Annotated in this window: 226 protein-coding genes, 2 tRNA genes, 1 pseudogene and 1 riboswitch (2 of these 230 running past the window's edge); of the genes and pseudogenes, 103 read left to right on the top strand and 126 right to left on the bottom strand. The window is 54.7% G+C overall.

The window, feature by feature from the left end; translation table 11 throughout:
* Together KIH26_RS07985 and KIH26_RS07980 are read right to left on the bottom strand one after the other, a co-directional pair.
* Positions 1-711: the 5' portion of a 2-keto-4-pentenoate hydratase gene (locus KIH26_RS07985; protein WP_213443912.1), read on the bottom strand. It extends 72 nt beyond the left edge of the window; 711 of the gene's 783 nt are visible here — the first part of the coding sequence; the start codon lies at positions 709-711; its stop codon lies beyond the left edge, outside the window.
* An 86-nt stretch (positions 712-797) separates the two neighbouring features.
* Positions 798-1,295 (bottom strand): hypothetical protein, encoded by a 498-nt coding sequence (locus KIH26_RS07980; RefSeq protein WP_213443911.1) that lies wholly within the window; start codon positions 1,293-1,295, stop codon positions 798-800.
* Between the two features lie 175 nt (positions 1,296-1,470).
* On the opposite strand from KIH26_RS07980, the gene aroC reads away from it, so the two are divergent.
* Both aroC and KIH26_RS07970 read left to right on the top strand, forming a co-directional pair.
* Positions 1,471-2,565, top strand: a complete 1,095-nt coding sequence (aroC, locus tag KIH26_RS07975) for a chorismate synthase (protein ID WP_213443909.1) — start codon at positions 1,471-1,473, stop codon at positions 2,563-2,565.
* Positions 2,566-2,569: 4 nt separating this feature from the next.
* The gene (locus KIH26_RS07970; protein WP_213443908.1) at positions 2,570-3,772 is read left to right on the top strand and encodes an MFS transporter; all 1,203 of its coding nucleotides are present in this window, start codon (positions 2,570-2,572) and stop codon (positions 3,770-3,772) included.
* Here the strand turns inward: KIH26_RS07970 and KIH26_RS07965 are convergent.
* From KIH26_RS07965 to KIH26_RS07940, 6 genes are all read right to left on the bottom strand, one after another.
* Positions 3,723-4,610: a DMT family transporter gene (locus KIH26_RS07965; RefSeq protein ID WP_213443907.1), complete on the bottom strand. Its 888-nt coding sequence runs from the start codon at positions 4,608-4,610 to the stop codon at positions 3,723-3,725. The two genes, KIH26_RS07970 and KIH26_RS07965, sit on opposite strands and share 50 nt — an antisense overlap.
* A gap of 84 nt (positions 4,611-4,694) precedes the next feature.
* Positions 4,695-5,528 (bottom strand): DNA ligase, encoded by an 834-nt coding sequence (locus tag KIH26_RS07960; RefSeq protein ID WP_213443906.1) that lies wholly within the window; start codon positions 5,526-5,528, stop codon positions 4,695-4,697.
* 129 nt (positions 5,529-5,657) lie between these two features.
* Positions 5,658-6,575, bottom strand: coding sequence for an ABC transporter permease (locus KIH26_RS07955; protein WP_213443904.1), 918 nt, complete (start codon positions 6,573-6,575; stop codon positions 5,658-5,660).
* On the bottom strand, positions 6,575-7,687 hold the full coding sequence (locus KIH26_RS07950; RefSeq protein WP_213443903.1) for an ABC transporter permease: 1,113 nt from the start codon (positions 7,685-7,687) through the stop codon (positions 6,575-6,577). The genes KIH26_RS07955 and KIH26_RS07950 overlap by 1 nt, the downstream gene beginning before the upstream one ends.
* The gene (locus KIH26_RS07945; protein ID WP_349627852.1) at positions 7,684-9,252 is read right to left on the bottom strand and encodes an ABC transporter ATP-binding protein; all 1,569 of its coding nucleotides are present in this window, start codon (positions 9,250-9,252) and stop codon (positions 7,684-7,686) included. Before KIH26_RS07945 ends, KIH26_RS07950 begins: the two co-directional genes overlap by 4 nt.
* 37 nt (positions 9,253-9,289) lie before the next feature.
* The gene (locus KIH26_RS07940; protein ID WP_213443902.1) at positions 9,290-10,261 is read right to left on the bottom strand and encodes a BMP family lipoprotein; all 972 of its coding nucleotides are present in this window, start codon (positions 10,259-10,261) and stop codon (positions 9,290-9,292) included.
* A gap of 119 nt (positions 10,262-10,380) precedes the next feature.
* Here KIH26_RS07940 and add point away from each other — a divergent pair, with 119 nt between their 5' ends.
* Entirely contained in the window at positions 10,381-11,433 is a 1,053-nt protein-coding gene (add, locus tag KIH26_RS07935) for an adenosine deaminase (protein ID WP_249661007.1), read from the top strand.
* A 108-nt stretch (positions 11,434-11,541) separates the two neighbouring features.
* Here the strand turns inward: add and KIH26_RS07930 are convergent, their stop codons facing one another.
* The 21 genes from KIH26_RS07930 to KIH26_RS07830 form a co-directional block, all read right to left on the bottom strand.
* Positions 11,542-14,052 carry a peptidoglycan-binding domain-containing protein gene (locus KIH26_RS07930; RefSeq protein ID WP_213443899.1) on the bottom strand — a complete coding sequence of 837 codons (2,511 nt, stop codon included), beginning with the start codon at positions 14,050-14,052 and terminating at the stop codon, positions 11,542-11,544.
* A 327-nt stretch (positions 14,053-14,379) separates the two neighbouring features.
* Entirely contained in the window at positions 14,380-15,030 is a 651-nt protein-coding gene (locus KIH26_RS07925) for a ComEA family DNA-binding protein (protein ID WP_213443898.1), read from the bottom strand.
* Positions 15,031-15,181: 151 nt separating this feature from the next.
* Positions 15,182-15,976, bottom strand: coding sequence for a TonB C-terminal domain-containing protein (locus KIH26_RS07920; protein ID WP_213443897.1), 795 nt, complete (start codon positions 15,974-15,976; stop codon positions 15,182-15,184).
* A gap of 3 nt (positions 15,977-15,979) precedes the next feature.
* Positions 15,980-16,408: a biopolymer transporter ExbD gene (locus KIH26_RS07915; protein WP_213443896.1), complete on the bottom strand. Its 429-nt coding sequence runs from the start codon at positions 16,406-16,408 to the stop codon at positions 15,980-15,982.
* A gap of 12 nt (positions 16,409-16,420) precedes the next feature.
* A complete protein-coding gene (gene tolQ / locus KIH26_RS07910; protein WP_213443895.1) occupies positions 16,421-17,137 on the bottom strand; it encodes a protein TolQ in 717 nt (238 codons plus the stop codon).
* Positions 17,134-17,568 (bottom strand): tol-pal system-associated acyl-CoA thioesterase, encoded by a 435-nt coding sequence (gene ybgC / locus KIH26_RS07905; RefSeq protein WP_213443893.1) that lies wholly within the window; start codon positions 17,566-17,568, stop codon positions 17,134-17,136. Before ybgC ends, tolQ begins: the two co-directional genes overlap by 4 nt.
* Positions 17,565-18,749 carry a pyridoxal phosphate-dependent aminotransferase gene (locus KIH26_RS07900; protein WP_213443892.1) on the bottom strand — a complete coding sequence of 395 codons (1,185 nt, stop codon included), beginning with the start codon at positions 18,747-18,749 and terminating at the stop codon, positions 17,565-17,567. Before KIH26_RS07900 ends, ybgC begins: the two co-directional genes overlap by 4 nt.
* A gap of 146 nt (positions 18,750-18,895) precedes the next feature.
* Positions 18,896-19,438 carry a transcription antitermination factor NusB gene (gene nusB, locus KIH26_RS07895; protein WP_213443891.1) on the bottom strand — a complete coding sequence of 181 codons (543 nt, stop codon included), beginning with the start codon at positions 19,436-19,438 and terminating at the stop codon, positions 18,896-18,898.
* A 22-nt stretch (positions 19,439-19,460) separates the two neighbouring features.
* Complete coding sequence (gene ribH / locus KIH26_RS07890; RefSeq protein ID WP_213443890.1) at positions 19,461-19,931, bottom strand: 6,7-dimethyl-8-ribityllumazine synthase; 471 nt, start codon at positions 19,929-19,931, stop codon at positions 19,461-19,463.
* 167 nt (positions 19,932-20,098) lie between these two features.
* Complete coding sequence (gene ribBA, locus KIH26_RS07885; protein WP_213443889.1) at positions 20,099-21,244, bottom strand: bifunctional 3,4-dihydroxy-2-butanone-4-phosphate synthase/GTP cyclohydrolase II; 1,146 nt, start codon at positions 21,242-21,244, stop codon at positions 20,099-20,101.
* Between the two features lie 43 nt (positions 21,245-21,287).
* Entirely contained in the window at positions 21,288-21,935 is a 648-nt protein-coding gene (locus KIH26_RS07880; protein WP_213443888.1) for a riboflavin synthase, read from the bottom strand.
* A 75-nt stretch (positions 21,936-22,010) separates the two neighbouring features.
* The gene (gene ribD, locus KIH26_RS07875; RefSeq protein WP_213444781.1) at positions 22,011-23,201 is read right to left on the bottom strand and encodes a bifunctional diaminohydroxyphosphoribosylaminopyrimidine deaminase/5-amino-6-(5-phosphoribosylamino)uracil reductase RibD; all 1,191 of its coding nucleotides are present in this window, start codon (positions 23,199-23,201) and stop codon (positions 22,011-22,013) included.
* A gap of 42 nt (positions 23,202-23,243) precedes the next feature.
* Positions 23,244-23,690 (bottom strand): type IV pilin protein, encoded by a 447-nt coding sequence (locus KIH26_RS07870; protein WP_213443887.1) that lies wholly within the window; start codon positions 23,688-23,690, stop codon positions 23,244-23,246.
* A gap of 36 nt (positions 23,691-23,726) precedes the next feature.
* Complete coding sequence (locus KIH26_RS07865) at positions 23,727-27,428, bottom strand: pilus assembly protein (RefSeq protein WP_213443886.1); 3,702 nt, start codon at positions 27,426-27,428, stop codon at positions 23,727-23,729.
* Positions 27,429-27,457: 29 nt separating this feature from the next.
* Positions 27,458-28,006: a pilus assembly PilX family protein gene (locus KIH26_RS07860; RefSeq protein WP_213443885.1), complete on the bottom strand. Its 549-nt coding sequence runs from the start codon at positions 28,004-28,006 to the stop codon at positions 27,458-27,460.
* A gap of 10 nt (positions 28,007-28,016) precedes the next feature.
* The gene (locus tag KIH26_RS07855; protein WP_213443884.1) at positions 28,017-28,982 is read right to left on the bottom strand and encodes a PilW family protein; all 966 of its coding nucleotides are present in this window, start codon (positions 28,980-28,982) and stop codon (positions 28,017-28,019) included.
* The gene (gene pilV / locus KIH26_RS07850; protein ID WP_213443883.1) at positions 28,979-29,551 is read right to left on the bottom strand and encodes a type IV pilus modification protein PilV; all 573 of its coding nucleotides are present in this window, start codon (positions 29,549-29,551) and stop codon (positions 28,979-28,981) included. The genes KIH26_RS07855 and pilV overlap by 4 nt, the downstream gene beginning before the upstream one ends.
* A 10-nt stretch (positions 29,552-29,561) precedes the next feature.
* Entirely contained in the window at positions 29,562-30,131 is a 570-nt protein-coding gene (locus tag KIH26_RS07845; protein WP_213443882.1) for a GspH/FimT family pseudopilin, read from the bottom strand.
* Between the two features lie 89 nt (positions 30,132-30,220).
* The gene (nrdR, locus tag KIH26_RS07840; protein ID WP_213443880.1) at positions 30,221-30,670 is read right to left on the bottom strand and encodes a transcriptional regulator NrdR; all 450 of its coding nucleotides are present in this window, start codon (positions 30,668-30,670) and stop codon (positions 30,221-30,223) included.
* A 108-nt stretch (positions 30,671-30,778) separates the two neighbouring features.
* Positions 30,779-32,023 (bottom strand): serine hydroxymethyltransferase, encoded by a 1,245-nt coding sequence (glyA, locus tag KIH26_RS07835; protein ID WP_213443879.1) that lies wholly within the window; start codon positions 32,021-32,023, stop codon positions 30,779-30,781.
* 38 nt (positions 32,024-32,061) lie between these two features.
* Positions 32,062-32,176, bottom strand: a riboswitch (ZMP/ZTP riboswitch).
* A gap of 74 nt (positions 32,177-32,250) precedes the next feature.
* Positions 32,251-33,090: a lytic transglycosylase domain-containing protein gene (locus KIH26_RS07830; RefSeq protein WP_213443878.1), complete on the bottom strand. Its 840-nt coding sequence runs from the start codon at positions 33,088-33,090 to the stop codon at positions 32,251-32,253.
* Between the two features lie 514 nt (positions 33,091-33,604).
* Here KIH26_RS07830 and KIH26_RS07825 point away from each other — a divergent pair.
* The gene (locus tag KIH26_RS07825; RefSeq protein WP_213443877.1) at positions 33,605-35,863 is read left to right on the top strand and encodes an O-antigen ligase family protein; all 2,259 of its coding nucleotides are present in this window, start codon (positions 33,605-33,607) and stop codon (positions 35,861-35,863) included.
* A 6-nt stretch (positions 35,864-35,869) separates the two neighbouring features.
* On the opposite strand, the gene KIH26_RS07820 is transcribed toward KIH26_RS07825, so the two are convergent.
* Positions 35,870-36,742 carry an NRDE family protein gene (locus tag KIH26_RS07820; RefSeq protein ID WP_213443875.1) on the bottom strand — a complete coding sequence of 291 codons (873 nt, stop codon included), beginning with the start codon at positions 36,740-36,742 and terminating at the stop codon, positions 35,870-35,872.
* 9 nt (positions 36,743-36,751) lie between these two features.
* Positions 36,752-37,708, bottom strand: coding sequence for a CAF17-like 4Fe-4S cluster assembly/insertion protein YgfZ (ygfZ, locus tag KIH26_RS07815; RefSeq protein ID WP_249661005.1), 957 nt, complete (start codon positions 37,706-37,708; stop codon positions 36,752-36,754).
* Positions 37,709-37,745: 37 nt separating this feature from the next.
* Between ygfZ and mltG the strand changes: the two genes are divergently transcribed.
* The 3 genes from mltG to KIH26_RS07800 all read left to right on the top strand — a co-directional run bounded on the left by mltG (position 37,746) and on the right by KIH26_RS07800 (position 39,743).
* Positions 37,746-38,789 (top strand): endolytic transglycosylase MltG, encoded by a 1,044-nt coding sequence (gene mltG / locus KIH26_RS07810; protein WP_213443874.1) that lies wholly within the window; start codon positions 37,746-37,748, stop codon positions 38,787-38,789.
* 6 nt (positions 38,790-38,795) lie between these two features.
* Positions 38,796-39,416 (top strand): FMN-binding negative transcriptional regulator, encoded by a 621-nt coding sequence (locus tag KIH26_RS07805; RefSeq protein WP_213443873.1) that lies wholly within the window; start codon positions 38,796-38,798, stop codon positions 39,414-39,416.
* A gap of 84 nt (positions 39,417-39,500) precedes the next feature.
* Entirely contained in the window at positions 39,501-39,743 is a 243-nt protein-coding gene (locus KIH26_RS07800) for a hypothetical protein (protein ID WP_213443872.1), read from the top strand.
* Between the two features lie 129 nt (positions 39,744-39,872).
* Here the strand turns inward: KIH26_RS07800 and pobA are convergent, their stop codons facing one another.
* On the bottom strand, positions 39,873-41,057 hold the full coding sequence (gene pobA / locus KIH26_RS07795; RefSeq protein WP_213443870.1) for a 4-hydroxybenzoate 3-monooxygenase: 1,185 nt from the start codon (positions 41,055-41,057) through the stop codon (positions 39,873-39,875).
* A gap of 245 nt (positions 41,058-41,302) precedes the next feature.
* On the opposite strand from pobA, the gene KIH26_RS07790 reads away from it, so the two are divergent.
* Positions 41,303-42,121 (top strand): IclR family transcriptional regulator domain-containing protein, encoded by an 819-nt coding sequence (locus KIH26_RS07790; RefSeq protein WP_213443869.1) that lies wholly within the window; start codon positions 41,303-41,305, stop codon positions 42,119-42,121.
* Between the two features lie 12 nt (positions 42,122-42,133).
* Here KIH26_RS07790 and KIH26_RS07785 read toward each other — a convergent pair whose 3' ends face one another.
* The 4 genes from KIH26_RS07785 to KIH26_RS07770 form a co-directional block, all read right to left on the bottom strand.
* A complete protein-coding gene (locus tag KIH26_RS07785) occupies positions 42,134-42,880 on the bottom strand; it encodes a hypothetical protein (RefSeq protein ID WP_213443868.1) in 747 nt (248 codons plus the stop codon).
* An 11-nt stretch (positions 42,881-42,891) separates the two neighbouring features.
* Entirely contained in the window at positions 42,892-43,758 is an 867-nt protein-coding gene (locus tag KIH26_RS07780) for a CoA transferase (RefSeq protein ID WP_213443867.1), read from the bottom strand.
* 345 nt (positions 43,759-44,103) lie between these two features.
* A complete protein-coding gene (locus tag KIH26_RS07775) occupies positions 44,104-44,574 on the bottom strand; it encodes an aromatic-ring-hydroxylating dioxygenase subunit beta (protein ID WP_213443865.1) in 471 nt (156 codons plus the stop codon).
* Positions 44,575-44,643: 69 nt separating this feature from the next.
* On the bottom strand, positions 44,644-45,975 hold the full coding sequence (locus KIH26_RS07770) for an aromatic ring-hydroxylating dioxygenase subunit alpha (RefSeq protein WP_213443864.1): 1,332 nt from the start codon (positions 45,973-45,975) through the stop codon (positions 44,644-44,646).
* A 107-nt stretch (positions 45,976-46,082) separates the two neighbouring features.
* Here KIH26_RS07770 and KIH26_RS07765 point away from each other — a divergent pair, with 107 nt between their 5' ends.
* Positions 46,083-47,039 carry a LysR family transcriptional regulator gene (locus KIH26_RS07765; RefSeq protein ID WP_249661003.1) on the top strand — a complete coding sequence of 319 codons (957 nt, stop codon included), beginning with the start codon at positions 46,083-46,085 and terminating at the stop codon, positions 47,037-47,039.
* A gap of 381 nt (positions 47,040-47,420) precedes the next feature.
* Here the strand turns inward: KIH26_RS07765 and KIH26_RS07760 are convergent, their stop codons facing one another.
* The 5 genes from KIH26_RS07760 to dapC form a co-directional block, all read right to left on the bottom strand.
* A complete protein-coding gene (locus KIH26_RS07760) occupies positions 47,421-47,888 on the bottom strand; it encodes a flavodoxin domain-containing protein (protein WP_213443863.1) in 468 nt (155 codons plus the stop codon).
* Entirely contained in the window at positions 47,885-49,117 is a 1,233-nt protein-coding gene (gene dapE, locus KIH26_RS07755; RefSeq protein WP_213443862.1) for a succinyl-diaminopimelate desuccinylase, read from the bottom strand. Before dapE ends, KIH26_RS07760 begins: the two co-directional genes overlap by 4 nt.
* Positions 49,118-49,151: 34 nt before the next feature.
* The gene (locus KIH26_RS07750) at positions 49,152-50,306 is read right to left on the bottom strand and encodes a PilT/PilU family type 4a pilus ATPase (protein ID WP_213443860.1); all 1,155 of its coding nucleotides are present in this window, start codon (positions 50,304-50,306) and stop codon (positions 49,152-49,154) included.
* 150 nt (positions 50,307-50,456) lie between these two features.
* On the bottom strand, positions 50,457-51,281 hold the full coding sequence (dapD, locus tag KIH26_RS07745) for a 2,3,4,5-tetrahydropyridine-2,6-dicarboxylate N-succinyltransferase (RefSeq protein WP_213443859.1): 825 nt from the start codon (positions 51,279-51,281) through the stop codon (positions 50,457-50,459).
* Between the two features lie 198 nt (positions 51,282-51,479).
* On the bottom strand, positions 51,480-52,682 hold the full coding sequence (gene dapC, locus KIH26_RS07740) for a succinyldiaminopimelate transaminase (protein WP_213443858.1): 1,203 nt from the start codon (positions 52,680-52,682) through the stop codon (positions 51,480-51,482).
* Between the two features lie 105 nt (positions 52,683-52,787).
* Here dapC and KIH26_RS07735 point away from each other — a divergent pair, with 105 nt between their 5' ends.
* From KIH26_RS07735 to KIH26_RS07705, 7 genes are all read left to right on the top strand, one after another.
* Positions 52,788-53,849: an alkane 1-monooxygenase gene (locus tag KIH26_RS07735; protein ID WP_213443857.1), complete on the top strand. Its 1,062-nt coding sequence runs from the start codon at positions 52,788-52,790 to the stop codon at positions 53,847-53,849.
* Between the two features lie 200 nt (positions 53,850-54,049).
* Positions 54,050-54,256, top strand: coding sequence for a 50S ribosomal protein L35 (rpmI, locus tag KIH26_RS07730; protein WP_213443855.1), 207 nt, complete (start codon positions 54,050-54,052; stop codon positions 54,254-54,256).
* Positions 54,257-54,274: 18 nt separating this feature from the next.
* Positions 54,275-54,634 carry a 50S ribosomal protein L20 gene (gene rplT, locus KIH26_RS07725; protein ID WP_213443854.1) on the top strand — a complete coding sequence of 120 codons (360 nt, stop codon included), beginning with the start codon at positions 54,275-54,277 and terminating at the stop codon, positions 54,632-54,634.
* Between the two features lie 184 nt (positions 54,635-54,818).
* Entirely contained in the window at positions 54,819-55,862 is a 1,044-nt protein-coding gene (gene pheS / locus KIH26_RS07720) for a phenylalanine--tRNA ligase subunit alpha (RefSeq protein ID WP_213443853.1), read from the top strand.
* A gap of 137 nt (positions 55,863-55,999) precedes the next feature.
* Positions 56,000-58,432, top strand: coding sequence for a phenylalanine--tRNA ligase subunit beta (pheT, locus tag KIH26_RS07715; RefSeq protein WP_213443851.1), 2,433 nt, complete (start codon positions 56,000-56,002; stop codon positions 58,430-58,432).
* Between the two features lie 114 nt (positions 58,433-58,546).
* Positions 58,547-58,858, top strand: coding sequence for an integration host factor subunit alpha (locus KIH26_RS07710; RefSeq protein ID WP_213443850.1), 312 nt, complete (start codon positions 58,547-58,549; stop codon positions 58,856-58,858).
* A 25-nt stretch (positions 58,859-58,883) separates the two neighbouring features.
* Entirely contained in the window at positions 58,884-59,219 is a 336-nt protein-coding gene (locus tag KIH26_RS07705; protein WP_213444775.1) for a low molecular weight protein tyrosine phosphatase family protein, read from the top strand.
* 84 nt (positions 59,220-59,303) lie between these two features.
* Here the strand turns inward: KIH26_RS07705 and KIH26_RS07700 are convergent, their stop codons facing one another.
* From KIH26_RS07700 to senB, 15 genes are all read right to left on the bottom strand, one after another.
* Positions 59,304-59,975 (bottom strand): YHS domain-containing (seleno)protein, encoded by a 672-nt coding sequence (locus tag KIH26_RS07700; protein WP_213443849.1) that lies wholly within the window; start codon positions 59,973-59,975, stop codon positions 59,304-59,306.
* Positions 59,976-60,018: 43 nt separating this feature from the next.
* Positions 60,019-60,867 carry a 2-oxo-tetronate isomerase gene (gene otnI / locus KIH26_RS07695; protein ID WP_213443848.1) on the bottom strand — a complete coding sequence of 283 codons (849 nt, stop codon included), beginning with the start codon at positions 60,865-60,867 and terminating at the stop codon, positions 60,019-60,021.
* A 19-nt stretch (positions 60,868-60,886) separates the two neighbouring features.
* Positions 60,887-61,546, bottom strand: a complete 660-nt coding sequence (locus KIH26_RS07690; RefSeq protein WP_213443846.1) for a class II aldolase/adducin family protein — start codon at positions 61,544-61,546, stop codon at positions 60,887-60,889.
* On the bottom strand, positions 61,543-62,808 hold the full coding sequence (otnK, locus tag KIH26_RS07685; protein WP_213443845.1) for a 3-oxo-tetronate kinase: 1,266 nt from the start codon (positions 62,806-62,808) through the stop codon (positions 61,543-61,545). The genes KIH26_RS07690 and otnK overlap by 4 nt, the downstream gene beginning before the upstream one ends.
* Positions 62,809-62,826: 18 nt before the next feature.
* Positions 62,827-63,117: a putative quinol monooxygenase gene (locus KIH26_RS07680; protein ID WP_213443844.1), complete on the bottom strand. Its 291-nt coding sequence runs from the start codon at positions 63,115-63,117 to the stop codon at positions 62,827-62,829.
* Between the two features lie 23 nt (positions 63,118-63,140).
* On the bottom strand, positions 63,141-64,433 hold the full coding sequence (locus KIH26_RS07675) for a TRAP transporter large permease (protein ID WP_213443843.1): 1,293 nt from the start codon (positions 64,431-64,433) through the stop codon (positions 63,141-63,143).
* 24 nt (positions 64,434-64,457) lie between these two features.
* On the bottom strand, positions 64,458-65,015 hold the full coding sequence (locus KIH26_RS07670) for a TRAP transporter small permease (RefSeq protein WP_213443842.1): 558 nt from the start codon (positions 65,013-65,015) through the stop codon (positions 64,458-64,460).
* A gap of 25 nt (positions 65,016-65,040) precedes the next feature.
* Positions 65,041-66,054: a TRAP transporter substrate-binding protein gene (locus tag KIH26_RS07665; protein WP_213443841.1), complete on the bottom strand. Its 1,014-nt coding sequence runs from the start codon at positions 66,052-66,054 to the stop codon at positions 65,041-65,043.
* A 44-nt stretch (positions 66,055-66,098) separates the two neighbouring features.
* The gene (locus KIH26_RS17150; protein ID WP_213443840.1) at positions 66,099-67,193 is read right to left on the bottom strand and encodes a Gfo/Idh/MocA family protein; all 1,095 of its coding nucleotides are present in this window, start codon (positions 67,191-67,193) and stop codon (positions 66,099-66,101) included.
* Positions 67,190-68,302, bottom strand: a complete 1,113-nt coding sequence (locus KIH26_RS07655) for an isocitrate/isopropylmalate dehydrogenase family protein (RefSeq protein ID WP_213443839.1) — start codon at positions 68,300-68,302, stop codon at positions 67,190-67,192. The genes KIH26_RS17150 and KIH26_RS07655 overlap by 4 nt, the downstream gene beginning before the upstream one ends.
* Before the next feature lie 25 nt (positions 68,303-68,327).
* Complete coding sequence (locus tag KIH26_RS07650) at positions 68,328-69,020, bottom strand: GntR family transcriptional regulator (protein ID WP_213443838.1); 693 nt, start codon at positions 69,018-69,020, stop codon at positions 68,328-68,330.
* Positions 69,021-69,031: 11 nt separating this feature from the next.
* Complete coding sequence (locus KIH26_RS07645) at positions 69,032-70,036, bottom strand: SMP-30/gluconolactonase/LRE family protein (protein WP_213443837.1); 1,005 nt, start codon at positions 70,034-70,036, stop codon at positions 69,032-69,034.
* 205 nt (positions 70,037-70,241) lie between these two features.
* A complete protein-coding gene (gene ltnD, locus KIH26_RS07640) occupies positions 70,242-71,144 on the bottom strand; it encodes an L-threonate dehydrogenase (protein ID WP_213443836.1) in 903 nt (300 codons plus the stop codon).
* A gap of 102 nt (positions 71,145-71,246) precedes the next feature.
* Positions 71,247-73,535: a selenide, water dikinase SelD gene (selD, locus tag KIH26_RS07635; RefSeq protein WP_213443835.1), complete on the bottom strand. Its 2,289-nt coding sequence runs from the start codon at positions 73,533-73,535 to the stop codon at positions 71,247-71,249.
* Between the two features lie 7 nt (positions 73,536-73,542).
* On the bottom strand, positions 73,543-74,496 hold the full coding sequence (gene senB, locus KIH26_RS07630) for a selenoneine biosynthesis selenosugar synthase SenB (protein WP_213443833.1): 954 nt from the start codon (positions 74,494-74,496) through the stop codon (positions 73,543-73,545).
* Between the two features lie 68 nt (positions 74,497-74,564).
* Here senB and senA point away from each other — a divergent pair, with 68 nt between their 5' ends.
* Positions 74,565-75,725, top strand: a complete 1,161-nt coding sequence (senA, locus tag KIH26_RS07625; RefSeq protein ID WP_213443832.1) for a selenoneine synthase SenA — start codon at positions 74,565-74,567, stop codon at positions 75,723-75,725.
* 17 nt (positions 75,726-75,742) lie between these two features.
* Positions 75,743-76,144, top strand: coding sequence for a DMT family transporter (locus tag KIH26_RS07620; RefSeq protein ID WP_213443829.1), 402 nt, complete (start codon positions 75,743-75,745; stop codon positions 76,142-76,144).
* Here the strand turns inward: KIH26_RS07620 and KIH26_RS07615 are convergent.
* Together KIH26_RS07615 and egtD are read right to left on the bottom strand one after the other, a co-directional pair.
* A complete protein-coding gene (locus tag KIH26_RS07615) occupies positions 76,125-77,063 on the bottom strand; it encodes a patatin-like phospholipase family protein (RefSeq protein ID WP_213443828.1) in 939 nt (312 codons plus the stop codon). The genes KIH26_RS07620 and KIH26_RS07615 overlap by 20 nt on opposite strands.
* A gap of 12 nt (positions 77,064-77,075) precedes the next feature.
* Entirely contained in the window at positions 77,076-78,062 is a 987-nt protein-coding gene (egtD, locus tag KIH26_RS07610; RefSeq protein ID WP_213443826.1) for an L-histidine N(alpha)-methyltransferase, read from the bottom strand.
* Positions 78,063-78,259: 197 nt separating this feature from the next.
* Between egtD and KIH26_RS07605 the strand changes: the two genes are divergently transcribed.
* From KIH26_RS07605 to KIH26_RS07585, 5 genes are all read left to right on the top strand, one after another.
* Positions 78,260-79,087 carry a putative selenate ABC transporter substrate-binding protein gene (locus KIH26_RS07605; protein WP_249661124.1) on the top strand — a complete coding sequence of 276 codons (828 nt, stop codon included), beginning with the start codon at positions 78,260-78,262 and terminating at the stop codon, positions 79,085-79,087.
* A 66-nt stretch (positions 79,088-79,153) separates the two neighbouring features.
* On the top strand, positions 79,154-79,993 hold the full coding sequence (locus tag KIH26_RS07600) for a phosphonate ABC transporter ATP-binding protein (RefSeq protein ID WP_213443824.1): 840 nt from the start codon (positions 79,154-79,156) through the stop codon (positions 79,991-79,993).
* Positions 79,994-79,995: 2 nt separating this feature from the next.
* Complete coding sequence (locus tag KIH26_RS07595) at positions 79,996-80,829, top strand: PhnE/PtxC family ABC transporter permease (RefSeq protein ID WP_213443823.1); 834 nt, start codon at positions 79,996-79,998, stop codon at positions 80,827-80,829.
* The gene (gene phnE, locus KIH26_RS07590) at positions 80,826-81,659 is read left to right on the top strand and encodes a phosphonate ABC transporter, permease protein PhnE (RefSeq protein ID WP_213443821.1); all 834 of its coding nucleotides are present in this window, start codon (positions 80,826-80,828) and stop codon (positions 81,657-81,659) included. Before KIH26_RS07595 ends, phnE begins: the two co-directional genes overlap by 4 nt.
* A 334-nt stretch (positions 81,660-81,993) precedes the next feature.
* On the top strand, positions 81,994-82,707 hold the full coding sequence (locus KIH26_RS07585; RefSeq protein ID WP_213443820.1) for a hypothetical protein: 714 nt from the start codon (positions 81,994-81,996) through the stop codon (positions 82,705-82,707).
* Between the two features lie 374 nt (positions 82,708-83,081).
* On the opposite strand, the gene KIH26_RS07580 is transcribed toward KIH26_RS07585, so the two are convergent.
* The 13 genes from KIH26_RS07580 to ftsY form a co-directional block, all read right to left on the bottom strand.
* Positions 83,082-85,724, bottom strand: coding sequence for a molybdopterin-containing oxidoreductase family protein (locus KIH26_RS07580; protein ID WP_213443819.1), 2,643 nt, complete (start codon positions 85,722-85,724; stop codon positions 83,082-83,084).
* Positions 85,721-86,512 (bottom strand): 4Fe-4S dicluster domain-containing protein, encoded by a 792-nt coding sequence (locus KIH26_RS07575; protein WP_213443818.1) that lies wholly within the window; start codon positions 86,510-86,512, stop codon positions 85,721-85,723. Before KIH26_RS07575 ends, KIH26_RS07580 begins: the two co-directional genes overlap by 4 nt.
* Before the next feature lie 327 nt (positions 86,513-86,839).
* Positions 86,840-87,445, bottom strand: coding sequence for a YHS domain-containing (seleno)protein (locus tag KIH26_RS07570; protein ID WP_213443817.1), 606 nt, complete (start codon positions 87,443-87,445; stop codon positions 86,840-86,842).
* Between the two features lie 39 nt (positions 87,446-87,484).
* Entirely contained in the window at positions 87,485-88,078 is a 594-nt protein-coding gene (locus KIH26_RS07565; protein WP_213443815.1) for a YHS domain-containing (seleno)protein, read from the bottom strand.
* A gap of 31 nt (positions 88,079-88,109) precedes the next feature.
* Positions 88,110-89,462 carry an ATP-grasp domain-containing protein gene (locus KIH26_RS07560; protein WP_213443814.1) on the bottom strand — a complete coding sequence of 451 codons (1,353 nt, stop codon included), beginning with the start codon at positions 89,460-89,462 and terminating at the stop codon, positions 88,110-88,112.
* Positions 89,463-89,574: 112 nt separating this feature from the next.
* Positions 89,575-90,306, bottom strand: coding sequence for a DUF3047 domain-containing protein (locus tag KIH26_RS07555; protein ID WP_213443812.1), 732 nt, complete (start codon positions 90,304-90,306; stop codon positions 89,575-89,577).
* Entirely contained in the window at positions 90,303-91,127 is an 825-nt protein-coding gene (locus KIH26_RS07550; protein WP_213443811.1) for a DUF547 domain-containing protein, read from the bottom strand. Before KIH26_RS07550 ends, KIH26_RS07555 begins: the two co-directional genes overlap by 4 nt.
* Positions 91,124-93,286 (bottom strand): dihydrolipoyl dehydrogenase family protein, encoded by a 2,163-nt coding sequence (locus KIH26_RS07545; RefSeq protein WP_213443810.1) that lies wholly within the window; start codon positions 93,284-93,286, stop codon positions 91,124-91,126. The genes KIH26_RS07550 and KIH26_RS07545 overlap by 4 nt, the downstream gene beginning before the upstream one ends.
* 102 nt (positions 93,287-93,388) lie before the next feature.
* The gene (locus KIH26_RS07540; protein WP_213443808.1) at positions 93,389-94,024 is read right to left on the bottom strand and encodes a CDP-alcohol phosphatidyltransferase family protein; all 636 of its coding nucleotides are present in this window, start codon (positions 94,022-94,024) and stop codon (positions 93,389-93,391) included.
* A complete protein-coding gene (locus tag KIH26_RS07535) occupies positions 94,017-94,667 on the bottom strand; it encodes an ATP-binding cassette domain-containing protein (protein ID WP_213443807.1) in 651 nt (216 codons plus the stop codon). The genes KIH26_RS07540 and KIH26_RS07535 overlap by 8 nt, the downstream gene beginning before the upstream one ends.
* A 37-nt stretch (positions 94,668-94,704) precedes the next feature.
* Positions 94,705-96,447: an ABC transporter permease gene (locus KIH26_RS07530; protein WP_213443806.1), complete on the bottom strand. Its 1,743-nt coding sequence runs from the start codon at positions 96,445-96,447 to the stop codon at positions 94,705-94,707.
* Positions 96,448-96,544: 97 nt separating this feature from the next.
* Positions 96,545-97,747 carry an ABC transporter substrate-binding protein gene (locus tag KIH26_RS07525; RefSeq protein ID WP_213443805.1) on the bottom strand — a complete coding sequence of 401 codons (1,203 nt, stop codon included), beginning with the start codon at positions 97,745-97,747 and terminating at the stop codon, positions 96,545-96,547.
* An 85-nt stretch (positions 97,748-97,832) separates the two neighbouring features.
* The gene (gene ftsY / locus KIH26_RS07520) at positions 97,833-99,002 is read right to left on the bottom strand and encodes a signal recognition particle-docking protein FtsY (protein WP_213443803.1); all 1,170 of its coding nucleotides are present in this window, start codon (positions 99,000-99,002) and stop codon (positions 97,833-97,835) included.
* Positions 99,003-99,029: 27 nt separating this feature from the next.
* On the opposite strand from ftsY, the gene rsmD reads away from it, so the two are divergent.
* From rsmD to proB, 7 genes and pseudogenes are all read left to right on the top strand, one after another.
* A complete protein-coding gene (rsmD, locus tag KIH26_RS07515; protein WP_213443802.1) occupies positions 99,030-99,620 on the top strand; it encodes a 16S rRNA (guanine(966)-N(2))-methyltransferase RsmD in 591 nt (196 codons plus the stop codon).
* A gap of 17 nt (positions 99,621-99,637) precedes the next feature.
* Positions 99,638-100,180 carry a restriction endonuclease gene (locus KIH26_RS07510; RefSeq protein WP_213443801.1) on the top strand — a complete coding sequence of 181 codons (543 nt, stop codon included), beginning with the start codon at positions 99,638-99,640 and terminating at the stop codon, positions 100,178-100,180.
* 116 nt (positions 100,181-100,296) lie between these two features.
* A pseudogene (rplU, locus tag KIH26_RS07505) lies at positions 100,297-100,599 on the top strand (50S ribosomal protein L21); the annotation flags it as partial.
* Between the two features lie 21 nt (positions 100,600-100,620).
* Positions 100,621-100,923, top strand: coding sequence for a helix-hairpin-helix domain-containing protein (locus KIH26_RS17175; protein WP_503005140.1), 303 nt, complete (start codon positions 100,621-100,623; stop codon positions 100,921-100,923).
* A 12-nt stretch (positions 100,924-100,935) separates the two neighbouring features.
* Positions 100,936-101,196, top strand: coding sequence for a 50S ribosomal protein L27 (rpmA, locus tag KIH26_RS07500; protein WP_213443799.1), 261 nt, complete (start codon positions 100,936-100,938; stop codon positions 101,194-101,196).
* Between the two features lie 60 nt (positions 101,197-101,256).
* Positions 101,257-102,345 (top strand): GTPase ObgE, encoded by a 1,089-nt coding sequence (gene obgE / locus KIH26_RS07495; protein ID WP_213443798.1) that lies wholly within the window; start codon positions 101,257-101,259, stop codon positions 102,343-102,345.
* A 66-nt stretch (positions 102,346-102,411) separates the two neighbouring features.
* Positions 102,412-103,563 (top strand): glutamate 5-kinase, encoded by a 1,152-nt coding sequence (gene proB / locus KIH26_RS07490; RefSeq protein ID WP_213443797.1) that lies wholly within the window; start codon positions 102,412-102,414, stop codon positions 103,561-103,563.
* 18 nt (positions 103,564-103,581) lie between these two features.
* On the opposite strand, the gene KIH26_RS07485 is transcribed toward proB, so the two are convergent.
* Both KIH26_RS07485 and KIH26_RS16990 read right to left on the bottom strand, forming a co-directional pair.
* On the bottom strand, positions 103,582-104,079 hold the full coding sequence (locus KIH26_RS07485) for a CNP1-like family protein (RefSeq protein WP_249661001.1): 498 nt from the start codon (positions 104,077-104,079) through the stop codon (positions 103,582-103,584).
* Positions 104,072-104,863: an RNA pyrophosphohydrolase gene (locus KIH26_RS16990; protein ID WP_249661000.1), complete on the bottom strand. Its 792-nt coding sequence runs from the start codon at positions 104,861-104,863 to the stop codon at positions 104,072-104,074. Before KIH26_RS16990 ends, KIH26_RS07485 begins: the two co-directional genes overlap by 8 nt.
* 113 nt (positions 104,864-104,976) lie before the next feature.
* Between KIH26_RS16990 and KIH26_RS07475 the strand changes: the two genes are divergently transcribed.
* From KIH26_RS07475 to KIH26_RS07455, 5 genes are all read left to right on the top strand, one after another.
* Entirely contained in the window at positions 104,977-106,719 is a 1,743-nt protein-coding gene (locus KIH26_RS07475) for a proline--tRNA ligase (protein ID WP_213443794.1), read from the top strand.
* Positions 106,720-106,867: 148 nt separating this feature from the next.
* On the top strand, positions 106,868-107,473 hold the full coding sequence (locus KIH26_RS07470) for a lytic transglycosylase domain-containing protein (RefSeq protein ID WP_349627860.1): 606 nt from the start codon (positions 106,868-106,870) through the stop codon (positions 107,471-107,473).
* A 72-nt stretch (positions 107,474-107,545) separates the two neighbouring features.
* The gene (locus tag KIH26_RS07465; RefSeq protein WP_213443791.1) at positions 107,546-107,836 is read left to right on the top strand and encodes a ribbon-helix-helix domain-containing protein; all 291 of its coding nucleotides are present in this window, start codon (positions 107,546-107,548) and stop codon (positions 107,834-107,836) included.
* Positions 107,833-108,036 (top strand): hypothetical protein, encoded by a 204-nt coding sequence (locus KIH26_RS07460; protein ID WP_213443790.1) that lies wholly within the window; start codon positions 107,833-107,835, stop codon positions 108,034-108,036. Before KIH26_RS07465 ends, KIH26_RS07460 begins: the two co-directional genes overlap by 4 nt.
* Positions 108,037-108,061: 25 nt before the next feature.
* Complete coding sequence (locus KIH26_RS07455; RefSeq protein ID WP_213443789.1) at positions 108,062-108,694, top strand: exopolysaccharide biosynthesis protein; 633 nt, start codon at positions 108,062-108,064, stop codon at positions 108,692-108,694.
* A gap of 58 nt (positions 108,695-108,752) precedes the next feature.
* Here the strand turns inward: KIH26_RS07455 and grxD are convergent, their stop codons facing one another.
* Positions 108,753-109,070 carry a Grx4 family monothiol glutaredoxin gene (gene grxD / locus KIH26_RS07450; RefSeq protein WP_213443788.1) on the bottom strand — a complete coding sequence of 106 codons (318 nt, stop codon included), beginning with the start codon at positions 109,068-109,070 and terminating at the stop codon, positions 108,753-108,755.
* A 112-nt stretch (positions 109,071-109,182) separates the two neighbouring features.
* Between grxD and KIH26_RS07445 the strand changes: the two genes are divergently transcribed.
* Positions 109,183-109,659 (top strand): FKBP-type peptidyl-prolyl cis-trans isomerase, encoded by a 477-nt coding sequence (locus tag KIH26_RS07445; RefSeq protein WP_213443787.1) that lies wholly within the window; start codon positions 109,183-109,185, stop codon positions 109,657-109,659.
* 118 nt (positions 109,660-109,777) lie between these two features.
* Here the strand turns inward: KIH26_RS07445 and prmC are convergent, their stop codons facing one another.
* Entirely contained in the window at positions 109,778-110,620 is an 843-nt protein-coding gene (gene prmC / locus KIH26_RS07440) for a peptide chain release factor N(5)-glutamine methyltransferase (RefSeq protein ID WP_249660999.1), read from the bottom strand.
* A gap of 119 nt (positions 110,621-110,739) precedes the next feature.
* Here prmC and KIH26_RS07435 point away from each other — a divergent pair, with 119 nt between their 5' ends.
* From KIH26_RS07435 to KIH26_RS07360, 16 genes are all read left to right on the top strand, one after another.
* Positions 110,740-111,225 carry a low molecular weight protein-tyrosine-phosphatase gene (locus KIH26_RS07435; protein ID WP_213443784.1) on the top strand — a complete coding sequence of 162 codons (486 nt, stop codon included), beginning with the start codon at positions 110,740-110,742 and terminating at the stop codon, positions 111,223-111,225.
* A gap of 252 nt (positions 111,226-111,477) precedes the next feature.
* Complete coding sequence (locus tag KIH26_RS07430; protein ID WP_213443782.1) at positions 111,478-112,017, top strand: Fe-S cluster assembly transcription factor; 540 nt, start codon at positions 111,478-111,480, stop codon at positions 112,015-112,017.
* 12 nt (positions 112,018-112,029) lie between these two features.
* Positions 112,030-113,250: an IscS subfamily cysteine desulfurase gene (locus KIH26_RS07425; RefSeq protein WP_213443781.1), complete on the top strand. Its 1,221-nt coding sequence runs from the start codon at positions 112,030-112,032 to the stop codon at positions 113,248-113,250.
* A 130-nt stretch (positions 113,251-113,380) separates the two neighbouring features.
* A complete protein-coding gene (gene iscU / locus KIH26_RS07420) occupies positions 113,381-113,779 on the top strand; it encodes a Fe-S cluster assembly scaffold IscU (RefSeq protein ID WP_213443780.1) in 399 nt (132 codons plus the stop codon).
* Between the two features lie 64 nt (positions 113,780-113,843).
* Positions 113,844-114,167, top strand: a complete 324-nt coding sequence (gene iscA / locus KIH26_RS07415; protein ID WP_213443778.1) for an iron-sulfur cluster assembly protein IscA — start codon at positions 113,844-113,846, stop codon at positions 114,165-114,167.
* A gap of 19 nt (positions 114,168-114,186) precedes the next feature.
* On the top strand, positions 114,187-114,603 hold the full coding sequence (locus KIH26_RS07410) for a hypothetical protein (RefSeq protein WP_213443777.1): 417 nt from the start codon (positions 114,187-114,189) through the stop codon (positions 114,601-114,603).
* Positions 114,600-115,118 carry a Fe-S protein assembly co-chaperone HscB gene (hscB, locus tag KIH26_RS07405; protein WP_213443776.1) on the top strand — a complete coding sequence of 173 codons (519 nt, stop codon included), beginning with the start codon at positions 114,600-114,602 and terminating at the stop codon, positions 115,116-115,118. The genes KIH26_RS07410 and hscB overlap by 4 nt, the downstream gene beginning before the upstream one ends.
* 163 nt (positions 115,119-115,281) lie before the next feature.
* Positions 115,282-117,138 carry a Fe-S protein assembly chaperone HscA gene (gene hscA, locus KIH26_RS07400; protein WP_213443774.1) on the top strand — a complete coding sequence of 619 codons (1,857 nt, stop codon included), beginning with the start codon at positions 115,282-115,284 and terminating at the stop codon, positions 117,136-117,138.
* 160 nt (positions 117,139-117,298) lie between these two features.
* Positions 117,299-117,637, top strand: coding sequence for an ISC system 2Fe-2S type ferredoxin (gene fdx, locus KIH26_RS07395; protein ID WP_213443772.1), 339 nt, complete (start codon positions 117,299-117,301; stop codon positions 117,635-117,637).
* Between the two features lie 170 nt (positions 117,638-117,807).
* A complete protein-coding gene (dnaQ, locus tag KIH26_RS07390) occupies positions 117,808-118,518 on the top strand; it encodes a DNA polymerase III subunit epsilon (RefSeq protein WP_213443771.1) in 711 nt (236 codons plus the stop codon).
* A 35-nt stretch (positions 118,519-118,553) separates the two neighbouring features.
* Positions 118,554-119,234, top strand: coding sequence for a TPM domain-containing protein (locus tag KIH26_RS07385; RefSeq protein WP_213443769.1), 681 nt, complete (start codon positions 118,554-118,556; stop codon positions 119,232-119,234).
* A gap of 6 nt (positions 119,235-119,240) precedes the next feature.
* The gene (gene coaBC, locus KIH26_RS07380) at positions 119,241-120,479 is read left to right on the top strand and encodes a bifunctional phosphopantothenoylcysteine decarboxylase/phosphopantothenate--cysteine ligase CoaBC (RefSeq protein WP_213443768.1); all 1,239 of its coding nucleotides are present in this window, start codon (positions 119,241-119,243) and stop codon (positions 120,477-120,479) included.
* 162 nt (positions 120,480-120,641) lie between these two features.
* Positions 120,642-121,088: a dUTP diphosphatase gene (gene dut, locus KIH26_RS07375; RefSeq protein ID WP_213443767.1), complete on the top strand. Its 447-nt coding sequence runs from the start codon at positions 120,642-120,644 to the stop codon at positions 121,086-121,088.
* 13 nt (positions 121,089-121,101) lie between these two features.
* Positions 121,102-122,589: a 23S rRNA (uracil(1939)-C(5))-methyltransferase RlmD gene (rlmD, locus tag KIH26_RS07370; RefSeq protein ID WP_213443765.1), complete on the top strand. Its 1,488-nt coding sequence runs from the start codon at positions 121,102-121,104 to the stop codon at positions 122,587-122,589.
* A gap of 74 nt (positions 122,590-122,663) precedes the next feature.
* Positions 122,664-123,623: a Bug family tripartite tricarboxylate transporter substrate binding protein gene (locus tag KIH26_RS07365; protein ID WP_213443763.1), complete on the top strand. Its 960-nt coding sequence runs from the start codon at positions 122,664-122,666 to the stop codon at positions 123,621-123,623.
* Between the two features lie 2 nt (positions 123,624-123,625).
* Positions 123,626-124,540: a DUF1932 domain-containing protein gene (locus tag KIH26_RS07360; RefSeq protein WP_213443761.1), complete on the top strand. Its 915-nt coding sequence runs from the start codon at positions 123,626-123,628 to the stop codon at positions 124,538-124,540.
* Here the strand turns inward: KIH26_RS07360 and KIH26_RS07355 are convergent.
* Positions 124,537-125,523, bottom strand: coding sequence for a PAS domain-containing protein (locus KIH26_RS07355; RefSeq protein ID WP_213443760.1), 987 nt, complete (start codon positions 125,521-125,523; stop codon positions 124,537-124,539). The two genes, KIH26_RS07360 and KIH26_RS07355, sit on opposite strands and share 4 nt — an antisense overlap.
* Before the next feature lie 48 nt (positions 125,524-125,571).
* Between KIH26_RS07355 and KIH26_RS07350 the strand changes: the two genes are divergently transcribed.
* The gene (locus tag KIH26_RS07350; protein WP_213443759.1) at positions 125,572-126,192 is read left to right on the top strand and encodes a hypothetical protein; all 621 of its coding nucleotides are present in this window, start codon (positions 125,572-125,574) and stop codon (positions 126,190-126,192) included.
* An 82-nt stretch (positions 126,193-126,274) separates the two neighbouring features.
* A complete protein-coding gene (locus tag KIH26_RS07345) occupies positions 126,275-127,630 on the top strand; it encodes a glycerate kinase type-2 family protein (protein ID WP_249660998.1) in 1,356 nt (451 codons plus the stop codon).
* A gap of 555 nt (positions 127,631-128,185) precedes the next feature.
* Here the strand turns inward: KIH26_RS07345 and KIH26_RS07340 are convergent.
* From KIH26_RS07340 to KIH26_RS07305, 8 genes are all read right to left on the bottom strand, one after another.
* A complete protein-coding gene (locus tag KIH26_RS07340) occupies positions 128,186-128,461 on the bottom strand; it encodes an FtsB family cell division protein (RefSeq protein WP_213443758.1) in 276 nt (91 codons plus the stop codon).
* 80 nt (positions 128,462-128,541) lie between these two features.
* Complete coding sequence (locus KIH26_RS07335) at positions 128,542-128,820, bottom strand: helix-hairpin-helix domain-containing protein (RefSeq protein ID WP_213443756.1); 279 nt, start codon at positions 128,818-128,820, stop codon at positions 128,542-128,544.
* A 54-nt stretch (positions 128,821-128,874) separates the two neighbouring features.
* Positions 128,875-130,176 carry a phosphopyruvate hydratase gene (eno, locus tag KIH26_RS07330; protein ID WP_213443755.1) on the bottom strand — a complete coding sequence of 434 codons (1,302 nt, stop codon included), beginning with the start codon at positions 130,174-130,176 and terminating at the stop codon, positions 128,875-128,877.
* Between the two features lie 215 nt (positions 130,177-130,391).
* Positions 130,392-130,679, bottom strand: coding sequence for a DUF1330 domain-containing protein (locus KIH26_RS07325; protein WP_213443754.1), 288 nt, complete (start codon positions 130,677-130,679; stop codon positions 130,392-130,394).
* A gap of 19 nt (positions 130,680-130,698) precedes the next feature.
* A complete protein-coding gene (kdsA, locus tag KIH26_RS07320; RefSeq protein ID WP_213443753.1) occupies positions 130,699-131,553 on the bottom strand; it encodes a 3-deoxy-8-phosphooctulonate synthase in 855 nt (284 codons plus the stop codon).
* 2 nt (positions 131,554-131,555) lie between these two features.
* Positions 131,556-132,660, bottom strand: a protein-coding gene (prfB, locus tag KIH26_RS07315; RefSeq protein WP_213443751.1) for a peptide chain release factor 2 whose coding sequence is annotated in 2 segments (ribosomal slippage) — positions 131,556-132,578 and positions 132,580-132,660 — 1,104 coding nt in all. Because the reading frame shifts where the segments join, the coding sequence is not laid out codon by codon here.
* Between the two features lie 346 nt (positions 132,661-133,006).
* Positions 133,007-133,462, bottom strand: coding sequence for an NUDIX domain-containing protein (locus KIH26_RS07310; RefSeq protein ID WP_213443750.1), 456 nt, complete (start codon positions 133,460-133,462; stop codon positions 133,007-133,009).
* Positions 133,463-133,491: 29 nt separating this feature from the next.
* Positions 133,492-134,178 carry a DUF1444 domain-containing protein gene (locus KIH26_RS07305; RefSeq protein WP_213443749.1) on the bottom strand — a complete coding sequence of 229 codons (687 nt, stop codon included), beginning with the start codon at positions 134,176-134,178 and terminating at the stop codon, positions 133,492-133,494.
* 327 nt (positions 134,179-134,505) lie between these two features.
* On the opposite strand from KIH26_RS07305, the gene KIH26_RS07300 reads away from it, so the two are divergent.
* From KIH26_RS07300 to KIH26_RS07265, 8 genes are all read left to right on the top strand, one after another.
* The gene (locus KIH26_RS07300; protein ID WP_213443747.1) at positions 134,506-135,426 is read left to right on the top strand and encodes an EI24 domain-containing protein; all 921 of its coding nucleotides are present in this window, start codon (positions 134,506-134,508) and stop codon (positions 135,424-135,426) included.
* Positions 135,423-136,229: a competence/damage-inducible protein A gene (locus KIH26_RS07295; protein WP_213443746.1), complete on the top strand. Its 807-nt coding sequence runs from the start codon at positions 135,423-135,425 to the stop codon at positions 136,227-136,229. The genes KIH26_RS07300 and KIH26_RS07295 overlap by 4 nt, the downstream gene beginning before the upstream one ends.
* A 268-nt stretch (positions 136,230-136,497) precedes the next feature.
* The gene (gene glnA / locus KIH26_RS07290; RefSeq protein WP_213443745.1) at positions 136,498-137,913 is read left to right on the top strand and encodes a type I glutamate--ammonia ligase; all 1,416 of its coding nucleotides are present in this window, start codon (positions 136,498-136,500) and stop codon (positions 137,911-137,913) included.
* A gap of 142 nt (positions 137,914-138,055) precedes the next feature.
* Positions 138,056-138,631, top strand: coding sequence for a hypothetical protein (locus KIH26_RS07285; RefSeq protein ID WP_249660997.1), 576 nt, complete (start codon positions 138,056-138,058; stop codon positions 138,629-138,631).
* Between the two features lie 82 nt (positions 138,632-138,713).
* Positions 138,714-139,793: a nitrogen regulation protein NR(II) gene (glnL, locus tag KIH26_RS07280; RefSeq protein WP_213443744.1), complete on the top strand. Its 1,080-nt coding sequence runs from the start codon at positions 138,714-138,716 to the stop codon at positions 139,791-139,793.
* A 43-nt stretch (positions 139,794-139,836) separates the two neighbouring features.
* Positions 139,837-141,405, top strand: coding sequence for a nitrogen regulation protein NR(I) (gene ntrC / locus KIH26_RS07275; protein WP_213443742.1), 1,569 nt, complete (start codon positions 139,837-139,839; stop codon positions 141,403-141,405).
* A gap of 242 nt (positions 141,406-141,647) precedes the next feature.
* Entirely contained in the window at positions 141,648-142,142 is a 495-nt protein-coding gene (coaD, locus tag KIH26_RS07270; protein ID WP_213443741.1) for a pantetheine-phosphate adenylyltransferase, read from the top strand.
* Positions 142,143-142,152: 10 nt separating this feature from the next.
* Complete coding sequence (locus KIH26_RS07265; RefSeq protein WP_213443740.1) at positions 142,153-142,407, top strand: YfhL family 4Fe-4S dicluster ferredoxin; 255 nt, start codon at positions 142,153-142,155, stop codon at positions 142,405-142,407.
* Positions 142,408-142,467: 60 nt separating this feature from the next.
* Here KIH26_RS07265 and KIH26_RS07260 read toward each other — a convergent pair whose 3' ends face one another.
* From KIH26_RS07260 to KIH26_RS07250, 3 genes are all read right to left on the bottom strand, one after another.
* A complete protein-coding gene (locus tag KIH26_RS07260; RefSeq protein ID WP_213443738.1) occupies positions 142,468-143,760 on the bottom strand; it encodes a TRAP transporter large permease in 1,293 nt (430 codons plus the stop codon).
* Positions 143,757-144,254, bottom strand: coding sequence for a TRAP transporter small permease (locus tag KIH26_RS07255; RefSeq protein WP_213443737.1), 498 nt, complete (start codon positions 144,252-144,254; stop codon positions 143,757-143,759). Before KIH26_RS07255 ends, KIH26_RS07260 begins: the two co-directional genes overlap by 4 nt.
* 131 nt (positions 144,255-144,385) lie before the next feature.
* Positions 144,386-145,399 carry a TRAP transporter substrate-binding protein gene (locus tag KIH26_RS07250; protein ID WP_213443736.1) on the bottom strand — a complete coding sequence of 338 codons (1,014 nt, stop codon included), beginning with the start codon at positions 145,397-145,399 and terminating at the stop codon, positions 144,386-144,388.
* A gap of 301 nt (positions 145,400-145,700) precedes the next feature.
* On the opposite strand from KIH26_RS07250, the gene KIH26_RS07245 reads away from it, so the two are divergent.
* The 4 genes from KIH26_RS07245 (at position 145,701) to KIH26_RS07230 (ending at position 150,484) form a co-directional block, all read left to right on the top strand.
* On the top strand, positions 145,701-146,450 hold the full coding sequence (locus tag KIH26_RS07245; RefSeq protein WP_213443735.1) for an electron transfer flavoprotein subunit beta/FixA family protein: 750 nt from the start codon (positions 145,701-145,703) through the stop codon (positions 146,448-146,450).
* A gap of 14 nt (positions 146,451-146,464) precedes the next feature.
* Positions 146,465-147,397, top strand: a complete 933-nt coding sequence (locus KIH26_RS07240; protein ID WP_213443733.1) for an electron transfer flavoprotein subunit alpha/FixB family protein — start codon at positions 146,465-146,467, stop codon at positions 147,395-147,397.
* 167 nt (positions 147,398-147,564) lie between these two features.
* Entirely contained in the window at positions 147,565-149,355 is a 1,791-nt protein-coding gene (locus KIH26_RS07235; RefSeq protein WP_213443732.1) for an acyl-CoA dehydrogenase, read from the top strand.
* A 157-nt stretch (positions 149,356-149,512) separates the two neighbouring features.
* Positions 149,513-150,484 (top strand): NAD(P)H-dependent flavin oxidoreductase, encoded by a 972-nt coding sequence (locus KIH26_RS07230; protein ID WP_213443731.1) that lies wholly within the window; start codon positions 149,513-149,515, stop codon positions 150,482-150,484.
* Positions 150,485-150,511: 27 nt separating this feature from the next.
* Here the strand turns inward: KIH26_RS07230 and KIH26_RS07225 are convergent, their stop codons facing one another.
* Positions 150,512-151,564 carry a histone deacetylase family protein gene (locus KIH26_RS07225; protein ID WP_213443730.1) on the bottom strand — a complete coding sequence of 351 codons (1,053 nt, stop codon included), beginning with the start codon at positions 151,562-151,564 and terminating at the stop codon, positions 150,512-150,514.
* A 341-nt stretch (positions 151,565-151,905) separates the two neighbouring features.
* On the opposite strand from KIH26_RS07225, the gene aceA reads away from it, so the two are divergent.
* Positions 151,906-153,210 (top strand): isocitrate lyase, encoded by a 1,305-nt coding sequence (gene aceA, locus KIH26_RS07220; protein ID WP_213444770.1) that lies wholly within the window; start codon positions 151,906-151,908, stop codon positions 153,208-153,210.
* Positions 153,211-153,395: 185 nt separating this feature from the next.
* Here the strand turns inward: aceA and KIH26_RS07215 are convergent, their stop codons facing one another.
* Positions 153,396-153,905, bottom strand: coding sequence for a MarR family winged helix-turn-helix transcriptional regulator (locus tag KIH26_RS07215; RefSeq protein ID WP_213443728.1), 510 nt, complete (start codon positions 153,903-153,905; stop codon positions 153,396-153,398).
* Between the two features lie 67 nt (positions 153,906-153,972).
* On the opposite strand from KIH26_RS07215, the gene KIH26_RS07210 reads away from it, so the two are divergent.
* Positions 153,973-154,956, top strand: a complete 984-nt coding sequence (locus KIH26_RS07210; RefSeq protein WP_213443727.1) for an alpha/beta hydrolase — start codon at positions 153,973-153,975, stop codon at positions 154,954-154,956.
* Between the two features lie 88 nt (positions 154,957-155,044).
* Here KIH26_RS07210 and KIH26_RS07205 read toward each other — a convergent pair whose 3' ends face one another.
* A complete protein-coding gene (locus KIH26_RS07205; protein ID WP_213443726.1) occupies positions 155,045-155,527 on the bottom strand; it encodes a DUF302 domain-containing protein in 483 nt (160 codons plus the stop codon).
* Positions 155,528-155,618: 91 nt separating this feature from the next.
* Between KIH26_RS07205 and KIH26_RS07200 the strand changes: the two genes are divergently transcribed.
* From KIH26_RS07200 to KIH26_RS07175, 6 genes are all read left to right on the top strand, one after another.
* Complete coding sequence (locus KIH26_RS07200; RefSeq protein ID WP_213443725.1) at positions 155,619-157,214, top strand: cryptochrome/deoxyribodipyrimidine photo-lyase family protein; 1,596 nt, start codon at positions 155,619-155,621, stop codon at positions 157,212-157,214.
* 75 nt (positions 157,215-157,289) lie between these two features.
* Positions 157,290-158,747: a replicative DNA helicase gene (gene dnaB / locus KIH26_RS07195; protein ID WP_249660995.1), complete on the top strand. Its 1,458-nt coding sequence runs from the start codon at positions 157,290-157,292 to the stop codon at positions 158,745-158,747.
* Positions 158,748-158,779: 32 nt separating this feature from the next.
* Positions 158,780-158,853: transfer RNA gene (locus KIH26_RS07190), tRNA-Gly, on the top strand.
* A gap of 47 nt (positions 158,854-158,900) precedes the next feature.
* Positions 158,901-159,341, top strand: a complete 441-nt coding sequence (locus KIH26_RS07185) for an acyl-CoA thioesterase (RefSeq protein WP_213443724.1) — start codon at positions 158,901-158,903, stop codon at positions 159,339-159,341.
* Complete coding sequence (locus KIH26_RS07180) at positions 159,338-160,288, top strand: DMT family transporter (protein WP_213443722.1); 951 nt, start codon at positions 159,338-159,340, stop codon at positions 160,286-160,288. Before KIH26_RS07185 ends, KIH26_RS07180 begins: the two co-directional genes overlap by 4 nt.
* A 59-nt stretch (positions 160,289-160,347) precedes the next feature.
* Positions 160,348-161,070, top strand: a complete 723-nt coding sequence (locus tag KIH26_RS07175) for a hypothetical protein (RefSeq protein WP_249660993.1) — start codon at positions 160,348-160,350, stop codon at positions 161,068-161,070.
* A gap of 85 nt (positions 161,071-161,155) precedes the next feature.
* Here KIH26_RS07175 and KIH26_RS07170 read toward each other — a convergent pair whose 3' ends face one another.
* The 4 genes from KIH26_RS07170 to KIH26_RS07155 all read right to left on the bottom strand — a co-directional run bounded on the left by KIH26_RS07170 (position 161,156) and on the right by KIH26_RS07155 (position 164,143).
* Complete coding sequence (locus tag KIH26_RS07170) at positions 161,156-161,899, bottom strand: anti-sigma factor (RefSeq protein WP_213443721.1); 744 nt, start codon at positions 161,897-161,899, stop codon at positions 161,156-161,158.
* Complete coding sequence (locus KIH26_RS07165) at positions 161,896-162,516, bottom strand: RNA polymerase sigma factor (RefSeq protein ID WP_213443720.1); 621 nt, start codon at positions 162,514-162,516, stop codon at positions 161,896-161,898. The genes KIH26_RS07170 and KIH26_RS07165 overlap by 4 nt, the downstream gene beginning before the upstream one ends.
* Positions 162,517-162,591: 75 nt before the next feature.
* Positions 162,592-163,371 (bottom strand): response regulator, encoded by a 780-nt coding sequence (locus tag KIH26_RS07160; RefSeq protein WP_213443719.1) that lies wholly within the window; start codon positions 163,369-163,371, stop codon positions 162,592-162,594.
* A 100-nt stretch (positions 163,372-163,471) separates the two neighbouring features.
* On the bottom strand, positions 163,472-164,143 hold the full coding sequence (locus KIH26_RS07155; protein WP_213443718.1) for a response regulator: 672 nt from the start codon (positions 164,141-164,143) through the stop codon (positions 163,472-163,474).
* Between the two features lie 69 nt (positions 164,144-164,212).
* Here KIH26_RS07155 and tmk point away from each other — a divergent pair, with 69 nt between their 5' ends.
* The 5 genes from tmk to KIH26_RS07130 all read left to right on the top strand — a co-directional run bounded on the left by tmk (position 164,213) and on the right by KIH26_RS07130 (position 167,933).
* Positions 164,213-164,899 carry a dTMP kinase gene (gene tmk / locus KIH26_RS07150; protein ID WP_213443717.1) on the top strand — a complete coding sequence of 229 codons (687 nt, stop codon included), beginning with the start codon at positions 164,213-164,215 and terminating at the stop codon, positions 164,897-164,899.
* Positions 164,896-165,942 carry a DNA polymerase III delta subunit-related protein gene (locus KIH26_RS07145; protein WP_213443715.1) on the top strand — a complete coding sequence of 349 codons (1,047 nt, stop codon included), beginning with the start codon at positions 164,896-164,898 and terminating at the stop codon, positions 165,940-165,942. The genes tmk and KIH26_RS07145 overlap by 4 nt, the downstream gene beginning before the upstream one ends.
* Positions 165,939-166,325, top strand: coding sequence for a PilZ domain-containing protein (locus KIH26_RS07140; protein ID WP_213443714.1), 387 nt, complete (start codon positions 165,939-165,941; stop codon positions 166,323-166,325). The genes KIH26_RS07145 and KIH26_RS07140 overlap by 4 nt, the downstream gene beginning before the upstream one ends.
* A gap of 91 nt (positions 166,326-166,416) precedes the next feature.
* On the top strand, positions 166,417-167,247 hold the full coding sequence (locus KIH26_RS07135; protein WP_213443711.1) for a TatD family hydrolase: 831 nt from the start codon (positions 166,417-166,419) through the stop codon (positions 167,245-167,247).
* A gap of 17 nt (positions 167,248-167,264) precedes the next feature.
* On the top strand, positions 167,265-167,933 hold the full coding sequence (locus KIH26_RS07130) for an ankyrin repeat domain-containing protein (RefSeq protein ID WP_213443710.1): 669 nt from the start codon (positions 167,265-167,267) through the stop codon (positions 167,931-167,933).
* A 104-nt stretch (positions 167,934-168,037) separates the two neighbouring features.
* On the opposite strand, the gene KIH26_RS07125 is transcribed toward KIH26_RS07130, so the two are convergent.
* Together KIH26_RS07125 and KIH26_RS07120 are read right to left on the bottom strand one after the other, a co-directional pair.
* On the bottom strand, positions 168,038-169,312 hold the full coding sequence (locus tag KIH26_RS07125; RefSeq protein ID WP_503005081.1) for a mechanosensitive ion channel family protein: 1,275 nt from the start codon (positions 169,310-169,312) through the stop codon (positions 168,038-168,040).
* Entirely contained in the window at positions 169,309-170,121 is an 813-nt protein-coding gene (locus tag KIH26_RS07120; protein ID WP_213443708.1) for an enoyl-CoA hydratase, read from the bottom strand. The genes KIH26_RS07125 and KIH26_RS07120 overlap by 4 nt, the downstream gene beginning before the upstream one ends.
* Positions 170,122-170,423: 302 nt before the next feature.
* On the opposite strand from KIH26_RS07120, the gene KIH26_RS07115 reads away from it, so the two are divergent.
* Positions 170,424-170,915, top strand: a complete 492-nt coding sequence (locus KIH26_RS07115; protein WP_213444762.1) for a C40 family peptidase — start codon at positions 170,424-170,426, stop codon at positions 170,913-170,915.
* On the opposite strand, the gene KIH26_RS07110 is transcribed toward KIH26_RS07115, so the two are convergent.
* The 9 genes from KIH26_RS07110 to KIH26_RS07070 form a co-directional block, all read right to left on the bottom strand.
* A complete protein-coding gene (locus KIH26_RS07110) occupies positions 170,912-172,018 on the bottom strand; it encodes an ABC transporter substrate-binding protein (RefSeq protein WP_213443707.1) in 1,107 nt (368 codons plus the stop codon). The two genes, KIH26_RS07115 and KIH26_RS07110, sit on opposite strands and share 4 nt — an antisense overlap.
* A 59-nt stretch (positions 172,019-172,077) precedes the next feature.
* Entirely contained in the window at positions 172,078-172,617 is a 540-nt protein-coding gene (locus KIH26_RS07105) for a hypothetical protein (RefSeq protein ID WP_213443705.1), read from the bottom strand.
* Between the two features lie 107 nt (positions 172,618-172,724).
* Positions 172,725-173,549: a hypothetical protein gene (locus KIH26_RS07100; RefSeq protein ID WP_213443704.1), complete on the bottom strand. Its 825-nt coding sequence runs from the start codon at positions 173,547-173,549 to the stop codon at positions 172,725-172,727.
* Positions 173,550-173,708: 159 nt separating this feature from the next.
* Entirely contained in the window at positions 173,709-174,119 is a 411-nt protein-coding gene (locus tag KIH26_RS07095) for an MAPEG family protein (protein WP_213443703.1), read from the bottom strand.
* 140 nt (positions 174,120-174,259) lie between these two features.
* Entirely contained in the window at positions 174,260-174,850 is a 591-nt protein-coding gene (gene recR / locus KIH26_RS07090; protein WP_213443702.1) for a recombination mediator RecR, read from the bottom strand.
* Between the two features lie 186 nt (positions 174,851-175,036).
* Positions 175,037-175,366, bottom strand: a complete 330-nt coding sequence (locus KIH26_RS07085) for a YbaB/EbfC family nucleoid-associated protein (protein WP_213443700.1) — start codon at positions 175,364-175,366, stop codon at positions 175,037-175,039.
* An 83-nt stretch (positions 175,367-175,449) separates the two neighbouring features.
* Positions 175,450-177,366, bottom strand: coding sequence for a DNA polymerase III subunit gamma/tau (gene dnaX / locus KIH26_RS07080; RefSeq protein ID WP_213443699.1), 1,917 nt, complete (start codon positions 177,364-177,366; stop codon positions 175,450-175,452).
* A 100-nt stretch (positions 177,367-177,466) separates the two neighbouring features.
* A complete protein-coding gene (locus KIH26_RS07075) occupies positions 177,467-178,285 on the bottom strand; it encodes a glycine zipper 2TM domain-containing protein (protein WP_213443698.1) in 819 nt (272 codons plus the stop codon).
* Positions 178,286-178,765: 480 nt separating this feature from the next.
* Positions 178,766-178,850: transfer RNA gene (locus KIH26_RS07070), tRNA-Leu, on the bottom strand.
* An 18-nt stretch (positions 178,851-178,868) separates the two neighbouring features.
* Here KIH26_RS07070 and rnr point away from each other — a divergent pair.
* A complete protein-coding gene (gene rnr / locus KIH26_RS07065) occupies positions 178,869-181,241 on the top strand; it encodes a ribonuclease R (RefSeq protein WP_249660991.1) in 2,373 nt (790 codons plus the stop codon).
* A gap of 124 nt (positions 181,242-181,365) precedes the next feature.
* Positions 181,366-182,643 (top strand): O-acetylhomoserine aminocarboxypropyltransferase/cysteine synthase family protein, encoded by a 1,278-nt coding sequence (locus tag KIH26_RS07060; RefSeq protein ID WP_213443697.1) that lies wholly within the window; start codon positions 181,366-181,368, stop codon positions 182,641-182,643.
* Between the two features lie 37 nt (positions 182,644-182,680).
* On the opposite strand, the gene KIH26_RS07055 is transcribed toward KIH26_RS07060, so the two are convergent.
* Positions 182,681-183,601 carry a YHYH protein gene (locus tag KIH26_RS07055; RefSeq protein WP_213443695.1) on the bottom strand — a complete coding sequence of 307 codons (921 nt, stop codon included), beginning with the start codon at positions 183,599-183,601 and terminating at the stop codon, positions 182,681-182,683.
* A gap of 114 nt (positions 183,602-183,715) precedes the next feature.
* Between KIH26_RS07055 and KIH26_RS07050 the strand changes: the two genes are divergently transcribed.
* The 5 genes from KIH26_RS07050 (at position 183,716) to KIH26_RS07030 (ending at position 187,828) form a co-directional block, all read left to right on the top strand.
* Positions 183,716-183,925 carry a hypothetical protein gene (locus KIH26_RS07050; RefSeq protein ID WP_213443694.1) on the top strand — a complete coding sequence of 70 codons (210 nt, stop codon included), beginning with the start codon at positions 183,716-183,718 and terminating at the stop codon, positions 183,923-183,925.
* A 25-nt stretch (positions 183,926-183,950) separates the two neighbouring features.
* Complete coding sequence (gene argA / locus KIH26_RS07045; RefSeq protein ID WP_213443693.1) at positions 183,951-185,300, top strand: amino-acid N-acetyltransferase; 1,350 nt, start codon at positions 183,951-183,953, stop codon at positions 185,298-185,300.
* An 88-nt stretch (positions 185,301-185,388) separates the two neighbouring features.
* Positions 185,389-185,661, top strand: coding sequence for an oxidative damage protection protein (locus tag KIH26_RS07040; RefSeq protein ID WP_213443692.1), 273 nt, complete (start codon positions 185,389-185,391; stop codon positions 185,659-185,661).
* Positions 185,662-185,930: 269 nt separating this feature from the next.
* Positions 185,931-187,028, top strand: coding sequence for an FAD-dependent oxidoreductase (locus KIH26_RS07035; protein WP_213443690.1), 1,098 nt, complete (start codon positions 185,931-185,933; stop codon positions 187,026-187,028).
* Complete coding sequence (locus tag KIH26_RS07030; RefSeq protein ID WP_213443689.1) at positions 187,025-187,828, top strand: SDR family NAD(P)-dependent oxidoreductase; 804 nt, start codon at positions 187,025-187,027, stop codon at positions 187,826-187,828. The genes KIH26_RS07035 and KIH26_RS07030 overlap by 4 nt, the downstream gene beginning before the upstream one ends.
* Before the next feature lie 229 nt (positions 187,829-188,057).
* On the opposite strand, the gene KIH26_RS07025 is transcribed toward KIH26_RS07030, so the two are convergent.
* The 8 genes from KIH26_RS07025 to KIH26_RS06990 all read right to left on the bottom strand — a co-directional run bounded on the left by KIH26_RS07025 (position 188,058) and on the right by KIH26_RS06990 (position 196,907).
* Positions 188,058-188,462: a hypothetical protein gene (locus KIH26_RS07025; RefSeq protein ID WP_213443688.1), complete on the bottom strand. Its 405-nt coding sequence runs from the start codon at positions 188,460-188,462 to the stop codon at positions 188,058-188,060.
* A gap of 177 nt (positions 188,463-188,639) precedes the next feature.
* Positions 188,640-189,347: an ABC transporter ATP-binding protein gene (locus KIH26_RS07020; protein ID WP_213443687.1), complete on the bottom strand. Its 708-nt coding sequence runs from the start codon at positions 189,345-189,347 to the stop codon at positions 188,640-188,642.
* Between the two features lies 1 nt (position 189,348).
* On the bottom strand, positions 189,349-190,122 hold the full coding sequence (locus KIH26_RS07015; protein WP_213443686.1) for an ABC transporter ATP-binding protein: 774 nt from the start codon (positions 190,120-190,122) through the stop codon (positions 189,349-189,351).
* On the bottom strand, positions 190,119-191,414 hold the full coding sequence (locus tag KIH26_RS07010) for a branched-chain amino acid ABC transporter permease (protein ID WP_213443684.1): 1,296 nt from the start codon (positions 191,412-191,414) through the stop codon (positions 190,119-190,121). The genes KIH26_RS07015 and KIH26_RS07010 overlap by 4 nt, the downstream gene beginning before the upstream one ends.
* A gap of 3 nt (positions 191,415-191,417) precedes the next feature.
* Entirely contained in the window at positions 191,418-192,452 is a 1,035-nt protein-coding gene (locus KIH26_RS07005; RefSeq protein WP_213443683.1) for a branched-chain amino acid ABC transporter permease, read from the bottom strand.
* Positions 192,453-192,542: 90 nt separating this feature from the next.
* Positions 192,543-193,841, bottom strand: coding sequence for a branched-chain amino acid ABC transporter substrate-binding protein (locus KIH26_RS07000; protein WP_213443682.1), 1,299 nt, complete (start codon positions 193,839-193,841; stop codon positions 192,543-192,545).
* Between the two features lie 144 nt (positions 193,842-193,985).
* A complete protein-coding gene (locus tag KIH26_RS06995) occupies positions 193,986-195,614 on the bottom strand; it encodes a 3-(methylthio)propionyl-CoA ligase (RefSeq protein ID WP_213443680.1) in 1,629 nt (542 codons plus the stop codon).
* A 177-nt stretch (positions 195,615-195,791) separates the two neighbouring features.
* Positions 195,792-196,907, bottom strand: a complete 1,116-nt coding sequence (locus KIH26_RS06990; protein ID WP_213443679.1) for an aldo/keto reductase — start codon at positions 196,905-196,907, stop codon at positions 195,792-195,794.
* A 75-nt stretch (positions 196,908-196,982) separates the two neighbouring features.
* Between KIH26_RS06990 and KIH26_RS06985 the strand changes: the two genes are divergently transcribed.
* The 6 genes from KIH26_RS06985 (at position 196,983) to KIH26_RS06960 (ending at position 201,487) form a co-directional block, all read left to right on the top strand.
* Positions 196,983-197,639, top strand: a complete 657-nt coding sequence (locus KIH26_RS06985) for a TetR/AcrR family transcriptional regulator (protein ID WP_213443678.1) — start codon at positions 196,983-196,985, stop codon at positions 197,637-197,639.
* Positions 197,640-197,735: 96 nt separating this feature from the next.
* Positions 197,736-199,223 (top strand): protein adenylyltransferase SelO, encoded by a 1,488-nt coding sequence (locus KIH26_RS06980; RefSeq protein WP_213443677.1) that lies wholly within the window; start codon positions 197,736-197,738, stop codon positions 199,221-199,223.
* Positions 199,224-199,400: 177 nt separating this feature from the next.
* On the top strand, positions 199,401-199,814 hold the full coding sequence (msrB, locus tag KIH26_RS06975; protein WP_213443676.1) for a peptide-methionine (R)-S-oxide reductase MsrB: 414 nt from the start codon (positions 199,401-199,403) through the stop codon (positions 199,812-199,814).
* 62 nt (positions 199,815-199,876) lie between these two features.
* Positions 199,877-200,422, top strand: a complete 546-nt coding sequence (locus KIH26_RS06970) for a septation protein A (protein WP_213443674.1) — start codon at positions 199,877-199,879, stop codon at positions 200,420-200,422.
* Positions 200,419-200,685 carry a BolA family protein gene (locus KIH26_RS06965; RefSeq protein WP_213443673.1) on the top strand — a complete coding sequence of 89 codons (267 nt, stop codon included), beginning with the start codon at positions 200,419-200,421 and terminating at the stop codon, positions 200,683-200,685. The genes KIH26_RS06970 and KIH26_RS06965 overlap by 4 nt, the downstream gene beginning before the upstream one ends.
* Positions 200,686-200,704: 19 nt before the next feature.
* A complete protein-coding gene (locus KIH26_RS06960) occupies positions 200,705-201,487 on the top strand; it encodes a peptidylprolyl isomerase (protein ID WP_213443672.1) in 783 nt (260 codons plus the stop codon).
* A gap of 143 nt (positions 201,488-201,630) precedes the next feature.
* Here KIH26_RS06960 and queG read toward each other — a convergent pair whose 3' ends face one another.
* Positions 201,631-202,782 carry a tRNA epoxyqueuosine(34) reductase QueG gene (gene queG / locus KIH26_RS06955; protein WP_213444758.1) on the bottom strand — a complete coding sequence of 384 codons (1,152 nt, stop codon included), beginning with the start codon at positions 202,780-202,782 and terminating at the stop codon, positions 201,631-201,633.
* A 27-nt stretch (positions 202,783-202,809) separates the two neighbouring features.
* Here queG and tsaE point away from each other — a divergent pair, with 27 nt between their 5' ends.
* From tsaE to KIH26_RS06935, 4 genes are all read left to right on the top strand, one after another.
* Positions 202,810-203,307, top strand: a complete 498-nt coding sequence (gene tsaE, locus KIH26_RS06950; protein WP_213443670.1) for a tRNA (adenosine(37)-N6)-threonylcarbamoyltransferase complex ATPase subunit type 1 TsaE — start codon at positions 202,810-202,812, stop codon at positions 203,305-203,307.
* A gap of 101 nt (positions 203,308-203,408) precedes the next feature.
* Positions 203,409-204,779 carry an N-acetylmuramoyl-L-alanine amidase gene (locus KIH26_RS06945; RefSeq protein WP_213444756.1) on the top strand — a complete coding sequence of 457 codons (1,371 nt, stop codon included), beginning with the start codon at positions 203,409-203,411 and terminating at the stop codon, positions 204,777-204,779.
* Positions 204,780-204,887: 108 nt separating this feature from the next.
* Positions 204,888-205,592, top strand: a complete 705-nt coding sequence (locus KIH26_RS06940) for a helix-turn-helix transcriptional regulator (RefSeq protein ID WP_213443668.1) — start codon at positions 204,888-204,890, stop codon at positions 205,590-205,592.
* A gap of 123 nt (positions 205,593-205,715) precedes the next feature.
* On the top strand, positions 205,716-206,354 hold the full coding sequence (locus KIH26_RS06935) for a Crp/Fnr family transcriptional regulator (protein ID WP_213443666.1): 639 nt from the start codon (positions 205,716-205,718) through the stop codon (positions 206,352-206,354).
* On the opposite strand, the gene KIH26_RS06930 is transcribed toward KIH26_RS06935, so the two are convergent.
* The 5 genes from KIH26_RS06930 to KIH26_RS06910 all read right to left on the bottom strand — a co-directional run bounded on the left by KIH26_RS06930 (position 206,329) and on the right by KIH26_RS06910 (position 215,035).
* The gene (locus tag KIH26_RS06930; RefSeq protein WP_213443665.1) at positions 206,329-208,074 is read right to left on the bottom strand and encodes a S8/S53 family peptidase; all 1,746 of its coding nucleotides are present in this window, start codon (positions 208,072-208,074) and stop codon (positions 206,329-206,331) included. The genes KIH26_RS06935 and KIH26_RS06930 overlap by 26 nt on opposite strands.
* The gene (locus KIH26_RS06925) at positions 208,071-209,126 is read right to left on the bottom strand and encodes a phosphatase PAP2 family protein (protein WP_213443664.1); all 1,056 of its coding nucleotides are present in this window, start codon (positions 209,124-209,126) and stop codon (positions 208,071-208,073) included. The genes KIH26_RS06930 and KIH26_RS06925 overlap by 4 nt, the downstream gene beginning before the upstream one ends.
* A gap of 23 nt (positions 209,127-209,149) precedes the next feature.
* Complete coding sequence (locus tag KIH26_RS06920) at positions 209,150-210,970, bottom strand: adenylate/guanylate cyclase domain-containing protein (RefSeq protein WP_213443663.1); 1,821 nt, start codon at positions 210,968-210,970, stop codon at positions 209,150-209,152.
* Positions 210,971-211,127: 157 nt separating this feature from the next.
* Positions 211,128-212,360 carry an ABC transporter permease gene (locus KIH26_RS06915; RefSeq protein ID WP_249660990.1) on the bottom strand — a complete coding sequence of 411 codons (1,233 nt, stop codon included), beginning with the start codon at positions 212,358-212,360 and terminating at the stop codon, positions 211,128-211,130.
* 188 nt (positions 212,361-212,548) lie between these two features.
* The gene (locus KIH26_RS06910; RefSeq protein ID WP_213443661.1) at positions 212,549-215,035 is read right to left on the bottom strand and encodes a penicillin acylase family protein; all 2,487 of its coding nucleotides are present in this window, start codon (positions 215,033-215,035) and stop codon (positions 212,549-212,551) included.
* Between the two features lie 144 nt (positions 215,036-215,179).
* Here KIH26_RS06910 and KIH26_RS06905 point away from each other — a divergent pair, with 144 nt between their 5' ends.
* On the top strand, positions 215,180-216,481 hold the full coding sequence (locus tag KIH26_RS06905; RefSeq protein ID WP_213443660.1) for a hypothetical protein: 1,302 nt from the start codon (positions 215,180-215,182) through the stop codon (positions 216,479-216,481).
* A gap of 203 nt (positions 216,482-216,684) precedes the next feature.
* Positions 216,685-217,032, top strand: coding sequence for a hypothetical protein (locus KIH26_RS06900; RefSeq protein ID WP_213443659.1), 348 nt, complete (start codon positions 216,685-216,687; stop codon positions 217,030-217,032).
* Between the two features lie 3 nt (positions 217,033-217,035).
* Here KIH26_RS06900 and KIH26_RS06895 read toward each other — a convergent pair whose 3' ends face one another.
* From KIH26_RS06895 to KIH26_RS06880, 4 genes are all read right to left on the bottom strand, one after another.
* The gene (locus tag KIH26_RS06895) at positions 217,036-217,776 is read right to left on the bottom strand and encodes a nitroreductase (RefSeq protein WP_213443658.1); all 741 of its coding nucleotides are present in this window, start codon (positions 217,774-217,776) and stop codon (positions 217,036-217,038) included.
* Positions 217,777-217,781: 5 nt separating this feature from the next.
* Positions 217,782-218,639, bottom strand: coding sequence for a YbgC/FadM family acyl-CoA thioesterase (locus tag KIH26_RS06890; RefSeq protein WP_213443657.1), 858 nt, complete (start codon positions 218,637-218,639; stop codon positions 217,782-217,784).
* 89 nt (positions 218,640-218,728) lie between these two features.
* Positions 218,729-219,640: an alpha/beta hydrolase gene (locus KIH26_RS06885; RefSeq protein WP_213444752.1), complete on the bottom strand. Its 912-nt coding sequence runs from the start codon at positions 219,638-219,640 to the stop codon at positions 218,729-218,731.
* 47 nt (positions 219,641-219,687) lie between these two features.
* Positions 219,688-220,560 (bottom strand): 2-keto-4-pentenoate hydratase, encoded by an 873-nt coding sequence (locus tag KIH26_RS06880; protein WP_213443655.1) that lies wholly within the window; start codon positions 220,558-220,560, stop codon positions 219,688-219,690.
* A 59-nt stretch (positions 220,561-220,619) separates the two neighbouring features.
* Here KIH26_RS06880 and gbd point away from each other — a divergent pair, with 59 nt between their 5' ends.
* Positions 220,620-221,762 carry a 4-hydroxybutyrate dehydrogenase gene (gene gbd / locus KIH26_RS06875; RefSeq protein ID WP_213443654.1) on the top strand — a complete coding sequence of 381 codons (1,143 nt, stop codon included), beginning with the start codon at positions 220,620-220,622 and terminating at the stop codon, positions 221,760-221,762.
* A 67-nt stretch (positions 221,763-221,829) separates the two neighbouring features.
* Here the strand turns inward: gbd and KIH26_RS06870 are convergent, their stop codons facing one another.
* Both KIH26_RS06870 and KIH26_RS06865 read right to left on the bottom strand, forming a co-directional pair.
* Positions 221,830-222,903: an XdhC family protein gene (locus KIH26_RS06870; protein ID WP_213443653.1), complete on the bottom strand. Its 1,074-nt coding sequence runs from the start codon at positions 222,901-222,903 to the stop codon at positions 221,830-221,832.
* Between the two features lie 18 nt (positions 222,904-222,921).
* Positions 222,922-223,827, bottom strand: a complete 906-nt coding sequence (locus KIH26_RS06865; RefSeq protein ID WP_213443651.1) for an SDR family oxidoreductase — start codon at positions 223,825-223,827, stop codon at positions 222,922-222,924.
* A gap of 167 nt (positions 223,828-223,994) precedes the next feature.
* Here KIH26_RS06865 and KIH26_RS06860 point away from each other — a divergent pair, with 167 nt between their 5' ends.
* The 3 genes from KIH26_RS06860 to KIH26_RS06850 form a co-directional block, all read left to right on the top strand.
* Positions 223,995-224,861, top strand: coding sequence for an AraC family transcriptional regulator (locus KIH26_RS06860; protein ID WP_213443650.1), 867 nt, complete (start codon positions 223,995-223,997; stop codon positions 224,859-224,861).
* A 287-nt stretch (positions 224,862-225,148) separates the two neighbouring features.
* Complete coding sequence (locus KIH26_RS06855; RefSeq protein WP_503005139.1) at positions 225,149-225,604, top strand: (2Fe-2S)-binding protein; 456 nt, start codon at positions 225,149-225,151, stop codon at positions 225,602-225,604.
* A gap of 8 nt (positions 225,605-225,612) precedes the next feature.
* Positions 225,613-226,984, top strand: the 5' portion of a protein-coding gene (locus tag KIH26_RS06850) for a xanthine dehydrogenase family protein molybdopterin-binding subunit (RefSeq protein ID WP_213443648.1). Its footprint extends 815 nt past the window's final position; only the first 1,372 of its 2,187 coding nucleotides appear in the window; the start codon lies at positions 225,613-225,615; its stop codon lies off the right edge, out of view.

Here is a 226,984-nt window from a genome sequence, read left to right as displayed (position 1 = left end):
AAAGGCATCTGTCCAAGTACCTGTGGTGATCACATCGCCGGCTTTCAATGCGGGCGCACCGGGGCAGCGCTGGATTTCATGCACGAAATGCTGCAAAGCGCTCAGTGGGTCACCCAGCACATTTGATCCCAAGCCAGCGTCCTTGTGCACTCCATCGCAAAGCAAGCGCACTTTGCAAGCCGCCAGTAGCTTGCAAAGATCTTCTGCATTCGCGGCCAAATAATGCACAGACACCTGTTTGCTAACCAAAAGCCGAGCATGCAAGCTACCATCAGCGACCGCATCGGGCAGCGCAAATTTCCAATCTTTCAAATGGCTTTGCACGATTTCAAAGCCAGGGGCAACAGATTCCACACAATCGAAGAGCTGTTCGAGCGAGCATTGCTGTGGCGGTGTGGCGCGTAAGCTGAGCACAGCCTCAGGCTCAATGCGTGGCTGACAGATGCCTGCTAAAGACAGGCTGCTTGCACCATCACAAAAGCTCAATGTGCTGTTGTAAACCGTGCCCCAAATCGGCGCTGTAGCAGCGTAGCGCGGCCAGATGCTTTTGTTGGTGAATCCTATTTTGTATCCACGTGGCTGTTCTCCTCGCGCGATGCGATGTGCACGCACTTCTAGCGCCTCGCTGTAAGCCTCGGATATGTCTAAACCTGTGGGCGATGACCACAATTGAGCGCTGTCATAGTGGGCGAGAAGTTCTTTGGATTTCATTCACCCATTGTGTCATCAACATGATGCTTGCAACGCTCGGCAGGTTACGAGAGCAGCCGAGCGAATTACACCCAAAAGCTAAGCCATTAAGAAGACAGCCCTGCAGGGCGTGTGTTGAGGTTATCCCACCATTGGTGAAAGCGGCTTGACAGAGCGCTATCAACAGAAAAATCTTCGTGCTCTGTGTAATCAAAGAGCACGACGCCCATTCCGAGTGTGGACCAGCATTGCGCCTCGAAATCTGCCAGCTCGACAAAGATCAGTTTAGGCTGCGCCGCATGGATCGTCAGCCATTGCGCGACTGAGCCGCGGAGTTTGCGTAGATTGTCGAGGTACAGGGTTAATTGTGTGGTCTCCTGCATGCCGGAAGCCAAAGCCAGTGCATGGGTACGATGCTGGCGCAAACACATGAGTAACTGCGCTAACCGTGTGCCTAGAGCAGACGCTGTGACCGTCTCTGGCGGATGACTGAGCAATTGCACGATGCTCACAACCGCATTGCTCAGCGCTTGAAGGCTGATTTTAAAATTTTTCGAATGCTCATCGATCTCAGATGAGCGCGCACGCTGGTATGACATAGCCATGATGATTCCCTGAGTGATATTTAAAGGTGAGATAACAGTTTTAAACATTTAGTTTCAATTGTCAATGTAGAAAAAAGCACTCAAAAAAGCATTCAAATCACGACATAAAGCATGCATTCTCGATACAGGCATCGAGGCTCAGTTGGGATAATGAGCCGTCTGGGATAATCAATACATGAGTGGAAATACCTTTGGGCATTTGTTCGCAGTGACGAACTTTGGTGAATCGCATGGCCCGGCGATTGGTTGTGTGATTGATGGCTGCCCGCCGGGCATGGCTTTGAGTGAGGCCGATATTCAGCCAGATCTAGATCGCCGCCGCCCAGGCACAAGCAAATTCGTGACGCAGCGCAATGAGCCGGATGCAGTGCAAATCCTCTCGGGTGTGTATGAAGGTAAAACGACGGGCACACCAATTTGCCTCTTGATCCAGAACACCGATCAGCGCAGCAAAGATTATTCTGATGTGGCCGCGAAATTCCGCCCCGGCCATGCGGATTACACCTACATCCAAAAATACGGCCTGCGCGATCCACGCGGTGGCGGGCGCTCATCTGCGCGGCTCACAGCGCCGATGGTGGCGGCAGGAGCTGTGGCGAAGAAGTGGCTCAAAGAAAAATTTGGCACGGAGTTTCATGGCTGCATCACGCAGATTGGCGAGCTGCAAGTGGGCTTTGAAAGCTGGGCGCATGTGAATGAGAATCCCTTCTTTGCTGCTTTGGCTGATGTGTCTAAGCTGGAAGATTACATGAATGCGCTGCGCAAAAGTGGCGATTCTTGTGGTGCGCGCCTGCGCGTCACAGCGACCAAGATGCCTGTGGGCTTGGGGCAACCACTGTTTGACAAGCTCGATGCCGATATCGCTTACGCCATGATGGGCGTGAATGCAGTGAAGGGCGTGGAGATCGGCGCTGGCTTTGCGAGCGTGGCAGACAAAGGCTCAACGCATGGCGATTCCTTGTCTCCCAATGGCTTTGTCGGTAATAAGGCCGGCGGTGTCTTGGGTGGTATCAGCACGGGGCAAGATTTAGAAGTGAGCGTGGCGATCAAGCCAACCAGCTCGATCCTCGTGCCGCGCGAGACGATCAATGTGCAAGGCGAAGCCGCTGAGGTGATCACCAAAGGCCGGCATGACCCTTGCGTCGGCATTCGCGCCACGCCGATTTTGGAGGCTATGCTCGCGCTCGTCGTGATGGAGCACGCTCTGGCGCACCGTGCGCAATGCGGCGATGTGGTCAGCGGCACGCCCGTGATTGCTGGCGCTGTTTGAGCGAATGCCAAAGCCGCCCATCGCAACGACCCGAGAGCTGATTCCTTTCGCGGCACTTTCTGCCGCGTATTTTTCGCACATCGGAGTTGTCAATACCTTCTTGAGCCTTTGGCTCAAAGAAATTGGCTACGGCGTGGCATTGATAGGTCTGATTGCCTCCATCCAATCTTTCTCGCGCTTGGCTGCGCCCTATGCATGGGCTTGGCTGGGCGATCGCACAGGCCAGCGCGCGCTGATGCTGCGCATTGCCACTGTACTTGCACTCTTAGGCTCTTTGGGTTTCTTTTGGCAAGGTGGCGGCTTTTGGTGGCTGATTGCTTGCTTGCTCTTCATGTATCTCAATTCCAGCGCATTGATGCCCATGAGCGAATCAGCGCTGGCTCAGATTGTCACGCGCGGTGGCGTGTTTGATGTGCGCCGGCATGGGCGAGTGCGCCTGTGGGGCTCGCTGGGCTTTATGGTCACAGTGCTTGGTGCAGGGGCTTTCTTTGAGAATTTTGGCCTCAAGTATTTTCCGATCGCTGTGACGCTTGGGCTGCTGCTTTTGACCTTGAGCGCCTACAGTATTCCTGATATCCGAGAAAACGCAGCGCATGAAAAATCCAGCCAACCTATTTGGCACACACTGCGACAACCAGCTGTAGCTTGGTTCTTTGGCACGATCGCTCTCAATGTGCTTTCACACATGGGGCTGTATGTATTCTTCTCGCTGTATTGCGATGAGTTGGGCTACAGCAAAACCATGATCGGCACGCTCTGGGCAGCCGCTGTGATCACGGAGATCGCGTGGTTCTATACGCAGGGCCGCTGGTTGCCGCGTTTCTCGCTCACGGCTTGGCTCATCATTGCTGCACTTGCGAGCGTGTTGCGCTTTGGCTTGACAGCAGGCATGGGCGATGTGCTGTGGGTGCTGTTTGCTGCACAAACCTTGCATGCTATCAGCTTCGCAGCGAACCATACTGTCTGTACCGCGCTCATTTCTCATCATTTTCCAGGCAATATGCGCGGGCGAGGCCAGGCGCTTTACACCGTGCTTGGCTACGGTATTCCGGGAGTGCTCGGTAGCTGGGCAGGCGGCTTGATCAGTGAGGCCTATGGTTTGCGCAGTGTGTTCTGGATCACAACGGGCGTGGCTGTGCTAGCTACGCTGTGCGCTATCAAGGTTTGGCGTTTGCAGCATCCCAAACAGGCCACTTCAAATCACTGATCAGCGCAATCGCGACCAGAGCTAATGCTGCGCCGGCGATCATGCCACTGCTGAGTGGTTCACCTAAAAATAGGTGCCCCCAGAGTACACCGAAGACGGGGATCATGAAGGCTGGCGTCATGCCTGCTGTGCTGGAGATATGGCGCACCACACGCAGATGCAGCCAAAAAGCAATGCCGGAGGTAATAATGCCCATCACAGCAGTGGCCAGCAGCGCGCTAGTGCTCCATTTGGCCTGCGGCGCATCGTAAATTGCAAGTGGTGTGAGCAAGATCATGGACCACAGATGCGTCATGGCTGCTACAGGCAAGGGCTCGATTCGTGTGAGTGCGCGTTTGGTGAGCGGCACGGCAATGCCATAACAAAAAGAAGCCAGCAAAGCCGCCAAGCACGCCAGCAAAACAGTGGGCGACAGATCAAGCGGTCCCAGTTGTACGATCATGCCAATACCTGCCAAGCCGACCAAGCATCCCACCACTTTACGCACGGTGAGCGTATCGACCTTCATCCAAGCTGCAAACAAACAACCAAACACCACAAAACTGGTGTTGATCAAGGCGCTATAACTCGAAGGCAAATGCAAGCCTGCCCATGCAAACAGCAGGAAAGGTATGGCGATTGCTGTCAATGCTATCCACAGCATCTCTCGCGTATGCTGCCAAGGCCAGCGGTGCCTCAAGGCGCGCATGATCAGCGCCAGTGTGAGTGTGGCTAAAGCAATGCGTAGACCCGCGAGTACGAGTGGCCCAAGTTGGGGGCTGGCAATTCGGATGAATAAAAACGAAGCACCCCACAACGCCGACAGCGCCACGAGTTGCGCAAAGGCAGAAAAACTCATATGACACTGATTTTATAAGCAAAATCAGTGTTTCGCCGGCATAGAATCTGCGCAGAGTGCTATTTAATTGATAGTGGCAGTCGCTTAGGTGCCTGCATGGCGTACACGCAGGAAGGCAGCGAAACGCGGCTTGCCGCTGGGTGTGGTGTCTCGGTAGCTGTAGGTAATGGTGCTACCTACGGGCGGTGGATTTTTACGCTGCTCATCGCTGAAGCCTGTGCCGATTTTGACGCTGTGGCCGTCTTCCGTTTTGATTTGTAGCGCACCGAGCATGCCTTGGTATTTGCCTTTGCCAGGGATGTGGGCAGTGACGACGCCTTCTGCATCTGAGACAGGTTTGAGCTTCAGCAGCACTGCACTGCGGCCTGTGGTGACAGGTGCATCGGCTTTGTGCAACATCAAACCTTCGCCGCTTTGCGCTGTGATTTGCTTGAGCTTGGCTTGCAAGGTTTTGTCATCTGATAGTTTGAATTGTTCAACCCACTGGAGCTGCGGCCAGTTCGTTTGTTTGACCAGGGCTTGAAGTTTCTCGTTGCGTTGTGCAAACGTGCCATCACCAGCAGGCAACTCAAACACCATGTATTTCACGCTCTGCCACTCGGTATCCACGGGCTGCAATTTGCGCACGATGCCTGAAAGCTCGTCAAACTTTCCCCGAGCGAGCCAGAGCTCGCCATCCAGTGGTGTGGAAGGTAACTTGGCAGTGAACCAAGCAGGGGCTGAGATGCTTTGCCCGCTGCGAAAGCGCAAACTCTTGCCATCCCATAAAGCCCGCACACCATCGAGCTTTTCGCTGATCAGGTATTGGCTGATATCGATGCCGGGTTTGTAATCTTGCGCGAGGAGCACGCCTTGCGCGGTTTTTGCAAACGAGAGAGGAGAGGCGAAAACTATGGCGAGAAATGAGCGGCGTAACATAGTAGAAGTCATTTTGAACGCAAAAGACGCAGAAGTTCGCAAAAGACGCAAAAGTGAAATTCACGGATTGATTTTTTGCGTCTTTCGCGAGTTTTTGCGCCTTTTGCGTTCTGTTGGTAAGTTCGCCACTCAACGCGACTTAATGTAAGGCGAGCCAAGAGCACGCGGTGCAACTGCCTTGCCAATAAAGCCAGCCAGCAAAATCACTGTCATCAAATACGGCAGCGCCTGGATGAACTGCACAGGAATCTCGCCAATGCCGGGCAGCTTAGTGCCTTGCAAGCGGATCGCCAACGCATCCAAGAAACCAAACAGCAAGCAAGCCCAGAGTGCGCCGACGGGATGCCATTTGCCGAAGATCATGGCGGCGAGTGCCATGAAGCCGCGGCCTGCTGTCATGTGGGGGGCGAAGGCAGCGTTTTGCGCAAGCACGAGATAGCAGCCTGCCAGACCGCAGAGTGCGCCATTGCCCATCAGCGCAAGGTAGCGCGTGCCTGCGACTGAAACGCCAGCAGCATCGACCATCGCCGGGTTTTCACCCACGGCGCGCAGACGCAGACCAAAGCGCGTGCGAAACAGAAGCCACCAAACGACGAAGACCAAAACTAGCGCGACGTACACCAGTGCGTTTTGCCCAAGCAGCGGCACATCAAACATCTCCTTGAAGCGCACAGCATCCGGCACTTGCGGTGTTTGCCCGCCTTGCTTGAACCAAGCGATGCCGAGTACGACAGTGAGGCCTGCAGCGATGATATTGATCGCCAAACCAGAGATCACTTGATTGCCTTGATAGGTGACGCAGGCAAAGCCATGCAGCGCAGAGAGTAAGCAAGCCACGGTGATCGCAGCGAGCACGGCTAGCGGCCAAGATTTGGTGACGACTCCTACCGTGGCCGCAGCAAAAGCTGCGAAAAGCATCTTGCCTTCCAAGCCAATATCAATCACACCAGCGCGCTCAGAGAGCACGCCAGCGAGCGCACAAAAAATCAGGGGCGTAGCCAAGCGAAGGCTGGAGGCGAGCAAGTCAATGATGAAGAGGAAATCCATCACGCAGCCTCCTTCTTCGTCAATGAGAAATACATTCGCCCAATCAGGGGGGCAAACACGTAGGCCAAAGCACCCGAGAAGAGCACGATCAAACCTTGCAACATCACCACCATATCTTTCGTGAAGCCTTGCACTTCAAAAGCCACTTCCGCGCCGCCTTGAGAAATCATGCCAAAGAGCAGGGCGGAGAGCACGATGCCAAAAGGATGGTTGCGCCCCATGAGTGCCACAGCAATGCCTGTGAAGCCAGCGCCAGCCACGAAATCGGTGAGCAGCTTGTGATGCACGCCAGCGACTTCGTTGATGGCGATCATGCCAGCGAGCGCGCCGGAGATGCCCATGGAGAGCATGATCTGCTTTTGCGGCGAGATGCCAGCATATTCCGCTGCGCCGGGGCTGGAGCCGCTGGCGCGAATTTGGTAGCCGATGCGCGTTTTCCAGAGCAGGAGATAGACGAAGACGCAAGCGATCACGGCCAGCAGGATGCTCAAGTTCAGCGGCGATGAAGGCCACTCTAAGCCTATGCTTTTCAAGACTTCATGCACGCGCGGCATCTTGGCTGAAGCGGCGAACTCCGCGCTCTCGGGGGCCATCTCTCCAACGGGTTTGAGCACATTGACCAGCAAATACACCATGAGCGAGCTGGCCAGAAAGTTGAACATGATGGTGGTGATCACCACATGGCTGCCGCGATAGGCTTGCAAGTAACCGGGAATCGCGCCCCAAATACCTGCGAAGAGGGCTGCGAAGATGATCATGAGTGGCAGCATCAACCAAGCGGGTAGGGAAGGCGCTAACCAAAGTGCCACAAGGCCAGCGCCCAAGCCGCCAATCATGGCTTGGCCTTCGCCGCCGATGTTGAACAAACCAGCATGAAAAGCGACAGCGACTGCCAAGCCAGCAAATACAAAGGTGGTGGCGTAATACAAGGTGTAGCTGAGGCCGCGTTGATTGCCCAACGCGCCTTTGACCAAGGCAGTGATCACCTGTGAAGGGCTTTGCCCTACAAGTGCCACCACGATACCCGCAACGAGTAAAGCAATGGCCAAATTGATCAAGGGGATCACGCCCACATCGAGCCAGCGTGGAAGCTCTTTTTGTGCCGCGCTCATGCGGAATTTCCCGTCAGGGCCTCATTTGTCGAAACCATCAGCAATCCCAAATTCTTTTCATCACACTCGCCCACAGGCAGCTCTCCAGTGATATGCCCTTGATTCATCACGATCACACGGTCGGATAGCGATAAGATTTCTTCCAGTTCGGTAGACACCAGCAAAATCGCACAACCTGCATCACGCAAGGCACGCAATTGCTCGTGAATGAACTCAATCGCGCCAATGTCTACGCCGCGCGTGGGCTGGCCAACGAGCAGCACCTTGGGCGCTTGGTTGAATTCTCGCGCCAAGATCAGCTTCTGCTGATTGCCACCGGAGAATTTGGAAGATTTCAAATTCGGATTCGGCGGGCGCACGTCAAAGCGCTGCATCAGATCGTTGGTGTCTTTCTGCATCACGCTAGAGCGCAAGAACCAACCCTTGCAATACGCCGCCAAGCGCTCATAGCCCAGCACCGCAGATTCCCAAGCGCCAAATTGCAGTACCATGCCGCGCTCATGGCGGTCTTCAGGCACATGCGCGAGCCCCATATCGCGTGCAGCGATTGGGTCAAGCCATTGCGTTGCTATGTAGTTTTTTCCCAGCACGGTCATGCTGCCTGCAGCTGGGCGCTTCATGCCCGAGAGAATTTCTAGCAGCTCCGTTTGTCCATTGCCTGCAACACCTGCTACCCCCACAATCTCGCCTGAGCGCAGCGCAAAGCCAATGTCAGACAGGCGCTGCACGCCGTGTGAATCTCGATAACCGATACTGTCCACGCTTAAGCGAATCGGTGCATTCGCATCATGCCCAGCGCGAGCAGGCGGCGCTTTGAGCTTGCGCCCCACCATGGCTTCTGCCAATTGCGTGACAGTGGCATCTCGCGTGGCGCATTCAAGCACCACGCGGCCAGCGCGCATCACGGTGACTTGATCGCACAATGCGAGCACTTCTTTGAGTTTGTGGGTGATGATGATGATGGTTTTGCCGCTTTCGCGCAGACGGCGCAAGACGACGAAGAGCTGCTCTGTCTCTTGTGCAGTGAGCACAGCGGTAGGCTCATCCAAAATAAGAATTCGTGCACCGCGATGCAGAGCTTTCAAAATCTCAAGACGCTGGCGGTCGCCCACTGAAAGGTCTTCAACCAAGGTATCCAGATTGACGGTGAGACCCGTCTCTTGCATCAAGGCTTGAAGCTTGGTGCGTGCGTCTTGCTGCGCAGTTTGCAAAAGCAAAGAGGTTTCGACACCGAGCACGATATTGTCTAAAGCGCTGAGGTTATCCACCAGCATGAAATGCTGATGCACCATACCGATGCCCAGTGCAATCGCTTCGTGCGAGTTTTTGATCTTGGCAGACTTGCCTTCTACCTCGATCTCACCGGAGTCAGCCGTGTAGAAGCCGTAAAGAATAGACATCAGCGTGGATTTACCCGCGCCGTTTTCTCCGACGATGCCATGGATTGTGGCCTGCTGGATGCTTAGATCCACATCAGCATTGGCCTGCACTGCGCCAAAGCGCTTGCAGATACGAGAAAGCCGCACGGCTGTGCGGCTTTCTGGGGTGTTATGTAATTTGCTCACACGAAAATTCTAGCGAATTTCGTGCCCAAATACATCATCACTCGCACTTGTTTGCAGCCATGTAGTCCACGACCTTGATCTTGCCGGAGATGATGTCTGCTTTAGCGGCATCAACCTTCTTGCGCATGTCGGCCGTCACGAGTTTGTCGTTGTTAGCGTCCATGGCGTAATCCACGCCACCTTCTTTGAGGCCGAGCGCTGTCAAGCCTGGGGTGTGCTGCTTCATCACGTTGTACACGGCAGTGTCAACACGCTTGACCATGGAGGTCAGCATGGTGCCTGGCTGGATGTGGTTTTGGTTGCTGTCAACACCGATGGCGAGCTTTTTCTCGTCCTTAGCTGCTTGATACACACCCATGCCTGTGCCGCCAGCGGCTGCGAAGACCACGTCTGCGCCCTTGGCCATTTGTGCTTTGGCCAACTCGCCGCCGCGTGCGGGGTCATTCCAAGCTGCGCCGGTGGTACCGGTCATGTTGGCGAAGGTTTCAACTTTTGGGTTGGCAAATTTAGCGCCTTGCTCGTAGCCGCATTGGAAACGACGGATCAGAGGGATGTCCATGCCGCCCACAAAGCCGACTTTGGCTGTTTTGGAAGCTTGTGCAGCCATCATGCCAACCAAGAAGCTGCCTTCTTGCTCTTTGAACACGACGGATTGAACGTTAGGCTCTTTCACCACATAGTCAACGATGGCGAAGTTCAGTTTAGGGAATTCTTTAGCGATTTTCTCGATCGCACCGCCTTGGCTAAAACCAATACCGATGATTGGGTTTGCGCCACGCTCAGCCATGCGGCGGATCGCCTGCTCGCGCTGGGTTGGGTTGGTCACTTCAAACTCGAGGTATTGCTTGCCTGTTTCTTTTTTCCACTTTTCAGCGCCGTTATATGCCGCTTCGTTGAAAGATTTGTCAAACTTGCCGCCCATGTCAAAAATGACGGCGGGTTGGGCAAAGGCTGCAGTGGCGGCCAAAGCAGCTGCGGCAACGATGGTAGAACGCAGGGAGAATTTCATGGATATGTTCCTAGAAGTTGAATAAACAGACGTGCAAATACTGCACACTTAAGCAATGATAATGCCTCAGAACGCCTTTGGTTGACAAAGGGGTAAATCTCTATTTTTGTATGAAATCAATGCCTACAGACTGGCCAAGTGTCCCTAAAGTGGTGCTGCATGAGCACCTGGATGGCAACCTGCGCCCCGAGACCTTGCTTGAGTTGTGCCGTGAGCGGGGCGTGGCTTTGCCAGCGGATACGCCTGATGCGTTGCAGCATTGGATTCACACGCAGGCCAATTCTGGTTCTTTGGAGCGCTATGTCGCCGCTTTTGGGCTCACGGTTGCAGCGATGGCAACGCCACAGGCCTGTGAGCGCGTCGCTTTTGAGGCGGTGCAAGATTGCGCTGTGGATGGCGCGCTGCTGATTGAGCTGCGCATGGCACCCTTGCTTCTAGAAATGCATGGCCTCGGGGGAGATGAGGCAGTTTCTGCCTTGCTTGCAGGGCTTGCACGTGGTAGCGCAGCCACTGGCGTGCCAGCCGGGCTCATTGTCTGCGGTATGCGATCAGATGCGCCTTCAGCTGTAATGCGCAGCGCAGAGCTGGCGCTTAGATTTGCTGGCAAAGGTGTGGTTGGATATGACTTGGCCGGTGCGGAGCGCGGTTTCCCAGCCACGATGCATGCAAGTGCTATTGCTAAAGCGAAAGAAGCGGGCCTTGGGCTCACGCTGCATGCGGGTGAGGCGGATGTGGGCGAACGCGTGATCGAGGCGATTGATTTGGGTGCAACGCGCATCGGCCATGGCGTGCAGATCACCGTATCCGGTGAAGCGGGCGAGGGCGCTGTTTCGCGGATGGCGAGGGCGCGAGATTCCGGCGTGCATTTCGAAGTCTGCCCCACGAGCAATCTGCACACAGGCGCATGGAATGATCTCAAAACGCACCCACTGACGGCCATGCAAAAAGCAGGCTTGAATTGGTCAGTACAAGCAGATAACCGCTTGATTTCCGTCCTGACGCAAGGCAGCGAATTTCAAGCCGTGCATGATGTTTGCGGCTTGCCACTCGCGCAAATCATGCAAGGTCAACTACGTGCAGCACAAGCATCTTTTTTGCCTGCTGCAGAGCGATCACGTGCTGCAGAGCAGATCAAAGCATGGTGCATGGAACAATCCATTGCTATCAATTGATGAGCACTTTGCGCAGTATCTACGCTGTCAAACTGCTCAAAAGCCTTAAAAAATCACAAAAAAAAGCCCGGCGAACCGGGCTTTAAACACTTCGCTTGGAGATGCTGATCAGTTCGGCGACACGCCGAGAGACTTCACAGTTTCCAGGTTCAAGAAACCATCCACTGGCAAGCCTTTGGATTGCTGGTAGCCATTCACAGCGCGCATGGTGCTCTCGCGCAACACGCCGTTGACAGGGCCAGGGTTGAAGCCAGCTGTCGAAAGCGCACGCTGGATTTCCATGATCTTGGCAGGTGTGGCATTGGTTTCGCAAAGGATCGCGCGATTTTCTGTGCGGGCATCTGCCGTTTTCACTTGGTAGCTGATCGTGTCGTACTGCGCTGGCACACTGATCTCACGCAAGCTGGCGGCTTGGTCGATGACTTGACGCGTGACGGTGCGGTACACAGCGGGGATCGTTTCCTCACGCATGCTCGCAGGCGTATCCACCACACGGCGTTGCACGGTTTGGGTGACAGCAGCCACAGGGATCTTGCGCGTTGTTGCGGGGGTATCGACCACGCGGCGCTCAACATTGCGGTACTCGGCTGGGATCACGATCTCGCGCTGTGTCGCTGCTTGATCCACAACTTGACGTGTCTGTGTGCGATACACGGCAGGGATGGTGGACTCTTCCGTACGGGCAGGCGCTGCTTCGATACGGGTCTTGATGGTTTTCATCGTGCCGGGCACTTCGATCGTGCGCACAGTAGCGGGTTGATCAATCACTTGGCGGCTTACCGTCTGGTACACCGCAGGAATCTTGATCTCGCGCACATAGCCTTCTTCGCCAGACTCTGCACCTTTGCCCACGGCATTCGCTGCGGTCACACCGGCTGCGCCTGTGCGCAGACTGGCAGCGCGCAGCACGCGCTCGCCGCTTGGCGTGGCGATGATGTTGCCTTTGTCGTCAAACTTGTAGCCAGCAGCTTTGAGTTTGTCGATATCGATCTCTTGGCGTGTCACGGTTTGCATCGTTGCAGGGATAGCAATCTCAGAGCTGCTGGCTGCGGTGACGAGTTCTTGACGCGTCACGGTGGCATATTCAGCGGGGATTTCCACTTCGCGCACGCTCGCAGGTGTTTTCACGACTTGGCGCGTGATGATTTGGAATTGCTCTGGAATAGCGACCAGACACATCACATCATCGTCCAAATTGCTGTTGTTACCCGCAACGATTTGAGTATCGACCACACCCCGGCCGCCTGCTGGGTTCGCTGCGGAAGATACTTCCACGCGATTTCCAGCCACTTTGCCATCCGCTCCGACGACGAAGCCGCGCAGAGGGCGCACCTCCACAGCTTGGCCAATGTAGGCACGGCCGCGCTTCCACTCCTTGGTGGCATCAGCGATTTTCACGCGCTCGGTCACGGTTTCGTAAGTGGCCGGCACTTCGACCAAACGCTTGCCAGCTTCCTTGACCAAAACGCGCTCGGTCACCGTCTTGTAAACGGCAGGTGTGACTTGCAAGCGCGAGCTAGCCGCTGTGCGCTCCACTTCTTCACGCACTGTGCGCAGAGGAACGGCGATGGGCTCATAGCGCACGCTCTCGGGGCGGGAGAGCACTTGCTCAGTGACGGTTTTGAAAGTAGCCGGCACAGTTTCCACGCGGGTGGTCGCTGGGCGATCAACAACTTCTTCGTCTTTCATCACGTATTCCGCAGGAATCGCTTTGAGCACCTTCTGCGCTGGCGTGACCAGCACTTGCTCGCTCACAGTTTTGTAGGTTGGTGGTGTCACTTCAATGCGCTTGCTCTCAGCTTTCACCAAAACCCGCTCGCTCACCATTTTGTAAGTGGCTGGCACGGGCTCGTCGCGCGTGGTGGCGGGCTGGATCACCACTTCTTCGCTCACGGTTTTGTACGTGGCAGGCACAGGAATTTGGCGCTTCATCTCTGGAGAGACCAACACTTGCTCGCTCACGGTTTTGAAAGTGGCAGCAATCGGCTCAAAGCGCTTGGTGGCCGGCACTTTAACGACCTGCTCGGTCTTCGTCTCAAATTTGGCGGGGATCTGCACATTGGCAAAGCACTCGCTGGCTTCTGCTTTGGTGACAGCGCCAACGGGGCGAGGCATGTTGCCGCTGAAATTGTTGTCGCACTGCTTCATGCTGGCGCGCACGGCTTTGCCCGCTGCGTCGTAATACACGTTCACAGCCATTTCTGGGCCGTAAGGAATATATTTGCCTATCAAACCGGCGCTCACACCATCGCGGCCTTGCGAGCGACCGACGCCGATATCACACGCGCCGCGTGTGTAGCCCGCAGCGTCATAACCCAAAGCGCTTGCTGCTTCTTTGGCGGCCGTGAGATCGGAGAGTTTTTGCACTTTCACATCGGCCTCGCCAGCGCGCTTGAGCGGCTCATGCGTGGTGTGCGGGCGGTAGAACTTGGCAGTACCAGCTGCCACAGCGGCATCACATTCTGCGGCTGTATCGTAGCCTTCGTTGCCGTGGCCATCCCCGTGCTTGGCGGCTAGGGCTGTGCTCATCATGAAGAAAGAGCTGCCCAAAATAGCGCAAATGCCTGCCGCTTTGAAACTGCGCTGCTTTGCTTTGGATGCGAGGTTGTTGTGTTGCATGAATGTTCCCCAGTATGCGAGATTGTTGATTTGAGTCTCTCGGTGAGCTCGTTCGCCAGTGTCTGACGAATTTGTAACTCAACGGGATTTATAGCACTTAATGTTTAGTTTTGTGTGAGAAATTGCCACTGAACGAGTAGAAAAGACACACATATTTTCAAATTCTGCAGCAATCCTTGGAACGTTATGGCTTGTTGTGCGGAGCAATTTGCGATTGAAAAAAGCAGCTATTGCTGCACCGAGCATGAGCCTTATAGCGGCAAATCGCTCAAAAATGAACAAAAAAAAGCCCGGAGAACCGGGCTTTTTTGAGAGGCGATCAGAAGATTACTTCTTTGGCTCTTCTTTCTTAGGCGCTGCAGCAGCGGCTTTCTCGTCTTTCTTAGGAGCAGCAGCTTTCTTGTCAGCTTCGGCCTTGGCTTTTGCATCTGCTTTTGCTTTCTTATCAGCTTCAGCTTTGGCTTTTTTCTCTTCAGCAGCTTTGGCCTTCTCATCAGCCTTGGCTTTCTTCTCAGCGTCAGCTTTTGCTTTGGCATCAGCTTTTGGATCAGCTTTGGCTTCTGGCTTGGCAGCAGGAGCTGCGGCAGCGGCAGGCTTAGCGTCTGCAGCTTTGGCATCCTTCGCTGGAGCGGCGGCAGTTGCGGCGGCTGGCTTAGCTGCTGCATCTTTAGCCATTGGCTTGTCATCCTTCTTGGCAGGAGCAGCGGCGACACCTTTGAAGCCTTGGCCGTTCACGGTCATGCCTTCTGCGGAGAATTTAGCAGCATTGGTTTCGCCGATGCCGTTCACGCGGGTCACGAGGTCATTCCAATCTTTGAAATTGCCCTTTTTGCGCTCATCAAGAATCTTGCCGGAAATACCGGGGCCGATGCCTTTGATGCCATCGAGCTCAGCAGCGGTAGCCTTGTTCACATCAACAGCAGCAAATGACAGTGCTGCGTAAAACAGAGCAAATAAAACAAACAGTTTTTTCAACATGGGACAACTCCTCGAAAGATGGATGGATAGGTTTTTGAGTTCGGTCAACCCGAAGCTACGAAACTATAACGGTATGCGCGGGGCGAGGTTGACTTGAGATGTTTTCAGAAGTCAGGCAAAACCCTGATTTTTAACCATTGAGTACAAAAAGTCAGTCGTTCACACGCCAATCAATCACAAGTGGCGACCAAATTTTGCCGCCATCGCGTGGCAGCACCTCAGTTTTTTCAAATGCGCGTACCACAGCTTCGTCCCAAGCTGCACTGCCACTGCTTTTGAGCACTCTAGGGCGTCCAAGCACCGTGCCATCAGGCGCGAGGCGCACTTCAACGCTGACCATTGGATTGCCGCTCACATTTCCAGGGAAGACAAGATTAGGGCGCACCCGGCCTTTGATGAGGCCTGCATAGCCGCTGCTGGGACCGCTGGATTGCATGGCTGTGCCTTGCGAAGAGGGCGCACCCGTTGCATTGGCTTGCGCATTCATTCGATCAAGTTGGTCTTGTCTGCGCTTTGCCTCGTCCGCTTTATCTTTCTCATCTCGTTGGCGCTGCTCTGCAGCCTTGTCAACTTTTGGTACAGGTTTGACCTCTGTCTTGGGAGGGGGCTTCTGCTCAGGTTTCGACTCAACCTTCGGCGCTGTTTTGAGCTTTTCTTTATCTACCGCGATATCAGGCGCTTTCACAGAAGGGGGCTCGGGCGGTGTTTCTACTTTTGGAGTGGGCGGAGGCTGAGGCACGTCAACCAACTTGGGCGCGGCTTGCTGCGGCAGGGCACTCCACAGCTCGGCTTCAACCGTGGCGACTGTCGCTTCACGTTTCCAGCTCACGCCCCAAGTGAGTGCGCCCATGAGCAGCAGATGCGCGAGCAGGGCGAAAGAGAGTGCACGCCCCGTACCTTGCGGGCGCGGGGGATAAAAATCAATGCGCTCTGCTTTGCTTGGCATAGCTTACTTGGCGAGCTGCACCGATAAGCCAACACGCTCAATCCCCGCACGCTTGAGTTTGTCCATCACGTTCACCACGGTTTCGTATTTCACGCTTTTGTCTGCGCTGATGACAACGGCCACATTGGCTTGCCCAGCTTGCATCTTCTTCACTTGATCTGCTACTGAATTGATAGCTGTTCGCGCAGATTCTTTGCCGGCGGGAAGCTGTTTTAGCTCCAAAGACTCGTCTTTTTGAATGATGATCTGAATCACGGCATCTGGCTGCTTGGCGGCTTCGCCCACACTGGGTAAATCAATCATGCTGGGCGTGATCAGTGGCGCAGTCACCATGAAGATGATCAGCAATACGAGCATCACATCAATGAAGGGCACCATGTTGATTTCATTGATGGTGCGTCTGCCTCTTCCTCGGGAAATCATCGTGGGCATGATGCGCTCCTTTCAGTGGCCAGAGGATGTGGTTTGAGCGGCTGCGTGGCTGCCAAGGTTGCGCTGCAAGATGTTGGTGAACTCTTCCATGAAAGTCTCCAGCCGAATCGCCACGCGATCAATATCTCGCGCAAAGCGGTTGTAAGCTACGACGGCAGGAATGGCGGCAAAGAGGCCAATGGCGGTGGCCACGAGTGCTTCCGCAATACCGGGAGCAACCGTAGCGAGTGTGACTTGCTGAAGCGATGCCAAGCCCGTGAATGCATGCATGATGCCCCAGACCGTGCCAAACAAACCTACATACGGCGATACCGAGCCGACCGAAGCGAGGAAGGAGAGATTGCTCTCAGCGGTATCCATCTCGCGCTGGTAGCTCGCACGCATGGCGCGGCGTGCGCCGTCCATCAGCGTGCCTGCATCCGAGATGCGGCGCTCGCGCAGTTTTTGAAATTCACGCATGCCACTGGCGAAGATGCGCTCCATGGGGCCAGCGAGTTTGGCATTCTGCGCAGCGCTGGCATACAGATCATTCAGCGAGGAACCACTCCAAAACTCTTTCTCAAAATTTTCGTTGAGCGTGTTGATTTTCTTGAGTGCCGCGAGTTTGCGGAAGATCGCCGCCCAACTGGCAATCGAGACGACGACCAGAAGCAGCATCACGGCTTGCACCACAAAGCTGGCGTTGAGGATGAGGTGAAGAATAGAAAGATCGGGATTGGCAGCGTTCAATTTAGTACCTCGAGGATGTCTTTTGGGATTCTGCCCGGTTTCAAAGTTCCCGCATCAACCCAAGCGATACAAATTGTGCCTTGGCAAATCAGCGTTGCAGACTCCTGATTTGATAGCACTTCGCGCAGGTTCTTTGCCGGCGAGAGGGTGATTTCTTGCTTAATCTTGATACTCGCACGGCCTTTTTCTATGATTTCGGCGCTCACCGTGAGCAGATCATCTAAGCGAGCAGGTTGCAGATACTTGAGCTGCGTGTCGGTGACGACAAACATACCGCCCGTCTCCTGCTTCAGAGCCTGCTGTGAAATCCCACAAGAGCGCAGCCATTCGGTGCGGGCACGCTCCATGAATTTCAAATAGTTTGCATAGAACACGATGCCACCTGCATCAGTGTCTTCCCAGTAGACGCGGATGGGGAAACTGAAACTCAATTCAAGGCCTCGCGGATTCGGGAAATGGCCGTTTGCAGATCTTGCATGGAACTGGCCGTGGAGAAGCGTACGAAGTTGGCCGTGCTGTCTGTGCCAAAGTCGCGCCCTGGGGTGATCGCTACATGGGCGCGGCGCATGATCTCGAAGGCAAAATCCCAGCTGTCATTCACACCCAGCTTGGCGAACAGTGGGGATGCATCGGCGTAGACGTAAAACGCGCCGTCAGGCTCGACGGGGATGTTGAAACCCAGTTCTTTCAAAGCCGGTAGAAAATAATCTCTGCGCGCTTTGAACTCCGCGCGACGCTGCTCGTAAGTGGCGATGCTCTCTGGCTCGAAGCAAGCCAAGCCTGCCGCTTGCGAGATGGAGCTGGCGCAGATGTAGAGGTTTTGCGCGAGGCGTTCGATGGGGCTCACCAACTTCTCAGGAACGACGAGCCAGCCCAGCCGCCAGCCCGTCATGTTGAAATACTTGGAGAAGCTGTTGATGCTGATGATGTTGTCACCTAATTCAAGCGCGGATTTGCCGAAGGTCGCGTCGTGGCTCAGGCCGAGATAAATCTCATCAATCATGGTGATGCCGCCCTTGGAGCCTACGAACTCATGGATCTTGCGCAACTCGTCGGGATGAATGGATGTGCCGGTGGGGTTGGAGGGTGATGCCAGGAGCACACCCGTGGTCTTCGCGCCCCAGTTGGCCTGAACTTTGGCAGCGCTTAGCTGGAAGCGCTCTTCAGGCGTGGTTGCAATCAGCTTGGCCACGCCATCCGCAGCATGCACAAAATGCCGATTGCATGGGTAGCTCGGATCGGGCATCAAAATTTCATCGCCTGCGTCTACAAGCGCGAGGCAGGCGAGCTGCAAAGCGGCAGACGCGCCTGCGGTGATCACGATGCGGCTGGCGGGCACGTTCACATTGAAACGCTGCGCATACCAAGTGCTGATCTTCTCGCGCAACGAGTCCATTCCATTGGCATTGGTGTATTGCGTATGACCTTTTGTAATCGCTCTTGCGGCAGCTTCTTGTACGAGCGCAGGCGCGGTGAAATCAGGTTCACCCACACTCAGAAAAATCATCGGTTTGTCGGTATGCGCGACTTCTTTTGCTAGCTTCGATGCCTCCTTGAACACCTCCATCACATAGAAGGGCTCAACTTTCTGGGCTCTGTGGGATATTTTCATTTTGATGAATGATTGGTGCGGAAAGAAGAGAACGCAAAAGACGCAAAAAAACGCAAAAATCGCAGAAAAATCCTAAGTGCATTTTTTGCGGCTTCTGCGTATTTTTGCGCCTTTTGCGTTCTCCTGTTGGAATTGCCAAGCAATTTTCACGACGAAAGTTCTTTAGCTGCAGCAGCATCCGCCGCCACTTCCATCGCCCTCAGCTGCGGTGCAAGCTTGTTCAAAATGCCGTTGATGTATTTGAAGCCATCCGTGCCGCCGAAAGCCTTGGCTTGTTCGATGTATTCGTTGATGATCACGCGCCAAGGCACATCCAGGCAATGCTGGAATTCATAGGCACCCATCCACATGATCACATGCTCGATCGGCGAGATTTCAGCCCAGGGGCGATCCAAGTGCGGCTCGATCATGGCGTCATAAGCTTGGCTCGATTCAATGCAGCCGCGAAACAGCGCATCGAAATGCACAGAATCCGCTTTCGAGAAGCCTTGCAAGTTACGTGTGAACTCGTCGATCTCGTCAATGCTTTGCTGGCCGACCAGATGCTGATACAAACCCTGCACAGCGAACTCACGTGCGCGAGTGCGTGCTGCGCGCATCGCTGTTTTGGTGATGAATTCTTTGCGCTTTGCTATCGATTTGCTAGCTGCTTGCGCAGGTTTCTTGCCGGCTACAGACTCATTTTGCATATAAATTCTTCTTTAAGGCGATTCAAGCCAACTCATTGAGTAAATTAGCCATTTCCACGGCAACTCGAGCCGCGTCACGACCCTTATCGATTTGACGAGCAACAGCTTGCTCCATGTTTTCTACCGTGAGGATAGCGTTCGCTATCGGCAGTTTGTAATCGAGGCCCACGCGCGTCACAGCAGAGCCGGACTCGTTAGCCACGAGTTCAAAGTGATAGGTCTCGCCACGAATGATGCAGCCCAAAGCAATCAGCGCATCGTATTGATCTTTCTCTGCCAAAGCTTGCAGCGTCACAGGGACTTCCAAAGCGCCGGGCACTTTGAACACATCAATGTGCTTGGACTGCACGCCCAGCTTGGCCAGCTCATCTAAGCAAGCGGTGGCCAGCGCATTCGTCACGCTTTCATTGAAGCGCGCCTGCACGATACCGATATAGAGCTTGCGGCCATCGAGGAGAGAGTCTTGGGCTTTGCCTTTGTCTGCACCGAACATTTTTTTCCTTTGAATTTGAGATTTTTTCAGTCTATAGAGGAGAACGCGAAAGACGCAAAATAAACGCAAAGGATGCAGAAGAGCTGAAGACAAAAAGGATGCTTTTGCGTCTTCTGCATTTATTCTGCGTCTTTTGCGTTCCTTTCTTGCCTAGTTATCAGCTTTGATCATTGGTTAGCGATGTAGCCAGCAATCTCCACCCCATAGCCCGCCATACTAGGCATGCGGCGTGGTTTGCCCATGAGCATCATGCGGCGCACGCCAATGTCGCGCAGGATTTGCACGCCGATGCCGTAGGTGCGCAGATCCATGCGGCCACGCTCGGGCGCTTGCGCAGGACGGGCTTGGCCTTCAAATTGAGATAAGAGTTGATCAGCGCTCTCTCCCGCATTGAGCAACACAGCCACGCCTTTGCCCTGCGCTTGCAGGTATTTCAAGCTTTCTTGCAAGCTCCAGCTGTGGATGTGGCTCTTGGTTTGCAATGCATCCAGCACAGAAAGCGGCTCATGCACGCGTGCAGGGATCGCGTCGGCTTCACTCCAGTAGCCTTTCACCAGCGCCAAATGCACGCCTTGGCTGGGTTTGTCTTTGAAAGCAATCGCTTTGAATTCGCCAAACGCGGTTTGCATGGTTTTTTCGCCGATGCGTTCAACCAAACTCTCGGTGCGGCTTCTGTACTCGATCAAATCTGCAATCGTGCCGATTTTGAGGCCATGCTCAGCCGCAAAAGTTTGCAGATCAGGCATGCGCGCCATCGTGCCATCGTCTTTCATGATCTCGCAAATCACGGCGCTGGGCATGCAGCCTGCAAGTGCAGCTAAATCACAACCCGCTTCCGTGTGGCCAGCGCGCATGAGCACGCCGCCATCTTGCGCAGATAAGGGGAAAATATGGCCAGGCTGCACGAGATCGCTTGCCTTGGCGGTTTTGCTCACGGCGGCTTGCACCGTGCGGGCGCGGTCTGCGGCGGAGATGCCGGTCGTCACGCCTTCAGCAGCTTCGATGGAGACGGTAAAGGCTGTGCTCATCTTGGTGCCGTTTTTTACAGCCATCGGAGGCAGACCCAAGAATTCGCAGCGTTCTTTCGTGAGGGTGAGGCAGATCAAGCCACGGCCATACTTGGCCATGAAGTTGATGGCTTCTGGTGTGATGTGTTCGGCGGCGATCAGTAAATCACCTTCGTTTTCGCGGTCTTCATCGTCGCTCACGATCACCATGCGCCCAGCGCGCAACTGGGCGATGATGTCTTCAATTGGCGAGATGCCAACGGTGCTGCTGGCGCTGCTGGAAGTGGAGGCGAGGGCAGTGGTCATGATGTTCTCTTTACTATAAATTTAATAGCACTTTGCGCAGATTCTATGCCGGCGAAGTGCCGTTTTTGCTTAAATTTTCTAAGCTCAGCATGCGTTCGACATATCTGGCAACGGTATCAATCTCTAGGTTCACAGGCGAACCAGTTTGCAGGCTGCCGAGTGCGGTGTTTTCTACAGTGTGTGGAATGAGATTGATGCTGATCTCGCAGCCTGCTGAGATATCTGTCACCGAATTCACAGTGAGACTCACGCCGTTCACGGTGATCGAGCCTTTGTAGGCGAGGTACTTGGCCAAGGTTTGGGGTGCTGTCACACGCAGCTCCCAGCTTTCACCCGTTTGCGCAAAGAAGCTCACATGCCCCACGCCATCCACATGGCCGCTCACGATGTGGCCGCCTAGCCTGTCGTTGGCTCGCAGGGCTTTTTCTAAGTTGATGGCGCCTTCCGTATCCAAACCAGCCGTCTTGGAAAGTGATTCCTGCGAGATATCAATCGTGAATTGATTGGCGGCGGTATCCAGCGTGGTGACGGTCATGCAAGCGCCATTGAGCGCAATGCTGTCACCCAGTCCAACGTCTTGTAAGTAACCCTGCGGCGGCGCGATGGTGAGTCGCTTGCCGTGTTGCAAAGAGCTGCCGAGGCTGTGGATAGCGACGATGCGCCCCACGCCGGTGATGATTCCGGTAAACATAAGCGTATTTTCGCAGGGTTTGCCCGGATTAGCGCGGGCAGGGAGATCTAAAGCCGCGAAAGCGACTGATGTAGACTAAAACGTATCACGTCCGCGAACGCGAGCCACGATCCGTAGGTCTTTGCTACCTTCTTCGCCAACTAAATCGACGGATTGGTAAACCAAATCTTGAGCCGCAGGCAGGGCAGACAAGCCAGAGAGCTCCGGTAAATTCGCTAATCCCATGCCCGCGCCGAGTAACTTCGGCGCAAGATAAACAAGCAACTCATCCACTAAGCCTGCCTTGAGCAGGGAACCATTGAGCTTGAAGCCTGCTTCCACATGCAGCTCATTGATCTCTTGATTCACCGCCAAATCGCTCATCATCGCCTTGAGATCGACTTTCCCCGAACTGGCTTCAGGCATATAAATCAGCTTGGCTCCAAGTACCTCTAAAGCCTTGATTTTTTCATCATTTTGGCTTGCATGATAGATAAAACCTGCGCGAGGTGCTATCAAATCAATAGTTTCTTGTGCATATGCTGCGCTAGCCGCGCCGCGCTGCCCAATTGTTTTGAGCAGCTTCGCATCGAGCGGAATATCTAGTTGACTATCCACCAACACAAAATGCGGCTGCCGAGGCGCTGCAATCCTGCCTTCAGGCGAATCGAGCAGGGCGCGCACATTCAATTGCGGATCATCTGCCAGCACCGTGCCAATCCCTGTTAGCACTGCGCATGAGCGCGCGCGCCATGCTTGCCCATCATTGCGTGCAGCTTCCCCTGTGATCCACTGACTTTGCCCATTAGAGAGCGCTGTCACCCCATCCAGCGAAGAAGCCACCTTCATCCGCACCCAAGGCACACGCCGAATCATCCGGCTGAAAAACCCAATGTTCAGCTCCCGTGAGGCAATAGCATCCGGGTGATCGGTAGGCAGCACTTCCACCTCAATCCCCGCATCCCGCAGCTGCTGCACACCTTTACCCGCCACCAGCGGATTAGGATCCAGAATGGCTATCACCACCTTACCCACCCCAGCCGCAATCAAAGCCGAAGTACAAGGCGGCGTCCGACCATGATGCGCGCAAGGCTCCAAGCTCACATGAACCATCGCCCCGCGAACATCAACACCCTGCGCAGCCGCAGCACGCAAAGCCATGATCTCAGCGTGAGGTCCACCGCGGGGTTGGGTTTGGCCAATGACAAGCTGACTCAAGGACTCAATGCGGCAAGTCACGCACGGATTGGGGCTTGTCACGCAGATCAACAAGGCTAGTTCAATCAGTAGTCAATCAAAACGACCAGAAGGCGAATTTGGACAGCGAGCTTAGCGCCAGCAGCCCGCCACAACAGCAGGCGTATTTGCGCCCACTTGGTTCAGGCGCTGGCCACGTGAATTCAAGATAAATGAGCCACACCTGTCGTTGGCCTGCGAGCCTGTAGAAGAAACCTGCGCTGTAACAGTAAAGCTTGAGGTCGTGTCGCTGGTGACATTCACGCTGTAGATCGCATTGGCGGCAGCAACATCCCGTGGCAGCGTGATGGTTCCGTTGGGCAGAGTTGTGGGAAAAACATCATTGGCGGAATAAGCGCGGCGCATAAACTGGCTGGCTTCCAGCACAACTGCCGAAGCCTCGGCTCGACGCGCCCGAGCTGAGTATTCTGTGTAAGCTGGGTAGGCGATAGCCGCGAGGATGCCAACGATAGCCACAACAATCATGAGCTCGATTAACGTAAAACCTTGCGAAGCGCGTAAATCTATTTTGGATTGCATGAGTGCCTTGGAAGTAGATGCAAATTAATGATGATATTAAGGTATTCTTGGCGGCGACAACAATTGTTGCCACGTCCGTCTGAAGCTGTTGCAAGGCCCAGTCGAGGTCAAGCCGACGGAGCCAGGACCAGTTCCGATCAAAGTGCCTGAAGCTGAGCTGCTGTTGCAGCCTGCCGTACTGCCACCAGCAGTCGCCACGCTTTCTGTTGATGGGCCAACTCGCTCTGAGACGATCACGCTGTTTCGAGGAAAACCAAATGTATTGAGTACGCTATAGCCATCACCCGTGCCATCGCCATTCACATCAAAGCCACTACCTAATCCACGATCTCGCCCACCAACATCGGCGTTACCGCCAGTAGCAGCATCCAATAGCAGCGTGTAAGAACGAACTTCAGATGAAATGGGGCAAGTTTCACCTGCTGTAGGCGAGGGTGGTACCACACTTGAAATTAGCACGGCTTCGTTGAAATTATCCACGTTGGAGAGGTTGCGCAGGCCATTCTCTACTGAAAGATTCAGATACCAGCCTCCTTGCGTAGCGTAGGTCACTGGGTTGGTGGATACTCGGAAGAACGATGCAGAAGTTGATGTATTTCCTGCCAACAAAAAGCTCGTCGTACCTACCACAGAGCTGATGGTTTGTACTTGCAGGCTAGCTGCGCTCACTGGCACTGAAAATGAGCCCACCTGGTTACCGCCAAAAGGCGTTTTATCGTAAATACCATAAACAGTTTGCACGGATGTGCTGGTTTGATCGGCGTTAGTGACGAGCCTGCCCGTAGCAGCCACGACAAGCGTGCCATCACCAAACTGCCGCCAGGCTGGTGCGCCCGTAATCGGTTTGCTTGACCCTGCGTTGAACAAGGCTTGACCGCCAGAAAAGGCCAAAGTTGCCCCGCCAACGACGGTAGAGCGAAGATCAAACTTCCACACATTTCCATAGGTATCGCCTGCATACGCACCGATCACCACGCGGCCTGCATTGCGTACCAAAGTTACGCCAGTCAGCGCGTTGGGTGTGCCTACAGAGCCCACATTAGTGGATATTTCTTGGATCAATGCACCTGTGAGGGCATCCACAATGAACAGGCTGGCCACACCAGAGCTGCTGTAGTAGCCGTTGCCAAAGATAGCAACCCAGCGGCCATTGGGCAAGTAGCCACTGGTCACATCATTCATTACGTACCCCAGATTCGAAAAGCCAGATTGGCTGCTATCAATTTCCCAAAGCACGCTGTTGGCTGTCATGGCGGGTACTGTATAAGTGCCGCTCATGGTGGTGGCAGTGGGTATGGAGAGGGCATACACAAATTTGCCTCCGCGCCCGCCCGAGCCATAAACCACTTGCTTCCAAGAGGAGTTGCTTGCGTCGTAAATATCGCCTTCGTTCAGTGGGCCATCCAACACGTACTGGTGTACATAGGGATCGGTGGCAAACGCCCTCATTTTGCTTAGAGCATTTCGAGGAATGAAAGCCATGGTTTCTGTGCCTGATTTGGGATTCAAGATGTGCAACATGCCATCATTGCTTGGAGTAAAGAGCAATCCCTCTTTGCTGGCACTGCGTTTGCCCGCCAAATAGCTTGAATAGGCGCTAGCGCCGGGCACTGTACTGGCCTCATAGCCCATCTTCAATTCACCACGAATGAGTTCAGGCGGTGAGTTAATCACCGTGCCAAAGAGCACAGCACGCTGACGAAACAGGCGGCCGCTCACCGAATCGATACCACCAGGCTGGCCGCGAAGATAGTTCACAAATGCCTGATCAGCTCCTGCGCCCATAGCAGTGCGTACATCTAAAGGTAAAGAGGCGAAGGCTGTCGACAGATTTACAGAACCAGATGAAGAGCTCGTCACGATGTTGCGCTCACTCCATGCTGGAATCTCTCTGCTTGCAACCCAAGTAGGGGTTCCTGGTGTTAGCACCTTTCCCGTTGGGGAAAGTACATAAGCTTCGATGTCACCCGTTGAGTCTCCAGTCGAGTACGACGGAACATACTTGAGTCCACCAGCTGACAAAGAGCCTTGTGTGTTCGCGCCACTGACCGCAACACCTGCATCAGAGCCAGTGCCGGAAGTCGATCGCTCAATCACATCTTTGACAGCATCCCTGACTTCGCCTGCTGTGAGCACTGAGTAAGATTTGCCTCTTCCTGTGTAGGCAGCATGAATATAGTCGTTGATGATATTAACCGTGCTGACAGTAGGATCGCCCCAATTGAGAGTAGAAGAAATACCATTCAGATAATTGGATGCGTAAGCATCGACATCTGCAAGGGAGACGCTGCCGCGAATGCCGTAACCAATAGTGTAGAACGAGAGATGCTGCCAAAAAGCAGGATTCAGATTTCTAATGGGTGGCACATTATTTGTAAGATCAGGCCGCAAATCTTGAATCCAATACCGCATTGCTGTATCTGCCATTGTGTTGGCAACAGAATCCGGATACGCAACATACCCCGCTCGCGCTGCCGCTGACACTTGATAGGTAAAGGTCAGACCTGTTACTGGATTCACGTGTGTCGTGCTTGCCAGACCAGTGAAATCCCCGTTATCAATATTTAGGACTGGGGTTGCAGCCCCGTTGTATGCACCATCGGAAAACATCATGGCAGTATTTCTGCGGCAGCTCAAATGAGTGGTGTTGCTACCGATAATAGGCTGGGCAGACCAAGGGCCTGTATCGCTTGCGTCAGCAAAATACTGCCCCGCTGCCTCAAGCATTCCTCGGCTTGGCGTTCCGTTGTATGCAGTTTGCGCATAGAGCCAAGCGAAGAAGTCGGATCGCTCCGTACGATATCCAATCGCGAGCCCCGGATCATCGACAAACGGGCGTACCCCACGTTTGATATGGCCTGCAGCATCGGGTGTCTCGCCACCAGCCCCTGCCGTTCTGATGCCATTCATGCGACCCCAACCGAGTCTGAATCGATTGATGAAATCAGGCGATAAAAATGCTTGCCCAATCGAGGTTTTCGTAGCCTCCATACGAGTGGAGTAATATTGATGCCAATTTAGTGCATTTTGACGCTCCTCTGCCCAACTGCATCGCGTGGCGAAAGTTGTGCAATCCGTTCGAGCAGCCGCCTTCGCCACATAAGTTGCTGTGGCGAATGTCGGGCTGAATCCTGGCGGCGGAATGCTATAAGTTGCCGTAGCGGAATTGCAAATAGTCGGTTGTACTGTATCCCACTGGGTACATAATGTAAAAGTAAAAGTGTTGTTAAATGTGCCAGTGGGCACACCGTAGGCGCCACCTAAAGAAGATGTGCAGTTACCAGTTATACATGCATCTAGTTCGTAGTAGAAAATCGCTGTCGGGTTAATTGTCCCTCCCCAACCGACCGCGACAGCGTCTGCCTGATCTACCCAAGCGACAGTGGCAGCCAGTGCGCTCGCTTCTGTTGCTGCAGGCATGAATGTACCGTCAGCATTGGGCCGAGGTGTGTAGCGCACCGCTGGGTTGTACCAAAGTTTGTTTGCATCTGGAGAGCGATACGCATCAATCCGCGCAATGGTTGGAGTAAATGTATTCGCATAGCCATCTGGCGTATGCCGCCACTTCATCGACCCCGAGTTGTCTAGAAGAAACATGAGGTTGGGTTTGGCCGTACCGGCAATCGAGAGCAGAGGTTGCTGTGCAATCTGCGCTTGAGAAATAGCGCCCACGAATGTCAACCAAAGCACGAGCGCACTTTTGAGGATTCGCTTGATAAAAGTTGAATGTGCAAGCATGGAGATACCTAAGAATCAATGAGCAAAAACTAATTCGCTAAGATGGATTGCACCCAAGCCTCGGAACCAATGGTCACGCCGTTCGCTGAGTTGAGTACTGCATCGTTACCGAAGCCGCGCGCGGTCACTACGAAGCCTCGGATGGCGCCGTTGTTGACCCTTTCGATCACACACTGCGGAGCAGTTTTAAAGCGCACAGCATTTGTTTCGCCGGACAATGCGAAAGAGTTGGTCACGCTGATGTAATTGGCTGAATTTGTCCAAGTGGTCGTTACGTTCCATACCCCAGATGTGATAACGCCAGTGACTGTATTTGGTCTGATTTTTGCGCGATCAGCCGCATAGAAAGGGTTCGTCTCTTGCACTGCAACAGTTTCACAATACCGCAGAGCCAGCTCTGCTGCTTGCTGGGCGACCGATGAAACGCGAAAGTTGTTAGAAACTTGCTCGGTAATGGTGGAGTTACGCATGGTAATCACACCTACTAGGCTCATGATACCGACCAGCATCAAGACAACTACCAACACAACCCCCGACTGCTGAGCGGCGTGATGAAACTTTGGATGAACGTGGTGCATGGAATACGTCCTAAAGTTGGTCGAGTTTGTTTTTGAGCATGATCGTTGTGGTGTAGGCGCGTCGCGCTCGGCCATCGGTGATTGTTTGCGCCGTATTACTACAATCAAAATACTGATTGGTAGCAGTATCTGTGACGTTGGCGAACCGCTCGCTGGCGTCTGTGCTGCGTATCACGATGCACACCCGCGCTGAAACGACTCGTTTCCATCGGGTGTCAAGTGACTCTGAGGCGAAAGTGGTATCGATCGCTTGGGCACTCATATATGCACTTGTTACTGTGCCAGTGGACGTGTTTGCAACACCATATGTGATTTGCATGGCCTCAATGCCTTCCATCACCGGAGAAATTGTGCCGAATGTGTTGGTGCCTGTTGCGCCGGCGCAGTAAAGCTCAGGGCCTCCGCTGGGCGTGCCAGCTGTACGAACAAAGTAACGGTTTTCTGAAAGCCGATAGGCTCCAGGAACCATTGCACCAGGGACTGTGCTAGTTGCTGATGAAGGGGTGCTTTGCGATATACCCTCTCCCACGCAGTTGGTTGGCACGTTTGCACCGGTAGGAATAGTGTTGTTGACAGTTGCTTCGTAGCGTATGACTAAGGAGTCCGGTGTCGCGGTTGTGTTGTTGCAAGTCAATGAGTTGAATGCTGCGGTGGATGCGCTGCTAAAACCACCGGTACAACCTCTAATGCCAGATCCATCGAAGTTTTTTCGAATGGAGTAGGTGGTTGAGCCTACGATTTGGCTGTATCCAGCAAGCCGGATTTGTTGCTGCAGTAGCCCGAGTGTGATAGCCGCCGTTTCATTCATCTGCGAATTGGCTTCGGCAACACGCGAGGCTTGTACTGTGCTGACGTAGGTAGCGCTTGCCGCAGCAATGATCAACAGGCCGAGTACCAGCCCGATCATGAGCTCTATCAATGTCAGGCCAGCTTGTCGTCGCAGGTTACGAACCTGAACTTGTGATCGGTGACTCATAGCGACACTCGGAAATACATGCAGCGAACGGAGCTAGGTGCCGCCGCCGCCGCAGGGCAGAGGTAAACATTGCTGAGCCCGAAACTATCGGTGGATTCGGCCTCTGCCCACATGATCCAAATGTCCATCGTACGAATACCGCCAGCATTTGGAAAAGTGTTAACAAAAGCTGTGCCACCGGGAAGGCGTCGTCTTAATGTGTTGCGCCATTGCGCTTTGTCTAAGGTAGCCATTGTCACTGGAAGGCACGCATCGGTGCTTGCATTTGTACAGCCCGATTCGGTAACCGCAGCAGAGGGGTAAGCATAGGTATCAATCAATTCGTACTGGTTACTGTCAAAGCCAATCAGATTGGCACGTGCACGATCCACGTAGTCGGATACAAGCAAGTTGGAGGTGCTTCGAATTTGAGCGAGTTTATTATTTGCGGCGGAGACTGCAGCCAACCCGGCCATGCCGAGCAGGCCAACAGTGAGCAGCAAGATTGACACCAATACTTCAATTAAGGAAGCACCTGACTGGCCAGAACGGTAGGAAACGAGGTGATGTGTGGTTAGAAGTTGCTTCATGCTGTGCTGCCTAACCTTGCCCGCCTGCTTGGCAGTCCGCTTGTTCTGCGACCAGCCGGGTACGCCCTGAAAAACTGATGCACAAGCCTCTTTTGTGGACGCCACCATTGTCCCAGTTGAACGTTAGACCCTGTGCGCCTTGACCGTTACGCAATGTACCCGCTGGCGTGAACTGAATTTCGGTAAAATTGGATGAGCTGATTGTGTCGATTGCAGTGAGATTCTGTTGAACCCAAATTGTTGTGTCGTTGGCAGTTAACGAGCTGCTATTGTCATTATCGACATACACAATCCAACCAGTAGCCCACAGACGGCCTCCACCGGCAGTGCAAGTCGTGCCGTTTGTGGTTCGACACATGAATGCTGAGCGCCCCCGCTTAACGGCTTCGGATCTGGCCAACTTCATGCTGGAGGTGAATGTGTTCACAGCATTGCTCAACTGCCATCGAGCGACAAAACTTACCATGGACGGTGCTGCCAGAGTGGTGACGATAGCAAGAATGGCGATAGTCACCATCAGCTCAATCAAGGTGAAGCCTTGTGCGAGCTTGGCAGGTTTTACTTTTGTTCGTGAAAACATGATTTGAGTTTAGGTTATCCAAAGTTTGAGGTGAATTCGAAGCCGATTGATGGTGGTTCAGTATGGATAAATGGTAAAAAAATCGAGTCCTATTTTCTTACTTCATCCACCAGCGCCCGAAACTCGTCGATATCTTCAAAACTGCGGTAAACACTGGCGAAGCGGATGTAGGCGACTTTGTCGAGGCGTTTGAGTTCGCGCATGACGAGTTCGCCGATGCGGCTGCTTTGGACTTCTCGGGTGGGGCTACTCAAGAGTTTTTCTTCGATGCGCTCGATGGCGCTGTCGATTTGTTCAGTGCTGACGGGGCGTTTACGCAGTGCGAGGGTGAAGCTTGCGCGAAGCTTGGTTGTTTCATAGTCGATTCGGCGGCCGTCTTTTTTGACGACGGCTGGGAAGTTGACTTCGGGGCGCTCGTAAGTGGTGAAGCGCTTGTCGCATTTGCCGCATTGACGGCGACGGCGAATGGAATCCGCATCCTCGGAGATGCGGGTTTCAACAACTTGGGTGTCAGGGTGAGAGCAAAACGGGCAGCGCATGCTCTATTTTAGAGCGTTTTTAATGCCTTTTTGGGCTCTCGCCGGCATGGAATCTGCGCGGAGTGCTACTGTATTTGTAGTAATTGCACTCGGCGCAGAGGAGGAAAATTAGCCGTAAACCGGGAAACGGCTGGTCAACGCGACGACTTTGGCGCGCACGGCTTCGATATTGGCCGCGTCACGTGGGTTGTCGAGCACGTCGGCTATCAAATTCGCTGTGAAACGGGCTTCTTCGTCTTTGAAGCCGCGTGTCGTCATGGCTGGCGTGCCAACGCGGATACCGCTGGTGACCATTGGTTTTTCTGGGTCGTTGGGGATGCCGTTTTTGTTGATGGTCATGTAGGCATCGCCCAAAATGGCTTCGGCTTCTTTGCCGGTGATGTTTTTGTTGCGCAAGTCAACCAGCATCACGTGGCTTTCTGTGCGGCCGCTCACGATGCGCAGACCGCGTTGCACCAAGGTTTCAGCCACGATTTGGGCGTTTTTCACGACTTGCTGCTGATAAACCTTGAAGCTTGGGTCGAGTGCTTCTTTGAACGCGATGGCTTTGGCAGCGATGACGTGCATCAGCGGGCCGCCTTGCAGGCCGGGAAAGACGGCGCTATTAATGGCTTTTTCGTGCTCAGCCTTCATCAAAATGATGCCGCCGCGCGGGCCACGCAGGCTCTTGTGGGTGGTGGAGGTGACGACATCGGCATGCGGCACCGGATTGGGGTACACGCCGGCGGCAATCAAACCAGCGTAATGCGCCATATCGACCATGAAGATTGCGCCGACGGCTTTGGCCACTTTGGCGAAGCGCTCGAAATCAATTTTGAGGGCATAAGCCGATGCGCCGGCGATGATGAGCTTAGGCTTTTTCTCGTGTGCGAGGCGTTCCATCGCGTCGTAATCAATTTCTTCTTTGGCGTTCAGGCCGTAGGAGACGACGTCGAACCACTTGCCGCTCATATTAAGAGGCATGCCGTGGGTCAGATGCCCGCCTTCGGCTAAGCTCATGCCCATGATGGTGTCGCCGGGCTTGAGGAAGGCGAGGAAGACTGCCTGGTTGGCCGATGCGCCGCAATGCGGCTGCACGTTCGCGCAATCTGCGCCGAAGAGTTGTTTGACGCGGTTAATCGCCAAGGTTTCGGCCACATCGACGTTGACGCAGCCACCGTAGTAGCGCTTGCCGGGGTAGCCTTCGGCATATTTATTCGTGAGTTGTGTGCCTTGCGCGGCCATGACGGCAGGGGAGGCGTAGTTTTCGCTGGCAATCAGCTCAATGTGATGCTCTTGGCGTGCGTTTTCAGCCTGAATAGCTGAAAACAATTCGGGGTCGGTTTGTTCGATGAGGATGGATCGGTTGAACATGATGGCAGTTCTGAAGATTTCAGTGATCCCGCAGATAAGCGGGCTGCCCAGGCGAACGGCTGAACACAAAGGCTATGAGCTTTTGCGGTACGCTTCCCAGTGGTGTCCCACGTCAGCAGAGGGTTCTGCCTATCGCCAGTCGCGCACAGTAGAAGTTTATCACCCTCAGCATGACAAAAGCCGAGCCGCAGTACTGTGGACTCGGCTTTTTTGCGAGCGAAAGTTGCTTAGAGCACAGCCACTTTCTCGGCCTCGTTAGCAGCCTCTGGTGCAGGCTTGAGGGGGGCGAGTGCAGGAATCTGCGCTGGCAGGTTGGGGGTGATCAAAGGCACATTGCCACCCAAAGCCACTTGGCGCAGGCGCGATTGCTCGGCCAGCACTTTGGCGGTGTAGCCGCCTTCTGTGGCATCGCTGGTTGCACCCACGTATTGACGCAAGCCACCTTCGACTGAGCCAGCGCGCTTGATGCACTCTTGCAGCACCTTCACGCCCACACGCAGATTGGTTACCGGGTCAAAGGCAGCCAAATTACCGCCAAAACCTTCGTACTTATCGGTGTGGATTTTCGTCATCACCTGCATCAAGCCTTGCGCACCCACGGGGCTTTGCGCGAAGGGGTTGAAGCTCGATTCCACAGCCATGATAGCCAAGATCAAGGTGGGGTCGAGCTTGGTTTTATCGCCAATCTCATAGGCTTCGGCCACCAAAGCGCCGAGCGGTTCGGGCGCGACGCGGTATTTTTTGGAGAGCCAGAAGGCTACTGCGGCTTGCTGTTTGGGCAAGTCTTTGAGATGGGTCGCTGTAGCGCGATCTACCGCATCGGCCTCTACCGGCACTTCGGAGGCTGTGGCCACCGTCTGGCGTGCTTGCAGCCAGCCGAGCAGGGCGGTTTCGCCCTGTGTGCGTAATTCAGGTTTGAACATCAAAGCCGAGACGACCAAGGCCGCCACCAAGCCCAGCATGGCCAAGCCATTGTGGGCAATTTCAAAGCAGCCGTGCGCCACGTCTTTCACGAAGACCTTCACGCCGTTGCTAAAACTACTACTCAAGTTAGTTATCGCTGTCATCAGCAATGCCTTTCCGTACGCGAGCCTTATCCAGATTCCACAGACCAGTTCCCTCGAACCGCCTGAAAATGCCGAACCTTACTCGTTTTGATTGGACCTGTGTTGTCGGAGTGAGAAAATCCGCCTTGTTATTCAGGCTTGGTACTTTTCACAGATTGATCCAACAACGCCTTGCTACCAGTCGGCTCTCGCTGCCTTTTTGAATGAAGGCCTGAACCGAACCTGGCATCCCGCCATACAAGATGGAGGAGATGTGAACCTGCCCGAATGGTGCTCCTGGGGCGCGGTGTGTCGCTATGACTTCGTTATTATAAGTTGGCTATAGACCGAGTCAATTATGAAAAATGGATTCCATATTCTAAATCCGTGATGAATTTGGCTGAAATGTGGCAAATAGGCTGTTTTTTTGCCCATATCTTCAGCTTTGTGCGCGAGAAACGCGCCGTCAGCAACGACAATCCTAAGCTCTGGCGCAACAGCGCTGCCCCGTCTGAGTTATTGAGTTTCTAAAGTCATGGCCAAGAAAAAGCGTGTCAATCCTTCCAAATCGGCAGTTTCAAGTGCCGAAAGCGCAATGGCGCAGCCTCAGACGAATCTGGATATCAAAGTGAACGTCGAGTTTCGGCAAGCGGCGGCCAAGCCCTTGTTGTCCTTGCCTGCCGAGATTGGTCGGGGCGACTGGACGGCCATCATTTTGAGTTTGATGATTTTCTTCACGCCAGCTTTGGGTGTGCCGCACGAGATGATGCTGCAAGACACGCTCAAATCCATCATCGTGGCTTTCATGAGCTTGGGAGCGGCATTGATTTTATTTTGGCGGCAGCGCAATCGGCGCGACGCGCTGCGCTGGCATTTTGTGATGTGGTTGCCGATCATGCTGTGCGTGTATGCCTTGGGCAGTATGGTCTGGGCCCATACTTATTTGGCGGGTGTTGAAGCCATTCGCTGGTTCTTGTTTGCGCTGATTGTTTGGCTGGTGCTCAATAGCTTTTCGCGCGAACGGCTGCCGATGTTGGTTTGGGGCATTCATCTGGGGGCACTGGCTGTGGCCTTGCTGGGCGCGGCGCAATTTTGGCTGGATGTGAAATTTATCCCCCAAGGCCCCAACCCTGCCGCTACTTTCGTGAACCGTAACTTCGCAGCGGAATTCGTTTGCACGACCTTGGTGTTTTCGGCATGGTTGATCTTGCGTGAGCGGCGCACCGCAGTCCTCGCCTTTTTGGCCGCGACCACCAGTTTCCATTTTCTGTATTTGATGATGTGCGGTACGCGTTCCGCCTTGATCGCCAGCTACATCAGCTTTGGTTTCATTGTGATTTTTGCTTGGAAATTCCGTTCTTTGCTGGCTTACCGTTCTTGGGATAGCGGCCAGCGCATCGTTGTACCTGCGGCCATGTTGGCTGTGTTGCTGGGGCTAGGCTTTATCCCATCCGGCAATTCCTCGCCTGAGTTCAAAGGAAATACACCTTTTGAGCGCGTGATCAAGCGTACGGCCGCCATCCAAGCCGCCGATGGCACGCTGGGTGTGCGTCTGGTGATGTGGAAAGCCAGCTGGACGATGATCGAGGCGCGACCGCTTTCAGGCGTGGGCGCGGGCACATGGGAAGCTGATATTCCGCTGTACCAAGCCAAAGGCTCTCAGCTTGAGACGGACTATTACGTACACAACGAATTGATCCAAGTGGTGGCTGAATACGGCATCGTTGGCTGGCTCTTCCTCTTGGGTCTGACGGTCTACAGCATTCGCAGTACGGTGGTCGCTTTTCGCGCGAAAACCGAGCCTGAGCTGCAAGAGGGCATGGTTCGGGCCATGGCGCTGACCAGCCTTTTGGCTTTGATCGTTGTTTCCAATATTGGCTTTCCTTGGCGCTTGGCGACCACGGGTGTCATGTTTGCCTTGTGCTTAGGCATCTTGGCGGCTTGTGATGCACGTCAGGGCATGCGCACTTGGATGACTGCACAGCGCTTGCCGTGGGCGCCGGCCGCATCACAGACTGCTGCTGTTGCGACTGTTGGTTGCTTGGCTTTGGCTGGCTACATCTCCTACAAAGCTGCTGAATGCGAGCAGAAGATTGTGCAGTCCGTCAAAATGGCCTTGTCGATCTCTGCTTCAGGTAACCCCAACAGTCCAAAGTACGACAAGATGAAGCGCGAAATGCTGGAGCTGGCGCGCCAAGGCATTGCGATCAACCCGCATTACCGCAAGATCACGCCAATGCTGGGGGATGAGCTGGCCAAGTGGGGCGATTGGAAAAATGCGGTGTGGGTGTGGGAGAGCGTGCTCAGCTCCAGGCCTTATGTGGCGGCGATTGCGACTAATGTGGCGCGCGGCTACATGGCTCAAAACAAAGTCGATAAATCATTCGAATTCCTAGAGCAGGCCAAGCTCGTTCAGCCCGATGCTGTGAGCGTGCGTTCTTTGGAGGTGATCTTGCTCTCTCGCACTGGCAAGGAAGCGCAAGCTTTGGAGATTGCGCGCAAAGCTTATGCCGATAAAGCCATGGATTACGACATGATGAACTCTGCTTACATCTTGGGTGTACGCGCGAGTGATTTCAAATTCGCTATTGATGCGCTGACTTTCCGCAATGAAGCCGTGCCTGCGCAGGCGGTCGATGGTTGGATGAAAATTGGCGGAATTTACGACCAATATCTCAAGGATGAGGTCAAAGCCGTCGAGGCTTATCGCAAGGCGTATGAGGCGGGCGGCAAGAGCAACAATGTGCTGGCGCAGATTCCATCCGCCTACCATGGGCGCATGGCTTTGCCTTAAAGCGGTCTACGGCCAGGCCAGCGCAGCATTCACCGGGCTTGCTGCGCTGTTATTTTCTGCATGCGTGAGCTCGGTCACTTGCAGCCCTTTGCTTGGCTCATACACTGCGACCAAGCTGGTGCGCGTGCCGTATTGCGGCGCTGCTTCTGGGTGCTGCACAAACACACTGGAGAGTGCGCGCTCTAGCTCCAGAGAAACGCCTGTTTGGGGAAGCTGTTGATCTGCGCTGCGCTGGCGATCGGCCAATGCTTGGAGGTTGATGGCTATCAACTGATCGGCATCTGCGCTGCTTAGGCTGCTCTGCAGAGCTGTTTTCAGGCGCTGTGTCTTTGGCCAGGGTGTACCCAGAGTCGCGTTGGACAGGCCATACACTGCACCCCAAGGCATCTCAAATACTACTAAATCAATAGCACTCTGCGCAGATTCTATGCCGGCGATAGGCCGAAAAGGCTTGAAATTCGCTGTGTGGTCTAGGGCTTGTGAGCGGTTGCTGAGGTAGTGGCATTGCTTGGTTTGCCAGTCGCCCACGATCAGGTTGAAGCCTTGGTAGTGCTGAGGTTTGATGTCGTTTGCCCAAAGCTGCGCTGGCAAATCATTCTCTAGCCAAGCCAGCGCCAAGCCGCCACGGCTGATGGGCTGCGCGGGCGCAGCGGCTTGCGGATCGCGCACATTGGTGAGCATGGCAAAACGGCCGTTGGGCGAGAAGCCCATCCAGGTGCCGCCATCGCGCAAGTCTCGCCCTGCGAGTACGCTCGCGCCGCCAGGTGATTGCCAAAGCGACAGCGCTGCCGTGGGGCGAGCTAAAAATTCATCGCGATTGGCCGCAATCACAAAGGGAAAGCGCTCGCTCGCGCCCCAAGCAAAAGCAATCAGGCACATCGCCTGGCCTCACACATCAGCCAGCAGCTCATAGGGCAGGGTGTGCAATTGCAAGAGTGCGCCGCTGGCAGAACTCGCATGCAGCGCAGGGCCGTCATGCGCGGAAATTTGCATGGACACGATGGCGATATAGCCGCCGGCTGGATGCACAGCTGCTTGCGCGATTTGGCCGCAAGGCTGATCTGGTTCACGGCTGTCAAACACCTCTTGGCCTGCCTGCAATTCAGAAGCAGATGTCGCGATGTAAGCACGCCGCTTCAACGTCCCGCGAAACTGACTGCGCGCCACCACCTCTTGGCCGGGGTAGCAGCCCTTCTTGAAATTCACGCCACCCACGGATTCGTAGTTCAGCATCTGTGGCACAAAAGCCTCGCTCACTGCAGCGCTCAGGCGCGCAATGCCGCTTGCGATCTCTAGGGCGCACCAAGCTTGCGTTTGCTCACGATTTGCATTCACAGCAGGTGCCGACGCACGAATTCGCAAGGCGCGAGGCACACTTGTGCCATTCATGTGTACAGGCGGTAAAAGCACCACGATTTCAGTGTCAAAACTGCCATTTGCCGGCATAGAATCTGCGCGAAGTGCTATCGTATTCATAGTGTCAGTCAGATTGCGCGCCGCGGAACCTGCAACACCTTCGATGCTGATCTCACCCGTGATATCCGCGAGCTCGCACTTAGCGCGCAACACAAACATCTTCAAGCGCTTCAAAGTCGCAGCCAGCAAATCGCGGCTCAAAATCAGCAAAAACTCTTCGCTGGAGAGCTTCAGCACGATGAACGATGCCAGCATGCGCCCCTTGGCTGAGCACCAAGCGGCTAATCTCGCTTCATCCGTTTTCATCAGCAGAACATCTTGCGTGAGCTGGCCTTGCAAAAACGAGCCCGCATCAGCGCCACGAGCGCGAATCACGGCCAATTCACCCTCAGGTGCATTCAAAGTCACAGAAAAATTCAAATCCATCATCCTTGTATTATCCTGCCCCGCTATGATTCTTGCCTGTATGCCTCAAAACTCTCTGCGTCGATCTAATGGCGGTGTTCTAAGCCGTCTGCTGCTCCTTCTCGTGCTGGCAGTTGCCTTGTCTGCCGGCGGCTTGTGGTGGTGGGCTGACCAGCCTTTCAAATTGCCTGAAATCGCGCAAGGTGAAGATTCTGTCGATCTCCAAATTCCAAGCGGCAGTTCAGCAGGCAGCATTTCGCGCGGAATAGCCAAAGCCACAGGGGGTGGCGCAGGCCAAGAGCTGCTGATGAGTTTGTGGCTACGCGCCAGTGGCAAAGCTAGCGATCTCAAGGCAGGAAGCTATGAAATCGTCTCGGGTGATTCGCCCCGCAGCCTGATTGAGAAAATCGCCTCCGGCAAACAAAGTCTGCGCGCCGTCACCTTCATCGAAGGCTGGAATTGGCGGCAAGTGCGCGCTGCTCTGGCCAAAGCCAAACATTTGAAAAACGATAGCGCCGCATTAACGGATGCGCAACTCATGGAGCGTTTGGGTCGCCCTGGCGTACACCCTGAAGGCCGATTTTTCCCAGACACCTACCGCTATGCCAAAGGCGCGAGCGACATCACTGTATTACGCGCCGCCATGCAAACGCTAGATAAGAATCTCGCCGCGGCTTGGGAATCGCGCCGCGCAGATTTGCCACTGAAATCCCCCGATGAGCTGCTCATCATGGCCAGCATTGTAGAAAAAGAAACCGGCGCAGCCAAAGATCGCGCCACCATCAGTGGCGTATTCGCCAATCGCTTGAAAATCAATATGCGCCTGCAAACTGATCCCACCGTGATTTATGGCCTGGGCGAAAGCTTTGATGGCAACATCCGCAAACGCGATCTGCAAACCGACACACCTTACAACACCTACACCCGCGCTGGCCTGCCGCCCACGCCGATTGCTATGGCAGGCTCTGCTGCCCTGCAAGCCGCTGCCCAGCCTGCAGAAACTCGCGCCTTGTATTTTGTGGCGCGTGGCGATGGCAGCAGCGAGTTTTCCGAAACTTTAGAGGCGCATAACCGCGCTGTCGATAAATACATCCGTGGACGCTAAATAAGAATGTACCTTCCAGCGCAATTCAACAAAAGCCAAGACCGTGCACTCGCCGCACGCATCGTGCATGAGCATCCTTTTGCTTCGCTCATCTCCAACGACGATTCAGGCTTTCCCTATGCCACGCCTTTGCCTTTGCATCTGGTGGAGGAGGGTGAGAGTTGGAAACTGCTTGGCCATGTGGCGAAACCGAACCCGCATTGGAAATATCTCGCCGCTCGCCCCGAAGCTTTGGTCACTTTCATGGGCCCACACGCCTACATGTCACCCAAGGTCTATCCTGATCTGGCGCGGGTGCCTACTTGGAATTACCTCGCTGTCCATTGCAAGGTGAAAGCAAGTTTGATCGAAGATCCAGAAGCGAAAGATCGCTTGCTCAAAAAACTCATTGGCGATCATGAGCCGCCCTATAAGCAGCAGTGGATCGATCTGGGCACAGAATATCAACACAAGATGCTGATGGGCATTGTGGCTTTTGAGTTGGAAGTGATCGCGCTCGAATGCAAAATCAAAGTCAATCAACACCGCCCAGAAGCTCAAGCCAAGATGTTGCAGATGTATAGCCAAGGCAATGCGCAAGAGCAGGCGCTGGCGCACTGGATCAAAGCAATGAACACGCCTGTTTAGGAAGAAAAAGGCCTATCCCCGGCGTATCTACTGCGCAAGCAGCTATTATTTTAATAGTGATTGAATTGTAAAGAGAGACATCGCATGCGAGCCGTTTTCGGAATCCTATCTCTGCTGATTGTGCTGCTTATCGTCGGCAGCTTGGTGAAAAAGCAAATGGCGACAACGACTGCACCTGTTTCTACTTTGCAAGTGCCCTCGGCCACATCCACCGCACCGCCCGCATCAACTCAGCGCGATCAGGCGCAGCAGATTCAGCAGCAAATCAAGCAGACGATTGATTCGCAGATGCAAGCACCGCGCGATAGGCCTGCAGATTCAAAATAGGTTGACATCACGATGAAGTCCGTTCGCGTTGAGCTTGTCGAAACGCATGTACAACTGTCGAACCTCATCAATGATTTACACAAGGTCTTCGGCAGACTCAGACCGAACGGTAAACCTCTTCAGTTTTACTTAACCCGCCAACCCCACATAGTTCTCCGCCAGCGTCGTCTGCGCCGCCACTGAACTCATCAAGTAATCCAGCTCAGCTTCCTGCACGCGTTGACCAAAGCCTTCAGTGTCTGGGAAGCGATGCATCAAGCTGGTGAGCCACCAGCTAAAGCGCTCCACGCGCCAGATTTTTCGCAGGGCGCGTGCAGAGTAGCCATCAACGCCCTCATTGCTTTTGTCAAAGTAATGCTGCGCAAAAGCCTGCGCCAGCATGCCCACATCGCTCGCCGCAAGATTCAAACCCTTCGCCCCCGTCGGTGGCACGATATGCGCCGCATCGCCCGCCAAAAAGAGCTGCCCCCAGCGCATGGGCTCGCTCACGTAGCTGCGCAAGGGCGCGATGCTTTTCTCAATCGAAGCGCCGGTGATCATTTGGCTCGCCACATGCGCAGGCAAGCGGCTGCGCAACACATCCCAAAAGCGCGCATCGCTCCAATCTTCCACCTTATCTGTGATCGGGCATTGCACGTAATAGCGGCTTCGCGTCATGCTGCGCATCGAGCAGAGCGAGAAACCTTCCGGGCTGTTGCCATAAATCACCGCATGCGGCGAGACAGGCGGCACATCCGCCAACACGCCCAGCCAGCCAAACGGATACTCGCGCGAGAACTCTTGTAGCTTCTCCTTCGGAATACTCTGCCGCGAAATACCATGAAACCCGTCGCAGCCTGCGATGAAATCACACTCAATCTCTTGCGCCTCACCATCTTTCATAAAACGAATGCGCGGCTTGGCAGAAGTCAAATCGTGCAAGCTCACATCTTTGGCTTCATAAATAGTCTGCCGCTCTATGGTCGTGCGGTGATCCATCAAATCCTTCGTCACCTCAGTCTGCCCATAAGCCGTCACCGTCTTGCCGCCGGTGAGCTTGGGCAAATCAATGGTGTGAAGCTGGCCAGCGAAGGATAGGCTCAGGTGCTCATGCGGAATGCCTTCCTTTAGAAGTCGCTCGCCCACGCCCGCAGACACAAGCGCGTCAACGGTAGTCTGCTCCAAAATTCCTGCGCGAATCCGCGAGAGCACATACTCGCCGCTTTGCCGCTCCACGATGATGTTGTCAATGCCCGCTTTGGAAAGCAAAGCCCCCAGCAATAATCCCGCCGGGCCTGCGCCAATGATGCCGACTTGCGTACGCTGCGTTGTCATTTCTTGTCTCCGATGGGCTTGATTGGCTGATTGATCAACAGAACGCAAAATGCGCAAAAACTCGCAAAAGACGCAGAAAAACCTAATTAATATTTTTTGCGTCTTCTGCGTGGTTTTGCGTCTTTTGCGTTCCAAAGAACGGTTGATCAGTGATTCGTTAGAAGCATAGGAGCGACATGGATGAACAAGAACTACGGTGATCCATCATTGCGCGTTCATTAAATTATTTGCGCGATAATCGCGCAATGCTTTTATCATCAGCTTCCAGCGAAACCGTCAACCCAGCCGATTGGATCGAAGGTGCAGCCAAAGCCTTTGCCGTATTGGAAAGTTTCTCCGCCGAGCGCCAGCGCCTCTCAGTCACGCAAATCGCCGAACGCGCAGGCCTTACGCGCGCCGCAGCCCGCAGGCATGTGCTCACGCTGCAAGCTCTGGGCTATTTGGAAGCGGATGAGGGTGCTCGCAGCCCGAATTACTGGCTCACCCACCGCGTTCTCCGTCTAGCTGGCAACTATTTAGCATCAGCCAGATTACCCAGAGTCGTGCAGCCCACCTTGAGCCGCCTAGCCGCCCAAACCGGCCAAGCCTTCTCGGTCGCCGTTTTGGACGGAGAGCATGCTGTCATCGTCGCTAGATCCGGCGAGCACCGCATCGCCAGCCAAGCGCTCCCCTACGGCGTCAACCTAGGTGCCCGCCTAGCCGCCTTCGCCACCAGCACAGGCCGAATCCTCCTAGCCCAGCTCCCGCCCGCGAAGCTCAAAGAATACCTAGCCACCCACGAACGCGCCAAATTCACTGCCCACACCATCACCCAAGCGACACAGCTACGCAAACTCATACAAGAGGCAGGCCAACAAGGCTACAGCGAAGTCCACCAAGAACACGAACTCGGTGTGTATGCCTTGGCCGTACCTTTACGCGACTCGCAAAACCGAGTCGTCGCAGCGATGAATTTAGTACTCGCCAACCCGAAGCAACAGCCTCCAAAATCAAGCGATTCGCTGCAAAAAGCCTATCTGGCGCAGATGCAGGCAGCGGCAGGGGAGCTTCGATTGCTACTTTGACTGGGAGCAAATTTAACTGTTTGGTGTAGCAGCGACTAAAACAATACGAGGGCTGTTTGGTGATCCACGGTGAAGAATCAAAGCACCTGCTTTAATTACTCGAAGCTCTTTTAATCTTCCTTGATAAATTGTTAGCCTAGCCGTCTCTGATTTAAATAGAGTTTTGTAGCTTTTCTCATAAATAGCATCCAGAAGATCAAGCAAGAAGATGCAATGGGCAGTAACAGCCTCGCGCAGGTCGTATGAAACCAAGCGATCCCCTCGATTTTCAGCTACTGTGCAATTAAAACCCCTAAGGTCAAATCTCACAGGTACATATGCCGAAATTATTTTGTCATCTAAGTCCAGACAATCAAGGCTGTGAGAAGCTAACTGATGCCTGAGACCCCTAATTTCCAACTTATCGACTTGATTTTTAAAATCTTTCTGAGCCGTGCAGTTCATTAATTTATGTAACTTGAGAGCGGCTTGCTGTTGAATATATGCTGCGCTGAGTAGCCCGTAGAGCCGGAGATACTTCTCGCCGGTCTCATCGTAGCGGGTAGGTCCATCGAGTCCAAATTTAAAAAAGTTATGTAATGCAAGCGAAGCATCACCTAATATGTCCATTGCAACGCAAACAAAACTCCAATCATTATCTGAATTGAGGCGCAGCCTTTGTGCCGGATTCTCTTTCCAGCCAGTCCTGTCATTTACTAATTCTCTGAACGAATCGCAGTATGCGTCGACAGCAATTAATTTGGAATCGCTAGTAGTCACAGAGCATTCCTTCATTTATTTGGAATTACATAAAGAGGCAGGTCATTTTTTTCAGATAACACGGCAAGCTCCTTGCATGTATGTTGAAACATAAATGCGGCTGTATGTTTCGTCTGCTTTACTTCCAACACGTCTGGCGAACGAGAGAGCGGGGCTCCTACTAATTTGGCCAGCCGCTCCGCGAAGTGTGACTCTAGTGCTGCAATTACCACTCTCCCATCTTTGCAAGGCATGACTTGGTAGAAGGCATGTGCGCCGCCAATTAAGCCGTCAGGTGTGGTGAGCTTCCAATGTCTGGGGAGGGCGAGGTATTGGGCGGCTTGGCTGAGGCCTACTGATTGATGGCTGCTGCGGCCTGTGGTGCGTTGTTGGATGACGGCGGCGAGCACGGCTTCTACGGCGAGGAGGCTGCCGCCCATGTCTGCGAAGAGGGTGGGTGGGAGATGGAGGCCTTGGATGAGATCGTGTTCGGCCATGTATGTGAGGTCATGGCCGGGGATTTCGGGGGCTGCGGTGTCGCCGACGATGCTGACCTGGCTTAAGTGGGGATGGGCTTTGTGCAATTGCTTCCATGAGAGGCCGAGGCGGGCTAGGGCGCTGGGGCGGAAGGAGGTGAGGAGGATGTCTGTTTTCTCCAAGAGCTTGTGTAGCTTGACCATGCCTTTCTCGGTTTTGAGATCAGCGGTGACGATTTTCACGCCTTCGTGCATTTGCTTGTAGGCTGGCTTGGAGTAGGCGTTCATCGGGTCGCCAGCTGGAGACTCCAGTTTTGTGCAGCTTGCACCGAACGCTTTGAGGCGCATCAAAGCGGCTGGGCCTGGGAGATTGAGGGCGAGGCTGAGGATGCGGGTGCCTCGGAGGGGTTTAGTGGTTGCCATTAACCAATGATAGCGAGGAAGATGAGCGGCGAGGGCTTCGACAGGCTCAGCCCGAACGGGGGAAAGGTCGAGTGAGGTCAAAATAAGAGCGCTGGAATGTATCTCTCGCGCCAGAGCATGCTGCGTGTCCGTGCGCCCCAATCAGGACTGCGGGCTCGAAGCACGGAGACATTGAGGCCGCAGAGTCACCCTAGTTTGAGCGAAGCGAGTTTGGGTGACGTGCCTCAATGTCGAGTACTGCAGATGCTCACCGCGAAGCGGGCCGCAGTTCGGGGACGCATGGATACGCAGCATGATCTGGCGCAGGTACAAACCTACGAGCGAAACAAGAAGACCGCGAAAACCTCAAATCGGCTTAATCACCGAATTAGGCAAAAGATCATTGTCATAAACCGCAGTCCGCGCCTTGAACTTCAAGGCCTCGCCATCACGAACGATCACGTCGATATAGCGCCCCGTGCTGATGATCTGCGGCATGCCATCGCGCTGCGTGCGTGTGACGATGTAGCTGCTTTCGCACTGAATCTCTGAATCGTTGAACGAAGAAATCAAAGGCGCGCCACACACATGCCTCTGCGAATATGGATCGTGATAGATCGTGTTTTGCACGCCATAGATACGATCACGCAGCATGCCTTGGCTTTCGTAATCCATGATGCAAAGCGGCAAGCCGGCATCGAAGTTTTCACGCGATTGCAGTTTGTATCGGCCATCGGCCACAAACAAATCTGGCCAGGTGGAGAGATCATTGCTATCAAGCAAATGTGCGCTTTGCTGGAGCAGGACGCTTAAATTCAGGTAATCGTTGAAATTCATATTACTATTAATTCAATAGCACTCTGCGCAGGTTCTATGACGGCGATATGCCAAAAATGCTTATAAAACTTAAATAGAAAGCGTCTTGCGCCAATACGCATACATGCCGCGTATGAGCGTCTCGGTCACGTTGTGATCGGTATTCTTCACCTCTTGGCCATCCATCTCGCTCACCGTGCGAGCCTCTTCATTCGCGCGATAAGCCTGCTGCACAAACTCAATCACTTCGCCATCATCCGCGCTCACAAAGCCCGCAGGCCCGAAGAGATTGGATTGGCGCAGACGGCGGCGCGTCATCTCCTCGGCGTCGTCTTCAAAGCCAAAATGCGTCCACACAAAATCAAACACGCCTTCGCTCACGGGTTGGATATGCCGCGTCGATAAGCTGTTGACCTGCTGTTGAATGATGAGGGAGGGAAAGAGTGTCATCATCGTCACAGTCGGCGTGATTTCGGCTTTCTGCACCGGGCAATTGAGCTTCCACCAGGCTTCAGGCACCACATCGAGCACGCGATCATCGTGCAGCTTCATGTTCTCCCGAAAGCTCGTCACGTTCGCTGCGATATTGCTGCTCACTTCGTTGCGACGACTCACCATCACCGCATGCCGATGATGCGTATCCATGATCATTTGGCTATTTTGATCCGCACGCCAGAGGCCGAAGGTGACAAACCAGGTGTGCAGCAAGCCAGGGTGATACGGATCTTTGATGTTTTCTTGCATCAGCTTCCAATTGGCCGGAATGCGCTGGCGGTTGATGCCGAGCAGCTTCAAAGGCTTGTGAAAGATGCGGTCGAAATACGCGAGCACATCAGCTCCTAGATACTCTTCAAACGGCTCGACTTCATGATCAAACGAAGCAAACACCACGCCGCCGCGCCGCGCAACTTTGAGCTTCGTTAAACCGTGATCGCAAAGCTGAAAATCTTCCGGCATGCCGCCTTGTTTGATCTTCTCGCCGCATGCATCCACAGCATCTACACCTTGGCGAAAGGTGAGGCCGACCAAATCGCCATTGAGCTTGTAAGTCCACTGGTGATAAGGGCAGACAAAGCTTCGCGCATTGCCCGAGCGCTCGCGCACGAAAGCAACGCCGCGATGCGCGCAGCGATTTTCCAGCACATGAATTTGATCAGGCTGGCCAGGGCGGCCACGCTCGCGCACCATCACCACGCTGCGCTCGCCAATCTTTGTGCGCTTGAAATCACCGGCTTTTGGAATCTCGCATTCGAGGCCGACGTAGCACCAATGGCCTTTGTAGAAGAGAGTGTCTAGCTCGCGTTGATAAAGCTCTTGATCGGTGTAGATGCGGCCAGGTGCGCGGCTGGTGGGTGCATTCCCCCAAAACATGGGTTGCGCTTGCGGGGAAGACAAGATGTCGTTGGCAATTGGAGCGTTCATGAGCAGAGTGTCGCGTAAGGCAGCATATTTGCCAAGATTGAATAAACAAGAAGCAACATTCACCACATGAATGGACAAAACTCAAGCCCTTAGGCATCATTCACAGCATGAAATCCCAGTCTGTGAACCTTGATGGCCTTGATCTGAACCTGCTGCGCGTGCTGGACGTGCTCATGCAAGAGCGGCGCGTGGCCACCGCGGCGCAGCGCTTGCAGCTCTCGCAGCCTGCAGTGAGCAATGCGCTCGGGCGACTGCGCAAAGCGCTGGGTGATGAGCTGCTCACTCGCGCGCCCAATGGCATGGAGCCCACGGAATTCGCCAAGAGTTTGCATGCCACCTTGCAACCTGCGCTTGCTTCGATTGGCCAGTCTTTACAGGCAAAGGCCAGCTTTGACCCCGCCCTGAGCGTTTGGCAAGCCAGTATCGCCATGACGGATATTGGCGAAATCGTCTTCCTGCCTCCATTGCTTTCCCATATCGCCCAAGCCGCACCCGGTCTCACCCTAGAAACTTTGCGCGATGACCAAGCCAAACCGAATGCACCCGTGGGTAGCATCACCACGGCGATGGCCGAGGGTAAGGTGGATTTGGCGGTGGGCTGGCTGCCTGATGTGACGGAAGGCCTTTATCAGCGCAAACTCTTCACGCAGCGCTATGTCTGCATCGCGCGGCAAGGGCATCCCATGCTCTCCGCGAAGAAGCCGAAGCTCACGCTAGAGAAGTTTTTGCAAGCCGAGCACATCGCGATTCGTGCGGAAGGCACGGGGCACACCAAAGCCGATGAGACTTTGCAAAGCATTTCTCAAGGCAGCGAATCACGCAAGGTGCGCCTGCGCGTGCCTAATTTCTTAAGCGTGCCTCAGATCGTCAGTCAGACGGATTTGATCGCTACCGTGCCTGAGAAGCTGGCGCAGCAATGTGCAGAGGCCTTCAAACTTCAAGTGCTTCCGCATCCCGTGAACATGCCCGCCTTCGAGCTGAAAATGTTCTGGCATCGACGCGTACATACCGATCCAGCCAATCAATGGCTGCGGGCTTTGATTGTGGAATTCTTTGCTCGGTGAGTTATTTTTGCGGAGTTGTTTCTGCTGAACCCTCCACCGACATGGCGCACGCACCTCCGCAAATGTCCCCCGGCGGGGTTTAGCGCTACATCAATTCGCTGAAATACTTGCCCCGCCTCCTCCTTTATTTTGCTGCGATGCATGCGCCATGTCGGTGGCTGCGACGAGCAGAGTTTTTGCGCAAGCCTTTGATGCGAAGGGCAATTCTTTCGTCGCATACCACTACGCTCGCAAGATCGCGCTACCTGTGCGTTTTGCGTAGGTAAAGGAGGAGGCGGCGAAACAAGCTTGTCGGCAAAAAATAAAGATTCACGCCGCCGGGGGACACGGAGCAAAACGCACAGGTAGAGCGATCCCCCAGAACGAGCAAGAGTCAAGCAATCAAGCAGTAGACATGGCAGTAGAGAGCCATTCCCGGGCCCAAGCCGCGCCATCCGTCTCAGGCATCGTGCCGCCGGAGGCATCATGCGTGAAGATCTCGCCGATACGCTTGGCGCCCAAGCCTTCTAAGCGCTCATCAAAGCGTTTGCCGCCGCCAGCAAAAGTATTTGGATAGCTGCCGAAATCTCCCAGCGCGATCACGCCGTAGCGCACATGCGAGAGATCGCGTGGCTCATCATCCAGCGAGGCATACAAAGCTGCGCCGTTATCTGGCACGTCGCCCGCGCCATAGGTGCTAGAGCAGATCAAATACAAACAATCACGGTCTTCGAACGCATCGCTCTTCAAGCCATCCATCATGGTGACTTCGATATTGCTCACCAGATCCGTGCAATCCATTTGAATGGCTTGCGCCACATATTCGGCCGTACCCGTCATCGTGGCGACGAAAATTTTTAAAGTGTTCATGCCGACAGATTCTCTAATACTTTGCGGTAAATATTCTTGAGTGGCTCGATGTCTGCCACCGCAACATGCTCATTGATTTTGTGAATGGTGGCGTTCGGTGGGCCGAGCTCAATGACTTGTTTGCAGATCTGAGCGATGAAGCGGCCATCGCTCGTGCCGCCGGTGGTGGAGAGCTCGGTTTTGATGCCAGTTTCGGCTTGGATCGCTTCGCGGACGGCGCCGATCAAGCTGCCTTTGCCTTCAACCACGGGAGTGAGGAAGGGCAGGCCACCGATGGTCCAAGCGAGGTCGTAGTCTGCTGCTGAGAGGCCGTTGGTGTGCAACACATCGGTCAAACGCTTTTGCAAAGCTTCAGGCGTGGATTCCGTGCAGAAGCGGAAGTTGAAATCAATGATCACGTTTCCAGGGATCACGTTGCTCGCACCCGTACCGCCATGGATATTGCTGATCTGCCATGTGGTGGGCGGGAAGTAGGCATTGCCTTTGTCCCATTCAACGGCTGTGAGTGCAGCGAGTGCGGGCGCAGCCATGTGGATGGGGTTGCGCGCGAGGTGCGGGTAGGCGATATGGCCTTGGATGCCTTTGACGGTGAGCTTGCCACTCATCGTGCCTCTGCGCCCATTCTTGATCATGTCGCCGGTGCGCTCCACGCTGGTGGGCTCGCCGACGATGCACATATCAATCTTCTCGCCACGCGCTGTGAGCCATTCGCAAACTTTCACCGTGCCATCGAGTGCTGGGCCTTCTTCATCGCTGGTGAGGAGGAAGGCGATATTCAATGGCGCATCGGAATGCTTGGCGACAAATTCTTCACAAGCCACGACCATCGCAGCCAGAGATGTTTTCATATCGCTTGCGCCACGGCCATAAAGCTTGCCGTCTTTGTGGGTGGGCACGAAGGGCGGGCTGCTCCATTGATCGAGCGGGCCGGTGGGCACCACATCGGTATGGCCAGCAAACACCAGCGTTTTAATTGCTATTAAATCAGTAGCATCTTGCGCAGATTCTATGCCGGGAATCGATGCTTTTGGCTTTAAAAATGCAGTCCGTTTTGCCCAAAGGTTGCGCACACGGAAAGTCTCGGGGCCGCTGTCGATGATGGTGCATTCAAAGCCCAAAGGCTTGAGGCGCGCGGTGATGATGTCCATGCAGCCAGCATCGTGCGGCGTGGTGCTGTCTTGGGCGATCAGTTGCTCTGCGAGGCGCAGGGTGGCGAGGGTATCTTGCATTGCCCTAAGTTTAACGCTTGGGCAATCATCGCTGCTACACAGTGGTCTTCACATCCAGCGTAATTTCTGTGAACGAAGGGCCATGATCTTCTTCTTCCTCAGGCTCTTCAGCGGCTTTCTTGGCGGCTTCAAAGTCATTGGCCAAGCGCCACATCAAGTTGGTTGGGCTGTCTGAGTGGTTGATACCCTCTTTGCGCTCCACGGTGCCTTCCACGATGAGGCGAGCGATGTCTTGCTCGAAAGTTTGTGAGCCATCGGTCATGGATTTTTCCATGGCTTCTTTCACGCCAGAAAAATCGCCTTTTTCGATCAAATCTTGCACCAACTTCGTGTTGTACATGATCTCCACGGCGGGCGTGCGCGTGCCTTGCACCGTGCGCAAGAGGCGCTGGGAAACGATGGCTTTCAGAGCAGAGGCCAAATCGCCCAGCATGGTCGGGCGCACTTCCACGGGGTAGAAGCTCAAGATACGGTTGAGCGCTTGATAGCTGTTGTTGGCGTGCATGGTAGCCAAGCAGAGGTGGCCGGATTGCGCATAGGCAATGGCCGCGCTCATGGTTTCGCGGTCTCGAATCTCGCCAATCAAAATCACATCGGGCGCTTGGCGCAGGGCGTTTTTCAGGGCGGTTTGCATGGCATGCGTATCTGAGCCCACCTCGCGCTGATTCACGATGGATTTCTTGTTGGTGAAGATGAATTCCACCGGATCTTCCACAGTCAGGATGTGGCCAGGCATGCGCTGATTGCGGTAATCCATCATGGCGGCCAGCGTGGTGGATTTGCCAGCACCCGTCGCGCCGACCATCAAGATCAGGCCACGCTTTTCCATGATCATGTCTGCCAAGCTGGCCGGCACATGCAGGCTTTCCAGCAAAGGAATATCGGTAGCGATATAGCGGATCACGCAGGCGTACGTCCCGCGCTGCTTCATGGCGGAGATACGGAAATTGCCAACGCCATCAATCGCGTGCGCCATGTTGAGTTCGTTGGTTTCTTCCAGCTCTTCGATTCTTGTAGGCGGAAGCACTTCAGCGAGCAAATTTTTGACTGCATCGGCAGGCAAATGCTGGCTGTTGATCGGCACGCTTTGGCCATTGATCTTGATGGTGGCAGGCGCAAAGGCAGACAGGTACACATCCGATGCCTTTTTCTCGGCCATCAGCTTCAAAATTCGCTCCATCATGCCCATGCTGTGCTCCTCACATCATTCAGTATGTTGCGCGAAATGCTACATAAATCATAGCACTCTGCGCAGATTCCGTGCCGGCAAACTGCCTAAAATGCCTTAAAAACAAGGAGTTACAGTATTCTGCCTGCAAATCCCTTGCCCAGCAAGTCGTTAATCGCGCAGCAAATCGTTCAGAGAAGTCTTGGCGCGGGTTTGCGCATCCACCTTCTTCACGATCACAGCGCAATACAGCGAATACTTGCCGTCTGCAGAAGGCAAATTGCCGCTCACCACCACTGAGCCTGCTGGCACGCGGCCATAGTGCACTTCGCCAGTAGCGCGGTCATAAATCTTGGTGCTTTGACCGATATACACGCCCATTGAGATCACAGAGTTCTCTTCGATCACCACACCTTCAACGACTTCCGAGCGCGCGCCGATAAAGCAGTTGTCTTCAATGATGGTGGGGCCAGCTTGCAGCGGCTCCAGCACGCCGCCGATGCCCACGCCGCCTGAGAGGTGCACGTTTTTACCGATCTGGGCGCAGGAGCCCACCGTGGCCCAGGTGTCCACCATGGTGTTTTCATCGACATATGCGCCGATATTCACATATGACGGCATCAGAATCGCGCCCTTGGCGATGTAACTGCCACGACGCGCCACAGCTGGCGGCACGACGCGAACGCCGGTGGCTTTCATCTCTTCAGGAGTGAGGTGTGCGAATTTGGTTTTCACCTTGTCGTAGAAGCCCAAGTCACCGGCTTTGACGATCTCGTTGTCATTCAAGCGGAAAGACAGCAACACGGCTTTCTTCACCCACTGATGCACCGTCCACTTGCCCACAGATTCGCGGGTGGCAACGCGCAGCTGGCCTTTGTTGAGCTGGCTGATCACATGCTCCACAGCTTCGCGCACTTCTGCGGGGGCAGATGTGGGAGAGATATTGGCGCGGTTGTCCCAGGCGGTATCGATGATGGTTTGGAGTTGTTGGGTCATGATTGAATTAGTTGGATTGGAAAGAGGAAATACCGGACGCAAAGGGCGCAAAAGTTGCGCAAAAGACGCAAAAAAGACATTCGAAAGAAGGGAAGAAATGGCTTTCTTGAAACCTCAAATGGTATTCGGTATTTTCTGCGACTTTTGCGCAACTTTTGCGGCTTTTGCGTCCGGTATTGGTATTTTTTGCTGTGCACGCTATGACTTGTTACTACGTACAAATTCAGCAATCCGCTGCGCCGCTTCCAAGCACTCTGCCGTTTCAGCCACGAGTGCCATGCGGATGTAGCCTGTGCCGGGGTTGTGGCCGTCTTGCTCACGCGCTAGATAGCTGCCAGGCAGCACCGTGACATTGTATTGGGCGAGGAGGTCGGTAGCGAAGGCTGTATCCGAGCCGCCGCACACGTTCGGCGGAATTTTTGCCCAGAGGTAGAAGGCCGCATCAGGCAGTTTCACATCGAGCACGCTGCTGAGAACGGGTGTGACTTGAGCAAATTTCGTGCGGTATTGCTCGCGGTTGGCGATCACGTGCGCTTCATCGTTCCAAGCTGCTGCGCTGGCCGCTTGAATCGTGTGGCTCATGGCGCTGCCGTGGTAGGTACGGTAAAGAAGGAATTGCTTCATGAGCGCCGCATCGCCCGCCACAAAGCCGCTGCGCATGCCGGGCGCGTTGCTACGCTTGGAGAGTGAAGTCATCATCACGAGGTTTTTGAAGTCTCGCCCAAGCTTCGTAGCAGCTTCAAGTCCACCCAACGGAGGGCCGCCCTGAAAATAGATCTCGCTGTAGCACTCGTCGGATGCAATCACAAAGCCGAAACGATCTTGCAAAGCAAACAAGCGCTTCCATTCATCCAAGGGCATCACCGCACCCGTGGGGTTGCCTGGTGAGCAAACGAAAACCAGCTGCGTTTTTGCCCACACATCATCTGGCACGCTCGCCCAATCCACCGCAAAGTTACGTTTCGCATCACTCGGCGCGAAATGCAGCCGCGCCCCTGCGAGCAAAGCCGAGCCTTCGTAGATTTGATAAAAAGGATTCGGGCTGACGACCACTGCATCCCTCGTCGGATCAATCACCGTCTGCGTCAGCGAAAACAGCGCCTCACGCGAACCGTTCACAGGCAGGATTTGGGTTTTCGGGTCAACTTCCAAGCCATAGCGCCGCTTGAGCCAAGCCGCGCAAGCTTCTTTCAAAACGGGCTCACCACCCGTCGCAGGATAAGCCGCCAAACCTTTGAAGTTGTCATTCAAAGCTTCTTTGATGAACAGTGGCGTGGCATGCTTGGGCTCGCCAATACCAAGGCTGATCGCGCGATGCGCGGGGCAGGGTGTAACGGTGGCAAACAATTGGCGCAGCCGCTCAAACGGGTAGGGCTGCAGTTTCTGGAGCAAAGGATTCATGCACTGATTATCGCGACTTGCGTGTATGCAGTGCATGGCGACGACTGCTCAACCTAGGAAAAGTACGCTAGCGACCTGCTTCTTCTTGTGGCAGAGTAGATGGCTATGAGATTTTCTGACCTCCGTTTTCTCCTTGCCCTCATCTTGCCGATGCTTGGTATGTTTGGTTTGGTGATGGCGCCGCAAAATGCCTTCGTCTCTACTCTCGTTGTTTGGTTCAGCGTCGTTTTGCTTGAGTTACTTTTGCCTAAAAACTCACCTTTCCCCTTGGCAGATGAGCAGGCGGTGGGTTATTTCCAATGGGTCTTGCGGCTGTATGTCGTGTTGCAAATGGCTTTGATCGCGCTGGGCGCATACTTTGCTATGCATGCAGAGTGGCTCATCGTGCTCGGCATCGCCTTTTCTGTGGGCTACATCACAGGCTCGCAAGGCATCACCTTTGCCCATGAGCTGGGCCACAGCAAATCCAAAATAGACCGCTTTTGCGGCTGGCTGCTCATGACGAGCGTGTGCTACGGCCACTTCATGGTTGAGCACTATCGCGGCCACCATCCTCGGGCGGCTACTTTTGACGATCCAGCGTCTGCACGATTTGGCGAGAGTTTTTATCGCTTTCTGCCGCGCACGCTCTGGGGAAGCTTGGCCAGCGGCTGGCGCTTGGAGGCGCAGCGTTTGGTGCAGATGAAAAGCGCTTGGCGCAAGAGCCCTTTGCTTTGGAGCGCGGTGGCGTCTTTCAGTTTGATTGTGTTGCCATTTTTGATGCTTTTTGGCCAGTTCGCCGGCGTAGAATCTGCGCAGACTGCTATGAAATTGGTAGTGTTCTTTGTCTTTCAATCCATCGTCGCATTCACACTGCTGGAGCTGGTGAACTACATTGAGCACTATGGTTTGCAGCGTCATACGGAGGGCGGCAAGCGCGAGGCTTTTGGCAAGATGCACGCTTGGAATTCCGATACGCTGATCACCAACAGCCTCTTGGCCAACTTGCAGCGCCACTCGGATCACCACATGCATGCTTGGAAACCCTATCCCACGCTGCAAGACACTCCTGAGGGCCCGCGTCTTCCTACAGGCTATGCTGGCAGCATCGTTTTGGCCGCGATTCCACCGCTGTGGTTTGCGCTCATGCATCCAAGGCTGGAGGCCTTAAACCTCAAGCCGAGTTGATCGCATCGCTCGGCCTATTCGCTGCCGGGATTCTGGCGCTAGACAAAAAGCCCAAAAATCGTGTAAAATCATGGGCTTGCCACAATATTCTTGCAGCAAGACCCAAGAGTGACGTAGGCCATACAAGGGTTTCACATTCGCCGCAAAGCAAATGAGAAGCACGCCTCGAAGCTTGTTAAAACTGAAATCTCGGAGCAATCATGCCCAAAATGAAGACCAAGAGCAGCGCGAAGAAACGTTTTCGCGTTCGCCCAGGTGGCAGCGTTAAGCGCGGCCAGGCGTTCAAACGCCACATCCTGACCAAGAAAACCACCAAGAACAAACGCCATCTGCGCGGCCCAACAGGTGTTCATGAGACCAATATGGGTCACATGGCGCAAATGTTGCCCGGCATGGGCGTCGCTTAACGTTAAAGGAGAAAAAACATGCCTCGCGTTAAACGTGGTGTAACGGCACGTGCCCGTCACAAAAAAGTTCTAAAGCTCGCCAAGGGCTTCCGCGGTCGCCGCGGTAATGTATTCCGCATCGCTAAAGAAGCGGTGATGAAGGCAGGCCAATACGCCTACCGCGATCGCCGTACCAAAAAGCGTGTGTTCCGTCAGTTGTGGATCGCCCGTATCAACGCAGCAGTGCGTGGTTTGGGTCTGACCTACAGCCAATTTGCCAACGGCATCCGCAAAGCCGGTATCGCCATTGACCGCAAAGTCCTCGCTGACTTGGCTGTGAATGACGCAGCAGGTTTTGCAAGCATCGTGAATCAAGTTAAAGCGAAACTGGCTGCTTAAATCACGGTGCGGTAGCTATCTTTTTGATAGCTGCTCGCGCAACTAAATAAAGGGCTAGAGCCGCATTTCGGCACTAGCCCTTTTTTGTTTAAAGTTCCCACTATGACCGTTCAGGCTGAGCTTGTCGAAGCCCAAAAACCCTTCGACTAAGCTCAGGGTGAACGGATTGGAGAGTATCTTATTCATGAGCGATCTCGATACCATCATCGCCAACGCACAAGCCGCCTTCGCCGCTGCTGCCACGCCTGCTGATCTAGAAAACGCCAAAGCCGTATTTCTAGGCAAGCAAGGCCAGCTCACCGAGCTGATGAAGGGCATGGCTGCTTTGTCGGTCGAAGAAAAGAAGACACGCGGCGCGGCGATCAATGTGGCCAAGCAAGCCGTAGAAGGCGCTTTGACCGCACGCCGCCAAGCCTTGGCCGATGCCGAGCTGGATAAACAGCTCAAAGCCGAAGCACTGGACGTGAGCCTGCCAGGCCGCCAACGCGGGCAGGGCGGTTTGCATCCGATTGCTCTGGCTTGGGATCGCATCGAGCAAATCTTCGGCTCCATGGGCTTTGACGTGGCCGATGGCCCCGAGATCGAAAACGATTGGTTCAACTTCACCGCGCTCAACAATCCGCCCAACCATCCTGCGCGCTCGATGCAAGATACGTTTTACGTCGATATGAACGACGAAGAGGCGCAGCCGTATTGCTTGCGCACGCATACCTCGCCCATGCAGATTCGCTACGCGACTGCGCATGCGAAGAAGCATGCTAACGATGCTGTATTTCCAGAGATTCGCGTGATCGCGCCTGGCCGCACCTATCGCGTGGATTCTGACGCGACGCATTCGCCCATGTTTCACCAAGTCGAAGGCTTGTGGCTCGGCGAAAACGTGAGCTTCAAGGATTTGAAAATCACCTTCCTCAATTTCTGCAAAACCTTCTTTGAAGACGATGGCTTGGTCATGCGTTTCCGCCCAAGCTATTTCCCCTTCACAGAGCCCAGCGCCGAGATTGACATTCAATTCTCCAAAGGCCCACTCGCTGGTCGCTGGTTAGAGGTGGCCGGCTCTGGCCAAGTGCATCCGACCGTGGTGCGCAACATGGGCCTCGATCCCGAGAAGATCATCGGCTTCGCGTTCGGCTCAGGCATTGATCGGCTTGCGATGCTGAGATATGGCGTGAACGATTTGAGGTTGTTCTTTGAAGGCGATGTGCGGTTTTTGTCGCAGTTTCGTTGAGTAATTGGTTAATTTAAGAAGAGAACGCAAAAAGCGCAAAACAAACGCAAAAGACGCAGAAATTCGATTGAATTCTTTTTGCGTCTTTTGCGGGCTTCTGTGAATTTTGCGTTCTATTGAGATGCAAGAAAGAATCTATGCAATTCCCCGAAAGTTGGCTCCGCGAATTTTGTAATCCTCCGCTGTCTACGCAGCAGCTCGCTGACGCGCTCACGATGGCTGGGTTGGAGGTGGAAGAAACGAAGACTGCTGCGCCACCGTTTAGCAAAGTCGTGATCGGTGAGATCAAAGCCTGCGAGCAGCATCCGAATGCGGATCGTTTGCGCGTTTGCCAAGTGGAAGCTGGGCAAGGTTCGCTTTTGAATATCGTCTGCGGCGCGCCCAACGCTCGTGTGGGCATTCGCATTCCCGTCGCGCTCGTGGGCGCGGAATTGCCGCCCGGTGAAGATGGCAAAGCCTTCCAGATCAAGCTGGGCAAGCTGCGCGGCGTGGAAAGCCAGGGCATGCTGTGTTCTGCCAAAGAGTTGAAGATCAGCGAAGCGGCGGAAGGCTTGTACGAGTTAGCTGCAGATGCGCCGATTGGCACGAGCATTCGTGATTACTTGAAGCTGGATGACACGCTGTTCACGCTCAAGCTCACGCCGAATCTGGGTCACAACTTGAGTGTGTATGGCATCGCTCGCGAAGTCTCGGCCATCACGGGCACGACTTTGCTCACGCCTGAGATCAAGCCGATTGCTGCCACGCTACAAGACAAGCTGGCCGTGAAAATCTCCGCCCCCGATCTGTGTGGCCGCTTCTCTGGCCGCATTGTGCGCGGCGTGAACACGAAGGCGAAAACGCCGCAGTGGATGGTTGATCGCCTCGCCGCCTGCGGGCAGCGCAGCGTGACGGCGCTGGTGGATATTTCCAATTATGTGATGTTTGAGTATGGCCGCCCCAGCCATATTTTTGATCTCGACAAGATTCATGGCGGCCTCGATGTGCGCTGGGCGAAGCCCGGCGAGACGCTCAAGCTACTCAATGGCAATACCGTCACGCTCGACGAGAAAGTTGGCATCATTGCTGATGATCAAGCTGTCGAATCGCTGGCCGGCATCATGGGTGGTGATTCCACTGCAGTGAGTGACGACACGCAGAATATCTACATCGAAGCCGCCTTCTGGTGGCCCGAAGCTGTGGCAGGCCGCTCGCGCCGTTTCAATTTCTCCACCGATGCCGGCCACCGCTTTGAACGCGGCGTTGATCCGATGCTGACCGTGGCACACATCGAGCACATCACGAAGCTCGTGCAAGAGATTTGCGGGGGCCAAGCGGCAGTGATGGATGATCAGCAGCCGAATATGCCAGTGCCGCGTGAGGTGAAGCTGCGCGTGGCGAGGGCTTGCAAGGTGATTGGTATGCCTGTGACGGCGCAGCAGTGCTTGGATGTGTTCACCAAGCTCGGCCTGTCTGCTACTTTGCAAGGTGACGTGATCACCGTCAAGCCGCCCGTCTATCGCTTTGACATCACGCTCGAAGAAGATTTGATCGAAGAAGTCGTGCGTATTGTGGGCTTCAACAGCCTGCCAGAAACCGCACCGCTTGCTCCAGTAGAGCCGAAAGCGCGCTCTGAGCGCAGCAAAGGCCGGTTTGCATTGCGCCGCTCTTTAGCTGCTCAAGGCTATTTGGAGACGATCAATTTCAGCTTCGTTGAAGAGCGCTGGGAGCGTGATCTGGCAGGTAATGCCGATCCGATCAAGCTGCTCAATCCGATTGCTAGCCAGTTGAGCGTGATGCGCTCGACCATTTTGGGTAGCTTGCTCGCGGTGCTCAAACACAACCAAGACCGCAAGGCTTCACGAGTGCGCGTGTTCGAGCTCGGGCGCGTGTTTGCTCGTGATACGAGTGTGAAGACCGCGATTGAAGAGGGTAGCCAGCAAGTGCAAGGCATCGCTCAGCCGCTGCGCATCGCCGCGCTGGCTTGGGGCGGCGCCGTGCAGCGCCAGTGGAGTAGCAAAGACACGGCCGCTGATTTTTACGATGCCAAGGGCGATGTGGAAGCGTTTCTAGCACCTGCCAAGCCAGAGTTCAAAGCCTTCGAGCATCCTGCGATGCACCCTGGTCGCTGCGCGCAAGTGCTGCTCAATGGTCAAGCGATTGGCGTGGTGGGCGAGCTGCATCCGCGCTGGAAGCAGGCTTATGAAATCACCGGCGCTGCACCTGTGATGTTTGAGCTGGATGTGAATGCTGTGATGGCGCGTGAGCTGCCTTCGAGCACGGCGATTTCTAAATTCCCCGCTGTTGAGCGCGATCTGGCCGTGGTGGTGAAAGAAACCGTGAGCCATAACGAGTTGATGCAAGCTATTCATGCCGCGAAGACGAATGGACTGTTGCACGACGCAATGCTGTTTGATGTGTTCCGCGCCAAAGAAGCCAGTGCCGCGCTTGGCTTGGATGAGAAGAGCTTGGCGATTCGCCTCACGCTGCAAGGCGAGGAAGCGACGCTGACCGATGAGCAGATTGAAGCAGCGGTTGCAGCTGTGCTTGCATCGCTGCAAAGTGGCATGGGTGCGCGTTTGCGTGCCTAAGCTTAAGTATTAATGGATATTTAAAGCCTTTTGAGCACTTCGCCCGCATGGATACTGCGCGAATTGCTATCAAATTAGTAGTATTAGAATAGCTTTAGGAATACGGAGAACTGTATGGATTTCATGGTCGAAAGTTTGGAAACGCCCGCGCTCACCAAAGCGCAATTGGCCGATATGCTGTTTGATCAGATTGGCCTGAACAAACGCGAATCCAAAGACATGATCGATGCCTTCTTCGATCTGATTTCCAAGAGCGTCGTCGATGGTCAAGACGTGAAAATCTCCGGCTTTGGCAATTTTCAAATCCGCACCAAGGCTCCGCGCCCAGGCCGCAACCCCCGCACAGGCGAACCCATCCCCATCGATTCCCGCCGAGTCGTGACTTTCCACGCGAGCCATAAGCTCAAAGATCAGATTCAGGGATGAGCCGAAATCTCAGGTGACGAAGCCAGTGCTTAATTGCTTGTTTGTTTGCAGTAAAAATAAATGGCGCAGCCCAACAGCCGAGCAAATTTTCTCAGAGCGCGATGATCTGCAATGTGACTCTGCGGGCTTAAGCAATGATGCTGAAGTGCCGCTATCGATTGAGTTGATTGAGTGGGCAGACATGATTTTCGTCATGGAAAAACAGCATAAATCGAAGCTTGCAGCGCAATTCAAGCCGCATCTCGCAGGCAAGAAAGTCATCTGCCTAAACATTCCAGACAACTACAAATTCATGGATCCCGAGTTGGTCAAACTGCTTGACCGTAAGGTGATGCCGTTTTTGCCCAAGTATTACAGCTAGCTAAGCAAGCCAGATGATATGAATTTGATAGCACTTCGCGCAGATTCTATGCCGGCAAACTGCTCAAAACGCTTAAAATTCTCTTTACTGAGGATACCCAAGCGCAGGTTGCCCAAATCCTTCTGCGGCGCGCCAACCAGGTTGTTTGGTGAAGAGGTTTTGCACCATGCCGCCGGGGTTGTAGCTGGGCCAAGTTTTGCCGGGATTTTTTTGTTCCCATTCTTGTTTGATTTGCAGACCGGTTTTGTAATGGGGCACTTTACTGGCATAAGCTGAGAGGGATGCGCTGCGCCAGCCTTTGTCTTTGATGTCTGGCCAGAGGCGATCTGCGTGACCGATGTTCCATGCGGGATCAAGCTTCCAGGCCTCAAAGCCGAGCACATCGCCAAAGATGAAGAGGCGGCCATCTTGAATGTGCCAGGCTGTGGGGTCTGAGCCGAGCTTGATGGCGTAGGCCGCGCCACTGGAGCAGAAGCCGCCATATTGCGGCTCGTATTTGGCGGCGTTGGCTTCAAACAAGGCTTTGTTTTGTGCTGAAGCAAAGTAGTAGCTGCGCTCGGGAAGCTTGACTTGATGCTGCGCGCTGCCTTTGACGGGCTTGCCTTCGGTGAAATAGGCCACCGGGTCGTAGCCCAAGAGCATCACGGGATCACCTGAACTGTTTTTTACCGTGGCGTAGGGCGTGCCGCAGGCAGCGAGCAAGCTGGCCATGAGCAGCAAGCCGATGGTGGCGAGGCGTTTGTACAAAGTGCTCATGCTTGAGTCTCCTGTGTTTCTGATTCGAGCCAGCAAGCTTGAATTAGTTCTTAGCAAGGTAAGGCTTGAGCCAACCGAGGCCGCTGGATGTGCCTCCCGCTTGCGCACCGTTCTTCGGGCGGTATTCGCAGCCTATCCAGCCGTTCCAACCCGATTGCTGGCTCAATTCATCGATGAGTTTGAAAAGATAGTCGTAGTTCAACTCGCCAATACTAGGCTCATGTCGCTCGGGCACACCGGCGATTTGCAGATGGCTGACTTGGCTTGTGGGCAGATATTTGCGCAGCTTCATCGCCACATCGCCTTCAACAATTTGGCAGTGATAGAGATCCATCTGTACTTTGAGATTGGGTGCGCCAATCATTCCGATGATCTCGTGTGCATGATCTTGACGGTTCAAGAAAAAGCGCGGGATATCGCGGGTGTTGATAGGCTCGATCAGTACATCGAGGCCAGCTTCAGCGGCCTGATCTGCTGCCCAGTGCAGATTGCTCACGTAGGTGGCTTGCACGTCTTCGCGGCCGAGGCCCTCGGGGATGAGGCCAGCCATCACATGAATGCGCGGGCATTTCAAGACTTTGGCGTAGGTGATCGCTAGGGCAATGCCTGTTTTGAATTCTGCTGCGCGCCCGGGCACGCAAGCTGTGCCTTTGCTGCCTTCTACATCCCAAGCCCTGGCGATGCTGGCACGGTCTGTTCCGCCGGGGGGCGCATTGAAGAGCACCTGCTGCAGGCCATTGCTTGATAGGCGAGCAGCAAGCTCAGCTGCATCAAAAGCATAGGGAAACAGATACTCCACAGCTTTAAAACCATCTTTCGCAGCTGCTTCAAAACGATCAAGAAACGGCAGATCGGGATACATCATCGAGAGGTTGGCGGCGAATTGAGGCATGTTCTTCTTTGAAAGTGAATTACCAAATGGCGTTAAAAGCTAGGCGCAGCTCTTCGATCTGCGAATCAGTCAAAGGCGTAGTGCCCGGTTGAAGCAGAGCGAGCTTGGCGGTTTCCTCCAGCTCCTCCAGCACGGCCATGGCGGAAGCTGGGCTGCTTGACCAGACATTGGGGCCTAGGCGCGGCAGCATCACGGCGCGAATTGGCGTGCCGCGTTGGCCATACTCGGCGATGCGCTGCGCCACTTCCTGCGCGGCAGCAGCAGAGCCAGGGCGCTGATAGTTAATCACAGGCACATGGCCGACCTTCATCACGAAATAAGGCGTGATGGCTGGCAACAACTCAGCGCTGGGAGACTGCAAGCTCAGCGCCACACAATGCGTGCTGTGCGTGTGAATGACGCAAGAAGCTTGTGTGGTAAATGGGGCGCTGGCCTTGTAAATACTTGCGTGAAGTGCTATTGTTTTGCTAGCGCGGTCGCCGCTGACTTGCTGCAAATTTCCATCGAGTTTGGCGAGCTTTGCGGGGTCTAAAAAACCCAGGCAAGCATCCGTTGGCGTAATCAAGAAGCCATCATCCAGCCGCACGCTGATATTGCCCGCAGTGGCATGCACATAGCCACGATCAAACAGGCTCTTACCGACGCGACAGATTTCTTCTCGGGCTTGTGATTCGTTCATGCGAGAAGTGTAAAAGCTTTGGTGAAGAAATCTTCAGCACCGAAATTGCCGGATTTGAGCGTGATGTGCAGGGGCGTGTCGCCAGGCTTGGCAAAACACCAAGGCACACCCGGCGCGATCTGCGGGCCGATTTGCATTTGCGTGATACCCAGCGCTTGCACGCATGCGCCCGATGTTTCACCACCTGCGACCACCAATTGCCGCACACCTGCGGCGACCAAGCCTTTGGCAATCGCGGCCAGTGTGCGCTCAACAAGAGCACCTGCGGCTTCCACGCCAAGCTGGTTTTGAACAGCTTTGATCGCCGCTGGCTCTGCTGTTGAGTAAATCAGCACAGGCTTGCTTGGCAGTAAAGGTTTTGCCCAAGCCAAGGCTTCGGAAACGACATCTTTGCCAGAAGAAATACTCAGCGGGTCAATCGCCAAAGCAGGCAGGCCAGCTGCGATAAAGGCTTGCACCTGCGCATTGGTCGCCACCGAGCAACTGCCCGACACCACCGCCTGCAAGCCAGCTGCCGGAGGCAGAGCGCTCGATTTTTCAGAAGGCGTGATGCCGAAATTTTGCGGTAAACCAATCGCCACGCCCGAGCCTGCGGTGACCAAGGGCATGTCTTTAAGCGCTTCGCCTAAGCGCATCAAATCTTCATTGCTGATCGCATCCACAATCGCAACACCCACGCCCTCTGACTTGAGTTGCGCGATACGCTCAGAGACAGCTTCTGCGCCACGTGCAACAACGCTGTAATCAATCAAGCCCACCTTGCGTTTCGTCTGTGCTTGCATCACGCGCACGAGATTCGAGTCGTGCATGGGCGTGAGCGGGTGGTTTTGCATACCGCTTTCATTGAGCAAGCCATCGCCTGCAAAGAGGTAGCCTTTGAACACAGTGCGCTTGTTGTCCGGAAAGGCTGGCGTGGCAATTGTGTAATCCGTGCCCATTGCGTCCATCAAGGCCTCGGTCACAGGACCGATGTTGCCTTGCGGCGTGCTATCAAATGTAGAGCAATACTTGAAGTAAATTTGCCTGCTGCCCTGGCTTTTGAGCCATGATAGTGCTGCCAAGGATTGTTGGACAGCTTCTTGAGGTGCAATCGTACGAGACTTGAGTGCGACAACCACGGCATCAATTTCTGAATCAAGCGGTGTGGCGGGCACACCAATCGTTTGCACCACGCGCATGCCCGCGCGCACGAGGTTATTAGCTAGATCCGTCGCACCTGTGAAATCGTCGGCGATACAGCCCAAGCTTAAAGTTTGAGGCATTCAAAGCTCCTTTTGCACTCAAGAGTCTATCCGGTTGAAAGTGTGCACCATTTTGCTGATGATTTGAGGGGCAGTGCGTGTATTGAAATCCAGAAAATGAGGCATCTTCAAATGTGCATCAAAGTCTTCTTTGGTGCGATAAATCTCGTACAAAAAAACATGATTTGCATCATTTGCGGCAATGCACACATCAAATTGCAAACAGTTCTCCTCCAGATCGAGCGAGGCTTGGGCATTGGCCAACATGCTTGGCATGAAGCTCTCCATCTGGCCGGGGTGGATGTGAAAATCTACGGTGACGACAAACATGGTGCTAGCTCGTTTTGAACTCATCAGCCTAAGGACGCAATAAGCCTAGGCAGCCATGCAGTCAGTTCAGGCACATAGGTGATCAGCAAGACCACGCTGAAGGTCGCGGCCATCATGATCCAGAGGTTGCTGGTGATCTCGCTGATCGACGCTCGCGCTAGCTTTGCAGCGACGAATAATGTGCCCCCCACAGGCGGCGTGTAAAGCGCAATCGCCAAGTTCGCTGTCATGATCACGCCCATATGAACCAAATCCATTTTGAAGGCCATGGCCAAAGGCAAGAAGAGCGGGGCGGCCATCAGCAGAGCGGGCAGGGGTTCGATGAAGATACCGAGCAAAACCAAGGCGACGTTGAGCATGATGAGGAACACCCACTTCACATGCGCCACTGAGCCCACCCAATCGGCCAACTGCTGCGCCACGCCTTCAGCCGTGATGAGCCAGGCTAGAGCACCTGTCGCGCCAATCACCAGCATCACCGTGGCGCTGGTCATGAAAGCTCTGAGCAGCAGGTTGGGAATATCTTTGATAGATAGATCGCGATAGACCACCATCGAGACGAAGAGGCCATAGACCACGGCTACAGCTGCGGCTTCAGTGGGCGTGAAGTAGCCCGACCAAATGCCGCCGATGATGAAGACGGGCATCAAGAGAGCCGGGCCAGCACTCACAGCAGCGCGATAAATCTCGCTTAAGCGTGCGGGTTTGCCGCCTTTATCCACTCCGGTTTTCTTACCGTGCCACATGCAAATCGCGATCAAAGCCAGTGCGGAGATGATGGCTGGGATCAAACCGGCCATTGACAAGGTGCGCATCGATACGCCAGAGATGAAGGCGTAGACCAAGAAGGGAATCGACAGCGGCATCAACAAAGCGAGTGTGCCCGCCACAGCCACCAAAGCTGCTGCAAAGCCGCGGGTATAGCCTTTTGCGAGCATCGCAGGAATCACCAAGGCGCCAATCGCTGCAGTATCCGCAATCGCTGAGCCGGACACACCGCCAAACAGCAAGCAGGACACCACAGTGACGATGCCCAAGCCACCCGGCAACCAGCCAAACAGTACATTCGCGAAATTCACGATGCGCTTGCCCACACCGCCTTGCGCAAGCAACTCGCCCGTGAAGACAAACAATGGCACGGCAATCAAAATGAAAGGCTCGACACCGCCAATGAAAGCGAGGAACACGCTGTCTAGAGGGTATTGCATGCCCATGAAGGTGACGATGCCCACCGTGGTGGCCAGCAGCGACACCATGAGTGGAATGCCAGCCAGCGCCAGCGCAAAAAACAAACCAAAAATGATCAAAGCTAACATGACGACTCTCGTTAATAGTCTTTTTTAGTGGTCTTCGGGGTATCGTTGCTCACGCGGGATACCTCGCAAAATCAGCCACAGGTCATACGCAACAAACAAGAGCATCAACCCAGAGCCCAATGGCAAAGGCATGTATTGCCAAGCCATAGGCCATTCCAGCGTGGTGAGCACATTGCCCCAACTTTGCTGGACGATCTTGATGCCGAAGACAAAAACCACCCCCAAAACGATGAGGGTGAAGACCTGCACGGCAGCATCAGCCCAGCGCCGTTTGGCTGGAGTAAGTTTGTCAAGGAACTCATTGATCGTCATGTGCGCGCCGCGCTGAGCTGCAGCTGCACCACCGAGGAAAGTCACCCAGACCATCATCATTTCTCCCAACTCCAGTAGCCAAGCGAAATCGATGCCAACGACGCGCAAGACAACGTTGATGAAGATCAAAGCAGCCAGCGCTCCGCCGATGAGAATCACGGAATAATCCACGAGCTTACCGATGCTCTTGAGCCAGGTAGGCTGAGGCAAAGGAACTGAGCTTGGCTTTTCGCTTTGAGCGCTGTCCATGGAGGCGGGGGCTGCTTGCATTTGGGTGATTTCCTTGTCTGCTTGCTTACTTCACGGCCTTGCGGATCGCTGCAGTTTCAGCCAAAACGCGATCCACATCCGCGCCGTATTTTTCACGAGCCTTGGCATAAACCGGCTCAACAGATTTACGGAAAGCCTCGGTGTTGGGTTTGCGATTGACCTTGGCACCTTTTTGCTCCATGTCAAACAGCAGCTTTTCATCGTTATCGCGGATGAAGTTACGCTGGAAGGGTGCTACTTCACGAGCTGCGCGTGTGACAGCTTGTTGATCAGCTGGCGAGAGGCGCTGCCACGTCTTTTCAGAAATAGCCATCGGAATCGGGCTATAGACGTGATTGGTCAACGTCACATGCGGGGCGACTTCATAAAACTTGTTGGAGGCAATAGTGTCAATCGGATTTTCTTGCCCAAAAACTGCGCCTTGTTGAATCGCGAGATACACCTCGGGCAAAGGCATGATTTGAATACCAAAGCCCATGGCCTCGAGCTGCCAGCGCATCATTTCATTCGGGAAGGTGCGCAGCTTCTTGCCTTTGGCATCCTCGGGGCTGCTCAATTTCTCGCGGGTGGTCATGTTGCGAAAACCAGCCTCCCAAGTGGCCAAAAAGCGGAAGCCTTTGGCGGGCGCTTTGTCAAATTGCTCTTTGAGCCATTTGGATTCGTCGTAAAACTTCCAGCCTTGGGTGTAGGAGTCGATGATGAAGGGCATCATGGTGAGATTCAGTGTGGGGAGCTGGCCGGCGTAAGAGCCGGTAGCAGACACCGTGAAATCAATGCCACCCAAAACAAGCTGCTCAATGTTCTTCGGGTCATTGCCCAACTGGCTGCAGCAAAATACCTGCACCTTGTAGCGGCCTTGGGTGTATTCCTCCACCTTTTTGGCGAAAATTTGTGCGCCTGCTTGGCGCGCGCCTTGGGCTTGATCGGTGTGGCTGAATTTCAGGATCGTTTGAGCCTGAGTTTGCATACCTGTCGCTAATGCGGCGCAGGCTGCAGCAGCAAGCGCAATGGATTTGAGCGTGATACGACGTGTTTTCATGAGAGTCTCCTTCTGTAAAAATCAAACGGGCAAAGAATTGGGGCTTAAGAAACGGTGGCTAAAACGGGATTCGTAGGAATCTCAGGCGGGGTGAAACGATCGATCTCGATGCGACAGCCTTGTGCATGCGAGGCATACACGGCTTCTTGAATACGCAGATTACGCAGGTAATCGCGTGCTGTGTTCTCGGCTGGAAAACCACTGCTCAAGGAATTCACGACATGCTGTTGCAGGCGTTGGCAAGCACTGCCACCAAATTGCGTCTCGCAGCCGCTGTCATAATCCAGCGCTTTCTCGGTGCCTAGGTGAGGTTTGAAGTACAACTTCGCATTGCCATCCAAGCGCAAGATGCCATGTTCGCCTTCGAGCCACATCTCGCCCATGGTGCGACGTGGGTTGTCGGCCACATGATCGTTGAGACGATTGCCATCCAAGCTGCCTGTGGCGCCAGTAGCAAACTCGAAGTGGATAAATCCTGCATCTTCTCCAGCAATCACTGGATTGATACGGCGTAAATGCGCATAGACTGATTTCACCTCGCCGCACAGGTAGCGGAAGGTATCAATGAAATGAACCACTGTTTCAGCCACTAAAAAGCGAGGCAGTTTTTGAAAATAAGGCTGACGACCGAGGTAGGCATCTACGCCTTGGCCGTCGCCGGGGCGCAAGCGGAATGAGATGCCATGCAGTTTGCCCAACATGCCCATATCAATCAGCCTGCGCATTTCGCGATACCAGGGCATGAAACGGAAATTCTCGTGCACGATCAGCGGTATCTTGGCTTGTTCGGCAAGCTCGGTCATGGCGAGTGCTTGCGCAAAGCAGGTAGCAAAAGGTTTTTGGCAAATGGTGGGGATGCCTCGTGTCACTGCTTGGCGGATCAGGCTCTCGTGACTGCCCGGTGGCGTCACGATATCGAGTAAATCAATATCCACTGACGCGAACATTTTCTCTGGACTGCTCATGGAACGAGCGGCACCAAACTGTAGCGCACTCTGTGCTGCTTTCTGTTCGTCCGCATCACACACAGCCACGATCTCGATGCCAGGCAGGTTTTGCCAGCCATGCAAATGAAACTGGCTGAAGTAGCCCGCGCCAATCACGGCGACGCGCTGGACAGGGCGCGCGGCCTGAGTCACGCAGGCGCTCCTTGATTTTTATGGGTTTTCAGGTGGCTGAGCACCGCTTGCGTGACTTGTGCTGTGCCGCTCGTACCGCCAAATTCAAAGGGCCGCACCTGACCTTGTGCAAAAGCATGTTCTACCGCAGCTTCAATCGCGCGAGCACCATCCATCAAAGCGCTGTCACCGTGCTTTGCGCCCAGCCAATCGAGCATCATGGCCGCAGACAAAATCATCGCTGTGGGATTGGCCTTGCCTTGGCCCACGATATCGGGCGCTGTGCCGTGGGCGGGCTGAAAGAGGGCGTGCTTGTCGCCAATATCGCCCGAAGGTGCCATGCCCATGCCGCCCACGAGCGCTGCGATCAGGTCTGACAAGATGTCGCCAAACATGTTTTCCGTGACGAGCACGTCATACGCCCAAGGCTTCATCACAAGGTTGAGTGCCATCGCATCGACATAGGCGCTATCAACTGCCATGCTTGGATGCTTGGCCGCAGTTTCTTCAAAAATCTTGCGCCAAAACGCCATGGAAGCAAACACATTGGCTTTGTCCACATTGGTGACGCGGCCTGGGCGGCCTTTGGTCGCTTCGCGTTGCTGGGCTAGTTGAAAGGCGAATTCGCAGACGCGCTCGGTGCCTGCGCGTGTGATTTTCATGGGGTCAATCACGGCTTCATCACCATGCGCCTCGCCACGGCCTCGTGCATAAAAGAGACCCTCGGTGGATTCGCGCACGAGCACGAAATCAATCTCCGACGCACGGGGATGGGCCAGAGGAGTGGGCAGGCCTTTGAAGGTGCGGATCGGGCGGACGCCCGCATACAGGTCGAAACGGAAACGCAGATCGAGCTGCGGAATGATCTCCGTGCCGTCAGCGCCTCGCACATGGGGCAAGCCCATCGCGCCAAACAAAATCGCATCGGCTTTTTCGCAATCAGTCAGCACTTTATCCGTCAAAGCTACGCCGTGGTCAGCGTAATGCTGCGCGCCAGCGACGTGTTGCTCGAAATGAAAGCGGCGGTTAATACTTTGACCGATTTTTTCCAAGACGGCCAGTGCACTGGGCATCACCTCATTGCCAATGCCATCGCCGGGAAGCACGCTGATGTGAAAAGAAGTTGTCATTCAAGAATCCGAAAGAAGTGAGATTTCAAAGTTGCTGGAGCTGGTAGCGCTCAAAAATCGCTAGCAGCTCGCGGCTGGCACGTTCGCGGTGGCTGCGGTTGACCTGCGCAGCACCTGCGCCATCGCCAGCGGCGAGCATGTCCACGAGCTGCATATGTTCTTTGGTCGAGTTAACTGGCTTGGGGCGCAGGCGTAGCGTGAACATCCGGGCGCGGTGCGCGCGATCCCAGTAGCCCATCACAGTTTCCAGCAGCATGCGGTTGCCAGCGAGTTTCACCAAAGCGAGGTGAAAGGTTTCATCTGCTTTCGCCCAAGCATCCAAATCTTCGCGCACGAGAGCAGCTTCCATCAATTGAGTGGCTTCCACCAGAGGCTTAAGCTCTTGTTGAGAAGGCTTTCTCTTGCCCAAGATTTCGGCAGCCATGCATTCCAGCGCAGTGAGAATTTCATAAATCTCACGCATATCTGTGGGCGAGACGGGCAAGACGCGCATTCCGCGCCGTGGAGCGACCTCGACCAAACCCTCTTGCTGCAAACGCATCAGGGCTTCACGCACTGGCGTGCGGCTCATGCCCAAGGCGAGAGCCACCTCTTGCTCCAAAGCTTGATAGCCGGGCGTCCAAAGGTTGTCCAGAATACGGGAACGAATCTCTTGATAAGCCTGCTCTGCAAGTGGCAGGCTTTCCATGTCTTTGTTACTGTGGCGCAGTGCGGTCATGCTGAAGGTCCTCAATAATTCCAATGAATCGGTGGATGGCCAGCTACGGGCATGTGCAGGGTTGCCAAGCTCTCGCCCAGCAAGCAGCCCAGATAGCCTGTGCGCAAATCTTTCCCGCCAAAAGCCAGACTGGAGATATTGCTAAGCTGCTTGGATTTCACACCATCCAAATGCGGGCGACCCATGCTGTGGCTTTGATAGGCCTCTTCCACCCAAGCGAGATGATTGGCATCGACATCTTCTAGATAAATCGTCTGCTCACCCGATGGCGATACGCGAATCAGGCGGTTGCTCACAATGCTCACGATCCACACATGGCCTTCCACATCAAAAGCCATGCCATCAGGATAGGTGCCCGCGCCAAACTCGGTGACAACTTCTTTGCTGCCCAAGCTGCCATCTGGGCGTACGGGGAAGCGCGATAGACGGCGCGTGAAGGTTTCGTTCACATACAGCCATTGGCCAGTGGGATCGAAGGCGATTTCATTGGTGTAGCCTAGGCCATCAGCGGCGATGCGGGCGCTTTTCGGATCGTTAGGATCATCCATACAAACGATGAAGCCATCGCTGCAGGTGTTACGGTAGCCTAGAGCGCGGGGCTTGAGGCGGGTGCTGATGGTGATCCACAGTCGACCTTGCGCATCTTCAAGCGGATAGTTGGTCGGGGGCAGGGCGATACCGTCGACTTCCCTGAGCACTGGCCGTGTGCTCCCGTCACGCTGCAAGCTGAACACGCCGCCCAGCTCAGCGCCCAAATGCGCTAGCAAAAACGAACCATCTTTGCGCAACGCGATGCCATTAGGCTTGAGAACTTCGCCATCTATAGGTTGTGCAGCGTAGAAGGTCTGGCTGCCATCCGAATGCATATGCGCCACTCCACCGCGCCAATCGGCGGTAAACAGATCCCCCCGCGAGTTTGCGAGCACACATTCTGGCCTAACCAAGCCAAGCCCTGTCCAAGCTTTCAAACTCAGCGATAGACTCTGTTCTTGTACGGCGTTGTTGCTGGCACTCATGGCTCTGTATTCGTCAAGCGTTCATTAATGTATGCATTAATGATAATGTATACGTTAAATTGCTAATGAAGAATACATTGATGCAGGTATTTACCCTAGGAAATACGGAAAATCGTACAAAAGAGGGTCGGAAATTGGACGAAAACAGTCAATCACCGGCAGAGAATCTGCGCGGAGTGCTACGAAATTGAGAGCAAAACTCTGATCATACCTTTTTAGGCAAATCGATACCGGGGAAGATTTTGATCACGGCGCTGTCGTCTTCTTTGGCAAAGCCGGCGGTGGAGGCTTGCATGAACATTTGGTGCGCTGTGGAGGAGAGTGGCAAAGGGAATTTGCTGGCTCTGGCCATATCGAGCACGAGACCTAAGTCTTTCACGAAGATATCTACGGCGGAGAGCGGCGTGTAATCCGCCGCGAGCACATGGGCCATGCGGTTTTCAAACATCCAGCTGTTGCCCGCGCTGTGCGTGATCACCTCGTACAGCGCTGCGGGATCGACACCTTCGCGCAAGCCGAGCGCCATGGCTTCTGCGGCTGCTGCGATGTGTACGCCTGCGAGCAGTTGATTGATCACCTTGACTTTGCTGCCTGCGCCAGCTTTGTCACCCAGCTTGTAGAGCGTGCCGGCCATCGCACTTAGGAATGGCTCAGCAATCGCGTAGGCCTCAGGCTTGCCAGCGCTCATCATCGTCATCTCGCCGCTGGCTGCGCGCGCTGCGCCGCCGGAGATGGGTGCATCGATGTAGAGAATGCCGAGCTTTTCTAGGCGAGCTTCGAGGGCAATCGACCAATTGGGATCGACGGTGGAGCACATCACGAAGACGTTGCCGGGTTTCATGGCGCTGGCGCAGCCATTCTCACCAAAGAGCACGCTTTCTGTCTGCGCTGCATTCACCACGACTGAGATGATGACTTGGCAGTTCTTAGCGAGCTCTGCAGGAGATGAGCATGCTGTGCCGCCTTGCGTGGCAAAGGCTTGCGCTACTTCACTGCGCACATCAAAAACATAGGGCGCATGACCTTTACGACATAGCGAGCCCGCCATACCGCTGCCCATGGCACCGAGGCCGATCAAACCAACTTGAGATGCAACTTGTGTGTTCATCCCACCATCGTAGCGCAAGCCAGCCGTTCGGGCTGAGCTTGTCGAAGCCCCAAAGAGCCCTTCGACAAGCTCAGGGCGAACAGCTTGAAGAAAGAGTGTTGGTTAATCAACAAGAACGATCGGCTCCAACGCATCGCCTTGCGGTAATATTCTTCCGATTTTTGTGGTGTGGGGATAGCCTTGTGCTTTGAGTTGCTCAATGCAGGCATCTACTTGTTCTGCGGGCACGCTCGCCAGCAGGCCACCAGCAGTTTGCGGATCAAATATGAGCGGGTAACGCGGATGGTTCACAAATTGCTCTTGATTTCGTAGCGCTCTGCGCAGGCGTACATTGGCGCTTTGCAAAGAACTCGTGATACCCGCTTGCACGCATTCTTGCGCGCCATCGAGCAAGGGCAGGGCGCCCATGTGGATTTCTGCATCCACCTCAGAAGGGCGCGTCATCTCGACCAAATGGCCGAGCAAGCCAAAGCCCGTTAAATCTGTGCAGGCTGTTGCGCCGTGCTCGCGCAGGATTTTTGCACCCGTGCGGTTGCTGATCACCATGCTGGTGAGAGCTGCATCAATCCAGCGGCCTTTGGCAAACAAGCGATCTTTGGCCGCAAACAAAGTGCCTGTGCCAATCGGCTTGGTGAGGATGAGTACATCGCCCGGCTTCATGCCGCCTTTGCGTAAGACTGCTTCGGGCTTGTCTTCAATCAAGCCATTCACCGCAAAGCCAAGCGCCAGCTCTTTGCCTTCGCCCGTGTGCCCGCCCACGAGGGAGCAATCGGCTTCATTGAGCACTTCAAGCGCGCCTGTCATCATCTGGAAGAGCACGTCTTCGACCTTTGCATCCATGCCCGGTGGCACGGTGCAAACAGCGGTGGCGGATTGCGCGATGCCGCCCATGGCCCAAATGTCGCCCAGCGAATGATTGGCGGCGACTTTACCGAAGATATAGGGATCATCGACAAACGCGCGGAAGAAATCTACTGAATGCACCACGGCCATGCCGGGCGGCACGCGCACGACGGCGGCATCATCTGGGTCTTTGAGGCCGATGAGCACATCGTCTCTTTGTACGGGGTGCAGATTACCCAAAGCGCGCTGCAAAATCGTTGCACCCACTTTCGCGCCGCAGCCACCGCAGCGCATGGCAATGGCGGAGATGGCTTGCAGGGATTCTTCCGAGCTGAGTTTGACGTTAGCAAGGGCATTGCTTGCTGGCGCAGGTGCAGATTGGCTCATATCAGGAAACTCGCTGAACTTGCGCATGAAGCGCTGATCGATCCAGTCTTTCCACTGCCAAACCCACGCGCCAGCAAAGCCAAGCCAACCGCGTGAGGCGACGGCGTATTTGTCGCCCGTGCTGATGAGCGCGAGCCAACTGGTTTGTGGCGAATAGGCTTGCAAGTCTGTACCGCCTACTGCGCGGCGCAAATTCTCGGTGAGCGGCTTGCCCATGCGCACGGCGAATACGCCTGCTTTTTCCAGCTTGTAATTCACCATGCTCGCAATATCGCCCGCTGCATAAATCAGCGGATCGGTCACCGTTTGCAGCGTGTCTTTGACTTCGATGAAGCCTTCCTTGTCGAGCTGCAAGCCGGTTTGCTTGAGCCATGCCGCGCCGCCTGCGCGTGTGACCCAGATGATTTCATCGGCATCTAGCGTTTTGCCGCTGGAGGTGATGAGCTTGCCCGCTTGCACTTGCGTGACTTCGCTGCTCAGATGTACTTGCACGCCACGCTCACGCAGGGCTTTTGAGAAGGTCTCGCGCACGCGAGCGTTGTGTGTGGGCAAGATTGTTTCGTTCGCAGAGAGCAGATGAAATGTGAGTTCGTCTGGATTGCGATAGAGCTTGGTCAATTCGTTGCGCAAACGGAATTGCATAGCAAGCAACAGCTCCACGCCGCCTGCGCCAGCACCCACCACGGCAATCGTCGTCTTACCTGCGTGATTCTTCACGCGCTCTAAAAGCTGAAGCCAACGGTCATTGAAATTACGAATCGGTTTGACGGCGACTGCATGCTCAGTGGCTCCCGGCACACCTTGCAACTGCGGCGTAGAGCCAATATTGATCGAGAGTTGGTCGTAAGGCACAGCAGGGCGGCTTTTGCACAGCACCTTTTGCTGGCCGCGATCAATGCCAATTACTTCATCGCGATACACCCGCGCGCCTGCAAACTGCGCCAAGCGCAGCAGATCAATATGCACTTCGTCAAACTCATAATGCCCCGCCACATAGCCGGGCAGCATGCCGGAGTAGGGCGTGTGGAGATCGGTGCAGATCAAGGTGAGCCGCACACCGGGGATCGGATTCATGCCAAAGCTTTTGAGCACACCCACATGGCTGTGGCCTCCGCCAATTAAAACGATGTCGCGCAGGATGGGCTGATCTGAAGTTTGCATGTGTTGTTTATTGGGCTTTTGCCACGAGTTGCAGCAAAGCCGTTTGTTCGGAAAGCGGAGAAAAGAGTGGGGCGCGCAGCGCACATTGGGATGATAGATGGTCTAGGAAAGTAGGTTCGTTCTTACAACGGCGCAGCAAAGCAGCCAATGCTGAGGCATCACCCACAGGGAAATAACCGTCATAGCCACCGCCCAGCATGCCCACATTGCCATCCATGCGCGAAGCAAGCACCGGCGTGCCGCTGCACACGGCCTCCATGATCACATGCGCGCCGCCTTCCATCTTGCTGGTATGGACGAGCACATGGGCGCGCTGGATGCGTTGCCGGGTTTGAGCATGTTTTAGGCCTCTAGCCCATATGTATCCTGCGCAAAGCGCTTCTGTATTGATAGCATCTTGCGCGAGCTTTTCATCCAAGCCTGCGCCAATGTGGGTGATGCGGATATCTTTCTCATGCTTGAGTAAACGAGCCGCTTCAAACAAAGTCTGCGGCATTTTTTCGTCGCGCAGGTGGCCGACCATCACTGCGTTGAGATGCTTATCTGTCTTGGCCAAGGTTTTACGGGAGGTGGTGGACTGAAACACCACGCTGGTTTTACCGCGATGCTGCTTGGGCAAGCTGTTGATTCCCAGCTCTTGCAACACAATCAGCTGCCCCGCTGCATCCAAAGAGGCCTGTGCTTGCGTATCCATCTGTATATCGCGGTAGAGATCGGTGCCAGTCAGTGCCACAATCAAGCCGCGAGAGCCACGAAGGGCATGCCAAGCGGCAATCGAGTCAGCGCTTCGGCGAGCATGTAAGGCAATCATGATCTCATCCGACACATCTGAAGCCTGCCAATGCTTTGTGATGCGAGTACGATGCTGTTTGCTAAGCATCTGCGCCCAACGCTTGGCGGTTTGCCAGTTGCCATTGTTGGCATCTGACAAAGCAGGGCTGATGATCACGACAGAAGACATTTTTGGGAAGAATTTTTAAATCAATGAATGCGCGCATCGGCATAACGCTTCAGCAAACTCCAGGCCAGATGATACGCACATCGGACGCTGCCACTCTTAGCAAAGAGCTGGTGCGCGTGCGCGGCATCACGCTGGCGCTGTTTGAAGCATACGAAGCCGCCAAGGCTTTGGATGTGCCGCAGGGCGATGAATTCAACCCGCCGCTGTGGGAGCTGGGGCATATTGGCTGGTTTCAGCAATGGTGGATCGGGCGCAATCAGCAAAGGCATATGGGCACAGCTTGTGATCCTGAGCATGCCCGCCTGCCTTGCCCGCACCTGCAGGCCGCCCACCATGGCGATGATTGGTACAACAGCTCCACTGTGCATCACGCCAGGCGTTGGGAGCTGCCTTTGCTTGACTCGCAAGCGGCCAAGGCTTATTTGCAAGCCACGCTAGCGCAAACTCTGCAATGCTTGAACCAAGCGGGCAAAAGCGATGACGATTTGTATTTTTACCGCCTCGTTTTACTGCATGAAGCCATGCATATTGAAGCGGCGGTGTACATGGCGCAGGCTCTGCAGCAGCGCATAGAGTTACCTGCTGGTAGCATAGATACTATCAATTCAATAGCATTTCGCGCAGATTCCATGCCGGCTATCAGTCGTTTTTCCATAAAAAATACCTCGTGGAAGCTGGGATCCCCTGAAGTAGGTTTTTCTTTTGACAATGAGCTTTCGGGGCAAACCGCCAAGCTTGCGGCCTTTGAGATCGACGCCAAGCCCGTGCGATGGGAGCAGTATCTTGAGTTCGTACAAGCCACGCAGCATGCGCTGCCGCGCTATCTCCGCAAGGCATCCGCTGGCTACGAAAACCTACAATTTGGCCAATGGCTTGCTCTGGATTTACAAACCAGTGCCGTGCATTTGAGCTGGCACGATGCGCAGGCCTATTGCCTCTGGGCTGGGCGCAGGCTGCCTTCTGAGGCTGAGTGGGAATATGCAGCGATATCTGAGTCCAGCTTTGCTTGGGGAGATGTCTGGGAATGGACTTCAAGCGATTTCCAGCCCTACGATGGCTTCCAAGCGCATCCTTACCGAGATTACTCAGAGCCTTGGTTTGGCAGCCGAAAAGTGTTGCGCGGTGCATGCGCGGCCACGCTGCCCATCATGAGAAACCCGCGCTATCGGAACTATTTCACTCCGGAGCGTACTGATATTTATGCTGGTTTCCGAACCTGCGCTCTCTGACAACGATAAGATTTTTCATGCTCAAAGCCATCCAAGCCTTCACGCCCACCCTCTCGCAAGCCTGGACGCTGCTAGCCATCGCCATCACCTTTGAAGTGATGGGCACCACTTGTATGAAACTCTCGCAAGGCTTCACGAGGCCCGTGCCTTCAGTGGCGATGTTTGCCTTCTACGCCTTGGCCTTCACCTGCAACACCATGGCCATCAAAACCATTGATCTGAGCGTGACTTATGCCGTGTGGAGCGGCGTGGGCACGATTGCCACTGCCTTGATTGGCATTTACTATTTCAAAGAAGCGGCCACCGCCATCAAGCTCGCGAGTATTTCGCTGATCGTGATTGGTGTATTTGGTTTGCATGCGGCTTCGCGCATGCAGGTGAGCGAAAAGCCCGTGACCGCTAACTCAGCACCGCCTTGATTTTCTCCGCCTGTGCCATCGTGCCCCGGTAGCCGTCTTCAATGGTGCGCAAACGAAATTCTTTGCTCACATTCACAAAATAGCTCATTTCAGGGTGCAACACAAGGCTGGCAACAGCTGCATCAGGCGCAATCAAAGCGCGCTTGCGCAAATCGCCATCGCGCCATCGCTCCACGCCTTGTGGCGCAGTTTCTGGGCGAGCGGAGGCATCCATCGCGAGCAGCTTCAGCGCCGAGCTTGCCGCGCCATTCGTGGCCACAGCCAATTCCCGCGAGAGCCGCACCGGCATGGGCGCCACCAAATCCGAATCCACGTATTGCATTCCACGAATGCGCACGGGCGTGAACGTGCCCTCAATCGCGCAACTGGCCTGTACCGCCACGCCTGCATCGCCATGATTGAGCAACATCGCTTTGCGCGATTCCCGTTCCACCACCGCAGCAGCAAATGCAATGGGAAGTTTTTGCATCTCGCAAGTACCGCAGCGCTGCAGGAGTTCACGGTTCACAACAGCCGCCAGCGGCGAGCCAGTGAATTTGCCATCGCCCGTGAGTGCGAGTCGCCCCATATCCATCACACCCAAATCAAGGGACATTTGCTCCAGCTCCTTAGCGCGTACGCCGCCCGCATAGAGCGCACCCACCAGCGAGCCCACTGAGCCGCCCACAATCATGTCGGGCTGATGCCCCAGCTCTTCCAGCGCCTTGAGCACGCCCACATGTACAAAGCCACGTGGCCCGCCAGATGAGAGCACCCAAATATTTCGCAGCGCTTTGCCTCTTGCTGTGATCAACTGCCTGGGGGAGTCTTCCGCCGTGTGGTTGTAGTCTGGATTCACCGAGCAGCCAGCGAGCGCAAAGCCCGCGCTAAGAACGGCTGTGCGGCGAGTGATCAGTGGTGTGGATGCCAAGCGTTGCATCCCTCTATCGTATCAAGTGGATGCCCAGTGCACGGAAAACCAATCTTTCGCATCTGTCCAGCTCGTGGGCTTGGAAAAGCCGGCGGATTGCAGCAAATCAGCAAAGCCAGAAATCGTCCATTTGTAGGAGTTTTCGGTGTGAATATCTCCGCCGCGCTTGAATTCACGGGTATGACCTGGCCAAGTCACTGTCACATCATGTTTGGCTTGTAGATGCATTTCGATGCGCGAGAGCTGCTTGTCAAAGAAGGCCACATGCTGCCAATCTTGCGGCGCAAAGTTGCTGCCCAAGAGGTTATTGATGTTGAGCAGCATGTTGAGGTTGAAAGAAGCCGTCACGCCCAGCGCATCGTCGTAAGCCGGCTCCAAAATCTCAGAGGGCTTGACTAAATCCACGCCAATCAAGAGCCCGCTGCCTGCGCCTCCGAGCTTGCACAGCGCATGCGCACGCGAGAGCAGGGCGCGCGCGTCCTCGGGCGCGAAATTGCCAATGCTGGAGCCGGGGTAGAACACCACAATTGGTAAACCTTTAATTTGCGCCATCAGCTCAGCCGGCAGCAGCATCTCCGAAGAAAAATCCATGCCCACGCCGCTCATGCGCATTTGCGGGTATTCGCGCTGCAGGCAATGCACCGTTTGGCGCAGGTATTCCACAGAAATATCAATCGGGATGTAGTGCGCGGGCTTGAGTGCTTCAAAAAGCCTCGCCGCTTTTTCGCAGCTCCCCGCGCCCAGATCGATCAAGGCCGCGCCTTTGGGAGTCTGCTGCGCAATCGCCGTCAAATGCTGCGCAATAATCGTGCCTTCAGTGCGCGTGGGGTAATACTCGGGCAGCTCAGTAATCGCATCAAACAGGCGTGAGCCTAAAGCGTCATACAGGTATTTGGGGGAGACAGCGGCTTGGGGTTTGAGCAAACCTTCCGTGAGCTCGGCGCGAATGGCTGCTTTCACGGCGGTGCTGTTGGAATCATGAAGCTGATAAAACTGAGGCGTTGTCATCTGTTGGAGTCGTTTTAAAGTTAACGTATCTTACGCAAGACAGTGTAGTTTGGATGCCATCGCTTCCCCCGCCTGCAAAAAACGCTGTTTCGCGGTGTAATAACGGCCTGTCCTTATTCGACAGGACTTGTCTAACCTTTATTCCTAGGGATTTTTCCATGATTGACTTTTCACCTTCTCGCACCTTCAAATGCCTAATGACCTGCGCCATCCTCACTTTCGGCGCCATAAGTCATGCGCAGCAAGTTTTCCGCGTCACCACCATTCCTGAAGAAGCTGCCACTGAGCAGGTACGCAAGTTCACGCCGATTGCAACGTATTTGGAAAAGAAACTAGGAATGAAGGTCGAGTTCACCCCCGTGACCGACTACCCAGCCGCAGTGGAAGCGCTGGTGAATAAGCGGGTGGATTTGGTGTGGTTTGGCGGCTTCACGCATGTGCAAGCCAATCTGCGCTCGGGCGGCAAGATCATCCCGATTGCGCAGCGCGAAGAAGATACGCGCTTTCAATCCGTTTTCATCGCCAAGACGGATTCCGGCATCAAGACTTTGGCTGATATGAAGGGCAAAGAAATCTCCTTCGGCTCACAAAGCTCTACTTCTGGCCATTTGATGCCACGCAATTTCTTGCTCGAAGCGAAGATTGATCCAGAAAAAGATTTCAAGCGCGTCGCCTTCTCTGGCGCGCATGATGCCACGATTGCCTCCGTGGTGAGCGGCCGTGTGGCTGCAGCTGCACTCGATATCACAGTCTGGAAAAAATTCGTGAGCGAAAACAAGGTCGATACCAAGGCCGTTGATGTGTTCTACACCACACCACCATATTTCAATTACAACTGGAGCGTGCATGCTGATATGCCCGCCGCCATGCGCGAGCGTGTAATGAAGGCTTTGCTGGATCTCGATCCAAACACCGCAGAAGGCAAAGAAATCCTCACGCTGAACCGCGCAACTCGCTATGTGCCCACCAAGCCTGAGAATTACAAAGGTCTGGAAACTGCTGCCAAGAGCGCTGGTCTGCTTTAATATCGTTTGAAGTACAAGCGCGGCACATGCTTGCCGCGCTTTTCTCTTTCTACTCTAGGTTCAGCTTTGCAATTACAACTCCAACAGTTAAGCGCCCGCCACCCGGCAGCCAAGGGCAATTCCGTGCCAGCTCTGCGTGGTGCGAATGTGCAGCTTCAAGCGGGTGAGCAAATCGCCGTGATCGGGCCTTCTGGCGCGGGCAAGACGACGCTTTTGCATGCCGTGGCCTGCGCTTTGCAGCCTGCCAGTGGTGAATTGCTAATTGGTGCTCAAAACCCTTGGAGCTTGCCCCGCTCAGCTTTGCAAGAGCTGCGCGGTGAGCTGTTTCTCGCGCCGCAAGTTCCTCCGCTGCCGCCTCGTCAAAGAGTCGTCACTGCTGTGCTCGCTGGCCGCTTACCTCAGATGAGCCTAGCTTCTAGCTTGCGCTCTTTGTTTTATCCGAGCGATATTCCCGCCGCACATCAGGCTTTGAAAGCCTTTGATTTGGATGAGAAGATTTTTGAGCGCGTAGATCGCCTCTCTGGCGGCGAGCGCCAGCGCGTAGGCTTAGCGCGGCTGCTCGCATCAAATGCCAAACTGTGGCTGGTTGATGAGCCTTTGTCCGCGCTTGACCCTACGCGCGCCACGCAAGCACTGCAAGTGCTCACGCGCGAGGCCAAAGCTCGCGGTGCTACTCTTGTTTGCACGCTGCACCAAGTCGAGCGCGCTTTAGAAGCGTTTCCCCGCATTCTCGGTTTGCGAGATGGCGAAGTGGCGTTTGATCTGCCTGCAGCCCAAGTGACTCAAGACAAACTCAGAGCACTCTACGCCCAACATGAAGACGAGCTTTTCGGCGCAGCGCCAGTGAACGAATTCCCTGAGCAAAACGCGCAGCCCGGCCAACCTGCTGTGATGCATTGCCGCTGATGATGAGTGTTGTATTAACCGCTCCAGCGCAAAGAGACCCAGCTTGGCAAAGCCGCGTCTTCTGGAGCATTGCCGCTTTGTTGCTGCTCTGGCCGCTGCTCGTTACCACCGAATTCAAGCCTTGGCTGCTCTGGCATCCCGAGAGCCGCAAGGTGATGGGCAATTTCCTCGGCGATTTTTTCCCACCAGCACACGACAAAGAATTTTTAACCCTCGTCGCCAAAGAAACCTGGCGCACAGTCGCTGTGGCCACCGCTGGTATCGCGCTGGCATTGCTTCTCGCCATCCCGCTCACCTTGCTCGGCACATCGGCTTTATCCGTCTCAGCCCTCTCAGGCAAGATGGCCTTCCTGCCCAGCATCTTTCGCCAAGCCATCCGCTGGTTGCTTATCGTTATGCGCAGCGTGCCCGAGCTCGTGTGGGCGCTCGTGTTCGTGCGCGTCGTTGGCTTAGGGCCGACTGCGGGTGTGCTCGCCATCGCGCTCACGTATGCGGGCATGCTCGGCAAGGTCTACACCGAAATTTTAGAAAGCGGCGAAGCGCATGCCACGCAATCGCTCATGCGCAATGGAGGAGGGCGCTTGCAATCCTTCTTCTATGGCCTGCTCCCGCAAAACGCCGCCGAGCTCACGAGCTACACGGTCTATCGCTGGGAATGCGCCATCCGCTCCAGCGCCGTGCTCGGCTTCGTGGGCGCGGGCGGCTTAGGGCAGCAGCTTGATACCTCGATGAAAATGTTCAAAGGAGGCGAAGTTGCTACGCTGCTGCTCGTTTTCATGCTGCTCGTTTGGCTCGCTGATCGCGCGAGTTCTTGGCTGCGAAAGGAATTGGGATGAATTCCTTTCCTAAAGAGGCTGCGAACGAGGTGTACAAATTGCCGCCTAAGCTCTTTGATGCACGCTGCAAAGCCTGCTGGTTCGTCTTCGGCCTCATCGTGCTCACCGTAGCCAGCTTCTGGACATTGAACTTGCAATGGGCGCAGCTCTTCAGCCTCGAATCCGCCAAGCTCATGGCCAAATTCATCGGCGAGCTGCTCACACCAGATTTCTCTTCTCGTTTCATCGACAAGCTGTGGACGGCATCGCTAGAAACGCTAGCCATGTCACTCCTCGGCACCATCATCGCCGCCATCCTCGGCCTGCTACTCGCCTTGCCAGCCAGCAAAACGCACGAAGCCGACAAAGCCTATTTCAAAGGCCCAGCCCGCTTGCTGCTCAACGCCCTGCGCAGCATCCCCGAGCTCGTGTGGGCAGCACTCCTGCTGATTGCTGCTGGCCTTGGCCCCTTCGCAGGCACGCTTGCTCTAGGCCTTCACACCGCAGGCGTGCTCGGTAGATTGTTCGCCGAAAGCATAGAGAATGCGCCCCCCGGAGCAGCCTTCGCGCTGCGCACCCGAGGCGTGTCTGAGGCCCGCATCTTCTGGTATGCCACGCTCCCCCAAATCATCCCCCAGCTCATGAGCTACACCCTCTACCGCTGGGAAAACAACATTCGCGCAGCCGCCGTGCTAGGCGTCGTCGGCGGTGGCGGCCTAGGCCAAATGCTCGCCTTCCACATGGGCTTGTTCCAAATGAGCAAGACATCCACGATCTTGCTGGCTATGCTCGCGCTGGTGGCTTTGGTCGATGCGCTGAGTTATCTGTCTAGGCGCTGGATGCAGCGATAGCTCATTTTTTTATTGATTTTAAAGGCAAAAACCTTCACTCGCCGGCATAAATACTGCGCGAGGCGCTATTGAATTAGTAGTGACGAAGACCGAGCGAAAACTGGGGTCGGATCCCAATTCAAGACATTCAACTCTCCGGCGCGAATTCAAACTCAGACGAAATTGGGCTCTGACCCCACTTTTCGCGGCGCATGCTAAAGAGCATATTTCTGCAACGATCTTGGCGTGTAAATGTCAGCGCAACAACTCATGTTCCAGATTTAAATTAGATCAGCTTTACTTCACAACACTTTTTACGGATACAGTAGTTTTCATTGCAACAAAAAGGAGCTCTATGCTTTACTCTGACGAATTTATCAGTTCGCTTCGCAATGATCCAATAGCTGGTACGAAAGAAGTGTGCGATATGGCATTCAAGCAGTTTGATGCTACAGAAGGCTGGACAAAAGAGGTTTACGAAGCGTACGTTGAGGCATATTTGCTGATTGTCGAATTAGTTAACAGTGGGCTGCTGCCAGTTACTCTTACTAAAGTTGATATTGAAGCATTGGGGCCTATCAATGAAAAATGTGGTGCGATTCACCAATCTCTTTGGAAAGTCGTTGCGCAATGCGATCAAATGACCGAGAAGACACGTATCTCACAACTCAGATCAAGATTTAAAAGTGGGCTGGGTGTTGCATTCGCCTATGAATTCTCGCAAGGCGATCTTGGAAGAGTTCAAGTACTACTTAACGAGCTACGCGACCAAATAGGTAACGCTAAGAATCTAGACCCTGATCATCGGCAGCGCCTTATGAAACGTCTTGAGTCTTTGCAATCAGAGATGCATAAGCGTGTTTCTGATCTTGATCGATTCTGGGGATTGATTGGAGACGCTGGCGTTGTACTAGCAAAACTCGGCAATGATGCCAAACCTATTGTTGACCGAATTCGCGAAATCGCCGATATCGTTTGGCAAACCCAAGGAAGAGCGGAAGAGCTACCTAGCGGTGCTAAACCACCACAAATTGGGCACGATAAGAACGATACAAACACTAGTGTGTAATAGTTGCTCGGATGAATAATTCAGCATGCGCCGCGAAAAATGGGGTCAGAGCCCAATTTCGTATGTGCGGTTTTGCGCTCCGGGTAGGTCGTTGTCCTGAATTGGGATCTGACCCCATTTTTCTCTCGATGCCAGTTTCGTTCTATTGCTAATCACTATCAATTCAATAGCACTTCGCGCAGCATTTATGCCGGCAAAGTGCCAGGGGGCTTCTGAACAAGTCACTCGGGCGGATCAGGCCCGCCTTCGGGCGGTCTGCGTCGTTGAAAAGCCTCGCTTTAGCACCGCTAAAGCTACGTTTTTCGCCTAGCATCCCATCCCGAATCCGCGCCTGCTCCATCCCGATGACTTATTCAGAAGCCCCCTAAACTGCCTCAAACTTTCCGTAAAGTACACACCGTGTCATACCAGCCTTGCATGCCCACGAGGGGCGCAGGTTGGATGGGGAGGATGGCGTTGATGTTGTAGCCTGAGCCTGTGCCGCCTTTTCTAGCGTCCCACCAGATATCGTCGACCAGATCTTGGTCTTCGGTTTCTATGGTGTTATCCCAGCCGGCGCTTGCTCCTCGTCTGCCGCGCTGCGCAGTGGCGGCTCTTCCGTGGAAGAAGTTGCCCAAGGTGTTGGATACGGCGACTGTGCGCGGGTGAATGCCTTCAGTCACATACGCGGTGATTTGCGCTTTGCCTAGCACTTGGCCTGCGCCTTCTTTCATGGCGTGGCCGTGGGGGCGGTAAGTGGTGATTTCTACCAAATCGCCGGTTTTGATGCCGAGTTGGTTGGCGCGATCGGTGTGAATCCACATGGGGTTGTGGTGCACGATCTCGGTCAAGAATTTTTGGCTTTGCGTGCGGCCTTGGGTGTGTACATTCCATTTGAAGGTGATGAGGTGCAGCATCTCCTCGCTCATCTTCTCGTGCGTGGGAATGGGGAAGTAGGTGGGCATGCCTTTGCCGCCGTCTTCGGTGAATTTGCGATCCTTGGCGGCTTGCTCGATGTCTTCGTGATAGACGGAGAATTTGCGTGAAGGTGTGGCAAAGCCGCGTCGCGCCTTGCCATCGACCATGAGGCCGACGATGACTTCTTTGCCTGCGGCGTTTTTGCGCAGGATGTTGTTGCCTTCGACGCGGGTGCCCGCGAGCTGCGCCTCTGAGAGTTCCCAGTTGTACAGATCGTAGTATTTGGGTTTGCTCATGTCTTGCCACACGCCGTGCTCGCGCATGTAGGCAAAGCCATCGGCGGCTGTGCCACTTGGACCTTTCACTTCTGCGCGCTTGCCGAATGCGCCGCAGCGCTGGCGCAGCCAATCTTCGTGGTTTTTGAAGTTGAAATACTTGGCCGTCTCGGGGCTGATGCGCTTGCCGATTTCAATCATCGAATCCACAAAGCTCACGCATTCTGCGGGCGGCTGCACAATGGGCTGGCGCAGGGTGACATAATCGCGCAGCTCCATGTTGTTGCGGGTGTCAAAGCCCCAGCGCTCGGTGTAGGTCGCATCGGGCAAGATCAAATCGGCGTAGTGCGCTTGCTCGGAATAGACGATATCGGAGCAGACATGGAAGGGAATGAGCTTTTCATCGGAGAGCACTTCCACCGTGAGGCTGCGTCCCTCGGGCCAGGTTTGCGGTGTGGCCACGCAGTAGCTGAAATACACCTGCATCTTGCCTCGGCCTTCTTTGATGCCTTGATAGACGATCTGGCCGACTTTCATGCGCTGCCACTTGTTGGCCAGCGGCCATTCGGGCGGGTTCTCAATCAAGCTGGTGGCTTTAGGCGCAGGCGGGATGGGCTGCGGCTGCGGGAACACGCGCGGGGGCACGCGGGTGGGCTCTTCGCCATAGCAATAGCCGCCTTCTTTGCCGATGCTACCCACAATCGCGTTGAGCAAGATCACGGCGCGATCTGCATTGAAGCCGTTGTAATGCGCGCCTGAGCCTCTGTTTGTGAACGCGATGGCGCGTGGTGCAGCGGCGGCAAATTCGAGTGCGATACGGCGGATGTCTTCAGCAGCAATACCACTCAACCCAGCTGCCCATTCAGGCGTGTAGGGCGCGATCCATTTGGCCAGTTCTTCGGCGTTGATGTTGCTCCAGGTGTTGAGCCATTTGGCATCATGCTTGCCGGCGGTGATGATGGTGTTGCCCATGGCGAGCGCCAATGCGCCATCAGTGCCGGGGCGGGGGCAGAGCCATTCATCCGAGCGGCCTGCGGTGTTGCTCATGCGCACGTCTACCGTGATGAGCTTGGCGCCATTGTCGTAGCGGCCACGGATGATGCGCTTGGCGGCGTGAATCGCGCCTTGGTGGGCTTCGTAAAAATTCGCGCCGAAATTGAGGATGTATTTGGCGCGCTCGAAATCGCCGCTTTCCCAATCGGTTTCGCCCAAGCTCACGTAGTTGGCTGCGCGTTTGTTGGAGGAGCAGAGGGCGCGGTGGTTGAACAGCGAAGGCGAGCCTATTGCGTTTAAAAAGCGCGTCATTTCCTCGCCGATGCGGGAGCGGCCAATTTGAATGGCTACTTCTTCGGGCTTGCCTTCATCCATGGCTTTTTTGATGCGCGGGGCGATCATGCCGTAGGCTTCATCCCAAGTGATGCGCTGCCATTTGCCTTCGCCGCGCGCGCCCACGCGCTTCATGGGATAGAGGATGCGATCTGCGTAATTGTTGATCGTGGTGCCGGATTGGCCTTTGGCGCAGAGGCTTTTGCCGTTGTTAGGATCTTCAGGATTGCCGCCGATTTTGACGAGCTTGCCGTCGATCACATAGCCTTGAATGCCGCAAACGGTAGAGCAATTGAGGCATACGCCTTTGGTGATGGTGGCTTTGCTGTAATCGTTTTTCTTGCGGCCTTTGCCATTGGCGCGGCGCACCTCTTTGCGCTGGCCGTAGAGTTTGGGTGTGCCGCGAAGGAAATCGAGGATGCCTGCTTCGGCGGTATCGGGCGTGAGCAGGATGGTTTGACCGAGTGCAATCGTAGCTAGCGAAGTGGCATGGTTTTGGATGAATTCGCGGCGCTTCATGCTTTGCCTCCTTTGCCGAAATCTTTAGCCGTGCTGCTGGTGTTCACCTGCAAAGGTTGCTCGACTTTTGCCCACTGCACGCGTTTGTTTTTAGGAAACACGGGCTCAAGCTGCGTCCAAGTTTCGATTTCATAAGAATACGGATCGTGTACGCGGCCTTTGGGAATTTTGCTTTCCATTTCTTTGGCATGGCCAAGATAGGCCACAGATGGCTTGGTCTTTTCTTCAGGCTTGAGCACAGCCGTTTTGCTGCCATGCTGCGCCATGAATTTGGAATAAGCAGAAGTCGGCTCGTTGGCATCGCCGAAGTGGAAGACTTCTGCAGGGCAGGTCTCCACGCAAGCGGGCTCCATGCCTGCATCTAAGCGATGCGAGCAGAAATCACATTTGTCGGCGATGTCGTTATCGTCGCAACCAATCGCGCCATAGGGGCAGGCGGTTTCGCAAAAGCCCAGGTGCTCGCACTTGTCTGCCAGCACGCGCACGATGCCATCTTTGCCCATTTCAATCGCGTTATTGGTGCAAGATTTCAGGCACGGCGTGTCTTCGCATTGCATGCACAGCGTGGGCAGGAAATTGCGTTTGACTTTGGGGAATTTTCCGCTGTCGTGATAGTAGACCTTGGTGCGGAAGCGGCCGAGCGGCACATTGTTTTCCACTTTGCAGGCCACCGAGCAAGCGTGGCAGCCGATGCAGCGCTCTACATTGAGAGCCATCTTCCAACGGGGAGAGGCGGAGCGCGGGAGGGAGGAGGGAGATGAGGGAGAAGACGAATTAGGAGAGCTCATTGCAGCCTCCCAAAATCGGTGCTGGGCTGCCACCTGCGCCGCTGGTGAGCGGCCCTAAGATCGAGCTTCTCGATCTGCTTGCTGAGAATATTTGCATTTTGATCTCCTGTTAAATCCAACTCATACCATCATGAATCACGTTATCACAAAGACTCTTAGACATGCAATGGCTTGCTGTCCAAGACATCGTGGGATGAACTGATGACGTGCGTATGCAGGTCTACGCAGCGTGTGTGCGTTTGGATGTGTTACAGGATATGTTTCAGTGCCGAAAACAGCACATCGCCGGCATAAAATCTGCGCGGCGTGCTACTAAATTAATAGCATTTATTTCTTGGCAGCAGCCACAGCCGCAGCCAGCTCGGAGCCAGATTTGTAGTGTGGCACGCGGAAGGTGAGGCGTTTGCTGCGTTGCCAGAAGCTGTTGGAGCCGCTGACTTCTTTTGCCCAGTATTTATCGGCGAGCTTGATGTTGCCGGGCACGTCAAGGAAGAAGCCCTCGCGCGAGCCCGCGCCACCGAAGATGTAGAGCTTGCCATCAATCATGCGCCAGCTGTCGGCATCGCCACCCCAGGGGATGCCATAGACGATGCCGTTGGCGCAGTAGCCGCCGTATTGCGGCTGGTATTTAGCGGGCTCTTTGTCAAACAAGGCTTTGTGATCAGCGCTGGCGAATTGGTAGGTGATGCCTTCGTACACCGAGCTGAATTGTGGGGAGCCCATGGCATGTTTGTTTTGCGTGAAATAAGCGACGACATCGTGGCCTTTGAGCATGACACGGGAGTTGCCTTCCACGGCATGCGCGTTCACAGGCGTGAGCTTGCCGCCAGGGTTTTGCGCGGTGATGGCGGCGCAGCCGCTGAAGAGGATGGCGGATGCCAACAAGGCGGGCAGAGCATAGCTTTTCAGCGTGGTAAGCAGCTTGGCATTCATGATGGCATCCTCGTCTGTGTATCAAATAAAAAAAGCAGTTTACTTCTTCGCTGCAGCGACCATATTGGCGAGCTCTTCACCACTCTTGTAATGAGGGACTCTGAAGACCATGCGCTTGCTGCGCTGCCAGAAACTGTTGGAGCCTTTGATTTCTTCATCCCAGTATTTTTGGGCGAGCTTCATATTCCCAGGCACATCGAGCTCAAACGCATCTTTGGAGCCCTTGCCGCCGAAGATATAGAGCTTGCCGCCTTCGATGCGCCATGTGTCTGCATCGCCACCCCAGGGGATGCCATAGACCACGCCATTGGCGCAATAGCCGCCGTATTGGGGGATGTATTTCGTGGGCTCTTTGTCAAACAGGGCTTTGTGTTCGGCGCTGGCGAAATGGAAGGTGACGTTTTCATAGGTGCTGGCGAATTTGGCATCGCCTTGGGCATGCTTGCCTTGCGTGAAATACGAAACGACATCATGACCTTTGAGCATGACGGAGCTTTGCTCGCCGACCACATGCGCATTCACTGGGCGCAGATTGCCACTGGGGTTTTGTGCATTGATGGCTGCGCAGCCGCCGAGGATGAGGGCGAGAGAAATGGCGCTTGAAGCAAGGATGCGGCGAGAATAGATGTTCATGAGGTTTGATGCTTAAGTGTGAAGAAGGGTATCAGGAGATGGCGCGAGTGTTTGGAAGAACCATGGGCGCAGATAGTTCCTCGCTCAACTCCGAAGCATAAGGTATCGGCCAATGCAAGATGCCGCTGGCGCGCTGACAACGCTCTTGCAGATCATGCGCATCGCGGCCACTCAAGTGCAAGATGCCATAGCGGTAGCTGCCCAGCCATTTGAAATCTCGCGCGAGGGAATGGCCGGCTTTGGGGAATTGCAGCAAGAAATGATCGGGAAACTGTGCTTGAAGTTGGGCAATTTGCCAAGCTTCGGGCATGGAGGGGATACGCTGCGGCAAGTGACGAGCGCGCTCATCAAAGACGCGATAGACGAAGCTCGAAGCCACGCCAGCAGTGCTGGATAAGCGCTTCAATGCCCATGGATCACGACCATAGGCTAATTCCACCGCCATGGCATGCAGATTGATGCCATCCACTCTTTGGTAAAGATCAGAGAACTGCGATGCCATGCGCGGGTTGAACTCAATCACTTTGAGCGTTTGTGTGGCCGTATCGTAGAAGAATTCCATATTGAACATGCCATGGGTGAAGCCCACGGCATGGAGGAATTTCTTGGCCACATCCAGCGCCTGATCTTGTGCGGCTTGTGGCAAACGCGAAGGATAGTCAAAACGCATGAAGGCTTGCGTTCCGGGATACATGATGCTATCGACCACGCCGAGAGGCTTGATCTCGCCGCCAAACGCGATGCCATCCAAGCTGTATTGCGCGCCGCGCACAGGTTCTTCTAGGAGCATGCTGTGCGCTGTACCTGCCTCAGGCAAGAGCTTTTCGCAGACCTCTTCAAACGGCCGCACCAAATGCTTGATCACCCAAAGCTCATACGCGCCAAAGCGCGTGAAGGCCTGCAGCTCCTCGCGTGAGCGCACGACCTGCGCGAGCACCGAGAAGGCGGCTTTCACGGGTTTGACGAATGCGGGGAAATGCAAGCCTTCAGGCACATCTTCGCCATAAGCGCAGGGCAGGCGTGTGAATTTCACATTGGCTTCGGGGGCGACCTGCTCTAAAACTTGACGTGCATAAAGCTTGTGTTGACACGCAGCCACAGCTTTTGAGCTTGTGCCTGGCCAGCCCATTTTCTCGGCGAGCAAGGCGGCAGCAAGTGCGCCAAACTGCTCATGCTGGGAGCTCACCGCCTGCCAGCCTTCGCGTTTGGCTTGGCTTGCCAGCTTGTTCACAAAGCGTTCCATCCTGAAGAAGGGCAGATTCGCATTGCTTGGGAAGCTGAAGAGATCAAACCCACGCACATCAAAAGCATGCCCTTGGGCAGCTAGGGCTTGTGTGGCGGTGGCATCCCAGTCGTAATTGAACAGCAGCAGGGTTTTGGGCATCTCAGAAAGTCTCACTCGTGGCGAATAGTCGCACCTGAAGAGAGATTCTTACAAAAATTGGAGCGATATACCAGTTACGCTGCAAATCTTGGCTTGGATGCCAACAAGGTGTTTATTGTGGCGGGTTGATAAATTGCACATCACCGACATAGCCAGTGCTGCTGCCTAGCGTGTTATCCGCATCTGCTCCGATAAGAATAGCACTCAGCGCAGGTACTGCGGCCGATTCATGCCCAAAAGCCTTCAGAAAATCGGCATGAATATTGCGCTCTTTGTTTTGCCAGGCCTTCAAGGGCGTAGTCTCGTTGGCCACAACAATAAAGCGTACGCGCGCTGTGAACAGGCTGGCTTGCTCGTAGCCGATGGTTTCCTTGCTACCCCAGATGTAGCATAAGGTGGCAGTAGGAATTTTTTCTTTGGAGAAGAGCTGAGCAAGTTTGAAAAGTGCACGTTCGCCGCTGGGGATGCTGTCTGCAGGCATATCAAAGCTCAGGCACACCTTGAGTGGGCTGTCTTCCGTGGCTTTGGCGTGAATATCGGCTTTGGCCAGTGGTTGCTCCAAACGCCAGCGCCATTTGAGCAAGCTGCCGGGTTTGACGACTTCATTGACTGGATGTGCCAGAGTGCCCCAAGATTTATCTGCCTTCACGCGCAACACATGCGTGCCATCAAGATCTGTCAAATCAAATTGCGAGACGGGCTTGTTGTAGCGCTCTGGCAGCCCCACAGTATGCCAAGGCGCGGGCGGCTGGCTGCCCGGTGTGCCAGAAAAAGCTGCCAAACCTGCAGCCCATGCACTCGCGCTGGCAAGCAGCAGTGTGAATGGGGCGAGGAGTTTGATCATTTGCCAGCGTCGTTCAAACTCCAATCGTAGTCGAGATGAGAGATCGAAACGCTCTTGGCTTTGATCTGGTTACGCGCTGTTTCATCAGTTGTGAGGAGATCTGCATACTTTGCAAAAACATCTTCTAACTTTACAAAACCTTTGTTGCCTTTTTCAAAATCTTCCTTGAACCATTTGAAGATATTTGACACTTGGAGCTTGCCACCTTCGTATTTGTTGCGCGTGCGATCACCTAGGAAGCGGCGCATGCCGTCTTCTAGCATGGCTTCCATCTTGGTGGCGGTGAAGGCTTCGGGGAAGAGGGCGGGGCAGCCGATGCTGGCGCAGTTCACCGCCACATGCACGCGCGGCTCGGCATATTTGGGGCGCAGCTGCTCATGCTCGATCCAATCGAGATGGCGCTTTGCACCCAGAAGCGTGAAGAATTCGTTTTTCCATGGGCCACGGTTGAATGATCCGAGCTCTTTGATGGATTTGAGATCAGGATATTTGGTGAGGATGATCTCGATGGTGAAAGCGTTGTAGGCATTGATGAGGAAGGCCATCTGCTGATCTTTGCTCCAAGCATTGAATTGCGCTTGGGTGACCGCAGAGAGGCCATCCAATACTTGCTTGAGCTCGGCGCGATCTGCAGCAAAGCCTTTGTAATTGGCGCGGCTTTGCTTGTTATCGGGTAGCCACTTCACATGCTTGGCGAGTAGGGCATTCCAAGCGGTGTAGTTGTGGTCAAAAGATTGAGAAAAAGCACTGGTCGCCGGCAAGAATACTGCGCAAACAGCTATTGAAATGATAGCGCGACGTTGCGCTGAAATAGTTGTCATGATCTTCTCCAATCGTGAAATTTCTTGAGCCATGCGAGCACCTTGTGGGGTTGGTGCGCACGCTTCCATTCGCCAGCGACGTATTTGTTCGCCTCCGCTAGAGTGGGATAGGTGTGAATCGTTCCCAAGATTTTGTTAAGGCCCAGGCCATGCTTCATGGCGAGGACGTATTCGGCGAGCAAATCGCCTGCGTGCACGCCCACGATAGTCACGCCGAGAATTTTGTCTTTGCCGGGCACAGTGAGCACTTTCACAAAACCATGCGCCTCGCTGTCAGCAATCGCGCGATCCAGATCGTCGATGCCATACTTGGTAACTTCATAGGCAATGCCCTGCGCCTTGGCCTCAGTTTCGTTCAAGCCGACGCGAGCAACTTCAGGATCAATGAACGTGGCTGCAGGGATCACGCTGTAATCCACTTTAAATTTTTTGAACGTACCAAAGAGCGCGTTCACAGCCGCATACCAAGCCTGGTGGGCTGCGGTATGGGTGAACTGATAAGGCCCGGCCACATCGCCGGCGGCGAAGATGTTGGGGTAAATCGTCTCGAGGTATTCATTGGTATCCACCGTGCGGCTGGTGGGCACGCCAATGTCTTCCAAGCCAAAGCCCTTCAAGCGAGCCACACGTCCAACAGCACAGATCATTTGGTCGAACTCGATGCGCTTTTCAACGCCAGCATGCTCGACGACCAAGACCTTGCTGCTGCCTGTTGCTTCGCAGCGCAAGGCTTTGTGATTGCACAGCACATTCACGCCATCGCTTTGCAGAGATTTAAGCGCATGCTCAGACACTTCTTCGTCTTCACGAATCAAGATGCGCGGTGCCATTTCCACCTGCGTGACGTTTGAGCCCAAGCGAGCAAACGATTGCGCCAGCTCAGAACCAATCGGCCCACCGCCGAGGACCACGAGGCGTGGTGGTACGGTATCCAGCTGCGCAAATGTTTCCCAAAGCGTATCGCTGGTCACATAGCCCACATCTTCAATGCCCGGCAGTGGCGGCACGACAGGGCGCGCGCCGGTGGCGATCACGATGCTGCGGGTCGTCAGCACCTGTTTGCTGCCATCGTTCATGGCAATCTCTACCGTCCACGGATTCACGATTTTTGCGTAGCCTTGCAAACACTCCACACCCAGCCCGGTGTAGCGCTCAATCGAATCATGCGGCTCAATCGCGGCAATCACATCATGAACTCGCTGCATCACGGCTTTGAAGCTAAAAGCTGGTTGCGCATTGTTCAAGCCATAGTTGCTCGCATGGCGCATTTGGTGCGCCAGCTTGGCAGACTTGATGATGGCTTTGCTGGGCACGCAGCCATAGTTCAGGCAATCGCCACCCATTTTGTGAGATTCAACCAGCGTGACTTTGGCTTTCACAGCAGCGGCAATGTAGGCTGACACCAAGCCACCCGCACCCGCGCCAATCACGACCATATTGCGATCAAAGCTCTTAGGGCGCACGTGATTCCATTTTGCATAGACCTTGCGCTTTTTGAGAGCTTCGATGATCTTCTTGGCAATGATCGGGAAGATGCCGAGGAGCACAAAAGAACCAATCAAACCGGGGGAGAGGATGCCTTTGAGCGAATCAATCTTGGCCAACTGCGTACCCGCGTTCACAAACACTGCCGTGCCGAGCAACATACCGACTTGACTGACCCAGAAAAACGTCCAAGTCTTCATCTTCGTCAAACCCATCAGCAGGTTGATCACAAAGAAAGGCACGAGCGGTACGAGGCGCAGGGTGAATAGATAGAACGCACCTTCTTTCTCAATGCCTTTGTTGATCTCAGCCATGCGCGAGCCGAATTTCTTTTGCACCGACTCACCCAAAGCGAAACGAGCTGCTAGGAAGGCCAGAGTCGCACCAATCGTCGAAGCAAACGAAACAACAATCAAGCCAACGACCAAACCGAAGATTGCGCCGCCAGCCAAAGTCATGATCGCCGCGCCGGGCAGAGAAAGCGCCGTCACAGCCACATAAATTGCGAAAAAGCTACCGATCACCAGCGCAGGCTTGGCGGCATACAGCTCACCAAAGCGTGCTTGGCTTTGCTTGATGAAATCCAGCGTAAAAAAGCGCCCTAAATCCAACGCGAAGAAAGCGATGATGGCGGCGATCAGCGCCAGAATCAGGATGATTTTGCTTTTGTTCATAAGCCCTCTTATTGATGTATTACGACGAGAAACGCCTATTGGATGCAATATACAGTCTTAAGTACAGTCTTTAGGGCGAGCAAATTCTTACTGTTTAAAAATTCACATTTGTGATTTATTCACGTCAGATGCATTTTTCAGGGTCTGGTAGCCGCCCACGATGCGTGTCAGGGTTGTGATGGCGCATAAAAAAGCGAAGAAATAGGCGAGCTGCGGAAACCAGCGCGGCCACAGGCACATGGCGATAAAAATGATCAAGGTCTCGGTGGCTTCAGCCAAGCCGCCTAAGAAATAAAAAGACTTATCGGGATATTCCATGCTGGTGATACCGCGCTTGGCGGCGAGCGCGGCGAAGGCGAGGAAGCTGGATGTGGTGCCTACGAAGCTCATCAGCAAAACGGCTGCTGGTAGGGCGTTGGTTTTGGGGGCAGCGAAGGCAAAGGCCAGCACGATGCCTGCGTAGAACAAGAAATCAAGCGTGATGTCTAAGAAACCACCAGCATCAGTGGGTGCGGTCAGACGCGCAAGCGCGCCGTCGAGTGCATCCCATAAACGGGATATCAAAATGAAACCAATGGCAACGACAAAATCCTGTTTGGCGATAGCCACCATGGCGCACACGCCAATCGCAAAGCCATAAAGCGTTGCATGATCCGCACTCACGCCTCTGCGGTGCGCGCCGCGCGCAATGGCTTCTACAGTGGGGCGAATCAAAGGGGTGATGTGGCGATCAAGCATTTGCGGGAATCAGGGTTTGGAAATCAATCACTCTTGATGCATCCGCAATATCTGCTGCATCGTGCGTAACAAGCAGCGTAGGCAATTGCAGGCGGCGCACATGTGCGAAGACGAATTGGCGGAATTGCTCGCGCAACGCCACATCAAGCTTGGAGAAGGGCTCATCTAGCAGCAAGGCTTGCGGTTCGCTGAGCAAAGTGCGCATGAGCGAAACGCGGGCACGCTGACCGCCTGAGAGGGTGAGTGGGTTGCGATCGGCCATGTCTGAAAAACCCAGCTCTTGCAACGCGGCATCGGCAGCAAGTGCGCGCTCGGCCTTTGTTCCGGGTGGCACAGCAAAGAGCAAATTTTCCCGTACGCTCATATGGGCGAAGAGCAAATCATCTTGAAACAATAAGCCGATGCGGCGCTGGCTGGTAGGCAGTTGATCGAGTCTATTGCCAGCTAACTCGATGCGAATGTCTGCCTCTAAGCCGGGGATGCCCAGCCCAGCAATGGCAGCGAGCAAGCTCGATTTGCCACAACCACTGGGCCCCATCAGTGTGGTGATGCTGCCTGGCGGGCAGTCAAGTGCCAAGCCTCGCACGAGCGTGCGCTGCGCTGCGCCTGTGCCTACACTGAGTTGCTTGACTTCGATCTTCATGGTTTGGAGTTTAGTGGGAAGCCCCGGTGCCTTCGTTTCAGATCTGTTCCGTTCGGGCTGAGCTTGTCGAAGCCTTGGAAATCCCTTCGACAAGCTCGGGGCGAACGGATGGAGTAGCGTTGTTGAGAAGGATCGACGCTTTGATTGCCCAGCGTCGTGGCTTGCCCAGCCAGGCAGCGAGCGCAAAAGCCAAAGCGGGCAGTAGCCATTGCAGCCAAGCAAAGGCAGCCACGAGCGAGCGTTGGCCGCCGGAAGAGAGCGTCACAGCTTCAGTGGTCACTGTCACGATTCGGCCTTCGCCGATATAAAGCGTGGGTAGAAACTGCGCTACGCTGACGGCAAAACCGACGGCTGCAGTGCTCCACAAGCTGCTGCGCAGCAGCGGCCATTTCACTTGGCTCAGATACACCCAGCGGCTTTTGCCTAAAGTGGCGTTGATGTGTGCATAGCGTGCATCGAAAGCTTGGTATGCCGGAGACAGCGCAATCAGCGTGTAAGGCAAGACCGACAGCAAATGCGCGAGCAGCACCCCCAGCCACGCGCCCGTGAGCCCACCCGCGAGAGCGAGGCGATGGATGCCCACCACCCAGAGCACACCGGGTAAGAGCAATGGCAGATAAAGCAGTTTACGCAAAGCTCGATCCCAGCTCGGTGGGCTGATCTCCAGCCAAGCGATAGACCAAGCGAGTGCGATGGCTGAGCTAGTGATACCCAGCGCTAATGTCATCCAGACACTGCGGCTACTCGCCATCACTGAGCCCCAAGCCTCCCAGCTCCAACTTTTTGGCAGCAAGGCGGGAAACGGCCACACGCCAGCCACGCTGCCCACGGCCAAAGCCAAAAGCACAGCGCCATAAAGCAGCAGCACTGCGCCCCAAGCAACGCGGCCTGCAGGCCATGAGCTCTGTGCAGCATCTTTACTGCGCTGGCCATTGAACCTAAGCCAAAGTCGAGAAGAGTGTTTGTCATGCAACACGATCAGCGCAGCCGTTGCCGCCACCAAAGCCGTGAGCAGCCAGCCAGCCACTGCTCCAATCGCATTCGCCTCTTCATCACTGTCTTGCAGCCATTGCCATGCGCGCACAGAGAGCGTGGCTGGGCTGCCGGGGCCAGCGATCAAGGCAGCATCGACCACGGTGAGCCCGTAAGCCAGCACAGCCAGCAGTGGCCAAAACAAGCGATTGGAAAGCTGCGGCCAGAGCACTTGCCAGAAAGCGCGCTGGCGGCTGTAACCCAAAGTTTGCGCGGCGAAGGCTTCGCGCTGCCAGCGTGCACCTGTATCGTCGCGCTGCAATTGCGTGGCCGCTGCCCAGAGCAGAAATGGCACTTCTTTCAAAACGAGCATGGCGATGAGCCCGAGGCCATACGTATCTTGGGATGTGGCGATCTGCGGCGGCGCCCAATAGCCTGTGAGCCAAGGTGAAATGCTCCGCAAAATCCAGCCGCTAGGCGCAATCAAAAACACCAAGCCCACAGCGAAGGCCGCATGCGGCGTGGCCAACAGCGGCGGCAAGCTGCGCACGAGTTTGTTCCACCATGGCCTGCCAAATGCTTGAGAGAGCAGCCACGCTGTGAGCCACCAAGCCAGCAAGCTTGAGGCCAAACCCGTCCACAAAGTCATTCCGATAGCTTGCAGCAAGCTAGGCGCATCCCAAAGGCCATTCCATGCATCAAATCGGCCAATTGCCGGCAAGATATATGCGCAGGCAGCTATCAAAAGAAGAGCGATTGGCGCAGCTAATAGCGCACTGCTGATCAGCTGTAGGTGAGGTGATTTCACGCCAAACCTTGAAGAGCGCAGAAGTCGCGGAATTTTTCTGCGTCTTCTGTGGAATTTATGTGTCTTCTGCGTTCCATTCTTCGCACGTTATGACGCATCAAGCGCCGTAACGCCGTAGCCACTCTTTCTCCATCGGATCCACCCAGCTGCCATGCGGCTCGGGGATCACGGGTGAGAATTTTTCTACTTGGCCAGGTGCGCGGCTGGCGGTGAAGAGCGCGGCATCGGTGGCGCTCATCTTGGCTGGCGAGAGCACGGTTGGATCACCCCACACTTTGATATCGGCCTTGCGCGCTTGGGCTGCTGGTGAGAGTAAAAAGTTTGCCACCACCTGCGAGCCTTCTTTCACTTTGCTGTTAAACGGAATTGCCAAGAAATGCGTGTTGCCGACTGTGCCACTATCAAACTGATAGCTGCTCACGCTTTTTGGGAGTCTGCCAGCAGCGATTTCGTTGGCGGGTTCGTTGGGGTTGAAGGTGAATGAGAGCGATAGTTCGCCATCAGCCAGCATTTGATTCAAAGCGCCATGGCTGACCGGAAACTGCTTGCCACCGCGCCACAAATGCGGATGCAGGGCATCCAGATGCTTCCACAGCGGCTCGGTGATTTTGGCAAACGCGGCCGCATCAAAAGGCTTGTAGAGAGGGGCGCGATCAGCCGTCAAGTCCATCAAGGTTTGCTTGAGAAAAGTGGTGCCATGAAACTGCGGTGGCTTGGGATAAGTCACACGGCCAGGATTGGCCTTGGCAAAGGCAAGCAGGGCAGCCGTTGAGCGCGGGGGATTCGGCACTTTCGCGCGGTCTGCGTAAAACGTGAGCTGCGCCATGCCCCAAGGCGCTTCCAAGCCCTGCACTGGCTCGGCGAAGTCGATACGCGTGGTGGGTTTGCCTTCCACATCCACGAAGCGGAAGCTGGGCAAGCTCTCAGCCCAAGGGCCAAAGAGCATCGCCTCGCGCTTCATGGCGAGGAAGTTTTCGCCATTGATCCAGATCAAATCAACCGAGCCATCCACGTTGCGGCCGGCGGCCTTCTCGTTGCGCACGCGCTTGACCACATCCGAGGTGTCTGTCACCTTCACATGCTCCAGCTTCACGCCGAATTGCTTTTGCAGCTCATCCCCTGCCCAAGCCAGATACGCATTGATACGCTCGCTGCCACCCCAGGCATTGAAGACCACGGTTTGGCCGCGTGCTTTCTTTTCAATCTCAGCCCAAGCCGGGCTTTGCGCCCAAGCGCGAGAGCTTGCTAGCAGGGCAGCGGTGGAGAAAAGTGTTTGACGGCGAGAGATGAGCAGGTTCATGTGATGTGTACGCAATAGCAATAGAGATAGATTCAGATGCAAGCTGTCGCTGAATTCGACGGCGTTCTTACAGTCGAGCGAAGATTCAAGCGATCAAAGCTTGGGAAAACTCTGTGGCGTCAAAAGTCTCCAGGTCTTCTAGTTTCTCGCCCACACCAATGAAATAAATCGCGATGGGTTTGAGCTCGGGCTGCTTGGCTATGCGCTCGCGTGCCCAGAGCGCAATTGCTGCGAGCACACCACCTTTGGCTGTGCCATCTAGCTTGGTGATGATGAGGCCTGAGAGCTGCAAGGCTTGATCGAAAGCTTTGACTTGGGCCAGGGCGTTTTGCCCCGTGTTGCCGTCAATCACCAGCAGCGTCTCATGCGGCGCGGTGCCATCGGCCTTTGTGATCACGCGCTTGATCTTGGCGATTTCTTCCATCAAATGCAGCTGGGTGGGCAAGCGGCCTGCGGTATCCACCATCACCACATCTCTTTGCCTTGCCTTTCCAGCCGTTACAGAATCAAAGGCCACGGCTGCAGGGTCGGCATTGTCTTGGCTCACGATTTCCACGTTGTTTCGCGTTGCCCATACGGCGAGCTGTTCTTTGGCAGCGGCGCGGAAGGTATCTGCTGCTGCGAGGAGAACGCTTGCGCCTTGGCCGCTTAAGTGCCAAGTGAGCTTGCCAATCGAGGTCGTCTTTCCCGCGCCGTTCACGCCAGCAATCATCATCACGGTGGGCTTATGTTCACCAATCGTGAGCGGTTTTTGCAGGGGCGCAAGCAAGTCTGCCAGCGCCTGCGCGAGCAGGGCTTTCACCGCGGAGGGCTCGGTGGCCTTGGCCTCTTTCACGCGGCGTTTCAAATCGGCCAGCAAATGCTCCGTAGCCGCCACGCCCGCATCGCTCATCAGCAGCGCCGCTTCCAGCTCTTCATACAACGCATCGTCAATCTTCGTACCAGTAAACACTGTGGCAATCGAGCTGCCTGTCTTGCGCAGCCCGTTTTTAAGCTTATCCATCCAGCTCTTGCGGGGAGCATCTGAAATCTCATTTTTTTCTGTGTTTTCAGAGACTTTTAGCTCATTCGCCGGCATAGGATCTGCGGGAGTTGCTATCGTATTGATAGTGACTGGCGTGGCAGTCTCTGGCGTAGGTGCTTGCGCGGGGGCGGGTGCAAGAGCCGGGGTGGGTACAGGTGTGGCTACTGGAGCAGGCGAGAGCACAGCTTGAGGCGCGGGTTCGACAGGCTTTTTCTTGAAAAACGAGAACATGGAGACTTTCTACAATCACTCAATTCTATGAAATCAAAGTCACCCGCTCCAAAGCCCTCAAAAACCACCCCCGGCGAGGTGCGCATCATTGGCGGACTTTGGAAGCGCAGTAAGCTTAGCGTCCCCGCCAAACCCGGCCTGCGCCCCACGCCAGACCGCGTGCGCGAAACCCTCTTCAACTGGCTCGGCCAAGACCTCACAGGCCTCAAATGCGTCGATGCGTTTGCAGGCTCTGGCGCTTTAGGCTTTGAAGCTGCTTCGCGCGGCGCGCAAGACGTGCTCCTGATCGAGCAAGACCCGCAACTCGTCACCAATCTGCAAGCTCATAAAACCCGCTTGAAGGCCGACAATATCCGCATTCAACGAGGTGATGGCATCTCAGCTCTACGCAGTTTTCCCAAATCCACTGTAGATGTGATCTTCCTCGATCCACCTTTCGATTCAGGCCTATTTTTAGAGGCAATTCAAGCTGCAGCAGGCGTATTATCTGCGCAAGGTGCTATCTATTTAGAAGCGCCAGAGGCCTGGGATGATGAGAAACTGATTGCATTTGGGCTCAAGATCATCAAGCAAGGCAAAGCAGGCGCTGTTTATTTTCACTTACTCACAAGACATTGATTTTTATGAATTTCAAAATGGCTCCCAATTCACTCTTCGCAGTTTTGTTGCGCAATCCTTGGTGGGTGAGTTTTTTGCTTGCAGCGGTGATCAGCGTGATTTGCGCGGCGCTTTTACCGAAGGACTTGGTGGTGTACGGCGTTTTGGGCACGTTTCCGTTTCTGGTGATTGGCTGCATCGCACTCAGCAGGCAATGGAACAAGCCAAGCGCTGCTGCCGTGCAAGCTGAAGTTGAGCGCATGGCAGGGCTGTCGTGGCGCGATTTCTCGAAAGAGCTGGAGGCGAAGTTCATCAAGCAGGGCTTTGAGGTGGAGCGGCTTGCCGGCAAGAAGGCTGAAGGCGCAGCTGATTTTTTGATCAGTAAAGCCGGGCAACGGACGCTTGTTGCAGCTAAGCGCTACAAAGCTGCTAATCATGGGATTGAGGCGCTACAGGCGTTGGTCGCTCAGCAAGAATCGCTGGGGGCAGACAAGGCCATGTATGTGTGCCTTGGTGCTTTAAGCGAGCAGGCAGAAACATATGCAAGAGACAGGGGCATCACAGTAGGGATCGCTTCCTAGAGCTGGCTTGTTAGTGTGAGCTAACCATGCTATAATCATGGGCTCTGCGGAATTCGCCGTAGAGTTAACGAGCTTTCTGGCGCAAGCCAGGAGCCAACTCAATTTAGAGGTTTCTTATGTACGCGGTCGTAAAAACCGGTGGCAAACAATATAAAGTTGCTGCTGGCGAAAAATTTAAAGTAGAACAGATCGCTGCGAACATAGGCTCTGAGATTGTGCTTGATCAGATTTTGGCTGTCAGCAATGGCACCGACTTGATGATTGGCGCACCCTTGGTACCTGGCGCAGTGATCAAAGCCACCATCGTGGCACAAGGCAGGCACGATAAAGTGCGCATCTTCAAGATGCGTCGTCGTAAGCACTACCAAAAGCGTCAAGGCCATCGCCAAAATTACACTGAGCTGTTCATCGCGGAAATCGCTGACGGCAAAGGTGGCATCATGAAGGCAGCTGCGGCTCCTGTGATCGCTCTGGCACAAAAAGCTGGCAAAGACGACATCGAGATCATCGAAGGCATTGGCCCGAAGATCGCAGCTGTCTTGGCCGCTAACGGTATCACAACTTTCGCTAAACTTGCCGATACCAAAGCTGACGACATGACCGCGATGCTCAAAGCATCCGGCGGCCGCTTTAGCCTCGCTAACCCAGCATCATGGGCTGAACAAGCCGCTTTGCTGCGTGATGGCAAGATGGAAGAATTCAAGAAGCTGTGCGACGAATTGGTCGGCGGCGTCAAGAAATAAGGAGCTGTTGAAATGGCACAGAAAAAAGGCGGCGGCTCGACGCGAAACGGAAGAGATTCCAAACCAAAAATGCTCGGCGTGAAAGCCTACGGCGGTGAACTGGTCTCGGCCGGCTCCATCATCGTGCGCCAGCGCGGCACCAAGTTCCACGCTGGTGTGAACGTGGGCATGGGCAAAGATCACAGCCTGTTTGCCTTGGCAGACGGCCACGTGAGCTTCGGCCAAAAAGGCGCTTTGAACAAGCACACCGTGAACATCACGGCAGCTGCTTAAAGCTCCTTGCTCCCCAAAAGCCCCGCTTGTCGGGGCTTTTGTTTTGAATAGAATCAATTTATGAAGTTCGTGGATGAAGCGTTTATCGACATCGCCGCTGGCGATGGTGGCAATGGCTGCGTGTCGTTTCGCCACGAGAAATACAAAGAATTCGGTGGCCCCAATGGTGGCGATGGTGGGCGCGGCGGTAATGTGTATGCCGTGGCCGATGACAACCTGAACACGCTCGTTGACTATCGCTTCTCGCGCCGCTACGACGCTAAGCGCGGCGAAAACGGCATGGGCTCGGATATGTTTGGTGCAGCCGGTGACGATATCGTTTTGAAAATGCCCGTGGGTACCATCATCTCGGATGCTGAGACGGGCGATGTGATCATGGAGCTTTTGGAAGTCGGCGAGCAGAGGCTTCTGGCCAAGGGCGGCGATGGCGGCTACGGCAACATGCGCTTCAAAAGCTCGATCAATCGCGCTCCTCGCCAGAAAACGCCAGGCGGCATTGGTGAACGCAAAGAGCTCAAACTCGAATTGAAAGTCCTGGCCGATGTGGGCTTGCTGGGCATGCCCAATGCTGGGAAATCGACGCTGATTGCTTCCATCTCCAATGCTCGACCGAAGATTGCGGATTACCCATTCACCACTCTGCATCCGAATCTGGGTGTGGTGCGCGTGGGCCCCGAGCAGAGTTTCGTCGTTGCAGATGTGCCTGGTTTGATTGAAGGTGCGAGCGAAGGCGCTGGCTTGGGTCATCAATTTCTGCGGCATTTGCAGCGCACGCGGCTTCTGCTGCATGTGATTGACATGGCGCCGTTTGATGAGGCCGTTGATCCTGTAGCGCAAGCGAAGGCGATTGTGGGCGAGCTCAAGAAATACGATGATGAGCTGTATGCCAAGCCGCGTTGGCTCGTTTTGAACAAGCTCGATATGGTGCCTGAAGATGAGCGTGAAGCGCGTGTCAAAGATTTCGTGAAACGCTATCGCACGGCACTGAAGATCAAGGCGAAAGAAGAGCTGCCGGTGTTTGAGGTTTCGGCTCTCGCACGCCAAGGCCTGGAGCCTCTCATTCGTGAGATTTATGGTCATGTCAAGCGCGTGCACGAGGCGAGCAAGCCGCCGGTAGACGTCGATCCGCGTTTCGCTGATCAGCCTTAATTACTATTAAAATAGTAGCACTCCGCGCAGGTTCGTAGCCGGCGAACTGCTTAAAAGCCTTAAAAAATGTTAGATATCAACGCCTCTTTTGATGCCCAACAAACACTCCGCAAAGCACGACGTATTGTCGTAAAAGTGGGCTCGAGTTTGGTGACGAACGAAGGCCGTGGCTTGCATGAGGAAGCGATTGCGCAGTGGTGTGAGCAACTCGCTGCCTTGGTCAAAGATGGCCGCGAAGTGGTGATGGTCTCCAGTGGTGCGATTGCTGAAGGCATGAAGCGGCTTGGTTGGGCAACGCGGCCTAAAGATGTTTCCCAGCTCCAAGCTGCTGCTGCAGTCGGCCAAATGGGCTTGGTGCAGATGTATGAGACCAAGCTTCGCCAGCAGGGGCTGACAAGCGCGCAAGTGCTGCTCACGCACGAGGATTTAGCGCACCGCGAGCGATATCTGAACGCTCGCACCACGCTTTTGACCTTGCTCTCGCACAAAGTGATTCCCGTGATCAACGAAAACGATACGGTGGTCAATGATGAAATCAAGTTTGGCGATAACGATACCTTGGGCGCGCTTGTTGCAAACCTCGTTGATGCCGATTTGTATGTCATCCTCACCGATCAAACAGGCCTTTACACCGCTGATCCACGCAAAGATCCTGCCGCTGAGTTTGTGCATACCGCGCAAGCTGGGGATTCAAGCCTCGAGAAAATGGCTGGTGGCGCTGGAAGCTCCATTGGCAAAGGCGGCATGATCACCAAAATTCTCGCAGCCAAGCGCGCTGCTGGCTCTGGCGCGAGCACCGTGATCGCTTGGGGGCGCGAGCCGAATGCTTTGATTCGCCTTTCTCAAGGCGAGCCGATTGGTACGCTGCTCGTAGCGCATACGGCCAAACAGCAAGCGCGCAAGCAATGGATGGCGGATCATTTGCAATTGGCTGGCAGCGTGACCGTTGATGAAGGCGCAGCGCAGCGTTTGCTAGGCGGCAAGGTGAGCTTGCTGCCTGTGGGTATGACAGCAGTGCAGGGCGAGTTTTCTCGCGGCGATGTGATTGCCATTGTCGATACGACTGGCCAAGAAATCGCGCGTGGCTTAGCGAATTACGCTGCAGCAGAAGCGCGGCTGATCTGCCGCAAAGCATCTAGCGAGTTTGAAGCCTTGCTGGGCTATACAGCAGAAGCTGAGATGGTGCACAAAGATAATTTGGTGCTCAAGAGCGCTTGATGAGCGCCTGAGCCATCTTCATTGGCGCGCAGTCACGCCAGAATTCAAACGCTTCATCGCCTCAGCCACCGAAGTAGGCGTAGCAGAACCGTCACACAAACCACTGCGAGCCAAAGTCTCAGGATGCCTTGATGCCCCCGTTTGGCGCAGAGAGGTCCAATCCTGATCTGTAGATTTCACCCAGCCGCTGCCTGGGTTGTGTCTGGCGTAGCGGCGAAACTCGGCTTTGTTACAGCGAATGCCTTCATACATGGCATTCACTGTGCCACTGCTTGACTGTGCCACGACCACATAGCGAATGATGCCGTCTTTGGTGATCTTCACGGTGTCTGGATCCACACCCCATTTGAGCAGCGATTGAACCGGCATTTCCACCCGCACGAGGCGCTTGAGATCGAAAGCAGGTGGCGGTGGGACTTCGCTTTCTTTCCAATCAGGATCATCCGCAATGAATTGAGCGCAGACCATGCCCGAAGCTAGACTGAGGGCAGCAATCGCTAAAAATCGCTTAATCATGGTGATGTTGTCCCAAATCATCATGGGCATCGTGATGCTCGTCATGCGGATGCTGAGCAACGAATGCTTGAGCTGGATCTTGGTCGTAACGCTCCGCCGGATGCGGATCAAAACTGGCGCCTGGGGGCAGTTCTAAATCGGCGATACGCGAAACGCGTTCACGCCCGCTGGCGGGCGAGTGATTGAAATGGCTGTAACTGCCATAGGGGCGACGGCGCTGATTGGGCTGCTCAAACACCAAATCCGCTGGTTGGCTGTTTCGTGCTTCTCGATCAAAGTCGCGCGAGACATCTCGATGCCAGCGATGATCGCCCACCGGAAGATAGCGAGAGAGCTCGTTCAAAGCCATCTTGTAAACACCGCGTTTGAACTCCACCACCAAATCAAGCGGCACCCAGTAATCGTTCCAACGCCAAGCGTCGAACTCAGGATGGTCCGTGGCGCGCAGGTTCAGATCCCAGTCATGGCCTACGAGCTGGAGCAAAAACCAAATTTGTTTTTGGCCACGGTAATGGCCACGCGCTTCACGCTTGATGAAGCGGTCTGGCACCTCATAGCGCAACCAGTCGCGTGTCCGCGCCACAATCCGCACGTGGTTGGGCTGGAGGCCTACCTCTTCGTGCAGCTCGCGAAACATCGCTTGCTCCGGGTTCTCCCCCCGGTCGATGCCGCCTTGCGGAAACTGCCAGGAATGGGTGCGTATCCGCTTGCCCCAAAAGACCTGGTTTTTCTGGTTGAGCAAGATGATGCCGACATTGGGGCGAAAGCCGTCCCGGTCAAGCATAATCAACTCCAAATTTTTAAACTGAAACCATGATACACGGCCTAGGCCGCTTTGCAAGACTCTCTCTTGCACTTGTTTCAATTTCCCCCAACTTTTGAGTATCTACAACACCTATGAAAGCCAGCCAGTTCCTCATCTCCACTCTCAAAGAAGCGCCTGCAGATGCCGAGATCGCCAGCCACCAACTCATGACGCGCGCCGGCATGATCAAAAAACTCGGCGCTGGCATTTACACCTACATGCCCATGGGCTTGCGCGTGATCCGCAAGGTGGAAGCCATCGTGCGCGAAGAGATGAATCGCGCCGGTGCGATTGAGTGCACGATGCCTGTGATCCAGCCTGCCGAGCTGTGGCAAGAGACGGGGCGCTTCGAGAAGATGGGGCCTGAACTTTTGCGCATCAAAGATCGCCATGATCGTGATTTCATCGTGCAGCCTACGTCAGAAGAAGTCATCACCGATGTGGCGAGGCAAGAGTTCAAGAGCTACAAGCAGTTGCCCAAAAACCTTTACCAAATCCAAACCAAATTCCGCGACGAGCGCCGCCCACGCTTTGGCCTGATGCGCGGGCGTGAGTTCATCATGAAGGATGCGTATTCGTTTGACCGCGATGAAGCGAGCGCGAAAGCCAGCTACCAGATCATGGCAGCAGCGTATCGCAAAATCTTTGACCGCTTTGGTTTGCGTTATCGCGCTGTGGCTGCAGACAGCGGCGCGATTGGTGGCGATCTTTCGGAAGAATTCCAAGTGATTGCTGCCACAGGCGAAGACGCGATCATTTATTGTCCGAATTCGGATTACGCAGCAAACATTGAGAAAGCAGAAAGCTTGGCTCCAGGTGCGCGCCCAGCCGCATCTAAGCCCATGACGAAAACGCCCACACCCGGCTCCAGCACATGCCAAGCCGTGGCAGATTTGCTTAATGTGCCCCTGCGCACCACGATCAAATCTTTGGTGCTCGCTACAGAAGAGCTAAACGACAAAAACGAAGTTGTGAAAGTGCAAGTCTGGCTCTTGCTCGTGCGCGGCGATCATTCGCTCAACGAAACCAAAGCCAACAAAGTCGAAGGCTTGAAAAACGGTTTCCGCTTCGCCACAGAAGCTGAGATCGTCGATCACTTTGGCTGCAAGCCCGGCTATCTCGGGCCTTTGAACATGAAGAAGCCCGTCAAGGTGATCGCAGACCGCGAAGTGGCTGCGATGGCCGATTGGATTTGCGGCGCGAACGAAGTCGATTTCCACATCACCGGCGTGAACTGGGGCAGAGATTTGCCCGAGCCTGATGTTGTTGCAGATATCCGTAATGTGGTGGAGGGCGATCCATCGCCCGATGGCAAAGGCGCGCTCGCCATTGAGCGCGGCATCGAAATCGGCCACGTCTTCTACCTCGGCACGAAATACAGCAAGGCCATGAACGCCACTTTCCTCGATACTGATGGCAAACCCAAACCTTTCGAAATGGGCTGCTACGGCATCGGCATCACACGCCTGCCAGCCGCCGCCATCGAGCAAAACCACGATGACAAGGGCATCATCTGGCCAGACGCACTTGCGCCTTTCACCGTCGTGATCTGCCCCGTCGGCGCAGATCGTTTCCCTAACGTGAAAGAAGCCAGTGATGCGATCTACGCCGAGCTGCTTGCTAAAGGCGTGGACGTGATCCTAGACGACCGAGGCGAGCGCCCCGGCGCGATGTTCGCCGACTGGGAGCTCATCGGCGTGCCCCACCGCATCACAGTAGGCGACAAGAGCCTCAAAGACGGCCAAATCGAATACCAGCATCGCAGAGATGCAGCAGCTAGCAGAGTAGCGGTGGCAGATGCTGTAAGCCATGTCGTGAGTCAGTTGAAGGCCTAAAGCGAAAATGGGGTCAGATCACAATTCAGGACAACAACCTCACCAAAGCGAGGCAGAGCACAGCCGAAATTGTGCTCTGACCCCATTTTCGAGCGCATCCGAAGCGGAAAAACCTGAGAATTTCAAGCAAAATCGCCGCGTAGCCCTTATAAATACTGCGCGAGCAGCTATCATTTCAGTAGCAAGTATCACGGCGCCTCAACTCGCCCTAGCCGGCAGACAACTCGAAGAACCCCTAGCAGATTCAGTGCGAGGCGCACTAAGCGCAGCCATCGCCAGCAGTGCCCCGCCCATTCCAGAGTTCAACAACACTGAAACCAAGCTGCAATATCTGCGCTGGCTCGGTGAGATGAGCACCCGCCTCAAAAGAAAAAAAACAGACTTCGAGACCCGCAAAGAATTCTTGCAAACCGTTTGGTATGAGTCAAAGAGGGCAGGGCTAGACATCTCCCTCGTGCTCGGCCTCATCCAAGTCGAAAGCAATTTCCGTAAACACGCCATCAGCGTGGTGGGCGCGCGCGGCTACATGCAAATCATGCCCTTCTGGGCGCGCGTGATCGGCGATGGCGATGCCGGCAAGCTCTTTCACATGCAAACCAATATCCGCTTCGGCTGCGTGATCTTGCGCCATTATCTAGAGCGCGAGCGTGGCGACACCTTCATGGCGCTTGGTCGTTACAACGGCTCACGCGGTAAACCGCAGTATCCGAACGCGGTGTATGCGGCGCAGAAGAACTGGATGTTCACGGCTTGAGCGAGGCTTCTTTGCAGGTCAGCGAGGAATGTGATTTAATATATATTGTGTATTGAAACAAGGAGCCTTGTCATGGCACTCGCACTCACGCAAGTTTATTTGGAACCCGAGCAGAAAAAATCTCTGGCCGCCCGCGCCAAGGAGATCGGGCGTAAGCCCTCTGAAGCGATTCGCGATGCGATTGATGCTTATGTTGCGGGGGTGACGATTGATGATTTGAAGCTGCTGGATGTGGCTACCAAGAAGGCTGAGAAAGACCTCAAAGAAATGGTGAAGCTGCTCGATGCGGGGCAAAAGCGCGCCAATGGTTTTTTCGCTGAGATTGAGAAGATCAAGGCAGCGAGCGCGAAGGTGAGCCTATGAGCCTCGTCACTGATGTGTTGGATCGCCTCACGGGGATCAATAGCGTCAAGGAGCGCCTGATCACACAAGACAAGGTGATCGATCAAATGCAAAAAATCATGCTCGATCAGCAGCGCGAATTAGCTGAGGTCAAGGGCATGCTCAAGGCGCTGGTGACGATGCAATCGGGTAAAGCTTTGCCTGCTGAGAGAAAGCGCTGAATTGGAAACAAATTTCTCTACCTCTGTGTCCCTGAGCAAGCGCCTCGCCAATTTTGCAGATCAACTCCCCGAAGCCGGTTTGAGCGTGGGCGAACTCGTTAAGCAGCTGGGTCGTGAAGGCTTGCTGCTTCTGTGTGTGGTGTTGAGCTTGCCGTTTTTGTTGCCGGTGTCGATTCCGGGCGTGAGCACGGTGTTTGGGCTCTTGATTCTGTTCATTGGCATCGCTGAGACGCTTCGCATACCGATCTGGCTGCCGAGCAAGGTCGCGCAGTACACGCTCACGCGTGAACGGCTCTCCGATATCTTGAAGCTGGGTGCCAATTGGGTACAACGCCTTGAAAAACTGGCTCGCCCACGCATGGCTTGGCTCACGAGTACATCGATGGCGCGTTTTAATGGCGCAATGCTGGTGTTTGGCGCTGCCATGCTCATGATGCCGCTGGCCATCATTCCGTTTTCCAATACGCTGCCTGCGCTCGCTTGCATCTTCCTCGCTGTGGGCATGCTGAGCAAAGATGGGCTGTGCATCATGCTGGGCTGCTTGTTTAATCTGGCTTCTGCTTTGTATTTCGGCCTGATTTTCGTGCTGGGGACGGCGGTGGTACTGAAATATTTAGGGCCTTATTTGCCGAGCTGGGCAACTGGCTTCATGGGCTAGCTTCACACAACAAAAAAAGCGCGGCAATTACCGCGCTTTTTTCATGGAGCAGGGCGCTTCAGGCGTTGATCACCTGCTGCAATTCTCCGTTTTCATACATCTCCATCATGATGTCGGAGCCACCGACGAACTCGCCTTTGACATAGAGCTGCGGTATGGTGGGCCAGTTGCTGTATTCCTTGATACCAGCACGGATCTCGGGATCATCGAGCACGTTCACGGTGGTGATGCCTTTGGTGTCTACGCCCACGGCTTTCAAAATTTGAATGGCGCGGCCGGAGAAGCCGCACATGGGGAAGCTGGCGCTGCCCTTCATGAAAAGCACGATATCGTTGCCTTTAACGAGGCTGTCGATGCGGGTTTGGGTGTCGCTCATGGAGATTCTTTCTAGGCTGCAAAAATAGTTTCAGCTGAGATTATCCCAAATCAGAGAGGCAAGCGCCGGGCTGGGATAATTGGCTCTTGATTTCCCTTTACTTGTGATCCTCATGAAAATCGAAAAAAACACCGCCGTCACCATCCGCTACAGCGTTTCTGAGCCTTCTGGCCGCCTGCTGGAGCAAAGCAAAGCGCCTACCGCCTATCTACATGGCGGCTATGGCAACACCTTTGAAGCGATTGAAGCTGCCTTAGAAGGCCAAGAAGCGGGCTTCAAGACCAGCCTCACGCTCACGCCAGCGCAGGCCTTTGGCGAGCGCGATGAGAGCTTGGTGCAAGAGATTGCGAAAAGTGAATTTCCGCCCGGCGTGAAAGTCGGCGGGCAATTGCGTGGCCGCACACAAGATGGCCGCGAAGCGGTGTTCAATGTGATGAAGATCAAAGGCCCGGTGGTGATGCTCGATGGCAACCACCCTCATGCTGGCAAGACGCTGCGCTTTGATATCGCCGTGGTCAGTGTGAAAGCGGCCAGCGAGGAAGAAATCGCCCATGGCCATGTGCATGGGGAGCATGGGCATCAGCATTGATGCTTTTTTAAGCCTTCTAGGCATTTTGACGACGTCTAGACTGCGCAAGGTGCTATTTATTCTGTAGCATTTGAGCGATATCTTTGATCTTCAAATGCTACAAACACGCACACCACAATCAACGCACAAACCGCGCCCCAGTGCACCGATCCACACTGCCTAAATCTCGACGGGTCGTAGCATCTGCAAAACCATGCGCAGCAAACAAGTCATGAACGCGCTCAGCTTGCTCGTAGCCGTGCTCGAGTAGAAGCCATGCGCCAGAATGCAAATGTGAAGTGGCGTGTTGGATGATGCTGCGAATCGCATCCAAGCCGTCAGCGCCGCTTGTCAAAGCCATCGCAGGCTCATGCTTCAAAGCCGCGAGATGCGTATCGCCTTCTGCAATATAGGGTGGGTTGGAGACGATGAGATCAAAGGCTTCATTTGGCAATGCAGAAAACCAATCAGGGTTGCGCGCGTCCGCTTGAACGAAGCGCACGGGCAGTTGCAGTTCAGCAGCGTTACGCGATGCCATCGCCAATGCCTCAGCAGAGGCATCGGTGGCCGTCATTTGCACGAAGGGCCTCTGAGAGCGGATAGCCAAAGCCACTGCGCCACTGCCTGTGCCCAGATCGAGGACTTTGAACGCTTGATCTTTGGGGATGAGCTCCAGCGCCCAATCCACCAAAGTTTCTGTATCGTCACGCGGGTCCAGCACGGCGGGGCTGACACTCAAATTCAAGCCATAAAAGGCTTTGCAGCCCACGATGTAAGCCACAGGCTCGCCTTGCAGACGGCGCTGCACAGCGGCTTGCCATAGACTCAAAGACGCAGCCTGTAACTCCTCGCGATCATGCGAGAGCAACCACGCGCGATCATGCCTTGGGCGCTCGCAGGCATGGAGCATCAGGTATTGCGCCTCATGGCGCGGCAGGCCTTGGGCGGCCGCGCTTTGGAGCAGGGTGGCAATGGTTGGCATCATTTGGATTTTAGTGGAGCGCCTTGTGCGATATTCAGTGATTACTATAAATTAGATAGCACTTCGCGCAGATTCTATGCCGGCGATATGCCCTTTTCGCTTATAAAATGAGCCTATCCATGAGATCTACACCGCTTCATATTCTGCTCGTTTGCATGGGCAATATCTGTCGCAGCCCTACGGCTGAGGGCGTGCTTCGCGCAAAGGTGGCGCAGGCTGGCTTGGCTGCGAGAGTCAACATTGATTCAGCGGGAACGCACAACTATCACCCTGGCAGCCCGCCCGATGAGCGCAGCCAAGCGCATGCTTTGGCGCGGGGCTACGATTTGTCTAATCTGCGGGCGCGACAAATCACCGAGCATGATTACGAGAAATTCCATGTCATCCTCGCGATGGATTGGGATAATTTGGCGCTGCTGCAAGACGATTGCCCACCTGCGCACGCGCACAAACTCAAGCTTTTTATGAGCTATGCGGCTGATGCAAGCCTCGGCCAGGTCGTGCCAGACCCGTATTACGGCCAAGAGGCCGGTTTTGAGCGGGTTTTGGATCTTGTGGAGGCGGCAAGTGCAGGATTCATTGAACAATTTCGCAAAATGTCCTAGACAAAGCCCCTAAATCCTGTATAGTCATACCTGAGCGAATTTGTGGGGTATCTGCTATACTTGAGTGAAATGCTCAAGATTAAAGCCAAGCTGCGAAGTGTCAGGGTGACAGCAGCAGAAGCCAACCTAACAATCCACGAATCGACGAGAGGTTACCCCAGCAATATCGGGGTGAAAACGGGCGGAGACGTGGTCTTGAACGTAGTTGTACTCAAGACCTTTTTGAATGTGCAAGCACCCTAGGAGCTAAACATGCGTCTCACTACAAAAGGCCGCTTTGCGGTCACAGCAATGATTGATCTGGCACTGCGTCAAAACGCAGGCCCCGTGACGTTGGCCGCCATCAGCCAGCGCCAGCAAATTTCCTTGTCTTACCTTGAGCAGCTCTTCGGCAAGCTGCGCCGCAATGGCTTGGTGGAATCCACCCGTGGCCCTGGCGGCGGTTACACGCTGGGCCGCGAATCCAGCAGCATCACCATTGCCGAAATCATCACCTCAGTCGATGAGGCGATGGACGCGACCAGCTGCGGTGGCAAAGAGAATTGCAACGGCGGTGAAGCTGGCCGCTGCATGACGCACGATCTCTGGAGCAAGCTCAATGCGCGCATGAGCGAATTCCTCGGCTCCGTGAGCTTGCAAGACATGGTGGAAGAGCAATTGGCAAAAGGCGTTCATATTGAAGCCAAGCCTATGCTCAAGAAAGCCATTGCGCCGATGCAAGTCGTCAAGCCAATTCGCATCAACGCTCCCAATTCTGTGTTCGCCCTCGGCGGCGCAGCTTTCGCTAAGTAAGAAGTTATCGCTATGGATGCCACGCCTCATTTCCCCATTTACTTGGATTACTCCGCCACCAATCCGTGTGACCCACGGGTGGTGGATGCGATCATTCCTTGGTTGCGCGAGCATTTCGGCAACCCCGCCTCGCGCTCGCACGCCTGGGGCTGGGAGGCAGAGGCCGCCGTGGAGAAAGCGCGTGAGCATGTGGCGGCGCTCATTGGCGCAGACCCACGCGAAATCGTGTGGACTTCTGGGGCAACTGAGTCGAACAACCTTGCCATCAAAGGCGCAGCCGCTTTCTACAAAACCAAGGGCAAGCACCTCATCACCGTGAAAACCGAGCACAAAGCCGTGCTCGACACCATGCGTGAGCTGGAGCGTCAAGGTTTTGAAGTCACGTACATGGATGTGCAGGCCGATGGCTTGCTCGATCTCGAAGCTTTCAAAGCCGCGATCCGCCCTGATACGATTTTGGCCAGCGTCATGTTCGTGAACAACGAAATTGGCGTGATTCAAGATATCGCTGCCATTGGCAAAATCTGCCGTGAAAAAGGCGTGATTTTTCATGTGGATGCAGCGCAAGCCACGGGCCGTGTGGAAGTTGATCTGGCCACTTTGCCTGTTGATTTGATGAGCCTCACTTCGCACAAGACTTACGGCCCCAAAGGCATCGGTGCTCTCTATGTGCGCCGCAAGCCCCGCATTCGCATTGAAGCGCAAATGCATGGCGGTGGGCACGAGCGCGGCATGCGAAGCGGCACGCTGCCTACGCACCAAATCGTTGGCATGGGTGAGGCTTACCGCATTGCCAAAGAAGAGATGCATGAAGAAAACAAGCGCATCACAGCTTTACAGCAGCGCTTGATGAATGGCTTGAAAGGTATTGAGCAAGTCTTCATCAACGGCCACGAGACGCAGCGCGTACCGCACAACATCAACATGAGCTTTAACTATGTAGAAGGCGAGAGCCTGATCATGGGCATCAAAGGCTTGGCTGTGTCTTCCGGCTCGGCTTGCACAAGCGCGTCGCTTGAGCCCAGCTACGTATTGCGGGCTCTCGGCCGCAGCGACGAGCTCGCCCACAGCAGCCTGCGCATGACCATTGGCCGCTGGACCACCGAAGAAGAAATTGATTTCGCCATATCCACCATCAAGCACAACGTCGCGAAGTTGCGCGATTTGAGCCCGCTGTGGGATATGTACAAAGAAGGCATCGATATTTCCACCATCCAGTGGACAGCACATTAGATTGACGAACACCCCCGTGCAGCTGGCGCTGCCCCACCCTCAAGGGGGCAACGCCAGTGGCCTAGCAAAGCTAGATCCACGGCGTTCACTTGGACAGACATTTGAGAATTGAAGATATTTGGAGTTAGTTATGGCTTATTCAGACAAAGTTGTAGATCACTACGAAAACCCTCGCAACGTCGGCTCGTTCGACAAAGGCGATGATTCAGTAGGCACGGGCATGGTCGGCGCGCCTGCTTGCGGCGATGTGATGAAGCTGCAAATCAAGGTCAACCCAGCAACGGGCATCATTGAAGACGCACGCTTCAAAACCTATGGCTGCGGCTCTGCCATTGCTTCCAGCTCCCTCGTCACCGAGTGGGTCAAAGGCAAAAGCATTGAAGAAGCTGGTAATTTGAAAAACAGCCAAATCGCTGAAGAGCTGGCCTTGCCTCCCGTGAAAATCCATTGCTCCATCCTTGCTGAAGACGCGATCAAAGCCGCGATTTCGGATTACAAGCAAAAGCATGCCGTTGCCGTCGCAGCTTGATTTAGAGATCCCACCCCGCTCGCGTTGAGCTTGTCGAAGTGCTCAGCGCCCTCACGTATTCACCATGCCAGTCAACCTCACCCCTGCCGCTGCCAAACACGTCACCAAATACCTCGCCAAACGCGGCAAGGGCGTTGGCGTGCGCCTAGGTGTGAAGACCACCGGCTGCTCAGGTCTGGCCTACAAACTCGAATACGTCGATGACATCGCCCCCGAAGATGCCCTGTTTGAGACCGAAGGCATCAAGCTCATGGTCGATCCCAAAAGCTTGGCTTACCTTGATGGCACAACTCTAGATTTCGTGCGCGAAGGCTTGAACGAAGGCTTCCGCTTCAACAATCCCAATGAACGCGACAAATGCGGTTGCGGTGAATCGTTTCGCGTGTGATCTTGGTGATGTAATCGCTATGCTCAAACAACGATTGCTCCTTGCTACAGGAGCATTTTTTTTTACGGCTTCTGGTAGCCTTTATGCACAAACAGTCCCTTCTTTGAGCGAGATTTGCTCAAGCAGAAATTTGGGCTCTGCAATAGGAAATGCTGAGTGCTATGAAGCGAGGTTGAAGAGGCTAGAGCCTGCTTGGAAGCAAGCTATTGAAGTTCAGAAAATAGAGCGAAAAAAGCAATCTGATCGCCCCGAGGAGATTGATCAACTGGTTGAAGCTGAAGCTAAGACTTGGCGTGAGCATCTCAAGGCTAAATGTGAATTGGAAACATCGGGAACCGCTGGCATGGTTCAGTGGGATTTTGCTTATGCATTGCATTGTGAACATTCGGCAATACAGAAGCGGCTTGCACAGGCAAAAAATCGGAAATCAAAATGAAACTTGATTCCACCGACTTCCAGCTCTTCCAAATCCCTGAGCAATTCGCCCAAGACCGCGCCACGCTCGATAGCCGTTGGAAAGAACTCCAACGCGAAGCCCACCCCGATAAATTCGCAGCCCAAGGCGCAGCCGCTCAGCGCATCGCCATGCAATGGAGCGTGCGCATCAACGAGGCTTATCAGCGCCTCAAAGACCCGGTGCAACGCGCGGCCTACCTCTGCGAGCTGCATGGTGCCCCGATCAACGCAGAAAACAACACCGCCATGCCCGCTGCTTTCCTCATGCAGCAAATGGAGCTGCGCGAAGCCCTAGAAGATGCGAAAACAGAAGAGAATTTAGAAGAAATCAGCCAACAGGCGGCAGAAATACTGCGCGAGCAGCTATCAAATGCAGAGCGATTGATTGACCAGGCCAAAGACTACCCAGCCGCCGCCCAAGCCGTCAGAGCCATTTTATTTATCCAGAAATTCCAAGCGGATATCGAGAGACGCTTCGAGCTTTTGGGACAATAGATAGTCTTAAAAACCAAAATACCATATTGAACGCAGAGGACGCAAAAACTTCGCAGAGGTCGCAAAAAAGAAATTCAAAATTTGGCTGTTTCTTTTCTGCGACCTCTGCGTAACCTTTGCGTCCTTTGCGTTCAAAAAATCTTCTCCGTATTCATAAAAAGTCATGGCACTTCTGCAAATCTCCGAACCAGGCACCAGCCCCGATCCGCATACGCGTCGTATTGCGATTGGCATTGATCTTGGCACCACACATTCGCTCGTGGCCTCGGTGCGTAACGGCGTGGCGGAGTGTTTGCCGGATGATGAGGGTAGGGCGATTCTGCCTTCTGTGGTGCGTTATTTACCTGAAAATAAACGGGAAATAGGGTATCTCGCCGGCGAGAATACTGCGCAGAATGCTACGAATACGATAGCATCTGTCAAGCGCCTCATGGGGCGAGGCTTAAACGATATTGCGGATGCTGACAAGCTCCCCTACAAGCTCATCGCCGAGCCTGGCATGGTGAAAATCGAGACGCTGCACGGCCCGAAATCGCCTGTGGAGGTGAGCGCTGAAATCCTCGCCACGCTGCGTTTCCGCGCAGAAGACACGTTTGATGAAGATATCTATGGCGCGGTGATTACCGTGCCTGCGTATTTTGATGATGCGCAGCGTCAAGCCACCAAAGATGCGGCGGAGCTGGCGGGCTTGAATGTGCTGCGCTTGATCAATGAGCCAACGGCGGCGGCCGTGGCTTACGGGCTGGATAACGCTTCTGAGGGCGTGTATGCCGTGTATGACCTCGGCGGTGGCACGTTTGATATTTCTATTCTGCGCCTCTCGCAAGGTGTGTTTGAAGTGCTTTCCACTGGCGGCGATTCAGCGCTTGGCGGTGATGATTACGATGCCGCTCTAGCGGAATTCATCCTCGCGCAAACTGGCAAGACGGCAGATACCGCAGCAGAGAAAGCGCAGATCAAAGCCCTAGCTCGCCAGATCAAGGAGCAGCTATCCACTACTGATTTAGTAGCATTCAGCGCAGATTCTATGCCGGCGATTGGCCAATTTAGCATCAAAAAAGCAGATTTCGAGCAGATCACAGCCCACCTCACCGCCAAGACCCTGCAAGCTGTGCGCAAAGCGCTGCGCGATGCCAAGCTCACGAAGGAAGATATTCAAGGCGTGGTCATGGTCGGCGGCTCCACGCGCATGCCGCAAGTGCAGCATGCTGTGCAAGAGTTCTTCGGCAAACCGCCGCTCAATAACTTGAACCCCGATGAAGTCGTGGCGCTCGGCGCAGCCATCTCGGCCAACCAACTCGCCGGCAACAACCCGCAAGGCGATCTACTGCTGCTCGATGTGATCCCGCTGTCCCTCGGTATCGAGACGATGGGCGGCCTCAGCGAACGCATCATCCCGCGCAACACCACCATCCCCACCGCGATGGCGCAGGATTTCACCACCTACCAAGATGGCCAAACCGCGCTCAGCCTCCATGTGATCCAAGGCGAGCGCGATCTGGTGAAAGATTGCCGCAGCCTTGCCCGCTTCACCCTGCGCGGCATCCCGCCCATGGTCGCAGGCGCAGCGCGCATCCGCGTGACCTTCACTGTCGATGCCGATGGTCTGCTCAAAGTCGATGCCAAAGAGCAAATCAGCAGCGTAGAAACCAGCATAGACGTGAAGCCCAGCTACGGCCTCAGTGACGACGACATCGCCCGCATGCTGCAAGACAGCTTCGGCACCGCTCAAGAAGACATGGCTGCTCGCGCCTTGGCAGAAGCCAGGCTAGAAGCAGACCGCATGGTGCTCGCCACGCGCTCGGCGCTCGCTGCAGATGGCGATTTGCTCTCAAGCGATGAACGCGTTCAGATTGATGCGTTGATCGAAGCATCCATAGCTGGCAAAGCCTTCGAAGACGCAGCCAAAGTCGAAGCCGCCACAGAGGCCTTAGCCAAAGGCACAGAAGCCTTCGCTGCAGAACGCATGAATGCGGGTATTCGACGTGCATTGGCTGGAAAAAATGTGAATAAGGTTTAGAGAAATGAACGCAAAAGACGCAGAAAAAACGCAAAAGACGCAAAAGACGCAAAAGACGCAAAAATATTCAATTGAATTTCTTTTGCGCCTTTTGCGTTCTTCTGTGTCTTTTGCGTTCTCCTCTAAGCCCATTAACTAACCTTGGCATCAGAGACAACCCATGCCCATCATCAAAATCCTCCCCCACGTCGAAATCTGCCCGCAAGGTAAAGAGATCAAAGCCAACGTCGGCGACAGCATCTGTGAAGCCCTGCTCGATAACGGCATCAACATCGAACACGCCTGCGACATGAGCTGCGCCTGTACCACCTGCCACATCATCGTGCGCGAAGGCTTTGCATCGCTCAATGAGCTCGATGAAAACGAAGAAGACCTGCTAGACCGCGCTTGGGGTCTTGAGCCGAACTCGCGTTTGAGCTGCCAAGCATTTGTTGCTCAAAAAGACTTGGTCGTAGAGATTCCGCGCTACACGATCAATCACGCAAAAGAGAATCATTGAGGGCGTGCTCGAGGTCTTTTTGAACGCAAAAGACGCAGAGATTACGCAAAAATCGCAAAAAAGAAAACCGAAAACTGGTTGTTTCTTTTCTGCGTTTTCTGCGTAAGTTTTGCGTCTTTTGCGTTCTAATTTCCCGATTCGCCAAAAGCTTTTGAAGCTACTATAGAGCCATGCGCCAAATCTTCCTAGACACCGAAACCACCGGCCTCTCGCCCGCTGGCGGGGATCGCATCCTCAATTTAGCTTGCGTGGAGATGATCAGCCGCAAGCTCACGAACAACGATTTTCATTGCTACATCAACCCTGAGCGCGACAGCCATGAAGATGCCTTGCGCGTTCACGGTTTGACGACTGATTTCCTCGCTGACAAACCCAAATTTCCCGAGATTGCGCATGAGTTCTTGGCTTTTGTGAAAGATGCAGAAATCATCATCCACAACGCAACGTTTGACGTGGGCTTTCTCGATGCTGAGCTTGAGCGCGCCGGTTTGCCCAAATTCAGCACGCACGTAGCCAAAATCACTGACTCACTGGCCATGGCCAAAGAGCTGTATCCCGGTAAGCGAAACGGCCTTGATGCCTTGTGCGAGCGCATGGGCGTGGACAACTCCAATCGCACCTTGCACGGCGCTTTGCTTGATGCCCAGCTTCTCGCCGAGGTCTATATCCATCTCACGCGCGGCCAAGATGCCTTGCTGATTGACTCACACAGTGCAAGCGCGACCAGCGGTGCAGGCACAATCAAAGCCGATTTTTCCAAGCTAGATCTCATCATTCTGCAGCCCAGTGAAGCCGAGCTCGCTGCGCATGAAGACGTGCTCAAGCAAATCGACAAAGCCAGTGGTGGAAAAACTGTGTGGCGTGCGCCAGCATCGGCTTAGTGCTTTAGATGCTTCGATCAGAACAAGGAACACAGATGAAAACTTCAGTATCTCAATGGCCCAAACAGCTTGGTATCACCATATGCGCCGCTGCACTCCTGAGCCTGTGTGCTTTCGCAGTCGCGCAAACGTCGCCAGCACCCTCGGCAGCTGCCAATGCAAAACCTAAACCTGCCCCCAAGTCCGCCAAGCAGGCTTCAAAAGAATCTTCCACTGCTCAAAACGCGACATCTCATATCGCCAAGCGTGATGGCGATGTGACCGAGATCCTGCGCATTCTTCCTGATGGCCAGCGGCAGGAGCTTCGCACTCAACTCGCTGAATTTGAACAGACGCACAAACAAGATTTCGCTGTGTTGATCACCTATGGCCTCAAATCACCCAAAACGCCCATGGCGAAGAGTGGTGATTCAATGCCAGAATTCGTGCAGCAAATCGCGCAGGCTTGGCAAATAGGGCGCGAAATAGAAGGAGAGGGCTTGCTGATGGTCATTGCGCTCGGCGAACGATCACTCTCCATTGGCATCTCGCCATCGCCAACGCTTCAACCCAGCTTAGCGCCCAAAGTGACTGACGAGATCATCAATGCACAAATGGCACCGCACTTGCGCAAGGGTGAGATGGCTCTGGCGATCAAGGCCGCGGTCAGTGAAATTGACAGCAAATTGCGTGCGCAAGTTGGCCAAAAGCCGGACGCGCAGACGCCAACAAAGTAGTTATCCATGCAATCCCTCATCGGTAAACACATCGTTCTTGGCCTCACGGGGGGTATTGCCTGCTACAAGGCGGCAGAGCTGTGTCGCGCTCTGATCAAAGAGGGGGCGACGGTACAGGTCGTCATGACCGAGGGTGCTGAGCAGTTCATCACGCCGGTGACGATGCAGGCGCTTTCGACGCGTACCGTTTACACCAGCCAATGGGATGCGCGCGAAGAAAACAACATGCCGCATATCAATCTCTCGCGGGAAGCTGATGCAATTTTGATTGCTCCAGCGAGTGCGGATTTCATGGCGAAGCTGCTTCATGGGCGGGCGGATGATTTGCTTTCGCTGATGTGCCTCGCACGTCCGCGTGAAGATTCTGTGCAGGGCGGGGCGAAGCCTGTTCCGCTTTTGATTGCTCCCGCTATGAACCGCGAGATGTGGAGCCATCCGGCCACACAGCGCAATTTGCAGCAGCTGGCCACTGACGGCGCGCATTTGCTCGGCGTGGGCTCAGGCTTTCAGGCTTGCGGTGAGACAGGCGATGGGCGCATGCTGGAATCGGCTGAATTGCTGGAAGAGGTGATTGCGTTTTTTCAGCCCAAGCTGCTCGCGGGAAAGCATGTGGTGGTGACGGCAGGGCCGACCTATGAGGCGATTGATCCGGTGCGTGGCATCACGAATTTATCCAGCGGCAAGATGGGCTTTGCGATTGCGCGGGCTGCGCGTGAGGCGGGGGCAGAGGTTACCCTCATAGCAGGCCCCGTGCATGTGCCCACGCCGCGCGGCGTGACGCGCATTGACGTGAAATCTGCACAAAATATGCTTGTCGCCGGCACAGAATCTGCGCAGAATGCTCATATATTTATAGCATGTGCCGCAGTGGCAGACTGGCGACCTGCGAATGCAGCAGAGCAAAAAATCAAGAAAGATGGCTCGGGAAAAACGCCTGAGCTGGCTTTTGTGGAGAACCCAGACATATTGGCCACGATTGCGAAGTCTGGTCGCGCGAAGAAGGGTGAGCTGTATTGCGTGGGCTTTGCGGCTGAGAGTGAGGACTTGGAAGCCAATGCGAAAGCCAAGCGCATCCGAAAAGGCGTGCCGCTGCTGGTGGGCAACATCGGGCCGAGCACCTTTGGGCAGGATGACAATGCTTTTCTGCTCGTGGATGAAAAGGGTGCGAAGCAAATTGAGCGAGCGCCAAAGCTGCAATTGGCTCGGTTGCTGGTGGCCGAGATTGCTGCTCGAATCCAGCTATGAATGGCAATCAAAACAATAGAACGCAAAAGTCGCAAAACAACGCAAAAGACGCAGAAGCAAAAAGTCAATTCATGCACTGATCACTATTTGATTTTTTGCGTTTTTTGCGTAACTTCTGCGTCTTTTGCGTTCTATTCTTCAAAATCCAACAAAGTATCAAAAATGAAAGTCGATATCAAAATCCTAGACGAGCGTCTAAAAAACAATCTCCCCGCCTACGCCACAGAAGGCAGCGCAGGGCTAGATCTGAGAGCTTGTCTCAATGAACCGCTTACGCTTCAGCCCAACGCCTGGCAGCTCATCCCAGTCGGCATCGCCATGTGGTTGAAAGACCCGAATTACGCGGCACTGATCCTCCCGCGCTCTGGCATGGGGCATAAGCATGGCATCGTGTTGGGTAATCTCGTGGGCTTGATTGATAGCGACTACCAAGGCCAGCTCATGGTGAGCGCTTGGAATCGTTCGCCCACCGCTTTTACGATTGAGCCGCTGGAGCGGATTGCGCAGCTGGTGATCGTGCCAGTGGCGCAGGCGCAGTTCAATGTGGTGCAGGAGTTTCCGCCTACGGAGCGGGGCGAGGGCGGGTATGGATCGACAGGTAAGAAGTGATGGGTAAAGAGTAATGGCACGCGGTAAAGATAAAAAAGTAAAAGGCCCACAGCCTGATCCAAAAACGTATGTGATTGACTCTGTGGATATCGAGGGTCAGGGCGTGGCGCGCAGTGAAGATGGCAAGGTGGTGTTCATTGACGGTGCTTTGCCCGGCGAGCGCGTGAGTGCGATTACCAAGCGCAGCAAGAACAATTGGGAAGGCGCGGATCTCGTGGCGATTCATCGCACGAGTAGCTTGCGCGTCAAGCCTGCTTGTCCGCATTTCGGTCTGCATGTGGGCGCATGCGGTGGCTGCAAGATGCAGCATTTGGAGCCTTCGGCTCAGGTGGCGATCAAGCAGCGCGCTTTGGAAGATCAACTTTGGCATTTGGGCAAGGTGAAGCCTGAGCTCGTGCTGCGCCCGATTCAAGGGCCCGATTGGGGCTATCGCTATCGGGCGCGGCTTTCGATGCGCTATGTGCAAAAGAAAGATGAAGTGCTGATCGGTTTTCATGAGCGCGCGAGCCGCTATTTGGCCGATATGCAAACCTGCGTGGTACTGCCCGCGCATGTGAGCAACATGCTGCTGCCGCTGCGTGCGCTGATCAAGGGCATGGATGCGCGTGAGACGCTGCCGCAGATTGAGCTGGCCTGTGGTGATGAGGTGACAGCGCTGGTGTTGAGGCATTTGGAGTCTCTGAGTGAAGGTGATATTGCCAAGTTGCGTGCATTTGCTGAGAAGCATCAAGTGCAATGGTGGCTGCAAGCCAAAGGGCCAGATACGGTGAAGCTGTTGGATGAGCCTTCGACAAGCTCAGGCCGAACGGGAATCTTGTCCTACGCCTTGCCTGAATTTGGCATCACCATGCCGTTTAAGCCCACAGATTTCACGCAAGTCAATCCGCATATCAACCGCGTGCTCGTGACCCGTGCTCTGCGCCTTCTCGATGTGCAAAAAACAGATCGCGTGATTGATTGGTTTTGCGGCTTGGGCAATTTCACGCTGCCGCTGGCGACGCAGGCTCGTGAAGTGCTGGGCATTGAGGGCAGCGATACGCTGGTGGCTAGAGCTAAGGCCAATGCAGAGCAGAATTTAAAGCAAAAACAGCCTAATGCCGGCATAAATTGTGCGCAGAATGCTACTGATTTTGTAGCACGCAATTTGTTTGAAATGACAGGGCAAATGCTGGTGGATGACGGCTACGCCAACCGCTGGTTGATCGACCCGCCGCGCGAAGGCGCATTCGCACTCGTGAAAGCCTTGGCGCAGATTCATCAGCAGCGTTTGGGTAATCTGCCTGAAGCAGAAGAAGGCAAAGAGCCACCAGCGCCTGTGAACATTGGTGAATGGCAGCCGCCCCAGCGCATCGTCTATGTGAGCTGCAACCCTTCTACGCTGGCGCGAGATGCGGGCTTGCTCGTGCATCAAGCAGGTTACCGCTGCACATCTGCTGGCGTGATCAATATGTTCCCCCACACCGCGCATGTGGAGAGCATGGCCGTCTTCGAGCTGAGCTAAAGAAATCCGCAATATCAGCTTGCTTTGCCCGCAAGGCTGGCTTCGGGGAGAATTGCTTGATTCAGGAGATCGCTATGAACCGCAAACAATTCCTTTTCAGCTTGTCTGCCTTGGCAGCGAGCAGCGCTTGGGCGCAAAATTTCCCCAGCAAACCGATCAAAATCGTTGTGCCTTTTGGTGCAGGAGGGGTGGCGGATTTGACGGCTCGCGCTGTGGCTCAGAAGCTCTCCGAGAGCCTGGGGCAGAGTGTGGTGGTGGATAACAAGCCGAGCGCAGGCGGGATTGTGGCGGGTGAGCTCGTGGCTAAATCCGATGCGGACGGGCACACTTTGCTGCTGATGAGCAATGGCACGGCGGTGAGCACCGGGCTGTTTAAAAGCTTGCCCTTTGATGCAAGCAGAGACTTTGCGCCAGTTTCCACGTTGGCAACTTTTGATATTGCCGTGGTAGCCGCCGAGGATGGCAAGTTCAAGACGATGCAAGAGCTGATTGCATTTGCTCGGGCGAATCCGGGCAAGCTCAATGTGGGCACGATCAATATTGGCTCGACGCAGAATCTCGCTGCGCGCTTGATTGAATCGGCTGGTAATTTAGATTGGCAGGTGGTGCCGTTTCGTGGCACGCCTGATGTGATCTCTGCGTTGCGCGGTGGCACGGTGGATGTGGCCGTAGAGATTCTCGGGCCGATGATGGGCCAGATCAATGCGAAAGCCGTGCGCGCGCTGGCGGTGATGGGCGAGAAGCGGGCGGCAAAGCTGCCGGATGTGCCAACGTTGGCTCAAGCGGGGATCAATGGTGCAACAGCTTCGAGCTGGAACGCGCTTGCCGCGCCAGCGAAGACGCCGCGTGATGTGATCCTCAAGCTCAACAAAGCTGTTGCAGATGCACTCAATTCGCCTGATCTCAAAGCAAAGCTGGCCGACCTGAATGTGGATGCGCAGGCCAGCACGCCGGAAGCGCTGGGCAATCTGCTCGCCGCAGAGACGAAGCGCTGGAGTGATGTGATCGTGCGCGCGAAGATCGAGAAGCAGTGACCATGAATCTGAGCAACATCGGCATCATTGGCTATGGCGAAGTGGGCAAGATATTTGCCACGGGGCTGAAGACCAAAAGCGGCGTGCTCGGCATGGCCGCTTGGGATGTGAAATTCAAAGCTGAAGCCAGTGGCGGTGTGGAGCTGGCACATGCGCGAGAGGCTGGTGTGCAAGCCTGCGCAAGTATGCAAGCGCTGTGTGAGGCGAGCAGCTTCATCATCTCAGCTGTGACGGCGTCCAACACCTTGGCGGTGGCGCAAGAGGCCGCGAAATTCATTCGCTCAGGTACGGTATTCCTCGATCTGAATTCCGCATCACCGGGCACGAAGCAAGAATGCGCTGCGCTGATTGATGCAGCGGGCGGCCTATATGTAGAAGCGGGTGTGATGACAAGTGTGCCGCCTTATGGCATCAAAGTTCCAATGCTTTTAGGGGGATCGCCGGCAAATAATCTGGCTAGTTTGCTATCAAATTGGGAGTTGGATGCTACGGCTGTGAGTGACAAACTCGGCGTGGCCAGCGCCATCAAAATGTGCCGCAGCGTGATGATCAAAGGGCTGGAGGCGCTGGTGATTGAGAGCTACAGCACAGCGCGCGCCTATGGTGTGCAAGAAGAAATGATTGCCACGCTACAAGAAACATTTCCAAGCATCGATTGGAAAGCGCAGGGGGCCTATTTTTTCAGCCGGGTCGTGCAGCATGGTAAGCGCCGAGCCGAGGAAATGCGTGAATCCGCGCGCACAGTGCAGGAAGCGGGTTTTGAGCCACTCATGACGAGCGCCATTGCAGCCAAGCAGCAATGGGTGGCAGATCAGGCCAAGGCAGGCGTATTTAAAGATGTGCCGAAAGAGGCTGCACAGCAGGGCGATTGGCAGGCTTACGCTGATGCGCTGCTCTCTGCTCGAAAACCGAGCTAATTCGCACTGCGATCCAGAGGGCAGAGCAATCCGGCGAAGTAGCGGCGCCCCTGATCGTCTATTGCGCATTCCCCGCTGGCATGAAAGTAGCGATACACCTCATCAAAGCATCGCAGACGATAAACTTGATCGTATGCAGCAAATTCCTTGAGCGTGCGCTTGGTTGCGGCCACCACCGACTCTGAGTCGCCAGGATGAATGCGCGTAAAAAAATCCAAGTCTTGGGCGAAACTCTTGCCTTTGTAGCGCAGCAGAGCTTGGCATTGTTCGGAATAGTCCACCGAATTGGTTTCTAAATCCCAAATCCAGCTGCCAAAGCCCGAAGTGTCTAATGCAAGCTTGAGCTGAGTGCTCATTTGGCGTAACGCAGCGGCTTCGCGCTCCTCTTGCGTGACGTCATGCAGAATCGTCACCACACCGCGAATACCGGCATCCGCAGCAGATTGCACGGGTGCAATACGAATATTGGCCACGCGCTGGCCCTTGCCATAGAGCGGCGGCAGCACCAAGCGGCGTACGATGGTTTGATTGCTCTCGCTGCATTCGGCATCGATTTCCAAGATGCTGCGCGCCACCGCTTTGGGAAACAGCTCATACGGTGTCTTGCCCAACACATGCGCCGCCTTGATGCCATGGTAGCTTTCAGCTGCCTTGTTCCACATCACATAGCGCCCCTTGACATCGCGCACAGCAGAAGGATCGGGAATGGCGTCAATCACATCGAGCAAACGCTGCCGCACACGGTTTTCCCGCTGAATCCAGCGGTAGCGAATCACGCCAATCACAATAGCAAGCACGATGGCTATCGCTGAATAGGACAGAAGCAAAACGATTTCTGCTTTTTCAATTTGCAGCTCATCGCGCTCAGCCAAATATAGAAATATCCCAAGCAACCCAACCTGCAGAAGTATGACCATCAGCACGATCATGACGGGTGACATGAAAGATGCCACAGGGCGGATCGAAGTACGCAGTTGGCTCATGTCACAATTGAATTTAGTTCAGGAATAAATTGTTGATTTTTCACCATTATGCCGCCAGCCATTAATCTTGTATGCACGCGCTGCACCGACGGCAACCACGCTGCACTACAGCGCTGGTACAACGATCACGCGCAACTCTTGATGGCTTCCGAAGCGCTGCGAAGCGCAGAGCTCTATCAGCTAGAGAGCACAACCGCCGCCATCGATTATTTTTGTCTGTATCACTTTGATCAATTGGATGCCTTTGAGGCGTTTGATTCAGGCGATGTGATGAGCCATGTGCGCGAGCTAAGCCAAGCTGCGCCGGGGCGCAGCAGCATCGACATTGTGAAACGCACGCAATACGAGCGTGTTCTCCATCGGCGATGGAATGCAGAGCAGGGTATCAGCGTGCAGGCGAGTTTATTGAGTCTAGAAAGTGCATCGCTTCATGAAGCCACACGCTGGCTCAATGATGTGCTCTATGGTTTGCATCTTCAACAGCCTTTGCAATCCGCTCAGGTGTATGCCATGCAGCAGGGGAAGCATTCGGAGCTATTCGTATTGCTCGAAACCAGCCGCCGTTTACCGACGGATTGGCATGCCCAGGAAAGCATCTATGCTGCCAGAGCCGATCTGCGATGCATTTGGCAAATGCAAGCGCGTCGTATCGCCGCTTGGCTTAAGTAATACTCAAGCGACATGACCGACATGACGAGATTTCATGAGGAATGTGGTTACTACCGACGAACAAAAGCATTCAGGCTGCACAATGCTTAAGTCCCAATCCAGTTTTTCCACCATGCCTCTCGATCCAAAAGTAAATCCGCGTGAATTTCTTCTGCATCTTTACCAAGCCGCTGTACACCGCGCTTTGCCGCTGCACAACACAGCCGCTTATTTGCCGTCTCCACCGAGTCGAGAAAGCGGGGGGCGCACCCTGGTTTTAGGGGCGGGCAAAGCAGGCGGCGCGATGGCGCAAGCTGTGGAGGCGCTTTGGCCTCACGACGCGCCGCTCTCTGGCTTGGTCGTTACGCGCTATGGCCACACCCCGCCTCGCGCGGCAGGTTTGGCGAATCGTATCGAGGTGGTTGAAGCCTCGCATCCTGTGCCAGATGAAGCAGGTTTAGCTGCGGCCAAACGTATCCTCGGCCTCACACAAGGTTTGACGAAAGGCGATCTGGTGCTCTGCCTCATCTCAGGCGGCGGCTCGGCCTTGCTCACTATGCCTGTGGATGGCCTTGCGTTTGCTGAAAAGCAGCGCATCAACCAAGAGCTGCTCAACTCAGGAGCCAACATCATCGAGATGAACTGCGTGCGCAAACATCTCTCGCAAATCAAAGGCGGCTGGCTGGCTGCAGCTTGCGCGCCAGCGCGAGTCATCACGCTCACCATCAGCGATGTGCCAGGAGACGATGTGAGCGTCATCGCCAGCGGCCCGACTGTGCCAGATGCCACCACTTGCGCAGATGCGCTTAGCATTTTGAAGCGCTACGGCATTGAAGTGCCTACTGCGATTGAAGCTCAATTGCAAAGCGGCGCATTGGAAACTCCCAAGCCAGGTGATGCTCGCTTCTCAGGCCATGAAGTTCACCTCATTGCCACGCCCCAACAATCTCTAGAAGCCGCTGCCGCAGCAGCCCGCACAGCCGGTATCGAAGCCTACATCTTGAGCGATGAAATCGAAGGCGAATCGCGCGAAGTCGGCAAGGTGCATGCCGCGCTTGCACGCGGCGCAGCCACCGGCAAGGGCGCATTCAAGACACCCTGCGTCATCCTCTCCGGTGGCGAGACGACAGTGACCGTGCGCAAGCAGCCCGCAGGCGCTGCAAAGGGCAGGGGAGGCCGCGCTGGTGAATTCTGCATGGGCCTGGCTCTCGGCCTGCAAGGCATGGAAGGCATCTACGGCCTTGCGGCTGATACAGACGGCATCGACGGCGTAGAAGCCAACGCAGGCGCATATGTAGCGCCCGACACACTCGCACGCGCAGCCGCGCAGGGCATGAAGCTCGATGGCTATCTAGATCGCAACGACGCGGTAGGTTATTTCGAACCTTTAGGCGATCTGGTTATCACCGGCCCCACACATACCAATGTGAACGATTTCCGCGCTTTACTCATTTGGTAGAGATTTTTAAGCTTTTTGGGCATATCGCCGGCGTATGTATTGCGCAAAGTGCTACCAAAATAGTAGTGATGCGTGTCTGCAGACATGTTCCAACCGCTCTCGGTAGTTACGATTTCCTGCTAGCTATCCTGTTTTTCACCTTGCTGCTTGGAATGTTCAGCACGCCACGCGATACCGATAAACATAAATGGAACAGCAAGGAGTAGGGCATGGAAGAGATTTCCCAGCATGACTCCGAGTACTGAGGCTGCTATGAAAGCAAGAGTGAAAAATGACTGTCGCAGTTTTGCGCTTCCTCGCTTTATCCTCAGAGACCATATTCCCAAGCCTAATGAAGCAAACATAAGGATCGATAGGGAAATAAGCTGCCCGGTTCTGAGAGCTCGATAAATCAATGGACTGCCAACTGCGGCTAGCAACAAGAGACCCGCAATCGCAAAGTAAGCCCATGCGGCTAGTTGTAGCGCTCGATCACGTTTCATGACTTCAAACGTACTGCACACCACAGATTCTGCAATTTAAACAAGATGCAGCGGTATAAATTTGGCATCGAAACTACTTGGAATACTGAACCAAGATCTCATTCGGCTTGATCATTCCTAGCTCGCTACGGGCTTTGTCTTCGATCATCTCTAGGCCTTCTTTGAGATCGCGCACTTCGGAGGCGAGTTGGTCGTTGGTTTGCTGAGCGGCTTTGTTTTTTTCGCTCAAATCTTGCAGCTTGGCGTTGAGCTGATTGACATGGGAGACGCTGCCACGGCCGAACCATAGCTGCGCATGCAAAGCGAGCAAGAGGGCGATCAGCAGGGCGGGGACGACGCGTTGAGACATCACGGGCTGTATTGTGCCCTTTTTTTAGACTTTTTTGAAGCTTTTTAGGGCTCTCGCCGGCATAGAACCTGCGCGGGGTGCTATTTCTTTGGTAGCGACTTCTTTGTAGCGGCTGGTGCAGCTGGTGATGCTGCCTGAGCGGCAGCGATGGCAGATTGAATCGCCGCGCGGGCTTGTGGGCTGTTTTTCCAGCAGGTGGAGCCAAGCAGCTTGGCTGCGTTGGCTGTGATATCCAGCGCATTGGCTTTGGCCAAGTGCGCCAAGCTCTCAATGCCCATCTGCTCCAAGCGCGCGACTACTGTGGGCCCCACGCCTTTGACGGCGAGGAGGGTTTGGCGCTCGGAGATGGGGAAGGGCATGATTTGACTTTAACGCAAGGGCTTCGACAAGCTCAGCCCGAACGGGAAGCGAGATCAGCGCAAATTGTAGAAAGCAGCGCGGCCAGGATACTGCGCCACATCGCCCAAATCTTCTTCGATGCGGAGCAACTGGTTGTATTTGGCGATGCGGTCAGAGCGTGAGAGGGAGCCTGTCTTGATCTGCCCAGCATTCGTGCCAACAGCGATGTCGGCAATCGTGCTGTCTTCCGTCTCGCCAGAGCGGTGGGAGATGACGGCTGTGTAGCCAGCGCGCTTGGCCATCTCGATGGCGGCGAAGGTCTCGGTCAGCGTGCCGATTTGGTTGATCTTGATGAGGATCGAGTTGGCGATACCTTTGTCGATGCCTTCTTTCAAAATCTTGGTGTTGGTGACGAAGAGATCGTCGCCCACGATTTGCACTTTTTTGCCGAGGCGGTCGGTGAGCACTTTCCAGCCATCCCAATCGCCTTCGCCCATGCCGTCTTCAATGGAGATGATGGGGTACTTATCGCACCAAGTGGCCATCATGTCCACCCACTCTTGGGGTGTGAGCGTGAGGCCTTCGCCCTCCAAATGGTATTTGCCGTCTTTGAAGAATTCGCTGGCAGCGCAATCGAGGGCGAGCACGATGTCTTCGCCGGCTTTGTAGCCTGCTTTGTCGATGGCCTGCAAAACGAGTTCAATCGCTGCTTCATGCACACCTTTGCCGTCTGCGGCTTCTGTGGAAGGAGCAAAACCGCCTTCATCGCCCACTGCCGTGCTCATTCCTTTATCGTGAATGATTTTCTTGAGCGCGTGGAAGACTTCTGCACCTTGGCGCAGGGCTTCGCGAAAGCTTTTCGCGCCGATGGGCACGATCATGAATTCTTGCAAATCAAGATTGTTGTTGGCATGCTCGCCACCGTTGATCACGTTCATCATCGGCACGGGGAGCTGCACGCCATTCATACCGCCGAAGTAGCGATACAGCGGCAGGCCAGCTTCTTCAGCGGCGGCGCGAGCCACAGCCATGGAGACAGCGAGCATCGCATTCGCGCCGAGCTTGGATTTGTTGTCTGTGCCATCGAGCTCGATCAAGGTCTTATCCAAAAACGCTTGCTCAGAAGCATCCAGGCCGAGCACGGCGTTGGAAATTTCCACGTTGATGTGGCCCACTGCTTTGAGCACGCCTTTGCCGAGATAACGGCTCTTATCGCCGTCACGCAGCTCAATGGCTTCGCGCGAGCCTGTGGATGCGCCAGAGGGCACAGCAGCTCGGCCCATCACGCCGGATTCCAACAACACATCACATTCCACAGTGGGGTTGCCACGGCTGTCCAAGACTTCACGGCCTACGATATCGACGATTGCACTCATTTTCAGGTTTCCTCTTTAATCAAAAAATCAAAAACAAAATTCAAAACAGCCGGACGCAAAAGATACGCAAAAGACGCAAAAAATACCAATGGAAAGAATTCATCTATTTGATTTTTTACTCACATCGTTTTCTTTAATTTTTTCTTTCTTTTTTGCGTCTTTTGCGCAACTTTTGCGCCCTTTGCGTCCGGTATTGGTATTCAAAGCCTCAGGAGTTAAACACCCTCAACCATCACCATCCGCATCACGCCAGCGTTTTCACGCAGCTTGCGCGCATGTGTGTAAGTCTCACCGGCATACCATTTCTTCACAGTCTCGCTATCTGGAAACTGCAAGATCACCACGCGCGATGGCTTCCAATCACCCTCAAGAACTGTGATCGCGCCGCCGCGCACCATGAAAGTCGCGCCGAATTCTGCGGCGGCCTTGGTGCTCCACTCACGGTACTTGGCCATTTGATCGGCATCGGTGACAGTGACATCGGCAATAACGTAAGCGCTCATGAGGGTAGTGTCCTTTGGATTAATTGAAATTCGCCTCTAACAGCGGGTTCTTTTTGGTTACGGAATCGAGTTCGACCAAGCTTTCCAGCAGAGCCTTCATGTGATGCAGCGGCACAGCGTTCGCACCGTCAGACCACGCTTCAGAAGGTTTGGGATGCGTTTCCATGAACAAACCGGCCACGCCCACAGCCACGCCAGCACGTGCGAGTACAGGCACCATCTCTCGCGCGCCGCCTGAGCTGGTGCCCATGCCGCCGGGCTTTTGCACGGAATGCGTCACGTCAAACACCACGGGCGCGCCGCTGTTGCGCATCTCTGCAAGAGAAGTCATGTCAGCCACGAGGTTGTTGTAGCCAAAGCTCACGCCGCGCTCGCAGGCGAGGAAGTTGTTTTGCTCCAAGCCTTTTTCCGCTGCTGCCGCGCGCGCTTTGTCGATCACGTTTTTCATGTCCCAAGGCGCAAGAAACTGGCCTTTTTTGATGTTCACTGGCTTGCCGCTTTGCGCCACAGCGCGGATGAAATCGGTTTGGCGGCAGAGGAAGGCGGGGGTTTGCAATACATCGACCACGCTAGCCACTTCATTCACCTGATCCGCTTCATGCACATCGGTGAGGATCGGTAGGCCAAGCTGCCTGCGCACTTCATCCAAAATCTTCAGGCCATTCTCCATACCCACGCCGCGCTTGGTGTTACCCGAGGAGCGATTGGCTTTGTCAAACGAGCCTTTGTAGATCAGCGGGATGCCGAGCTTGGAAGTCACTTCCTTGAGCTTGCCAGCCACGTCAATTGACATCTCCAATCCCTCAATCGAGCAAGTGCCCGCGATGAGGAAAAAGCGCTTATCAAGGCCAACATCGAAATTGCAAAGCTTCATGATCAAACTCCTTGTTTCAGGCTGGCCTCAATGAAATCGTCCAAGTCGCCGTCCAGCACTTTCTGCGTTGCAGAAATCTCCACGCCGGTGCGCAGGTCTTTGATGCGGCTGTTGTCCAGTACGTAACTGCGAATTTGGTGGCCCCAGCCCACGTCGGTCTTCGTGTCTTCGAGCTTTTGCTGCGCTTCCATGCGCTTGCGCATCTCAAAGTCGTACAGGCGCGAGCGCAGGCGCTTCCATGCGACATCGCGGTTGCTGTGTTGGCTGCGGCCATCTTGGCAGGTGACGACGATGTTGGTGGGAATGTGCGTGAGGCGCACAGCGGAATCGGTCTTGTTGATGTGCTGGCCGCCTGCGCCGGATGCGCGATAGGTGTCGGTTCGCACATCAGCCGGGTTGATGTCGATCTCAATCGTGTCGTCCACCTCGGGATAGACAAAAACGCTGGCAAAGCTGGTGTGCCTCCCGCCCGATGAATCGAAAGGCGATTTGCGCACCAAGCGATGCACGCCAGTTTCCGTGCGCAGCAGGCCAAATGCGTAATCGCCCTCGATCTTGATACTGGCCGAGCGGATACCGGCCACATCGCCGGGCGTTTCTTCGTCAATGATGGCTTTGAAGCCTTTGCGCTCGGCGTAGCGCAGGTATTGGCGCAAGAGCATGCTCGCCCAATCGCAAGCTTCTGTGCCGCCTGCGCCGGCTTGAATGTCTAGGAAGGCATGGCTCGGGTCAGCGGGCTGATTGAACATGCGCTTGAATTCGAGGTCTTTGACGATGGATTCGAGGCGGGCTGCATCATCAGCAATCGTTTTGAGGCTAGCGATATCGCCTTCCTCTTTGCTCATCTCGTAGAGCTCGGTGTTATCAGTCAAATCACGATCCAGCGTCGTGAGATTGCCCACCACAGTTTCAAGCTGGCGCTTTTCTTTGCCCAGCTCCTGGGCTTTTTTCGGATCGTTCCAGACGGTCGGGTCTTCTAACGCGGCATTGACTTCATCGAGACGGTGTGACTTCTTCTCGTAGTCAAAGATACCCCCGAAGATCGAGGGTGCGGGCGGCCAGATCGGTGAGTTTGCTGCCGATGGCGTTGATTTGTTCTGCGTCCATGATTGAGTGCTTTGCGGTGAATTACTGGTTAATCCGCTATTTTCGCATTGTTCTGGGCTTTGGTTCTGTTTACGCGCTTGCTTCGCTCACACGCGACCCGCTCGCCTGCCACGTGACGTGCCCGAAAAAGCCGAGGGCTTTCTTATCGGCGCTCTGTGCATGGTTTCCCGAGCTGCCATCTTTTGTAGCGATGATTGCATGGTTGGCCGCGCCCGACTAAGAAAGCCTTCGTTTTTTCAGATCCATCACGTAGCGGGTGGAGGTGGTTGGCGCGTCGCTGCTTACTATGAATTTCGTAGCTGTTTGTGCAGATTCTATGCCGGCGAGGTGGCAATTTAGCGTTAAATTAGTAGAACTCCATGGCACGCAGCCCAACGTAGCGAGGAAAGGCGAAGCCATTCTCTTTGTCTTTCCAGTATTCAGCATGAAGCATAGGAGGAAAGACCGTCTTTCCTTCAAACTCGCTCTTGCTCAGCCAAGCGGCTTCAGTGATGTGCTCGCGTTTCGCCTCAACCGCCTCGGTGCTGATCTTGCCGCCGAGCAGTCGTCCGGTGAACCATAGCTTGCATTCACGAGTGTGAGGGTTTGAGAACTCTTCAATGTAAGCAAGTTGAAGAGGCTCAACATGTAGCCCACTTTCTTCGAAGACTTCGCGCTTGGCAGTGGCAAGCAAGTCTTCAGTCCCTTCCGCACCACCGCCCGGAGCGACCCAGAAGTCATACACGTCGGGCTTTGTGTGACGGACAAGCAAGATACGGTGGTCATGTTCGACAATGACACCGGCAGCTATGCGATGTTTCATGTTGAGTGGCTAGGTAGATGGGGTCTGTCTCACTGCGGGCGCGCAGCAGCAGGGGCTTGGTACACCGACCATTTGCCTTCTTTGAATAAGTAGAGCGCTGAAGAGACGCGCATGCGCTCACTGCTTGAATGCAAATGGGCAACTGATTTTTTCATTCCATCAACAGCTTTGACGTCCGTCAGCGGTGCAAACAGCAAGCCTCCTCGCTTGGCTACAAGCGCTACAACACCTTCAGGGTGCTTTTTTAGTTGGGCGTTCCAGAAGTCTTTGTCCAAGAAGTAGCTGCTGTCCAAGTCTGGAGATTTACCTTTGACTTCAAAAAGGTCATTCCAAGGCACAGTTTGCGGGTTGCCATATACGCGTTTGATGTTGCGAACAGCGAGTTCAAGAGCGGCATCTGGCGTAAGCGCAAGACGCTCAAGATCTTTGGGCGATGCGTTTGGCATGCTGGTAGGTGTGTCGAAGACAAATCGAACATGCATGTCACCAAGGTACTCGAACCAACCTGTGTCGATCTCAATCTCTCGACCGTCTTGGAGTTTAGCCTTGGCCTTGCCAGTCGGCACAAGTGTCTCGGTTTGCTTGTTTACGCCCGGCGATTCACGAAGGACGACCATCAGATTCGTTGCACTATCGTCGAAGCCGCGTGATGGTTGTGATAACACCTGAGCCGAAAGGACTGAGGCAATAAAAAGGGTAAGAAATGGCTTGATCATGATTAAGCGCTATTGAGCCTAGGAATTAAAGCAAACAAGGTGCAAAGCAGGATGTATTTTATGAGGAGCAAAGCGACATACCAGAAACCTCAATCCGCCGCGTGATGGGTCTGAAAAAACGAAGCCTTTCCCGGTCGGGCGCGGCCAACCACGTAATCATTGCTACAAAAGATCGCAGCTCGTAGTATCCCGGTAAGAGCACCATCAGGAAAGGCCTCGGCTTTTTCGGGCACGTCACGTGGCAGGTGAGCGGGTCGTGTCCAAAGCGAAGCCGTGGATCAACGCACAAGGCAGCAAAGCAAAAGCAAATCCCTGTATCCTTAGCGCATGAAACAGATTTTGGATGCCTTCTGGCGCGCTGCTGCGTATTGCCTGCACCCGCGCGTGATCGCGCTCTCGCTCGTGCCTTTGGTGCTGATGGTGGCCATCGCCGGTGTGTTTGGCTATTTCTTTTGGGACAGCACGATCACAACAGTCAATGCTTGGCTGCTCAGTAGCGATTGGCTCTCGCGTGGGATTGGTTGGCTGGAGGGCATGGGCTTTGGAGGGCTGAAGGCTGCGATTGCGCCGCTGTTTGTGATTCTCGCGGCTACACCGCTGGTGGTGATCGGCTCGCTGCTGTTTGTGGCTTTTCTCATGACACCGGCGATGGTGTCTTTGGTGGCGGAGCGGCGCTTTGACAAGCTGGAGCGCAAGAAGGGTGCGGGGATTTTTGCGAGTGTGATGTGGTCGTTTGGCGCGGTGGTGATGGCCGTGATCGCGCTGCTTGCTTCGATCCCGCTGTGGCTGATTCCGCCCTTGATTTTGATCGTGCCGCCGCTGATTTGGGGCTGGCTCACGTATCGCGTGATGGCTTTTGATGCCTTGGCTGAGCATGCCAGCGCCGAGGAGCGCAGGGAAGTGATGAAGCGCCATCGCATGCAGCTCTTGGGCATGGGCGTGGTGGCGGGCTATCTGGGCGCTGCGCCTACGTTGCTTTGGGCTTCGGGCGTGATGTTCGTCGTGTTCGCGCCGATCTTCATCGTGGCGGCGATTTGGGTTTACACGCTGGTATTTGCGTTTTCATCGCTGTGGTTTGCGCATTTTTGTATGGACGCGCTGGATCGTATACGTAAAGAAGATATTTCTAAGCCAAAACCGATGGTTGCCGGCATAGAATCTGCGCAGAGTGCTCCTGATTTGATAGTGAATCGTACGCCTGCGCCAGACAACACGATCACTGATGTTTCTCCTAAAAAACTTCCATGACAGCTCCTAACCCACGTTTTCACCTCATCATCGTTGGCGATGAAATCCTCTCCGGCAAGCGCCAAGACAAACACCTCTCCAAAGCCATTGAATTACTCGCCACACGAGGGCTTGCGCTAGAAGGTGCGGAATATGTGGGCGATGATCCGCAGCGCATCACGGCTGCTTTAAAACGCGCCTTTGATTCAGGCGATATCGTGTTTTCCACCGGCGGCATCGGCGCTACGCCGGATGACCATACCCGCCAATGCGCTGCCAAGGCGCTGGGCCGCGAGCTGGCTTTGCACCGCCAAGCCGAGGCGCTGATTCGCGAGCGCATGCAAGATGTGGCGAAAGAGCAGGGCGTGCCTTATGAGCCTGATCGCCCAGACAATATTCATCGGCTCAACATGGGCGTGTTTCCTGTGGGCGCAGAGATCATTCCCAATCCGTATAACAAGATCGCAGGCTTCAGCTGCGGCAGCGTGCATTTCTTTCCTGGCTTTCCCGTGATGGCCTGGCCCATGATGGAATGGGTGCTGGATACGACATACAAGAATCTGCATCGCGCCGTATCAACGCAAGAAAAATCCGTGATCGTGATGGGCGCGATGGAGGCCACGCTCACGCCGCTGATGGAGCAGGTGGAAGCGGATCATCCGGGCATCAAGGTGTTTAGCCTGCCGAGCGTGGATCATCCGCAATACGGAAGGCACATCGAGCTGGGCGTGAAAGGCCAAGGCGTGTTGGATGCCGCCTATGCGCAGCTGCTCGCAGGTTTGGCAAAGTTTGGCGCTAAGCTGGGCCCAGAACTGAGCAGATAAATCTACGCACCATTTCGTGGCACTTTTGGAAATGCACGAATTTCGTGCATTGCACCATGATCGTGCACAAATAAGCGCGTCTTTGAGATTCAGTTCGCCGTCAGGCGTACATCTAGAAGCTGAATCCAGGTCAAAAATCGCGCACAATCAAGGGTTTCGCGAAGAGCATTTATTGCACTGTTCTGTGGCACGACTTGTGCATACAGTTAGGCCTAAGAGCTACAACCTCGAATATTTTCTCAATCATCCAACCAACCAGGAGCATTTGATGGCCAAGACCGTCGCAGACGTGATCAAGATGGTGAAAGACAACGAAGTCAAATTCGTCGATTTCCGTTTCACCGATACCAAAGGCAAAGAGCAGCACGTTTCCGTGCCTGTGTCCCATTTCGACGAAGGCAAGTTCAAAGAAGGCCACGCGTTTGATGGTTCTTCTATCGCTGGCTGGAAGGGCATTGAAGCCTCTGACATGTTGCTCATGCCAGACCCAACCACCGCCAACATCGATCCTTTCTTCGAAGAGACGACCCTGATCCTCTCTTGCGATGTGTTGGAACCTGGTGATGGCAAGGCCTACGACCGTGATCCACGTTCGATTGCCAAGCGCGCTGAAGCCTACCTCAAGTCTTCCGGCCACGGCGACACCGCTTACTTCGGCCCCGAGCCAGAATTCTTCATCTTCGACGACGTGCGTTGGGGTGCAGACATGTCTGGCTCTTTCGTCAAGATCGACGAGTACGAGGCTCCTTGGAACACCTCCAAGAAAATCGAAGGCGGCAACAAAGGCCATCGCCCAACAGTTAAAGGCGGCTACTTCCCAGTGCCTCCCGTTGACAGCACGCAAGACATGCGCGCTGAGATGAGCCTGATTCTCGAATCGCTCGGCATCCCCGTTGAAGTGTTCCACCACGAAGTCGCTGGCGCTGGCCAAAACGAAATCGGCACGAAATTCAGCACGCTGGTGCAGCGCGCTGACTGGACACAGCTCTTGAAGTACACCGTCTGGAACGTGGCAAACGCCTATGGCAAAACCGCTACCTTCATGCCCAAGCCACTCGTTGGCGACAACGGTTCCGGTATGCACGTTCACCAGTCCGTCTGGAAAGACGGCAAGAACCTGTTTGCTGGCAACGGCTACGCAGGCCTGTCTGATTTCGCCCTGTACTACATCGGCGGCATCATCAAGCATGCTCGCGCTCTGAACGCGATCACCAACCCTGGCACCAACAGCTACAAGCGCTTGGTTCCTGGTTTCGAAGCGCCTGTGAAGCTGGCTTACTCCAGCCGCAATCGCTCTGCTTCGATCCGTATTCCTCACGTTGCTTCTGACAAAGCCCGCCGCATCGAGGCTCGCTTCCCAGATCCACTGATGAACCCTTACCTCGGCTTTGCAGCGATGCTTATGGCGGGTCTCGACGGCGTGGAAAACAAAATCCATCCAGGCGAAGCCGCGACGAAGGATCTCTACCATCTGCCCCCAGAGGAAGATGCAAAAGTGCCAACCGTCTGCCACAGCTTGGATCAAGCGCTCGACTATCTGGACAAGGGCCGCAGCTTCTTGACCAAAGGCGGCGTGTTCTCCGACAGCATGATCGACGCTTACATCGAACTCAAGATGCAAGAAGTCACGCGTTTCCGCATGACGACGCATCCAATCGAGTTCGACATGTACTATTCACTGTAATTCGTTCCAGTGTGACGAAAAAAGGACGGTTCACCGTCCTTTTTTTATGAATAAATCCTTATAGAACAATAAGTTATTTGCGACATTTGAGAAATTGCTTCATACTGCGAGTTCACGCTCAAAATGTACTTGGAGCCGTTGTATGAAGAATTTTATGAAGAATCAGCCGTTTGCCGGCATGGAATCTGCGCGGAGTGCTCATCTTTTAGTAGTGAGCATTGCCGCTTTGTTTGCCACGAGCGCTTTTGCGCAAGACCGCATCTACCGCTGCTCGGGCAACGAATACACCAACAATGCCACCACCGCCGCCGAGAAAGGCTGCAAATTGGTGGAAGGCGGCAATCTCACTGTCGTCACAGCGCCCAAACCACGTGCACCAGCCGCAGGCAGCGGCGATGTGCGCGTCGCAGCAGCCACGCCAGCCGGCAATGCCGCACCCGCTCCCAGCCGAATCGATACCGCCGAGCAGCGCAACCGTGACAGCGATGCCCGCGCCATCCTCGAATCCGAACTCAAAAAGGTGGAAGCCAAGCAGGCCGAATTGCTCAAGGAATACAACAACGGCGAGCCAGAGAAGCGCGGTGCAGAAATGCGCAACAACCAGCTCTATCTTGATCGCGTGAAAGAGATGAAAGCCCAAATCGCCCGCAACGACAGCGATATCGCGGGCATCAAACGCGAGATCGGCCGCACCCAGCCTAGCTCAGCCAGCAGGTAAGCTGTTTCATCGCATTACCATAGAGGGGCTTGATCAAGCCCCTTTTTTCATTGCATTTGAATTGCATTTATCGTCCTCCAACATGCCGCGCACCCGCTTCCAAGCCTTTGATTTACTCTCCAGCCTTGTGGCCGTGGTGGATTTGCGTGGTCAAGTGATCTATGCCAACGCTGCGCTCGAAGATGCTTTGGGTGCGTCGCGTCGCGCGATTGAGAGTAGCAATCTCTGCAAGGATTTTGTGGAGCCACAAGCCCTGCAAGCAGCGCTAGATGGCGTGGCGGCCAATGCCTTTGCGTCTCTGCGCTACGACGCGCTTTTGCAGCCGCATGGCTCCAGGTTGGCAGCAGAGCCCATTCCGGTTCATGTGATCATCACGCAAACCGAAGATCGCTTAGAAGTGATCGTGGAGATGCTGCCGCAGGAAGCCCAAGAAAAGCTCGATCGTGAGGAACGCAATGCGACGCAAGCTCTGGCCAACAAAGAGCTGATTCGCAATCTGGCGCACGAGATCAAAAATCCATTAGGCGGCATTCGCGGCGCCGCGCAGCTTCTGCAATTGGAGCTCTCAGATACCGAAAAAGCTAAGAGCCTCACCGAATACACCCAAGTCATCATCCATGAGGCGGATCGCTTGCAAACCTTGGTGGATCGCCTGCTGGAGCCGCATCGCAAGCCACGCGAGATTGGCGATGTGAACATTCATGAGGTGTGTGAGCGGGTGCGCTCCCTGATCGTGGCGGAATTTCCCAAAGGCCTGAAGGTCGTGCGCGACTATGACACCTCCATCCCCGATTTCAGAGGCGACAAGGAGCAACTGATTCAAACGGTGCTCAATATCGCCCACAACGCCGCGCAAGTGCTGCCTGAGCGTATGGCAGAAGGCGATGCCCGCATTGTTTTCAAAACACGAATCGCTAGGCAAGTCACTTTAGGCAAGCGCCGCCACAGGTTGGCACTGGAATTGCATATTCAGGACAACGGGCCTGGCATTCCACCCGAGATCAAGGATCGCATTTTCTACCCGCTGGTCAGTGGCAGAGAAGGCGGCTCCGGTCTCGGGCTGACTTTGGCGCAGACCTTTGTGCAACAGCACGAGGGTTTGATCGAAGTGGAAAGCCAGCCCGGAAGAACGGAATTCAAAATCACCATTCCACTTCCATGAACACGCTCCCTACAGCAGCCCAGGATTCGAGGACACACAAGGCATGAAACCCATTTGGATTGTTGACGACGACCAGTCCATCCGCTTCGTGCTGGAAAAAGCCTTAGCACGTGAAGACCTGCCTACACGCAGCTTCACCAACCCACGCGATGTGCTCTCTGCCTTGAAAGATGCGGGCAGGGCTGATGGCGAAGAGCCCATGCCCCAAGTGCTCGTGAGCGATATCCGCATGCCCGGCGGCTCGGGTCTGGATTTGATCGCCAAAATCAAAGAAACCGCCCCCAACCTGCCGATCATCATCATGACGGCTTTCTCGGATTTGGACAGTGCCGTGAGCGCCTTCCAAAAAGGCGCATTCGAATATTTGCCCAAGCCTTTCGATATCTCCAAAGCCGTGGAGTTGATTCATCGCGCCGTGCATGAAAGCCAGCGTGAAGAAGTGGCACTGGATGCCGCGAAGCAGGGCGGAAGCCAAGAGATGCTCGGCCAAGCGCCGGCCATGCAAGATGTGTTTCGCGCAATTGGCAAGCTCAGCCAAAGCAATGTCACGGTGCTGATCACTGGAGAGTCGGGTTCTGGTAAAGAGCTGGTGGCTCGCGCGTTGCATAAGCATTCGCCTCGCGCCAATGCTTCGTTCATTGCCATCAATACGGCCGCCATTCCCAAAGATTTGCTCGAATCTGAGCTCTTCGGCCACGAGCGCGGCGCGTTCACGGGTGCGCAGACGATGCGAAGAGGGCGCTTTGAGCAGGCTGATGGCGGTACGTTATTTCTCGATGAAATTGGCGATATGCCCTTTGATCTGCAAACTCGCTTGCTGCGCGTTTTGTCTGATGGCCATTTCTACCGCGTCGGTGGCCACAGCCCGGTCAAATCTAATGTTCGCGTGATCGCCGCCACGCATCAAAATCTCGAGCAGCGCGTCGAAGACGGCAGCTTCCGCGAAGACCTGTTTCACCGCCTCAACGTCATTCGCCTGCGCCTACCCGCCTTGCGCGAGCGCCGCGAAGACATCGCCGATTTGGTCAAACATTTCCTACAAGTCAGCGCCAAACAGCTCGGTGCAGAGCCCAAGCGCATCTCAGCAGCAGCGCTGGCCAAAATCAGCCAATTCGATTTCCCCGGCAACGTGCGCCAGCTGGAAAACATGTGCCACTGGCTCACCGTGATGGCACCCGCGCAGACGATCGATGTGAAAGACTTGCCGCCAGAGGTGCTCGGAGAAGCTGCCATCGTTACGGCAAATACTACCAATTCAATAGCATCTCGCGCAGATTCTACGCCGGCGACTGATGCTTTTCATGTAAAAAAATCAGAAGAGAACACAGCATTAGAGGCGGCATCTGTTCACTCACCGCGCACTCATGCAAGCGCTGCAGCACAGATCAACGGCCATGCCGCAGACTGGGAAACGGCTTTGGAACTGGAAGCCTTGGCGCTTTTGGCCAAGCAAGAAGGCACGACTTGGGACGAGCTCACTCGCCGGTTTGAGAGCCGCTTGATTCAAGCTGCTTTGTCTACCACCCGTGGCCGCAGAATCGAAGCCGCCGTCAAGCTGGGCATTGGGCGCAACACCATCACACGTAAGATTCAAGAGCTGGGCTTGGAATAAGTCTGCACCTCCTATGCTGAAGTTAGCGGGAGAAACCTTTCAGAAAGTCTTGCGGGCTTGAGCGGCGTATCATTAAGGATATGCTGGACAAGCCGCGCGATAAAGCAGGCTTGATTTCGGGATGAGATGCTGGGCGAAAAACATGGCTTGAGTGGTACTCAAGCGAGGCTTTTCTTGCGACGCAGATCGCCCGAAAGCGAGTTTGAATCGCGCAGCAGGCTTGTTCAGCTTATCCTTACGTTATGAAACGCATCGCAGTCTATTCCGGCACGTTTGACCCCATCACCCTTGGTCATGAGGATGTAATTGGGCGCGCAGCCAAAATGTTTGATACCTTGATCGTGGCGGTGTCTGTCGCGCACAGTAAAAAAACGCTGTTTCCGCTTCCAGAGCGCATAGAGCTTGCGCAAGCAGCTCTTAAAAGCATAGCAAATGTGCAGGTCGTGTCGTTTGACGGCTTGATCGTGGATTTCTGCTCTGCACAAGGAGCGCAGACCATCGCGCGCGGGATTCGCAATGCAACCGATTTGGATTACGAAGCCCAGATGGCCGCGATGAATCGCAAGCTGCGTGGCTCAGTGGATACGATGTTTCTCACCCCCACGCCTGATCTGCAATGCATCAGCTCCACGCTGGTGCGCGAGATCAGCAAGCTGGGCGGTGATGTGAGCAAGTTGGTGAGCCCAGCGGTGGCGCAGGCTTTGGAAGCTGCGCATCGCCCCAAGTTACAAGCTTGAGGTACACAATATGGCTTTACTCATCACTGACGAATGCATCAACTGCGATGTCTGCGAGCCCGAATGCCCGAATGAAGCGATCTACATGGGCAAGGAAATTTACGAAATCCATCCACACAAATGTACGGAATGCGTGGGGCATTTTGATGAGCCGCAATGCGTGCAGGTTTGCCCCGTTGCATGCATCGATCCACATCCGCAGCATTTAGAGAATCGCGAGACGCTGTATCAGAAGTTTTTACGCTTGCAGACAGCAGCGACTTAACACTATCAAAATAATAGCTGCTTGCGCAGTATTCGTGCCGTCAAACTGCCTAAAACAGCATTATTTCATCAAAGAAGGCAGCCACAGGCTGATCTGCGGAAACGCCACCAGCAGTATCAATACACCAATCATCGTGAGCACGAAAGGCCAGCAGCCTCGGAAGATGTTTCCTAGGCCGACTTTTGGCAGCAGCGCATTGAGCACAAAGAGATTCATGCCCACTGGCGGTGAGATCAGGCCGATTTGTACGATCATGACGATCAGCACGCCGAACCAAACGGGATCAAAGCCAAGCGCTGTGACGATGGGGAAGAAAAGGGGGATGGTGAGCAGCACCATGGTCAGCTCTTCCATCACCGTGCCCAGGATCACGTAAATCAGCATCATGGCTGCGATGATCATCACGGGGGAGAGGCCTTGGCTGGTGATCCAGGTTTTGAGATCGCCGGGGAGGGATGTGAAATTCACAAAGTTTGCGAAGATGGTGGCGGCGATCAACAAAGTGAAAAGCATGGCCGTGGTGCGAGCAGATTCCACGAGCACTTGAAAGAGCACACGCCAAGTGAGCCGCTTGCGCGCGAGAGCGAAGATGAACGCACCTGAAGCGCCGATGCCAGCGCCCTCGGTAGCCGTGAACACGCCGCCGTATATGCCGCCGAGCACGACCAATACCAACAGGATCACACCCCAAATGCCACGCAAAGCTTTCCAGCGGTCTGGCCAAGAAGTCTTCTCGCCGGCAGGGGCGTGCTCAGGATCGCGCTTGGTCATCATCACGATGCAGAGCATGAGGCAAGCTGCAGTGATCAAGCCGGGGATCACGCCAGCCGCGAAGAGCTTGCCGATGTTCGTCTCTGTCACGATGCCGTAGATCACCATGATGGTCGATGGCGGGATCATGATGCCCAGCGTGCCGCCAGCGGCCATCACGCCTGTGGAGAGCGAATCAGAATAGCCGAGCTTTTTCATGCTCGGGTAGGCCACTTTGCTCATGGTGGCCGCTGTGGCAATGGATGAGCCGCATATCGCGCCGAAGCCCGCGCAGGCGAGCACCGTGGCATGCGCTAAGCCGCCACGCAGATGGCCGATGAAGGCGTAGGCCGCGGCGAAAAGCTCATGCGCAAGGCCAGCGCGTGCGACGAAATTGCCCATGAGGATGAAGAGTGGGATCACGGAGAGTGTGTAGGCAAACCCCGTTTCTTGCACCACCTGAGCGGCGCTGGCAAAGGCGGGATTCCAACCGCGCGTGAGCCCCATGCCGACCACGCCGACGATACCCATGGCAAAAGCCAGCGGCATGCGCAAGAGCGCCATGATGAAGATGGCTGCGAAGCCTAGGAGTGCTTCGGTCATAGTGCTGCTCCTTCACCCTCTCCAGCCTCACGACCAGGGAAGAAGGCTAGGGCGAGATGCACCAGTCCAGTGACAGCGCAAAACACTGCCATGCCGTAAATGAAAGGCGCCTTACTGATTTTGAGCTGCGCAGTCGTCTCACCGTATTCAGCAAACTGTGCGCCCGTTTTCCACATCAATGCCGCCAACGCCATCATCAACACAGCGCAGACGATATGCACAAAGGCTTTTTGAATCTTCACCAGCCATGCCGGCCACACGCTATCCAGCGAATCAAAAATCACATGCTCACCGCGCTCGCTCACCAAAGGCAAGCCTGCAAAGATCACGATCACCATCAAAAGCTCAGTAAGCTCCAGAGAGCCGGGAATGGACTGCGAGAGCAACTTCCTCCCGCCCACATCAAAAAACGTGAGCACCATGATGGCAAACAAAGCTGCGGCGCAGAGCAGGCCGCAGAGTTTATCGAGCAGGGATTGGAGCTGGAGGCGCATAGATTTTTAGCGAGCAAAAAAGAAGAACGCAAAATCCGCAGAAAAAACACAAAAGACGCAGAAAAGCAACCGTACTTTTGCGTCTTCTGCGAAATTTTTGCGTCTTTTGCGTTCCTTCGGTTAGACCGATGTTACTTCTCAGCCTTGGCAATCTCAGCGCGGAATTCGGCGAGCACAGCCGCTGCGTTTTTCAGACCCTTGGCTTGCGAGTCTGCTACCCATTTGGCTTCGAGGCCAGCCGTTTTGGCTTTCACGTCCGCAACAAATTTCGCATCGGCTTTCACGATCTGCACATTGTTGGCTTGCATCAAGCCCATAGCGCGACGGTCAACCTTATCCCAGCCACGGCCGAAGATGCGCGCTGCGACTTCGCCGCTGATCGCGTCAACAGCTTTCTTCTCGTCAGCGCTCAGCTTGTTGTATTTATCTGCATTCATCACGAAGGCAAAGCTCGTGTTGTAGAGGCCTCCAGGGAAGGTGGTGGCGTGGCGGATGATTTTGTCGATGCGGAAGGATTCGGTGGATTCAGCGGGGAAGAGTGTGCCGTCCATCACGCCGCCAGAGAGCAGCTCAAAGGATTCTGGCGCAGGTTTGAGCGTGACGTTCATGCCCAGCGTTTTGCTGATCTCATTGACCATGCCACCGCCCACGCGGAATTTCAAGCCACCCAGATCTTCCACCTTAGCAATCGGGCGCTTGGTGTTGAACACGATGCCGGGGCCGTGCGTGAAGAAAGAAATAACTTTCATGCCCTGATGCTCAGCGGCGAATTCTGGATTTTTCATGGCCACTTTGTTGTAAGCCACGGAGATGGGCTCGGAGAAATTGCCCAAGAAAGGCAGCTCAGCCATCTGCGTGTATTGGTAGCGGCCTGGCGTGTAGCCTTGCACTGAGAAGCTGATATCGGCGAGGCCGTTTTTCACGGCATCAAACGTGCCGGGTGGGGCAGACACAGCGCGGGGCAAGATATTGCATTTCATTTTGCCGCTGGTGTTCTTTTCAAGCAGATCGCACCATTCTTTTTGCGCCATGGAGAGCGTGTGCGTAGGAGGCAACCAGCTGGAAGCGGTGATCACCGTTTGAGCCTGCGCAGCGAGGCCGCTTGTCATAGCGAAAGCCGCAAGAGTGATGGCTTTGAATTTCATGGAAGCTCCTGAGATAAAAAGGACAGAAAATGATGCAATGCAGCAATGTAACGTTCAGATCTGCTTCGAGCCGTACTGACTTACCCGAGTTTCCCAACTGATGGGTTGGTGAACTGTCCGCCAGCTGACAAAATTAGAGCAGCCGCCTTATTCGCAGCCTGCATCTTGCCTATAATTCACAGAAAAGAACGACCGTTCGTTTTTACGGTTTCTGTGCAGCAAGCCCAGGTTTTGCTGCACTGCAACCTACAATGGTGCAGTTTACGTAAACGTCAATCTAAAGTAACTGGAGCGCAAGCATATGAAGGTATTGGTCGCCGTTAAGCGAGTTGTGGACTACAACGTGAAAGTCCGCGTGAAATCGGATGGCACGGGTGTGGATATCGCCAACGTCAAAATGAGCATGAACCCCTTTGATGAGATCGCCGTGGAAGAAGCCACGCGCCTGAAAGAGAAGGGCATGGCCACCGAGGTGATCGCGATTTCTTGCGGCCCCACGCAATGCCAAGAGACGCTGCGCACAGCCATGGCCATTGGCGCAGATCGCGGTATTTTGGTGGAGACGAGCGAAGAGCTTCAGCCTTTGGCCGTGGCCAAATTGCTCAAAGCCATCGTTGACAAAGAGCAGCCTGGTTTGATCATTCTCGGCAAGCAAGCGATTGATGATGATTGCAACCAAACCGGCCAGATGCTCGCTGCCTTGGCTGATCTGCCGCAAGCGACTTTCGCATCGAAAGTTGAAGTGGCCGACGGTAAAGCACAAGTGACACGTGAAGTGGATGGCGGCTTGGAGACTCTGTCTGTGACCATGCCAGCCGTCATCACCACCGATTTGCGTTTGAATGAGCCACGCTACGTGACTCTGCCGAACATCATGAAGGCCAAGAAAAAGCAGCTTGATGTGTTCAAGCCAGAAGACCTCGGTGTGAACGTTGCGCCGCGCATCAAAACGCTCAAAGTGAGCGAGCCGCCTAAGCGCAGCGCTGGTATCAAAGTGCCTGATGTCGCCACGCTCGTGGACAAGCTCAAGAACACCTCCAAAGTCATCTAATCGGGAGACTCAACATGACAACCCTCGTTATTGCAGAACACGACAACGCCTCCATCAAAGGCGCCACCCTGAACACCGTGACCGCAGCATTGGCTTGCGGCGGTGATGTGCATGTGCTCGTTGCGGGCAGCGGCGCTGGCGCAGCAGCTACGGCAGCTGCAGCCGTTGCTGGTGTGAGCAAAGTGATTCACGCGGACGGCTCTCAGTTTGCCAACGGCTTGGCAGAGAATGTGGCCGCACAAGTGCTAGCCATTGCATCTAGCTATTCACACATCTTGTTCCCAGCCACTGCTTCCGGCAAAAATATCGCGCCTCGCGTTGCTGCAAAGCTCGATGTCGGTCAGATCTCCGACATCACCAAAGTCGAAAGTGCCGATACGTTTGAGCGCCCGATCTACGCTGGTAATGCGATTGCTACTGTGCAATCTGCAGATGCTGTGAAAGTCATCACCGTGCGTACCACAGGTTTCGATCCCGCAGCAGCCACAGGCGGCTCGGCAGCGATTGAAACCGCCGCAGCCGCTGCCGATTCTGGCAAGAGCAGCTTCGTCGGCTCTGAAATCGCTAAGCTTGATCGCCCAGAACTCACCGCCGCCAAGATCATCGTCTCCGGTGGCCGCGCTTTAGGCTCCAGCGAGAAATTCAATGAAGTGATGACCCCGCTGGCCGACAAACTCGGCGCTGCTCTGGGCGCATCACGCGCAGCAGTGGACGCAGGCTACGCGCCCAACGACTGGCAAGTCGGCCAAACCGGCAAGATCGTCGCGCCTCAGCTGTACGTTGCATGCGGCATCTCTGGTGCGATTCAACACTTGGCCGGCATGAAAGACAGCAAGGTCATCGTGGCAATCAACAAGGATGCAGAAGCCCCCATTTTCAGCGTGGCTGACTATGGGCTAGAAGCGGATTTATTTGCTGCAGTGCCGGAGCTCGTTAGCAAACTTTGATCTGAACTCCACGTTTATTTTTGAACGCAAAAGACGCAAAAATTGCGCAAAAAACGCAGAAGAAACACAAGATTTGATTTTGGTATTTTTCGCGTCTTTTGCGTAACTTCTGCGTCTTTTGCGTTCTAGTTTTTCCACGCTATTCATTCAGTCATTAGAGACAACACATGACCTACAAAGCCCCCCTCAAAGATATGCTGTTTGGCATCAAGCATATCGCCAATATTGATGCTGTCGCCCAAATCCCCGGCTTCGAAGACGCAGGCTATGAGACTGCGCAAGCCGTGCTTGAAGAATGCGCCAAGTTCAACGAAGGCGTGTTGAGCCCACTGAACTGGACAGGTGACATCAACCCCAGCAGCTTCAAAGAAGGCAAAGTGACCACCACGCCCGGTTTCAAAGAGGCGTTCAAGCAATACACCGAAGGTGGCTGGCAAGGTTTGCAGCACCCGGCCGATTTTGGCGGGCAGGGCTTGCCCAAAACCATTGGCGCGGCTTGCATTGAAATGTGCAACAGCGCGAACATGAGCTTCGCGTTGTGCCCTTTGCTGTCTGATGGCGCGATTGAGGCGTTGCTCACCGCTGGCTCTGATGAACTCAAAGCTACCTATCTTGAGAAACTCGTCAGCGGCCAATGGACGGGCACGATGAACCTCACCGAGCCACAAGCCGGTTCAGACTTGGCTCTCGTGCGAACCCGCGCCGAGCCGCTGCCTGATGGCACTTACAAAATCTTCGGCACCAAGATTTACATCACCTACGGCGAACACGACATGGCCGAAAACATCGTGCATCTCGTGCTCGCTCGCGTGCAGGGCGCACCTGAGGGCGTGAAGGGTATTTCGCTCTTTGTCGTACCGAAATTCATGGTCGGTAAAGATGGCTCGCTCGGCGCTCGCAACGATGTGCATTGCGTGAGCATTGAGCACAAGATGGGCATCAAGGCTTCGCCTACGGCTGTATTGCAATATGGCGACAACGGCGGTGCGATTGGTTATCTCGTTGGCCAAGAAAACCGTGGCCTCGAATACATGTTCATCATGATGAATGCTGCTCGCTATGCCGTGGGCATGCAAGGCATTGCTGTGGCCGAGCGCGCTTACCAAAAGGCCGTGCAATACGCGAAAGACCGCGTGCAGAGCCGCCCGGTGGACGGCTCGATTGCAGCCAGCGCCCCCATCATTCATCACCCCGATGTGAAGCGCATGCTCATGACGATGCGCGCCTACACCGAAGGCTGCCGCGCGATGGCTGCGGGTGCTGCGGCAGCGTTTGATGCAGCGCATCATCACCCTGACGCCGAAGTGCGTAAACAAAATGCTGCCTTCTATGAATTCATGGTGCCGCTCGTCAAAGGCTACTCCACCGAGATGAGCCTCGAAGTCACCAGCCTTGGCGTGCAAGTGCACGGCGGCATGGGCTTCATCGAAGAGACGGGCGCTGCGCAGTATTACCGCGATGCAAAGATTCTCACGATCTATGAAGGCACCACAGCCATTCAAGCCAACGATTTGGTCGGCCGCAAGACTGCCCGTGATGGCGGCCAAACCGCCAAAGCCATCGTGGCGCAAATCGAAGCGACTGAGAAAGCATTGGCTGCGCGCGACAGCGTGAATGCTCGCGCCGTGCTCAAGCGTTTGACCGCTGCTCGTTTGGCTCTCATCGACGTGATCGAATTCGTGGCTGGCAATACGAAGGCTTCTCCAAACGCCGTGTTCTCCGGCAGCGTGCCATACCTCATGCTCGCAGGCAATGTGTTCGCAGGCTGGCAAATGGCTCGCTCTCTGCTAGTGGCTGAAGACGAGCTCGCCGCAGGCAACGACGCAGACTTCATGAAAGCCAAAATCACCACGGCTCGCTTCTACGCAGACCACATCCTGAGCAAAGCGCCTGGCGTGCGAGACAGCATTGTTGAAGGTGCCGAATCAGTGACCGCGCTTGCTTTAGAGGCTTTCTGAATCTAGAAATTTGAACGCAGAAGACGCAAAAGTTACGCAGAAAACGCAAAAAAGAAATACAAAATCGGTATTAATCTTTTCTGCGCCTTCTGCGTAACTTTTGCGTCTTTTGCGTTCTATTCTTTGAGTTCCCAAATCATCAATCAACGAGACAAAAATGCGCCAACTCCCCCCCATCCTGCAAAACCTGCCTTTCCCCGTCATCGGCAGCCCACTCTTCATCATCAGCAATCCGAAATTAGTGATCGCCCAGTGCAAAGCGGGTGTCGTCGGCGCGATGCCCGCGCTCAATGCTCGCCCCGCTGAGCAGTTGGGTGAATGGCTGCAAGAAATCACTGAGGAGCTGGCCGCTTACAACAAAGCCAATCCAGACAAACCAGCAGCGCCGTTTGCCATCAACCAAATCGTCCACAAAAGCAACGACCGCTTGGATCACGACATGGCGCTCTGCGAGAAATACAAAGTGCCCATCATCATCACGTCTTTAGGCGCGCGTGAAGATGTGAACCAAGCCGTGAAAGCCTGGGGCGGCATCACGCTGCATGATGTGATCAACAACGTTTATGCTCGCAAAGCCATCGAGAAGGGCGCAACCGGCCTCATCCCGGTAGCAGCAGGCGCTGGCGGCCATGCGTCCACCAAGAGCCCATTTGCCATGCTGCAAGAAATCCGCCAGTGGTTTGACGGCCCCATCGCCCTCTCAGGCTCCATTGCCAGCGGCGATGCCATCCTCGCCGCCCAATGCGCAGGCGCAGATTTGGCCTACATCGGCTCCCCCTTCATCGCCACGCACGAAGCCCGCGCCGCTGAAGAGTACAAAAAGATGATCACCGAGTGCAACTCGGATGACATCGTCTATTCCAATTTCTACACGGGCGTGCATGGCAACTACCTCAAAGGCAGCATAAAAAACGCCGGCATGGATCCAGACAATCTGCCCGAGAGCGACCCGAGCAAAATGAACTTCGGCTCCAGCGGTGGCGCAAAGGCCTGGAAAGACATTTGGGGCTGCGGCCAAGGTATCGGTGTGATCAAAGAAGTCACCTCAGCCGGCGAGCTGGTTACACGCTTGAAGCGCGAATACGCAGCCGCTCGTGCGCGTATCGCCGCGCTGCCTGCCTATTCCTGATCTGCTCGGTGAGCTGCTGGCGAAATGCTAGGCCTCAAACCCCTCCAGCACATTCGCCACATTCACCCCCACTTCGCCCACCGCGTAGCCGCCTTCAAAGGTGAGCACCGTGGGTAGGGCCAGCTCGCGTAGGGCTTGGCCGATGCTCAGGTAGTCTGCGCTGCGCAGCTTGAAGCCGGAAATGGGGTCGCCTTCAAAGGTGTCCACGCCTAGCGGCACAACGAGGGCTTCGGCTTGGAATTGGCGCACTTGCGCAATCGCTTGCTGGAGCGCGGCAAACCATTGCTCGAAGCCTGTGCCGCGCGGCAGCGGTATGTTGAGATTGAAGCCTGCTCCCGCGCCCGCGCCGCGCTCGTCAGCATGGCCGAGGAAGAAGGGGTATTCGGTGCGCGGGTCGCCGTGGATCGAGAGGGTGAAGATGTCGGCGCGCTCGTAAAAGCAGGTTTGTGTACCGTTGCCGTGGTGGTAATCAATATCGAGAATGGCGACGCGCTTTTTGCCGACATCTCTCAGAGCCTGCGCGGCCACAGCGGCATTGTTGATGAAGCAATAGCCACCCATGTAAGCGGGGCCAGCATGGTGGCCGGGCGGACGGGTGAGGGCGAAGGCGGCGCGCTCGCCTGCGAGCACGGCATGCACGGCTGCTAATGCGCAGGCTGCGCCTTGGCGGGCGGCTTGCCAGCTACCTGCGGTGAGCGGCGTGCCAGAGTCGAACGCGTATTGGCCTAGGCGTGCGGCGAAGTTGAGCGGCGGTGCGTCAAGGCGGAATGCGTGCGCTTGAGCGAGGGGCCAAACGGAGGGCAAGGCATCACGCTGCGCATTGGTGGGGTCAAGCTGCACCCAATCCTCCCAAGCCGTGGCTAAGAACTCCAAATACTCACGGGTGTGCACAGCTTCGAGAGCCGCTTGCAAAGGCAGATCGTCTGCTGGCGCCAAGATATTGCCCATCTTGCGCCGCTTGAGTTCAGCGAGCACGTATTCCAAGCGATCAGGCACTTCATGGCAATCAACCAGCTTGCCACGAAACATTTCTTGTTTGCCTGCGTGCATGTGGTGAGCGGTGTTGTGGAATGTTTTCATTGGGGAATGATAAGTGAGCAGGCAGGGCGCAAGCTTCGGGACGTTTGGCCTAAGCAAACCTGCGAGTTTTCTCACGATCTGATTATCACGATGCGCAATGTATATTTCATAATTTGAAAAATTGCTCTTGCTGCAACGCCGCATTATTTCTCAATATGGGAAATATCTATCCGCATTACGAAAAATCTTCATAACTCATTGATTTTATTGAATTTAGATTTACTCTTCTATAAGACACAAGATTGCAAATAAGTCTTATACAAGAGTTATAGTTGCTCATCGGCTTTTCGATTAACTGTCTTAACTTAAATGGAGTGATCATCATGAGCAACTGGACTAACTTGACCCGCGAACAGCAAATTGCGCAACTGGAGCAAGACTGGGCGACGAACCCACGTTGGAAGGGCATCAAGCGCGGCTACACCGCTGCTGAAGTGGTAAAACTGCGCGGCTCGCTGCAGATCGACCACACCTTGGCCAAGCGTGGCTCTGAGAAGCTGTGGAATTTGATCAACACGGAGCCATTCATCAACTCGCTCGGCGCGTTGACTGGCAACCAAGCCATGCAGCAAGTCAAGGCTGGCTTGAAAGCGATTTATCTCTCCGGCTGGCAAGTCGCAGGCGATGCCAACAGCAATGGCGAAATGTACCCAGACCAGTCTCTGTACTCTGTGGATTCCGTGCCAAAGGTCGTGAAGAAAATCAACGCCACCTTCACCCGCGCTGACCAGATCCAGTGGAGCGAAGGCAAAGGCCCAGGCGATGCAGGTTATGTTGACTACTTCGCGCCTATCGTGGCCGATGCAGAAGCTGGCTTCGGCGGCGTGTTGAACGCATTCGAACTCATGAAAGCCATGATCGAAGCAGGCGCTGCTGGTGTTCACTTTGAAGACCAATTGGCTGCTGCCAAAAAATGCGGCCACATGGGCGGCAAAGTGCTCGTGTCCACACGCGATGCTGTGAGCAAGCTCGTTGCAGCGCGTTTGGCTGCCGACGTGATGGGCACACCTACCGTGTTGCTCGCTCGTACCGACGCAGAAGCCGCGAACCTCGTGACCAGCGACATCGACGACAACGACAAGCCTTTCCTCACCGGCGAGCGCACCGTTGAAGGCTTCTACCGCGTGAAGAACGGCCTCGACCAAGCCATCAGCCGTGGCTTGGCTTACGCTGAGTACGCAGACCTGATCTGGTGCGAAACCGGCACGCCTGATTTGGCCTTCGCCAAAGCATTTGCTGACGCGATCCACGCCAAGTTCCCTGGCAAGCTGCTCTCGTACAACTGCTCACCATCCTTCAACTGGAAGAAGAACTTGGACGATGCAACCATCGCCAAATTCCAGCGCGAACTCGGCGCAATGGGCTACAAGTACCAGTTCATCACCTTGGCTGGCTTCCACTCACTGAACTACGGCATGTTTGATCTGGCCTACGGCTACGCTCGCAACAACATGAGCGCCTTCGTTGAGCTGCAAGAGAAAGAGTTCAAAGCAGCTGAGCGCGGCTTCACCGCTGTGAAACACCAGCGCGAAGTGGGCACCGGTTACTTCGACGCCGTGACCACCACCATCGAAGCCAACGCTTCTACGGCAGCTCTCAAAGGCTCCACGGAAGACGAGCAGTTCATGGACGGCACGCATCACTAAAATACTGCCCGGAGGAGATCCGAGGAGAACTCAGGCTTAAAGCTTCATCAAGCCTGCAATAGAAACCCGCTGAGCGATCAGCGGGTTTTTTTATGGATATTTGAAGTATTTTAGGCAGTTTACCGGCATAGAAACTGCGCGAGATGCTATCTAATTAGGAGTGATAGACATCAAGCAAGGAGGCATCAGTCTTGCATAGATACGCGGTGCTGCGCCAAAGCTTCATACGCGTTCAGCGAAAAATCCTGAATCTCTTCGATCTGCGTGTTGCTCAGATCACCCATCATCACATTCACCACCTGCGCCTGCACGGCAAATGCTTGGCTAGCCAGTTCTTGGCCTTGCGCGCTGAGCGTGATCACTTTGCTGCGTTTGTCCATCTCGCTGCCTTCGCGGCTGATCCAGCCGAGCTCAGCCATCTCCATGAGCACAGCGCTCATATGACTTTTGGTGACGAAGCTGCGCTGGGCGAGCTCTTGCTGGGTGAGCGAGTTGCTTTGTAGCAAATTCATCATCACATCATGCTGTGCGAGCTTGAGGCCCAGCGGCTTGATGCCCTCGGAAAGCGTTTCGGAGCATTGCTGATACGTGCGCACAACAGCTAGCCAAGCGCCCATGCCTCGCACATGAGGAATAGCTGGCAAGGCGCTTTTACTGGATTTTTTAGAGTTGGATGTCAATCGAGTGGCTGGCATATGGTTCGTTAATTGACTATAATTGGTCAAATAACGAACTAATTATAGTCTTTCAGAAAAGTCAAACATGCTAGAAATGCTCAATCCGACAGGCGGCGATGTGCTGCGCTTTGCAGCGAATGTGATGAAGGTGCGTAAGCTGCTCAATGGCGCGATGAAGCGCGATCCAATTGAGGCGCAGCGCTTGGCGGTGGAGCAGTTTTGCACGCTGCCTGAGAGCGCGCGGCGCACGCCTGATCTGGCGCGCCTACGCGATGATTCGCAGCGTTTCTTCGGATGGAAGGCAGCGCAATGGAAAGCACATGAGCAGCCCTTGCGCGAGATGATGGACGCTGCCCAGCTTTCAACGATCACGCATGATGGGTTGAGGCTGCAGTGCTATACATGGAAGCCAGAGAGTAAACCACGCGGGCGCATCTTGCTCTGCCACGGCTGGGAAGGCTATGCCCTGAATTTCGCTCTGCTGATCCAGAAAGCCCTCGCTGCAGGCTTTGAGGTGCATGCGTTTGATCATCTAGCGCATGGCCGCAGCGAAGGCAAGCTCGGCGGCCTGCCGATTGCACTGGGTACGCTGCTAGCTGTGGCTAAGTATGTGGAGAAGACGGCTGGGGCAATCGACGTTTTGGTGGGCCATTCTCTCGGTGGCGCAGCAGCTTCTTGGGCGGCGGCGCATGGCGAGATTGCCTGCAAGCGCTTGGTATTGATCGCACCGTTTTACGACACCTACAAACTATCTGGTCTTTGGGCAAAAGCGCATTTCTTATCCGAAGACATTCGCGCGAGTTTGCAAGCAGGCCTAGAAAATTCCACGGGATTGAAATTCACAGACTTCATGCCCGCTGGATTGGCCGAGCATTTCAATCAACGAAAGCAGCTGAAAGCCATGATCCTGCACGATGCAGCGGACAAAATCACCGACTTCAAACATAGTGAAATGCTCTCTGAGCTGGCGGGAAATGTACGCTTGCATCAGGCGAACAGGTTGGGGCATATTGCGGTGCTGGCAGACGAAGTTTGCATGGACCAGATCGTGGCGTTTGCTAATGCTTGATTTGAGAGAATTTGACGTCAAATTGGCAGTTTGACGGCATAGAATCTGTGCAAAGTGCTATTAAATAAATAGCAATCGATATTAATCATCAAGGCGCAACAACGGCCTTCATGATGCCCTCCAGCGCCTTGCCCATGTTGCCCGCAGCTGCACAATCAGGGCTGTTGTGGCGTTTGGCCAGATAGCTGGGGTCGTTGTAGCTGAGCATGACTTTTCCTGCTGTGTCGCTCCACACAAGAGCCTTGAGCGGGAGATCAATACCAGAGGTTTGCGCGCATTCCATCAGCGGCGTGCCGCCTGCGGGGTTGCCGAAGATGAGCAGTTCGGTAGGGCGCAGGGTTTTGCCCGCGCGCGTGGCAGCGGCGGCATGATCGACACGAGCGACCACAGCGAAGCCTTTTTCTTTCACACTGGCTTCGAGTTTGTCCATCGTCTCTTTGGCAGTGCGCGGGCTGGCGAGGGTGATCAGGCCTTCGGGTGAAGCCGATGCTGGGGCTGAGGTGCTGGACGCGCAGCCGCTGAGGAAGCTGATGCTGGCCAGGCAAAGGGTGGCGTAAATCTTGAATGTCATGAAAGTCTCCGGGGCTTTGTGTGTTGATGAGGCTCGTTTGTCGTTGCTTGATCGAAAATCTGACAACTGTTTGATCAAGAATTGTTTCACTGTGCTTCAAGTCGTTTGGTTTAAAAAAGATCTGCGTTTATCGGATCACGCGCCACTGGCGAGAGCGGTGGCGCAGGCACGCGAGCGTGGCGCGAAGGTGCTGGCGATTTGGGTGTATGAGCCGCAGATGTGGAGGCAGAGCGATATGGGCGCGCGGCATCTGCAGTTTGCCAATGATTGCTTGCGCGAGCTGAGTCATCAAATTGCAGAGCAGGGCGGGCAGTTGCTGCGTTTGCAAGCCGAGATGGTGGATGTGCTGAGTCGTTTAAAAGAGGCCTTTGGCATATTTGAGCTGCACAGCCATGAAGAGACGGGTAATGGCTGGAGCTATGCGCGAGATCAGGCTGTCATGCGCTGGTGTCGCGCGCAAGGCGTGGCTTGGCATCAACAGCCTTCCAATGCTGTGGTGCGGCGCTTGCTCTCGCATGGTGGCGGGCGTAACAAGTGGAGCGCGCATTGGACGACTCGGATGGAATCAGAGCCATTGCCAACACCACAAGGTGTGCCTTGGATGAAGCTGATGCCAACTGCATTGCAAAACTGCGGAGAGGTCAACGCGCAGGATTTGGAAGTCACAGGTGAAGTCTCTCAGCATATCCAGCGCGGTGGCCGCTCTTTGGCTGAAGAAGAATTGTTTTCATTCTTAACGGAGCGAGGCCAGTATTACCGCTCGGAAATGTCGAATCCCTTGGGCGGAGCACAAAGCTGCTCGCGTATTTCGCCGCATCTGGCTTGGGGCACGCTCTCAATCAAAGAAGCGGTGTATGCCACTTGGGCACGCCGCCAACAACTCCATGCCATGCTGGTCGGTGAGCGGCCCAGCGGCTATTTGCAATCGCTCAAGAGCTTTGAAGGCCGACTGCATTGGCATTGCCATTTCATTCAAAAGCTGGAGAGCGAGCCAGAGATCGAATGGCGCAATGTGCATCGCGGCTTCACGGGCATGCGCAATGAAGGTGAGTTGACTGAAGAAGAATCTCTCCGATTCAATGCTTGGGCAACTGGGCACACCGGCTACCCCTTCATCGACGCTTGCATGCGCAGCCTGATCGCCACCGGCTGGCTCAATTTCCGCATGCGCGCGATGATGATGAGCTTTGCTAGCTACCAGCTCTGGCTGCATTGGCGGCATAGCGGGCTACATCTGGCGCGGCTCTTTACCGATTACGAGCCCGGCATCCACTGGAGCCAATGCCAAATGCAAAGCGGCGTGACGGGTATCAACACCGTGCGGATTTATAACCCCGTCAAGCAAAGCCAAGATCAAGATCCCGCTGGCCATTTCATCCGCCGCTGGGTGCCAGAGCTGCGCGGCGTGGAAGCGGCTTTCATTCACGAGCCTTGGGCCTGTTTCAATCCGCCACCGGATTACCCTGCGCCTATCGTTGAGCTACAAAGCGCCACGCGGGAAGCCAAAGAAAAAATCTACGACTGGAAAAACCGCCCCGGCATCCGGGAGACCGCGGCCAAGGTCTACGACAAACATGGCTCGCGCAATCCAGCACGGGAAGGTGTGCAAAGGCGACGCAAAGCCTCTGTTACGTCAGCGGCAATCGCGGCCGTTGAGTCAGAGCAGCAAACCAGCTTCGATTTCTAATTTATACACAAAGCTTCACTGCTTTTGCACAGACTTATCCACAGGGCGTTTGCAAAGCTGCATCACAATGGCGGCATGTCTGAAGAAATGATTTTGACCGACGATGATTTTGCTGCATCGTCTGAATATTCCGCAGCTCCTGCACCTGATTTTTCGCAAGATGCGCTGATCGCGCAGCTGCGCGTGCCACCGCATAGCGTGGAGGCCGAGTCGAGCGTGCTCGGCGGCCTGCTGCTCGATAACGGCGCTTGGGATCGCGTGGGTGATTTGCTGATCGACACGGATTTTTATCGCTACGAGCATCGCTTGGTCTATGGCGCGATTGCCTATCTGATCAATGGCAGCAAGCCGGCCGATGTGATCACGGTGTTTGAGCGCTTGCAATCTGAGGGTAAAGCGGAAGAGATTGGTGGGCTGATTTATCTCAACCAACTCGCGCAATACGTGCCCAGTGCAGGCAATATCCGCCGCTACGCCGAGATCGTGCGCGAGCGCTCGATCCTGCGCAAGCTCGTGGGCGCGAGCGATGAAATTTCCAGCAGCGCTTTCAGCACGCAGGGCAGAGCAGTCGCCGAGATTTTGGATGAAGCCGAGCGCAAGATTTTTGCGATTGGCGAAGAGGGCTCTCGCCTGAAGCAAGGCTTTCATTCGATGGAAAGCTTGGTCACGCAGCTGATTGAGCGCGTGGAAGAGATGTCGAAGAATCCAAACGACATCACGGGCGTGCCCACAGGTTTTTATGATTTTGACCGCATGACTTCGGGCATGCAGGCGGGTGATTTGATTGTGCTTGCGGCGCGTCCGTCGATGGGTAAAACATCGCTCGCTATCAACATTGCCGAACACGTTGCTTTGAACGAAGGCTTGCCTGTTGCCGTGTTCTCGATGGAGATGGGCGCATCGCAGCTTGCCGTACGTATCGTTGGCTCGATTGGGCGGATTGACCAAGGCCATTTGCGTACGGGTAAGTTGAATGATGACGAATGGCCGCGTTTGGTCGAAGCGATTGAGAAGCTGCGCAATGTGTCGCTCCACATCGACGAAACGCCCGGCCTCACACCTTCTGAGTTGCGCGCCAATGCACGCCGCTTGGCGCGCCAAATGGGCGGCAAGCTTGGCCTGATCGTGGTGGATTATTTGCAGCTCATGACCGGCAGCCGAGGCAGCGATGGCGATAACCGCGCCACCGAGCTGGGCGAAATCTCTCGCGGCCTGAAGATGCTGGCCAAAGAACTGCAATGCCCCGTTATCGCGCTCTCCCAGCTCAATCGCGGTGTGGAGCAGCGCACAGATAAACGCCCCATGATGAGCGATTTGCGTGAATCTGGCGCGATCGAGCAGGATGCCGATGTGATCATGTTCATCTACCGCGATGATTACTACAACAAAGACAGCAAAGAACCCGGTGTGGCCGAGATCATCATCGCCAAGCAGCGTAATGGCCCCACGGGCACTTGCAAGCTCGCCTTCTTGAAACCGATCACGAAGTTTGAGAATTTAGCGCCGGGCTATGGCTCATCGGATGATTTTTAAGCACTGGATTTAAGCGCTAAACTAACACTCATGCGGGTGTAGTTCAATGGTAGAACGCTAGCTTCCCAAGCTCGATACGAGGGTTCGATCCCCTTCACCCGCTCCAGATTTTTAAGCCCCTGAGCTGTTCTGTGGGCTTTTTCTTTTCGAGCTATGAGCAACATTCGCCCCAGCCCCGAACCCCGCATCGCCTACCGCGCCTTTATGTCCATCACCACCCGCTGGATGGATAACGATGTGTATGGGCATGTGAATAACGTCGTTTATTACTCGTGGTTTGACACCGCGGTGAATGGCCATTTGATCGCGCAGGGCGCTTTAGATATTCATGCGGGTGCTTCAATTGGCCTCGTGGTGGAGACGCAATGCCATTACTTCGCGCCGATCGCTTTCCCGCAAAAAGTCACAGCAGGCATCCGCGTGGCACATATTGGTAAAAGCAGTGTGCGCTATGAGGTGGGTTTGTTTGCTGATGATGAAGAAATGTGCGCTGCGAAAGGCCATTTCGTGCATGTGTATGTGAACCGCGAAACCCGCAGGCCGACCGAGCTGCCGCCCGCGCTCTTGCAAGCTGTGCAGGCTTTGCTGGCATGACAGCACCGCAAGCTTTCCCTCGGCTCGTCTCCATCGGCATCTTGCTCTTGCTGGGCTTGGTATTTGCATCCAACCATATCGCCGCGCGTTTCGCGTTTGATCATGGCACAGGCTTGGTCACAGCGGTGCTCGTGCGCTCAGGAATCACAGCTTTGATTTTGCTCGGCGTGGTGCTTTGGTTGAAAGCGCCGCTGCAACTGGCCGCTTATCAAGTGCCCAAGCGCTGGGTGTGGGCACTCGGCGCTTTGATCGCCTTGCAAAGTCTGCTGCTGTATTCCGCTGTGGCGCGCATTCCTGTGGCGCTGGCGCTTTTGGTCTTCAATCTATTTCCAGCGCTGTTTACTTTGCTCAATTGGTTGCTCGGTGGCCCGCGCCCGAGTGCGCGCACGGCGGGCCTGATTGCACTGATCATCACTGGCTTGGCACTCGCTTTGGATTTGCCCGGCCAGCTGGCCAAGCCCGGTGCGGGTAGTGCAACTTTCTGGGCAGGCGTAGGCTTTGGTTTTGGCGCGGCCAGCGTGTTTGCTGTCGCGCTGCGCGTGACGGAATTCAAGCTCAAAGCGCTCACAGGCGCAGTGCGCAGCTTTTGGACGATGGGTTTGGTGACACTCATGCTTGGCGCTCTGAGCATGATCGTGCTCGCAGGCGGCGCAGGCGAGGGGGCAGGCCAGTGGCTCAGCCGCAGCTTGCATTGGCCCAGCGATTGGATCGGCTGGGCAGGCTTGGCTGGCCTCACGCTATGCTATGGCAGCGCTTTTTCTTTCTTCTTTGCTCTGATGCCGCGCCTAGATATGGCGCGCAATGCCCCTGCTTCCAACATTGAACCCGTGGCCGCGCTCATCCTCGGCTGGAGCCTGCTTGGCCAAAGTATGAGCGTGATGCAGCTTGTGGGCGCGGCCACCGTGGTATTGGGGATTGTGCTGTTGGCACTAAGCTCATCTAAATGATGGTTGTTGCTTTCATCAACTGCTTAGATAATGCCGTTTTAATAATAATTGCTTAAGCTATGTTCAAGTCTCTCAGAAACGCGCTCGGTTTGGGTAAAGGAAAAGCCGATGAGTCCGCGGTGACGCGCTCACCGTCGTCCTATTTAGCTGGGCAAGGCAATGGCTCGCAGTTGAACAAGGTGTCTGAATGGGCGAGCATGCAAGGCTTGTCTTACACCCATCTCAGCGGCAAAGGCTACAGCGTGGATGGCAAGATCAATGGCAAGCCTTGGAAACTAGAGCAGGGCAAACCTTCACGCGATTTCATCCATGGCATTGAGCTGCGGGCGCGCGGCGAAATGGGTGTGCGCGACGATGTCGCAGTGATGGTGATGTCGCGTGAGCTCAAAAACGAGCTAGACAAGCGCGCATTCTCCCTTTACACCGACACATTGCAAACACAGGTGGATCCGCACTTGCCCGAGGAGATGCGCTGGCTGTCCATGTATGAAGAGGTGGGTTGGGAAGAGCTAGGGCAGGTGTTTTTAGATCGTTATGCCATTCTTGCTGATGAGAAAAGCAATGCCGCCCAGTGGATCACTTCCGAGCTGGCTGGGCAATTGCTCACATGGCCAAGCAGCGAGCCTGGTGTGCCCCGCGTGCTGATGGTGCTGCGCGGCAAGGTGTATCTGCGCATGCAGATCAATGAAGGCGATATTCCCACACTTGAGCACGCCACGCGTGTATTCACCACCGCCTGCGATGCAGCAGTGGCCGCTTTTTCTACAGATCTAGCCGTCTAGATTCGCTATTATTTTGATAGCTGCTTACGCAGATTCTGCGCCGGCTATCGGCCTAAAAAACCACGATTTTCATGGTGTGCAGTGTTCACCATAGCTTCGCGCATTGACCCGTCAGCACCACTTCACCGGGCAAACCAGGCTGTGCAGCATTGGCTTGCGTGACGGCAAGCTTGCTCACCTTGGACAAGAGCTTTTCTGAGGTGTCTGGCAGCATGGCGATGCTGCTGCCTTGAACAGGGACTTGGGCCAGCAGGAAAGCTTTGCCACCGTTGACATCTGCTGGCGGCAACGCCCACAGTTGCAATGGCGTCGCAGCCGAACCTAAATGGCCTTGACCAATCACTTTGAGCGTGACGGTTTTGCCATGGCGCAGAGAGCTGACCAAGAGGCGGCCATTGCCTTGCGTGTCAGTTAAAACGCCCACATAGCTTTGCGGCAGCTTCTCGCCCGAGCGCATGGCGATTTGGTCAGCTGTGAAGAAGAGGGTGGGCGCGGTGAACAGAGCTGCTGCGCTGAGCGCAACACCCGCAGCAATACCACCCAAACCCCAACTCGCGGGGCGCAGCCATGACCAGCCAGATGCTTGTTGTTGCACAGCGCTGGGCTGGGTTTGCGCAGCAATGGCTTTCCAAACCTGAGCTTTGGGCTGCACTGGGGAAACGCTGTTTGCCAGTGGCGCAAGCCGTGCTTCCCATGTGGCAACCGCCATGCGTACATCGGCGCGATCTGCGAGCAGCCGCACAAAGCGGCGGCGCGCGCCACCCTGCAGCGTACCCAAGGCGTATTCGGCAGCCAAGCGGTCAATGAGTTGGGGCGAGCTGTATCTCATGCGCTCGCTCCGTTGGCATCCGTTACACCAGCGCGCGCCAAGCAATCTTTGAGCTTGTCCAAGCCCCGGCGCACCCAAGCTTTGACGCTACCCATCGGTGAGCCCATTTGCTCAGAGGCTTCCGAATGCGTCAGACCTTGGTAGTAACACAGCGCCAAAGCTTGCCGCTGCGGGGCACTTAAAGCCTTCATACAAGCATCGATGTGCAAGCCCTCAAAAGCCGTGCTGAGTTCATCCAAAGCACTCGGGGCAGTTTCAGCCAAGCGCGTAGGCGCGCGATCAAATTCATCGCCTTCTGAAATAAATTCATCTTCCCGCAGGCGGGTTTGTTTGCGCAGCGCATCCAGTGCTTTGTTGCGCACAATGGCGATCAGCCACGTCATGGGAGACAGCGCTTGGCCATCCACCATGGCTTTGTATTGCGAAGCATTCTTCCAAATGCTCACATAAGCCTCCTGCAAGGCATCATCCGCTGCGTGTTCATGCCCCAACATACGCAGTGCCACGCCATACAGATGCGCACTGGTGAGCTGATAGACCTTGGCAAAGCTTGCGTGATCACCGCGGCCAGCCGCCAAAAGCAGCTGCTGAAGATGATGGGAAGCATCTTGACTCATGACATTCGGGAAGATCGTTTGCTATAAAATGATGAGCATTCTGCGCAGGATTTGCGCCGCCAAACGGCTGTTTTCTTACTGAATTTTAGCCAAAAGCTCGTTGAGTCTTGAAGGATCCAGCGGTTTACCAAGCGCGGTGCACCCATTGACCCTGGCACTCATCCGCGTGGTGAAGCTCATACGGTGTTGTGTGAGGAGTTTCAGGCGCGGGCTACCAGCTTGCGCCAACACGGTCCACGGGTCACCGCCGGGCAAATCCAAGTCAACCACCACCATGTCATAGCCCATACGCTGCAGGCGCTCAGGCGACAAATAATCTTTGGCCTCCAGCACATTTTCGGCCTCGTCGATGTGCGTGATTCCGAAAGAAGAGAGTTTGGTGCGCAAATACAAGCGCGAATCGCTGTCTGCATCGGCCAGCAATACGCGGCGCAAATGATGCTCAGGAAACATGTGCGCCCCCGTCGATTCGAGCACGGAAGGCCAGGTATCGTGACCGAAATCAAGATCAACCCGATCTGCGCCTGGCGTGAAATACTCATCCATACAAGACAACAACTGCGGCCAAGAAACAGGACGCTGAAAAGAGCGCCAGGCTTTGGCTGGAGAAATCGAGCCCACCCAAACGATCCCAATGCCGCCAAGGGCTTCCAGCTCCGCCAAAGCTTCACTCGCATCGGGGCTGGCACCATCGATCAATGCCAATCGAGGCGCGGTGGGTGAGTTTGAAGCCCAAGGCTCATAGCTCCATTCGCGAGCAGACAAGCGATCTTGCGACAGGCGAAACGCCGTGTTGAGCGCATGGCGCTCAACACTGCTGAATCCCACCACACGAACGAAGACACGTTGCATCATGTGTGAATCATAGCTTTGGAATCAGGAATAGTGATAAATATCACGTTTTTCTCCGCTCTCTTGCGCAACTGTATGGTGCGCAAGAGACAAAGCCATGACACTAAAGTTGCGCCAGCAGTTCTGAGAGCTCTCCGGGATGTGGAGGCTTAGAGAGAAAAGCATCTGCGCCCGCCATCTTGGCGCGCATTTTGTCGATCACGCCAGAGCGGCTGGTGATGATGTAGATACGAGGCTGTTTGCTTCCCATCTGGCGTGTGTGCGTGCGTATGGCTCGACAAACTTCATAGCCGTTTTGCGCACCCATATCGATATCCAGCAACACCGCATCAAATCGCTGTGACATCACCAACTCCAAAGCCTGCTCACCGTTGGCAGCTTCAAGCAGCTGCAAATGCCCGCGTAGCATGAGACGGGCGCGCAAATACAAGCGCACAGTCGCATCGTCATCCACAACCAACACGCGCTTGGGTTGTGGGCCGTCTCTGGGCGAGCGCCCTGTTGCGGGCATAGGCGCAATGATGGCTTGCGCAGCAGAGACTTTCACCTCTGGTGCCGCAGAGCGCACATACGTTTGAGCAGGCAAGCCAGCAGGCTGGGTATCGGCATATTCTCGCCTGGCATCTGGGCTGCGATGGGGCTGGCGTGGCTCGCCCAGGGGAAACAAATCTTGTGGCAGCGTTGAGCCAGCGCCCATGCGGCCATCGTCGTCATCACCGGTACCGATCACCAGATCGTCAGGCAATTCAAATTCTGGTGTCTGGCCGCGCTTCATCACCACAATATTGTGGCATCTGTATCGCCCCGAACGAAATGGCAGTGCGAATAAGCCACAATACTTCTTATGACAGGTGTATTCATTAGTTTTGAGGGCATTGATGGCGCGGGAAAATCCTCGCACATTCAGGCTTTGGCGCAGGCCTTTGGCGCTTCATCCAGCTCGGCTGCGAGCTCTGGCCGTCAAGTCGTGCTCACGCGCGAACCGGGCGGCACGGCGCTGTCTGAAAAACTCCGCGAATTGATCTTGCACGCGCCGATGGATGCGCTCACTGAAGCACTCTTGGTGTTTGCTGCACGGCGCGAACACATCGTGCAGGTGATCGCGCCCGCGCTCGCACGGGGCGATGTGGTGCTGTGCGATCGTTTCACGGATGCGAGCTTTGCCTATCAAGGCGCAGGGCGTGGCTTTGATTTGGAGACGCTATCAAAACTAGAGCATTCTGCGCAGGATTTACGCCGGCTATCTGCCGATTTGGCATCAAAAATACGCTTAAAACATGGCATCCTACAACCAGACCTGACGCTGTTGTTTGAAGTGCCCCCGCAAGTCGCTGCTCAGCGCTTGGCGCAAGCTCGCCAGCCTGATAAGTTTGAATCGCAGGATGTGGCGTTTTTCGAGCGTGTGGCCAGCGGTTATGCGGCGAGGGCCGCAGCTGATCCGCAGCGCTTTGTGCGCATCAATGGCCATCAGAGCTTGGAACATGTACGCGCTGATGTGATGGCAGCCGTGAAAGCGCGGGGCTATTTATGACCGACGTGACTGAAGACGAAGGCCCCCTCGATCACCCAGACACGTTGCCAGCTTGGCTGGCCGAGCAGCGCAGCCATCTGCTGAGCCTGCCTGCTCACGCCCTGTTGCTGCACGGCCCCTCGGGCTTGGGGCAATACGAGTTGGCCTTATCGCTGGCCCAATCATGGCTGTGTGAGAAGCCTGGGCGAGAGCAGGGTGAGCCTGCATGCGGGATGTGCCCCAGTTGCCAGCAAGTGCATTCGCGAGGCCACACCGATTTGGTGGTGCTCATGCCGGAAACCTTGATGCTTTCTCTGGGCTGGCCTTTGAGTGAAAAAGCACAGAAAGACATTGACGATAAAAAACGCAAAGCCTCCCAAGAAATCCGTATTGAGAGTGTGCGCGAGGCTGTGCAATTTGCCGAACTCACCAGCGGGCGAGGGCGCGGCAAGGTGATCTTGGTCTATCCCGCCGAGGCCATGAACGCTGCATCGGCCAACGCCCTGCTCAAAACCTTGGAAGAGCCACAAGGCAGCCTGCGTTTCGTTCTCGCCACAGAAGCCGCCCACGAGCTCTTACCCACCATCCGCAGCCGCTGCCAAGCCTTCGCATTGGCCGAGCCCACGCCCAACCAAGCCTTGGCTTGGCTCACCCAATACGTGCCCGGTGCATCGCCCACGGATCGAGAAACTGCGCTTCATGCCAGCGGCAACCGCCCCATGGATGCTGCAAAAATCATAGCTTCTGGCGCACATTCTGTCTGGGCTGCACTGCCTTTGGCTTTGCAAAAAGGTCGGGTAGATGCCGTCTCGGGCATGAGCGGAGCGCAACTGCTGGATGCGCAGCACAAGCTTTGTCACGATCTGTGGGCCGTCAAGCTCGGCGCCGCGCCGCGCTTTTACGCTGCGCAAGATTTGCCCAAGCCACCCCCTGCCAGGGCTTTGGCGGCCTGGGCAGAGCAGCTCAAAACCCTCTCCCGCCGCATTGATCACCCCTTCAAACCCGAGTTGTTGATCGAAGATATGGTGCAACAGGCCAAACAATGTATAAACTCTAGAGTATGAGTTCACCTGCCACAGCATCTACCGCCCCCGGCGTAGGCACCACGCCACGCCCCAGCGTGATCCAGCTCGCCATCAAGGAAAAAGCGGCTTTGTACGCGGCTTATATTTCATCGTTCACCGAGGGCGGCATGTTCATCCCCTCGGCCAAGGAATACAAACTCGGCGATGACGTGTATGTGCTCATCACTTTGCCTGAAGATCCCCAGCGCTATCCCGTCGCAGGAAAAGTCGCTTGGATCACACCCGCCAAAGCTGCTGGCAACCGCACACAAGGCATCGGCATTCGCTTTCCCACCGATGAAAAATCCAAGTTGCTCAAAATCAAAATCGAGCAACTTCTGGGCGCGCATCTCGGCTCTGAGCGGCCGACGCAGACGATTTAATTTCGTTAGCGATGACAAAATGCTATTAATTAAATAGCACTTCGCGCAGATTCTACGCCGGCGATATGCCGATTTGCCTTAAAATCTGCCCATGTTTACCGATTCCCATTGTCATCTGAATTTCCCCGAGCTCAGAGGTGAACTGCACGCGATTCGTGAGGCCATGGCCACCGCGCAAGTGACGCGCGCTCTGTGTATTTGCACCACGATTGAAGAATTCCCCGAAGTGCACAGCCTCGCCACGGAACACAGCAATTTCTGGAGCACCGTGGGTGTCCACCCAGATAACGAAGGCATCTACGAGCCCACGCTAGATGATTTGGTGCAGCGCTCCAAGCTCCCCAAAGTTGTGGCCATTGGCGAGACGGGCCTAGACTATTACGACATGGCCGGCCGCAAAGGCGGCCGCACAGTAGCTGATATGCAATGGCAACGCGAGCGCTTTCGCACTCACATTCGCGCCGCGCGACAGACCGACTTACCTCTCATCATCCACACACGCTCAGCCTCCGAAGACACGATTTCGATTTTGAAAGAAGAGGGTGGCTTTGCTCATGCGACAAAGCAGGGCGCGGATACCCTTCCCTTGGCCAAAGGCGTTTTCCACTGCTTCACTGAAAACATGGCCGTGGCCAAAGCCGCGCTCGATCTGGATTTCTACATCAGCTTCTCTGGCATCCTCACCTTCAAAGCCGCTCAAGAGTTGCGCGATGTGGCGGCTTATGTGCCGCTGGAGCGCTGCTTGATTGAGACAGACAGCCCCTATCTCGCGCCTACGCCTTATCGCGGGAAAACGAATAATCCGAGTTATGTGCCCTTCGTCGCAAAGCAAATCGCCCAGCTCAAAGGCATTTCCGTTGAAGCCGTGGCACACGCCACCAGCGAGAATTTTGATAGACTGTTTCCCCGAGTTTTAGCCTGATAAAGCGGAGTCAAATCATGATAATTCACTTTAAATATCTGAAAAAGATTATTGTTTTTATTGGATTATTTTCTTCGCAATGGGTTTGGGCTGGCGCTTACGAAGATTTCTTCAGCGCAATCAAGCGAGACGATGCAAATGCTGTTCAAAGCCTGCTTCAACGCGGTTTTGATCCCAATACCCGAGATCCTAAAAATTTTCACGGTCTGTTTATTGCCTTACGTGAGCCGTCGCCCAAGGTCGCTCAAATCCTTATCAAAGCCCCAAAAATCGACCTCAATCCCATCACAGCCGATGGCGAAACACCGCTGATGATGGCCGTCTTCCGTGGCCAAACAGAGCTTGCCATTGCCATGATCGACAAAGGCGCCGACGTGAATAAACCTGGCTGGGCGCCTTTGCATTACGCCGCCACCGCTGGCAATGTCCAGCTCATCAAAATCCTGCTCGAAAACCACGCCTACATCGATGCAGAAAGCCCCAACAAAACTACGCCACTCATGATGGCCGCGCATTACGGCACATCCGGCGCTGTCAAACTCTTGCTAGAAGAAGGCGCCGATGTCAGCCTGAAAAACGAACTCGGCCTAACCGCCATCGATTTCGCTCAACAAGCCAAGAAACAAGACTCCGTGGATGTGATTGCCGCTTTCATCCGAGCGCAGCAGCCTAAAGGCAAGTGGTAGTGATTCCCAAGCCATATCTTTTGGCCATGAATTAATAATACGATGTATATTATGTAAAGTTAAAGATGATTGATTTCAAAGAGCATCTTGGAAATCAATCATCTTTACGGCGTTTGAAGCATCCGCACTACTCGCTGCGGATATGGGATATCAATGTTGGCTTGGCGTAACGCAGCAATGATGGCGATGTGGACTTCGCTTTTGACATTGAGCTGGCCGTTTTCAGGATCGCTGATCCAAAAGCAGAGGCTGAACTCTAGGCCATCGAGCGCAAAGTTGGCCAGGTGTGCGACTGGCGCTGGCTCTTTTAAGACGCGGTCACTGCTGGCCGCTGAATCGCACAAAATCTTTTGAATTTGCGCCACATCGGAGTCATAGCCCACAGTGATATTCGTAACGACCAAGACTTTGGGGTCGCTGAGCGACAAGTTTTCTACGCGTTCGGTGATGACTTTCTCATTGGGCACAATAGCTTCCCGCCCATTCACGCTACGGATCATGGTGTAGCGGGTTTTGATGTCTGTCACACGGCCTTCAAAGCCGTCGATCTTCACGTTATCGCCAATGCGCAAGCTGCGCTCGAGCAAGATCACAAAGCCGCTCACATAGTTGGAGGCAAGTTTTTGCAGACCAAAGCCTAAGCCTACGCCGAGTGCGCCGCCGAGTACGGACAGTGCGGTGAGATCTACGCCAAGCGCTGACAGCGCAAACAGCAAGCCAACGATCAGCAACAACATGCGGATCGCATTGGTAGCCACTTTGCGCAGTGACAAATCCTCCACTGCATCAGACAAGAGTCGTTTTTCAATCGCGGCAGAAACCCACAGGCTGAGAACGATCACCAACAGCGCGGCCAAAATGCCTTCGAACATACCGAGCAAGCTCACTTTCGATTTGCCCAAGCTGAATTGGATGGCCTCGAGTTCAGCCGTCACGATAGGCAAAACGCCCGCCAGCCAGAGCACGATACCCAACCATACGAACCAGGAGAAAAAGCGCTCGATCAGTCGCCCAGCTGTAGAGTCCGGATAAGCCAGAGCGACGACGCGCGCTATCAATCGAATAGCAGCTAGCGCACACAGCATAAGGGTCGCGACGCGAAACAATGCATATTCCGGTGTGGAAAACACCGTGACGCGCAAGACATAGACCAGCGCCAAGCTGATCAGCGGAAACAAGATGCCATCAATGCCGCGCCGGCCAAACAAGACGGAATCTGCGCCCTGCTCGTTGTTGTGATGAAGCGTACGACGCAGCAACCACACAACAAACCAAGCAGCTATCAAACAGCCCACCAGAGCAAGGAGCTCCAACACGAAACCCTCGCGGTTGAAATCGGCCAGCAAGGCCTTGAAATAGTTCTGTTGACTCATATTCATACGGTTTTCCAGCCCGGTATTCGTTTCTCAACGAAGGCTTGTACGCCCTCTTTCGCTGATGCATCCATCATGTTGGCTGCCATGGTTTGCCCTGCAAGCGCATACGCAGCCTCTAAGTTCAGGCCTTGCTGACGCAGCACCAATTCTTTGCCCATTTGTAGAGCGAGACGAGGCTTATTGACGATTTGAGATACGAGTTTTTCAACTTCTGCATCCAATGCAGACTCAGATTCGTCAGTCGCCACGGCGTTGACCAAGCCAAATTGCAAAGCGGTGCTTGCGTCAACGAATTCACCTGTGATGAGCATCTGCATAGCATGCTTGTGCAGGATGGTTCGCGTGAGCGGTACAGAAGGCGTGCTGCAAAACAAACCGTAGTGAATGCCGCTTGTGGCAAAGCGCGCCAGCGGCGAGCAAACTGCCAAGTCGCATTGAGCGGCCAGCTGGCAGCCTGCGGCTGTAGCGATGCCATGCACCCTTGCGATCACGGGCACAGGCAGCTTGGCGATGCTCAGCATCATCTTGGAGCATTGTTTGAAGAGCTGCTGGTAATAGGCTTCGTCAGCATGCGCGGCCATATCTTTGAGGTTGTGACCGGGGCAAAAGGCTTTGCCCTGAGCGGCGAGCACTACGGCTCGGGCGCCGTCATCTTTGGCAACAGCATCCAACGCCTGTTGCAGCGCAGCAATCATATGCGTGCTCAGAGCGTTGTAGTTTTCGGGCTGATTCAAGGTAAGTGTTATCACGCCGCGTGCATCGCGTTGGCGAATCACGAGATCCGTGGATGCAGTTTCAAGGGTGGGTTTCATAGAGCAATGAGCATAAGCTGAAACAATGAAATCGATTTGCTGGCACATTGTAGGCTGGTACTCAGGGAAAGCGATAGGTTTTTTTGAGCCTGATTTTCAGGATTTTTACAACAAATCATAGACTTACAGAAATATTCTCACTTGTTTTCTAGGTGTTGAGCAAATATAATCCACGCATGGTCTTTAAAGCAGTAACGCCGTCTTATGCCCGTGCCAAGTTGCGCTTGGCTGGTGCGTGCGCGGCTTTCGCTTGCATCACTGCCATGCCTGCCCTTGCGCAGCATGGCAACAGCAGCGATGACATGTCCATCTTCCTCCAAGACAAAGGTTTGATAGGCAAGCTTGGCGATCAAGTCTCTGCCGCAGGCAAGGTGGTGAGTGACAAGGCTTCGGAGCTTGTGGTCAATGCTATGGGTTTCCTAGGTGTGCCCTATAAGCGTGGTGGCAATTCCTTTGAGCAAGGCCTGGATTGCAGCGGCTTTGTGCGCTTGATGTATGAGCAAACGGTCGGCTTGGTCCTGCCACGCCGCTCTGCTGAACAAGCGGCGGCTACGCAGCCGATTGATAAATCAGAGCTCCAACCGGGCGATTTGGTGTTTTTCAACACGCTCAAATCGGCCTTCAGCCACGTCGGCATCTATGTGGGTGACAACAAATTCATTCATTCACCCCGCTCTGGCGGTGTGATTCGTGTGGAAGACATGCGTGTGAGCTATTGGCAAACGCGCTTCGATGGCGCAAGACGTGTAGATGCCAATGCCGTGGGCGTAAAAACGGCGACGCAGCAGCGTTAAGCCTTGAGTCTTTGTAGGCTGCGATAAGCCAGCGTGTTATTCACGCTTTTCAACACCTCAATTTTTTCCAAGCGCAAAGCTGGCTCAGCATCATGCATGGCCTGCAGCAAATTGCTGGCAAGCAGGGGCGCGCAAATGCCATCGCTAGAAAAAGCCAAGCGCAGCCGCTCGAAACTGGCCACAAAGCTCTGCGCATCCATGCCCAGTGTGTTCTCCGGCAAACTTTCTTGTAAGCGCAGCATATCTCGCAAGCTGGCCTGCGCCAACCATTGCAAAGCTTGCAACATCGCATCGCTGCAGGCCTGTGCAGTACCCGGAAAGCGTTGCAGAAAATCTTGTGGCGCAGCCAAGCAACTGGAGGGTAGATGCATGCCTAAGACGTCGTAAGCCGATGGCGGGCTGCGCAGGTCGGCCACGATGTGTAACTCGCCCCGCTGCTCTTGCTGGAGCATCAGTGGATCCATATGAATGAGGGCATCAATCTGCCCAGAGCGCAGCGCTGCTTGTGCACTGGCAGGGCTGCCTACACTGACAAACCCCAAATCGCTCGCGCGCAAACCTGCTCGGCGCATTGCTGCGAGTGCCACGGTATGGGTTGGAGAATTGAGCGCCACCACGCCTATTTTTTTCCCACGAAGCTGAGCCAAACCGATGGCAGGTTGATTTTGTATTGGCCGATGAGGCACACCCAGAGCCATCATCGGCGTGATGCCCAGCAGCACAAAACTTTGCATACCCAATGCCCGACCCGATGCACTGAGCACGTTTTCCAGCCAAGTGCAAACCAAGTCTGCCTGCCCCGCCCCAACCGCAGTGATCGCACGCGCTGCGCTTTGTTGCTCACTGATCTGCAACTCCAGGCCTTGCTGGGCGAAAAAGCCTTTATGTTGCGCTACCAGCAGCGGTAAATAGGGCAACGCAGCTGGGTTCGTTGTGGCAATCGTGATGTTGCGCTTTTCAGGCTTGGGCGCAGCAATACCTTTGCCTATTGAGTTCTGCGTCGAAAACCCTGATACCGCTAATGCAGCGGCCGCTTTTGCGAAGCCTAGCAGCCGCTCTCTTCGCTGCGCGTTGATGTTTCCCTGATTATTTTTGCTTGTCATGCAGATGAATTTATCTGCAATATGGCTTTCCTACATCGGGACGATTGCTGAGCGGGAAATTACTGAGAATCTTTACCGGAAGTAATCTTCGTTGCCGATGATTGTTCAGGCAAACCAGCATGAGCGCTATCAACTTTTTGCGATGACATGACCAGCGGCATCAAACTCAAATCGATATTGCCTCGTCTTTGCGCTTGCTCATAATGATTGAAGCTGGTGACGATTATTCTGTCGAGTTCGTAGCGCAGGTGCTTGGAGTCTGGGGCATCTTTCATGAGCGTCGTGCGAAACTCTAACAGCTTGGTCAGATGATTGGATATTTCCTCCATCACCTCATTGCTCATCTTGTTGTACACCTCCAGCTTTTCTTGTTCTTTTTTCATCACTACCGAAGTGCTGACGAAATCGCAGCAAATACCAAAAGCCACCAGCATGATGGGAATAACAAATTCGTCAATTTCAAGAGCTTCGCCTTTGTGAATCAAGGTCACCAGCTCCTCAAATACATCCAAATCAAGGGCTGCGGCTAAAACAAATAAAACCAGGCCAGATACCAAGCCAGCAAAAGCATAAGGAAAGCGCTTAACGATGTCTCTCATTGATTGTCCTTCTTGTACGTTATGCAATCAAATACACGTTGTGAAACTGAAATTTAACCGACTTCGCGAGCTGCTGGCAAGTGCTGATCTGTAAAACAATGCGTCTATCAACTCGCTAAAACCAAGGATCGGGTCAGGTACAAACATACCAAATCCGAAACCAGCACACTTGCTTGAATTTGCGGCATGAGCTCTCTTAGCTGGGCAAACCGTAGTTGCCGCGTGAGCAATTTGCGAATGACTTGCATGTGATGATCCGTCATGAGATTGGGTGAGATCGCTGGCAATTGACGCAACTGAAACAGGCTGGCGCCGAACTCTGGCGGTAAATCAAGCATGGCTTCAGCATCGTGCTGGGCATATGCCCAAACCGCATCGAGTACAGGGATCGCATCAAAATCTGTGCTGTTGGCTCCGCCAGTATCAGGGCGTGCCAAATGATAAATCTCAGAATAATCCATGTCCGCAATTTCGCGGCGCATATAAAACCGACGACGTGCACGATCCAGTACGGCAATCAACACATTGTTTTGAGAGAAGTGATAAACGCGCTTATCGAAGCTTTGTCTGTTCGTGTAAATCGCACCACCGAGCTTGGCCAGTGCCTGCTCTCTTGGCGTCAACTTGACAAATTCGCGCGAGCGCTCACGAAGAATACTCTGGCGCAAATGCTCAAAAATAGGATTGGACTTGAGCTGTGCTGGTATCTGAGAAGCACTGTTTTGTAATTGGCCCGGCAAACTCTCAGGCTCAATGTCGACGATATGACCTGGCGACTGGAAAAAACTACTGTGCTCTGCGCCGTCGTCGTTCGCGCTGGCCAATGCTTGAGCGGTATCTGGAGCAGCTTCTGGCTGATTTTTAGACTCAGCTTCGGCTTTAGGGCCCGATTCAGCCACTGTTGCGAGTTTCTCTGCGATCGGAGAAATCAACGCAGCAAATCGTTGAAGCTGACTTTCGCGACTTGATTTCGACATGAGAAAACCGGTGGGAGCAATTTAGCTGTAAACGCTTACAATTGTATACAATTGGTGCGCTTGGCGCAAGCGCCGCTCCAACAGCCCTCAGCGAGGTGAGGATTACAGATTTACTTAACGAAACCCAGCAAACAAAATCAAAATATTCACAACCAGCGCGCCCACCCAAATCGCCGTGCGCGGCGTGGGCATATCGCCTACATAGGTGATCACATAAAAAATACGCAGCATCAGCCAGGAGAGGCACAGCAAATCCAGCTTGGTTTGCCCGGCGCCAAGCTGATGCGCAATGATCACAGCAGCGAAGAAGAAAGGCAAAGCTTCAAATGTGTTGGCTTGCGCAGCATTGGCGCGCGCGCGCCAGCCCTGCTGACGCTCAAGCCATTGGCGCGGGCTGTGATTGTCAAAGCCACCTTCTTTTCGCGATTTATTGAACATGCCCCACTTGGCAATGCCGGCACAGGCAATAGGCAGCAATGCGGCAAACAGCAAAATCCAGTAAGCGACGGTAAAACGGTAAGACATGGGCGACTCCGGGCGCAATCAATGTTGTATATCGATCATATTGTACGCTATGAATTTATGAGCATCTCGCGCAGATTCTATGCCGGCAATTGATCATTTTTGCTTAAAAAATGAGTGCAAAACGGATCGAACAGCAGTGTCTAGCGCCGATCCTCGAGCGCATGGGCAATCGTGCCAAGATCCACGTATTCGAGCTCACTGCCAATGGGCACACCGCGCGACAGGCGAGTGACTTGCAGGCCTCGGCTTTTGAGCAAGTTGCCGATGATGTGGGCTGTGGCTTCGCCCTCTGCTGTGAAATTCGTAGCCAGGATGACTTCTTGCACAGCGCCATCCGTCGCACGCTCGATCAGCTTTTGCGCACCTATCTCTTTTGGGCCCACGCCATCCAGAGGCGAAATCTTGCCCATCAATACGAAATAGTAGCCTTTGTAGGCGCCCGTACGCTCCAGCGCAGCCTGATCAGCCGGCGTTTCCACCACGCAGAGCTTGGCTTGATCACGAGCGGTATCCAAGCAGGTGCTGCAAATATCGTTTTCAGTGAAGGTGTGGCAGCGCTGGCAATGCTTTACTGCTTTGACCGCACCCTCCAGCGAGCGAGCCAGCAGCACCGCCCCTTCCCGATCATGCTGCATCAAGTGATACGCCATCCTCGCGGCTGATTTCGCACCCACGCCCGGCAAGCGGCGAAGGGCTTCGATCAGGGAGCTGAGATTATGGGTGTCTGGCATGGGGCTTAGTGTGTTTAGAAAAATACAAATACCGGACGCAAAGGGCGCAAAAGTTGCGCAAAAGACGCAAAAGAAATACAAAAAAGCAGCTCAGATTTGAGCAATTGTTTTGATTTTTCTTTGGTATTTTTTGCGTCTTTTGCGCAACTTTTGCGTATTTTGCGTCCGGTATTCGGTATTCAACTTTTAGAAAGGCAACTTCATCCCCGGCGGCAATTGCATGCCCGCCGTCATCTTGCCCATCTTCTCCGAAGAAGTTTCCTCAGCCTTGCGCACAGCCGCATTGAAAGCCGCTGCCACCAAATCTTCGAGCATGTCTTTATCGTCACCCAAGAGTGAGGGATCGATTTCGACACGCTTGACGTCGTGTTTGCATGTCATCGTGACTTTCACAAGACCAGCGCCGGATTCGCCGGTGACTTCGATATTACCCAGCTCATCTTGAGCTTTCTTCATGTTGTCTTGCATGGCCTGTGCTTGCTTCATCAGGCCGGCGAGTTGTCCTTTGTTAAACATAGTGGTCCTTCTTTCAAATACTAAAAAATCTAAACTGCTTTGATCTGCAGGCTGCTCAGACTGCCTTGATCCCAGCGGTCTGGTCAGACCGCTTTTATGCTTCCAGGCACGATTTTCGCACCCCATTGCGCCATCAGATCTTGCACCCAAGGGTCTTGTGTGATGATCTGCTCGGCTTGTTTTTGGCGGGCTTCGAGTTTGGCGGTGTTTCGCTTCGCCCAAGAATCCTGCACAGGGCCCACTTCGATCACCAGCGCCTCAGCGCGCCCCACACTTTGCATGGCTGATTGCAGCTCATCACGCGCGTTGTCGCTCTTCAGGCTAGGCTGAGCCACGCGCAGGGTGAGGTGCGAAGCGCCCTTTTCCACACATTGGCTTTGCACAGCGAGCTGCTGCACCATGCCTTGCACGGCTTGCGCATCCAAGAGCTGCTGCACGAGCTGCACCCAGGCTTCGTGGTGAGCGTCGGGTTCCACAGCAGCGATGCGCGAATCTAGCCGACCACTTCCCACGCCCTGCTCGCGGATGGGCACGGCCATGAGGGTGGATGTGGGTAAGGAGGCAGGTGCGGCTGCGGGCGCTGGCACGGGGATGGGTGATGGAATAGGCTCTGGTGTGGGCGCAGCATTTACTATCAAATCAGTAGCACTCTGCGCAGATTCTATGCCGGCGATATGCTGTTTTTGTTCTAAATTTAATGAAGAAACTGAGCTTGCAGCCACCTCATCAGCATGCGGCTCGGGTGCTGCGTGCACAGGCGCAGGTATAGATGCGGGCGCGTGGGCAGGCTCTTGATGGGCTGCCGCCTCAGTCTTCAGACTTTTTTTTTCAGCCTCAGCGATGGCAGCGCTACCAACTGCGCCCCCACCTGAACCACTACCGATATTCGCTGGGCGAAATCCCTTCGGCTTGAAGGCCAGCAAACGCAGCAAGCTCATCGTGAGCCCGGTGTATTCATCAGGAGCTAAGCCCAACTCGCCTCTGCCATGGATGGCGATGCTATACAAAAGCTGGGTTTCGTCAGCAGGCATCAAAGTCGCCAAACGAGAAATCTCTACAGCTTCACTGTCTTGCACATCATGCGAATTGGGCACTTGCTGGCAAACAGCCATGCGCTGCAGCACCACGGCCATGTCTTCCAATGTTGAAGCAGCAGACAAGCCGTTATCGCGCAAAGCATTGGCGATGTCAAAAACCGCTTTGCCGTCACCCACAGCCAGCGCCTCGATCAAACGAAACACATAGCTGCGATCCACCGCGCCCAGCATTTGGCGCACATTAGCTTCGTTGAGGCTCCCAGCGCCGAAAGCAATGGCTTGATCAGTCAGCGATAAAGCATCACGCATCGAGCCACGCGCGCCGCGAGCGATCAGGCGCAGCGCGCCGTCTTCAGCTTGCACGGATTCTTCAGCCAACACCTTCTTCAAATGCGTATGCACCGTTTCAGGTGCCATCGGGCGCAGGCTGAATTGCAAGCAGCGCGAGAGCACCGTCACAGGCACTTTCTGCGGATCAGTCGTTGCCAATACAAACTTGAGATATTCCGGCGGCTCTTCCAGCGTCTTGAGCATGGCGTTAAACGCCGTGTTCGTGAGCATGTGAACCTCGTCGATCATGAAGACCTTGAAGCGCCCTTGCACGGGTTTGTACACAGCCTGCTCCAAAAGGCTTTGCACTTCATCCACGCCGCGATTGGATGCCGCATCCAGCTCGGTGTAATCCACAAAGCGCCCCGCATCAATCGCGCGGCACATCTCGCACACGCCGCAAGGCTCAGCCGTGATGCCGCCAGAGCCATCCGTGCCCACGCAGTTGAGCGATTTGGCCAAAATGCGGGAAACGGTGGTCTTGCCCACGCCGCGTGTGCCGGTGAACAAATACGCATGATGCAGACGTTGCTGTGTGAGTGCGTTCGACAAAGCCTTCACCACATGCTCCTGGCCCACCATTTCGGTGAAGCTCTTTGGGCGGTATTTGCGGGCAAGGACGAGGTAACTCATGAGCTGACGATTCTAGCCTGCGCCAAGCCAGCAACTGGTCAAATTTCCATGAAAAAAGGCCTTGGGGAAACACCAAGGCCTTGGGCGAAGTGAGTTTGGATCAGCGGAAATGGCCAGAGTAACCAATACTCACCACATTGCCATGGGGGCGATGCCCATGGTGACCATAGGGGTGGCCGCGCCATTGGTGCGGATAAGCCAGATGCTGCGGCTGCAAATGCGGATGCAGATGCGAATGCGCATGTGGGCGACCATAGACGGGCGCGTGCACCACGACCGGGGCGGGACGCACATAAACCACTTGCGGTTGTTGCACATACACCGGGGCGCTTTCAACAATCACGGGCTGGGAGTAAACGGGCTGTGTGTAGACCGGCGCCTGCGTCACGGGCCGCACGATCACGGGCGCGGGCTGCTGCACTGGGGCTGCTGGCGCTGTGCCCACGGGTGTCACTTGCAGACCAACGAATGGCCCAGGATCCTGCGGCAGCTGCACCTGGTATTGCTTGCCGTTGAATTCATACACCACGTTGTAGGCTGTGGGGCGATTTTCATAAAAAGTTTGTGTGGTGCAGCGCTGCACGTTTTGCGTCTGGGCTTGCTGCTGGCCGCCTTCGATCTTGTCGCCAAGAATCGCGCCACCGAAAATACCGATCATCGTGGCTGCAGCGCGGCCGCTTCCACTGCCCACAGCATTGCCGATCGCACCTCCAGCCACACCGCCCATGAGCGCGCCAGCACCCGATTTTTGCTGTGTCTGCGTAACGACCTGCTCATTGGTGCAGACCTGCCGAGGCACAGCCACTTGGGTGATCACAGGCGTGGTGGAAATCACGCGACCTTGCTCTTGCGCCATGCCGCTGGCAGACATGCCCAGCATTGAAAAACCAGCCAAAGCCATCAAGGAATACGCTTTCATGAGATCTCCGTTTATTGAGCTGTGTTTCTTAACGCCTGTCAGAGACCTATGGCCGACAGAAGTTGCCCCATGGCAATGTAAAGTTCAAGCGAAGCAGTTGCCAGGCTGTAAAAACAAGAAAGCCCGGAGAAATCAGGTCTGAAACCTCGATTCCTACCGGGCCCGGTGGCTCAGCAAGGCTGCATGCCACCTCGGGATGCTGAGCACGGAGCTTGGTGTCCGGCCAGCGATGCAGGCAAGGAATTGCCTGCAGGATGTTGTCAGAGCTAGTCTGACAGTTGTTACTCTACGCCTGAGCCTCAAGGCGTGCAAGTGATTTTTTTCAATCGCGCAAGCTCCTCGCATGGCACTGTTCTATAAGCAATAAATTGCAAAAATACTTGCCATCTGCGCGAACACAGGAATCAAAAAAGAGGCTCTTAGCGAAGAAGGCAACAAAAAAGCCAGCAAAGCTGGCTATGATTGATTCAAGATTGTTTTTGGTGCCCAGAAGAGGACTCGAACCTCCACGACTCTCATCGCTAGTACCTGAAACTAGTGCGTCTACCAATTCCGCCATCTGGGCTATTTTCAGAACTAAGGATTGTATATCAAAGCGAACCCTAAATATGCTGCCAACACCACAAGTGCAGCAGCGATCACAGAAGAAATAGAAGGCTCCGTGCAAGGCCACCGCGATGGCCACGGATTTGTGCAGCGCGATGATGGCGAAGGCGATATTTATTTGCCTCCGAACGAAATGCGAGCTGTGCTGCACCGAGATCATGTGCGCGTGCGTGTTGTGCGCTTGGATCGCAAAGGCCGGCCAGAAGGCCGAGTGACAGAAATTTTAGATCGCCCCAAAGGCCCGATCATTGGCCGCTTGCTGCAAGAAGGCGGCGTGTGGCTGGTGGCTCCGGAAGACAAGCGCTATGGCCAAGATGTGCTCGTGCCCAAGAGTGGTACAGGCAATGCTAAAGCGGGGCAAGTCGTCGTCGTGCAGCTCACCGAGCCGCCATCGCTTTATGGCCAGCCCGTAGGCCGCGTCACAGAAGTGCTGGGCGAGATGGACGATCCGGGCATGGAGATTGAAATCGCCGTGCGCAAATACAGCGTGCCGCATGTGTTCTCTGATGCCACGCTGGATGAAGCGCGCAAGCTGCCGGATAAGGTGCGCCCTGCGGATAAAAAAGGCCGTGTGGATTTAACCGATGTGCCTCTCGTCACCATTGATGGCGAAGATGCGCGGGATTTTGACGATGCGGTGTATTGCGAGCCGGCGAAGGTGGGGCGCGGTAAAGGCTGGCGTTTGCTCGTGGCGATTGCTGATGTCTCGCATTACGTGCAGACAGGTGCGCCGATTGATGTGGATGCCTATGAGCGCGCCACCAGTGTGTATTTCCCTCGCCGCGTGATTCCGATGCTGCCGGAAAAGTTGTCCAATGGCCTGTGCTCACTCAACCCAAGTGTCGAGCGCCTTTGCATGGTTTGCGACATGCTCGTGACGGCCAAAGGCGATGTGCATGCCTATCAGTTTTACCCTGCGGTGATGTTCAGTCATGCGCGCTTTACGTATACCGAAGTGGCCGCGATTTTGGCAAACACGGGCGGCACCGAGGCGAAGAAGCGCAAAGCCAGTGGCTTCGATAGCGTGCCGCATTTGCTCAACCTCGCTGATGTGTATCGCGCCCTGCTCTCTTCGCGCGGCGCGCGCGGAGCGATTGATTTGGAGACGGTTGAAACTCAAATCGTTTGCGACGAATCCGGCCGCATTGAAAAGATAGTGCCACGCACGCGCAACGAAGCTCACAAGCTCATCGAAGAAGCCATGCTCGCGGCCAACGTCTGCTCAGCAGATTTCATCTTGAACGCGAAAAAGACCGGCCTCTTCCGCGTTCACGAAGGCCCGACGCCTGAGAAGAAAGAAGTGCTGCGGCAATACTTGCGTGGCATGGGCATCAATGCATCACTCAGCGACGATCCCACGCCCGCTGAATTCCAAGCGATCTCTTTGTCAACGAAACACCGCCCCGAAGCCCAGCAAATTCACACCATGCTGCTGCGCTCCATGAGCCAAGCCATCTACACGCCGATCAACAGCGGCCACTTCGGTTTGGCTTACGAGGCCTACACGCATTTCACCTCACCGATTCGCCGCTATCCCGATCTGCTGGTGCATCGCGTCATCAAATCCATTCTGGCGAAGACGACTTACAAGCTGCCCACCTTGCCCACACCCGGCGAAGCGGTAGAGCAATTCAAGAAACGCCTCGCTTCTCGCAAAAAGAAAAGCGAAGCCTTCGAGCAGCGCAGCGGCAAAGCCTCCAAAGAAGCCAGCACGAAGAAAACCAACGCCGAGCAAAACGCTTGGGAAGCCGCCGGCCTGCACTGCAGCGCCAACGAGCGCCGCGCCGATGAGGCTAGCAAAGACGTAGAGGCCTGGCTCAAATGCAAATACATGAAAGAGCATTTGGGCGAGGAATACGCAGGCACGGTGACTTCGGCCACAAGCTTCGGCTTGTTCGTCACGCTAGACGCGATGTACGTCGAAGGCTTGGTGCACATCACCGAGCTGGGCGGCGAATATTTCCGCTTCGATGAAGTCCGCCAAGAGTTGCGCGGTGAGCGCACGGGCATTCGCTACGCGCTGGGCTCCCGCGTTCGCGTGCAAGTCAGCCGCGTGGATCTCGATGGCCGCAAAATCGATTTCCGCTTGGTTCGCGAAGGCGAAGTCATGCGGGTGGGCGGCAGCCCTGCCCAAGGCGGCCAGCCCGCCATTCCCGGCGGCTACATCCGCATGGATGCTGATGATCGAGCCACGGGTCGCCCACAGAACAAGAGCAGCAAAAAGACCGCCGCCAAAACCAGTAAGCGATCTGCGGCAGAGCGCACACAACGCAATCTCTCGCCGATTGCCTCGCTCAAAGCTGCTGTGAAAAAAGCGGCAAAGAAGAATGCGAAGCGGTCTCGGCGCTGAGCTATCGCTCAAGTCGAGTACGTCTTAACGTCAAACGAGGCAAAGTGGTTCTAAGCAAACCACTTTGCGTTATGACGCGCATGCCAGAATTACCCATTGTCTTCACTCTACCAAAGAGCACATCATGAAAATTGAAACCCTTGCCGTCCACGGCGGCTACACGCCTGATCCCACCACCAAAGCGGTCGCTGTGCCGATTTATCAAACGGTGGCCTATGCGTTTGACAACACGCAGCATGGTGCAGATTTGTTTGATTTGAAAGTGGCGGGCAATATTTACAGCCGCATCATGAACCCGACCAATGGCGTGCTTGAAGCTCGCATTGCTGCACTGGAAGGCGGCATCGGCGCGCTGGCTGTGGCCTCGGGCATGGCAGCGATCAGCTATGCGATTCAAACGATTGCTGAGACGGGCGACAACATCGTCTCGGCCTCTACGCTCTATGGCGGCACATACAACCTGTTTGCCCACACCTTCCCGCAAATGGGCATCGAAGTGCGCTTTGCAGATTACCGCGATTCGGCTTCGTTTGCCAAATTGATCGACGCGCGCACCAAGGCGATTTACTGCGAGTCCATTGGCAATCCATTGGGCAACGTCACCGATATTGCGGCCTTGGCAAAAGTCGCTCACGATCACGGCGTGCCGCTGATCGTTGACAACACCGTGACCAGCCCATACCTCTGCCGCCCCTTTGAGCATGGCGCAGATATCGTCGTTCACTCGCTCACCAAATACTTGGGCGGCCACGGCACGACCATTGGTGGCGCAGTGGTTGATTCCGGCAAATTCCCTTGGGCCGAACACAAAGCGCGCTTCAAGCGCTTGAACGAACCCGATGTGAGCTACCACGGCGTGGTCTACACCGAAGCGCTCGGCCCCGCTGCCTACATTGGCCGCTGCCGCGTCGTTCCCCTGCGCAATATGGGCGCAGCGCTCAGCCCGATGAACGCCTTCCAAATCTTGCAAGGCATCGAGACGCTGGCTCTGCGCATGGATCGCATTTGCGAAAACGCGACCAAAGTGGCTCAGCATTTGAAGAAGCATCCAAAGATTGCGGCTGTGAACTATGCTGGCCTGCCAGATCATGCCGATCACGCTTTGGTACAAAAACTCATGGGCGGCCGCGCCTCGGGCATCATCAGCTTCACGCTCAAGGGTACAGAAGGCCGCGAAGCCGGCGCGAAATTCCAAGATGCGCTCAAGCTCTTCACGCGCTTGGTGAACATTGGCGATGCGAAATCACTCGCCTGCCACCCCGCATCCACCACACACCGCCAGCTCAACCCCGATGAACTGGCCAAAGCCGGCGTGAGCGAAGGCATGGTGCGCTTGTCAGTGGGTATTGAGCACATCGACGATCTGCTGGCTGATCTGGATCAGGCATTGGCATCTGCTTAAACGCTATTGAGCGCAAGCAAGCAAATATCTTGAAAGCTCAGTTCGCACGCTGAGCTTGCCCTTTGAAACAGCCGATGGTGTAGGGATACTCCATCGTGAAGCGGTAGTGATAGATACGTTTGATTTGACCATCCACTCGAACATTGCCGACTCTGCCGTGGCATTCGTCGAGATCGGCGTTGGTGATGAGCTTGGTGTCTTCTCCCCCATCACTCATGATTGGGCCAAGGATGGGGTGGCCGTCTAGCATCCAGCCGACGGGTTCGTCGTGGGCATAGGGTTTGCCTGCTGCATCTTTGGCCAAGCAGGGAGACCAGTCGTGATAGTGGTAGCTGCCGTTGCGCTCGGGGTGGCCGTTGCAGAGGTCTTGGATTTCGTAGGCGGGTGCATCGCGGCCTTGCACGTCGAAGGCATTGAAGATGGCTACGCCGCTTAGCGCGAAACCGATCATGCCTAGGGGCACGCAATTGGGTTGTGCAGTAACTTGCGGCTCTGCTGGTAAGGTCAACAGCACAGTTCGCTCACGGATGCTATTGGGGTTGCGATCGTATTCATAGGCTTTTGAGCCGGATCGAATCGGGTATTGACCTGTGGGATGTGTGGGCAGATTGTTGGCGCGCACCACGCGTTGCTCGCCTTCTCGCACCACGGTGATTGCTGCATTCGGCCAGCTCACACTGCCCTCCACTTGCGGCTTGGCAGATGGATCCCATGTACCCGCAGTTTTGTCGATCCACTCACCCACGCGATGCGCGCCTCCGCCGCCCGGAAAGTTGCTTCGGCAGGCCATCACATAGCCTTGGCGCGGTGTGGCGCTGATTTTGCCGTCGCCAAGCGGCAAGCGATTGGGCTGCTGAGCGCTCGCGTGAGCGGGCTTAGTATGGAGCGCTGGATCATGCGCAAAGGCTAGATTGGTGCTGATCGATAGCATCAAAACGAGTAATTGAAGGAGTCTCATACGCTATGAATTCAGTAGCTGCTTGCGCAGATTCTATGCCGGCGAGAAGGCAATAATTGCATAAAATATCAAGCATTCCACACATTTCAAGCACTTTACGCTTTCTTTACTCAGATGGTTCAACGTAAACGCGCCACACGCTCTGCGCCCACCAGCAACACGCTGAGCATCGCCGTGCCCAAGCCGCGTAACTCGGTGCTGCAAGCGGCTGCGCTCGGGCAGGTGAAGCTCGGTACAGCGAAGCATGAAAAATCTGCCGGAGCGCTGCGCCGCGCTCAGAAGATGGCCGTGCAAAAGGCTGCCAAGAATCAAACCGAGAACTGATCATTCTTGCCGCTAAACTTAAGCCATGTCCACTGTCTTTAATTTCACCTTTGTGCCCTGGTTTCGCTCTGTGGCGCCTTACATCCACACGCATCGGGGCAAGACCTTTGTGGTGGCGGTGTGTGGGGAGGCGATTGCTGCGGGTAAGCTGAGTTTGATCGCGCAAGATTTAGCGCTGATCCAAAGCATGGGTGTGAAGATCGTGTTGGTGCATGGTTTTCGCCCTCAGGTGAATGAGCAACTTGCTGCTAAAGGGCATTCGCCGAAATACTCTCACGGCATGCGCATCACCGATGGCATTGCACTCGATTGCGCGCAAGAAGCGGCTGGCCAATTGCGTTTTGAGATTGAAGCCGCCTTCAGCCAAGGCTTGCCGAATACGCCGATGGCCGGCTCCACCGTACGCGTGATCTCGGGCAACTTCATCACGGCACGGCCCGTGGGCATCATCGATGGCGTGGATTTCATGCACAGCGGCTTGGTGCGCAAGGTAGATACACCGGGCATTCAAAAAGCATTGGGTATGGGCGCGATGGTGCTCCTCTCGCCTTTTGGCTATTCGCCCACGGGTGAGGCTTTCAATCTCACGATGGAAGAAGTGGCGACCTCGGTGGCTACCGCGCTGCAAGCTGACAAACTCATTTTCCTCACCGAGATCCCCGGCATCGCCACTGATCCTGCCTTGCCAGTGAGTGAAGACAATCCGATTGACACCGAGTTGCCACTGGCTGCCGCTGAGAAGCTATTGGCGGGTTTGCCGCAAGCTGCGCAGCCTTCAGACACCGCCTTCTATCTTCAACATTGCGTGCGTGCCTGCAAGAGCGGCGTGGAGCGCAGCCATATCTTGCCGTTTGCGATGGATGGATCGCTGCTGCTGGAGATTTATGTGCACGATGGTGTGGGCACGATGGTGATCGACGAAAAGCTGGAGAGCCTGCGCGAAGCCACCAGCGATGATGTGGGCGGCATCATCCAGCTCATCGAGCCTTTTGAGAAAGATGGCACGCTCGTCAAACGCGATCGCACAGAGATTGAGCGCGATGTGGGCAACTACAGCATCATCGAGCACGACGGCGTGATTTTCGGCTGCGCGGCTTTGTATCCATATCCAGAAGCCAAAACTGCTGAGATGGCCGCGCTCACCGTGAGCCCACAAGTGCAAGGTCAAGGCGATGGCGATAAGCTGCTCAAACGCATCGAGCAGCGCGCCAAAGCGCAAGGCCTGGAAAGCATCTTCGTGCTCACCACGCGCACCATGCATTGGTTCATCAAACGCGGCTTTGCGCAAGTCGAGCCCGAGCAATTGCCTGAAGCGCGTAAACGCAAATACAACTGGGATCGCAAGAGCCAGGTGCTCTTCAAGAAATTGAGCTAATTTTTAGGTGTCTTAAGCCTATCGCCGGCATAGAATCTGCGCGAAGTGCTATTATTTTTATAGTTATCGTTTATTGAAAGAATCTGATATGGCACGCATGGTCAACTGCATCAAACTCGGCACAGAAGCTGAGGGCCTCGATTTCCCCACCTATCCTGGCGAGCTGGGCAAGCGCATTTACGAGAATGTAAGTAAGCAAGCTTGGGCCGATTGGCTCAAACACCAAACCATGCTCGTGAACGAAAACCGTTTGAACCTGGCAGATCAGCGCGCTCGCCAGTACCTCGCTCGCCAGATGGAAAACCACTTTTTTGGCAGTGGCGCAGACGCTGCGGCGGGATACGTCCCGCCCTCTGCGTAAGCAGAGAAAAATGGTTTCACCGACAGGTAAAACCACTTTTTTGGCAGCGGCGCAGACGCTGCGGCGGGATACGTCCCGCCCTCTGCGTAAGCTCTTACGACTTTCAAAACTCCCCGTTCGCGTTGAGCTTGTCGAAACGCCGCCAGTCAATCTATGCGCATCCAATTAGTCATATGGCCTTCGACAGGCTCAGGCCGAACGGAGAGTGAACGTCGTGTATTTATCAGCGTTTTGAGCACTTTGCCGGCATATATATTGCGCAGAGCGCTATGAATATCATAGTGATTGGCGCAGGTTTGGCAGGTGCAGCTTGCGCACAAGCCCTTGCTGCAAGAGGCTGCCAAGTCACCGTTTTGAGCCAAGGTGGCGGCGCATCTGAGCTGCCTGTGGGTTTGCTGGCCGCCCACCTGTCTTCGCAAGACATCGAGCTCTCCCAGCTTTCGCGTATTGGCCTCGCCTACACGCTCACGCAGGCTCGCGCCCTGCTGCGCGAAGGCATCGATTGGCAGCCTTGCGTCTTGGAGCAAAAGCTCCTCTTCCATTTTGAAAAAAACACTCGTTTGAGCCAAGGCGCTGCAGCATTGCCAGAGTGGTATACGTCTCACGAGAGTTACGTGTTGCACAAACAAGCGGCGTGGATCAAACCGCAAGCTCTGGTGAAAGCTTGGCTGAATCAGCCTCATATCGTCGTTCAAAACGCATCAGTGGCTGGCTTGAAAAGAGAAGCCGATCATTGGCTAGCGCTTGATGCACAAGGCACTGTGATCGCGCAAGCGCCTTCTGTCGTACTCGCAGGTGGTGCGCAAGTCGGCGCTTTACTGGCCCAGTGTGGGCATGCGATGCTGATGGATATGGTGCCTGGTTCTGTCGCGCTAGGCGCATGGCCGGTCAGTTCGTCTACATCGCCGTCAGCGCCTGTGGTCAACGGTAACGGCCATTTCATCGGTGGCGTGCGCTCTGAATCAGATCAAGCGATCTGGCTCAGTGGCTCCACCTACGAACGCGAAGCGCATGCATCAGCAGCTGAGCAAACGCAAGCCAGTTTGCAAGCCAACCTAGCGCGCCTGTCCAATCTCTTGCCAGCTGCGCTTCTGCCCGCGATTCAAGCACAGTTCGCCAGTGGCCAAGTTCAAAGCTGGCAAGGCAGCCGCTGCACCACCTCAGATCGTCTGCCTATCGTGGGCAAACTCGAGCACGGCTTGTATGTTTGCACTGCGATGGGCTCGCGTGGTTTAAGCTTTGCGGCGATGTGCGCAGAAATTCTCGCGCAAGACATACTCCCCAACGAAGCACCCCCTTTGATTTCTACCGAGATGCGCCGACTACTTCTCCCCAAAAGAAAAACACTGAAAGTGATTCCAGCATGAACAACACCACTCCCGTCGCAGTCATCACCGGTGCAGCGCGCGGCATCGGCCTAGAAATCGCTCGCCAATTCGTGGCGCAAGGCACGCGCGTGGCGTTGCTTGATATTGAAGCTTATCTCTTGCAGCAAGCCGTGAAAACGGAAGGCTTGAACACCACGCAAGCGCTCGCCCTGCCCTGCGATGTGGCTGTCGAATCTCAAGTGCAGGCTTCAATAGCGAAAGTCATTGAACAATTCGGCCGCATCGACACCCTAGTCAACAACGCAGGCGTCGCCGTCTTCAAGCCCTTACTCGCGCACACCGCGCAGGAGTGGCAGCGCGTGATGGACGTGAATCTCACCGGCCCCTTCCTCTGCACCCAAGCCTGCGCGCCACATATGCTCAAGAACGCAGGTAACTCGCATGGCCAAGAAAAGGGAAGCATCGTCAACATCGCCTCCATCTCCGGCCTACGCGCCAGCAGCCTCCGCGTCGCGTACGGCACCAGCAAAGCCGCCCTTATCCACCTCACCAAACAGCAAGCCGTCGAACTCGGCAACGCCGGCATCCGCTGCAACGCCGTCGCCCCCGGTCCGGTAGAAACCGCGATGGCCAAAGCCGTCCACAGCCCAGAAATCCGCCGCGATTACCATGACACGATTCCGCTAGCTCGCTATGGCTCAGAATTAGAAATCGCCAAAGCTGTGATGTGGCTCTGCAGCCCGCAGGCTTCGTATGTGAACGGGCAATGCTTAGCTGTAGATGGCGGTTTTGATGCATCAGGCATCGGGTTAGTGAGTTTGCGAGATACTATGAATTAAATAGCATCTTGCGCAGTATTTATGCCGGCAATTGACCATTTTTCTTCTTAGGTAGAGCGAAAAATGGGGTCAGATCACAATTCAGGAAAGTGATCTCCCCGGCGCGAATTCAAGTTCAGACGAAATTGTGCTCTGACCCCATTTTTGCGGTGCACCCCAATAAACTCATTCATGCCAACCTGGGTTGAGTTCAAGCTAACACGCCGATGGCTGCCACTCAACGGAAGAATCAGCTTCGTGCTCCACTATCAGCAATTGCGCTCTCAATTGGAGTAGTAAGGAAGTTAACGCGATTGGTGGCAGCGTAGCGAAAAAATTTCAATAGATCCACACTGGCGAATACCGTTGCATGATCTGAACCAAGCGGATGTAACTCGCCGTGACCAACAACCAACGTCGCGAAGGTGTGAATTTCTTCGTTTGACTCAAGTGTGGCAATGCCCGCTTTCTGCGCACCGTCATAGCCGCCTGTGTAGTTGCTTCGTCTGAACTCCATGTACTTTTGAAACACCCGAGTAATCCGAGCCTCGCTATCTTGCGTTCGATGATGCCGCTCAGCTCGCCAGATACCGGCAAAGTAAGTGAGGACACTAAGAAGAAGTCCTGCAAGTGCAATCAAGATTTCGTCACTCATATGCTACTTACTCGCCTAACGAATTGCCCTTAAACTATTTCGGTAGAAATAAACTGTTTAGCAGTCACCGCAAAAAATGGGGTCAGAGCACAATTTCGTCTGTAATTGAATTCGCTCCGGAGAGATCACTATCCTGAATTGTGATCGGACCCCGTTTTTCGCTCAAGCCAAAAACAATCAAACTTCCAGCCACTCTTTGCGAATATACGGATCAGCTCTGAGCGAATCCGGCGTGCCAGTAAACACGATACTGCCATGTCCCATCACTAAAGCGCGGTCTGAGATGGCCATGGCGATGGTGAGTTTTTGCTCGATGAGCAAGACGGAGACGCCACGCTTTTTCAGCTCTTTGAGGTATTCGCCAACGAGCTCCACGATCTTGGGCGCGAGGCCTTCTGTGGGTTCATCAATGATGATGAGATCGGGATCGCCCATCAAGGTACGGCACAGGGTCAACATCTGCTGCTCGCCGCCGCTCATCACGCCGGCTTCTGTGTGCTGGCGCTCTTTCAAGCGGGGGAACATTTGATACATGTCGTCAAAGCTCCAGCGCGGGTTTTTCGCGCCGCGCTTTTGGCCGAGCATGAGGTTTTGATGGACGGTGAGCGTGGGGAAGATGTCGCGGTTTTCGGGCACGTAGCCAATGCCCAGATGCGCGACTTCAAAGGCTTTTTTACCGACAAGTTCATTCTCACGCCACTTGATGGAGCCTGTGCAATCAACCAAGCCCATGATGGCTTTAGCAGTGGTGCTGCGGCCCGATCCGTTGCGCCCCAATAGCGCCACAATCTCGCCCTGCCCGACGCTGAAAGTTACGCCGTGCAGCACATGGCTTTTGCCGTAGTAACCATGCAGGTTGTCAACTTTTAAGAGTTCGCTGCTCATCTTAGTGTCCTCCTGCTTGGCCATCCGCCACAGGCGAGCCGAGATACGCTTCTTGCACCTTTGCATTGGCGCGCACGGCATCGGGTGTGTCAAAGGCAAGCACTTCGCCATAAACAACCACGGCGATTTTGTCAGCCAAGCCAAATACCACGCCCATATCATGCTCCACAGTGAGCAAGGTTTTGCCTTCTGTGACTTCGCGGATAAGCTTGATGAAGCGCGTGGTCTCGGTTTTGCTCATACCGGCAGTGGGCTCGTCAAGCAAGATCACTTCTGCGCCGCCAGCAATCGTGATGCCGATTTCCAGCGCGCGCTGCTCGGCATACGTCAAGTTCATGGCCAGCACATCGCGCTTTTTATCAAGGCGAATTTCTTCCATGAGCTTTTCTGCGCGATCATTGGCATCATCCAAATCGGCCAAGAATTTCCAGAAGGAATACTTGTAGCCCAAGCTCCAGAGCACGCCGCAGCGTAGATTCTCAAACACGCTGAGTTTAGGGAAGATATTGGTGATCTGAAAGCTGCGTGAGAGACCCATGCGATTGATCTCGAATGGCTTCTTGCCATTGATACGCTGGCCTTTGAGCAGGATATCGCCGCTGCTAGGCTCGAAGCGGCCCGAGATCAAGTTAAACAGCGTGGATTTGCCTGCGCCGTTGGGTCCGATCACAGCGATGCGCTCACCGGCATTCACAGCAAGATTCACACCGCGAATGATTTCGGTTTTGCCAAAGCTCTTGCGCAGATCTTTGAGTTCAAGAATAGGCTGGCTCATAGTGCGGCCTCCCTTCGCTTGATCTCTTTCTCAATATCTTCTTGGATCTCATTCCACTCTCTTGAGAATTGTCGCCGAGCGACCTCAAACAGCCCCAAACCAGTAAGCAACACAAAGCCTGCGCCAAACCAACTATTGAGCCCTTTGGCATCCAGCGGAATGCCTACAAACTTCATTTGACTGCCCAAAGCCACATTGAGCTGCAGGTGATAAATCATCTCAATCATTGCGCCGGCACCCAGCAAAATGATCAAGCCGCACACAAAGAGCGCCAGATAACTCACCCACAGTTTGCGCAAGAAGCCAAAAGCCGCCACACGCAGATTCATCATGATCAGCGAGGCAATACCGCCAGGCGCATACATCACCATGAAGAGGAAGATGAGGCCCAGATAAAGCAGCCACGCCTTGGTGAACTCTGAGAGCAACACAAAAGCCAGCACCATCAGCACGGCACCGATGATGGGGCCGAAGAAGAACGTCGCACCCCCGAGGAAGGTGAACAGCAGATACGCGCCCGAGCGCGCTGCGCCTACCACTTCGGCTGTGACGATCTCAAACAAAATCGCACCCAAACCGCCCGCCACGCCAGCAAAGAAGCCAGAGATGATGAAGGCCATGTAGCGCACGCGCTGCGTGTTGTAGCCCACGAATTCCACGCGCTCTGGGTTATCACGCACCGCATTGAGCATGCGCCCAAGCGGCGTGCGCGTGAAGGCAAACATCAGCGCCACACAGATGAATGTGTAGACCGCGATCAAGTAATACACTTGAATAGCAGGGCCAAAGGTGATACCAAAGAAAGCTTGGCCGATCACGCGATTGCTCGATACGCCAGCCTCGCCACCGAAGAATTCAGAGAACATGAGCGACATGGCAAACACCAACTCAGCTATGCCCAAGGTGATCATGGCGAAAGGCGTGCCGGCTTTCTTCGTAGTCACATAGCCCAGCAACACAGCAAAGAACAATCCTGCCAGACCGCCTACGATGGGCACCAAGCTCACAGGAATCGGCAATTTGCCGCCGGTAGCGATATTGAGCGCATGAATCGCCACATAGGAGCCCAAGCCTGTGTACACCGCATGCCCAAAACTGAGCATACCGCCCTGCCCGAGCAACATGTTGTATGACAGGCAGGCAATGATGGCGATGCCCATTTGCGCGAGCATCATGGTGGAGAGGCCGCTGTTGAAGATCAGCGGAGCCACAACCAACACGAGAGCAAAAAGCCCCCAGACGATCACTCGGCCAACGTTGTAGGGCTTGAATTCGTAATACGCTTTAGACATCTTTTAACCCTCCCGCGTTCCTAAGAGACCCTTAGGCCGGAAGATCAGAATCAACACCAAGAACAGGTACGGCAAGATCGGCGCAACTTGCGAAATGGTGAGCTTCATGAGGGAGTTGTTTTTTGCAGCGTCAGAGAGCTGCATGCCAAGATCTTGAGCGACTGAAACCAGTGATGTGTCAAACGCCACTGCAAAAGTTTGGATCACACCGATCAAGATGGAGGCAAGGAAGGCACCAGAGAGCGAGCCCATGCCTCCCACAACCACCACCACGAAAATCACCGAGCCGACAGCGGCAGCCATAGCTGGCTCCGTCACGAATGTGCTACCGCCAATCACGCCAGCCAAGCCAGCGAGCGCAGCGCCCGCACCAAACACCATCATCAGCACACGCGGCACATTGTGGCCGAGTGCTTCCACGGTTTCAGGGTGAGTGAGCGAGGCTTGAATCACGAGGCCAATGCGCGTACGGGTGAGCAGCAGCCACACAGCCACCAGCATGATCAGCGCCACAAACATCATGAAGCCGCGCGTTGCAGGAAAGAGTGAGCAAACGATTTTCACGCTGGCATCAGCAGAGGTGCATAGCTCAGGGCCGGCACGCCCCCACGCGAAGCTCAGGCCATCTTGGCTATGCTTGATGAGCGTAAACAATGAATCGCGCAGCACTTCGGGCGGCTTGAACTCAACGGCTGAGCGCCCCCAAACGAGTTGCACCAACTCTAAAATAATGTATGACAGGCCAAAGGTAATCAGCAACTCAGGCACATGACCAAACTGATGCACCCGGCGAAGCGCATACTTTTCAAACAGCGCTCCCATCGCACCGACAACGAGCGGCGCAATGATCAGCGCAGGCCAAAAGCCTACGATGCCACTCACGGTGTAGCCAACATAAGCGCCCACCATGTAAAACGAAGCGTGTGCAAAATTGAGCACACCCATCATGCTGAAAATCAGCGTGAGACCGGAGCTGAGCAAAAACAGCAACAGCCCGTAGCTCAGGCCATTCAGCATTGAGATGATGAAAAATTCCATAGCTTTAGCTTTAGTTTTAAGGCAAGCGTATCTTCAAAATGAAAATGACTTCGCAGTGTTGCACTGCGAAGTCATTTAATCAAGCATCGATCAAGGACGCTTCATCTGGCAGCTGGTAGGCGTGCTGGCGATGTAAGCTGGGAAATCCTGAATGGGAGCCAAGGTCATGTTGGTCTTCTCGGCTACGTTGGGGAATTTGCCGCCGGCTTTCTGCCACACCGTCATTTGCATCGGCTGCTGGAGCTGGTGATCGGTTTTGCGCATTTCTACGTCGCCGTTCCAGTTCTTGAACTTCATGCCAGAGAGCACGGCAGCCACTTTGGCTGGCTCGGTCGATTTGGCTTGCGCCATGGCGTTAGACAAGGCGTTGTACACGGTCGGGATTTGGCCGGTGTACATATCGTCTTGGAACTTGGCCTTGAATTCGTCTTGCCACTTGCCCATCTCGCCAGGCATGTTGTAGTGCATGATCGCGATCTGTTTGACCTTGCCTTCCATGGTGCTGCCCAAAGCAGTTGGTGTGCCAGTTACGCCAGTGTAATAAGTGTAGAACTTGCCGGTATAGCCGCCTTCGTTAGCTGCTTTCACGAGCAAAGCGAGGTCAGAGCCCCAGTTGCCTGTGATCACAGTATCTGCGCCAGAAGCTTTGATCTTGGCGATGTAGGGTGCGAAATCACGCACTTGAGCCAAGGGGTGCAACTCTTCTCCCACCACTTTCACGCTAGGCGTCTTGCGAGCCATGATCTCTTTGGCGAACTTGGCGACTTGATGTCCGTGAGAGTAATTTTGGTTGAGCAGATACACGTTTTTCACGTTGGTATCGCCCTTCATGTTTTCCACCAATGCTTCCATTTTCATAGAAGAATCAGCATCAAAACGGAAATGCCAGTAGCTGCACTTGCTGTTGGTGAAATCAGGATCCACGGCTGCGTAGTTCAAGAAGACGATTTCTTTGCCAGGATTACGCTCGTTGTGTTTGTTCACAGCATCAATCAAAGCGCCAGCAACAGATGAGCCGTTGCCTTGGGTGATGTAGCGGATGCCTTGGTCGGTGGCGGCCTTCAGAGCATTCAAGCTTTCTGCTGGGCTGAGTTTGTTGTCAAAGCCAACGAGCTCGAACTTCACGCCTGCTGGATTGTTCGCGCTGAATTTATCGGCGAAAAATTGAAATGACTTGAGCTGATTCAAGCCAACTGGCCCCATCAAACCGCTTTGTGGATCGATCAGAGCGATCTTGACGGTTTGACCGGCCAATGGGCCAGCAGCAGCTTTAGCGGGAGCTGCTGCGGCTTTGGCAGGCGCAGCAGGCTTTGCAGGCGCTTGCGCGAAGGCGACGCTTGCGCATGCAAGAGCTGCACTGATAGCGATAGTTTTGAAAGTGAAATTCATGAAAGTCTCCAAGAAAAAACAATGGTGAGAGGTTAACGGACGAGCAGCGAAATCACGCTAGGGGATTGCCCGCATGCAAGACCACAGATTGAATGCGGCTATCACGTTCGTGACTGGTGATCTGCAGAGCTGCTGCAAATTGCGTTAAGCGCTGGGTAACTTGTAATCCTTGAGCTGCTCACGCAATTTCATCTTCTGCATCTTGCCAGTGGCACCCAATGGAATCGCATCCACAAACACCACATCGTCTGGGATCTGCCATTTGGCTGTTTTGCCTTCGTAAAATTTCAATAGCTCAGCCACAGACACCTCCATCCCCGGTTTCTTCACAACCGCGATGATTGGCCGCTCATCCCATTTCGGATGCGGCATGCCCACGCAGGCGGCCATGGCAATCGCAGGGTGCGCCATGGCAATGTTTTCTACATCAATCGAGCTGATCCACTCGCCGCCGCTCTTGATCACATCTTTGCTGCGGTCCGTGATTTGCATGAAACCATTCGCATCAATCGTGGCCACGTCGCCGGTGGGAAACCAGCCATCTTTGAGCGGATCACCACCCTCACCTTTGAAATATTCTTTGACAATCCATGGGCCTTTGACGAGCAAATCACCATAGGTTTTGCCATCCCAAGGCAGCTCTTTGCCATCCGCATCGACGATCTTCATATCCACGCCATAAATCGCGCGGCCTTGCTTCAGGCGAATCTTCATCTGCTCATCGGCTGGCAAGCTTAGCTGCTTATTCTTCAGGGTGTTGAGCGTGCCAAGTGGCGACATTTCCGTCATGCCCCAAGCATGCAGCACTTCCACACCATAGTCTTCTTGAAACGCATGAATCATCGCGGGCGGGCAAGCGCTGCCGCCAATCACCGTGCGCTTCAATGTGGAGAATTTCAGCCCCGCAGGCTTCATGTGGCCCAGCATCATCTGCCACACCGTGGGCACGCCCGCCGCATAGCTCACCTTCTCTGATTCGATCAATTCGTAAATCGATTTGCCATCCATCGCCGGGCCGGGAAACACCAACTTGCATCCTGTGAGCGCAGCGCTGTACGGAATGCCCCAAGCATTGACGTGAAACATTGGCACAACGGGGAGCACGCTGTCTCGTGCAGACAGGCTCATCACATCCGGCAGCGCTGCCGCATACGCATGCAGCGTGGTTGAGCGATGTGAATACAGCGCAGCTTTGGGATTACCCGTCGTTCCGCTCGTGTAGCACATGCTCGATGCGCTGTTTTCATCAAACTGCGGCCAGTTGTAGGCCGTCGGCTGCTTGCCAATCCAAGCCTCATAGCTGATGAGATTGGGAATGCCGCTATCAGCCGGCAATTTATCCGCATCACACATCGCCACAAACTGCTTGACGGTGGTGCAACGCGCATGCACCGCCTGCACAATCGGCAAAAAGCTCATGTCAAAGCAGAGCACTTGATCCTCTGCATGATTCGCAATCCAAGCCACCTGATCGGGATGCAGGCGCGGATTGATCGTGTGAAGCACCCTTCCCGAGCCACTCACGCCGAAATACAGCTCCAAATGCCGATACCCATTCCAAGCCAGCGTGGCCACACGGTCTGAAAACGCGAGCTTCATGCCGTCAAGTGCCCCCGCCACCTGCCGCGAACGCTTAGCAACATCTGCCCAGGTGTATCGGTGGATATCGCCTTCCACTCGGCGAGAAACGATTTCACCATCCGAATGGTGACGATCCGCAAACTCAATCAAACTCGAAATCAACAAGGGCTGCGACTGCATCAAACCTAACATTTTGGATCTCCATAAACAAGCGCCCAGTATCGGGCAAAACTTCTGTTTATGCGATGCGCAATTGCCCTAGTTACGCGTCATGGTGTGTTGGTTGCAGTGGCCCGAGATTGCAGTAGGTAAAGGAATCCTTTACCTTCATGAGCATACGGCGCTCATACTCGGTAAAGTAGATGAACTCTAGGCCATCACTGAGCTGCCTCCAAAGACTGCGTATTGACGAAACCCGGACGTGAAGAAACTGTAAATCATTCGGGGGGCAGGCGTGCTAATCTCGTCGAGCCTTGCCTTATGTTCTACCGATAATTTGACATTGAGTGCGGCGATGTTGTCGGCCACTTGCTCCACACGACTGACCCCCATCAGCGTCGAAGTGACACGAGGATGGCTAGCCACCCAAGCCAGCGCGATATGAGCGGGGCTATGTCCGGCTTCTTGAGCCACTGCTTTGAGCGTATCCACAATGCTCCAATTACGCTCTGTAAACAGAGAATCTCCAAACGGATTGGCACCGTCGAGTCGCTTGTCGCCCTCTGCACGTTGTTTATCTGTTGTTGCCGCATCTCTTGGCAAGCCTGCAGCCCTTGGCGCTGCAGCTTCAACTGCTGATCGATCGTATTTACCTGTGAGCAGACCGTATGCCAGCGGGCTCCAGGGCATGATCGCCATCTTGAATTCATCGGCCAATGGCATATGTTCATCTTCAATATCGCGGTTGAGCAGTGAATAAAAATACTGCATGGCTATCGGGCCAGGCAAGCCTCTTGCCAATGCAAGAGTTGCGATTTTGGCGATGTACCAAGCGGGTGAATTGGAGATTCCCCAATAGCGAATCTTGCCGGATCGCACAAGCTGAGCCATGGTTTCCAGCAACTCTTCAGCCGGCGTCACCGAATCCCAAACATGTACCCAATAGAGATCAATGAAGTCAGTTTGCAACCGCTTGAGCGATCCATTGAGCGCGTTGTTGACGTGCTTTGCGCCATTACCGCCCGAGTGTGGCCCCTGCCCTGTAGCGAAGCCAGATTTCGTTGAGAGCACAATACTGCTTCTGAGCGAGCGTTCGGTTACAAACCTGCCTAGCATCTCTTCACTGACGCCCGATGAATAAACATCGGCGGTATCCACAAAATTTCCACCCGCTTCGATGTAAGCGTTGAATATTGCGCGTGATTGCTCTTCACCAGAACCCCAACGCGAGGTGCCAAACGTCATTGTGCCAAGTGCCAAGGGGCTCACAGACAAGCCTGAACGTCCCAGAGTTTTATATGTGCGCAGGGATAGGTCGTTAGACATGATTTACTTTCGTAGCGATTGATAGGATAATCATCTTAACTCAATTCAACGAATTAAATAGTGATCGCTACAAAAATGAGTGAATCCGTCATTTCTCCGCCAGCAGCCAAGAAAGGTCGTCCTTTATCCTTTGATCGTGAGCGCGCCTTGCATCAAGCCATGCTGCTTTTTTGGCGCCATGGTTATGAATCTACTTCGCTGAACGATCTGACCACCACTATTGGCGTCAAGCCTTCGAGCATTTACACCGTTTTCAAAGACAAAAAGAGCCTCTTTTTGGAGTCCGTTGAGCTGTATACGTCTGGGCCTGTCACAGCGCAGACCATCATCAACGATGCGCCAACCGCTTTTGATGCAGCACAGGGTTTGCTGCATGCCTCTGCCATAGGCTTCACCGGCAAGGACACGCCCGCAGGATGTTTGCTGGCGACATCGGCCATCAGTTGCTCAGAGGCTTCGAGCGATGTGCAAAGCCACTTGGCATCGATCAGGCTGGGTATCGAGCAACAATTGCGCGAAAAAATCAAGCAATCGATCAAGCAGGGCCATCTGCGCAAGACCGCAGATGCAAGCGCACTTGCCGCGCACACCATGGCGGTGATTCAAGGCTTATCGACACTGGCGCGTGATGGCGCAACCCGCGCTAAGTTGCTCAAAGTGTCAGATATGGCGATGCAGGCTTGGGCGGTGCACACATCTGGTGATGCGAGTGCGAGCGGCTCAACAGCGTAAACACTATCAATTCAATAGCACCTCGCGCAGTTTCTATGCCGGCTAGAGGGCTAAAACGCTTATAAAAATGGCTTTCCAGCGGTTAAAAGCTCAGCCATGCCTCGTCTGGGACAATACGGCATGCACTTTTCGCCAGATCACCAAAGTTTTGTCCAACTGGGCAGCAGCTTCTACACACACCTCAGCGCCCAATCCCTCAGCTCGCCTTATTGGGTGGGGCGTAGCCGATCAGTGGCAAAAGCGCTGGGCTTGGAAGACAACTGGTTGGAGGGTGATGAAGCTCTGCGAGCGTTGACTGGCAATGCTCTGCTGCCCGGAAGTCAGCCACTGGCTAGCGTTTACAGCGGCCATCAGTTTGGCCAATGGGCCGGGCAGTTGGGCGATGGGCGGGCTTTGCTGCTGGGTGAGATGCGGGATGCGCAGAATCTGCCTCAGGAAATTCAGCTCAAAGGCGCGGGGCACACGCCTTACTCGCGCATGGGCGATGGGCGAGCAGTGTTGCGTTCATCGATTCGCGAATTTCTTTGCTCTGAGGCGATGCATGGCTTGGGGATTCCAACGACTCGCGCGCTGTGCGTGACGGGCTCAGATACGCCGATTCGCCGCGAGGAGATCGAGACGGCAGCCGTCGTCACCCGCGTTGCGCCGAGCTTCATTCGCTTTGGGCATTTTGAGCATTTTGCTTATAACGGCATGACTGAAGAGCTGAAGAAACTCGCCGATTACGTGATTGATCGCTTCTATCCCGCTTGCAAAGATGCTGCGAATCCGTATGCCGCACTGCTCGAAGCCGTGAGCGAGCGCACAGCAAAGATGATCGCCCATTGGCAGGCCGTTGGCTTTTGCCATGGCGTGATGAACACCGACAACATGAGCATCCTCGGCCTCACAATGGATTACGGGCCTTTTCAATTCCTCGATGCGTTTGATCCGAATCACATTTGCAATCACAGCGATGACCGTGGCCGCTACGCTTACAACAAACAGCCCAATATCGCTTACTGGAATCTCTTTTGCCTAGGCCAAGCCCTGCTCCCGCTCATATCGTCCGATGGCGAGCCTGATTTGGCTGTGGCAGCGCTAGAGCCTTACAAAACCATCTTCCCCGCTGAGCTGCATGCACGCATGAGCGCGAAGCTCGGGCTGCCGGATGCGCCAGCCACCGAAAGCTCCAAAGCAGTGATCGAAGGCATCTTGAAGCTACTGGCCAAAGACAAGGTGGATTACACGATCTTCTGGCGTAGATTGAGCCATGCTGTGGCAACAAATGATTTCATTCCAACTCGGGACATGTTCCTAGACAGGGAAGCCTTCGACGCCTGGTCGCTATCATTTCATGAGCACTCTGCGCAGATCCCTTGCCGGCCAGATGCCGATTTGATGCTTAAAACCAATCCGGCCTACGTATTGCGCAATCATCTGGGCGAGCAAGCCATCCGCGCGGCCAAGACCAAAGATTTCACTGAACTGGAGCGCTTGCAAGAACTGCTGGAATCACCATTTACCGAGGTGACAGGGATGGAAGCGTATGCAACTTTCCCACCCGATTGGGCCTCTACGATTGAGATTTCTTGTTCTTCTTGAGCATTTCAGCTCTCTTGCCAATAGAACGCAAAAGACGCAGAAGAAACGCAAAAGGCGCAAAATTAATATCTGTTGATATTTAAGTTCGGTAACTCATTTTTTCTACATTTTCTTTTTTGCGTCTTCTGCGTACTTTTGCGCATTTTGCGCTCTCCTCTCTCCTCACCAACTACCACCATGACCATCTACAAAATTCAAAAATCCGACGATCAATGGCGTGCTGAGCTCAAAGCCAAAGGCGCTGAGCCCTTAGCTTTTGATGTCACAAGACACGAAGCCACCGAAAGAGCATTCACCGGCAAATACGCTGACAACAAGCAACAAGGCACCTACACCTGTATCTGCTGCGGCAAAGATTTGTTCGCATCCAAGACCAAATACGACAGCGGCACAGGCTGGCCATCTTTCTACGATCCGATCAACGCAGAGGCTGTGGGCACGAAGGTGGACAAAGGTTTTTGGAGCACGCGCACCGAGGTGCACTGCTCAGACTGCGGCGCTCATCTAGGCCATGTGTTTGAAGATGGCCCCGCGCCCACGGGCTTGCGCTACTGCATGAATTCAGCCTCGCTCGATTTCAAACCAGAGTGATATAAAATTCATAGCATGCCGCGCAGATTCCATGCCGGCAAACTGCCAATTTCTCGTAAAAAATGAAGCAACTTCTCGATTTCCTGCCGATTCTTCTTTTCTTCGGCGCGTACAAGATGTACGACATTTACGTGGCCACGGGTGTGATCATGGCTGCCACCGTCGTGCAAATGGCGATCCTCTACAAAATGGAAGGTCGCTTGCAGATGATCCACAAAGTCACGCTCGGCTTGGTGCTCGGCTTTGGCGCACTCACCTTGCTTTTGCATGATGAGCGCTTCATCAAAATTAAGCCCACTATTCTGTATGCCGCAATGGGTTTGGCGCTGGCGATTGGTCTCTGGGCTTTTAAGAAGAATTTTCTTCGCATGATGCTGGGTAACGCCCTCGCCTTGCCTGAGCAGGTTTGGCGTAACCTCACGGTGGCTTGGGTGGCATACACCTTTTTCATGGCTGCCGTGAATGCTTTTGTCGCGTATTACTACACCACCGATCAGTGGGTCAATTTCAAGCTCTGGGGCTATGTTTTCCCGATCGTGTTTCTTGTGGCACAAGGTTTTTACATTGCGAAGCATTTGCCCAAAGATGAAGAAAAGGACAACGCGTGATAGCCACCGCAGAAGAAGTGCAGCGCCATTTGCAGGAACGTTTGCAAGCCACGCGCCTCGAAGTTCTGGATGAATCAGCAGCGCACGCGGGCCACGCCGGCAACCCTGAAGGTGCGACTTTTGGCACACATTTGCGTGTGCGTATCGCCTCGCCACAGTTTGCCAATGTCAACCGAATCGCTGCGCATCGGCTTGTGTATGATGCGTGCCAAGGATTTCTAGAGCGGGGCTTGCATGCACTCGCCATTGAAGTTGTGAAGTAATTTTTGATAGGAAGAAACCATGAAGTTGAAGTTAACCGCCATTGCTCTGAGCCTTTTGGCCACCACCTCTGCAGTGTGGGCGCAAAACGTCGCCATCGTGAATGGCAAGCCCGTGCCCACGAGCCGCGTGGATGCGCTCGTGCAGCAAGTCACCGCCCAGCAGCCTGGCCGCCCTGTGACGCCAGATATGCAAGCCCAGATCAAGGAAGAAGTGATCAACCGCGAAGTCTTCATGCAAGAAGCGCAAAAAGCTGGCTTGGATGGCAGCGATGAGTACAAAAGCCAAATGGAACAAGCCCGCCAAGTCGTGCTGATCCGCGCTTTGTTCAATGATTTCCAGAAGAAAAATCCTGTGACCGATGCGGATATCAAGGCTGAATACGACAAATTCGCAGCAGCCAACGGCGGCAAAGAATACCGCGCCCGCCACATCTTGGTGGAAAAAGAAGCTGATGCGACCAAGCTCATTGCTGACTTGAAAAAAGGCGCAAAGTTTGAAGACCTCGCCAAGAAAAACTCTAAAGACCCAGGCTCAGGCGCCAATGGCGGCGATCTGGATTGGGCTGCTCCTGGCAGCTATGTGAAAGAATTTTCTGAAGCGATGGTGAAATTGGCTAAAGGCAAATACACCGAAGCGCCAGTCAAGAGCCAATTCGGTTTCCACATCATCCGCGTGGACGATGTGCGCGAGACCCAATTGCCGCCATTGGATCAAGTCAAGCCGCAGATTTCTCAGCAACTGACCCAGCAGAAACTCCAGGCTTACCAGAAGGGTTTGCGCGATAAGGCGAAGGTTGAGTGATCTGAGCTTTAGTTAGCGCTCAAACCCAAAGAACGCAAAAAGCGCAGAAGAAACGCAAAAGACGCAAAAAATACCAATTCATCTTTTGATTTTCTTTTCTGCGAATTTTGCGTTTTTTTGCGTCTTTTGCGTTCTCCTGATCATTAAGCAAACAAAGCCCAGTCGATATGCTCTGCCACCAGAGCGCTCGCACTGGGCTTTTTTTCGCCTAGGGTTTGCCGAATCGCAGCAGCATCTTCGCCAGATAACAAAAGATTTCGCAAGGCATTGCCCATCGCCACCGCAATATTGCGCTGCCATCTCTCATGCCCAATCCGGCGGATCGCGCTGCCTTCGGTGTAGCGCAAGAAATCTTCTTCACTCCAGTTCAAGAGCGTCATCAGCTGCTGGCCTGAGAGCCCTTTGCGTTCATCGAAATCAGGCAAAGCGCTGCGCTGAGCAAACTTGTTCCAAGGGCAAGCGAGCTGGCAATCATCACAGCCATAGATGCGGTTGCCGATCAGTGGACGCAGTTCGATGGGAATTGCGCCATCATGCTCAATGGTGAGGTAAGAGATGCAACGCCGCGCGTCAAGCTTGTAGGGTGCAATGATGGCTTGAGTAGGGCAAACGTCAATGCAGCTGGTGCAGCTGCCGCAATGCGCTGCAACAGGCTCAGTAGCGGGCAATACAAAGTCCACGTAAATCTCGCCGAGGAAAAACATACTCCCCGCTTCGCGCGAGAGGATCAAAGTATGCTTGCCCCGCCAGCCGATGCCGCTTCTTGCCGCCAGCTCAGCTTCCAGCACGGGTGCCGAATCGGTAAACACACGATAGCCGAATTCGCCGATCTCTTGCGCAATGCGGTCTGCTAACTTTTGCAAACGCGCGCGCAGAACTTTATGGTAATCCCGCCCTCTGGCATAGATGGAAACAATGCCTTCCGCCGGCTTCTCTAGCCGGGAAAACTCCATCGCCTGCCAACTTCTCGCATCGCTACCCCTGTTCGGGCTGAGCTTGTTGAAGCCCTCCTGCCCTTCGACCCCTTCGACAGGGCTCAGGACAGGCAGCTCAGGCCGAACGGAAGTGGATGCAGGCAAATAATCCAGCCGCGCCGTGATCACGCTCACCGTACCGGGTACAAGCTCCGCAGGCCTAGCCCGCTTCATACCATGCGAGGCCATGTAGTGCATGCTGCCATGAAAGCCAGCATCCAACCAAGCGAGCAAACCGGGCTCTGCATCACTCAGATCCACCCCTGTCACGCCAATTTGAGACAATCCAAGCTCAGTCGCCCAAGCCCGCAGTTTGGGCATGAAGTCTTCGGGATTAATTTGAGTTTGATGGAATTGCACGCCTTGATTGTAGAAACCTCTTTGCCACGCATCTTGAATTGGCCTGATGAAGCCGCTACACAAGCCTTTGCGCAGCAGCTTGCTGCCCTACCCGCTGTGCGAAACGCGCTGATCGAGCTGCATGGCGATTTAGGCGCAGGCAAGACGACCTTTGTGCGCCATCTGCTGCGCGCGCTCGGCGTGCAAGGCCGCATCAAGAGCCCGAGCTATGCCGTGGTGGAGCCTTACACTGTGACCACTGATACAGGTGAGTTAAATATCTGGCATTTCGATCTCTATCGCTTTGCCGATCCGCGTGAGTTTGAAGAAGCGGGTTTCCGCGATCTGCTCGCCAGTCCTGGTTTGAAGCTTGTGGAGTGGCCAGAGAAGGCGCGTGGTGTGTTGCCAGTGCCTGATGTGGCTTTGCACATCAGCGCGAAAGCTGATGATTCACGCGAAGTCAAAGCCATTGCACACACCCCACGTGGGCAGGAGCTGCTTGCATGAGTAAGTTTCAACCGTTCGGACTGAGCTTGGCCTCTCCTGAGCTTGTCGAAGCGGCGAAGTCCCCGCGAGCCCTTCGACAAACTCAGGGCAAACGGACAGGGATGCTCAGCCGCCGCGAAGCATTGCAATTTGGAAGCCTCATCCTCCTCCTTGCCTTTACAGATATTGCGTGGGGCGCTACGATTTTAGGAGTTCGCGTGTGGCCTGCGCCGGATTACACCCGCGTCACCATTGAAAGCGACGGTCTGCTTAAAGCCAAACAATTCTTCGTCACCAGCCCGCCGCGTTTAGCTGTCGATATTGAAGGTATTGAGCTTTCCCCGCAGCTCAAAGAGCTGGTAGGCAGCGTGAAAAGCGATGATCCGTTTATCAGTGGCATTCGCGTCGGCCAAAACGCTCCCGGCGTGGTGCGCCTCGTGATTGATCTCAAGCAAAGCGCCCTGCCTCAAGTGTTCAATCTGCCACCGATTGCGGCCTACCAGCATCGCTTGGTGTTTGATCTGTATCCCACTGAAGTGATCGATCCTCTGCAAGCTTTGATCGCAGAAAAAGAACGAGATAAACCTGCTTCACCACCCACACCTCGCAACGATCCTCTGGGCGATTTGATAGCTCAGCAGTCAACTCGCCCCACCACATCTAGCACATCAAACACTACAAAAACAATAGCACCCCGCGCAGATTCTATGCCGGCGAATGCCACAAAACGCATAGAAAATACACCTCCGATTCCACCTACAAATACCGATCGCCTCATCATCATTGCTCTCGACCCTGGCCATGGCGGCGAAGACCCCGGCGCGATCGGCCCCGCAGGCACGCGCGAGAAAGATATCACGCTCAAAGTCGCCCAAAAGCTGCGCGAGCGCATCAATGCCACCACCCTCAAAGGCAACCCCATGCGCGCCTTTCTCACGCGCGATGGCGATTTCTTCGTCCCCCTGCATGTGCGCGTGCAAAAAGCGCAGCGCGTTCAGGCTGATCTCTTCATCAGCATCCACGCCGATGCCTTCACCGTGCCTACCGCGAGGGGCGCTAGCGTCTTCGCCCTCAGCCAAAGTGGTGCAACGAGTGCCACAGCACGCTACATGGCGCAAAAAGAAAACAGCGCCGATGCCGTTGGCGGCATCAACGTACAAACCAAAGATGCCCAGGTGCAGCGCGCTTTGCTTGATATGAGCACGACCGCCCAGATCAACGACAGCCTCAAACTCGGCTCCAACGTCCTCGGCGAAATCGGCAGCTTCGCCAAGCTCCACAAACCCAAAGTCGAGCAAGCCGGCTTCGCCGTCTTAAAAGCGCCCGATATCCCCAGCGTATTGATCGAGACCGCCTTCATCAGCAACCCCGAAGAAGAGCAAAAGCTGCGCGACGAAGCCTACCAAGACCAACTCGCCGACGGCATCATGCGAGGCCTGCTGCGCTATTTCGCTAAAAATCCACCACTCGCTCGCACGCGCACCCGCTCCTGAGCTCCGCCAAACTTGGCAACTATTTCACAATTCCAGCACAACTAATCCCCACCCAAGCTAGGCACAAAAATTCACACTCACGGCATCTCATCACATCTGAGGACTGCCATGAACACAAGCAATAACTCAACGCTTCACAGCCTTCATTCACAACAAGGCTTTATCGGCCAACGCCCTCCTCTGTCGCTTTCTCCAGAATCCGGCCAATTACTTGCGCACGCTCTCGATGAAATCGCCTGTGGCGTGATCATTGTGGACGTACAAGGCAAAGTTCAGCATTGCAATCTGGCCGGGCAAGTCTTATTGCAACGCGGTCAATTGCTGAAAGAAGAAGCGCATCGCCTTCAAGCCACGCAAGCAGACGATGCCGAGCCCTTGCAGCAAGCGCTAGCCAAGGCCGCGCAAGGCAAACGCAGTATGCTGACACTAGGCGCCCAAGCGCAAAGCACTGTGGCCGTGGTTCCTCTCGACCGCCATGAACGCTCCGCACCAACCAGCGAAGCTACGGAATCCACAGGCTCAAGAATCGCCCTCATCTTCTCGCGCAGCGGCATGTGCGAAACCCTCATGATGAGCTTCTTCGCCCGCGCCTACCAGCTCACCCGCTCCGAAGAACAAATCTTGAGCCTCATCTGCGTCGGCCACACTGCCCCCGAGATGGCCAAGCAACTCAACGTCGGTGAAGCCACCGTGCGCACGCACATCCGCAGCATCTGCCAAAAAACCCACAGCCACGGCATCCGCGAAGTCGTCAAACGCCTCGCCCTCCTGCCCCCTCTGATGGCTGCAGTGATGCCCTCTGCCTTTGCATAAAAAATACCACTTGCCTTGAGCTCGCGCTACATGTGGACTGAGGTTGAACCCCGTTCGGACTGAGCTTTTTTCCCGTTCGGGCTGAGCTTGTCGAAGCCCCTAGCCGCCCGCCATAATGCTGGCATGCCAGATAACAAACTCAAAGATTTGCCCCCCAGCATAGCCCGCCTCGCCGAATCCGGCGTGATCCGGAGCTACAAAAAGAAAAGCATCATCATCAGCGAAGGCGACAGCGGCGACACCCTCCTCGTCCTCCTAGAAGGCAGCGTGCGCGTCTTCGGGCAAGACGGCAACGGCAAAGAAGTCACCTACGGCCATATCGACGCCCCCAGCTATTTCGGCGAAATGAGCCTAGACGGCGGCCCCCGATCCGCCAGCATAGAAGCCACCACAGCCTGCAAATGCGCCGTCATCACACGTGAACGTGTGCGCGCAAGCCTAGCCACCAGTCCCGAGCTAGCCACCGAACTCATCACCAAAATCATTGCCAGAGCCAGAGCAGCCACAGACACTGTCCGTAGCTTGGCTCTCAAAGATGCTTATGGCCGCCTACGCGAAGTCCTAGAACATCTCGCGATCGAGCCCGACGAAAACGGCCACAGAAAAATCAAATCGGGTACCACTCACGCATCACTCGCGCTACAAATCGGCACCAGCCGGGAGATGGTAAGCAAGATACTTCGGGATTTGGAAACTGGTGGCTATGTTCGCACCGAGGGGCGGAACATGACACTAGTCAAGGCCTTGCCGCGGCATTGGTAAGGGCGACCCATTGATTGACAATTTCTCGTGTGTGCCAGGGCGCTGCAGCGCTCGTTCCGCTGAGCCGTGCCACACCACAGCCTGAATTACTGCTGCCGAGGATTCCTCGCAATAAAGCTGATTCATCGCTGGGCGCGTGCGTATCGGGTGGTCGAACTCTTGAGCTTCCCAAGCCGCTGTAAGCCGCCGCTTGGCCATCGGAGAGGCGGTAACCGCCCACCACAGTGATGCCCGAACCAGTTCCGATACCATTGAGGGTGCCCTCTTCAGCCACCACGCTCGGTGGCAACGCCGTTGGTTTGGCCTGAGGCTGGCGTGTCCTGTTCGGCTCGACGAAATATGACTGCCGCCCTTTGCTCTTCTGCCCGAAAGAGGCATTGTCGCGCTCGATCCAGGCATCGATGTCGGCGTTGTTCGCACCCGTGTTCTTGATGCGAATCTTCCAATCGCCATGCGGTGCGCGGGGGGCACCAACGGTCCGAGTCGGTGCTAGCGCGACCAAAACCACTTGCTTGGTCATGCTGCTGGCCGGCTGATCGTTCGCAATCAGCGCACCGATCACCGTGGAGCCCGACTTCAATTCCGCAGCGCCGCTGCCGGATACACCCGCGATCGAATGTCTGCCATCCGGCGAAGTCAATGTGACCTCGAACTTGGCATCTAAACTGCCCCAGATCTCCACATAGCTGGGCGTTCTGTCATCCGGGAGAACACGCCAAATCAATTCTCGCGAAGTGTTTGGGTGCAGTTCAAAGCGGGCATGCGCCTGCGCTTGGCGCGAGTTGCCAGCCGGCAGCACGATCTCAAGCCGACCAGCCATGGCATCCACCAGTTCAGCCATCGCCGACTCTAAGATGCTCGTGCCATCGTGCGCCCCCGCCATGGTGCCAAAGCTGATATTCACCGCCAGCTTCGCTTGAGTCGGTAGATTGGCCAACATGAAATGCAAACCATCGAGCACATTCACGGCCAATGCGCCGCCGGAGGTATCGACCACCGTGTCTTGGCGCAGTTGCACCGTCATGACCGGCGCGATGCTCGCTGCATCCACTTTCGCTGGGAGTGGCCGCAAGGTCTGACGACTGCGGTATTGTGGTGTGATTGCTCCAGCGGCAATGCTCGCAACTAGTGTTCCGTGGCTAACGGCCACTGGCTTGGGTATCGGAACAGCGCTCAACAGGCTATAGCCAAAACGCGGCGCCACGCTACCGCTGCTGGTAAGAGAGTTTTGATCCCAACTGGCCATCAAACGGGGGCTGCCCGTTCCCAGGAATCCTGTTGTCTGGATACCGTCATCGATGATGCCAATCACTTCGTTCGCAGGTACACCCAAAGCCGACGAATTCCTCACGAACCGATTCTTCAGTCTCTGGCCTTGCAGCACCCGGAAGGCTTCGAGTGGGTAGAACGCGTTGGGGTTCGTAGGCAGACCGAGCTTGAAGCGAACGATCAAGTCCGCGGGCAACTCGCTAAGCGCTCCACGGGCAATCCAAGCTGCACAAAAGCGATGCGGCAGGGAGCGGTAGTGTCGGGACACAAAACCCAATTGCGTAGGGTTCTGCGCCTTGAACCATTGTTGCAGATCCTCGGCGGTCTTGCCGGGCTGAAGTTCCACCAAAGTTTGGACATACCAGTTCTGATGGGTATCCTGCAGGTGCCAATACCTATAACCCGTGAGCTCGGCGAACTGCCAGTAAATGTCCTTCAGGACCTTACTCATTTCCACTCGCTCGCTGCTTGTTGCGCAATCCAAACCAGAGGCGCTGTTTGTTTCACTGGGACGACTTTGGTCGCTATAGCTTGCGGGTTTAACTCAAGTGCTTGCGTGGCTAGCATGTTGAAATCGGCCTCGGGACCGCCGAACAAGGTGTCACTGACCAAGCAAGTCACTATGGGAGCGTTCGGTATGCCTGCCGCTTGTAGAAAGTAGCTCGCCAAGGCTTTTGCCAACAATTGCCCGGCAAAACTGTCCACCGGGAAGTGCACCCCCGCAACCGTGCGGTTCACCGCGATTCGCTCGGCCTGCGCCAGTAGTTGCTTTTTGTAAATGTCTTGGGTCGCTGGGTCGCCACTGACGATATACGGCAAGGTGTACGCGATCATAAACGCCTCAGTCGCATGCCCGCTCGGAAAGGCGCTATGGCTGGGCGTGGCAATGATGGGCTGAATCTCGGTGCTCATGTCAACTGGCCGTGCCACTGCCATAGCAGCTTTGAACCGCATGCAGATGATGGACGAGAAGCCCAGCGCTAGTTCCACCATCTCTAGCGTCTTTTGGCTATGGGCCGGATGCATGTGAACCGCCGCTGACCAGAAAGGCGTTTGCGGTTGCATCTGCGCCACGATTTCGCTGGCACGGTCGGGCCGAAGCTCGGCGTAGCTGATGACCTGCTTGAGTTGAGTCTGAAAAAAGGCGTCATTCGGCCTGCGCATGGTGACTAAGGGCGCACCATTAGCTTCCAGCCCTGCCTCATCATTACCCACGACAAACTTCAGTCCCGAGAGCAAATCAAACAGGGCTACGTTGAAGCGAAGCAAGGATTCCCAACGCTTGAGCGATTCTGGTTCGCCCACAGGCTTGCCGTCTCTCGGGAATCGATTGAACTGCCAGCCAATGGCCTGCCCGACCGTGCCATCCCGGCTGCGCATGAGGGCATCTGCCATCATCGGGTCGGATCCCGGGCCTTGTGCTCCGCCCCATCCACCCCATCCACCCCATCCACCCCATCCACCCCATCCACCCCATCCGCCCCATCCGCCCCATCCAGCCATAATATTCTCCTTAAAGAAAAAAGTTAATTTGGAATCCCTGCTTCACGCAAGGCATACGCGAAATCCCGACCAATTCCGAACTGCACTCCAGGTGATCGCTCCAGATACCGCGATACAGTCAAGTTCGGATCCAGTTGTAACAGCTTAGCTGCCGTTTGTCGTGCTTCGTTCGTGTAACCTGCCATGATCTGTGCAATCGTTAGCGCTCTATATGTCGAAACATGTGTAGAGTTTGCTCGTATCGACTGCTTGGCATATTCGATGGCTAGACCGTAGTTGGCTGCTGAAAGATGTACCGAAGCCGCTAGCGAATCAAAAAAGTATCGATTAGGATCGAGTGGCGACAAGGCTAGTGCTTCGGTAAGTGCTGGCACAGATAATTTGTTTTCGCCACGAAAGGCGTGCAACATTGACTTAAAAAGCCAAGCTAGGCAATCACTAGGGTTAGCTAACAAAGCTCGCTCGTACTGCACCAAAGCAGTATCGAAATCTTTAAATAGATTACAGCGGACAAATCCGTCTATTGATAATGCCATTGATGACTCTTGATCAAGATCAAGAGCACGCCGAGAGCATTCAATAGCTCTCATAGCTGATTGATTTCGATCCACAGACCAGCCTTGCTCACTCTCTAACACAAACCACTTCGCCATCCAAGCGCGTAGTAATGCATGTCTTGGGTGACGATCCTGCAAATAGTCGAGGACACTGAATGCACGCTGAAAATCATTACGACTAGTACGATGCATTAATGTGACTGCGGCCATAAGTGCGTGAGCGCTATCAATACTTGGCAATGGTTGAGTTTTTGCACGTTTGACTTCTGTCTCTCGCATCGCAGATAGGATGTCGTTCGCCATATCCAAGATTTCAGTGCAGTCTGAATTTAGCAAGGATTCAAAGGTTAAGCTGTATCTGCGATTGAATACTACAGTGTCCTCTGTGGCATCAATCAATTCATGGCTAACAATTAATCTACCACTTAGTGCCCAACATTGAGTGGTGATGATGTAAGCGACGCCCAGTGTTTTAGCCACTTTTGAAGCCGGCCATCGGCGATGACTAACTGCGTTGGCAGTCAAGCGAGAAGTGACACGTAATTCAGGTGCTTTACTAAGATGCGAAATCAATCCATCGGCTAAGGCGTCACCGCTAACGCTAAGCTCAATATCCGTAACAGCGTTAAAAGGGATCACTGCAACAGATAACAGTGGTTGACTCTTTAGCGGATGGATTTCCGGTGCATGTGCAGTCTGGTGTATTCGATAAGTCCGTTGCATTTGCTCAAAATGCTTAAGGTAGCTATCTCCCATATCTTCTATCGAACCGTCTAACCCATCAGTAAGTCCGTCACGAACCTCTGGAGTTACAACTATCTCTCCGGGATTAGCTAATCCAACAATTCGTGCGGCCAGATTCACACCGTGACCATACAGATCATGCGCGTCGCGGCGAACTTGGGCTTGGTGGATGCCTACTCGCAGGTGCATTTGGCGCTCACTCTCGTAGCCTGCGTTGCCTTCGCTGGCTAGCTTTTGCATGGCATTGGCTGCGGCCACGGCTTGGGGGGCGCTCTCAAATTCGAGCATCAGGCCATCGCCAGTGCTTTTAACGACGCTACCCGCATGCTCGGGCGCAATGCTGCTGCGCACAGCGGCTGCAAATTGGCTCCAGCGGGTAATGGCGTTGTCTTCATCATGCTCCATCCAACGGACCGACTCAACCACATCACACACGAGCACCACGCGCAGTTGGCGCGGTGATAGTGCTTCGATATCCCAGCCGGAATTGCTCTCGGCGGGTATTGAATCGGATATGGCTGTATCGCTTTTGTTGTGTGTCATGTTACGGATGGCTACGCGGCGCGTCATCCGTCATTGTGGGTAGAAAAGTCTCTAGCCCCAAGCACTTTGTGGCAACTAGAAACCTGTTGTTGCTTTTTAAGCAATAAGCGTTCAAATCTCATCAGAACTGATGAGATGAATAGGCTGTAAACCTTGACTATTCGTAGCGTAAGGCCTGGATCGGCAGCAGCTTGGAGGCTCGGCGGGCGGGATAGAAGCCGAAGAACACGCCGACGAAGGCTGAGAAACCTACTGCCAGGAAGATGGAAGCAGCTGTCATGCTCACTTGCCAGCCAGCGAAATGGCCGACGGCCCAAGTGGCTATCGCGCCGATGCCTACGCCTATTGCGCCGCCGATGATAGAGAGGGTGACGGCTTCGATGAGGAATTGGGCGAGGATGTCTTTACCGCGCGCGCCCACGGCCATGCGCAGGCCGATCTCGCGGGTGCGCTCGGTGACGCTCACAAGCATGATGTTCATAATGCCGATGCCGCCGATGATGAGGCTGATGCCGGCGACTGCGGCCAGAAGCAGCGTCATGATGCGGCTCGAGGCCTCTTGCGCTTGCAGCATCTCGGTGAGGTTACGCACGCTGAAGGGATCATCGCCACCGGGCTGCACTTTGAAGCGCTGGCGCAGCAGCTCTTTGATGTTCTCCTCGGCCACTTTCATGCTCTGGCCTTCTTTGACTTTGATACTGATCGAGCCAATGCGCTTGAGCTTGCCAGGGCTGCCGCCTTGGATGCGATTTCGGTAGGTAGAGATCGGCACGATGACCACATCATCTTGATCTTGGCCGAGAGAATTTTGGCCTTTGCTGGCCAACACGCCAATGACAGTGACCGGCACTTTTTTGACGCGGATGATTTGATCGACGGGGTCAGCATCGCCGAAGAGCTGGGCAGCGACCGTGGTGCCAATGATGGCGACTTTGGCTGAGCCTTGGATTTCTGCGCCTTCAAACAAGCGTCCACTGCTTAATGCCCAATCGCGGGCTTCCATGTAGTCGTTCGTGGTGCCGAAGATCGAGCTGCTCCAATTGGTGTTGCCAAACACGAGCTGCGCGCCGGTGCGCATGGAGGGCGCAGCGACCTGCACTTCCGGCACATCTTTGGCGATGGCAAGCGCGTCTTCTTCAGTGAGTGATTGACCCGTTTGCGCGCCTAGGCGTACGCCGCCAGCCGTGACACCACCGGGAAAAACCATCATCACATTACTACCCAGCCCTTTGAGCTGTTCCTGCACGCGATTGGTTGCACCCTGCCCTACGGCGATCATGGTGATCACCGCGCCCACGCCAATGATGATGCCCAGCATGGTGAGCATACTGCGGAGCTTGTTGGAAGCCAATGCTCTGAGGGCTGAGCGCAGGGCGGCTAGGGTGTTCATGCTTTGCAGTTTAGCGGCTTGCAAATGGTTAGCGGTAAGCTTTGCAAAACTTCATTCAACGGTCATTTAGAACGCAGAAAACGCAAACCAACTCAAAAGACGCAAAAAAGAAACCTTTAATTGGGCTGTTTCTTTTGCGTCTTCTGCGTGATTTTTGCGTCTTTTGCGTTCTATTCTTGGATCTCCAATCACTTAGGATTCAACACCAACTCAGAAGCAAACGTAGCTGGCGCAAGTTGCAAAGGCCGGTACTGCACCGCAGCCCAGCCTTCGCTCATATCTCGATAACGCCGACTCCAGACCAAGCCGCTTTGGCCGGTTTGATACATGAAGCCTGATTTTTCTAGATCCGCCAGATCGAAGACATGGCGCAGACTGGCGGCGTGGCGGTTTTGGTAGGGGCTTTTTTCGTTGAGCCAGTATTGGCCGACATTGACCGTCCACGGGTCGCCGCCGGTGGGAACGGTGACATCGAAGTATTTGGCCAGCGGAGCGACGTTGCCAAACGGCCTGTGGATGGAGCGCGCGACATGGGCTGCGCCCCAATTCCAAGCTTTCACATCTGCGCCTTGGGTGGCTTGGATTTTGTCAAGCGCTCTGGCCAGAGCAGCGGATGAAACATCTGCGCAGCTTTGCGGAGCACACCAATAAGCGCTGACCGCGGGATCACTGCCGAGCATGACTTGATCGACCACGCCACGGAAATGGCGTTTGCCATAGAGGCGCTTGAATTTTTCTTCGCCGAGCTTTGGCGTGACGATGCCTCGTGCCACTTCATCTGCCCATGCTGCAAAGATGAGCGGCGCAGCGCTTGCTGCCTTCATGTCGCCATCAAAGCCTTTGAGCTGCTCTTGCGCAGCGGCGGCCAGCGGATGATTCGAGGCTGTTTTCTGCAGAATAGGCAGCAAGCGCTTCGTGGGGGTGGAGAGCGTGTCTGCATGGATGCGCTGCATGCTGGCCATATCGTGTTTCGGGCTGGCAGAGAGAAGAGCTTCGATGCGATCAAAGCGCTCGGGTGTGGCCCAATCTTGCCCCATGAAATGCGGGAAATCTGGGGCGTGAATGCGCTGATTGGCCGTAGATATCCAGCCCTTTTTGCCATCATCGGAGGGCGTTTGCGCATAAGGCACGTAGCCTGCCCAATCGTATTTGGCGTCCCAGCCAGGCGCGGGAGCGATACCTCGGATGTCGTTGTCAGGCTTACGGATGGGGAATTTGCCAATGGCTTTGTAGGCGATCACGCCCGCGCTGTCAGCCGCGACGACGTTTTGCATCGGTGAGTGATAGTCTTCATACGCCTTAAAAAGCTCGGCCACAGTCTTGGCCTTTTGGGAGCTCCATCCGGCAATCGTGGTGCGGTTGTCCGCATCCAAAGCACTCCAGCGCAGCGCGATAGCGTATTTCTTTTGATCAATGGTTTCTGCGTATTGAGATTGCGCATCGCTGACCACAGGGCCGTGACGCGTCGCGCGGTAGGTGTAGCTCACGGTTGGCGAGCCTTTGACGGGGATGCTCTCGGTGCGCGTCTCGAAATCTTTCCAACCCTCGGGCGTTTGATATTGCGCGGGGTTGGCTGGGTTGATGCGCTCAATGTACAAATCCTGCACATCGGGCCCCGTGTTCGTAAAGCCCCAAGCCACTTGCGCTGTGCGCCCGAGCACGATAAAAGGCAAGCCTGGCAAACTCGCACCAATCACATCCATACCTGAGGCTTTGGATTGCATGCGGGTGAAATACCAAATGGCCGGAGCACCTAGGCCAAGGTGGGGATCGTTAGCAAGCAAGGGCTTGCCGCTTGTTGAATGGCTACCCGCAACAACCCAATTGTTGCTGCCCTTGCCTTCGATATTGCCCACATCACGGGACAGCGCAGCCAGATCGACAGGAGCGGTCAAAAACGGGTTTTTAATGACATTTTTTATATCAAATTGGGCTGTCGGCGGCGTAGGATCTGCGCGAAGTGCTCCTGTTTTGATAGTATCTCGAAAGATGCCCAGATCAGCATAGAGCTTTGAGAAATCAACTTTAGAGGCAGGCTGCTCACCCGGATAGGCTGGAAAAAGCTGCCAGAGCTGCGCTGTAGGAACTTTCTGTGCTGCGGACAACCGAGCAAATTCAACCCCCCAATTACCTCCTAAATCCAGCGCCATCATGAGGCTCCAGCCCATGCTGTCTGCGGGCTGCCAAGCGGCTGGCTTGATGCCGAGCACATGAAACTCTGGCGGCAGTGCCTGGCTTGAATTAGCGTGAAAACTGTTGATGCCTTTGGTGTAAGCCTCAAGAATAGCTTTCGCATCTGTAGGCAATGCATCAAACTGCTTTTGCGCCGCGCGGATGATGCCAAGGGAGCGCATGAGCTGATCTGTCTCCAAAGTAGCCGCGCCAAACACCTCGCTCAGCAGCCCATGCATCACACGCCGATTCGTCTCCAGCTGCCAGCTTCGCTCCTGCGCATGCGTGTAGCCGAGGGCGAAAGCAGCATCGGTATCTGTCTGAGCAAAGATATGCGTGACATCCGAGGCATCGCGCTTGATCTGGACGGCTTGCTGCAAGCCTGCCGCCTGCAAACTGCCTGAGAGCTGAGGCAAGCTGCGCCACACGTACACCGCCACAGCAACTGCCGCCAAGGCAATTAGCAGCAGCACACCGCCGCCTAATCTTTTGATCCAACGCATGGTTTCGGTCTCCTAATCATTCAATACGCATTATGGCCAGAGGCGGGCTCAGTGTTTTCCCGCCCAGCTCAATTCTTCAGGTGGCTGCTAAAAACAAGGAAAATAGCGCAAATAACGAGCCCAAAAAAATACAGGTAGGTTGAGATGATTTTGCGTTGGATCCAAGCAGACAATCGCAGCAAGAAGCTGCCCTCTATTCGCCGGCGAAATACCCCGAAGCTAGATGAGCAAGAGGTGGGGGAGTCAGAATTTAATGCGATTTTGGAAGAGGTATGCGACACGGTGATGCCGCGCAAACCTGCAAAAAAGCTGCCTTTGCACCACGACACCAATCATCCGCATAAAAATGTGGCCAACAGCCACAGCCAAGACATCCCGTGGAGCACGCTCTTCCTCAAGCTCGGCGAAGAAACCTCGGCCAGCCTCACGCAGGCGCTCACTGGCCTGCAGGAAATCGCCCTGCTCCATCCCAATGTTGCTCCAGCGATTGCCAATGTGACAGATCAGCTCGATCACGCCCGCCGCGCTGCAATGATTGCCCAGCAATTCACCCAGCTGCGTGGCTCGCGAGAGCTGCAGGCCAGCGAGGACATCATGCTGCGCCAGGCCATATCGGATGCCATCACTCAACGTGCCCGCTGGCTACACCGGAGAAAAGTCAAAGCGCGCTTGGGTTTGCTGGATGCGCAAATTCGGGCCAATCCTGTTTCACTGCGCTCCTTGATCGACGAGTTGATCAACTGGGCCGGCGGTATGGCGAAAGACATTGGTTTTGCCGTGCGCGAGCCCACGCCCGAACAACCCGGCACACAATTGATCGTGATCGCACGCGTGCAAACGGCCAGCTTAGAGCCCAGCGAATGGCAAAACGTAGGTTGGTATTTATGGCACCAGCTCGCGGCCAGTTTGGGCGCACGCGCAGAGCTACAGGTCACGCAAGAGGCGTTGTCTGTGACGGTGGATTTCGCTGCGCCGCCTCCACATAGCAGCTTGCTCCACACGCAGGGCGTGACAGAAAGCACCTTAGATACCGATATCAGCACCGTCATCTCAGGCTGCCGAGTCTTGCTCCTGCTGGGCTGCAGCGAGGTGCATGAGCAGGCTCATCTTGCTGTCAGCCGCATGGGGCTGCGCGTGAGTGCCTGCGCTAGCGTGATGCAGGCTCGCATGCTTTTGGGCTTGAATGCAGACTCACCGCCTCATCCTTTGCCGCATGCCATCGTGTTCGATGCGAGCGCGCCTTTGCCCGAGATGACGGCGCTTCGCGAGCAATTAGCCCAGCGATACCCAGAGCGAAAAATGGCTTTTGTCGAACTTTCAGACAACGTGGGCAGCGATTTCCACGTGTCTCAGATGGGCGAAGCCTCCACAGCGCATGTTTCCTTGAAAGCTATTCCTCGCTCATTGGCGCCCGCCTTGGTGTTTGAGCTGTGTAAAGTCATCTGAGGAGTGGGTGTATTTCAATATTTTCTTTAAACTAAAATATTAATAAACCTCTTTAACTCCTTGATTCAATTGTTGTTTTCAAGCAAATTTTATGTCTTGTTTATTGAAATGGCTTGCCATCACTGGCGGCTTGACTTAACGTAGCACCTATCAAATAAAAACAAGTTTCAGGGCATAGCATTTTTTATCTAGGTGGTTTATAGATGAGCTGGCTTAAATCCGCATCGGCTTCTTTTTGGGGGGCGGTGGGCATGTCACTAGCGCCTTCTGAGGCTGAATTGGAAGAGCGCACCGAAGAGATTCGGTTGTCTATGCTCAGCACGCTAGGCGAAAATGGCGCGCTGACCTATCCAGCCCTGCGCCGCCGGCTGATGTTTGCGGCTGATACTGAAGCGCTGTGGTATCTGCGCAGTGAATGGATGGGCGCTTTATCCACGCTACATGGCGAGCGTGTGGCTGCGGCGCATCTGCGCAGCATCAATATTCAATTTGAAGGCGTTTTGACCAAGGGCATGAGCTCTCGGCCCAGCCCTCTTTCGTCTATCAAATAAGAATCACAACCAAGTCGTGAAATCTTTGGCATCCACTCGCGTGGTGGCAAAGGTATTGACCAAGGCAGATTCATCGGCATAGCCCAAGCTCATGCCGCAAACCAGCATTTCATTGTCCGCAGCGCCGATGATCGGGAAAATGACTTTGGCGTAGCTATTCCAAGCGGCTTGTGGGCAAGTATGCAAGCCTTGCGCGCGGGCTGCAATCATCACGCTTTGCACAAACATTCCGTAGTCAAGCAAACTGCCGCGCCCCATCACTTTGTCGATGGTAAACATCAATCCCACAGGTGCATCGAAAAATTTGTAGTTGCGCTGATGCTGGGCATGCATGCCAGCTTTGTCGCCTTTGCCGATGCCCAGCACGCCGTACAAGCCGAAACCGCATTCGCGGCGGCGCTCAATGTAGGGCGAAGTCCAAGTAGCAGGGTAATAGTCATACTCTTCCACATACTCTTTGGCCAGCTCAGGGTTGGCAACAATCGCATCATGTGCGGCGCACACGGCTTGGCTGACTTGGGCTCGCTTCTCGCCTTGCAAGACATACACCTTCCATGGCTGGGTGTTCACGCCGCTGGGCGAACGCGCAGCGATTTGCAGGATGTGTTCGATTTTTTCTCTTTCCACTTCTTTCGGCAGGAAAGCGCGATTGGAATACCGACTCAGAATGGCTTGATCTACGCTGCTTGGATCCTTGATTTTTGTGGAGACTTGAGGGCTGGCGAGTTGTTCGTTGATTTTCATAAGACTTAGAGTGTTTTAAACATTTCAATATGCGCGATGCCCACTTCATCAAAGGGCTCGCCACGTTCTTGGAAACCTGATTTTGCATAGAAGCCCGCGGCGCTGCGTTGGGCATGGAGAATGACCTCTTTATCACCGCGTAGCTTGGCTTTTTCAGTGAGTGCGTCCAGCACTTGTCGCCCGAGTTGGCTGCCGCGCAGCACGCGCTTGGAAGCCATGCGGCCAATTTTTCCCACATCGGGCTTGTAGACCAGCAAACGCCCCGTGGCTAACGGCATATCGAGGCGGTTGTAGACGACTGCGTGCACGGCTGTTTTGTCAGCTTCATCCCATTCATCTTCCCTAGCGATGCCCTGCTCTTCAACGAACACTTCTGTGCGCACGCTCGCCGCATCGCGCTCCAGCTCTTGCCATGTACCCACTTGAGTTCGCGTCATGGCCTCGCCCTTTTCGTAGCCTTCAAGCAAGGCGCGCAACGCGTCTGGCACACGGCGCGAGGTTTGCGTGGCGGGGTCGGCATACACGTAGAGCAATTCGCCACTGACCAGCAGCTTATCGCCGTGAAAAATGCCACCTTCAAACACCATCGAAGAATTACCGATCTTGGCGCAGCGCATGCCAATATCCAGCACATCGTCATACTTGGCGGAAGCGTTGTACTCCAGCGTAGCCTTCTTCACATACAGATCGCCGCCCAGCTGGTGCATGGCTTCTTGATAGGGCAAGGCCAAGCCTCGCCAATAATCAGCCACTGCCGTATCCAAATACATCAAATAATGGCCATTGAAAACGATTTTCTGCATGTCCACCTCAGCCCAGCGCACGCGCAGGCGGTGGAAGAATCTAAAGCTTTGTCTGTTCATATCGCGTATTGTTAGCTAAATTCCGTTCGCCCTGAGCTTGGTCGTTGGGCTTCCACAAGCTTCGACAAGCTGAGCCCGAACGGGATGGATCAATGAGTAAAGGCTTGTTTGAGTGCTTGCGCAGCGTCTTGATGAAACTGCCGCGCTTCGGGAAGGATGCGCCCCATTTTGATGAATTCATGCGTCACACCACGGTAAATCTCCAGATCCACCGTCACGCCTGCGACACGCAAGGCATCAGCGTATTCCAAGCCTTCGTCATGCAATGGGTCGCATTCTGCCAAGGCAAGAAACAAAGGCGCTAAACCTTCAAAATTCTCAGCATTTAAGGGAGAAAACCGCCAATCGCCGTCGTACTCACTGCGCAAAGTGCTATCAAAAAAATAGCGTATATGTTCTTCGCCCAGCACATAACCAGTGGCGTATTGCTGCCGAGAAGGGCTCATCTCATAGCCTTTCGTGCCTGGATAGATGAGCAATTGCAGCGCCAAAGGCAGGCCTGCATCACGCGCCAGATGCGCACACACAGCCGCCAGCGTGCCGCCAGCACTGTCGCCACCCACGGCGATGCGTTGTACATCTAAGCCAAGAGATTCGGCTTTTTCCCGCAGCCAAAGCAAAGCATCCCAAGCATCGCTTTGCGCGGCAGGAAACGGATGCTCGGGCGCAAGGCGATAGTCCACCGAGATCACCGCAGCACCAGAAAGCCGAGAAAGCTCTCTGCACAAAATATCATGCGTTTGAATGCTGCCAATCACGAAACCGCCACCGTGGAAGAATAGAAGTACCGGCAGCTTCTCATGTGATGGCGCATAAAGCCGCAAGGTAATTTCCGCGCCATCTCTGCTCGTGAAGCGCATATCCTCTACACGGACAAGTTGCGCCTTCGGCACCTCCAACACATCCGCGCCCTTCTCGTAGGCCTCCCGTGCCTGCGAAGGCGTGAGCTCATGCAAAGGCGTGTGCTGCGCCCGCGCCATGCGCGTGAGCACGCCTTGCATGGCGGGAGTTAGCTTTGCTGGTGGTGGAATATGCTGCAAACTCACGCTTACTTAAAGCTCACGGTCACCGGCTTCGCGCCCGGCAAGCCCGCGTAAGTCACCGTCACTTTCATACCGGCTTTGGTAGGCACGAGCGGCGAGAACGAGCCTAGGCTGATGAGCTGCCCCACCTTCATGGTCTGCCCTTCTTTGGCCAAAGCCTGCGCAAGCCACACCACCGCATTCAAAGGATGCTCCAAAATATCCGAGCCTTTACCGCCGCCCAGAGCCGCGCCCGCGCCATCAGCCATACTCACCTGCATATCGCGCAAGGCATCCAGCATTTGATACTTCTCCGCACGAATGGCAGGCGCGGCAATCGGAGCCCCAAGCACACCCAGCCGCGCGCCCACATTGATTGCGCTAATCGCTGCACCATTCAGGCGAGGCGGCGCTTGTACCACCAGATCAGGCAGCTCGATAAAAGGAATGATCTGATCAATCGCATTGAGCACATCCAACGGTGTTTTGGCCGAATTGATCGCCTCGCTGCTCACGCGCACGAGCATGTCAGCCTCAAACAAAGGGCGCGCACCAAAAGCAGCATCTATGCTTGCGCCATCTTTGAGGAGCATGTTTTCATACAGCTTGCCCCATACAGGCTGCGTCGCGTTGAAGCGCTTTTGCACGGCGGGATTGGTGAGGCCCGCTTTGTAGCCCACCAGTTTTGCGCCCTGCTTTTCCATCATCGCTGTGAGCTTAGTACGGCTGCAATCGCCTGCAGCATCGTTTAAACCTTCAGGGTTTACTGCTGGCGTTTTCGCGTTGTAGCTGGCAAAAAGCGCGGCCACGTCTGCATCGCTCATGCAAGCCTGCGCCTGAAAAGAAACCGCCGCCAGCATCATGGCTGAAACGGCAAAGCATGTTTGTCTGAGTCTCATCGCGCACTCCTCGGTGTTTAAAATCAATCATCTTACAGAACATCCCGAGACAAAACACCATGGCTTTCATCTACTACCTCACGCACATTCAGTTCGACCACGGCGCGATCAAGTTGCTCAAATCAGAATGTGAGCGCGTGGGCATCACCCGCCCGATGATCGTGACTGATAAGGGCGTGCGCGCTGCAGGTATTGTGGATACGGCTATCGCCGCTCTCGGCACACAACCCGCAGCTATCTTCGATGATGTGCCTAGCAACCCCACCGAAGCCTCCGTCCAAGCCGGCCTGCTTGCTTACCGCGCAGGTAAGTGCGACGGCATCATCGCCGTGGGCGGCGGCTCGGCGATTGATTGCGCCAAAGGCATTTCCATCTTGGTTCCACAAGGCGGCGCGCTCAAGACTTATGCCACCATCGAAGGCGGCTCACCCCTGATCAGCGACAAAATCGCCCCCATCATCGCCGTGCCCACCACCAGCGGCACAGGCTCCGAAGTCGCGCGCGGTGCAATCATCATCGTGGAAGACGGCCGCAAGCTCGGCTTCCATAGCTGGCATCTCGTCCCAAAAGCCGCCATCTGCGACCCGCAGCTCACCCTCGGCCTGCCAGCTGGCTTAACCGCTGCCACCGGTATGGATGCCATCGCCCATTGCATCGAAGCCTTCCTCGCCCCGCTCTTTAATCCGCCCGCAGACGGCATCGCGCTCGACGGCCTGCGCCGAGGCTGGGCCCACATCGAGCGCGCCACTAAAAACGGCGCAGACGCAGAAGCCCGCTTCCAACTCATGAGCGCCAGCATGCAAGGCGCCATGGCCTTCCAAAAAGGCTTAGGCTGCGTGCATAGCCTCTCCCACAGCTTAGGCGGCGTCAACCCGCGCCTGCACCACGGCACGCTGAACGCCATGTTCCTCCCCGCAGTTGTGCGCTACAACTCTGCCGCCGAGAGCGTACGAAAAGAAGACCGCTTAAACCGCATGGCCCAAGCCATGAACCTCAGCTCAGGCAGCGACGTCGCTCCAGCCCTGCAAGACATGGTTCACCGCCTCGGCCTGCCCAAAGGCCTCTCCGAAATGAGCGTCACCACCGATCTTTACGAGAAAATCATCGACGGCGCCATGGTCGATCATTGCCACAAACTCAATCCGCGCATCGCAACGCGAGAGGAATATGCGGACATGTTGAGCGAATCAATGAAGCTCTGATTTTCAAGCCTTTTCGGCCTCTAGCCCAATCGATACGTGCGCAAGCAGCTATTGAATTGATAGTAATTCAACGCAAGCGCTGACAGATCAAAGCGCTCTGCGCATCGTTGGGCAAGATCTCCAAATCATCCTTCGCTCTAGAGACTTCCATCTCACGCGGCAGCTTCACGCCATTTTTCACCGCCAGAATCTCAGCCATGATGCTCACAGCGATTTCGCTGGGCAGCTTGCTGCCGATGTAGATACCAATTGGGCCGCGCAGGCGCGCTAGGCTCTCATCCGTCTGCTCAAAATGCTCTTTCATGCGGGCGTGGCGCAAGGCGTTGTTGCGGCGGCTACCAATCGCGCCGATGTAGAAGGCTTGCGTCGTCAAAGCTTCTAGCAGGGCGAGATCATCCAGCTTCGGATCATGCGTGAGCGCGATCACGCAGGAGCAGCTGTCTGGGCGAAAGGCTTTCACCACATCATCGGGCATCTCAGTCGTCAGCTTTGCCTGCGGCACACTCCAGTTGCCGCGATACTCATCGCGCGGGTCACACACCGTCACGGCAAAGCCGTTGAACAGCGCCATCGTGGCCAGATATTCCGCCAGTTGCCCCGCGCCGATCAGCAGCATGCGGTATTCGGGGCCGAAAGTGTTGGAGAGCTGCTGCGCATTCACCGCAAGCTCCTGCGGGGCACTGCTCTCGCTCTGCGTGACTTTGCCGCTGGCCAGCTCCACCGTGCGCAGCATCAAGCGCCCAGCATCCAGCGCCTGAACCAGCTCGGCAAGCAGCGCCGCATCCGGGTCAAACTCCAGCAGCAGCTCCAGCGTGCCCCCACAAGGCAGGCCAAACTGATGCGCCTCATCGGCGCTGATGCCATATTTGATGAACTGCGGTGCGCCAGAAGGTATCGTTCGCTCCACACTCGGATTAGCCACGCCCGCATAGGCCTTGGTAAACCGATCAATCAAATCATCCTCAATACACCCCCCCGACACCGAGCCCACCACCGCCCCACTCTCGCAAAGCGCCATGATCGAGCCCACCGGCCGAGGCGATGAACCCCAGGTGCGCACCACGGTGGCCAGCAGTGCCTTCTTACCCGCCAGCCGCCAATCGCGCAGTTGGCGCAGAACCATCACATCTAAATTTTCCATAGAGGCAATTGTGAATCATTAAGTCTTCGCGCGTAGCCGATTCACCAAGAGATCGTCTTGCAAGATCGCTTCCTTGCGCGACAGCAATTCTTGAACATCCCAGTTGGCGCTCAAATAGCGCCCCTTGGCCCAATCCGCTTGGCCTGAGCAGAGCCAGACGGTGAAGCTAGCGGGCAGATCTGGATGGTCAACAAGATATGCATGGAGCGCTTGTGGCATGTTCAAACCCAGCTCGGTCGAAACACCGCCTGGATGCAGCGCAAAGCACTTGATGCCATCATCGCCATGATCGACCTGGACAAATTCACACAGACGGTTGAGAGCGTGTTTGGAGGTTTGATAATCCGATGCGCCCGGCATCAACAACTGAGCCCCCACCGATGACAGCAAGATCAAATGGCCTCCGCTTCTGCCCTCGCCTGCGCGCTTCTTGGCAGATTGGATCAAATGGGGCAGCGTAAAGCGAGCCACGTGATACGCCCCGCGCACGTTCACATCCCAGTTACGCCACCAGCTCTCAGGATCAGATTCACCGATCTTCGTCCAAGGCCCGAGGAAACCAGCGTTGGCATCGGCCACATCAATCCCACCAAATTGCGCCACGCAATCCGCCACTGCCGCCTCGACTTGCCCAGCGTTGGTTACATCGCAGCTCGATATGCTGCACAGCGTCTTAGGATTGGCTTGATTGACCAAAGCTCGCGTCTCTTGAAGAGCATCTTCTGATCTGGCCGTTAAATACACCGCTTTGGCACCCGCTTGCGCGAAAGCCACTGCTGTGGCCTGACCAATGCCACGCGATGCTCCGGCGATGAAGATAACCTTATCTTTCGCGCTGTCTTTTAGTGCTGATGTTGGGTCAATCGCCTCGTATTTAGCGTGGTGGGCGGTTAAATCTAGGAACTGAGACTGAATGGAAGACATAAGTAGCTCACTGTTTGTGATGATGAAGAATGAACATGATGCTATCCAAGTGCGCCCATTCTCATGAGCCACATTCTCCACGCCTCATGCCAATTCCTCCAAATCAGCACATTTTCAGGTGCATCGTCAGACATACGCTGCTAGCATCCGCCTACTAGGAGAAACGCATGGATCTTTCGCGCATGACCGAGCTAGCGACCCGATACTTGGCTAATTACGGCAGCAACAATCCGGGGTTGAATCGGCTATGTGCTTTCCGTGAGGAGGCTCCGAGCGAGATAGAAGTTTCGGTCTACGAGCCAGCTTTGTGTTTAATCCTACAAGGCAGCAAGATGGCGAGCATCGGCGATCAAAGTATCAAGCTCAGCCCCGGAAAAGCTTTGCTCATTAGTCATGATCTTCCTGTGGTCTCGCGCATCACAAAGGCAAGCGCGAGCGAGCCTTATCTTTCCTTCGTGCTGTTTCTCGATGTGCAACTGATTCGCGGCCTCTACGAGCAAGTGGCCGATTTACCACCACCGAATCCTGATGTCCGATCCCTATCAGTGGCATCTGCGGAAGCCAGTTGGCTTGGCTCCTTTCTGCGATACATCGAGTTGATGGATAAGCCGCTGGATGCAAAGGTGCTTGGCCCATCAATCCTGCGAGAAATCCACTATCGCCTTTTGCTCTCATCCATTGGGCAAAATCTGCGAAACCTTCTTGTGGCAGACAGCTACGCGAGCCGGATTGCGAAAGCCATTGGCCAATTGCGATCTGAATACCGCTCCCCGCTCCGAGTATCGGAGTTGGCGAAGATCGCAGCCATGAGCGATTCATCTTTTCATAAACACTTCAAGGATGTGACGGGCACAACGCCACTCCAGTTTCAAAAGGATCTGCGCTTGATTCAGGCCAAAGTCTTGCTCAAGGAAATGGGCAATGCGGTATCAGACGCCGCATTCGCCGTGGGCTACGAAAGCCCAGCTCATTTCAGCCGCGACTACAGCCGCAGATTCGGCCTTGCACCCAGCTCAGACGCAGCAAGATTCTGATCGTCCCGTTCCGTTCGGGCTGAGCTTGTCGAAGCCGTTGAGAGCCCTTCGACAAGCTCAGGGCGAACGGTATTGTTATTAGGGCGAGAAACTGGCACGGCGTGACTACTGAAATAGACAGAATTGAGCACGTCATCAAGAGAAATTGGCAAGACATACAAATCCTGTTAAAGCATGATGAGCTCATTGCTGCATTTCAAAATAAAAAATAGCAAATGAAGCCTCACCCTAGTAATTGACTTTGCTAGACAAGTTTCAACTCGTGTCTTCCCAACCCATGGAGAATCATCTTGACCAATTTCACCTTGAACGGTAAATCCGTATCTGTAAACGCCGAGCCCGACACCCCCTTGCTTTGGGTATTGCGTGATTCGCTCAACATGACAGGCACCAAATTCGGCTGCGGCCTAGCGCAGTGTGGCGCGTGTACGGTGCATGTGGATGGTGAGCCTGTGCGCTCGTGCATCACACCAGCCGCATCCGTTGCAGGCAAAAAAGTTACAACGATTGAAGGGCTCTCAGCCAAAGGCGATCACCCTCTGCAGAAAGCTTGGATCATTGAGCAAGCGCCACAGTGCGGCTATTGCCAAAGCGGGCAAATCATGCAGGCAGCGGCGCTCTTAGCAAAGAACAAATCGCCTACTCGTGCGCAAATCGTGGAGCACATGTCAGGCAATATTTGCCGCTGTGGAACGTACAACCAAATCATCGCTGCCGTTGAGCGTGCTGCGAAAACAGCGTGAGGTTCAAAATGAATATCCATCAATCTCCCCAAAATGAATCTCGCCGCAGTTTTTTATTGAGTGCTGGCGCGTTTTCTGTGTCGATTTCCTTTGTGGATTCTGCAATAAGTCAGGCCAACACCAGTAACTCGGCTAAGAATTTTTCACCCAGTTTATGGATGACGATCGCTACGGATGGAATAGTGACGCTGACATCTCCAGTATCTGAATATGGTCAAGGTGTCATGACATCTGTGCCCCTGATCATTGCTGAAGAGATGGATTTGGATTGGGCAAAGTGCAAGGTGGTGTCTGCAGTCGTGGAAGCGGCTGGCAACGCCAAAGCTTTAGGCAACCCCATGTTTGGCGGCGCCATGATCACAGGCGCTTCGCGCACCACGCAAGGCTATTGGGAGCCAATGCGAATGGCGGGTGCTCAGGCCAGAGCCGTTTTGATTGCAAACGCAGCCTCTAGATGGGGAGTGCCAGCGGCGCAAGTGACAACTGTGCCTCATGCTTGCGTCCACACCCCGAGCGGCCGGCGGCTGACCTATGGCCAAATTGCAGCGTTCGCCACAGCGCCAGCGACGATGCCCGTAGTTGATAAGTCGCAGCTCAAAAAAATGGCAGACTTTCGCTTGCTCGGCAAAGATTTGCCGCGTGTCGATGGCTTCGATAAGATCACAGGGCGCGCCAAATACGGCATCGATCAACGCCTCCCCGGCATGCTCTACGCTTCTGTTTTGCGTGCGCCAGTGCAAGGTGAAACACCCGTGTCGTTTGATGAAGCAGCCGCCAAAGCCGTCAAGGGCGTGCGAAATATCGTGCGCCTGCCCTATGGCATTGCCGTGGTGGCAGACAACACATGGGCCGCACTTCAGGCCAAACGCGTGCTCAAAGCCACATGGACTACCACCTCAAAAGCCCGCAGCTACTCTTCGGATAAAGCGATGCTTGAATTCGTCGCGCGGGCGAAGAATCCAGCGGATACTGGCGTTGTGATGGGCTCTCACGGCGATACCGAGAATGCTTTGAAGACAGCCGCCAAGCGTATTGAAGCAACGTTTACCACCGAGCATGTATCGCACGTGTGCTTGGAGCCTATGAACGCAACGGCCGTGGTGCGCAACGGCAAGCTTGAAGTGTGGGCGCCATCACAGGCCGCCACCACCGTGATCGGCGCTTCCAGCTCGCCGCTTGCCGGCTTCAAGCCTGAGGACATCACCGTCAACATCCCGCTGATGGGTGGCGCTTTTGGCAGGCGCATCGAGGTTGACTTTGTTCTCGACGCCGTACTCGTTGCCAAAGCCATGCATGGCACACCCGTGCAGGCGGTGTGGAGTCGTGAAGATGACGTGGCAGGAGATAAGGTGCGGCCGATGATGGCGCAGCACATCTCTG

The sequence above is a fragment of the Variovorax sp. PCZ-1 genome, assembly GCF_018413605.1.
Taxonomy (GTDB): domain Bacteria; phylum Pseudomonadota; class Gammaproteobacteria; order Burkholderiales; family Burkholderiaceae_C; genus JANMDU01.
This window is presented reverse-complemented; position numbering and strand designations above follow the sequence as displayed.

Coding starts and splice junctions, on each gene's coding strand:
- KIH26_RS07980 (WP_213443911.1), bottom strand. CDS start 1,295: ATGGCTATGTCATACCAGCGTGCGCGCTCATCTGAGATCGATGAGCAT.
- aroC (WP_213443909.1), top strand. CDS start 1,471: ATGAGTGGAAATACCTTTGGGCATTTGTTCGCAGTGACGAACTTTGGT.
- KIH26_RS07970 (WP_213443908.1), top strand. CDS start 2,570: ATGCCAAAGCCGCCCATCGCAACGACCCGAGAGCTGATTCCTTTCGCG.
- KIH26_RS07965 (WP_213443907.1), bottom strand. CDS start 4,610: ATGAGTTTTTCTGCCTTTGCGCAACTCGTGGCGCTGTCGGCGTTGTGG.
- KIH26_RS07960 (WP_213443906.1), bottom strand. CDS start 5,528: ATGTTACGCCGCTCATTTCTCGCCATAGTTTTCGCCTCTCCTCTCTCG.
- KIH26_RS07955 (WP_213443904.1), bottom strand. CDS start 6,575: ATGGATTTCCTCTTCATCATTGACTTGCTCGCCTCCAGCCTTCGCTTG.
- KIH26_RS07950 (WP_213443903.1), bottom strand. CDS start 7,687: ATGAGCGCGGCACAAAAAGAGCTTCCACGCTGGCTCGATGTGGGCGTG.
- KIH26_RS07940 (WP_213443902.1), bottom strand. CDS start 10,261: ATGAAATTCTCCCTGCGTTCTACCATCGTTGCCGCAGCTGCTTTGGCC.
- add (WP_249661007.1), top strand. CDS start 10,381: ATGCCTACAGACTGGCCAAGTGTCCCTAAAGTGGTGCTGCATGAGCAC.
- KIH26_RS07930 (WP_213443899.1), bottom strand. CDS start 14,052: ATGCAACACAACAACCTCGCATCCAAAGCAAAGCAGCGCAGTTTCAAA.
- KIH26_RS07925 (WP_213443898.1), bottom strand. CDS start 15,030: ATGTTGAAAAAACTGTTTGTTTTATTTGCTCTGTTTTACGCAGCACTG.
- KIH26_RS07920 (WP_213443897.1), bottom strand. CDS start 15,976: ATGCCAAGCAAAGCAGAGCGCATTGATTTTTATCCCCCGCGCCCGCAA.
- KIH26_RS07915 (WP_213443896.1), bottom strand. CDS start 16,408: ATGCCCACGATGATTTCCCGAGGAAGAGGCAGACGCACCATCAATGAA.
- KIH26_RS07900 (WP_213443892.1), bottom strand. CDS start 18,749: ATGAAAATATCCCACAGAGCCCAGAAAGTTGAGCCCTTCTATGTGATG.
- nusB (WP_213443891.1), bottom strand. CDS start 19,438: ATGCAAAATGAGTCTGTAGCCGGCAAGAAACCTGCGCAAGCAGCTAGC.
- ribH (WP_213443890.1), bottom strand. CDS start 19,931: ATGTTCGGTGCAGACAAAGGCAAAGCCCAAGACTCTCTCCTCGATGGC.
- ribBA (WP_213443889.1), bottom strand. CDS start 21,244: ATGACCACTGCCCTCGCCTCCACTTCCAGCAGCGCCAGCAGCACCGTT.
- KIH26_RS07880 (WP_213443888.1), bottom strand. CDS start 21,935: ATGTTTACCGGAATCATCACCGGCGTGGGGCGCATCGTCGCTATCCAC.
- KIH26_RS07870 (WP_213443887.1), bottom strand. CDS start 23,690: ATGCAATCCAAAATAGATTTACGCGCTTCGCAAGGTTTTACGTTAATC.
- KIH26_RS07865 (WP_213443886.1), bottom strand. CDS start 27,428: ATGCTTGCACATTCAACTTTTATCAAGCGAATCCTCAAAAGTGCGCTC.
- KIH26_RS07860 (WP_213443885.1), bottom strand. CDS start 28,006: ATGCACCACGTTCATCCAAAGTTTCATCACGCCGCTCAGCAGTCGGGG.
- KIH26_RS07855 (WP_213443884.1), bottom strand. CDS start 28,982: ATGAGTCACCGATCACAAGTTCAGGTTCGTAACCTGCGACGACAAGCT.
- pilV (WP_213443883.1), bottom strand. CDS start 29,551: ATGAAGCAACTTCTAACCACACATCACCTCGTTTCCTACCGTTCTGGC.
- KIH26_RS07845 (WP_213443882.1), bottom strand. CDS start 30,131: ATGTTTTCACGAACAAAAGTAAAACCTGCCAAGCTCGCACAAGGCTTC.
- nrdR (WP_213443880.1), bottom strand. CDS start 30,670: ATGCGCTGCCCGTTTTGCTCTCACCCTGACACCCAAGTTGTTGAAACC.
- glyA (WP_213443879.1), bottom strand. CDS start 32,023: ATGTTCAACCGATCCATCCTCATCGAACAAACCGACCCCGAATTGTTT.
- KIH26_RS07830 (WP_213443878.1), bottom strand. CDS start 33,090: ATGACAGCGATAACTAACTTGAGTAGTAGTTTTAGCAACGGCGTGAAG.
- KIH26_RS07825 (WP_213443877.1), top strand. CDS start 33,605: ATGGCCAAGAAAAAGCGTGTCAATCCTTCCAAATCGGCAGTTTCAAGT.
- KIH26_RS07820 (WP_213443875.1), bottom strand. CDS start 36,742: ATGTGCCTGATTGCTTTTGCTTGGGGCGCGAGCGAGCGCTTTCCCTTT.
- ygfZ (WP_249661005.1), bottom strand. CDS start 37,708: ATGATGGATTTGAATTTTTCTGTGACTTTGAATGCACCTGAGGGTGAA.
- mltG (WP_213443874.1), top strand. CDS start 37,746: ATGCCTCAAAACTCTCTGCGTCGATCTAATGGCGGTGTTCTAAGCCGT.
- KIH26_RS07805 (WP_213443873.1), top strand. CDS start 38,796: ATGTACCTTCCAGCGCAATTCAACAAAAGCCAAGACCGTGCACTCGCC.
- KIH26_RS07800 (WP_213443872.1), top strand. CDS start 39,501: ATGCGAGCCGTTTTCGGAATCCTATCTCTGCTGATTGTGCTGCTTATC.
- pobA (WP_213443870.1), bottom strand. CDS start 41,057: ATGACAACGCAGCGTACGCAAGTCGGCATCATTGGCGCAGGCCCGGCG.
- KIH26_RS07790 (WP_213443869.1), top strand. CDS start 41,303: ATGCTTTTATCATCAGCTTCCAGCGAAACCGTCAACCCAGCCGATTGG.
- KIH26_RS07780 (WP_213443867.1), bottom strand. CDS start 43,758: ATGGCAACCACTAAACCCCTCCGAGGCACCCGCATCCTCAGCCTCGCC.
- KIH26_RS07775 (WP_213443865.1), bottom strand. CDS start 44,574: ATGAATTTCAACGATTACCTGAATTTAAGCGTCCTGCTCCAGCAAAGC.
- KIH26_RS07770 (WP_213443864.1), bottom strand. CDS start 45,975: ATGAACGCTCCAATTGCCAACGACATCTTGTCTTCCCCGCAAGCGCAA.
- KIH26_RS07765 (WP_249661003.1), top strand. CDS start 46,083: ATGAAATCCCAGTCTGTGAACCTTGATGGCCTTGATCTGAACCTGCTG.
- KIH26_RS07760 (WP_213443863.1), bottom strand. CDS start 47,888: ATGAACACTTTAAAAATTTTCGTCGCCACGATGACGGGTACGGCCGAA.
- dapE (WP_213443862.1), bottom strand. CDS start 49,117: ATGCAAGATACCCTCGCCACCCTGCGCCTCGCAGAGCAACTGATCGCC.
- KIH26_RS07750 (WP_213443860.1), bottom strand. CDS start 50,306: ATGGGCATGATGGAGCGAATTTTGAAGCTGATGGCCGAGAAAAAGGCA.
- dapD (WP_213443859.1), bottom strand. CDS start 51,281: ATGACCCAACAACTCCAAACCATCATCGATACCGCCTGGGACAACCGC.
- dapC (WP_213443858.1), bottom strand. CDS start 52,682: ATGAATCCTTTGCTCCAGAAACTGCAGCCCTACCCGTTTGAGCGGCTG.
- KIH26_RS07735 (WP_213443857.1), top strand. CDS start 52,788: ATGAGATTTTCTGACCTCCGTTTTCTCCTTGCCCTCATCTTGCCGATG.
- rpmI (WP_213443855.1), top strand. CDS start 54,050: ATGCCCAAAATGAAGACCAAGAGCAGCGCGAAGAAACGTTTTCGCGTT.
- rplT (WP_213443854.1), top strand. CDS start 54,275: ATGCCTCGCGTTAAACGTGGTGTAACGGCACGTGCCCGTCACAAAAAA.
- pheS (WP_213443853.1), top strand. CDS start 54,819: ATGAGCGATCTCGATACCATCATCGCCAACGCACAAGCCGCCTTCGCC.
- pheT (WP_213443851.1), top strand. CDS start 56,000: ATGCAATTCCCCGAAAGTTGGCTCCGCGAATTTTGTAATCCTCCGCTG.
- KIH26_RS07710 (WP_213443850.1), top strand. CDS start 58,547: ATGGATTTCATGGTCGAAAGTTTGGAAACGCCCGCGCTCACCAAAGCG.
- KIH26_RS07700 (WP_213443849.1), bottom strand. CDS start 59,975: ATGAGCACTTTGTACAAACGCCTCGCCACCATCGGCTTGCTGCTCATG.
- otnI (WP_213443848.1), bottom strand. CDS start 60,867: ATGCCTCAATTCGCCGCCAACCTCTCGATGATGTATCCCGATCTGCCG.
- KIH26_RS07690 (WP_213443846.1), bottom strand. CDS start 61,546: ATGAACGAATCACAAGCCCGAGAAGAAATCTGTCGCGTCGGTAAGAGC.
- otnK (WP_213443845.1), bottom strand. CDS start 62,808: ATGCCTCAAACTTTAAGCTTGGGCTGTATCGCCGACGATTTCACAGGT.
- KIH26_RS07680 (WP_213443844.1), bottom strand. CDS start 63,117: ATGTTTGTCGTCACCGTAGATTTTCACATCCACCCCGGCCAGATGGAG.
- KIH26_RS07675 (WP_213443843.1), bottom strand. CDS start 64,433: ATGTTAGCTTTGATCATTTTTGGTTTGTTTTTTGCGCTGGCGCTGGCT.
- KIH26_RS07670 (WP_213443842.1), bottom strand. CDS start 65,015: ATGCAAGCAGCCCCCGCCTCCATGGACAGCGCTCAAAGCGAAAAGCCA.
- KIH26_RS07665 (WP_213443841.1), bottom strand. CDS start 66,054: ATGAAAACACGTCGTATCACGCTCAAATCCATTGCGCTTGCTGCTGCA.
- KIH26_RS07655 (WP_213443839.1), bottom strand. CDS start 68,302: ATGACAACTTCTTTTCACATCAGCGTGCTTCCCGGCGATGGCATTGGC.
- KIH26_RS07650 (WP_213443838.1), bottom strand. CDS start 69,020: ATGACCGCACTGCGCCACAGTAACAAAGACATGGAAAGCCTGCCACTT.
- KIH26_RS07645 (WP_213443837.1), bottom strand. CDS start 70,036: ATGAGTGCCAGCAACAACGCCGTACAAGAACAGAGTCTATCGCTGAGT.
- ltnD (WP_213443836.1), bottom strand. CDS start 71,144: ATGAACACACAAGTTGCATCTCAAGTTGGTTTGATCGGCCTCGGTGCC.
- selD (WP_213443835.1), bottom strand. CDS start 73,535: ATGCAAACTTCAGATCAGCCCATCCTGCGCGACATCGTTTTAATTGGC.
- senB (WP_213443833.1), bottom strand. CDS start 74,496: ATGTCTTCTGTCGTGATCATCAGCCCTGCTTTGTCAGATGCCAACAAT.
- senA (WP_213443832.1), top strand. CDS start 74,565: ATGATACGCACATCGGACGCTGCCACTCTTAGCAAAGAGCTGGTGCGC.
- KIH26_RS07620 (WP_213443829.1), top strand. CDS start 75,743: ATGCTCAAAGCCATCCAAGCCTTCACGCCCACCCTCTCGCAAGCCTGG.
- KIH26_RS07615 (WP_213443828.1), bottom strand. CDS start 77,063: ATGCAACGCTTGGCATCCACACCACTGATCACTCGCCGCACAGCCGTT.
- egtD (WP_213443826.1), bottom strand. CDS start 78,062: ATGACAACGCCTCAGTTTTATCAGCTTCATGATTCCAACAGCACCGCC.
- KIH26_RS07605 (WP_249661124.1), top strand. CDS start 78,260: ATGACCTGCGCCATCCTCACTTTCGGCGCCATAAGTCATGCGCAGCAA.
- KIH26_RS07595 (WP_213443823.1), top strand. CDS start 79,996: ATGAGTGTTGTATTAACCGCTCCAGCGCAAAGAGACCCAGCTTGGCAA.
- phnE (WP_213443821.1), top strand. CDS start 80,826: ATGAATTCCTTTCCTAAAGAGGCTGCGAACGAGGTGTACAAATTGCCG.
- KIH26_RS07585 (WP_213443820.1), top strand. CDS start 81,994: ATGCTTTACTCTGACGAATTTATCAGTTCGCTTCGCAATGATCCAATA.
- KIH26_RS07580 (WP_213443819.1), bottom strand. CDS start 85,724: ATGAAGCGCCGCGAATTCATCCAAAACCATGCCACTTCGCTAGCTACG.
- KIH26_RS07575 (WP_213443818.1), bottom strand. CDS start 86,512: ATGAGCTCTCCTAATTCGTCTTCTCCCTCATCTCCCTCCTCCCTCCCG.
- KIH26_RS07570 (WP_213443817.1), bottom strand. CDS start 87,445: ATGAATGCCAAGCTGCTTACCACGCTGAAAAGCTATGCTCTGCCCGCC.
- KIH26_RS07565 (WP_213443815.1), bottom strand. CDS start 88,078: ATGAACATCTATTCTCGCCGCATCCTTGCTTCAAGCGCCATTTCTCTC.
- KIH26_RS07560 (WP_213443814.1), bottom strand. CDS start 89,462: ATGCCCAAAACCCTGCTGCTGTTCAATTACGACTGGGATGCCACCGCC.
- KIH26_RS07555 (WP_213443812.1), bottom strand. CDS start 90,306: ATGATCAAACTCCTCGCCCCATTCACACTGCTGCTTGCCAGCGCGAGT.
- KIH26_RS07550 (WP_213443811.1), bottom strand. CDS start 91,127: ATGACAACTATTTCAGCGCAACGTCGCGCTATCATTTCAATAGCTGTT.
- KIH26_RS07545 (WP_213443810.1), bottom strand. CDS start 93,286: ATGAACAAAAGCAAAATCATCCTGATTCTGGCGCTGATCGCCGCCATC.
- KIH26_RS07540 (WP_213443808.1), bottom strand. CDS start 94,024: ATGCTTGATCGCCACATCACCCCTTTGATTCGCCCCACTGTAGAAGCC.
- KIH26_RS07535 (WP_213443807.1), bottom strand. CDS start 94,667: ATGAAGATCGAAGTCAAGCAACTCAGTGTAGGCACAGGCGCAGCGCAG.
- KIH26_RS07525 (WP_213443805.1), bottom strand. CDS start 97,747: ATGAACCTGCTCATCTCTCGCCGTCAAACACTTTTCTCCACCGCTGCC.
- ftsY (WP_213443803.1), bottom strand. CDS start 99,002: ATGTTCTCGTTTTTCAAGAAAAAGCCTGTCGAACCCGCGCCTCAAGCT.
- rsmD (WP_213443802.1), top strand. CDS start 99,030: ATGAAATCAAAGTCACCCGCTCCAAAGCCCTCAAAAACCACCCCCGGC.
- KIH26_RS07510 (WP_213443801.1), top strand. CDS start 99,638: ATGGCTCCCAATTCACTCTTCGCAGTTTTGTTGCGCAATCCTTGGTGG.
- KIH26_RS17175 (WP_503005140.1), top strand. CDS start 100,621: ATGAAGGCAGCTGCGGCTCCTGTGATCGCTCTGGCACAAAAAGCTGGC.
- rpmA (WP_213443799.1), top strand. CDS start 100,936: ATGGCACAGAAAAAAGGCGGCGGCTCGACGCGAAACGGAAGAGATTCC.
- obgE (WP_213443798.1), top strand. CDS start 101,257: ATGAAGTTCGTGGATGAAGCGTTTATCGACATCGCCGCTGGCGATGGT.
- proB (WP_213443797.1), top strand. CDS start 102,412: ATGTTAGATATCAACGCCTCTTTTGATGCCCAACAAACACTCCGCAAA.
- KIH26_RS07485 (WP_249661001.1), bottom strand. CDS start 104,079: ATGATTAAGCGATTTTTAGCGATTGCTGCCCTCAGTCTAGCTTCGGGC.
- KIH26_RS16990 (WP_249661000.1), bottom strand. CDS start 104,863: ATGCTTGACCGGGACGGCTTTCGCCCCAATGTCGGCATCATCTTGCTC.
- KIH26_RS07475 (WP_213443794.1), top strand. CDS start 104,977: ATGAAAGCCAGCCAGTTCCTCATCTCCACTCTCAAAGAAGCGCCTGCA.
- KIH26_RS07465 (WP_213443791.1), top strand. CDS start 107,546: ATGGCACTCGCACTCACGCAAGTTTATTTGGAACCCGAGCAGAAAAAA.
- KIH26_RS07460 (WP_213443790.1), top strand. CDS start 107,833: ATGAGCCTCGTCACTGATGTGTTGGATCGCCTCACGGGGATCAATAGC.
- grxD (WP_213443788.1), bottom strand. CDS start 109,070: ATGAGCGACACCCAAACCCGCATCGACAGCCTCGTTAAAGGCAACGAT.
- KIH26_RS07445 (WP_213443787.1), top strand. CDS start 109,183: ATGAAAATCGAAAAAAACACCGCCGTCACCATCCGCTACAGCGTTTCT.
- prmC (WP_249660999.1), bottom strand. CDS start 110,620: ATGCCAACCATTGCCACCCTGCTCCAAAGCGCGGCCGCCCAAGGCCTG.
- KIH26_RS07435 (WP_213443784.1), top strand. CDS start 110,740: ATGAGATCTACACCGCTTCATATTCTGCTCGTTTGCATGGGCAATATC.
- KIH26_RS07430 (WP_213443782.1), top strand. CDS start 111,478: ATGCGTCTCACTACAAAAGGCCGCTTTGCGGTCACAGCAATGATTGAT.
- KIH26_RS07425 (WP_213443781.1), top strand. CDS start 112,030: ATGGATGCCACGCCTCATTTCCCCATTTACTTGGATTACTCCGCCACC.
- iscU (WP_213443780.1), top strand. CDS start 113,381: ATGGCTTATTCAGACAAAGTTGTAGATCACTACGAAAACCCTCGCAAC.
- iscA (WP_213443778.1), top strand. CDS start 113,844: ATGCCAGTCAACCTCACCCCTGCCGCTGCCAAACACGTCACCAAATAC.
- KIH26_RS07410 (WP_213443777.1), top strand. CDS start 114,187: ATGCTCAAACAACGATTGCTCCTTGCTACAGGAGCATTTTTTTTTACG.
- hscB (WP_213443776.1), top strand. CDS start 114,600: ATGAAACTTGATTCCACCGACTTCCAGCTCTTCCAAATCCCTGAGCAA.
- hscA (WP_213443774.1), top strand. CDS start 115,282: ATGGCACTTCTGCAAATCTCCGAACCAGGCACCAGCCCCGATCCGCAT.
- fdx (WP_213443772.1), top strand. CDS start 117,299: ATGCCCATCATCAAAATCCTCCCCCACGTCGAAATCTGCCCGCAAGGT.
- dnaQ (WP_213443771.1), top strand. CDS start 117,808: ATGCGCCAAATCTTCCTAGACACCGAAACCACCGGCCTCTCGCCCGCT.
- KIH26_RS07385 (WP_213443769.1), top strand. CDS start 118,554: ATGAAAACTTCAGTATCTCAATGGCCCAAACAGCTTGGTATCACCATA.
- coaBC (WP_213443768.1), top strand. CDS start 119,241: ATGCAATCCCTCATCGGTAAACACATCGTTCTTGGCCTCACGGGGGGT.
- dut (WP_213443767.1), top strand. CDS start 120,642: ATGAAAGTCGATATCAAAATCCTAGACGAGCGTCTAAAAAACAATCTC.
- rlmD (WP_213443765.1), top strand. CDS start 121,102: ATGGCACGCGGTAAAGATAAAAAAGTAAAAGGCCCACAGCCTGATCCA.
- KIH26_RS07365 (WP_213443763.1), top strand. CDS start 122,664: ATGAACCGCAAACAATTCCTTTTCAGCTTGTCTGCCTTGGCAGCGAGC.
- KIH26_RS07360 (WP_213443761.1), top strand. CDS start 123,626: ATGAATCTGAGCAACATCGGCATCATTGGCTATGGCGAAGTGGGCAAG.
- KIH26_RS07355 (WP_213443760.1), bottom strand. CDS start 125,523: ATGAGCCAACTGCGTACTTCGATCCGCCCTGTGGCATCTTTCATGTCA.
- KIH26_RS07350 (WP_213443759.1), top strand. CDS start 125,572: ATGCCGCCAGCCATTAATCTTGTATGCACGCGCTGCACCGACGGCAAC.
- KIH26_RS07345 (WP_249660998.1), top strand. CDS start 126,275: ATGCTTAAGTCCCAATCCAGTTTTTCCACCATGCCTCTCGATCCAAAA.
- KIH26_RS07340 (WP_213443758.1), bottom strand. CDS start 128,461: ATGTCTCAACGCGTCGTCCCCGCCCTGCTGATCGCCCTCTTGCTCGCT.
- KIH26_RS07335 (WP_213443756.1), bottom strand. CDS start 128,820: ATGCCCTTCCCCATCTCCGAGCGCCAAACCCTCCTCGCCGTCAAAGGC.
- eno (WP_213443755.1), bottom strand. CDS start 130,176: ATGAGTGCAATCGTCGATATCGTAGGCCGTGAAGTCTTGGACAGCCGT.
- KIH26_RS07325 (WP_213443754.1), bottom strand. CDS start 130,679: ATGAGCGCTTACGTTATTGCCGATGTCACTGTCACCGATGCCGATCAA.
- kdsA (WP_213443753.1), bottom strand. CDS start 131,553: ATGAAGCTTTGCAATTTCGATGTTGGCCTTGATAAGCGCTTTTTCCTC.
- KIH26_RS07310 (WP_213443750.1), bottom strand. CDS start 133,462: ATGAAACATCGCATAGCTGCCGGTGTCATTGTCGAACATGACCACCGT.
- KIH26_RS07305 (WP_213443749.1), bottom strand. CDS start 134,178: ATGATCAAGCCATTTCTTACCCTTTTTATTGCCTCAGTCCTTTCGGCT.
- KIH26_RS07300 (WP_213443747.1), top strand. CDS start 134,506: ATGAAACAGATTTTGGATGCCTTCTGGCGCGCTGCTGCGTATTGCCTG.
- KIH26_RS07295 (WP_213443746.1), top strand. CDS start 135,423: ATGACAGCTCCTAACCCACGTTTTCACCTCATCATCGTTGGCGATGAA.
- glnA (WP_213443745.1), top strand. CDS start 136,498: ATGGCCAAGACCGTCGCAGACGTGATCAAGATGGTGAAAGACAACGAA.
- KIH26_RS07285 (WP_249660997.1), top strand. CDS start 138,056: ATGAAGAATTTTATGAAGAATCAGCCGTTTGCCGGCATGGAATCTGCG.
- glnL (WP_213443744.1), top strand. CDS start 138,714: ATGCCGCGCACCCGCTTCCAAGCCTTTGATTTACTCTCCAGCCTTGTG.
- ntrC (WP_213443742.1), top strand. CDS start 139,837: ATGAAACCCATTTGGATTGTTGACGACGACCAGTCCATCCGCTTCGTG.
- coaD (WP_213443741.1), top strand. CDS start 141,648: ATGAAACGCATCGCAGTCTATTCCGGCACGTTTGACCCCATCACCCTT.
- KIH26_RS07265 (WP_213443740.1), top strand. CDS start 142,153: ATGGCTTTACTCATCACTGACGAATGCATCAACTGCGATGTCTGCGAG.
- KIH26_RS07260 (WP_213443738.1), bottom strand. CDS start 143,760: ATGACCGAAGCACTCCTAGGCTTCGCAGCCATCTTCATCATGGCGCTC.
- KIH26_RS07255 (WP_213443737.1), bottom strand. CDS start 144,254: ATGCGCCTCCAGCTCCAATCCCTGCTCGATAAACTCTGCGGCCTGCTC.
- KIH26_RS07250 (WP_213443736.1), bottom strand. CDS start 145,399: ATGAAATTCAAAGCCATCACTCTTGCGGCTTTCGCTATGACAAGCGGC.
- KIH26_RS07245 (WP_213443735.1), top strand. CDS start 145,701: ATGAAGGTATTGGTCGCCGTTAAGCGAGTTGTGGACTACAACGTGAAA.
- KIH26_RS07240 (WP_213443733.1), top strand. CDS start 146,465: ATGACAACCCTCGTTATTGCAGAACACGACAACGCCTCCATCAAAGGC.
- KIH26_RS07235 (WP_213443732.1), top strand. CDS start 147,565: ATGACCTACAAAGCCCCCCTCAAAGATATGCTGTTTGGCATCAAGCAT.
- KIH26_RS07230 (WP_213443731.1), top strand. CDS start 149,513: ATGCGCCAACTCCCCCCCATCCTGCAAAACCTGCCTTTCCCCGTCATC.
- KIH26_RS07225 (WP_213443730.1), bottom strand. CDS start 151,564: ATGAAAACATTCCACAACACCGCTCACCACATGCACGCAGGCAAACAA.
- KIH26_RS07215 (WP_213443728.1), bottom strand. CDS start 153,905: ATGCCAGCCACTCGATTGACATCCAACTCTAAAAAATCCAGTAAAAGC.
- KIH26_RS07210 (WP_213443727.1), top strand. CDS start 153,973: ATGCTAGAAATGCTCAATCCGACAGGCGGCGATGTGCTGCGCTTTGCA.
- KIH26_RS07205 (WP_213443726.1), bottom strand. CDS start 155,527: ATGACATTCAAGATTTACGCCACCCTTTGCCTGGCCAGCATCAGCTTC.
- dnaB (WP_249660995.1), top strand. CDS start 157,290: ATGTCTGAAGAAATGATTTTGACCGACGATGATTTTGCTGCATCGTCT.
- KIH26_RS07185 (WP_213443724.1), top strand. CDS start 158,901: ATGAGCAACATTCGCCCCAGCCCCGAACCCCGCATCGCCTACCGCGCC.
- KIH26_RS07180 (WP_213443722.1), top strand. CDS start 159,338: ATGACAGCACCGCAAGCTTTCCCTCGGCTCGTCTCCATCGGCATCTTG.
- KIH26_RS07175 (WP_249660993.1), top strand. CDS start 160,348: ATGTTCAAGTCTCTCAGAAACGCGCTCGGTTTGGGTAAAGGAAAAGCC.
- KIH26_RS07170 (WP_213443721.1), bottom strand. CDS start 161,899: ATGAGATACAGCTCGCCCCAACTCATTGACCGCTTGGCTGCCGAATAC.
- KIH26_RS07165 (WP_213443720.1), bottom strand. CDS start 162,516: ATGAGTCAAGATGCTTCCCATCATCTTCAGCAGCTGCTTTTGGCGGCT.
- KIH26_RS07160 (WP_213443719.1), bottom strand. CDS start 163,371: ATGATGCAACGTGTCTTCGTTCGTGTGGTGGGATTCAGCAGTGTTGAG.
- KIH26_RS07155 (WP_213443718.1), bottom strand. CDS start 164,143: ATGAAGCGCGGCCAGACACCAGAATTTGAATTGCCTGACGATCTGGTG.
- tmk (WP_213443717.1), top strand. CDS start 164,213: ATGACAGGTGTATTCATTAGTTTTGAGGGCATTGATGGCGCGGGAAAA.
- KIH26_RS07145 (WP_213443715.1), top strand. CDS start 164,896: ATGACCGACGTGACTGAAGACGAAGGCCCCCTCGATCACCCAGACACG.
- KIH26_RS07140 (WP_213443714.1), top strand. CDS start 165,939: ATGAGTTCACCTGCCACAGCATCTACCGCCCCCGGCGTAGGCACCACG.
- KIH26_RS07135 (WP_213443711.1), top strand. CDS start 166,417: ATGTTTACCGATTCCCATTGTCATCTGAATTTCCCCGAGCTCAGAGGT.
- KIH26_RS07130 (WP_213443710.1), top strand. CDS start 167,265: ATGATAATTCACTTTAAATATCTGAAAAAGATTATTGTTTTTATTGGA.
- KIH26_RS07125 (WP_503005081.1), bottom strand. CDS start 169,312: ATGAATATGAGTCAACAGAACTATTTCAAGGCCTTGCTGGCCGATTTC.
- KIH26_RS07120 (WP_213443708.1), bottom strand. CDS start 170,121: ATGAAACCCACCCTTGAAACTGCATCCACGGATCTCGTGATTCGCCAA.
- KIH26_RS07115 (WP_213444762.1), top strand. CDS start 170,424: ATGTCCATCTTCCTCCAAGACAAAGGTTTGATAGGCAAGCTTGGCGAT.
- KIH26_RS07110 (WP_213443707.1), bottom strand. CDS start 172,018: ATGACAAGCAAAAATAATCAGGGAAACATCAACGCGCAGCGAAGAGAG.
- KIH26_RS07105 (WP_213443705.1), bottom strand. CDS start 172,617: ATGAGAGACATCGTTAAGCGCTTTCCTTATGCTTTTGCTGGCTTGGTA.
- KIH26_RS07095 (WP_213443703.1), bottom strand. CDS start 174,119: ATGTCTTACCGTTTTACCGTCGCTTACTGGATTTTGCTGTTTGCCGCA.
- recR (WP_213443702.1), bottom strand. CDS start 174,850: ATGCCAGACACCCATAATCTCAGCTCCCTGATCGAAGCCCTTCGCCGC.
- KIH26_RS07085 (WP_213443700.1), bottom strand. CDS start 175,366: ATGTTTAACAAAGGACAACTCGCCGGCCTGATGAAGCAAGCACAGGCC.
- dnaX (WP_213443699.1), bottom strand. CDS start 177,366: ATGAGTTACCTCGTCCTTGCCCGCAAATACCGCCCAAAGAGCTTCACC.
- KIH26_RS07075 (WP_213443698.1), bottom strand. CDS start 178,285: ATGAAAGCGTATTCCTTGATGGCTTTGGCTGGTTTTTCAATGCTGGGC.
- KIH26_RS07060 (WP_213443697.1), top strand. CDS start 181,366: ATGAAAATTGAAACCCTTGCCGTCCACGGCGGCTACACGCCTGATCCC.
- KIH26_RS07055 (WP_213443695.1), bottom strand. CDS start 183,601: ATGAGACTCCTTCAATTACTCGTTTTGATGCTATCGATCAGCACCAAT.
- KIH26_RS07050 (WP_213443694.1), top strand. CDS start 183,716: ATGGTTCAACGTAAACGCGCCACACGCTCTGCGCCCACCAGCAACACG.
- argA (WP_213443693.1), top strand. CDS start 183,951: ATGTCCACTGTCTTTAATTTCACCTTTGTGCCCTGGTTTCGCTCTGTG.
- KIH26_RS07040 (WP_213443692.1), top strand. CDS start 185,389: ATGGCACGCATGGTCAACTGCATCAAACTCGGCACAGAAGCTGAGGGC.
- KIH26_RS07035 (WP_213443690.1), top strand. CDS start 185,931: ATGAATATCATAGTGATTGGCGCAGGTTTGGCAGGTGCAGCTTGCGCA.
- KIH26_RS07030 (WP_213443689.1), top strand. CDS start 187,025: ATGAACAACACCACTCCCGTCGCAGTCATCACCGGTGCAGCGCGCGGC.
- KIH26_RS07025 (WP_213443688.1), bottom strand. CDS start 188,462: ATGAGTGACGAAATCTTGATTGCACTTGCAGGACTTCTTCTTAGTGTC.
- KIH26_RS07020 (WP_213443687.1), bottom strand. CDS start 189,347: ATGAGCAGCGAACTCTTAAAAGTTGACAACCTGCATGGTTACTACGGC.
- KIH26_RS07015 (WP_213443686.1), bottom strand. CDS start 190,122: ATGAGCCAGCCTATTCTTGAACTCAAAGATCTGCGCAAGAGCTTTGGC.
- KIH26_RS07010 (WP_213443684.1), bottom strand. CDS start 191,414: ATGTCTAAAGCGTATTACGAATTCAAGCCCTACAACGTTGGCCGAGTG.
- KIH26_RS07005 (WP_213443683.1), bottom strand. CDS start 192,452: ATGGAATTTTTCATCATCTCAATGCTGAATGGCCTGAGCTACGGGCTG.
- KIH26_RS07000 (WP_213443682.1), bottom strand. CDS start 193,841: ATGAATTTCACTTTCAAAACTATCGCTATCAGTGCAGCTCTTGCATGC.
- KIH26_RS06995 (WP_213443680.1), bottom strand. CDS start 195,614: ATGTTAGGTTTGATGCAGTCGCAGCCCTTGTTGATTTCGAGTTTGATT.
- KIH26_RS06990 (WP_213443679.1), bottom strand. CDS start 196,907: ATGTCTAACGACCTATCCCTGCGCACATATAAAACTCTGGGACGTTCA.
- KIH26_RS06985 (WP_213443678.1), top strand. CDS start 196,983: ATGAGTGAATCCGTCATTTCTCCGCCAGCAGCCAAGAAAGGTCGTCCT.
- KIH26_RS06980 (WP_213443677.1), top strand. CDS start 197,736: ATGCCTCGTCTGGGACAATACGGCATGCACTTTTCGCCAGATCACCAA.
- msrB (WP_213443676.1), top strand. CDS start 199,401: ATGACCATCTACAAAATTCAAAAATCCGACGATCAATGGCGTGCTGAG.
- KIH26_RS06970 (WP_213443674.1), top strand. CDS start 199,877: ATGAAGCAACTTCTCGATTTCCTGCCGATTCTTCTTTTCTTCGGCGCG.
- KIH26_RS06960 (WP_213443672.1), top strand. CDS start 200,705: ATGAAGTTGAAGTTAACCGCCATTGCTCTGAGCCTTTTGGCCACCACC.
- queG (WP_213444758.1), bottom strand. CDS start 202,782: ATGCCCAAACTGCGGGCTTGGGCGACTGAGCTTGGATTGTCTCAAATT.
- tsaE (WP_213443670.1), top strand. CDS start 202,810: ATGGAATTGCACGCCTTGATTGTAGAAACCTCTTTGCCACGCATCTTG.
- KIH26_RS06945 (WP_213444756.1), top strand. CDS start 203,409: ATGCTCAGCCGCCGCGAAGCATTGCAATTTGGAAGCCTCATCCTCCTC.
- KIH26_RS06940 (WP_213443668.1), top strand. CDS start 204,888: ATGAACACAAGCAATAACTCAACGCTTCACAGCCTTCATTCACAACAA.
- KIH26_RS06935 (WP_213443666.1), top strand. CDS start 205,716: ATGCCAGATAACAAACTCAAAGATTTGCCCCCCAGCATAGCCCGCCTC.
- KIH26_RS06930 (WP_213443665.1), bottom strand. CDS start 208,074: ATGAGTAAGGTCCTGAAGGACATTTACTGGCAGTTCGCCGAGCTCACG.
- KIH26_RS06925 (WP_213443664.1), bottom strand. CDS start 209,126: ATGGCTGGATGGGGCGGATGGGGCGGATGGGGTGGATGGGGTGGATGG.
- KIH26_RS06920 (WP_213443663.1), bottom strand. CDS start 210,970: ATGACACACAACAAAAGCGATACAGCCATATCCGATTCAATACCCGCC.
- KIH26_RS06915 (WP_249660990.1), bottom strand. CDS start 212,360: ATGAACACCCTAGCCGCCCTGCGCTCAGCCCTCAGAGCATTGGCTTCC.
- KIH26_RS06910 (WP_213443661.1), bottom strand. CDS start 215,035: ATGCGTTGGATCAAAAGATTAGGCGGCGGTGTGCTGCTGCTAATTGCC.
- KIH26_RS06905 (WP_213443660.1), top strand. CDS start 215,180: ATGATTTTGCGTTGGATCCAAGCAGACAATCGCAGCAAGAAGCTGCCC.
- KIH26_RS06900 (WP_213443659.1), top strand. CDS start 216,685: ATGAGCTGGCTTAAATCCGCATCGGCTTCTTTTTGGGGGGCGGTGGGC.
- KIH26_RS06895 (WP_213443658.1), bottom strand. CDS start 217,776: ATGAAAATCAACGAACAACTCGCCAGCCCTCAAGTCTCCACAAAAATC.
- KIH26_RS06890 (WP_213443657.1), bottom strand. CDS start 218,639: ATGAACAGACAAAGCTTTAGATTCTTCCACCGCCTGCGCGTGCGCTGG.
- KIH26_RS06885 (WP_213444752.1), bottom strand. CDS start 219,640: ATGCAAGGCGTGCTCACGCGCATGGCGCGGGCGCAGCACACGCCTTTG.
- KIH26_RS06880 (WP_213443655.1), bottom strand. CDS start 220,560: ATGAGACTCAGACAAACATGCTTTGCCGTTTCAGCCATGATGCTGGCG.
- gbd (WP_213443654.1), top strand. CDS start 220,620: ATGGCTTTCATCTACTACCTCACGCACATTCAGTTCGACCACGGCGCG.
- KIH26_RS06870 (WP_213443653.1), bottom strand. CDS start 222,903: ATGGAAAATTTAGATGTGATGGTTCTGCGCCAACTGCGCGATTGGCGG.
- KIH26_RS06865 (WP_213443651.1), bottom strand. CDS start 223,827: ATGTCTTCCATTCAGTCTCAGTTCCTAGATTTAACCGCCCACCACGCT.
- KIH26_RS06860 (WP_213443650.1), top strand. CDS start 223,995: ATGGATCTTTCGCGCATGACCGAGCTAGCGACCCGATACTTGGCTAAT.